Source organism: Olsenella sp. oral taxon 807, assembly GCF_001189515.2.
Taxonomy (GTDB): Bacteria; Actinomycetota; Coriobacteriia; order Coriobacteriales; family Atopobiaceae; genus Olsenella_F.
The window spans coordinates 1323555-1554240 of the sequence record NZ_CP012069.2; the positions used below are offsets into that span (position 1 = coordinate 1323555).

The window sequence follows — 230686 nt, forward strand, 5'->3', positions numbered from 1 at the left end:
TCCAAGAAGCACTCTGCAGAGCGACAGGCCTGAGCAACGAGCATCGAGAGCCCCGACTCGAAGGGTAGGTCCGCGCGCTCGGCCTGCAGGCAGATACCGGTTCTTTGGGGATTGTAGACGACGTCGAGCACGCCGGCGAGGCTGGTGAGTCCAAAGAACCGCTCGTCAGAAAGGGGTGAGGCGGGGCAGTTGGGGTACATGCCCACAGGCGTCGCGTTCACGAGGAGCCGGGCGTCACCATGGCGCCTGACAAGGTCACCGTAGCCATCTTGGCCTCGTCTCGATATGACGCTCACCCGTGCGCCCACATCGTCCAAGGCGGCCTGAACGGCACGGCTCGCCCCACCCGAACCAAGCACGACGACGGGGACATCCACGAGGGCACGCTCGGCGGGACTGTCAAAGACCCTCCTGCAAAAGGAGTCGAGCATCCATCCAAAGCCCATAAGATCGGTATTGTCTGCATAGATGCTGCCATCGCCGCGCCTGACCAGGGTGTTTGCGACTCCCAGCCGTATTGCCCCCTCGCTCCTCTCGTCAGCGAGCTCGAAGGCATCGCGCTTGTAGGGAATGGTGACGTTAATGCCAGACCAGTCTCCCTCCCGTATGAAGCCGCTGACCTCCTGTGGCTCTACCTCGAAGAGGGTGTAGGGGATTGACCCGAGGCGTGCGTGTATGGACGGCGACCAGCTGTGTCCTAGGCTGCGCCCCAAAAGGCCGAAACGAGCAGCAGCTCGTAGCGCACCCATGCTAGACGACCTCCGAATAGCTTCCTAGGTAGCGAAACTCCTCACACACATTGCTGAGCTCCTTGATCAGGCGAGGAAAGCGTGGCGAGCCTGCGGGGCACTCGATGTCAAAGTAGAACATGAACTCAAAGTCCCGATCGGGAATGGGGCGACTCTCGAGCTTGGTGATATTGATGTCAAGCGCAAAGAACGAGCCAAGGACCTTGTAGAGGGCACCAGGCCTGTGGTTGACGACCAGCATCAGCGAGCTGCGGTCTGCACCAGGATAGATCACAAGGTCTGTGGAGATACAGGCAAAGCGCGTATAGTTGTTACCCTTGTCCTGCACGTTTCTAGCCAACGCCTCAAGGCCGTAGAGCTCCGCGCACTCACGGGAGGCCAAGGCGCCACGTCCGACATCAGGACTCTCGGCAACGAGCTTGGAGGCCATGGCGGTGTTCTCGACAGCGTGAACGCGCACGTCCTTGAGGCTTGAGATGAACTCGCTGCACTGACTTATAGCCTGCTCGTGGCTGTAGATGTCCGTGATGTCCTCGAGTCCGACGCCGGGCTTGGCGAGGAGGTTGTGGTCAATCTTAACGCGACAGGTCCTCACGACGTAGAAATCATGGCGCATCATGAGGTCGTAGATCTGGTTCACCGATCCCGCCGTGCTGTTCTCCAGAGGAAGGATTCCGAAGTCGCAAAATCCCTCCTCGACAGCCTTGAAGACCCCCTCAAAGCTGTCGAGATAGCTGATCTGGGCGTGATTGAAGATGCGATCGGCAGCTATCTGCTGGTATGCCCCCTCTACGCCCTGCGTCGCCACGAAGGCATCAGTGGGAAAGAGCTCAGGGGCATGACAGAGCGCAGCCCCAATGGCCTCGGCTGTAGTCGAGGGGGTGCCGAGAATATCGTTTTGCGCATCACGCGACGCCCCCATGAGGAGCTCCATCAGGGCGGAGGCATAGCTCTTGAGCTCATCGGGCACTCGAGAGCGCGCATCGGCCACGATGCGCCGCTCGCGTCCCCTGTCAAGAACAGGCATCCTATGGGCGACCTTGTAGCTTGCCACGTCAGCCGCAAGCGCGGTGCGCCTCTGGAGAAGATCGAGCATCGTGTGGTCTATGTCATCAATCTGCGTGCGGACGGCATCGAAGTCATCCACGGCGACCTCCTATCGGACAGGATCATCTGAGTGACTGGCATCGCCTCGCGGTGCCATGTCGTCAGGTGGGAAGGAAAGCCACGCGTCCAGCGTGGCAAGGGCGGCTGCCGCCTCTGCTACAGGCACGGCCCGTGGCGCAATACAGGGGTCATGGCGGCCCCGTACGGTAAGCATGACATCACGCATATTCGCGAGGTCCACGGACTCCTGCGTCTTCGCGATGCTTGGCGTGGGCTTAACCGCCATCCTGAAGAGGAGCGGTAGACCCGTCGTGATGCCACCGAGTATGCCACCAGCGTTGTTCGTGGTGGGACAGACACGCCCACCTACCATGCGGTAGGGATCGTTGTCCTGACTGCCCCTGAGCCTTGCCGCACCGAAGCCGAGACCAAATTCGATACCCTTCACGGCGGGGATGCCAAAGACAATGTGGGCGATGAGACTCTCCATACCGTCGAACATGGGGGAGCCGATGCCTGCGGGAAAGCCGCAGGCGACGCACTCGATGACGCCACCCACGGAGTCCCCCTCGCGCCTGGCCGCAGCGATGGCAGCCAGCATATGCCTGCCTGCGACCTCGTCTATCGTGGGCAGGCCCTGGCCCCAGCGATCCTTAAGCCCCTCGATCTGGGCGTCAAGCGATCCCACTGGATCCGTACTGCCAGCCGGTGCCGAGAATGGCACGTCATCGATGTCTGCCACCGAGAGAAGGTGCGCGGCTATCGTCACGCCCCGTTTCTCGAGGACTTGCAGGGCAATGGCCCCTGCGGCGCAAAGCGGTGCGGTCAGCCTACCCGAGAAGTGCCCGCCGCCCCTGGGGTCCTGGTTGCCATGCCACTTAGCCCATGCCGTGAGGTCGGCGTGTCCCGGGCGGGGAATCGTGAGGAAGTCAGCGTAGTCGCCCGGACGGGTGTCAGCGTTCGCGATCTCGAGGGCGAGGGGCGCTCCGCAGGTGACCCCGTCGGGGTTCAGGCCCGAGAGGAAGCGCAGCTCATCGGCCTCCTTGCGCGGCGTCGACCAGTCTCCCTGTCCAGGCGCGCGGCGTGCCATGAACCGGGCGAGCGCCGCAGAATCGACCTTGAGGCCGGAGGGGAGTCCCTCCATGACGCAGCCTATGGCCGCAGAGTGCGATTGGCCAAAGATCGTGACCCTGAGCGTGGTTCCGAACGTGGACGGCATCAGGCATCCTTCCCTTCCACGATACCGCCGAGTAGGCGAAAGTCATCGAAGAAGGCAGGATAGGACTTAGAGACGCACTCGGCTGCATGGATGGTGGTTGGTCCTGTGCAGTAGGCGGCAGCGACCGCAGCCATCATGGCGATGCGGTGATCGCCCGCCGCGTCCACCTCACCGCCCGCGAGCTTGCTCGAGCCAAGGACCTCGATGGCGTCTTCTGTGGCGTTCACGCACGCCCCCATGCGACGGAGCGTGAGGCACACCGTCTTGATGCGATCTGACTCCTTGAGGCGCAGGCGACCGACTCCCGTGATACGGGAGACGCCCTGTGCGAAGGCACACGCAACGGCAAGTGGCGGCACGAGGTCGGGGGTGTCACTCGCGTCGAAGCTGCATGGGCCGAGCTGGCTCGCACGGCAGCTGACGCCGTCCACTCTTGAAAAGACCTGCACGCCCATGGACTCAAGGGCCAAGGCCATGGCTCGGTCTCCCTGGCTGCTTGCGGTATCAAGCCCTCGCAGCGTGATGCCGTCTCCCCCAATGGCTCCGGCACAAAGCCAGAAGGCCCCGCAGGACCAGTCGCCCTCAATGGTGAGCGTACCTGGGCAGACCAGACCTTCCTCGCAGTGGGGCGTGAGGCTCCAATACGGTCTTCCATCACGCGTGCGGCGCCCCATCTCGACCTCGGCGCCAAAGGAGGCGAGCATGTCGATGGTCATACCTATGTAAGAGCGCGACTCCACGGGCTCCTCCACAAGGACGCACATAGGGCCTCCCAGGGCGGCGCTCGCGAGGAGAAGACCGCTCACATACTGAGAGGATATGTTACCCGGCAGCCTGAACTCACCGGGACGAAGCGTCCCCGACAGCCTGAGCGGGAGCCTTCCCTGCCAGTCAAGAACAGCTCCGTGACGAGCAAGCTCGTCGCTCAGGGGAAGGAGGGGCCTTTCGGCGAGCCTCCCCTGCCCATCGAGGGTGGCATCCACACCCAGGGCGCAGGCAAGTGGGAGCATGAAGCGCAGGGTCGAGGCGGACTCCTTGCAGTCGAGAAGGACAACCTCCTTGGGGCGAGCCCGTCCGCCCTCACGAGGAATGGGTCGTACCCTGAAGCCAGCGCTCGTGCGGGCAATACGAGCGCCGAGCGCCTCGAGGCACCCCACCGTGGCGTCGATGTCATCTGAGCTTGTCGGACAGAGGATGTCGGTCATCTGTGGGCAGAGCGCGGCGAGGATGAGCGCGCGATGTGCCAGCGACTTGGAGGCGATGGCACAGGTCGCGCCGGCAAGGGGGTGGGGATGAATGGTCAGGTCCACGGCTAGCGGCTCTCGCACCCGAGGTCGATGATCTCGCGAAGGCCCTCGATTGTGATGTTCCTCAGCTCGACTCTCCCGATCTCGCGTGGAACCACGACGTTCAGATGGTCTGCACGACGCTTTTTGTCATGGGTGGCAAAGGAGAGGAGCGTCTCTGCGTCTATATCGGTATCGGTGGGGAGACCATGCGCGCAGACAACGTCCTCGATGCGCCGGGCCGTAATCTCAGAGCACCAGCCCATGCGGGCCGATGCGCGCGCGATGATGCACATACCAGCAGAGATGGACGAGCCATGGCCAAGCCTAAAGTCACTCGCGACCTCGATGGCATGGCCGAGGGTATGGCCGAAGTTCAGTATCTGGCGAAGGCCACCCTCCCGCTCGTCAGCCTCGACAACAGAGCGCTTTATCTCTATGCTGCGCGCCACGATGCGCACAAGCCTCTCTTTGCCCACGTCCTTTGCAGTGATGGGGTCGGCCTCTAGCTCAAGGAACAGCGCGGCGTCAGCGATGACGCCGTACTTGATGATCTCGCCGCAGGAATCCGCAAAAAGCTCGTGGCTCAGGCTATCAAGAAGGCTCAGGTCAGCGACGACGAGCGAGGGTTGCCAGAAGGCGCCTGCAAGGTTCTTGCCAGCCCTGAGGTCAACGGCGCACTTACCCCCCACCGAGGAGTCCACCATGGCCAGAAGCGAGGTCGGCAGCTGAACGACGGCGCAGCCCCTAAGGTACATCGCGGCCGCGAGGCCGGCGATGTCGCCGACAACGCCTCCACCCAAGGCCACGACAATGTCGTCGCGCGTAAGCCCGTCTGAGGCAAGCCCCTCAAGGAGGCTCGAGAGCGTGTGGATGTTCTTGCTCGCCTCGCCCGCCTCGAAGATCTGGACGGTGCAGATCAGACCCGCATCCGCAAGCACCGAGACGACCTCGTTTGCATAGAGGGGTGCCACGTTGGAGTCAGAGATGACCTGGGCCTTGGCCGCCTTGGGGCAGACGGCGCGGGTGAGCCTCCCCAACTCGCCGATGAGGCGCTCGCCGACATGGACCTGATAGCGCCTTGAGGGGGTGCGAACGTCAATGACCCTTACTTGGCTCATCGTCTTTCGACCTCCCTCTTGCGCCGGTCTCCCTCGGCGAGGAGCGCCTCTAGACGCTCGCCGTCGAGGGCATCGAGGGCATCCCTGTACTGCTGCAGGTTTTTGATGAGGGTACCTATCTCACGCGAGAGGTTATCTGCGTCGTCGAGCATGAGCTCTCGCCACATGGGCGCGTTCAGGCGGGCGACGCGCGTCAGGTCCCGGTAGGAGCCTGCCGAAAAGCCCTGGTGGGTCATCGCCACGGGACTCTTGACATAGGCGTTCGAGACCACATGGGCGAGCTGCGAGGTGAAGGCGATGACCTCATCGTGGCGCTCTGCCGTCGTCACCGTAAACTGTCCGAAGCCGCAGGGCTCAAGCAGTCGCTCTATGCGATCGAGCACATCGAGCCTCCCGATGTCATCCATGTCATCGGGAGCCACCATGACCATGGGGGCTCCCTTGAACATGGTGGCGCGGGAGTGGGCATAGCCTGCATACTGGGTGCCTGCCATGGGGTGGCAGCCCACGAAGTGCCACTCATGACGTCTCGCGATGGGAAAGCACGCCTCACAGACCCTTCGCTTGACGCCCGCGACGTCTATGACGATGGCGCCCGGTGAGATGAGCTCCTCCCTCTCGCTCAGCCAGTCGATGCTCATCTGGGGATATCCCGCAAGGATGCAGAGCTCGCAGCTGCCTATCGCCTCGTCAGTAAGCTCGGCGTCAACAGTGTCGACCATCGCGAGCTCGAGTATCGAGCGAGTTCGGTTCCACGCGAGGACCTCGTGACCCCCTTGGTGGAGGGCACGCGCAAACGAGCCACCCATGAGGCCCAGACCCACGATGCCCACGCGCCCCGGCACGAAGGTGGCCGTCTCGCCAGCCATGCTAGACCCCCACGTCGGCGGAGATGGCCTCGCGGATGAGGGCGATGCGCCTCATGGCATCGGCAAACTGCGGAGGCGTGAGGGCCTGCGCACCGTCCGACCACGCTTCACTTGGCCTGTCGTGGACCTCTATCTCAAGGCCGTCGGCACCGGCAGCACAGGCGGCGTAGGCAATGGGACGCACGTAGCGGGTATAGCCCGTCGCATGGCTGGGATCGCCTACGACGGGCAGGTGGGAGAGGTGATGCAGAACGGGAATCGCGTTCACGTCGAAGCTGTTGCGCGTGCGCGTCTCGAAGCTGCGGATACCCCGCTCGCAGAGGATGACGTTGGGGTTGCCCTCGCTCATGATGTACTCGGCCGCCATCAGAAGCTCGTCTATCGTGCCTGCAAGGCCACGCTTGAGGAGTACCGGCACACCGGTCTTGCCCACCTCGCGCAAGAGCGGAAAGTTCTGGGCGTTCCTAGCTCCTATCTGCATGACGTCGATCCCCTTGTCAAGGAAGAGCCCGACGTCACGTGGATCCATGACCTCGGTCACGACGGGCATGTCGAGCTCGGCGCTGGCCTCCATGAGAAGGTCGAGCCCCGTAGGCCCCATGCCTTGATGGGAGTAGGGGCTCGTGCGGGGCTTATAGGCACCTCCCCTGAGCATCGTGGCGCCCGCCTTTTTGACAGCGCGCGCTATCGTGAGGAGCCCCTCTCCCTCGACAGAACACGGACCTGCGATGACCTGGAAGTTCCCGCCGCCGATACGAACGCCGTGGCCGCAGTCGATGATGGAGTCGGCAGGATGGAACTTGCGATTGGCCTTCTTGAAAGGCTCGGTGACGCGCTTCACCTGCTCCACGATCTCCATGGACTCAAGGAGGAAGGGGTCGATCAGGGTCGTGTCCCCGATGATGCCGACGATCGTCTCGTGCTCGCCCCTGGAGATGTTCGTCTTGAAACCGCGCCCCTCGATCCAGTTGACGAAGTGGCCAAGCTGCGCCTCGGTCGCCGTATCCTTGACTATCGCGATCATGCAAGACCCCCTGCTCCCGACTCGGCACCAGATCGGATCACATCGAACTCGCAGACAAGACCAACCGCACCCTCGGTGCCGTCGGCCACGAGCCACCATGGTGACCCCGGTGGGGCTCGAACCCACGACCTTTCGCTCCGGAGGCGAACGCTCTAATCCACTGAGCTACGGGGCCACACGAAAAGAGATTATAGCGAATGCTGTCCACGTGTCGCCGTTTGCGAGATAATCAAGGGATGAGAAGCGAACAATTCACAAGTTGGGAAAGCATATGCCATCTTCAGGAGAAGCGTTTTGGTCCGCCGTCACTGCGGCCCGTAACCCCAAGGTCCTCAAGACCGAGGGCGGGACTTGGCACTACGTTGACGTGAGCAACATCCCTGGCGTCGAGCGACTCCCACACGCCCTCGTGGTGTTGCTCGAGAACTGCGTGAGGCGCTCCGCTACCGACGAGGACGCCGTCCGCTTTGCGAGGCAGATCGTGGACGCGGGCCTTTGCGGTAGGCAGGGAGGCGAGATCGAGTTCATGCCTGCCCGCGCGCTCTTCCAAGACTTCACGGGCGTCCCCGTCTTTGTGGACTTCGCCGCGATGCGGGACGCCATGGTCACGCGAGGGGGAGACCCCTCCAAGGTGAACCCGCACATCCCCTGCACGCTCGTTGTTGACCACTCGGTCACTGCGGACTGTACGGGCGAGGAGGATTGCGACGTCGTCAACGAGGAGCTCGAGGCCGCTCGTAATGCCGAGCGCTTCTCCTTTCTCAAATGGGCGAGCAGGTCGTTTCAAAACGTCCAGATCGTCCCCCCGGGAGGTGGCATCTGCCACCAGCTCAACATAGAGCGCTTCTGCGAGGTCGTCACAACCGACGCGATGGCCGCAGCTGATGTCGTCTGCTTTGATACGCTTGTGGGAACCGACTCCCACACGACGACCGCGAACGGCCTGGGCGTCCTCGGCTGGGGCGTCGGCGGCATCGAAGCTGAGGCCGCCGCCCTCGGTCAGCCCATATCGATGCTCGTCCCCCCCGTGGTCGAGCTCAGGCTCACGGGCAGGCTTGGTGATGGGATCTCGGGCATGGACCTCGCCCTCACAGTGGCGAAGCTGCTACGGGAGGCTGATGTCGTCGGTTGCCTCGTCGAGGTGACGGGTCCGGGCGTGGCGGCGCTCACGCCCACGCAACGAGCCTGCGTCGCCAACATGACGCCCGAGTACGGCTCCACGACGACGCTCTTCCCGGTCGATGAAGCCGCCGTCGAATACCTTAGGCTCACGGGCAGAGAGCCCGCGAGAGTCGCCCTCATCGAGGGTTACCTCAAGGCCCAAGGCGTCTTCGGCGTGGGGGAGGGCCGCAGGTACGCCCGTACCATCGAGCTCGACCTTGCGCGCGTCGTGACCTCCCTTGCCGGTCCATCGCGCCCCCACAACCTCGTCACGCCAGCTACGCTCCAGAAGGCCTTCCGCAAGGCCGCGCTCGCCCATGGCAAAGATAAGTTCTCTGAAACCTTCGACATCGAGGTCGCGGGTAAGCGCTTCAAGCTGGGCCATGGGACGCTGGCCATCGCCGCCATCACGAGCTGCACGACGGCGACAGACCCCGCGATGATGGTCGCCGCAGGCCTCCTCGCCAAGAAGGCGCTGGAGAGGGGCTTGGCGACCAAGCCGTGGGTCAAGCGCATCCTCGCCCCCGGCAGCCATGCCACCGACCTCTTGCTCAGGAGATCGGGCCTCATCGACGACTTGTTCAAGTTGGGCTTCTACACCTGTGGTTTCGGCTGTATGAGCTGCATCGGAAACTCCGGCGAGATATCCCCCGCGCTTAGGGATCGGGCCGGCGAGATGGAGCTCACGAGCATCCTCTCGGGCAACCGAAACTTCGACGGCAGGATCTCGCCGGATGTCGCTCAGAACTACCTTACGCAGCCCGCCCTCGTGGTCGCCTATGCACTCGTTGGCTCGCTTGACGTGGATCTCTCGAGCGAGCCGGTGGGTGAGGACCCAAATGGAAGGCCTGTCATGCTCGATGAGCTTCTGCCTACGTCAGCCGAGATCAACGCGGTTCTCTCCCGGGTGCTCACGCCCGATCTCTTTATCGAGGGCGCGCGAGGCCTCCTCGACGGTTCGGCGGCTTGGGAGAAGTTCAAGGTTGAAAACTCAGCCACCTTTCCCTGGAATGAGTCCTCGACCTACATCCGTCGCGCTCCCTACTTCGAGATCGCAAGACAGCGTGACGTCATCGAGGTCGAGGGCGCGCGCGCCCTCGCACTGCTCGGGGACTTCGTCACGACCGATCATATATCGCCGGCGGGGACCATCGTCGCCGACGCACCTGCGGCAAGCTACCTGCGCGCCTGCGGCGTGGCTCAGAAGGACTTCAACAGCTACGGCAGCCGACGGGGCAACCACGAGGTCATGGTACGCGGCACCTTCGCAAATGTGCGTCTTGAAAACGCCCTTGCCAAGGGAAGGAGCGGCTGGTGGACCTTTGACATGCTCGAGGGTGTGGTCAGGCCCATCTTTGACGTCTCGTGTCACTACGCCGAGGAGGGTATCGCCTGTGTCATCATCGCAGGAAAGATGTACGGATCGGGATCGAGTCGCGACTGGGCGGCAAAGGGACCCCTGCTTTTAGGGGTCCGTGCCGTCATAGCCGAGAGCTTCGAGCGCATCCACCGATCCAACCTCGTCCAGATGGGTATCGTCCCCCTCGAGTTCTTGAGGGGTGAGTCTGCGGCTTCGCTCGGCATCAGAGGCAACGAGACGTTCAGCCTAGAAGCCATCGACCTCACGGAGGGCCTTCCCAAACGTCAGGTCTGCCAGGTAAGGGCCACGAGGCCGGATGGCAACGCATGTGCGTTCGAATGTCGCGTTCGTATCGACACGCCTATGGAAGGTAGGTTCGTAGCCTCGGGGGGTATCCTTCCTTATGTACTCGGTCAGATGGCCTCGTCGTGCGCCTCATCCACTCAGCATTCTTAGGAGTACGCCCGTGATCTGTCCCAACTGCAGTGCGAACGTGCCAGATGACTCGCTGCGCTGCCCCGCCTGTCGCGCCGACCTCGGTCGGACCGTCGTCATACCCAAGCTGGAGGGCAGGTGGTGCAAGAGCTGCGGATCCCTCATACCCGACGACGCCGACACCTGTCCGAGCTGTGGGTTCCCTGCGCCCAAGCCCGCCGGGCACGAGATCGTGCGGCACCCGCAGGCCCTAGCGATAGAAGGGGATGATCCTGATGACGCCACGCTCCAGGGAGAGCTTGATCCTGAGTCACCCGAGGACGAGGAGTCGCACTCCACTGAGGAGACGCACGCCATCGTGCGCATCGAGAGCGCCATCCCATCAGCACCCGTTCCAGGCAACCCCAGGGTCGATCGCGAGCATGCGCTGCGCCTGCGCACGCTCGCGTTCGCCCTTGTCGCCGCCCTCGTGTTCGTGGGCGGGGGCGTCCTTCTCATCACCCATCCCTGGGACCCGAGCGCGAACGACCCGAGGGCGAGGGCCGAGGCGGACACCTCCAGGGCGGGCTTTCCAGGTATCGTGAGCGAGCTCAAAGGGCAGGACAACAGGATAAACATCTCCACTGACATCCGGAGTGGCGACGACACCACGCTCGCCAAGCTCCAAGACGTCTATATCAAGCTTGGCGACCTCAAGAAGGAGGTCGACAAGAACGAGGAGCTCTACAGAAACGTCGCGGCGTCGGGTGACGAGTCCGCCCGCGAGCGGGGCAAGGAGGAAGCTATCCAGCTCTCGCTTGACATAAGTAACCTCATCCAGTCCATCGCCGACATCGACGTCACCTCCGGCACCTATGCGAGCGACGCCCAGAACATGTCCACGCTCGGAAACTACCTGAGAAACCGCATGGATGCGCTTACCAGGACCTGGAAGCGAGCGCTTAGGGTCAGCTCTCCCGAGAGCCACTCCGGCGAGATCCTCGGCTACCTCACGGATTCGGGCCAGGGTTCCTGGAAGAACCAGTTCGAGCAGAGCTACCCGACCATGTCGCCCCAAAAGAAGTAGGAGTTGTGCACCTGTGCGGCTGCCCTCTGCCGAATATGTGAAACAGAGACGCGGCTGATAGAATATTCTGTGCCTTGTATGGACCATAGCCATAAACGGGAGGGAATGCGATGGCTCTTTTTGGGAAAAGGCTTTATACGCCCACCTACAAGGTGAGCGGTGGCGAGGTCGCCGTCCTCGAAACCTCCAAGGGCACCATCCGCGTGAGGCTCGACGGAGAGGGCGCACCCATCCACGTCGCAAACTTCTGCGAACTTGCCACTTCTGGCTTCTACGATGGGCTCAAGTTCCATCGTTACGTCCCCGGCTTCGTCATTCAGGGCGGCTGTCCCAATACGCGCGACATGAGCCCAGAGGATGTCGCAGCGGGCAGGATCGGCCCGAGCGGCATGCCAGGTACGGGTGGGCCCGGCTACGCCATCCATGAGGAGTATACGACCAACCCGCGCAACAGCCACGTTGACGGGGCGCTCGCCATGGCACGATCGCAAGATCCCAACTCGGCGGGATCGCAGTTCTACCTTTGTCTCGGCGCCCAGCACACCCTCGATAGCAACTACACGGTCTTTGGAACGACGATCGAGGGCTTGGACGTCATAGCCACCCTTCGCGCTGGTGATGCCATCAACTCCGTGAAGATAGAGGACCGTTAGGCAGCCGGCCGCTTTGGTAGGTGAAAGTTTCAGGAGGTTAGACAGTGAACCAGCAATCATTTGAGGCGGGCAAGGCCGCCTATGGTCGCGGTGACATACTCAGAGCCGTCAGACAGCTCAGCGCCGCAAAGGAGCCTGGCGAGGTGTCCGGTTCCGTCGACCACCTCCTTGGCAACTGTTACATGAGGCTCAGCCGCTTTTCTGACGCGGCGCGCTGCTACGCCGACGCGCTCCACGACGCCTCCTACGGCCACTTTGGTGCGCTCGCCTGCAACAGGGGTCGCGCCCTTTTGGCCGCTGGTCGTCCCAAGGAGGCCGTCGCAGCACTTTCCATGGCCGTCAGCGATCACGAGTACCCGACTCCATACAAGGCCTACACCGCCCTCGGCAACGCATATAAGCGTATGGGCAACATCCGTGAGGCGGGCGTGGCATTTAGGAACGCGGCCATCGACGAGGGCAACCCAGATCCGTCAAACTCCCTATGCGAGTTGGGCCACTGTTTCATGCAAATGGGTCGTGCGGTGGACGCCGTCGAGGCCTATCGCACGGCACTCGACTTCGCGACCCCTCGTGAGAGTCAGGGTGCCATCTACGGAGACCTCGGCCTTGCCTATGTTGCGGCCAACAAGATGTCCGAGGCTGTGGACGCCTTCGATCATGCTACCGAGAGCGGCCACCTGTTGCGCCCCGAGGTGCAGGTTGCCTACGATGCCGCCAAGAAGGCCGTGGCTGCCCTGCAGGGCGGCGGTCCCTCCGAGACGGACGCGTTTCTTGCGGCTGCGGGATATGGCGGTGGCATCGACCCGCTCGATCCCACCGGTGCAACCGGTGAGGTCATACCGTCTCCCGAGGACACGGGCTTTTTCTCGGTCACCGAGGAGGAGATCGTCGCCAACGCCAAGAAAAACCGCAAGATTCGCCGCAAACACAGGCACCGCGGCCTCAAGGTCCTCCTGATTCTTGTCTTGCTGCTCGTCCTCGCCGCAGGGGCTGCCGGGTTCTTGTACTACAAGGGCTATGGCTGGCCCACCCAGGCATCTGTCGTCGAGAAGCTCTTCAAGGACAACGCAGCTGGCGAGGATGTGGCGCCCCTCTTCGCCTCGAGCGTCTCAAGTGCCGAGAGGGCCCAGATGAAGTCGACCCTTCCCGTCTCACTGAACAACGTGACGATTGACAACGTCGAGCGATCAATGAGTTCGACGACGGTCATCGCGACGGTCAAGCTCTCGTCCGGTGGCGAGCAGAGGTACCAGCTTACGCTCACGCGTGACGGCATAGGCTGGCAGGTAAGTTCGGTCGACTACGTCTTTGACTCCCAAGAGGAGGGTTCAACGACCATTGACACGAACGCCTCGCCAGAACCTGCGGGATCGAGTGGCTCCTCGAGCTCCACAGAATCCGGTGCAACTACGGGTACCATCTCAACAACGAACAATGAGACCTCGGGCGAATAGAACCTTGACGAGCGTTAGGTTCATGCGATTGGAAACAGCCAATGTCGATTATCGACTCGTTCTTTGGTGAATACGACGGAGACCTGGCCATTGACCTGGGTACAGCAAATACCCTTGTCGCTGCGCGGGGTCAGGGCATCGTTCTTAACGAGCCCTCCGTCGTCGCGATCGACCAAAGCGCGGACCGTGTCTTGGCTGTAGGCGCGGATGCAAAGCGCATGATAGGAAGGACCCCTGGCTCCATCATCGCCGAGCGTCCCCTTAAGGACGGCGTCATCGCGGACTTCGACGTCACCGAAGTCATGTTGCGCTACTTCATCGAGAAGGCGCGCGGCACGCGCCGCTACCCTTGGTCACCGAGGCCGCGTGTCGTCGTGTGCGTTCCCTCCGGCGTGACCTCAGTCGAGAAGCGCGCCGTCTTCGAGGCGACAATATCTGCGGGTGCCCGCCAGGCCTATCTCATCGAGGAGCCCATGGCGGCTGCAATCGGGGCCGACCTGCCGATTGAGGACCCGACTGGCTCCATGGTCGTGGACATTGGTGGCGGCACGACTGAGGTCGCCGTCATCGCCATGGGTGGCATCGTCGTCTCACAGTCCATCAGGACGGCGGGAGATGAGTTCGACCAGACGATACTCGAGCATGTTCGTGACGCCTACAACCTCTCCATCGGTGAGAGGACCGCAGAGGACATCAAGATAAAGGTCGGGTCGGCCGCACCTTTGGTGGAGGAGCTCGACGTCGAGGTCAACGGCCGAGATGTCCTGTCCGGCATGCCCAAGTCGGTACGCATCGAGTCCGAGGAGATCCGTCGCGCGCTCGACAAGCCGCTCGATGAGGTGACGAAGGCCGTCAAGGACGCCCTCGACGTCACGCCGCCTGACCTCGCAAGCGACCTCATGTACTACGGCGTTCTGCTCACAGGTGGGGGTGGTCTGCTCAGGGGCCTTGATCAGCGGTTGCGTGACGAGACAGGCGTGCCTGTCAACGTGAGTCCCACCGCACTGGAAAACGTCGTCAACGGCTGCGCCAAGGTGCTCGAGGCCAACGCGCTCACGGGCGGCTTCGTGCAGAGCGCCAGTCAGTAGGGTGGCATGGCGCGCTTAGCTGGCGTGGACCAGCCCACGCCTGGACTACGTAAGAGCGATTCGGATTCTGGTGCCAGGCTCTTCGTCTTCCTCGTGGTGCTCTCTCTCGTCATGTTTACGATGAGCGCCCGCGAGAGTGGCTCCGGCTTCTTCACGACACTGCGCGGCGGCTTCATGACTGTCACGACACCTCTTCGCGTCGTTGGCTCAGCCCTCACGACGCCCTTTCAGGCCCTTGGGAACGTATTCTCTAACCTCACAGCAACCCAAGAGACGCTCTCGGACCTTCGGGAGGAGAACGAGCGGCTTTTGGCCAAGAACGCAGAGCTCCAAGAAGAGGCTCAGGCCGCAAAGAGGCTTCAGGACCTCTTGGGGCTTCAGAGCAGCTATAGCCTGCAGTCAACGGCAGCTCGCATTATCTCTACCTCGACCGACTCGTGGAGCAGGACGGTCGTTATCGACAGGGGTAGCTCCTCGGGTCTTGCGGTCGGCATGCCGGTGACCAACTCGAGCGGCGCCATCGGTCAGATCATCGAGTGTGGTCCCACCTCCGCCACCGTGAGGCTCATTGCAGACGAGAACTCGTCCGTCTCGGCACTGGTGCAGTCGAGTCGTGCCCAGGGTGTGCTCAAGGGCTCTGCGGGCGGCACGCTCCACCTGACGCTCATCGCCACCGATCAATCGGTATCGGTGGGAGACAGCGTCGTGACAAGTGGGCTTGGCGGCGTCTATCCTAAGGGATTGCCCTTGGGAAGGGTGCTCTCCGTCAACAAGAACGACGGCGATCTCTACTACACCATCGTCGTCGAGCCGCCCTCTTCGGCCGAGAGCTTCGAGGAGGTGCTCGTCATCACCTCGCTCACGGAAAACCAGAAGGCGAGCTCAGAGGACATCGCGAAGGCGGACGATCAGGACAGCTCGCTGACAGGCGGTTCGGGTGACTCGACGTCCACACCGAGCGACTCTGGATCGTCTGGTGCGTCGGACCGAGCGGAGGGCTCGTCAGCCTCCGATCGACAGAGCACTCGCTAGCGTTTCGGTAGGAGGTGTCCATGCAGGTAAACAACACACACAAACATAGACGTGACAGCGCGGCCCTCGCTGGCGTGTGTCTTGTCCTTCAGATCGCCGTCGCGCCCTATCTTGCCGTAGGCAATGGTCACATCAACTTCGCCCTTATCTTCTGCGCTATCGTCACCCTAACGGTGGGAGGCAGCTGGGGCGTGCTGTGCGGCTTTCTCTCGGGCCTTGTCTTCGACCTCAGCACGACCGGACCGGTCGGTCTCATGGCCCTCCTGCTCACCAGCGCAGCCTTCGTCATGGGCATGGAGTCCAGAAATCGTCTTCAGGACGACTCCTCCGCCGCCATGATCCTCTTCTTCATGACCTGCCTTGCCGTGAGCGTCTCCTACAACCTGGCAATGTTTCTGGTAGGTGAGGCTCACTCTGTGGTTGATGTGCTCTTCTTGAGGAGCCTTCCCAGCTTCATTCTGACCTCTGTGGCCTTCCTGCCCTTTGCCTGGCGCTACTCCAAGGGCTCGTCGCATACGCTGAGCATGGGCGTGCCCACCAAAAAGCGCAGTGGAAAGTATGGCGCAGGAACCCCTTAGGTGAACACTCATGAATCCCGTGATCATCATCATCGCAGTCTTGGCAGTCATCCTAGTCTGCCTCATCGTTGCCTTCATCCTCCTAGGCAGGGGCGACAGCCGCTTCACCTTTGACATAGGCGGCAGCGTCCCCACGGCGGCGGGCGGAGGGGACAGCTCTACCGAGACGGGGTTCAAGAACAGGCTTCTTGGCCTTAAGGTCTTCGCGGGAACCGTTATCGGGGCGCTTTTTGTCAGACTTTGGAGCATGCAGCTCGTCTCCGTCAACGACTACAGCGCCAAGGCCGAGAGTAACAGAACCCGAACTATCCTTGTCTTCGCACCCAGAGGCCGTATTCTCGACCGCAATGGAAACGAGCTGGTCACCAACCGCCCGAGCCTCTGCGTCGTCGCGAAGTCTGACGTCGCTGCCAATCCCATCGAGGTCAAGCTTTTGGCCAACTTGCTCGGCATGCCATCCATGGCCGTCAAGCACAAGATAGAGAATGCCAGTGAGGGAGCCCAGAGCCTGAGGACGGTGGCCGAGGACGTGTCAAGGCGTGTCGTCGCCTACATCGGCGAGCACACCTATCTCTTCGACGGGGTCCAGATCGTCCAACGGACCCAGCGACTCTACCCCAACGGAAACCTCGCCGCGCACGTCTTGGGCTACACTGGTCCGATCACCACTGACCAGGTAAAGAACATGGACGAGACATCGGGGGGCTCCATACGCTATGAGCTTGGCGACATCGTCGGGCAGTCGGGCATCGAGCGTCAATATGAGAGTATCCTACAGGGTATCAAGGGTGAACAAGTTGTCTACGTCAATGCCAATGGCGACGTGCTCTCCACATCGAGCTCGGTCGAGTCTCAAGGCGGCTCCGACATCACGCTCACCCTCGACAAATCCATCCAGAGGGCAGCGGAGGAGTCCCTTGCAAGCAACATCCAGAGGTTGTATAAGCTCGGTCGCACCGACTGCCACGGCGGTGCCGCGATCGTGATCGACGTGACCAACGGCGACGTGCTCGCTATGGCAAGCCACCCCACCTACTCGCCTAACGTCTTCGTCGGGGGCATCTCGAATGACGATTGGAACGCGCTCTCGTCCGAGAGTTCCCATAATCCCCTGCTCAACAGGGCCATTGCAGGGCAGTATCCCTCTGCTTCGACGATAAAGCCGCTCACGACCTTCGCTGCCCTCAACTTCGGCATCGCGACCACGGACTCAAGCTACTATTGCTCGGGCTACTGGACGGGCTTTGGTAGGGCATCAGGCCAGTACTGCTGGAAGAAGACGGGTCATGGTGGCATAGGCCTGCAGGGAGGCATCACCTATTCCTGTGACGTCGTCTTCTACGAGATCGGCAAGGGCTTCTTCTACTCTGATCACCCCGATGGTATGCAGGAGACATTCAGAAAATGGGGGCTTGGAGCCAAGGAGGGTATCGACTTGCCCGGTGAGGCCACAGGACGGGTGCCTGACGCGCAGTGGAAGGCAAGCTACTATGCGAACTCAAGCGAGGACGACAGGGCCTGGAAGGGCGGAGACTACACCAACCTCGCCATCGGGCAGGGGGACCTGTTGGTGACGCCGCTCCAGATGTGCTGCGTCTATGCGGGCATCTCCACCAAGGGCACCATCTGGAAGCCGCATCTGTTAAAATCCGTCGATGCTGCTGTGGGATCAGGGTCAGTCATCGATCACAAGGACGCGCTCACGTACCAGGTCGAGGAGAGGCCAGCGTACCTCGACTTGGTCCACGCAGGTCTCAAGGGCGTCATCTACGAGGAGTCAGAGGCGCAGACGTCCCACTTCGTCACGCTTCCCGTGACGGTGGCAGGCAAGACCGGCTCAGCCCAGACGCCCAAGAGCCAGCCCGACGGCTGGTTCATCGCCTATGCGCCCTACGATGACCCTAAGTATGTGATCGCGGCGGCCATTGAGTATGGAGGCTACGGTGCGGAGGGGGCCATGTATGTCGTACGCGACATCCTTGGAGAGATCTATGGTAGTCCCGATACCTCGACCGCACAGGACACGAGCGCGGTGAGATAGGGTCATGGCACAGTCACAGAACAACATGGGTGCAGCCCTCGGCTCGATCATGAGGGGGATGGGTGGTGCCATCGGACAGGTCATGAGCAAGAACCTGCGTAGCCCCCGCGCAGGTGCGAGCGCACGAAACCGGTCGAACTTCTATCGCCCGCAGCTCTTGTCCGCCCTCGCCTTGGTGGGCTTTGGGGCCCTTGTCATCTGGACGGCGTCGCTCTCGATCTCAGAGGCCTCGTTCTTCCGTCAGTGCTTGGGTATCGCGCTCGGCCTCGCCGCAGCCCTCGTCATGTGGCGCTACGACTACCGCGTGCTCGCCAACACGACAAAGGCGCTACTCATCGCTGACGTCGTCCTCATGCTCCTGCCGCTCGTACCAGGCCTGAGCCATACTGCTAAGGGTGCGACGGGCTGGGTCAAGGTGCCGTTCTCGACATTCACCTTTCAGCCCTCCGAGTTCGCCAAGCTTGTCACCATCTACCTCATGGCGGCCCTAGGAGCGGAGTACAACGGACGCATCGAGGCCCTCAAGGACTACATGAAGCTCTGTGGCATCCTTGTTATCCCGTTTCTGCTCATCTTGCTTCAACCGGATCTTGGAACGGGGCTCATCGTGCTCGTGACGGGAGCCTCCATCATCATCTGTTCCGGCGCCAAGAGGAGATGGGTCGTCGTAACCATCGCGTGCATAGTTCTCTTCGCAACTGTCGTCGTTGTGACGTCCATGACGCCTGGCCTACCTCATCTGCTCAAACCCTATCAGCTCAACCGCCTCATTGTGTTCGTGGACTCCTCGGTGGACCCGTCGGGCAATGGCTACAACCTCCAACAGGCAAAGATTGCCGTGGGGTCGGGTGGGCTCCTTGGCAAGGGCATCGGTCACGCCAGCCAGGCGGGTAGCGGCTTTCTGCCAGAGGCACACACGGACTTCGTGTTCGCGTTTCTTGCCGAGGAGTTTGGTTTCATTGGCTCGGCGCTGCTCCTGGGCCTCTTTTCCATCCTCATCTTCTCGACCATCACGCTCGCACAGCGGGTGGAAGCACCCTTCGGCAAGCTCGTGCTCGTTGGTATCGCCACGATGTGGTCTTTTCAACTCTTGCAGAACGTGGGAATGTGCATCGGTATCATGCCCATTACCGGCATTCCGCTTCCCTTCATAAGCTATGGCTCCTCCTCTATGCTGACCCAGCTCATGGCGGTCGGGATGGTGCAGTCCGTGTGGAACCACATCCCGAAGACTGCCTAACCATGGGTCTTGGCAAACTAAGCACCCGCAAGGAGATCAAATGACTCGAAGACCTGCGTTTTTCAGCTTCGACCTCGCAGAGACCCTCAATGCCGGCAGACAGGCCGAGATGAGACGCACCCAGGACCTGTGCGTGACGATCTTCGTGTCTGCGCAGGCCGACACCGCTCTCGTTATGGCTATCAAGAACGCCTTCGTGCCAGAGCTCACGAGCTCGACGGTCGTCGTACGCCCGCTCGAGCCGGGGTCGATGCCGCCTGCGGACTCTGACCTTTGCGTCGTGGTGCCCGATGACGGGGGGGAGCTTGCGCTGCGTTGTGCCCGCTCCTCTGCTGACGTCGGTGTTCCCTGCCGCGTGATTGTGGAGACAAGCCTCGAGGTCCACGACCTTGGGCCTGACGGGGCGAACGGCCTCGCGGGCTACATCGTCGCCTCTGACCCCCAGGCAGCACTTACGGAGTTTGCGGACTGGGTGATACAGGCCTGTCCCGACACGGGTCTTGCGCTTGCCGCCAACTTCTCGTTCTTGCGTCCCGCCAAGATATCGGAGATCATAAGACGCTACTCTAAGGAGAACGCGCTCATCGGTGCCATCTCGCTCATCCCCGGGGCAGATCTGCCCATCATGACCGTAAACCAGTTCAGAATGGCGTTCGAGATCGCTGCTGCCTGTGGCGTGCGGCTCAGGATCACACGCATCACAGACCTCGCAGGTATTCTCGGTGCCGGCTTTGCCTATCGCTCTCTTGCCCGATCGCTCGTCAGCGCCATCCCGATCGTTGGCTGGGCTATCAAGGGCGGCGTCGGCTATCTGGGCACCCAGACGACCGGTCACGCCCTAGCACTGCGCTACTGTGGGAGCGCGAGCGCAAACAGTCGACCTTGAACGTGACCGAAACGTTCAGGGGGTTCTCGGCACAGCGTTCACTGCCACGTGGCGGCGAGCGTACGGGCTGCACGTCCTCACACTGCCACTCGACGTCGAGCGTACCAAAACGGTACGTCCAGGGCCGAGTGGCAGTGTCTCCCACACGGAACTGCACGCTCAGGGCCGAGTGGCAGTGCCACTCACACTGCCACTCGACGTCGAGCGCACCAAGACGGTACGCTCAGGGCCGAGTGGAAGTGCCATCCACATGGAACTGCACGCTCAGGCCCGAGTGGCAGTGCCGCCCACACTGCCACTCGACGTTGAGCGTACGGGCTGCACGCCCTCACACTGCCACTCGACGTCGAGCGTACCGAGACGGTGCGCTCAGGCCCGAGTGGCAGTGCCGACCACGCGGGACTGCACGCTCAGGGCCGAGTGGCAGTGCCGACCACACTGCCACTCGACGTCGAGCGCACGGGCAGCACGCCCTCACACTGCCACTCGACGTCGAGCGTACCGAGACGGTGCGTCCAGGGCCGAATGGCCGGGCCGCCGAGGCGCCCGTCGGGGGCGACTGCAGGCCAGGGGGTCTGCCGACCACCCGGGTGCCGCGAGCGCAGGGAGTCCGACGAGAGGTGCGCGAGGGACCTGCGCTCGACAGGAGTCACACCGGGTGCGGCCCGGGCCTGCCAGACGGCCGAGGAGATGCGAACGCTGCGCAGAAATCGATGAGTACGTTGCTCAAAAATAAGTTCCACTCTCTCAGTTCGGGTCATATCGCCTAATGTAATGCGTCCAGCACCTCAGAAAAGTGAGTGAGCTATGAAACTGCTTTCTTGTTGACTGGTTCGTCATGCGCTGGTAAGATTTTGGGCCGTTGCACCTGAAGGCAATGATGAAGGGTAGATCATGTACGCAATCGTTAGCACTGGAGGCAAGCAGTATAAGGTTGCCAAGGGCGACATCATCGATGTCGAGAAGATCGATGCGCAGCCTGGCGAGAAAGTCGATCTTGACGTCCTCATGCTTAATGACGGCACTCATACGGTTGCCGACACCGCTGTACTTGAGGGCAAGAAAGTCAGCTGCGAGATAGTGGACCAATTCAAGGGCGAGAAGATCGTCGTCTTCAAGCTCAAGAAGCGCAAGCGCTATCACCGTACGAAGGGCCACCGTCAGAAGCTGACCAAGTTGCAGGTGTCCGAGCTGCCCGCGCTTTCCTAACGAGGCCTCATGTCACCACAAGAGAGATAGGTAGGAACTAGCATGGCACACAAAAAGGGCTTGGGTTCGTCTCGCAACGGTCGTGATTCTAACGCACAGCGACTCGGTACCAAGATCTACGGGGGTCAGGCCATCAAGACCGGTCAGATCATCGTTCGTCAACGTGGCACACACATCACCCCAGGCGAGAACGTTGGACGAGGCAAGGATGACACCCTCTTCGCACTTGCTGATGGCGTCGTTGAGTTCAAGAAGGGTAAGAAGCACTACGTGCATGTTCGCACCGCATAGGGTCGACGTCCCTCTGAGGTCGCGGTGCTCAGCGCGACCTCGTTGAGGTCCGGCATCTGTGTGATCGGCGTGTATATTGATGTGCTTGGCTGAGTTGAGCTAAGAACGTCTATATGCGTTCGGTATCTCTCGCGTCCTCCGTGTGTCTCAGAGGATGAGGATGCCGTATCATACGGGTAGCTAGGAGAGGAGATCCATGCCCACGAACAGCTTTACCGACCTCTCTCGAATCAGCGTCAAGGGTGGTGACGGCGGAGCTGGCTGCATGTCATTTCGTCGTGAGGCCTTCGTGCCGAAGGGTGGTCCTGACGGCGGCGATGGCGGTAACGGCGGTAACGTTGTCCTCGAGTGCGATCTACAGCTCTCGTCCCTCATTGACTATCGCTTCAAGCATCACTTCAAAGCCAGTCGTGGCACGCATGGTCAAGGTTCCCGTCGCCATGGCGCTGACGGAAGAGACCTCGTCCTCAAGGTTCCCGTGGGCACACAGGTGAGGGAGCTCGACCCAAAGACCATGGCGGTGCTCTATGAGATAGCTGATCTCACTGAGCCGGGACAGCGTGTCGTGGTGGCGCCTGGCGGTGTTGGCGGCAAGGGTAACGTCCATTTCGTGACGTCGGTTCGTCGGGCTCCGGCCTTTGCCGAGAAAGGGGAGCCCGCGCGCGAGCACTGGATAGAGCTCGAGATGAAGCTTGTGGCGGATGTCGCCCTCGTGGGACTTCCCTCGGTGGGAAAAAGCTCGCTCATCGCCCGCATGACTGCCGCCCGGCCCAAGATTGCCGACTATCCCTTTACGACACTCATCCCCAACCTCGGCGTCGTTCGCACGAAAGACGGGGCATCCTTTGTCATCGCGGACGTTCCGGGGCTTATCGAGGGAGCGAGTAAGGGTAGGGGACTTGGCCATGAGTTCCTGCGTCATGTCGAGCGCAGCTCCCTCATCCTGCACGTGGTCGACATAACTGGGGGCTACGAGGGCGCAGACCCCGTGGAGGCCTATCGTACGATCGATGCGGAACTCGCAGCCTATGCGCCAAAGCTTGCCGAGCGTCCCCAGGTGCTTGTTGCCAACAAATGCGACATGCCGGGTATTGATGAAGCCATCTCTCGTCTGCGAGCTGTTGCCAAGACGGATGGCAAACCTTTCTTCGAGGTCTCCGCCGTCACGGGTGCCGGTCTCGATACGCTCATGAACGCAACTGCCTCAGAGGTCTCTCGGCTCAGAAAGGCAGCCGTAAGAGAAAGTGACGTAGCCGAGAAACTAAGTGAGAAACTCGAGCGGATGCGCCAGAGGCGTGAGCGCGAAATTTCCATATCGCGTGAATCGGGTCATGTCTGGCGTGTGAGTGGGCCCGCGATCGAGCGTATGGTCGTACAGACCGATTGGGATAACGACGAGGCCGTCGCCTACCTCCAGCACCGCTTCGCGCGCTTGGGTCTTGACGCCACGCTTGCCGAGGCAGGTTGTGCCGAGGGAGACGAGGTGCGCATCCTCGGCTTTGCCTTCACCTACGAGGGAGCCGACGATGCGGGTGGGTGCAAGGGAAAGCGTGCGGACGCGGTCCAGCCCACAGCTGTCGGTGCACGTGCTTGTACTGGCCTCGATAGCGAGGGCACGCTGTGCCACGGTGGGGAGCACAACGCTGATGGGTGACATCTTCGACACAAGTCATGTCATCGTAGCCAAGGTGGGTTCCTCCACGCTGATCGGCCCCGATGGTGGCGTGGATGAGGCCTTCGTGGGATCGCTCGTAGATCAGATGGCCCAGCTCGTACATGAGGGCTACCATCCCATCCTCGTCACATCAGGCGCTGTGGCAGCCGGTTTCAGGCACCTCGGACTGCACGCGCGACCCGATGACATCCCGACGCTCCAGGCCTGCGCGTCTGCTGGGCAGGCGACCCTCACGGAGGTCTACGCCGAGGCGTTTCGACGGCATGACATCGCCGTTGGCCAGGTCCTCCTCTCTCGTAGGGACCTTGCTGACAGACAGACCTACCTCAACGCGAGGAACACCCTCGGGAGGCTCCTTGCCCTTGGCGCGGTACCTGTGGTCAACGAGAATGACACGGTATCGGTGGCTGAGTTCACCTTTGGTGATAACGATACGCTCGGTGCCATTGTCGCGACCATCGTCAATGCCAGCCTCTATGTGATTCTCTCGGACGTAAATGGACTCTACAAGACCAATCCAGCTCTTGATCCTGCGGCACGCATCGTCGACACGCTCGATGCAATCACGCCCGAGGTTGAGGCCATGGCTGGGGATGCCGGCTCTGTCATGGGAACCGGCGGCATGCGAACGAAGCTGCGGGCTGGTCGCATCACGCTCGCAGCCAAGATACCCATGGTCATCTGCAAGGGCAGGCAAGAGGGCGCGCTCGTTCGCGCCGCTCACAGCGAGAGAGTCGGAACCCGCATTGAGGCCGCGCCAGCCGCCCGCCACGAGGGAGCGCGCAAGCTCTGGCTGGCAACAGCCGAGCTTCCTCAGGGAAGCATCGTGTTGGATGGGGGCGCAGTGCACGCGGTCCTCCATGAGGGTGCCTCCGTGTTACCCGTGGGTATCAGGGAGGTCAAGGGAGACTTCTCGAAGCAAAGCGTCGTCGACGTTCAGTCTCTTGACGGAACGCTTATCGGTAGGGGGGTGGTACGCTATCCTGCCGATGAGCTGAGGCGTTATCGGGGCCTCAGGCTCGACGTGATTGGGCGCTTTGTTTCTGACAAGGCGGGCTGGCCTGCCATTCACCGTGATGACCTGCTTGTCTTCTAGGGACAGCTATGGATGATGTGGCAACTCAGATCAAGACGGTCGTACGGGTGACAGCTGAGAGAGGTGACCTTCCCCCTCTGGGTGAAGATCCCCGTCGGAGCTACCGTCTTGGCATCATGGGCGGGACCTTCGATCCCATCCATAACGGTCACCTGGTCACCGCAGAGCAGGCCTTCGGAGACCTCGCCCTTGACGTGGTGGTGTTCATGCCTGCGGGACATCCCGCCTTCAAACAGGACGCGCAGGTGAGTCCCGGCGCGGATCGCTATGCCATGACCCTGCTTGCGACCTCTGACAACCCTCACTTCACGGCCTCGCACTTTGAGGTGGACCGCGAGGGCATCACCTACACCGCAGACACCCTCGAGCGCCTTCGCGCCATCTATCCAGACAACGTGAGAATCTACTTCATCACGGGAGCCGACGCTGTGACTGACATCGTGACCTGGAGGGATGCCGGCAGTATAGCGCAGCTTGCCACCCTCGTCGCGGCCACGCGTCCTGGCTATGACCTGAGTCATGCCGAGCAGGTCATCAGCGCCTCTCCCTATAACTTTGACGTCATCTACCTTGAGGTGCCGGCCTTGGCCATCTCGTCCAGCTACCTGAGGAGACGCGTGGCTGCCTCGCAGAGCCTGAGGTACCTCACGCCTGACGTCGTGACAGGCTACATCCACAAGCATAAGCTCTATGGCGTACGATCCTCGCACGAAGGAGCACAGGGAGGTACATCGCATGACTGAAGACACGCGGCCACACTACAGCGAAGAGCAGGAAACCACCATCGTGCAGCTCGAGGCGGACTTGGCTGCCCATATGCGTGACGTGAGGCCCAAGCGCTATGAGCACTCGCTCTCGGTTGCCAAGACGGCAGAATCGATGGCCATACGCTATGGTGCAGACCCCTTCCCCGCCCGATGCGCAGGCATACTCCACGACTGGGACAAGGTCCTCTCGGCGGATGAGCAAGTGAAGCGAGCCATTGAACTGGGCATTGACATGGGAGTCGACCTCGAACTCGTCCAACCGCTCCTCCATGGCCTCACGGCCGCACTCACGCTGCCCACACGCTATCCCAAGCTCCCCCCCGAGATCTTCAGGGCTATCTCCCTGCATACGGTGGGCTCGGCCGACATGACGGCACTCGACAAGATCCTGTTCGTGGCTGACGGCATAGAGCCGCTGAGAAAGCCCGCCCCCGCGATAGAGCACGTCCGCGAGATGGTGGCACGGGGCGAAGATCTGGGTGAGGTGTACGTCTTCATGTTTTCCTCGGGCATCGAGTACGTTGTGAATACGCGACGATACCTCTACCCGGGTACCATAGACGTGTACAATGAGCTGGTCTTGAAACGAGGTGCCTAGGGGCATGGGAAAACAGGACGTACGACAGGGGATCGCAGCACCGCTTGAGGTAGCGAGAGTTGCCGCCCTTGCGGCAGATGACAAGAAGGCGACGGACATACTGGCACTCGACCTCTCTGGACTCTCTAATGTCTGCGATTACTTCCTTATCTGCACTGCCCAGAACAGACCCCAGATGGATGCCGTCGTGGATGGCATCCGGGAGAAGGTCGCGAAAAACTGTGAGCTGCATCCCATCTCAAGTGAAGGCAGACAGGGTTCGAGCTGGGTGCTGATCGACTATGGCGCCACTGTGGTGCACGTGTTCAGACCTGAGTCAAGGGAATACTTTAGGCTCGAGAAGCTCTGGGGCGAGGCGCCTCGCGTTCCTCTCGGCCTTGGGAGTGACGCTAAACCCGCCTAGGTTGGGGGAGAAAGCCACAAAAGATGAGGCGCGTGTCGCCCTGCGCGTGCGCGATGACTGGGCCACCCTCGTCTCCCTCACGATCCAGGCATCTCGGACATGCCGTCGTGGTTGTTTGAGATCGTGTCCGAGAGCGTATCCTTGAGGCGCAGGTCGTATCCCAAGGTGAGTGCCCCTGCTCCAAAACGGCTCCGTATGCTGTCGGTGGCCTCAGAGAGCCTCCTCTTCGCGTCCCTGTCACGGCCGCTGTCCCGCCCTCGCGACACGGGAGGTTGGTTCGGCTGTCCATCGCCTACGTCAAAGAGCGCCAGTTGCGTGGAAGACCTCTCGCCGCCAAACCCACTCACCATGACGCCGACGAGCCTGACGGGTGTGCCCTCACTCCACAGGTCACTCAGCAGCTCCTTCGCCACCCGACCAAAGTCTCTCTCGTCATCGGTCTCAGGAACGAGCGGGCGCTGGATCGTACGCGTGTGCTCATAGTCAAACTTGAGCTTGAGCGTGACCTCTCCTCCCCTGAGCCCCTTCGAGCGCAGACGTGTGCCTACGAGCGCGCTCACATGCGCGATGGCGGCCTCTACATCCCTTCGGCTCGTGAGGTCATGGGAGAAGGTCCTCTCGTTTGAGACGGACTTTGGGGTGCTCCTGTGAGCGATGCTCGTGACCTTGCTCGTCTCCCGGCCCGCTGCGCGCTGGACCATCTTGGGCCCGTGCACACCGAAGACGCGACGCATCTTCTCGACCTCGGCCTGCGCAAGCTGTCCAAGCGTACGGATACCCATCTTTTTCAGGCGGTCCTTAGTTGAGGGCCCAACGCCGCTCAGTGCCTCAACAGGGAGTGGGGCCAAAAATTCGGCAGCCTGTCCCGGCATCACGACACAGAGCCCATGGGGCTTATCGCGCTCTGAGGCAATCTTGGCGACGGTCTTGTTCTGCCCAAGTCCAATGGAGCAGCTGATACCAAGATCACTGATCCTTTCCTGTATCCTCTTGCATATGAGGACAGGATCCTCCCTCGAATACCTCCCGGGCGTGACGTCGAAGAACGCCTCGTCGATGGAGACCTGTTCCACGCGGGGGGTCTCTCGCTCTATGAGGGACATGACCTTGGCTGACAGCTCACGGTAGCGGGCAAAGCGACCCTGCGTCCAGATGGCGTCAGGACACAGGCGCATCGCCTGGTAGGAGGGCATGGCGGAGTGGACGCCATAGGGCCTCGCCTCATAGGAGGCCGTCGATACGACCCCACGCCTCTCGGCAGACCCACCCACGATTACGGGCCTACCCCTCCACTCGGGATGATCGAGCTGCTCGACTGAGGCAAAGAAGGCGTCGAGATCGAGAAGGCCTATTGCAGGCCCTCTCCAAGCGCCTGCCCCGGCTGTCCCGAGTGGCTCACTCATGTGACATTGAGCGAGGCGGGCAGAGTGACGGAGAACGTCGTACCCTCCTCAGTCGTGCTCGTCGCAGAGATCGTGCCGCCATGGGCCTCCGCGATACCTCGTGCAATGGCGAGTCCTAAACCAAAGCCACCGGGAGAGTCGGTGCGAGAACGGGAGTTGTCCGATCGATAGAAGCGGTCAAAGATGTGCTTGAGGTCTTCAGGCGCGATGGGTTCCCCCCTATTGGTGATGGAGAGACGGGCGTTCTTTCGCTTCTCGAACGTGAGCCTGACAGTGATCTGACTTCCATCGTACGCATACTTACAGGCGTTATCCATGAGGATCTTAACGAGGCGATCCACCCACTCGCGATCACCGTTTACGAGCACTCCCTCCTGCAGCTCAGTCTCTATGGTGCAGTTACGCTCGAAGGCAAGCGCATCGAACTCAAGGGAGGCAGACCCGACCATATCCGAGAAGTCGATGCTCTCCATCCGGAAGGCAAACGAGGAGGAGTCGACCAGGCCCTCATCCGTCCGGGCAAGCTGAAGAAGCTCTCCCACGAGACTCTTCATGTGCTCCGCCTCGTCTGAGATGCTCTTTACCCAACGCCTGTCCTTTGCCGAGAGCTCATGGGATTTCATAAGGATCTCACCATTAGCAAGAATGACGGCAAGCGGGGTCTTGAGCTCGTGAGAGGCATCTCCCACGAAGCGCTGCTGCTTCTGAAAGGCCTCCTCGATAGGCGCCGTCGCCCAATCGGCCAGATAGACAGAAATGATAGCCACGGCGGCAAGCGCTATGATAAAGGAGGCGATACTCCGTATAGACTGCCTCTCCCAAGATTGGTACAGATCACCTGCGTTGACCATGGTGATGAGCACATTGCCGCTCTGGAGCTTGCGGGACTTCCAGGCGATGCCCAGATCCGAGGCATAGCCGCGGCCCTTCTCCACATCCAAGGACTCAGCTATGATCTGGTCGAGATCGTGGAGCTTGGTTGAAAGCGACGCGTTGCTCGTCGCGAGCACGATGCCCGAGGACGAGGTCTCGACCGTCACCACGAACAGGCCGGAGTTGCTCTGGTTTCTGCTCCTGCCAGATGGCGCCTCCGTGAGCGGCGTCTCGAGACCCTCCTCAAGCACCGAGTCTATCGAGCTCTGCACAGAGAGGTAGGAAGACCAGAGCGATGATGCGACTACCCCCAAGAGCACGAGGCTCACGAGTCCCGTGACAAAGATGATGAACTTCCTCTTTAGTAGCTTAAGCATCAACGCTCCATGAATTCCTGCTCACAGGGAGGTCACTAGTCCTCGCTGAAGTCCTCGAGACGGTAGCCGAGCATGCGCAGAGTCGTGATCTGCACGTGCGAATGGATGTGACTGACCTTCTTGCGCAGAAACGAGATGTACGCCTCGACTGAGTTCTCCGAGGCGTCTCCGCTTGTGCCCCAGACGCGGGAGAGTAGATCCTGCTTCGAGACGACACGGGAGTTCGAGCTCATGAGCATCTGCATGACAGCGAACTCCTTGCCCGACAGGTGAACCTTATGCTCACCGCAGGACAGGTCATGGGTCGTCAGATCGAGCTTGAGATCGGCGAAGGTGATCTCGTCGATGACGACGTCGCCTTGCCTGCGGGTAAGGGCACGTACGCGCGCGAGCAGCTCGGGAGCCTCAAAGGGCTTGGTCATGTAGTCGTCGCTTCCGGCATCGAGGCCCTGCACCATGTCTCCGGTTGACGTCTTGGCCGTGAGCATCAGGACTGGAATCGAGTTTCCGGAGTGCCTGAGCTCCTTCACGATCTGAATGCCGTCGATGCCCGGAAGCATGATGTCAAGCACGACCGCATCATAGAGGCCGCTCTGGGCGGCTGTGAGGCCCGCATTGCCGTCATAGACGGCCTCGGCGTTGAAATGGTCATCGATGAGGATCTGTACGATCGCGTCCGCGAGGTTCCTCTCGTCCTCGACAACAAGAATGTTCATGCTCTACCTCCAACTGTCTCATGCATTTGGGTACCTGATAATACCCGTTTCGGTCATTCTACCCCTCCAGACTGTATTTGGCCTTAAATGTTCGTACTAAATTTCGTAGACTTACGGGAGATCCGATGAAGCTCCCTCCGTCCGAAGGGTCTTGCACGCCCTCTATCCCTGCACATACGTGGACTCATGCCCCTTGTCGAGGACTGCCCATCGGTCACAGACAGTTCACAAAAACTGCAGCCATGTTCCGTTATCGCATGGCCTATCATGATGCGACGCCCGTGTGGTGATGCGGCGCATAACCTATCTACCGAGGCGCCGCGCGATCTAAGGAGTACTACGTTGGCAGTGAAGATCCGTCTTGCCCGTCATGGCGCCAAGAAGCGTCCATACTATCGTATCGTCGTGGCCGATGGTCGCATGCCCCGTGACGGTCGCTACATCGATCTCGTCGGACGCTACAACCCCCTGTCCGATCCCAAGACCATTGATATCGACATCGAGAAGGTCGATGCGTGGGTGGCCAAGGGCGCGCAGCCCTCAAATGCCGTGTCGCACCTGATTGACATCGTCAAGAATGGCACGCCCGCCCCCGAGAAAAAGCGGAAGCTCTCCAAGAAGGCCGCCGCCAAAGCTTCGGCTGGCTCTGACGAGAGCACGGAGTAGCTCCCGTGGCCGGACAAGCTGCGATCAGCGGGGCTCCTCTTGGACAGGCAGAGCAGGGCTTGCCGAGTGACAGGGTCGCCGATCTTGTCGAGTATATCGTCTGCGGACTTGTGACCGACGAGGACCGAGTGTCCCTCGACGTGACGGACGGGGAAGGCTCGGCGCTCATCGAGATCTCGTGCGCCGAGGATGATGCCGGACGCGTCATCGGTAAGCGCGGACGCACGATCAAGGCGATCAGAACGCTTGCGCGTGCCTTGGGCTCGAGGGTCGGCACGGCCGTCGAGGTCGAGGTCCTCGGGTAGACGGTGGCCCGCCGGTATCGGTCGATAGCCCGCGTGGAGAAGACGCATGGCAGGCAGGGGGAGATCGTGGCAGTTGATGTCAACGGTCTCGGTACATACCTCAGGCCCGGCATGTGGGTATGGGCCGTTCCACCTAGGCTGAAGGGTCCTCGCTCCTTCGTAGTGGGTCGCGTGAGAGGCAACGGTCACGGTTGGCTCGTGAGCCTCGTGGGTGTGGACAGCATCGCCCACGCATCACGGCTCGTCGGAAGGACGCTGCTTGTAGCCGTCGACGAGCTGCCGGATGACTTCGAGCTGCATGATGCGAGGGAGCTCGTCGGCAGGCGAGTCAGAGACCTGCTCCTCGGGGAGATCGGTCATATCAGCGAGGTAACGCTCGGCGTCGCAAACGATGCCTGGACCATCGAGGGTGAGACGGGAACGTTCGTCATACCCGTCGTCGGGGAGTATGTGCTCGGGATAGACAACGAGGGTGAGCTCGTAGTGAACCTGCCTGACGGCGTAAGAGAGGGACGGGACGGATGATATTCGAGGTCCTCTCCGTTTTTCCCCAGGTCTTCGAGCCGTATCTGTCCGAGTCAATTCTGGGCCGCGCATGGCAGAGATCCCTGTTCGAGTTCGTAGCCCACGACCTGAGGACATGGACGCATGACAGGCATAGTACGGTGGATGACGCCCCCTTTGGTGGCGGGCAGGGCATGCTCATGAAATGCGAACCGATATTCGAGGCAGTGAGGGACATCTCGGGGCAGGGGAAGAAGCGGCCGCATGTGATATTCTTCTCGCCCTGTGGCAGGCGCTATTCGGAAAAAGACGCCGAGAGGCTCTCGAGCTTTGACAGAATCTTGTTTGTCTGCGGTCGCTATGAGGGCATCGATGAGAGGGCGTATGCGCTGGCGGACGAGATCGTCTCTGTGGGGGACTACGTCCTCACGGGAGGTGAACTTGCTGCCCTTGTGGTCATCGACTCCGTCGTGAGACTCCTGCCCGGAGTGCTCGGTGACGACAGGAGCGCGAAGGACGAGTCCTTCTCGCAGGGCCTCCTCGAGTATGCCCAGTACACGAGACCGGCCACATTTCAGGGCGAGCGCGTTCCAGAGGTCCTGCTCTCTGGCGACCATGGCGCCGTGAGCGCGTGGAGACGCAGGAGTTCCATAGAGCGCACGGCACGCTGGAGGCCAGACCTCCTTGAGGGAGCAGAGCTCAGCGAGGACGAGTGGAGCCTCGTCCACGAGACGTTGGGGCAACGGGATTGCGAGGCGACAGATGTCTGATGGTGACGCGGGGACGAGGCGTGGCAGGGAGGGCATTCTGTGGGAGCTACTCCAATGGTTGGGCTCTGTGGCCTTCGTGTTCATCCTCTTCGTGCTCCTGAGGATCTTCGTCTTTGGCGTCTACTATGTCCCCACGGGATCCATGACCGACACGATTCAGGTGGGCGATCAGCTGATAGGCGAGAAGATCAGTTACCGCTTCACGAGTCCGAAGGTCGGCGAGATCGTGACCTTCGACGACCCTGACGGATCGGGAGAGACCCTCATAAAGCGCATCATCGCGACGTCAGGGCAGACGATAGACATACACGATGGCAAGTTGTACATAGATGGTGTCGAGCAGGAGGAGTCCTACACCAAGAGCAGGCCCACCTACGCGCTCACGGAGCATGCCGCGAACCTCTCGGGTGGCATAAAATATCCCTATAGAGTTCCTGAGGGCTGCGTCTGGCTCATGGGCGACAACAGGACGAACTCGCTTGACTCGCGTTACTTCGGTGCCGTGAGCACGACGAGGATCAGCTCGCACGCGCTGTTCATCTACCTTCCGTTCAAAGATGCCAGGACGCTATAGACAGACAGAAGACGGTCTCAGGAGGAGAGACGCACGCATGGGTGACGACATACTGACCTTTCAGGATATGATTTTGAGGCTCGAGCGGTACTGGGCGGACAAGGGTTGCACCGTGATGCAGCCCTACGACAGCGAGGTGGGGGCTGGCACCTTCCATACCGCGACGCTCCTACGCTCGCTCGGTCCCGCCGCCTGGCGCACCTGCTACCCGCAGCCCTGCCGCAGGCCCACCGACGGCCGCTACGGAAAGAATCCCAACCGTATGCAGCACTACTATCAGTTCCAAGTCATCTTGAAGCCATCTCCAGCGGATTCCCAGGAACTCTACCTGGGATCGCTTACGGCCATAGGCCTTGACCCCGCCGAACACGACGTGCGCTTCGTTGAGGATGACTGGGAAAGCCCCACGCTCGGTGCCTGGGGTCTGGGTTGGGAGGTCTGGGTTGATGGCATGGAGGTCACCCAGTACACCTACTTCCAGCAGGTCGGTGGCATCGAGGTGGATCCTGTGCCGGTGGAGATCACCTATGGCCTCGAGCGCATCGCCATGTATGCCCAGGGCGTTGACTCGGTCTACGACATCATCTGGAGTTACCTGCCCGACGGGACGCCCATGACCTATGGGACTGTGTTCCTAGAGAACGAGCGCGAGTTCTCTATCTATAACTTCGAGGTCGCCGACGTCGGCCTCATGCGCGAGAAGTTCGACGAGTACGAGGCCGAGTGTCACTCCTGCCTTGAGCATAGGCTGCCGCTTCCGGCCTATGACTGTGTCATGAAGTGCAGCCATGCCTTCAACCTGCTCGACTCGAGGGGCGCGATATCTGCGACGGAGCGGGCCAACTACATCCTACGCGTTCGTGCGATCGCGAAGGCCTGCTGCGAGTCCTATCTGAGCGAGGTCGCCACGGCGGGCGCTGCGGCAGGCGAGAACGCTCGCACGGGGGAGGTGGCCTAGGATGGCGGAGGCGAAGGACTTTCTGCTCGAGATCGGCTGCGAGGAGATGCCCTCGGCACCCCTCATGAGCGCCCAAGGCCAGATCGGCACGCTCATCGAGAGGGGCCTTACGGAAGTCGGCCTCGCTCACGGTAGCATCAAGACACTCTCGACACCCAGACGACTCGCCGTCATCGTCAGGGATCTCGCCACGGCAACCGAGGAGATCCGAGAGGTCAAGCGCGGCCCCGCCGCAAGGATCGCCTTCGGTGAGGACGGTGTTCCCACCAAGGCTGCCGAGGGCTTCGCGCGAAAACTTGGCATCAGCGCGACAGAGCTCATTCGTAGAGTTGATGGCGATGGCCGAGAGTACGTGTTCGCAGAGCGCTTCGTTCCCTCAAGAGAGAGCGTGCCGATATTGAGCGAACTCTCAAGGCGCGTCATCGCCTCTCTTGAGTGGCCAAACTACAGAAGTCAAAGGTGGGGTTCTGAGCATGCGAGCTTCGTGCGGCCCATACGCTGGATCTGCGCGCTGTTCGGCAGCGAGGTCGTGCCGTTCGGCTATGCCGACGTCACGAGCGGCAATACCACGCGCGGGCATCGCGTGCTCGCGCCCGGCGAACACGTGGTCACAGACCCCGCCCACTACGAGCAGATACTGCGCCACGCCTACGTCATGGGCGAAGTCGAGCGTGCGCAGAGAATACGTGCCGGCATCTCTGAGGTCCAGACCCACGCCAGCGTGCAGGTTGACACGCCCAAGCGCACCTTCGATGAGGTGGTGAACCTCTGCGAGTGGCCGCACGTGCTGGTTGGCCGCTTTGATGAGGAGTTCCTCCAGGTCCCGACCGAGATCATCTGCGAGTCCATGCTCTCGCACCAACGCTACTTCCCGATATACGACAAGGATCACAGGCTCACGCGCGAGTTCGTGATCGTCTCGAATGCCGATCCAGCCTGCGACGCGACCGTCATCGACGGAAACGAGCGCGTCGTGAGGGCGCGCCTCGACGACGCCAAGTTCTTTTGGGAGGAGGACCTCAAGCGACCTCTGGAGGACTTTGTCGAGAGGCTCTCGACTGTCACCTTCCAAGAGAGGCTTGGCACAGTCCTGCAGAAGGTCCAGCGCATGGAGGCGATCGCAGCTGAGGTGGCACGGAGGGCTGGCGCCAGCGAGAGGGACACAGCCTATGCCAAGCGCGCCGCGCACCTCTCGAAGGCCGACCTCGTAAGCCAGACTGTCATCGAGTTCACCAATCAGCAAGGCATCATGGGTGGCTACTACGCTCAGGCTGCGGGTGAGCCGCCTGAGGTCGCTCGGGCCATTCGTGAGCACTACCGCCCCCGCTTCGCGTCAGACGAGCTTCCCTCGGACCTCATCGGCAAGGCAGTAGCCATTGCAGACAAGCTCGACACCATCTGTGGCGTCTTCGCCATCGACGAGGCTCCCACGGGATCATCCGACCCCTTCGCCGTCCGCCGAGCCGCCATCGGCACCATCGCGATGCTGCGCACCCTGCCCCTGGTCCCGCTAAGGGCGCTCATAGATCTCTCGCTTGACTCCTACCTGATGCAAGGCCTCTCCTTCGACAGGGGGCGGGTCGCTGGGGCTGTGGCTGCGTTCTTTGCCGGCCGCCTTGCCGCCATCGCCAGGGAGGAGGGGGCAGCTCCCGACGTCATCGATGCCGTCTCGTCGGTGGGCGTCATCGACCCGATGGAGTTCATGGACAGGGTCGAGGCCCTGGGCAGCGCCCGCCTGGAGGAGCCGGAGGTCTTCGAGGACCTTGCGACGGCCTATGCCCGCGCCGCGCACCTCGCTGACAGGAGCCTGGGCTACAAGATCGACGAGGGCATCATGGGCGACGCCGAGCGATCACTGCTCGAGGCATGCCGCAGGGGGTCCGCAGATGTGAAGAAAGCGTTGAGTAAACGCGACTACCGTGCCGCATGCAAGGCTCTCGCCGATTTGAGAGAACCAATCGACCGGTTCTTTGATGACGTTTTGGTCATGGACGATGACACTGTTGTAAGGGAGAATCGCCTCAAGTTGCTCAACCTCTTCGCAGCGGTGTTCGACGACGTGGCCAATATCGGGGCGCTCTCCAAGAAGGGGTAGCGAGCATAGCAGTAGCCCGGTCCGGCAAGTTCGTCGCGTCCGGGCGTCCAAACGTAAGGAGGCTGGGTAGATGTCCGAAGACACACTCGATGACATTGACATTTTCGCTGACGTGACTCCTGTCGTGTTCGTACTCTCCGACGCGCGTGGCAAGACGGCCGCGAGCGTGGTTGAGGCGGCGGCGGACCAGTTCAATGACAAGGTCGTGACCATCAAGCAGCTCGGCAACGTCAAGTCGGTGGGGATGGTCTGTGACTATCTCGACAACAACGTCACCGAGGACGTTCCGATGGCGGTGTTCCACACGATCGTCGATCGCAACCTTCGTCGTGACATCCGTCGAGAGCTCGATGGTCGCGGCATCCCGAGCATCGATCTTTTGGGGCCTGCCATCACGGTCATCTCGACGCTCACCGGCGAGGAACCCAAGTACGAGGCAGGCAGGAGGAGCGACAACGAGGTCTCTGTCACCAGCTAGGTCAACGTCCTTGGCATGTGCGTAAGAGAGGCGCCGACGGGCGATGGCTCGACGGGCGATGATATGTGCGACGAGCGTAAAGACTGCTAGAATAGACTGTATGTTGGGCGGTGGCGCCAGCTGAGGCATCACCGCCCGGAGGTTGGTGTGGGAAGGACCCGCACCGGGTACGAGAGATATGGGGTTTTATATGGCTGAGAAGCACGTGTATCGCTTTGGCATGGACGAGCATGGCAACAATGTGACCGAGGTTGCCGGCTCTTCCGTCAACGAGGCAAAGTGGATTACCGGTGGCAAGGGATCCAACCTTGCCGAGATGGCCAACATCGGCCTTCCCGTTCCCCCGGGATTCTCGATCACCTGCCAGACCTGCGTCGCCTACTCGAGCGCCGGCAACGTCTGGCCCGAGGGCGTACTCGATGAAATCGATGAGTACCGCCGTGATCTCGAGAGGCGCATGGGCAAGAAGATTGGCGACGAGACCGATCCTTTGCTGGTCTCCGTTCGCTCAGGTGCTCCGTTCTCCATGCCTGGCATGATGGATACCGTCCTCAACCTCGGCCTCAACGACAAGTCGGTCCAGGGCCTCATCAAGCAGACCAACAACGAGCGCTTCGCCTGGGACTCCTACCGCCGCTTCATCCAGATGTTCTCGAGCGTCGTCATGGGCGTCGAGGGACAGCTCTTCGAGGACGCCATCAACGAGAAGAAAGCCGAGAAGGGCGTCAAGCTTGACACGGACCTCACCGCCGAGGACCTCAAGGAACTCACCGAGACATTCAAGCGGATCTTTGCGAAAAACGTCGATTCCCAGGCGCACCCCGAGGTCGCCCCTGAGGGCGTAGCCTCCTTCCCGCAGGATCCCTATCTGCAGCTACGCCTTGCCGAGCAGGCCGTCTTCGGTTCGTGGAACACGGAGCGCGCCGTGCTCTACCGCAAGCAGAATAAGATAGACGACTCTTTGGGCACTGCCGTCAACGTCCAGGTCATGGTCTTTGGCAACAAGGGAGACTCCTCCGCCACCGGTGTCGCCTTCACGCGTAACCCCGCCGACGGCACCAACGAGCGCTACGGCGACTTTCTCGTGAACGCCCAGGGCGAGGACGTCGTGGCAGGCATCCGCAACACCGAGCCCATCGCCGATCTCGTGAAGATCCCCGCGCTCAAGGAGGCGGGCGAGCAGCTCTTCCACGTCTTCGAGATCCTTGAGGACCACTACGCCGACATGATGGACATCGAGTTCACGATCGAGCAGGGTAAGCTTTGGATGCTCCAGACCCGCGTCGGCAAGCGCACGGCGCTCTCCGCGCTCAAGGTCGCCATGCAGATGGTGGAGGAGGGGCGCATCACCAAGGAGCAGGCGATCCTGCGCGTTGCCCCCGACCAGCTTGACCAGCTCCTGCACCCGCAGTTCGATCCTAAGGCAAAGTTCGATGTCGCCGCCAAGGGCATGAACGCCAGCCCCGGCGCGGCCGTGGGTGCCGTCGTGTTCTCCTCCGACGCCGCCGTCCACTACGCCAACATCGAGAAGCCCTGTATCCTCGTGCGCTGGGAGACCACACCCGACGACCTCAAGGGCATGGTGGCGGCCGAGGGTATCCTGACCTCGCATGGTGGCAAGACCTCGCATGCGGCCGTCATAGCCCGAGGCATGGGTGCCCCCTGCGTCTGCGGCGCCGAGGCCCTCAGGATAGACGCCGCAAAGAAGGAGGTGGCCATCTCGGGCACAAACATCGTGCTGCACGAGGGCGACATCATCTCAATCGATGGCACCACAGGCAACATCATCGTGGGAGAGGTGCCCCTGAAGCGCCCCGAGCTCACCGGCGACCTCGAGACCATGCTCGAGTGGGCCGATGACGTCCGTCACGACGCCTCACGCGGTCGTATCTTCGGCGTGCGCACCAACGCAGACAACCCCGAGGATGCCCAGCTCTCTGTGGACTTTGGTGCGGAGGGCATCGGCCTCGACCGCACCGAGCACATGTTCCTCGGCGAGCGCAAGCAGATCATCCAGACCTTCATCCTCGCCGACACCAATGGGCAGAAGCAGCAGGCCCTTGGCCAGCTCCTCAAGGCCCAGACGGGCGACTTCATGGGTATGTTCAAGGCCATGGACGGCAAGGCCGTCATCGTGCGCCTGCTCGACCCGCCCCTGCACGAGTTCCTCGACGATCCGCGCGAACTTGCCGTCGAGATAGCGCACGCAGAGGGTCGTGGCGAGAACGACACCCAGCTTGAGGCCATGCGCGAGCGCCTGGCACGGCTTGACTCGTTCCAGGAGGCCAACCCCATGCTCGGCCTGCGCGGCTGCCGTCTGGGCATCGTCTATCCCGAGCTCAACGACATGCAGGTCCGCGCCATCGCAGGCGCTGCTGCCACCCTCAAGAAGCAGGGTCTTGACCCCAGGCCCGAGATTATGGTCCCGCTCATCTCCACGGTCGAGGAACTCAAGCTCGTTCGTGAGCAGATCCAGAGCGTCATCAAGGCTGTCGAGGAGGCAGAGGGCCTTGAGCTCTCCATCCCCATCGGCTGCATGATAGAATTGCCGCGTGCAGCCGTGACCGCCGACGAGATCGGTGCCTACGCCGACTTCTTCTCCTTCGGTACTAACGACCTCACACAGACTACCTTCGGCTTCTCTCGCGACGATGTCGAGAGCGCGTTCATCCCACAGTACCTCAACAAGAAGATTCTCAAGGCCAACCCCTTCGAGACGCTCGATGTTGGTGTGGCGAAGCTCGTCGAGATGGGCGTCAAGGGAGGCCACGCGGCTAACGAGACCATCGTCTGTGGCATCTGCGGCGAGACGGGCGGGGATCCCGACTCCATCCAGATGTACTACGACCTCGGTCTTGACTACGTGTCCTGCTCCCCCTACCGCGTGCCCATCGCGCGCCTTGCGGGTGCCCAGGCCAAGATCAACTCCAACGGTGGCCCCAAAAAGCTGGGCTAGTCTGTGACGCTCGGCTGACCGGTGGGGCGGGAAGGGGCAAAGGCTCCTTTCCGCCCCATACACGGAGGTGACCAAGGTGGCAGACGACCCGGGCGTACTGAGCGGGGTGGAACAGGAGAGGCGCGAGCATGGGCTGCTGGGCCCACGGGCTTGTTATGCCGATCAAAGTAGAGGCAGGGCACGCAAGGAGGTTCCTGACCGTCTGAGGACCTGCTTCCAGTGCGATAGGGACAGGATCCTGCACAGCAAGAGCTTCAGGCGTCTCGCCAACAAGACCCAGGTGTTCCTTGCACCCGAGGGCGACCATTACCGCACGCGTCTCACTCACACGCTCGAGGTCTCCCAGATAGCTCGCGACATCGCGCGGTCCCTGCGCCTCAACGAGGATCTTGTGGAGGCCATCGCCCTTGGACACGACCTAGGTCACACCCCCTTTGGCCACACCGGGGAGCGGGCTCTGTCCAGGGCCATGGCCCGTTTTAGGGGCATAGATCCTACGAGCGTTGAGGGAAAGTCGCTTTTCCAGCACAACGAGCAGAGCGTGCGCGTCCTCGAGAGACTCGAGAGGGACGGTCGGGGACTCAACATCTCCTTTGAGGTGCTCGACGGCATCCGCTGTCACAGAGGCTCGCTTCGGGCTACGACGCTTGAGGGGCGCGTGGTCGCCCGGGCCGACCGCATCGCCTATGTGTGCCATGACATCGACGACGCGGAGCGTGCGGGACTGCTCGTTGAGGACATGCTGCCCCCAGACGCCCGTAACGTCCTTGGGCACACCTCCTCCGAACGCATAGAGACGATGGTCCGCGACGTCGTGGATGCCAGTGCAGGTGCCGATGACGTGCTCATGAGCCAACGGGTCTGGGATGCGTTGATGGAGCTGCGCGCCTTCCTCTTTGACAAACTCTACACACAAGGCGATGCGAAGTACGAGGAGCCCAAGGCTGAGCGCATGATAGGGTCGCTCTTCGACTACTTCGTGACACACCTCGATGACATGCCAAGGGAGTATCGCGGACACGATGTGAGTCATCCGGACGTCGAGGTGGCAGACTACGTCTCGGGTATGACTGACCGCTACGCCGTGCGTATCTTTGAGGAGCTGACCGTGCCACACGCATGGCGGGAACCCGTGCTTCACAGGGACAGATGAGCCTGGGAAGGCCTCACCCTGGGGTCGAGAGCCTTGTGAGGGGGGGTACGCCGAACACATCGATGGCCTGTCGAGACCCCGCCTGCGGCCGTTGCGAGAGGCGAGTAGGGCGTCTGGCGGCGCGTTGACACTGCCACTCGCCAGTGAACGTACGAGGGTGGAACGTTCATGCCCGAGTGGCAGTGCCACCCACACGGTACTGCACGCTCGGACCCGAGTGGCAGTGCGTCTCACACTGCCAAATGGCGTCGAGCGTACCGAAGCGGTACGCTGAGGGCCGAGTGGCAGTGCCACCCACACGGTACTGCACGCTCGGACCCGAGTGGCAGTGCGTCTCACACTGCCAAATGGCGTCGAGCGTACCGAAGCGGTACGCTCAGGGGCGAGTGGCAGTGTGATCGGTACGCTCGGACCCGAGTGGCAGTGTAGGTTGCACTGCCACTCGGCGGTGAACGTACATGGCAGTGTCATCCACACTGCCACTCGCCAGTGAACGTACGAGGGTGGAACGTTCATGCCCGAGTGGCAGTGCAGGTCGAGGTAACCTTTGGACCTTGTGGGCGTTGCGTCAACGGTGGGATGCATCTGGCCGGAGCGTGCTTCGAATCTCGCCTGAGGACAACCCTTTCGCAGGCAGGACGATTTCTCGGCTGGTCAAGCGGATGTGTTCTACATCTGCGGATGTGTTCTACATCCCCTCAGGTCGTGTGGATTTCAACCCGGGATACAAGACCAACTTGCCACCCTTCGTTTGGTGGGCTAGACTGACTCATCGTGTGTAAGCCTACGTGTCGCTCAAGCTGTGGCGACACCTCTAGAGACGAGGATACCATGGACTACATTCGTGCCATCGAGCGCCAGCAGATTCGCGAGGACATTCCCAAGGTCCGCGTGGGCGACAATGTAAAGGTGCACTATCACATCAAGGAGGGTGAGCGCGAGCGTGAGCAGGTGTTTCAAGGCGATGTCATCCGCATGAGCGGCGGCAGCTCCCGTGAGACCTTCACCGTGCGCAAGATCAGCTTCGGTATTGGCGTGGAGCGCACCTTCCCTCTGCACAGCCCCAAGATTGCCAGGCTCGAGATCGTGCGCCACGGTGACGTGCATCGTGCCAAGCTCTATTATCTCCGTGATCGCGTGGGCAAGGCCGCCCGCATCCGCGAGAAGCGCTAGGGCACTAACGCCGTTAGTGCCCCGCAGATTCTGGGGTACCGAGTTTTGGGATCCAACTGGGCAAATGTCTCTGCGATAGTGCCCCGCAGATTCTGGGGTACCGAGTTTGGTTCGTCTTAAGAAAACTGGGAAACTGGGAAATTATGCCGTGGAGCGAACGACGGCCTATGAGCGCGCAAGAGGTTGCTGCACTTCTTGCGCGAGCTTCTCACGACGAGGCGCTAGCACTCATCGAGCGCTATGCCACAGACCCACGTACGCAGGTCCAGAGGGCGATTAGATCGGCCAAAAGACGCCTTGCCAAGGAGGAGACCGAGCGAAGGCGGGTCGAGGGCATGTACGAGCTTCAGCGCTCTCTTGGTGGCGACGGTCTCGTGATGGGCGTCGACGAGGTGGGAAGAGGCGCCCTCGCGGGACCGCTCACCGTATGTGCCGTCATCCTTCCCCAAGAGCCCAAGATCTGGGGCATTGACGACTCAAAGCGGCTCTCTCCCGCACGTCGCCTCGAGCTTGCGAAACGCATCCGCGAGCAGGCCTGTGCCATCGGAACCTGCCACGTCGAAGCCACGTCCATCGATGCGGTGGGCATGAGCGTCGCATTGAGGGTGGCGATGGCCGGAGCCATCGAGGACGCGGGCGTAGAGCCTGACTGTGTTCTCATTGACGGCAGGGCTGTGCACGCGCACCCCAAGGAGAGGGCCCTCGTAAGGGGGGACTCTCGCATCGCCGCAATCGCAGCGGCATCCATCGTCGCTAAGGTTACGCGTGACAAGATGATGGTCGATTATGACGTCAAGTATGCCGGATATCACCTCGCCTCCTGCAAGGGCTACGGCTCAGCCGAGCACATACGAGCCATCCAGGAGCATGGTCTCACCCCTCTTCATCGCACTTCATTCTGTAAAAATTTCATGGATACATAGTCTTCTTTGTGGGAGATGGCGCTCACGCTCAGCCAACACCGCCAAGACTTGCACCCAGCTTATCCTGCGTCTTTCTGGACGAGGCAAAACGGTATGGATCGCGCTGCAGGACGCGGCAGTCGAGTGCAAGCTGTATGCAAGTCGCGTCTGTCACCCTCTGCCGCAGGCCAAGCGGATGGAGGAGGACTCATGGGAAACGCCGCATGCGCATCGAGGACAATCTTTGGCAGGGGAGATATCGAAGAATTCGTCTGCAAGGACGTGGGTGACAGCTCCCTAAGCGACGCCGAGGAGCTAAGGGAGCGGGAGGATGCCTGGGAGGCCGTGCTGTCCGAGGCAACAAACGTCAACGGAAAGCCCCCTTGCGACATGAGTGAAAAGGAGCTCGGAGACCAAGGCGAGCTTCTTGCGGAGAGCTACCTGCGCCAGAGGGACTACGAGATCCTGGCACGCAAGTACAAAAACCTTGGCGGTGAGGCAGACATCATCGCCAGGGAGGATGACTGCGTGGTCTTCGTCGAGGTAAAGACCCGTCTCACGAGCCCACAAGACGAGGACATCGTCCCCGAGCTTGCCGTCACCCTGGATAAGCAGGAGCGCTACAGAAAGATCGCCCTGTACTACCTGATCGACCACAGGGAGAGCAACTTCGTCCGCTTCGATGTCATAGCCATCAAGATACACGGAGAGCGTCAGGCCAGCCTCAGGCACCTCGTCGGAGCGTTTGTGTGTGATCTGTGATGCAGACGATGACAAACATCAGGATAGGCTCAGCCTGCCTTTGGGGTGTCGAAGCCCTTCCCATACAGGTCGAGGTCGCGTCATCCGGTGGTCTTCCGGGGTTCTCGATCGTGGGCCTGCCCGGCGCAGGCGTCATGGACGCGCGGTCAAGGGTTCGCTGCGCCCTCAAGGCCTGTGGCTTCAAGATGCCACGCCTGCACTTCACCATAAACCTTGCCCCCGCAGAGATACGAAAGAATGGGACGGGGTTCGACCTCCCCATCGCTATCGCCATACTCGCGCTAAGTGGCCAGATTCCCACAGACGGCCTTGAGCGCTGTCTCTTCGTAGGGGAGCTCGGTCTTTCGGGTGAGGTGTGCGAGACGCGTGGGACAGTAGCCTATCAGGTGCTCTGTCGCAAGATTGGAGCGACGTTCGTGTGCTCGCACGAGTCCGCCGTGCTACGCATGGACGGGTGTGGGCTCAGCGTCATACGCTCTTTGAACGAACTGAGGGAGGGGGTCGGCAGACTCGACCGTCCGAGAGGAGAGCCCTCGAGACCTGCGGTGCCAGACCACTCCCTTGACTTTGCCGACGTCTATGGTCAGGAGGAGGCCAAGCGCGCCTTGGTCATAGCGGCAGCCGGATCGCACGGTCTGCTCATGGTGGGACCTCCAGGCGCCGGAAAGACCATGCTTGCACGCAGGCTCCCCACGATCATGGAGCCCCTCACCGACGAGGAGCTCGAGGAGGTCCTGCTCGTGAGCTCGGTTGCGGGTCAGCTGAGCCGAGCGACGCTCGCGCGCGCGAGGCCCTTCAGGGCACCGCACCACTCCATATCAAGGGGCGGTCTCATCGGCGGCGGCAGGCCTGTCACCCCAGGAGAGATCTCCCTTGCACATAGAGGTGTGCTCTTCTTGGACGAGCTTCCGGAGTTTTCGACCAGCGTCCTTCAGTCGCTCAGGCAACCGATGGAGGACGGGGTGGTGCAACTCGTACGTGTGGACGGCACCTACCGCTTTCCCTGCGAGTTCCAGCTCATAGCTGCCTCAAACCCCTGCCCCTGCGGATACCTTGGTGATCCCAGTCACGGCTGCAGCTGCTCTCCCGCGCGCATCCAGTGCTACCAGAGCAGGATTGGCGGACCTCTCATGGACAGGATAGACATCCACGTGGGCGTCCAGCGACCCCAGTCCGACCTCGTGATCGAAGGTGCCGCTGGCATGGACTCAAAAACGATGCGCGCGCTTGTCATGGGTGCCCGTGAGCTGCGACTTCGGCGCGAGCGACGAGAGGGCAGACCAGATGACGCCCTCGTCGAGTCGCTGCTCTTCAAGCCCGAGGCCCGTTCGTGCCTCGAGGGCCTCTCGTCTCGCATGGCGCTGGGAGCCCGGTCCATCGTCAAGATGGCGCAGGTCGCACGCACGATCGCCGACGTGGAGCAAAGCGAGCGCGTCGGTCGCGTTCACGTGCTCGAGGCAAGCAGCTACAGGAATCGCATGGGGGGTGACGGAATCGATGGGTGACAGATGGGTACTCACGAAGGGAGACGGTGCCTGGCCTCAGGCGCTCGATGACCTCGAGGATCCGCCGGAGTGGGTCTTCGGAATCGGCTCCAGAGACGTCCTGCACGAGAGCTGCATCTCCATCATCGGAGCCAGGAGGGCCTCTCCCTACGGCCTTTCCGTGGCTCGACTGGCCGGTAGGGTAGCGGCAGAGTGCGGGATAGTGGTCGTGACGGGTGGGGCCATGGGCTGTGACGTTACGGCGGCCCGCGCGGCGCTCGATGCCGGAGGCAAGACAATCGTCGTCACGGGCACCGGCGCCGACGTTACCTACCCACGCTCCTCAGAAGACGTGTTCGCCCGCGCGGTGACACGAGGTGCGGTGGTCTCACTCGAGAACTGGGGGCAGACGCCCAGGCGCTACGCCTTCCCCAAGCGCAACCGCATCATCGCCGCCCTCTCCCAGAGCATACTCATCTGCGAGGCGGGGCTCAGGTCAGGCACGTTCTCGACCGCCTTGGCCGCAGGCCAGATGGGCAGGGACCTCTACGCGGTCCCCGGCAGCATCTTCTCGCCGGAGTCCATGGGGGCAAACCAGCTCATCGCAGAGGGCGCCCACATCATCGCCTCAGAGATCGACCTCGAGCAGAGAATCTCGCTTGACTTTGGCATGCTCAGGATGGTGGGGGAGGGCGTGCCGAGGCAGGAGGGGCGGATACTCTCCGCCCTCATGAGTGAGCCGACGCGCCCGGACGACCTTGCGCGTTACCTCGCCGAGCCGGTGACGAGCATACTTGTGGCGCTTTCTGACTACGAGGGCGCAGGGATGGTCAAGCGGCTTCCTGATGGGCGCTACAGCCTGAGCGAGTCGGCCTACCTCGCCCGCGATAGAATGGTGGGGCACCATGAGAAGAAGCGTATCGGGAGGCCTGACCAAGAGGGGAATGGCGATGCGGGATAGCGCGGTGACGGTGGTTGGTGGAGGACTGGCGGGAAGCGAGTGCGCCTTGCAGCTCGCACGGAGGGGCGTCTCGGTTCGACTCGTCGAGCAACGCCCCGTCGCGACGTCGCCAGCCCATCACACGGCTGACTTCGCCGAGCTCGTTTGCTCGAACTCCCTCAAGTCTACCCGTCACGACAGCGCGGCGGGCCTGCTCAAGGAAGAGCTCCGTGCCATGGGTTCCATCCTTCTCGAGCTTGCCCTCAAGGCGCGTCTTCCCGCCGGAAGTGCCTTGGCGGTGGATCGCGAGCGCTTCTCGGCCCTCGTGGGCGAGAGGATCGAGGCTCAGGATCTCATCAAGGTCGAGCGCAGGGAGGTGACGCGGCTGCCCGAGGGCCCCTGCGTCATTGCCGCAGGCCCCCTCTGCTCACGGGCGCTTTTCGACGACCTTGCGAGGAGGCTGGGCAGAGGCGCCCTCTCCTTCTTCGATGCGGCAGCACCGATTGTGGACGGTGAGTCGCTTGACACCGATATCGTCTTTGCCCAGTCGCGCTACGAGCAGACCGAAGGCGGGGACTATCTGAACTGCCCTCTGGACAGGCGGGAGTACGACGCGTTCTGCGAGGAGCTCGTGTCGGCAGAGCGCGTCGTGCCCAGGGACTTCGAGCGAGCTGAGCTGTTCATGGCCTGCCAACCCATCGAGGAGGTCGCGCGCAGCGGTCACGATTCGCTACGCTTTGGCGCCCTCAAGCCCGTGGGACTCACCGACCCGAGGACTGGACGCAGGCCCTGGGCGGTCGCGCAGCTGCGGGCAGAGAACGTCAGGGGGAGTGCCTACAACCTCGTCGGCTTTCAGACGAATCTGCGCTGGGGGGAGCAGGAGCGCGTGTTCAGGATGATTCCAGGCCTTGCGCATGCGGACTTCTTCCGTTATGGCGTCATGCACCGCAACTCCTTTGTCGATGCGCCCCGGGTCCTTGACTCGAGCTTTGCCATACCTGGGACCTCATGCAGGCTGGCAGGACAGATCTGCGGCACCGAAGGCTACACGGAGGCCATCGCCTCTGGGCTTCTCGCTGCCATCAACACCTATGCGGAACTCAGCGGACTCGACCGTCTCACGCTCCCGAAGACGGGTGCCTTGGGATCTCTCGTGAGCTACGCAACCGATCCTGCCACAGAGCCCTACCAGCCCATGCATGTGAACTTTGGCTTGGTCTTGCCCCTTGAGGGTCCACGCCTCAAGAAGCGCGAGCGCTATCGTGCGTACGCCGATCGCGCCATGAGCGACCTCGAACGCTGCCTGGAAGACCGAGACGACCTCTTTGGGAGCTCGTATGCCCGAGCCTGAGAAGAGCCAAGAGCCCAACTCCCGCTTTTCCCAGCTTAAGGAGGGTTTTCTCAACTTTTTGCTCGACGTTCGCACGCTCTCGCACAACACGGCAAGGGCCTATGGCTGTGACCTTGACGCCTTCGGATCGTGGGCGGAACGCCATGGCATAGACCCCCTCGGCGCGACACACCGGGACCTCAGGGGTTTTCTGGGCGAGCTCTCGCGAGCTGGCTATGCGCCAAGGACCATCAACAGGCGGCTCTCGGCGGTCCGTAGCTTCTATCGCTGGCTCGAGCGAGAGGGGTTTGCCAGAGAGGTCACCATCGATGCCGTCTTGGGTCCCAAGATCCCCAGAAGCCTGCCGACCACCCTCTCAGACGAGGATGTGACTCGACTTATGGAAAGCTGCGGGGATGACGCGGTAGGCATACGAGACGCGACCCTCATAGAGCTCCTCTATGCGACCGGAGCGAGGCTCTTCGAGCTCTCGAGGCTCACGGTCTTAAGCATTGACTTCGACGAGGGACAGGTCAAGCTCTTTGGCAAAGGTTCGAGGGAACGCATCGTCCCACTCTACCCCCAAGTTCTCGCGAGGGTCAGAGACTACATGGAGGACGCCCGCATTCAACTTGTCTCGCACGCGAGAGGAGGGGACACAGGGGCGCTCTTTGTCTCCACACGCGGCAACGCGATGGGAACAGGTGCCCTGAGAGATGCCTTCAAGAGGCGTGCGAAAGAGTCGGGCATCGACCCCGACGTGACCCCACACTCCCTGCGGCACAGCTATGCGACGGAGCTTCTGGCGGGGGGCGCCGACCTCAGGAGCGTCCAGGAACTACTCGGACACGCAAGCCTCTCGACCACCCAGATCTACACGCATCTCTCCATAGACAGGCTCAAGAAAGCGGCGAGGCAGGCCCATCCGAGGGCAGGCTAGCGCCGCAGGCCATATGCCACAAGACGTCCTGTCAACACATCGGGGGAAGATGGTGCCACTCGACGCAAACTGTCTCTTGGCAGGAACTTATGTGTATGCTATGTGACTGATACGACCTATTGATGTCTGCTAAAATGCTGCGTTGTCATGTGTTCACATGGCACACATTTCGCACGCGTGGCGACTCTCGTCCTGTGGTGCCTGGGCCACCATGTCAGGGTCCAGGTGGGATGATGGGGATGACACCACGCGGAGGATCAACCAACGGAGGTAAGGACAATGGCAGTCAAGATCAACATCCGCACCCTGCTCGAGGCTGGTTGCCACTACGGCCACCAAACGCGGCGCTGGAACCCCAAGATGAGGGAGTATATCTTCGGCGAGCGAAACGGCATCTACATTCTTGACCTCAAGAAGACCGTACTCGGTGCCGATAGAGCCTACAGCTTCCTCAAGGACGTCGCCTCCAAGGGTGGCAAGTTACTCTTCGTGGGCACCAAGAAGCAGGCGCAAGAGCCCATCGCGACCCAAGCCGAGCGTTGCGGCATGCCCTACATCAACCAGCGTTGGCTCGGCGGCATGCTCACAAACTTCGTCACCATGCGTTCGCGCATCGACCGCATGGAGGAGCTCGAGACCATGGTCGAGGACGGGAGTATGGCCCTGCGAGGTAAGAAGGAACAGGCCGTCCTCACCAAAGAGCTCGAGAAGCTCCAGCGCAATCTTGGTGGCGTCCGCGACATGAAGAGCCTGCCGCAAGCTGTCTTCGTCGTCGACTCCAAGCGTGAGGAGATCGCGATCCGCGAGGCCAATCGCCTGAACATCCCGGTCATCGCCCTCCTCGACACCAACTCAGACCCCGATGTCGTCGACTTTGGCATCCCCGCTAATGATGATGCGATCCGCTCGGTCGGCATCATGTGTGAGCTGGTCGCAGACGCCATCCTCGCAGGGACGGGTCAGGAGCAGATCAGCGTCGAGGAGATGAGTTCGGGCGAGACCACCCCTGCCGTCGAGGTGACAGAGGGCGTCGAGGCGACCGGGAACACCGAGGCGGATGCACCCGTGGCCGAGTAGGCAGGTTTGACAAGCGAACAAGCACCTAGAGACATAAAGCACCTAGAGACATAATGAAGAGACAGAAGGAGGCCGGACATGGCCAAGATTAGCGCAGCTATGGTCAAGCAGCTTCGCGAGATGACAGACGCGCCCATGATGGAATGCAAGAAGGCGCTCGTGGAGGCCGACGGTGACCTCGAGAAGGCGGTGGACGTGCTACGCACGATGGGTATCGCCAAGGCCGTCAAGCGTGCCGGACGTGCAACCAATGAGGGAACCATCGCCGCATATGTCGCCGAAAGCGGCAAGGCCGGTGCCCTCCTCGAACTCAGCTGTGAGACCGACTTCGTGGGCACCAACCCCAAGTTCACCGCCTTTGCCCGTGACCTTGCGAGGGTCGTCTGCGAGAGTGATCCCTCAGACGTCGAGGCGCTCAAGGGCTGCGCGATGGGCAAGGCGACCGTCGCCGATGCACTCACCGAGATGATCCACGTCATCGGAGAGAACATGAAGATCGTTCGCTTCCAGCGCGTCAGCGTCGAGAACGGTGCTCTCTCCTCCTACGTCCATCTGGGCGGCAAGCTCGCCGACATCGTGATGTTCTCGTTTTCCAACGCCGCAACCGCCGAGAGGGACGAGTTCAAGACCTTCGCGCATGACGTCGCGATGCAGGTCGCCGCGTCCGCGCCCGTTGCCGCAAAGCGCGAGGACGTCCCCGCTCAGACCATAGAGCGCGAGAAGGCCATCTACCTCGCGCAGGCGACAGACTCCGGTAGGCCTGAGGCCATCTGGGAGACAATCGCCAACGGCAAGCTCGAGAAGTTCTACAAGCAAATCGTCTTGACCGAGCAAGTATTCATCAAGGACTCCTCACTGACTATCTTTGAGCTTGCGAAGCGGACCAGCGATGCCTGCGATGACACCATTGGGATCGAGGGCTTCGTGCGCTTCTCCTTCGGCGAGTAAGGTAGTCCTTAGCTTCGGCATCGAGGAGCCGACGTCAGACGGCGTCGGCTCCTCTCGTGTATTGCTGCTCCGCTGCCCGTCCGCAGGGTAGCCACTGGTAGCTCCACTCTGCTAGAATCGACAAGGGCACCTGCGCCAAGCGCTGCTCTCAAGGGCGACAAGGGGTCGCCCGTCACATGGAGGTGGGTCGTGTCCGACTATAAGTACAAGCGCGTCCTTCTCAAGCTGTCAGGCGAGGCCCTCATGGGTTCTAACGACTTTGGTATCGATCCGACCGTCCCCGAGAAGATTGCCGGTTACATCGAGCCAGCATATAAGGCTAATGTTCAGATCGCCATCGTAGTTGGTGGTGGCAACATCTTTCGGGGACTTTCCGGCGCAGCCGCTGGCATGGATAGGGCGCAGGGCGACAACATGGGCATGCTCGCCACCGTCATCAACTCACTGGCCCTACAGGATACCTTTGAGCGCAACGGGATGCAGAGTCGCGTCATGAGTGCCATCGAGATGCACCAGGTCTCCGAGACCTACATCCGCCGTCGCGCCATCAGACACCTCGAGAAGAAACGCATCACCATCTTTGCCGCAGGCACCGGCAACCCCTACTTCACGACAGATACGGCAGCCGCGCTTCGCGCCTGCGAGATCGGCGCAGAGGTGCTCATGAAGGCAACCAAGGTCGATGGCATCTATGATGCCGACCCCGTGACCCATCCTGATGCCAAGAAGTACGATACCATCACGTACACGGACGTGCTTATGAGGGGCCTACAGGTCATGGACGGCACCGCGACGGCACTTTGCCAGGACAACCACATGCCCATCATGGTGTTCAACCTGAATGGCAGGGACAGCTTCGAGCGTGCCCTAAGAGGTGAGTCCGTCGGAACGACGGTAGTGGACGAATAGGAGGAGCAAGATGAGCGAGTACACAGACGCCGCAAAGAAACAGATGGAGAGGTCCATCGAGGCATTGGGTCACAACTTCGCCAAAGTGCGCACGGGCCGTGCAAACCCCCATGTCCTTGACGACATCAGGGTTAACTACTACGGCCAGCCATCACCCATAAACCAACTCGCCGGCATCAAGTCCGATGCGTCCATGCTCATCGTCGAGCCCTGGGACAAGGGCTTGCTCAAGGAGATAGAGAAGGCCATCTCCTCCTCCGATCTCGGCATCACGCCAAGCAACGACGGCTCCTGCATTAAGCTGCCCTTCCCCAAACCCACCGAGGAGCGCAGGCGTGAGCTCGCAAAGGAGTGCCGCAAGTACGCCGAGGCAGCCAAGATCTCTGTGCGAAACAGCCGCCGCGACGCCAACGGCCTTGCCGAGAAAGACGAGAAGGCCGGAGACATCTCTGAGGATGACGCGAACCGCGAGAAGAAGGCCATCCAGAAGCTCACCGACAGCTACATCGACAAGATCGACGAGTTGCTCAAGGCAAAGACTGCTGAGGTCATGGAGCTCTAGGTGCACTTCGATCCGGAAAAGCTCCGCTCCTACTTCGCGGGCGGGGACGGTGAGGTGACGCTCGGCGACCTCGACCTCGAGCGCATCCCGTCCCATGTCACGATCATCATGGACGGCAACGGGCGCTGGGCCAAGGCGCGTGGCCTTGAGAGGTCGGCGGGCCACGTCGCAGGCGTGGACTCGCTCAGAGAAGCCGTGACGACAAGCGTGCGGCTTGGTCTTGATGTTCTCTCTGCCTATGCGTTTTCGACCGAGAACTGGAGACGACCCCAGCGCGAGGTCGACCTCCTCATGCACCTCTTCGCGACGACGCTCGTCAAGGAGCTGCCGCTCTTTCGACAGGAGAATGTGAGGCTCAGATTCTTCGGTGACCTCACGGCGCTTCCCAAGGATACGTATGACGTCTTCCGGCAGGGACTCGAGGAGACGAGGAACAACGATGGCATGACCTTTGCCCTCGCCGTCAACTACGGATCGAGGGCGGAGCTTGTCCGTGCCGTGCGGAGCTTGGCAGAAGACGTCCGGGCGGGACAAGTCCTGCCCCAAGACATCGACGAGGACGCCGTCTCTAGACGCCTCTATACCCGCGACCTGCCTGACCCCGACCTCCTTATCAGAACCTCAGGCGAGCTCAGGCTCTCCAACTACCTACTCTGGCAGCTCGCCTATACCGAGCTCTACGTGAGCGAGCATCTCTGGCCCGATTTCGATCGCTGGGAGTTCCTGCGCGCGATCTGCTCCTACCAAAAGAGGGATCGTCGCTTTGGGGGTGTCGTCGCGAAGTGATGGGCAGTCGGCACAACGTAGACAAGGAGGCGGATGCACCGAGGCCCTCGCGTGGTCTCGAGGCGGGCATCGACCGCCTCGAGCGGGCCCGTGACGCGAGGCGACGGGAGCGCGACGAGGGCAACCTCAGGGGCCAAAGGGTGCGTGGCTGGACCGAGAAGCTGCTTGCGAGGGTCCTCTCGGGTACGGTCTACGCGCTTACGACGCTTGCGGCCATCCTTCTCGGCAAGCTCACTACAGCGCTCGTCATGATGGCCATGTCATGGCTCTGCTGCTCTGAGTTCTATACGATGAGCCGCCTGAGCGGAAGGGGCCCCAACGAGGTCTTTGGCCTCGCGGCGGCGGTCCTGTTCCCACTTGCCCCCCTGACGGGCCAGCTCGCATGGACGCTCGTCGTCCTCTTCGTCTTCATCGCGGCGGTTGCCGGCTGGTACGTCATGACGCCGCGTGCCAACATCTCCGATGTCGCGACCACGGTCTTCGGCCCCATCTACACCTCGCTCATGCTCTCGTGCATCGTGATCATACGCATGTGCGACGCAGGCGTCGAGGGAGCGCTTCTGACCTTTGGGGTGATGGGATCCGTCTGGCTCAGTGACTCTGCCGCCTTCTTCGTGGGCTCGCGTCTGGGAAGGCACAAGCTCGCGCCAAGGATCTCGCCAAACAAGAGCATTGAGGGCCTCATAGGGGGCCTTTTGGGCTGCCTGCTCATCTGGGTACTCCTCTGGGCACTGGGCGTCAGGGGCATCTCGCTTACCCTCGCGCTTGCCTGCGGAGTCCTCGTGGGCATCTTCTCAGTCGTGGGAGACCTCTTCGAGTCCCGCATCAAGCGTGGTGTCGGCGTCAAGGATTCGGGTGACATCATGCCCGGTCATGGTGGCCTGCTTGACCGCACCGACTCCATGCTCTTCGGGGGTACCATCGCATTTCTCCTTCTCCAGCTAGGAGGTATTCTGTGAGCATCTTCGAGCCAGCGGCCCGGGTGAGCGGGCGCAGGCAGCCCATGAGGTTGGCGATACTTGGCGCGTCCGGGTCGATAGGTACCCAGGCACTCGACGTGTGCTGCGCGCACCCCGACGAGGTCGAGATCGTCGGCATCTCGGTCAACAGATCTTGCAAGAAAGCTGTAGAGATTGCCCGCAAGCACAAGGTCGCGCAAGTCGTCGTCAGCGACGAGTCGAGAAGGGACGACCCCGCCCTCGACGAGCTTCCAAGAGGATGCATGCTGAGCTTTGGCCACGAGGCGCTTGTCGAGCTTGCCAGCTCGGACGAGGTGGACTGCGTGCTCAACGCGGTCGTCGGCATCGCGGGCATCGGGGCCGGCTTTGCGGCGCTCAAGGCCGGCAAGGTCATCGCCTACGCCAACAAGGAGTCCATCGTCGTGGGCGGTGATCTCTTGATGCCCCTTGCCAAGCCAGGGCAGCTCATACCCGTAGACTCCGAGCACAGTGCCATCTTCCAGTGCCTGGCGGGCGAGAGGCTCGCGAGCGTGCATGCCCTTTGGCTCACCTGCTCGGGCGGCCCGTTTTTCGGTATGGACAGGGTAGCCCTCTCCAAGGTGGCGGCGGCGCAGGCGCTCAGGCACCCCACCTGGAGCATGGGGCCTAAGATAAGCATAGACTCCGCAACGCTCATGAACAAGGGCTTTGAGGTCCTTGAGGCCCATCAGCTCTTTGAGGTCGACATCGACCGGGTGAGGGTCCTCGTCCATCGTGAGAGCAGGGTGCATTCGATGGTTGAGTTCTCAGATGGTGTCGTCAAGGCCCAGCTCGGACCCTCGGACATGCGTACCCCCATCCAATACGCGCTGAGCTATCCGAGAAGGTGGGGATGCCCGCAGGAGCGTGTGGACTACCGCTCCATAGGCTCTTTGAGCTTCGGTGCGCCTGACGAGGAGGCCTTCGGCTGCCTGGCGCTTGCCAGGCAGGCTGGTGGGGTCGGTGGGACGCTTCCCTGCGTCATGAACGCTGCCAACGAGGTTGCCAACCTCGCCTTCAGGCAGGGGCGCTGCGGTTTCCTTGATATCGAGGCCTGTGTGCGCAGGGTCATGGATGGCTGTGAGGTCGAGAGGGTCGAGTCACTCGACCAGCTGCTCGACGTCGATGCATGGGCGCGCGAGAGGGCGCGTAGTTTCTTCTCTGGGAGGTGTTCTTGATGAACGCTTTGCTTTCGTTCGTATCCGCGGCGTTCTGGGGTCTGGTGGTGCTTTCTATCCTCGTCTTCGTCCACGAGGGGGGGCACTACCTTGCGGCCCGTGCCTGTGGGATGCGTGCAACGGAGTTCTTCCTCGGCATGCACTGCCACATCAAGCTCTCATGGAAGTCTAAGAAGCGCGGTACCGAGTTTGGGGTCACGCCCCTGCTCTTGGGAGGCTACACGCAGATCTGCGGGATGGGAGGAGCTGAGGATGAGCTTCTCGCTCCCTGCCTCGCCCTCGTGCAAGAGCGTGGGCGCGTGAGCGCCGCCGACGTTGCCACCGAGCTCGGAATTGACGTCGAGAGGTCCCGTGAGCTTCTGGCGACCCTGTGTGACTGGGCCTCCATCGAGCCGTACTACGACCCCGAGCGAGGCGAGCGGGAGGGGCAAAGGGACTATCCCGAGACATTCGAGACTGTGAGGCGCGATGGGCAGCTGCTCACCGAGTTCGACCGGGGTCACGACTTCACCGAGCCAGAGACGACCGAGGCTGGCTCGCCAAGACCCATAGAGGGAAGCGCTGACGACTTCCTCAAGGCCGAGCGCTCGAGGACGTTTTCGGGCAAGGGCTTTCTAAAGCGTACCGTGACCCTCCTTGCCGGCCCCCTCGTGAACATCCTGCTCTCCATCCTCATCGTGACGAGCGGTCTGTGCCTCGTGGGGACCAATGTCGCAAAAAACACGAACATAATCGGAGAAGTCACCGAGGGAGGTTATGCCGACGAGGCCGGGGTGCGTCCTGGCGATGCGATCGTCGCTGTGGATGGCAGGAGCGTCAGCGACTGGAAAAGTCTCGTGGCAACCCTTCGCGAGGTGCTTTCCGAGGGCCGGAGCTTCACGCTCACAGTGGAGCGCGACGGCAGGCAGATCCCGCTTGCCGTGGACATTCCTGAGGGCGCGACCGGAGCCAAGCTCGGTATCACGGCGCAGACGGAGAACGTGAAACTTAGTCTCTTGGAATCGGCCGGGGTCGCCCTAGACTACGGCAAGGCCGTCGTACAGTTTGCGCTTCGCCTGCTCATGCCCCAGCACACGATGGAGGTGCTCCAAGGCACCTCATCGGTCGTCGGCATCTCCGCCATGGCAAGCGAGGCGGCATCCCAGGGTGCCTACCCACTCATCCTCTTCTTGGCCTTCGTCTCCATGTCGCTCGGCATCATGAACCTTCTGCCGATCCCGCCCCTCGATGGCGGCAAGATCCTTATCGAGGTAATTCAGCTCGTCATAAGAAGACCCCTATCTCTTCGTGTCCAGACGATCATGAGCTACATCGGCATCGCGTTTTTCGTCTTCATCTTCGTTTTCGCACTGAGAAACGACATCGTGAACATCGTGATGGGCTAGAGGGGGAGACGCATGGCCTCAGAGCACACAGAGGGGATCTTGGCCGCGCGCGACAGGACGCGCCAGTTGCATGTGGGCAAGGTGCCCGTCGGCGGTGGTGCTCCCGTCTCCGTCCAGTCGATGTGCACGACCAAGACGGACGACCCCAGCTCCACCCTGTCCCAGATCGCACACCTCGCCGAGGAGGGCTGCGAGATCATTCGCGTCGCCGTGCCCAACGCCGCCGTGCTCGACGGCTTTGGCGAGATCTGCCGGCTCAGTCCCCTTCCCGTCGTTGCGGACATCCACTTTGACCATCGGCTCGCCATCGAGGCGGCGCGAAGGGGCGCTGCGGCCCTGCGCGTGAACCCGGGAAACATCGGGTCCTTCAAGCGAGTCGATGCGGTCATAGACGCGGCGGGCGAGGCCAACATTCCCATTCGGATAGGCGTGAACGCCGGTTCTCTCGATCGCAAAGTTGACGAGAGACAGGACCTGACCCTGCCCGAGAAACTCGTGTCCTCGTCCGTCTCCTTCGTGGAGCACTTCGAGGAGCGGGGGTTTACGGACGTCGTGCTCTCCGCCAAGGCACATTCGGTCCCCACCACGCTCGCCACCTACCGCGCCCTCTCGAGGGAACTTCCCCAGGTGCCGCTCCACGTGGGCGTCACCGAGGCCGGGACGCTCAGGCAGGGGACCGTCAAGAACTGCGCGGCCGTGGGCATCCTGCTTGAGGAGGGCATCGGTGACACGATGCGCCTCTCGCTCACGGCAGACCCCCTCGAGGAGGTGCGTGTGGCCTGGGACCTACTCTCGGCCCTCGGCATGAGGAGGCTCCATCCCGAACTCGTGAGCTGCCCCACCTGCGGTCGCTGCCAAGTTAGCCTCATTGACATGGCCGAGGAGGTCCAGAGGCGTCTCGTGAGCGTGGAGGCCCCCATCTCGGTGGCCGTGATGGGCTGTGTGGTGAACGGTCCAGGTGAGGCCAGAGACGCCGACCTCGGAGTCGCCTGCGGGCACGGCCAGGGGGTCCTCTTCGAGAACGGCAAGAAGATCCGCGATGTCCCCGAGGACAGGATCGTCGATGAGCTCATGGCGGAGATCGAGCGGAGGTTTGCGGGCAAGACCACGCCAGACGATCGCAGGACTGATATCGCCCCATAGCGTCCCAGACGGCGAGGGATCGCTGGGCCACGGGACCAACGCGAAAGGAAGCACAGTGAGAGGCTACATGAGGATGTCGAGGCTCTACGCCCCTACACTCAAGGAGGATCCTGCGGAGGCCGAGCTGGCGAGTCACAGGCTGCTGCTTCGCGCAGGCATGATACGCAGGGAGGCCTCGGGCCTCTACAGCTACCTCCCACTTGCCTGGAGGTCCATCAGGAAGATAGAGGACATCATCCGTGACGAGATGGAGGCCATCGGCGCCCAAGAGATGGAGGTCCCCATCCTCACCGATGGCGAGCTCTGGCAGCAGAGCGGCCGCTGGGATGACTACGGGCCTGAGCTCATGCGTCTCACCGACCGCCACGACCGCAGCTTTGCACTCGGCCCCACCCACGAGGAGACCTTCACCGACCTCGTGCGCGGCGAGCTCAAGAGCTACAGGCAACTCCCTGTCACGCTCTACCAGATCCAGGATAAGTTCCGCGACGAGCTGAGGCCCCGCTTTGGGCTCATGCGTGGGCGAGAGTTCATCATGAAGGATGCCTACTCGTTCAGCGCGACCCAAGAGTCCCTGCAGGAGTGCTACGAGCAGGAGAAGGCCGCCTACGCCAAGATCTGCGAGCGCTGTTGCCTGCGTGCGCTTCCCGTCGCCGCCGACTCGGGCCAGATCGGTGGCGACAGCTCGATCGAGTTCATGGCGCTTGCCGATGCCGGCGAGGCGGAGCTCGTCTACTGCGAGGCGTGCGGATTTGCGGCGGATACTGAGGCGGCGACGGCTGTGGCAGCGGTCGGGGAAGGGACGGTCGGCGAGCTGGAGAAGATTCACACCCCCGGGGCGGGCAGCATCGCTGACGTGGCGGCCCTGTTGCACGTCAGTAAGTCCGCCACCCGCAAGGCCCTCGCCCTCATCGACGGAGGTGGCAGACCCACGGTCTGCTTCGTCCCCGGGGATCACGAGATGAACGACGTCAAGGCCCATCACGCCTTCGGGGACTACCATCTCATGAGTGACGAGGAGCTCGCGAGCTGCAGCCTTGTGAAGGGCTTCATCGGTCCGGTCGGGCTGCCTCAGGGCGTGCGCGTCTGCGCCGACGCCTCGCTCAGGTCCTCCGAGTGGTGGCTCGTCGGCGCCAACGAGGTGGATTACCACTTCCTCCATGCCAGGGCGGGGCGTGACTTCTCCATCGGCGAGTGGGTCGATGTCATCACCGCCAAGGCAAAGGACCGGTGCCCCTCCTGCGGGGCGGTGCTTGCGGGTGCACGCGGCATCGAGGTGAGCCAGGTCTTCCAACTGGGAACTAAGTACTCGAAGTCCCTGGGCGCGACCTTCACGGACGAGAGCGGGCACGAGCGCCCCTTCCTCATGGGATGCTACGGAATAGGCGTGTCTCGCACGCTTGCCGCAATCGTCGAGCAGCACCACGACGAGCACGGCATCATCTGGCCCGTCTCCGTCACGCCCTTTGAGGTCGAGATCATCGCGCTGGACGTGGACGATGAACTGGTATGGCCTGTGGCACAAGACATTGCAGAGGGACTTGTGCGCGCAGGCGTCGAGGTCGTCGTAGACGACCGCACGGAGCGCCCCGGCGTCAAGTTCAATGACGCGGACCTCATGGGCTTTCCCTACCAGATCGTATGCGGCGCACGCGGCCTCAAGAAGGGTGTGGTCGAGCTCAAGCATCGTGCGGGGGGCGAGCGCCAGGAGCTACCCGTGGGCGAGGCCGTCGAGCGGGTCGCTCAGCTCGTCGCCGCAGGGCGCAAATAGATAGGGACACCATGAGAAAATGGGTCGGCATGTCCGTCGCGGCCTCCCTCTTTCTGGCGGTGGCCTCTGGCCTCTTTCTACTCGTGTGGGACTTCATGGATGCGGAAAGGATCGCCCAGCTTGGGACAGGCGAGTACACCCTTGTCTTTCAGCTGAGTGGCCCAGGTCACTCCACGCAGGCTGTGGACGCGGCTGCCAAGCTTGCCTGCTCGTGCCACGGCGTCTCCGTCATGAGGGAGGTTGACAGGCTCTCGGAGGGCGGTACGAGCAGGGTTGAGTTCTATGGCCGCTTTAACTGGGACAGCTTTCCCACAGAGCAGCTGAGGCTGAGCTCGGGTCGGTTGCCGACCGAAGACGGGGAGTGGTTGTCGAGCCGCCAGACGGGCGAGCCCGAACAGGTCGGCACGATATACGAGTTCGGCAACAACATGGAGGTGACCCTGCACGCGGGTTCGCTCTTCTCTCCTGAGGAGACCGACGCCCAGGGCGTCTTTCGTGTCGTCTCCACAAGACCGTTTGACAAGGACGCGGTGCTGGACGCCTTCTCCCTCACCTTGGGCGTGCCAAAGGACGAGCTCGCGGTTGTGCATACCCATCAGCTGCGCTCCTTGGGGGGAATGCCCGCGGCCTTGGGCGGCATCGCCTTTCTCTGCCTGCTCGCGTACCTCATGTTCGTCGGCTGTGCCCCGGTCGCGCACTCGAAGGTCATCGGGGTCGAGAGGCTGCTTGGCTGGGGCAGGCTGGCCATCTGGCTGCAGCTCATCACGCCGGCGCTCGCAGCGCAGCTCGCTGCGGCCATCCTCTGCGACGTGGCGATCCTTGCCCTCGTGGCACCTCTGTCCTTTGAGTTTCTTGCCCTGCTCGTGGCCCTCCAGGTGGGGCTCGTGTGCCTGAGCGCCCTGGCGGGGCTTACCGCCCTCGCCGTCGTCTCGTCGATACCCGCGACGGCGGCCATCGGACGGGCGTTCTCGCTGAGGCTGCCTGTGGGGATCGCGGCTGTCGTGAAGCTTGCCATCGTCGCGGCCGTGCTCATATGGACGGCCGCCATGTCGGGAATCTTTAGCGAGACACTTGCCACCCTGCGCGACCTTTCGCTCTGGGAGCGTCACGGTGAGCTGTACGTGCTGGAGAGCTCGAAGCTGACCTCGGAGCAGGTTCGGAGCAGCTCGGTGGGTGACACGAGCCATGAGGACAAGTTCGCCTCCCTCTACGAGCTGCTGAACGACTCCTATGGCGGACGCTTCGTGAGTGCCTCGACGGTCACGCCAGCAAAGTGCGCGGTGGCAGGCGTTACCTGCGAGGGGAGCTGGGCTCAGATGTCAGTCAACGTGAACTACCTCAGGCAGGCGGCCCTCAGCTCGGTTGACGGGGGCACGATCGCTATAGACGAGGACGAGGCGAGGCGCGTTCTGCTCGTTCCCTCCACGATGTCCTCTGAGCAGCGGGAGGCGGCCAGGGCCTACGCGCAGTGGCTTGACGGCACGCTCTTCGAGGCGGAGGCGCTCAGGTGGAAGGAGGGTGGCGCGAAGCGCAGCGGCGAGATGCTGTGCTTGGTCTACGAGGGCGGCAAATCGTTCTTCTCGTATGACAGGCGCGTCGGCGAGGCCAGCGGAAACATGGTGGACGACCCGGTGTTCCTCGTCCTTACCAAGGCCAACATCACCAACATGGAGCGCTCCGGGCTTGTGAGGAGCGGTGTGGGCTTCCCGCTCAAGCTGCCCATAGGCGAGCAGGAGGCCACGCAGCTCAAGGGCTACCTTGACAGCCACGGCTTTGCCGAGGACGACATCCAGGTCGTGACCCTCGCCGAGGCGTATCGATCACAGGCCACCGTGCAGGCGCAGGCGCTTGCCCTCGTGCTACTCTCCATCACGTCCATCTTCGCGCTCGGTGTGGTGTCGGATCTCCTTGTCGCCGGACTCATGGTGCTAGCACGCCGTCGTCAGCTGAGCATCCAGAGAATGCTCGGATGGGGGTGGGCCGCACGACATGGACGGGTGCTCGTCGCCTGGGTCCTTATCGCCACGGCAGGGCTTGCCTGCATGCGCCTCGGCGGTGCGGGCGACGTCTCGCTGGCGATCGGAGGTGCCGCACTCGCCCTCGATGCCGTCATCTTCTTCATCCTCATCCGCATGTACGAGAGACGTCGCGTCATCGTCACCGAGAGGGGGGCATGATGGGAGATCTGGGACCTGCCGTCGTCGCGACGGGCCTTCGCAAGGCCTTTGGCGCGCACGTCGTGCTCGACAACTTCACGCTCGAGCTCACCGTCGGCTCGATGGTGGCCGTCACCGGTCCGTCTGGCTGCGGGAAGTCTACCCTTCTGAACATCATCGGCCTGCTGGAGGGCTTCGATGCGGGCGAGCTGCGTCTGTTTGGTACCCCCGCGCCAAAGGTGGGCTCTCGAGGGGCGCAGCGCATCGTCCGCAGTCGCATCAACTACCTCTTCCAGAGCTTCGCCCTCGTGGAGAGCGAGACGGTCGAGAAAAACCTCATGATGGCACTGCGCTACGCGCGGGTCTCGAGGCAAAAGGGCAGGGCACGCATCGAGGACGCGCTCAAGCGCGTGGGGCTCGAAGGCTACCTCACGCGCAGGGTGTTCGAGCTCTCGGGCGGCGAGCAGCAGCGGGTGGCGCTCGCGCGCTGCATCGTCAAGCCGGGTGACCTCATACTGGCCGACGAACCCACAGGGTCGCTCGACGCCGCAAACCGCGATGCAATCGTCTCTCTCCTGCGTCAGATGGCCGAGGGAGGCAAGACGGTGCTCGCAGTGACGCACGACCCCACGGTCTGGCAAGCCTGCGACCGAGCCATCCGCCTGTGAGCGGGCCCGACGCCCACGGGCAACCGTGAGCCTTGACGCGCGAGCTGCTGGACTGCCGGGCCGCGCGCTCGCTACGCCCTCTCGAGCCGCCGTGCGACGACGCGAGCGAGCAGCAGGATGGCCAGCGACAAGAGGGCCGCCCCGACCGTGACCGCGAGGGCGTCAACGGCCGTACCCTGCGTGATGAGGACGACGAGTAGGGAGAGGAGCAGGGAGAGCACTAGCACGACTACAGCCGCGCGCATCACCCGCTTCGCGTTGGAGGGAACGTTCGCCCAGCGCGCACCCTGCACGCCAAGAAACAGTGCGAGGACGCTGTCCACGAGGGCAATGGGTCCGGTTGGCAGCGGCTCAGCCGGAAGGATGACCACGGCGCCAAACAGGAGGCTCACAAGCCCGAAGGCCAAAATTACAAGACAGGTAATTTTTAGATTTCTGGAGTCTTGGGGCATAGCTCTCTCATCCTCCCTGCGCGACGTCATCTCAACCAGTCTAACCGAGGATCCCCGCCACGCATCCTAAAAATCTCCTTCCGGCGGCCCCGGCCTCAACACGTGCAGGGCGAGCAAACTGATCCTTCGGGCGGCTGATCCTTCGGGCGGCGCAGAGCCTCACGAAGTGAGTGATTCACTCACAACGCAAGGACGAAGTGAGTGATTCACTCACTTCGAGCTTAGCTTCAATAAGCCTTTGACCTGCATGTATGAAAAACAGCCCAGTGTGACACACTCCCATTTTGGCGCAAAAATCACTCACATCGCAAAAACGAAGTGAGTGAATCACTCACTTCGTGAATTTGTCTGGTGGGCGATGCTGGATTTGAACCAGCGACCCCTTCCGTGTGAAGGAAGTGCTCTACCCCTGAGCCAATCGCCCGTTTCGCTACGCCATCGTAGCAGATGTGTCCCCCAGTCCGACCGAGAATCATGGGTTGTGGAGGCGCGGTAGGTAAGATGCTGGCACCTTCTCGCGGGTAGGTCCCACGGTCGTGCCACCAGCAGTTTGGCATTATGGCCTTGCAATGGAGCGCGTCAGATTCTTACGAGGGTGTGTCGAGGCGCACAAAGAGGCATATCCGCCTGCCCGGCTGGGGCAGGCGGATCTCTCAGATGTGGTGGGCCCAGAGAGATTTGAACTCCCAACCCAGGGATTATGAGTCCCCTGCGCTAACCGTTGCGCCATAGGCCCGAAACAAAGAAAAAGCGACGGCCTCGGCCGCCGCCCTCACTCACATGGTGGAGAATAGGGGGTTCGAACCCCTGACCTCATGACTGCCAGTCATGCGCTCTCCCAACTGAGCTAATTCCCCGCATTGGTGCATGAGTTATATTAGCAAACGTGACCGTCCGGTCAAGGGCATTTTTCCGATAGACCCAAGCAGATGGAGAAGCCATGGTAAACGCTCGCAACGTACAGGATCCCGTAGAACTCTTCGACCTGCACATCTCCCACATCGGCATCAACGCCGCGACCGACGAGGAGGTGGAGGAGATCGTCGGCCTCTTCTCGTCTCTCATGGGCCTGAGGCGAGAGGTATCCGCCCCCATCTCAGTCTTTGCGGGAACCCTCGTTGAGGTCATGCGCCCAGGCGCGAGTCGCGGCGAGAAGGGACACATCGGGTTCTATGTGAATGACATCCCAGCGGCCCTCAGGTGGTTTGGAGAGCGTGGCTTCGAGGCTGACCCCACGCTGCGGGTACTGAACCCCGACGGCTCGATTCGTCTCGTCTACTTCAAGCGACAGATCGCTGGCTTTGCCATTCACCTCACGTCAGACCGCTAGCATAGCGTCCAGAGAGGCTGCCTTGTCCTGCCGGCCCACACAGCCGCTCAGATCCCGATGCTGGTGGGCACTGTATTCCGTCGGTGGACGCCGCGTGGTATCTGTGGGCAAAGCCCGCGCAAATGGGTACACATCCCTGTGTTCTCAAGTACACTCACTCGGAATGCCCCGCGCATCGCAGAAAGGCATGGCGCTTGATCGCTCTCGCAGACAAGATATCAAAGTCCTTCGGTGGTCGGATCCTGTACTCGGCAGCCACCCTACAGCTCAATGCAGGAGAGCGCTGGGGGCTCGTCGGTCCGAATGGCGCCGGTAAGACGACCCTCCTCAGGATCATCATGGGACAGGAGGGCGCAGACGAGGGAACGGTGAGCTTCGCCAAGGACATCACCCTTGGCTACCTCGAGCAGGAGACTCTGATCTCGGGAACGAAGAGCGCGCTTAGCGAGGTTGTTGACTCCGCCGTCGAGATCCGCAAGCTGGAGGCCCGCATCAAAAAGATGGAACATCAGATTGCCGAGACCTCTGGCGAGGACCAGAGGCTCCTTGAGCGCTACGGGCAGGCTCAGGACCGCTTTGAGCGGCTCGGCGGCTACGCGCTCGAGGCCAGGGCCCGCCAGATTCTGTGCGGGCTCGGCTTTCCCACCCAAGACCTCGCCAAGCCCGCAGCCGAGTTCTCGGGTGGCTGGCAGATGCGCATCGCCCTCTCGAAGCTGCTTCTTCGCCACCCCGACCTACTGCTTTTGGACGAGCCCACCAACCATCTCGACCTCGAGAGCGTAGGTTGGCTTGAGTCGTTCATCTCGTCCTACGACGGTGCCGTGCTCCTCGTGAGCCACGACCGCTCGTTCATGGATGCCTGCGTGAGCCACATCGCGTCACTTGAGAACAAGCGCCTCGTAACCTACGTGGGCAATTACTCCAACTACCTCCGACAGAGGGAGGACAACCTCGAGCAGCTTCGTGCCAAGCGGGCCGCCCAGGAGCGTGATATCAACCACATGCAGGTCTTCGTGGACAAGTTCCGCTACAAGCCGACGAAGGCCAGGCAGGTCCAGGAGCGCATCCGTCGCATCGAGAAGGTCCAGGAGGAACTCGTGACGCTTCCCGAAGCCCCCAAGAGGCTGCGCTTTAAGTTCCCAGACCCGCCACGTACGGGCGATCTTGTGGTCTCGCTCGAAGGCGTCGCAAAGGCCTATGGAAAGAACCTCGTCTATGAGGGCGTCGACCTCAAGCTGTACCGCGGCGACCACGTTGCGCTCGTGGGGCCAAACGGCGCGGGCAAGTCCACTCTCATGAAGCTCATCTGCGGTCGCGAGGGTCCGACGGCGGGAACCGTCGAGCTGGGCCAGAACGTGACCCAGTCCTACTACGCGCAACACCAGCTCGAGACCCTCAAAGAGTCCATGACCGTGCTCCAAGAGATGGACGAGGCGGCACCGGGCTGGACGTCATCTGAGGAGCGAAGGCTCCTTGGCGCCTTCCTCTTCCACGGCGATGACGTCGACAAGAGGGTCGGCGTGCTCTCGGGCGGCGAGAAGGCCCGCCTCGCCCTCGCCCGCATGCTTGTGGCACCTGACCCGCTGCTGTGCCTGGACGAGCCCACGAACCACCTCGATATCGACTCGGTCAGCGTGCTCGAGGATGCGCTCGTCAGCTTCCCGGGCACCCTCGTGCTCATCAGCCACGACGAGCACCTCGTGAGGGCCGTGGCCAACAAGGTCGTTGACGTGCGCGACCACAAGGTCACGCTCTACGACGGCGACTACGACTACTTTCTCTACAAGCGAGCCGAGCTCGAGGGGCGCGCAGGAAGCGCGCCCGCACGAGCAGTCCTTGCCGAGGCGTCCGCAAACGCAGGCAAGGCCCAGGGCGGCAGCGGCGACACGGCACGGCCCGCAGGCCGCAACGTCAAGACCAAGGAGCGGCGCCGCGCGGAGGCCGAGGCCAGAAACGCCGCCAACCGGGCGGTCCGCGAGGAGAGGCGTCGCCTCAAACAGGTGGAGCTGGCTCTCAAGCCCGCCCAGAAGCGTTATGAGGAGCTTATGGAGCTCATGGCCTCCGAGGAGCTCTATGCCAATGCCGACGAGTTCGACCGTTGCATGAAGGAATACAACGCGCTCGCCAAAAAGATACCGGCCCTCGAGGAGGAGTGGCTCGAGCTGAGCGAGCGCGTCGAGGGGAGTGCCAATGCCTGAGGGCGCACACTTCAGCGACAAGAGCGACGTCGGCGTCACGAGGGTTCAAAGCGCCACGGGACGCAACAACGTTGACCAACCCTCTCAGGCCCCCGTGCCAAGCCCCAGTCGCGAAGGCTACATCTACCTCGGGAAGGATGAGCCTGCGGGCACGCGGAAGAGAGGGGGGCCTGCACCCATCCTACGGGTCCCGCTCAGTCTCCTGATCCGCCTGCTCGCCCTGGCGTGCAGAGCCCTCGCGATCGCGCTGGCGTTTGTCGTCACGGTGGGCGTCGTCGCCATCGGAGTGCTACGCCCCTCTCTTATCGAGGCCACGAGAACGATGTCGTCACTGCTGCCGTCGGCCCTTCAGGGGACGTTCGTCTTCGAGACGCCACTCGGCGGCGCGCTCAGGGGCGATTTCGTGATAGCCTCTATCGTATTGTTCGTGAGTGACTGGCTGCTCGTACGCTGTGCGTATAGACTTCGCCCTGCGTGAGCAAGAGAGAAGGTGCTCGTGAATTCTTCACCGTCAGATATCGTACATTCCGCCACGTCCATCGTAATGTCAAGAGACGTATTTGCCGTTGTGTCCATCGTTCTTTTCATCATCGCGCTGTCCGTGCATGAGGCCGCGCACGCCTTCGTCGCGTACAGGTGCGGGGATACGACCGCCAAGGACCAGGGTCGCCTCACACTGAACCCGTTGGCCCATATCGATCCCATCGGTACGGTGCTGCTTCCGTTCGTCCTGTCCCTCGCGAGCGGATACTCCTTCGGCTGGGCGAGACCCGTCCCCTATAACCCCTACAACCTCAGGAATCGTCGGAGGGATGAGTTTCTGGTCGCGGTGGCGGGACCCATCAGCAACCTCCTCCAAGCCTTCATTGGCACGATCGTCTGTGCGCTCGTGCGGGTTTTTATCGTTTCAAGCGCAACGTTCAACACGCCGGTGGTCGTTGCCCTGCTCATACTTGAACTTTATGTCTACCTGAACTGCGTACTGGCCTTCTTCAACCTGATTCCCCTGCCGCCGCTCGACGGCTCGAAGATCTTCACGGTCTTCTTGGAGGGCGAGGCGCTCCAGAGGTACTACGAGCTGCAGCGCTACTCGATGGCGATTCTGTTTGCCGTCCTCTTCTTGCTGCCGAGGGTGCTTGGCGTTGACCTCATCGACCTGTACCTCGACGCGACCGCAGGCAACCTATTCAACCTGCTCTTGCATTCGGGCATGGCGACCTAGCTCATGTCGTTCAGCGTAAGGACAAAGGCGTACTCGGGTCCCTTCGACCTTCTGCTGCAGCTCGTCAGCAGGCAGAAGGTCGCCATAGGGTCCATCTCCATCGCAAAGGTCGCAGACCAGTACCTCTCTGAGGTGGAGGCCATGGGTGGCTTTGACCTCGAGGTGGCAAGCGACTTCTTGCTCGTAGCCTCCACGCTCCTCGACATGAAGGCGGCGGCGCTCGTTCCCAGTGACGTGCGCACGAGCGCCGTCGAGGACGAAGACGACGAGCTCGCGAACCTCTCGCCTGACGAGCTGCGCGAGGTGCTCATCGCCCGCCTCATCACGTACAAGCAGTTTAGGGCCGTCGCAGCCGCCCTTGCCGTACGCATGGAGGCCGAGAGCATGATGGAGCCGCGCACGGTTGGTCCCGACCCAGAGTTTCTTGGCCTTGTGCCTGACTTCCTCTCGGGAATCTCCCTAAGGTCGCTCGCGGTCATCTGCGCGGACCTCGATAGCCGCAGGCAGAGCTTCCTTCTGGAGGCCGAGCACGTGGCGCCCACACGCCTTCCCATCGCCCTTGTCGTCGCCTCTGTCGATCGCGTCACACGCTCAAGGCAGACTGTGACCTTCTCCGAGCTTGTGGGGGATGACCCTCGGGTCGAGACCATCGTCGCGACCTTCCTCGCGCTTCTCGAGCTCTCAAAGAGGGGCTCGGTTATGCTCTCGCAGCCCGAGGCCTTCGGCGAGATCAACGTCGCCCATGTGGAGGGAGCAGCGGCCTTTGAGGCTGACGAGCACGAGCTGAGTGTTGTTGGGGAGGGCGTCTGATGAGAGAACTCGAGAGCCTGGCGGGAGGCTCTGTCAAGGCATCCCTCGAAGCGCTACTACTCGTCTCGAGCGACGCGGTGCCTGCCTGCGACTTTGCGCGTGCCCTGAACATCACGCCCGGCGAGGCGTCAGCTGCGTTGGCCGAACTTTCGGCAGAGTACTCCGACGCCAACCGAGGCTTTCAACTTCGTGAGGTCGCGGGGGGCTGGCGGCTCTTCACCCACCCTGCCTTCCATGAGCAGGTGGAGAGCTACGTCCTTAGCTGGGACACCCGTCGTCTCTCGCAGGCTGCCCTCGAGACGCTCTCGATCATCGCCTACCATCAGCCGGTCTCTCGCGAGGGGGTGAGGGCGGTGCGTGGCGTCAACTCTGACGGCGTGATAGCCTCGTTGAGGGAGAAGGGCCTCGTCCGTGAGGCGGGACGTGAGGGTGCCAAGAACGGTGCCGTCCTCTTTGGCACAACCCAGCGCTTCCTCGAGCAGTTTGGCCTGAGGTCCCTGAGGGACCTACCACCGCTCGAGGACTTCGCCCCCGACGAGGAGTCAAGGCGCTTCATCCGCGAGCGTCTCTCGGGAGGGGCGATATCATCTACCCTAGAGGAGGCATCCGAGGACATTGATGACGAGAGGGAGCTCTTAGGCGATGACTATGACGCAGGGCAGTGAGCTTAGGGTGGACCGCGTCCACCCCCATACCATGCGACTCCAGCGCTTCCTCGCCCGCGCAGGCGTGGCCAGCAGAAGGGGATCTGAGCAGCTCATGAGGACAGGCCGCGTTCGCGTGAATGACAGGGTCACAAGCGAGCTCGGAAGCAAGGTTGACGTAGACCACGACGTCGTTACGGTTGACGGCAGGCCCTGCCACCTCTCTGACACCCACCGCCACCTCATGCTCTACAAGCCTGCGGGCTATGTGACGACGATGAGCGATCCTCAAGGGAGGCCCTGCGTCGCCTCGCTCGTGCCCGTTGACAGAAACCCAGGCCTCTATCCGGTGGGGCGCCTCGACGCGGACGCGACGGGACTGCTCCTCTTCACGACCAACGGAGACCTGGGAAACCGGCTGCTGCACCCCTCTGGCCACGTATGGAAGCACTACCTGACCCTCATCCGAGGGACGCTGAGCACGGCTGAGCTGAGGCGCATCGAGGCTGGCATCAGGATGGGCGATGACGTCGCGCGCCCCGCCAAGGTGGAGCTTTTGGCCCAAGGTGACAAAAGGACAAGGTCCGTGAGTCCAAGGGGTGTGCCCCAGGGGATGAGCGTTGTCGGCCTCACCATCCACGAGGGCAAGAAGCACCAGGTGAAGCGTATGCTCGAGGCTGCCGGCCACGAGGTCGTGCGTCTCCACAGAGACGAGTTCGGGCCACTCAGGCTCACGGGGCTTGCATCCGGCCAAGCCCGTGAGCTCACGGACGAGGAGCGTAGGGCCGTGGAGGCCCTCGCCGGGGACATGACGACCAAGGCCGGACGGAAGGGGACATCGCATGGGCGTTAGGCAACACATCCTCATCATGAGACATCCCGAGACGATCGCCAACGCCCGACACGTACTCTCGGGCAGGAAGGACGTAGACCTCACGCCTAGAGGCGAGCGGCAGATGTATCAGGCCATCGATGCGATCGAGGCCTGGAAGCCCGACCGCATCTGGACCTCGCCCCTCTCGCGCTGCAAGTCGATCGCCGAGGAGGCCGCCTCGCGGCTCAAGGTGCCCTGCAGGGTCGAGGATGGCCTCCAGGAGATGGAGTTTGGTTCGGCTCAGGACCTGACGATATCGGAGCTCTCGAAGAGGGGCCTTCACTTCCCCTGGTCCTTTGACGGACAGGGCCACTCCGTCACGGCGCCGGGCGCGGAGAGCTTCGAGACCCTCCTTGCACGAGCGAAGGGCGTGCTCGACAGGCTCTTCCCGCTGGAGGGCAGGACCGCCTGCGTCACCCATGGGGGAGTCTCCCGCGCGCTTCTGGGTGCCGCCCTCGACGTGCCCGTAAAGACGTTCTGGAACATGAGGATTGCCAACGTGAGCTCGCAGCTGCTCAGCTGTGATGGTCAAACGTTCACGCTCTGTGCGCTGGGACTTGCTCCCGAGGAGGTCATCGAGAGGGTGCGGAGGCCCGAGCTGTTCGGTGCTGACGTCGCAGACAGCTTCGAGAAGGAGTAGACACCATGATCGTCGCCATAGATGGCCCGGCCGCCTCGGGCAAGTCGAGCGTCGCGAGAGCCGTCGCCGCACGACGTCAGCTGACGCTGCTCGACACCGGTGCGATGTATCGCGCCGTCACCTTGGACTGCCTTGAGAACAACGTGGACTGCTCTGACGAGGCAGCCGTGACGGAGATCGCCAAGCGCGCTCACATCAGCTTTGACGCCACAGACGCCGGCCAGGCGGTACTGCTCGACGGCAGGGACGTGACAGGGGACATCCGCACGCCCCAGGTGGATGAGCACGTCTCGGCGGTCTCGGCGATCCCGGGGGTGCGCAGGGCCATGGTCGCCCTCCAACGCCAGCTGGGCGCAAACGGCGATGTCATTGCCGAGGGAAGGGACGTGGGTACCGTCGTCTTTCCCCACGCGGACGTCAAGGTCTTCCTCACCGCCGACCCTAAGGCAAGGGCGCATCGCCGCGCAGCGCAGCGACAGGGCAAGGATGTCGCCATGGACAGAAGTGTTCAGGTGGACGTCAAGACAGAGCGAAGCGTCCTTGCCGACCTCATCCGACGTGACAGGCTCGACTCGACACGTGAGGAGTCGCCGCTCAGGCCCGCCCTAGACGCGCGCCACATCGACTCATCCGACCTGCGCCTCGACGAGGTCGTAACGCAGGTCCTCGCGGCGATTGACGAGGTCAGGCGATGAGCGGGCAGTTGGCGAGGGGCGAGCGGGCATCGAGCAGCGTGAAGGGAGTGTCCAAGGCAGACAGGCTTCACGCCTTTCGGGGCAACAGCGTCGACGACTACTATGACCATGGCATACGCGAGTTTCCGCTGCCCAGCCGCATCCTTCTCGGCATCATCATCGTCGTCGTTACCGTTGCGACCAAGATAGCCTGGCCCTGGAAGATAGAGGACGCGGAGCTGCTCTGGAACGACAGGCGCGGACGCATCATCGTGATGAACCATCAGTCCATGCTCGACCCCGTTGTCACCGTCGCGTCACTCTGGTTCAGGGGCATGCGCGTACGTCCCATCTATAAGAGCGAGTTCGACAAGAGCAAACTGGTCACCTGGATCTTCTCCCGCGTAGGTGCCATCCCCGTCGTACGGGGCACGGCCGACATGAAGTTCATCCGCCGTGCCCAGCACGCCATCGAGCGCGGAGAGTGCGTGCTCATCTATCCCGAGGGAACGCGTGTGAGGTCGGACGACCAGAAGATAGAGTTCCACAAGGGCTTCGCCCTGATTGCTCGGCTCACGAAGGCACCGGTGCAGCCCATGGCCATCGTCGGGGCACGCAACATCACGCCCAAGGGCACGCACTGGAAGCGCTTCGGGAGGGTCTACCTCAAGGCTGGCAGCTGCATCGAACTCTCGGAGCTTGGCGTGAGTGGTCGCAAGGAGCAAACCGACGCGATGGAGAGAGCCTCGATGCGCGCCGTATACGACCTCGTGGGGGAGCTCAGGAGCGAGCACCCCGGAAAGATGTGAGGCGATCGCATGACGGCCAAGATCTCAGTCGCCGACGAGGCGGGCGCCTGCTACGGCGTCAATCGCGCCCTTGACATGGCGCGGGAGGCGGCGCAAGACGGCGTGGGACCCATTCACACGCTCGGTCCTCTCATCCACAACCCCTGCGTGGTGAGGGAGCTCGAGAGACGCGGCGTCAGCGTCGTCGAGAGCGCCTCCGAGAAGCCCGGCGGCACCATCTTGCTCAGGACCCATGGCGTCACACCCACCGAGGAGCGGGCTGCCCATGCCTCTCATGACGTGGTGCTCGACGCAACCTGCCCCTTCGTCATTCGCGCGCACCAGGCAGCCGAGAGGCTCGTCCAGAAGGGTTACACGGTGCTCGTCCTCGGTGAGGCGGGACACCCGGAGGTCGAGGCGACGCTCGGGCACGCCCCGGGTGCCATCGCCGTGTCCACTCCGGCCGATCTCGATGACATCGCACTCGGACGCAAGGTGGGTGTCGTCGTACAGACGACACAGTCACGCCACAACCTAAGGGAGCTCGTCTCTGCCCTGGTAGGGAGGTGCGAGGAGCTGCGTGTCATCGACACGATCTGCGAGGCCACGTCGCTTCGGCAGGAGGCTGCGGCCAAGCTCGCGAACGACTCCGACATCGTGGTCGTGATCGGTGGTCGCAATTCGGCCAACACGACGCGCCTCGCCCAGATCTGCTCGACGTTCTGCCCAAGGACGCATCACATAGAGTCCTCGTCGGAGCTCGAGGGCTCGTGGTTCAAGGGTGCAGAGAACATCGGCGTCACGGCGGGCGCCTCGACACCCCAGTCCCAGATAGACGACGTTATCGCTGCCATCGGAAGGCTCGTGGGGACAGAGGGCGTCGGGGTGTGAGTCCCAAGCCCCGCCGTCTGCCGTGCGGGGCACGGGTCCCTCTGCCGCCCTTGTGTTCATCTTTGCCCATCTCGTGGACTCGAATGCTGCTACACTTAGTCGGACTGTGAGCGTAGTTGAGGAGTGCAATGCCCAAGCCCAAGGTAGCTGTTGTGGGACGGCCTAACGTAGGTAAGTCCACCCTCGTTAACCGACTTGCCGCGAGCCGCGACGCCATCGTACACGAGTCGAGCGGCGTCACCCGCGATCGTTCCTACCACGACTGTGACTGGAACGGCCGCGACTTCGTGCTCATAGACACGGGCGGCATAGAGACGACCAAAAGCAAAGACGCCTTCGCGCCGCACATTCGCGAGCAGGCGATCGTCGCCTGCGACGAGGCGGATGCGATCGTCTTCGTCGTGGATGGCTCGGTGGGCGTCACCGACGAGGATGAGGAGGTCGCCCGCGTCGTGAGGGCGTCCAAGAAGCCCCTCTTCCTCGTGGTCAACAAGATCGATGACCCAAGCGCCAGCCTAGAGAGCTGGAACTACTATTCGCTCGGCGTCGGAGAACCAAGGCCGATATCGGCGGGCCATGGCCACGGTACAGGGGACCTCCTCGACGATATCGTCCACGTCCTGCCCGAGACCGAGGACGATGCGACGGATAACCCCGCTCTTGGCCTCGCCATCATCGGTAGACCCAATGTGGGCAAGTCATCGCTCGCGAACCGCCTCGCGAAGACGAGGCGGTTCATCGTGGCTGATCTCTCGGGCACGACCCGCGATGCCACAGATACCCTCATCAGCTGGAAGGGACAGACCATCCGCCTCGTGGACACCGCAGGCATGCGCAAGAAGGCCCAGGTCCACGAGGATGTCGAGTACTACAGCTTCGTGAGGGGCCTTGCGGCCATGGATAGGGCCGACGTCTGCCTGCTCGTGGTCGACTCGACGGTCGGCATCACCGAGCAGGACCAGAAGCTTCTGGGCATGGCGGTAGAGCGTGGCTGTGGGGTCGTCATCGTGCTCAACAAGTGGGACCTCATCGACAGCGGTGAGAAACGCAGAGAGCTATCGTCTTCCCTCAGCCAACGCATGGGTCACGCCAGCTGGGTCCCCGTCGTCAACGCGTCCGCCCTCACGGGCGCGGCCATAGACCGCGTGCTCCAGACGGCCGTCAGGGTCGCGGCCGTGCGTGCGTCCCAGATCAAGACGAGCCGGCTCAATGAGCTTATCTCCAGGATACGCGAGGACGGTCACACCGTCACGGACAAGGGTCGCAGACTCAAGCTCCGCTACGGGACCCAGACGGCCACCAAGCCCCCCACCATCACCTTCTGGTGCAGCGCACCTGACCTCGTCGATGACAACTACGAGCGCTTCCTCGAGAACCGCCTGCGTGAGAGCCTCGAGCTTGAGGGGACGCCCATCCGCCTCAAGTTCAGGGGAAAGGAGAACCCGAAGTGACGGCTCCCATCATCATCTGCACGGCCGCCTTCATGCTCGCAGCCTACTTCGTCTGTGGCATACCCTTCGGCCTGGTCGTTGCCAAGGGATCTCCCGAGCACGTCGACGTGCGCACGGTCGGATCGGGAAACATCGGCATGACCAACGTGGCGCGTGCCGCAGGCGGCAAGGCCGCCGGCAAGACGTTTTTGCTCGACATGGGAAAGGGCCTTGTCATCATGGCGGTGGCGCGCTTCGGCCTCGGCCTCGCGAGCGGCGGAGGCTGGGGGGCGATGTCGGCCGCAGGTCCTTTCGCCCCCTGTCTCTCCCTCGTGTTCATGGCCTGCATCTTCGGTCACATATTTTCTCCCTACCTTGGCTTTCATGGCGGCAAGGGTATCTCTGTGGGGCTTGGGGCGGGCCTTGTGCTCCTGTGGCCCATGGCGCTCTCGGCTTTCGCCATCTTCCTGGTACTCGTCATCCCGACGCGCTACATATCACTCGGCTCGATCGCTGCCGCCCTCACGATGCCCTTCCTTGGACTCCTCTTCAAGATGGATCCCGTGGCATCGATCTTCGTCTTCATCCCCTGTATCGTCGCCCTCTGGCGCCACCGGGAAAACGTCAAGAGGCTCGCCACAGGAAAGGAAAGCCGCTTCTCGCTGCACAAGGATGACTCCGCCAGGAAGGGACGCTAAGGTATGCTGGATACAGTTCTGGTCATGGGCACAGGGTCGTGGGGTACGGCCGCAGCCGGCCTCGTGAGCGAGAACGCAAGGCGAGTCGTCATGTGGGCGCACTCGCCCGAGGTCGCCCAGTCGATAAACGAGCAGCACACGAACCCCCGCCATCTGCGTGACTACGTGCTCCCCGCCACGATCGCCGCGACGAGTGACGCGGCCGAGGCAGTCAGGGGGGCGGATGCCATCGTGATCGCCGTCCCCTCCAACCACCTGCGAAACGTGCTCGGCGGCTTCGTCGGCCTTGTGGGCGAAGACGTGCCCATGCTCGTCCTCACCAAGGGCATCGAGCCAGGCTCGCACCTTCTCATGACGGAGGTGGTCTCCGACGTCCTCGGCAACCCTGGGCGCGTGGCAGCGCTCTCGGGTCCCAACCATGCCGAGGAGGTCTGCCAAGGCAGGGTCTCGGCCGCCGTCGTGGGATCTGAGCGCGCGAGCGTCTCGTCACTCTTTCAGGGTCTCTTCCTGAGCCGCCGCTTCAGGGTATACCGCACCGACGACCTGAGGGGCATCGAGGTCTGTGCGGCGGTCAAGAATGTCATTGCCATCGCCAGCGGCGTCTGCGCGGGGACGAGCCTTGGGGACAACGCACTGGCGGTGCTCATGACCCGCGGACTTGCCGAGATGAGCCGCGTCGTTCACGCGATGGGGGGAAACCCCATGACCTGCATGGGTCTTGCCGGCATGGGCGACCTCATCGTCACCTGTACCTCCGTGCACTCTCGTAACCGCACCTTTGGCATGGCGCTCGCCCATGGGGCGTCGCTTGAGGGCTACGAGAGCGCGACCGGCATGGTCGTCGAGGGGGCGCGCGCGGTCGTGAGCGTCTGCGAGCTCGCTCGCGAGCGAGGCATCGAGACGCCGATAACCGCTGCCGTCCATGCCATCCTCTATGAGGGAAGCAATGTCGACGAGGCGGCACACACGCTGCTCTCGCGCATTCCCGACGAGGAGTTCTACGGTCTTACGGCAAACTGATGGGAGGAACCCATGTTGGATGATGACGTGCTCGTGGCACCATCGGTTCTCTCCGCCGACTTCACGCGCCTGGGTGAGGAGCTGGATGCGGTGGCTGACGCAGACCTCTTGCACTATGACGTGATGGACGGGCACTTTGTGCCTAACCTCTCGTTTGGGCCCTCCATTCTGAGGCAGGTCAAGAAGGCGAGCTCGCTTCCCCTAGACGTGCACCTCATGGTCTCGAACCCAGAGGAGTGCGTCCCGTGGTTCTTGGAGGCCGGGGCCGACATCGTGACCTTTCACTGGGAGGCACAGACCCATGCCGAGCGTCTCGTGAGCCTGATACATGATGCCGGCGCAAAGGCAGGCATAGCCTTGAACCCCGCGACGCCGATAGCTTCGCTCGAGGCAGTGCTCGATGCGCTCGACCTCGTCCTCGTGATGACGGTGAACCCCGGTTTTGGCGGCCAGAACTTCGTCGGCACCTGCCACAGGAAACTTCGCCAGCTCACGGCCATGTGCGAGGAGCATGGCGTACGTCCGATAATCGAGGTTGACGGCGGCATAGGCGCAGACAACGCCACGCGGGTCGTACGCGACGGCGCCCGCGCGCTCGTTGCGGGCACGACCATATTCAGCGCCAACCGCGCGGACAACGTCAGGGCCATCCGCGAGGCCGGGCGCATGGGTCTGCTGAGGAGCGTCTGATTGTGGACGAGACTGCGCTGAGCCACCTGTATCTGGACTACGCCGCATCGGCGCCCCTGCGCAGCGAGGCCCTTGAGGCCGAGGCAGACTACGACCGCTCGCCCTTTGCCGGCGCCAACCCCAACTCCCTCCATACCCTGGGTCGCAGGGCAGCCCGTGCGCTTGACGGCGCACGCAGGGACATCACGAGCGCCCTAGGGGGTGGTTTCAGGCCCCAGGACCTCGCCTTCACCTCAGGTGGCACCGAATCCAACAACCTCGCCCTCCACGGCATGGCAGAGGGTGCCCGAGGACGTGACCGCAGGCGGAGACGCATCGTGATCTCAGCCATAGAGCACGACTCCGAGATCGACGTCGCTCCCTCGCTCAGGGACGAGGGCTTTACGGTGACGCTCGTGAGGCCCGGCACAGACGGTAGGGTCTCGCCAGATGCGCTGGACGCCGTCCTGGCAGATGACGTGGCGCTCGTCTCCATCATGAGCGCCAACAACGAGACGGGCATCGTCCAACCCCTGGCGGAGCTTGCCGCAGCGTCACACGAGGCGGGTGCCCTCATGCACACCGATGCCGCACAGGCCTTTGGGAAGATCCCGCTTGCGCTTGAGGACGTAGACGGCGTGAGCCTGTCCGCGCACAAGATAGGTGGTCCCGTGGGCGTCGGGGCCCTCGTGCTGCGCAGCCGCTGCCCTTTCAGGCCACGCGAGTTCGGTGGCGGCCAGGAGGGAGGCAGAAGGCCAGGCACCCAGGACGTGAGGGGAGCACTCGCCTTCGCGGCCGTGACAAGATTCTGCTCAGACGGCCTTGAGGCGAGGCGCCTTGAGGTGGAAGGTCGTGCCCAGGCCCTCTACGACAGGCTCTGCGCCCCCAAGACGGGCATCCTGCCCACGACGACAGCCCAGCTAGACGAGGGCCGTCTGCCGGGCATCGTCTCTGTCATGACGCGCAGGCTCGACTCGCCGACGCTCGTCTTGAGGCTCGACCAGGCGGGCTTTGAGGTCTCGGCAGGCTCTGCCTGCTCCTCGGCCTCGCTCGACGCGAGCCATGTCCTTCTCGCCATGGGAATACCGCGCGAGGCCGCCCTCGGGTCTTTGCGCATCTCGTTTGACGAGCGCGTGGGCACAGACGAGCTCGATCGCTTTGCGCAAGAGCTCCTTCGCATCGTCTCGTCCGCACGCTAGGCCCAGCACCATCGGTACCCAACCAAGGGAGAAGCATGAGAGACCATGAGGCCCTGCTTAGGCTCCAGGAGATAGACCTCACCCTGATGCGCATAAGCGCACGGCTCAAGTCCATGCCACAGGAGCAGAAGCTCGAGGTCGTCAAGCGGTCAAAGAGGAAGCTCCAAAGCGAACTTTCGCACATCGTGGGCCAGCGCAAGGATGACGAGATGGAGATCGAGGAGGGCGACGAGGAGCGCGAGCGCCTCCTCGAGGCGCAGCAACAAGTCAGGCAGACCGCCCTGACAGAGACCAACTACCGCCAGATCAAGGGCTACGAGGAGCAGCTCTCGACGATTGCCAAGAAGCTCGAGAAGCTCTCGCATAACAGGTCGGAAAAGTCCCAGCTCACGGAGAAGCTTCGCAAGGCCGAGTCAAACGCCCTCTCCCTGCTCGAACGCCTTGACGCCCAGAGGCGCGAACTTGTCGCCTCCAAGGAGAGGGACATCTCTAGTCTCATGGACAGGGCCGCTGCGCTGGCCAAGGAGCGCAAGGAGCTGCTCGGGGCTCTCGACGAGAGGACCCAGGAGAGCTACGAGCGGACGATGAGACGCTTCGGTGGGCTTGCGGTCGAGGTGCTGAGCGGCAACATGCCGAGCACCTGTCGCGTGCGACTCCAACCCAGCCAACTCGCGGCCGCGCTCAACCAAGGACCAATCACCGAGTGTCCCTACTGTCACAGGATCCTCGTCATCGAAGGGGATGGGGCATGAGCGCGCGGGCATCTGTCGTGCTCGCCGTGTGTGGTGGCATCGCCGCCTACAAGGCCTGCGAGGTCCTCAGGGGCCTCCAGAAGGCGGGCTGCGACGTGCGTGTCGTGATGAGCGAAGACGCCTGCCGCTTTGTGGGGACGGCGAGCTTCGAGGCCCTGAGCGGCCACACCGTCGTGACGAGCCTCTACGGAAATCCAGATACCCCCATACCGCACGTCAGCCTGGCAGACTCCGCCGAGCTCTGCGTCGTCGTGCCCGCAACGGCAAACGTCATCGCAAAGATGGCCCTGGGCATCGCGGACGACGCGCTCTCGACCACGCTTCTGGCCATGCACCGTACCGTGCTGGTGGCACCGGGCATGAACGTGCACATGTGGCAGCATCCCGCGACGCAGGCAAACGTCAGGGCACTTACCGAGCGCGGCGTCTTTCTCGTCGGTCCCAAGAGCGGGCGGCTCGCCTGTGGCGACGTGGGTGAGGGCAAGCTTGCGGACGTGGACGACATCGTTTGCTCTGCTCTCGCCCTGCTAGGCGAACAGGGCCATGTCAGTCACGATCTTGCGGGTCGGCGCATCGTCGTGAACGCTGGCCCTACCCATGAGGCCATAGACGCCGTACGCTATATCGCCAACTGCTCGACGGGCAAGATGGGCTATGCCATCGCGGCTGAGGCAGCCTTTCGCGGGGCCAAGGTCACGCTTGTCTCTGGACCCTGTACGCTTGTCACTCCTGCCGGCGTGAGGCGCGTGGACGTGGTGTCCGCCGCCCAGATGTACGACGCGACACGTGAGGCCTTCGACGGCGCCGATGCCGCCGTCTGCGCGGCGGCCGTGGCGGACTACACCCCCGCCCATCCCGCAAACCGCAAGCTCAAGAAGGACACGGATCAGCTCCTCTCGATCGAGCTTCAAGAGACCAAAGACATCCTGGCCGAGCTTGGGCGCACGAAGGGCGATCGCATCGTCATCGGCTTCGCGGCAGAGACCGACAAGCTTATCGAGAACGCGAAAGCCAAGCTCGAGCGCAAGCAGGCAGACCTCATCGTCGCCAATGACGTCTCCCGCAAGGACTCGACCTTTGGGGCCGACACGAGTCGTGTCACATTCGTGGGTGCCAAGGGTATCGAGCAGCTGGAGACGCTTCCGCTTTGCGAGGTCGCGCGTGAGGTCGTGAGCCGACTGGCCGTACTGCTCGATGGGGCAGGCGTCGAGCGCGCCGCAAGAGGGGAGGTCGGCTAGGTGGGGATTCTCATAGGGTGCGAGCGCATCTCCCAGGAGTGGCCCGGCAAGCAGGTCCTCGTGAGCCAGACGATCGGTATCAACGAGGGCGATCGCATAGGCATCGTAGGCAGAAACGGTGAGGGAAAGTCGACGCTGCTCGACCTCATCGCCCACCTTATGGAGCCAGACGAGGGGACGATCACATACCGAAGTGGCATCCGTGTGGGACTCCTTGCCCAGTCGGACAGCCTCGATGATACCGACGCCGCCCTGCACGCCGTCGTGGGAGACAGGCCCGAGTACGAGTGGGCCGCAGACCCCAGGCTTCGCCCCATCATGGACGAGCTTCTCTCGGACATCGACCGCGACGCCCGGGTGGGGGAGCTCTCGGGCGGCCAGCGCCGTCGCTGCGACCTCGCCCGCGTGCTCATGGGCAGCTGGGACGTGCTTCTCATGGATGAGCCCACCAACCACCTTGACGTCAGGGCCATCACCTGGCTTGCCCATTACCTAAAAGGGCGCTGGCAGCCGGGGCAGGGGGCGCTCCTCGTCGTGACGCACGACCGTTGGTTTCTCGATGAGGTCTGCGAGCGAATGTGGGAGGTCCATGACGGCAGGATCGACCCCTTCGAGGGTGGCTACTCCGCCTACATACAGCAGCGCGTCGAGCGAGAGCGGCAGGCGGCGGTCATGGAGGAGAGACGCCAGAGCGTCCTTCGCAAGGAGCTCAACTGGCTTGCCCACGGCGCCAAGGCCCGCTCTTCCAAGCCCAAGTTCCGCCTCGAGGCCGCTCGCGCGCTCGTCGCTGACGATCCACCCCTTAGAAACGACATAGAGCTCAAGCGCCTTGCCGTGAGCCGCCTCGGCAAGCAGGTCATCGAGATGAGGGGCGCTTGTGCCTCCTATGGCAAGAAGGTCGTGCTCGACGGCATCGACTGGCTCGTAGGCCCCGGCGAGCGCATAGGCATCCTCGGGGAGAACGGCGTCGGCAAGTCCACGCTCCTCGCGCTCATGACCGGGCGGCTCACACCAAGCGCGGGCCTGGTCCGAATAGGTGCCTCGGTGCGCTTCGGCGTCCTGTCACAGAACCTCGACGCCCTTCGCGAGCGAGGCGACTGGCGCCTGGGCGAGCTCGTCGCGAGCCACAGGCGCTTTGCCGTCATCGACGGCAAAGAGCAGAGCTTCGAGCAGTTCCTGGAGCGCCTTGGCTTCGAGCGGCGCGAATGGCCAACCTACGTACACGATCTCTCGGGCGGACAGCTCCGCCGCCTGGCCATCATGTGCGTGCTTCTCGACGAGCCCAACGTCCTCGTGCTCGACGAGCCCGGAAACGACCTCGACACCGACATGCTCGCCGTCCTCGAGGATTTGCTCGACGGCTGGCCCGGTACGCTCATCCTCGTGACGCACGATCGCTACCTCATGGAACGCGTCACAGACGACCAGTTCGCGCTCATCGGTGGAAACGTCAGGCACGTCCCGGGCGGCGTGGACGAGTACCTTGCGCTGCTCGAGTCTCGAGAACGTGACGGTGGCAGCGCTGCGAGGGGAAGGGCTAGCGCCCCTCATGCGGAGCGCTCGACACAGGTCGTCCCGGCTGCGACACCGAAGGCACCCACAGGACCGTCAGGGCAGGCCCTCTCGAACAAGTCGCGTCGCGAGGCCAAAAAGCGCCTCGATTCTGTCGAGCGGCGTCTTGCCAGGCAGCGCGAGCTGCTCGACGACCTGAGGCAGGCACTGTCATCGATAGACCCCACGGACTTCGAGGCCCTGCTTGAGGGGCAAAAGAGGGTGAATGGCGCCGAGGCAGAGATCTCGTCGCTCGAGGACGAGTGGCTGGAGCTCAGCGAGCAGTTGGGAACGGAGTGAGGAGCATGTTCGAGCTCCTGAGAAAATACCTTGGCCCCTATAGGGGCAAGACCATCATAGGCGCCCTGTCCAAGGTCGTGGAGGTCATCTTCGACCTGATCACACCGCTCGTCATAGCCCGCATGATAGACGAGGGCGTCCACAATCGCGATGTCGGTGCGGTCCTTCGCTATGGCGCGCTACTCGTGTGCTTCGCACTCGTCGGCTATGGCTTCACACTCATATGCCAGAAGATGGCCGCGCTCGTCGCCCAGGGCGTCGGCACCGATCTGCGCGACGACCTCATGAGGAGGACCATGAGCCTCTCCGCCGCCGAGATGGACCGCTTTGGCGCAGATTCCCTCGTGACGCGCACCATCAACGACGTGAACCAGGTGCAGCTGGCCGTGGCCATGGGAATTAGGCAGCTCATGCGCTTTCCCATCCTGGGCATCGGCTCAATCGTGGCGGCACTTCTCATCGACCTCAAGCTGGGTTTGGTCTTCCTCCTCTGCGTACCTGTCATCACGCTCGTCTTCTGGTTCGTGATGTCACGCTCCGTACCCTTCTTTCGCCTGATGCAGGAGAAGCTTGACCTGGTCTTTCGCATCACGCGTGAGGCACTCTCGGGCGTACGCGTGATCCGCGCCTTTGGCAGGGAGGGAAGCGAGACCAAGCGCTTCGACGCCGCCTCAAAAGAACAGACCGACGTCGCCGTCGCCGTCGGACGCCTGTCGGCACTGCTCAACCCCGCGACCCTCCTCGTCATGAACCTCGGCGTGGTCGCCATACTTTGGACAGGTGCCGTGCAGGTGAGCGTGGGAGACCTGCGCCAGGGTCAGGTCATGGCCTTCGTGAACTACATGAGCCAGACGCTCGTGGCCATCGTCTATGTGGCAAACCTCGTCGTGCTCTTCAACCGCGGGTCAGCATCGGCCCAGCGCGTCATGGAGGTGCTCGACACGGAGCCGTCCGTTCGCGACACGGCTGGTGAGCCGCTCGCGGTCGATCCCTGCGCGAGCGCACTGGCACTCGACCACGTGAGCTTCTCGTACGCGGGAGCGCAGCTCCCCTCCGTGGGCGACGTGACGCTCACGCTTGGCCAGGGCGAGACCCTCGGCGTCATCGGCGGCACCGGATCAGGCAAGTCGACCCTCGTGAGCCTACTTGTGCGCCTCTACGATGTGAGCGCAGGGACGATCGAGGTGCTTGGGCATGACGTGCGTGACTACCCGATCGCACAGCTACGCTCGCTCGTCTCGATCGTGCCACAGAAGGCGTCTCTCGTCTCGGGCACCATCCGATCCAACCTTCTCTGGAGAAGGCCCGACGCCGATGACGACGAGCTCTGGCGTGCGCTCGAGCGCGCGCAGGCCGCAGACTTCGTCCGCGAGAAGCCGCTCGGCCTCGATGGGGCCGTAGAGGCAGGGGGCAAGAACTTCTCGGGCGGCCAACGCCAGCGCCTCACGATCGCCCGTGCGCTCGTCGGCTCACCTCGCCTCGTGGTCCTCGATGACTCGGCGTCAGCCCTCGACTTCAAGACGGACGCGCGTCTGCGCAGGGCGCTTCGCGAGCTTGGGGGAAAGACGAGTGCCGTCATCGTGTCCCAGCGCGTCTCGGCAGTCATGCAGTCCGACAGGATCCTGGTGCTCGACCACGGCAGGGTGGTCGGCCTTGGCACCCACAGGGAGCTGCTTGAGGCCAGCGAGATCTATCGCGAGATCTGTCTCTCGCAGCTCTCGGCCGAGGAGGTGGCCGCCTGATGGCCAACCCTTACTCCGGCGCGACGAGCGCATCGACCGCCCTCACGTCAATACGAGGCGATGACGACAAGGGGTTTGCACACGATCAGGTCCTCGAGCCAAGCGACCTCTCAACCTGGCAGCTGATAAGGCGACTCATGGGCTATGCCCGGCCGCACTGGGTCTCGCTCGCCCTGTCGTTTGTCACGGCGGCCATCTCGGTCGTCCTCCAACTCTACGTACCCATCCTCATCGGACAGGCCATCGATCACATTCTCGCTGTGGGACAGGTGGACTTCTCGGAGTTGCTTTTGACGCTGCGATGGCTCGCCGTCACCGTCGTCGGTGCCGCCCTCACACAGTGGATCTCCCTATACTGCACGAATCGACTCGCCTATGAGACGTCACGCGACCTGCGCGACGAGGCCTATGCCAAGTTCAACGTGCTCTCCCTGTCGTTTATCGACTCCCACTCCCACGGTGACCTCCTGAGCCGCGTGATCAACGACGTCGACGCGGTGGGGCAGGGGCTCCTCCAGGGGTTCACCCAGCTCTTCGGCGGCGTCATGACCATTCTGGTCACGATCGGCTACATGTGTGCGCTCTCGGTCCCCGTGGCGCTCGTGGTGCTCGTGCTGACACCGCTCTCCGTACTGGCCGCGAGCTGGATCGCACGACACTCTGCCTCGAGCTTCCGCGCACAGCAGGAGATCCAGGGCGAGCTTGGTGGCTACACCGAGGAGATGATGGGCAACCAGGCGCTCGTGTCGGCATTTGCCCAAGGCGCTGAGGTGAGCGCCACTTTCGCCCAGATCAACAGACGCCTCTATGTCGCAGGGGAGAGGGCGCAGTTCGTCAGCTCGCTCACGAACCCCTCCACGCGCGTCGTCAACAACCTCACCTACGCGGCCGTCGCCATCGTGGGCTGCGTCTGCGTGATCGGTGGCTGGCCCAGCGTGCTGACGGTGGGGCAGGTGCAGAGTTTCCTCTCATACACGAACCAGTACATGAGGCCCTTCAACGAGATCTCCTCCGTAGTGACGCAGGTCCAAGCGGCATTCGCCTCGACGCGCAGGCTCTTCGCACTGCTCGACGCAACCGAGGAGACCCCTGACGCACCCCGGGCGCTCAATCTTGTGGAGCCGCAGGGACGGCTCGACGTCGAGCATGTGTGGTTCTCCTACGACAAGGACCAGGAGCTCCTCAAAGACATCGACCTGCACGTCGCCCCGGGCAGGCGCTTCGCCCTCGTCGGACCCACGGGCTGCGGCAAGACGACCCTCATCAATCTGCTGCTCAGGTTCTACGATGTGGACAAGGGAAGGATTCTCCTCGACGGCGTGGACCTGCGCGAGCTCACGCGCAGGTCGCTCCGCTCGTCCTTTGGCATGGTCCTACAGGAGACCTGGCTCTTTAGGGGAAGCGTGCGCGACAACATCCGCTACGGCGTCCCCACCGCCACGGACGATGACGTCATCGCAGCCGCCACGCGGGCGCACGCGCACAAGTTCATAGAGCAGCTGCCAGAGGGCTACGATACCGTCGTCGGAGAGGGGGCGGGGCTCCTCTCGGCAGGGCAGCGCCAGCTCCTCTGCATCGCACGCGTGATGCTACAGGACCCAGCGGTGCTCTTGCTCGACGAGGCGACGAGCTCCATCGACACGCGCACGGAACTGCAGGTTCAGGACGCCTTCGACAGGATGATGGAGGGCAGGACCTCGCTGGTAGTGGCGCACAGGCTCTCGACGATACGCAACGCGGACTGCATCGTCGTAATGCAAGACGGCCGCGTCATGGAGACAGGCACCCACGACGATCTTTTGGCGTCAGGCGGACTCTATGCCGAGCTCTACCGCAGCCAGTTCGAGCGCTGAGCCTGCCTGCGCCAGCGGCACCGGCACCGGCGCACGATGTGAGTGATTCACTCACATCACAAACCTGAAGTGAGTGAATCACTCACATCGAGACTTTATTCAGTAAGCGTCTGAGCTGCGCATATGTATGTTTACCTGTTATAACAGCATCGGATTCCGTGGGAAAAATCACTCACTTCGTGACAACGATGTGAGTGAATCACTCACATCACGCCTGCGGGCAGGATCGCAAGCTGAAGTTCATCACGCTTCCCATCGGCAGGTGCTCATGTCAACACGTCCGTCAGGAAGAAAGACGACGCCTTCTTCCTCGAGCAGCTGACGCTGGACGGAAGGTCCGCCAAAGGCGTAGCCCGCAGCGAGTGACCCATCCTTGAAGACGACGCGATGGCAGGGGACGCCCGCAGCCTGCCCAGGACTTGCGTGCATGGCAAAGCCGACGAAGCGTGCCTTGCGTGGCTGGCCCAGCATCGCCGCAATCTGCCCGTAGCTGGCGACGCGACCCCTGGGAATCTGCCGCACCAACTCGTACGTACGCTCAAAGAAGCCTTCCCGCTCCATCGCACACCACTCCGTCCGCTCCCCATTGCCCGCGTCCGCCCAAGCTCCCCGTCCACGGTGACCCGCCCGCCAGATTCTCGGGTACCATGTTTTTCTCGCCAACTGGGCAAATACCGTTGAGTAAGTGCCCCGCAGGCTGGCGGGCACTAAGCCGCCCACGTTTCCCTGCGCCCATACGGGTTCTTGGGGCTGTAGGCCGTGTGGGTTAAGCGTTATCGTCTGAGCATATAACATGCATGGTGGCCCTAGCTGCACGAGATCAGCGTGAGGATGAGAATGACATACGGGAGTCATAGCATGCGGGCATGCGGCTTTCTTTCTAGATGCGCTGCTGGAGGTAGGGGAGTATCTTAACTGCCTTTTTTTCTACAGTATATCAAACACAATTAATTGGTTTTCTCTTTTATTTCAAGTAAACATACTTTGATTTTGTATAGCCCATGTTTACAAATAAATTTCTTTGTTTTTGATGTCAAAACAAAGTACCCAATGTACCTATACTGGGAGAGGGCATATAGAGACGCGCTCCCTGGCAAGCGAGCAGCGCATCGATGAGAGAGGCCATGGTGATGAGCGCATCCGGAGACGATCGCAGGGAACGGATCCTCCACGAGGTCATGGCCCACGGCAAGGCGACAGTGACAGGACTCTCCGAGCTGCTTGGCGTGACCACCGAGACCATCCGCAAGGACCTTGTGACGCTGGAAGAGAGAAACGTCATCTCCAAGCGTCATGGCTTCGTGACACTTGCGACGCCGATGCCCGAGCGCGACTACTCCGAGAAGGGGGAGTCACTTCACCTCGCGGAAAAGACCGCCATCGCCGAGCGCGCCGCCCGCCTTACCCCACAAGATGCGGCCGTGTTCCTCGACACGAGCACCACCGTGCTCTGCCTCGCGTCGCTCCTTGCCCTGCGCTCCGACCTCACCGTCATCACGAATTCGATCGACGTCTGCCAAGCACTCGCGCGCTCGGGCAGCAAGATCCTCGTAACGGGAGGGCTCTATCACACGAAGAGCAACTCATGCGTGGGGTCTTGGGCCCTGCGATCCATGGAGAGCGTCAACGTCGACGTCGCATTTCTTGGTTGCGATGGCTTCTCGCCCGAGGGCCCAACCATTCGCTCCTACCAAGAGGTCGAGTTCAAGAGAATGGTGGCGCGGCGGGCAAAACGAACCGTCCTACTCGCCGACACGTCCAAGCTGGGCAATACGGGTCTTTACACCTTCGCGAACTACGCAGACTTCAGCCTTATGATCTTCGAGCGCGAGCTGAACGTGGGGGAGAGGAAGGTGCTTCCCAAAAACGTAGCGCTGATCGATGTCGTGCCGCCTTCCTAGGAGCGGCGGCACAACGTGCGCTGTTCACTCGGCGGTAAACGTACGGGGTTGCACGTTCAGGGACATCACGCAGTGTGGGTCCAGGCGACCTCTGGACCCCTGCGGGCACTGCAGCAGGTCAGGCTGATTTGTGCCGTACCTTCCAAAGGTGGGTGCGGCACGTCACACACCCGGTAAACCTCACTCAAGTACACGTGAGCGCACCGGTCTGGTACGCTCTGGAACGAGGACTAGGCTTTGATAGAGTACCGCACGCACTACCCCATAAGCGAGATCGGGCTACCTTGGTATAGTTAAGGCTGAAAGGAATCGACATGAGACTGCGTCTGAATGGTCGCGACGCCAACGAGCGAATAGAGATGAGCCTGCTGGAGGTCTTGGGCGATAGTGAGGACGAATGCTGCATCACCTGCACATTGGGGATAGACATAGGCAACTGTTCTGTTCGCCGCGAGCGCATCATCTCTGACATGGGAGCGCTGCGCAGGTTCAAAGACCAGCTGCAGTTATGCTATGACCTGCTGGAAGGCAAGGCAACGTACAGCATGCTCTGGGAGGATGAGCTTCAGTTTAGTGTGAGTATGACTCGCAACGGTCACGCCGTGGTCAGCGGTGCCTATCGTGAGCGCTCGGAGCTGACAAACGAGCTTCTGTTCGAGATGGAGACAGACCAGAGCTGCTTTCCTCCCGTTCTGCGTGCGATAGGGCAGTTTGAAGACGCATGCAGGGAGAGGCCCACAACAGCCTGAGCGAAGACGCCCACACGGCGTGCCAGACACTTACACGGCGTGCCACTCGGTGAGGCCCCGCATGCGCGATGCCTGTGCCACTCGGTGGCACCGAATGGCACAGGACCAGGGAGTCATACCCCACGCATCAGCGATCCACAAGATAGTCGATACTCAAGGTGTCCATCTCGTATGCGAGCGCAGAGCCCGCCGCACAGTCTACCTGAAGCTCAAGGGCATCTGCCTCCTGGAAGTAGCGTGTCGAGAGGACCGTCTCGCCACCATTGAGGTAGATCTCGAGGACTGAGGTGTCAACGATGATGCGCAGGTCGCGCACGGCCTCGACCTTGGCACGACGCACCTTGCGCCCCTGGCCCACCTCATCATCGGTAAAGCTCAGGGTGGCGAGACCGCCTGCGACGTCAAGGGTGGCAAAGTCACCAAAGCTGACATGTAGCTCGCCTGCTATACCATCCACAACGACGTCGGCCATCTTGGGATTGAGTGTGACGGAATAGCCGGTCGCGGTCTTCTTGAGCTCATGTGCCTCCTTGCGCAGGGCATCGAACTCGGCTACCGGACTCTGCAGGATGAGGCCACTCCCCTCGTCAAGCGTGAGCTCGCGCGGCACCGTAAGACAGCCCTTCCAGCTGTTGGTGGGGTTATCATAGGGGCGCACGTCATCCTCGTCGTGCGGGAGGCTCATCCAGCCGATGAGCAGGGTACGCCCCTTCTCGTCCACGAGGGTCTGGCAGGCGTAGTAGTCAAAGCCATAGTCCCAGTCACGGAAGGTGGAGGAGTCGACGGAGGGGTGTGGTGCCTCGGCGCCCATGAGACCCCGGTCCTGCCCCATGAGATCGAGGATCGTGCCCTTCACGGGGAAGTAGCCTGCGGCATGGACGTTCTGGCAGGTAAGCCTCTCAGGATCGTCGGGATCCCCTGATCTGGCCATGCCCTGGGGGCAGGTCCCAAGGAACTCGCGCCCACCCAGGACGATGCGATCGGGACACTCCCACATGTAGCCGAAGGGCTTGTCCTCCAGATTCGTGGCAGACCCCGACATGGTCCAGCTGAGGCCGTCATCAGAGTCGTAGCAGAGGATGGACCCACGACTGTCCTTGCGCGTGCGGGCCCCGAGCAGCATATGGAGCCTCCCATTCTGCTTCCACACCTTGGGGTCGCGAACATGACAGGAGCAGTAGGACGGATAGGCGTCATTTCTCATCACGACGGTCTTGGGACCGAGGTTGATGCCGTTGTAGGACTTGATGAGCGTCTGGTTGGCGAGGCGCCCCGAATAGGTGCCGTCACCCACCCCGTCACGAACGTTTCCGGTGTAGTAGAGCCACAGCTCGTCGTCAGCGACGTAAGCCCCGCCCGAGTAGGAGCCGTCGCGATCGCTCTCGCAGTCCGGCATGATGTGGCAGCCGAGGAAGGCCCAGTTGACGAGATCCCTGCTCACGAAATGCCCCCAGCCATGGGGGCTGTCGGCATGGGGCGGATAGGTGGGCGCGTACTGGCTGAAGAAGTGGTACGTGCCCCTAAACTGGTTGAGGCCGTTGGGATCGCTCACAGACCCGTTGTAGGCCGCAAGATGCAGTTTGGGACGCCAGGACTCGTTGCTCATTGTTGGACTCCCCCCATCGTAGGCGCAGCGCCGCGTCGCGTATGATGCCTGTGACATTTGTGACGTCGGCAACTTTTCGATGTTCCTAGCCTAGCCCAAGCTGATGTGAGAACGATTCCACATCACTGCCCGCCCCACAGACGGCCACGTTTTTCGGCAAGCGGAATCCACGAGGAACGAAGGAGGGGGCGCGGCGCCCACCGATCTCGTAGGTCTCGTAAAGGTCGGCTGCGTCGTCTTCTTTGGCCGATGGCAACCCCCTGGTCGACGACAACCTCTTTCAAGAGGCCTCTTTGGCTGGTCGGCCAGTCGGACAATCCCCATCAAAGGAGGGAGGCTTCGAAGCTCCCGTACCCGTCTGTGCACCTTGCCTGATGTATGGGGCATGGCAACAAAAAGTCACTTGCCCAGGGAAGCGATGAGTGATAGATTGAGTATCTGCGCATCGAGAAGGTGAGCAAACAACGGGTGGTGGCGCAGTTTGGTAGCGCACTTGACTGGGGGTCAAGGGGTCGCTGGTTCGAATCCAGTCCACCCGACCATGGATGGACAGGCCAGGCGAGCAGAGGCCGTCTGGCCTTTTACTTTTGTGTCAAACGATGCGACCCTTCTCCTGACACCAAACCTCGAGGAGGGATCCCTCATGCCCGGCAAGCGCTCGGACGTCATCTCGTGGGACGAGTTCTTCATGCGTGTCGCCATTGCGGCGAGCCTCCGAAGCAAGGACCCCAACACGCAGGTCGGGGCCTGCATCGCCGACATCCATCAGCGCATCCTCTCGGTAGGCTACAACGGCACGCCCGCCGGCATCACCGACGACGAGTTTCCCTGGGAGAGCTCGGAGGACCCTCTGCACGACAAGCACAACTACGTCATCCACGCGGAGGCCAATGCCATCCTCAACTACCGGGGATCGCTCAAGGACATGCACAGGGCGACGGTCTACGTGACCCTCTTCCCCTGCCAAGAATGTTCCAAGATGCTCGTACAGGCAGGTATCGGCGAGGTCGTCTACCTGGATGACAAGTACCACGGCAGTCTCGGGGCAATGATCTCGCGCACCGTGCTGGACAGCTGCGGCGTGTGCTATCGTCAGGTCATGCTCCCAGGCGACGCACTCAACTAGAAACGCTAAAAAGGCAAAAACACCTGTGACCCCCGCCGCGCGAGCGGCGACGGCACCGATCGCCCAGCGGCCTGCCCACCCCCATTCTCAATCTGATAGGGCCGTGAAAAAAGAGGTTCCCCTGCGGCCCCGTCGCGGGCGGCCCCACCCCTGCGGGCGAAGAAGGGAGCCACGCATGAGGGCGAGAGAATGTCAGCTCGGTGGCCTAGGGCCCGCGCGGGCCCCGCTTGCCTCCCTCACGTAGAGGAGGGCCGCGCTAACACTCCGCAGGAAGCTCAACATCGACCCCACGTACCTGTCTCTGCTCGAATGGCAGGGCAATGCGCCAACCTGACATTCAAGTGTTACAGATCATAAGATTTCGATTAGATTGCAAATATTATTCATAACAGAACAAATTAAATCATAACTTTTTCCACTTGCATATGTACACGCTGAAAGGGTACACCTACTCTTGTAAGTAGATACAGCTAATTGGAAATACGGCACCAATTTAGCTGCGGTAACAATAAAAGCGTCCGAAACAGCGGCTTCCTGAAACGTAAGGCGTGCTTCGTCTATTTTCCCTAAATTTGTATATGAGGTCATAGGAACGGAGATTTTATTGGAGAGCACCTCTTTCAAGATCGAGAAAGGAAGCATACGGTATAGAATATGTAGCAAAATCGGTTCCTTGAGACACAGACTACTGTTTTTCTGTACGCACATCTGCGCAGAAATGCTATTGCAGACCTTTTCAAAAGTGCTATTGTCACTAAATCGAACATGGCAATAATAATTTCCCGTCAGATTACAGACGGAGTTATTTGCGTTTATGTTGAACCTGCGAAGATCGACCGGGCAGGGAATGGTAATGTCGTTCCACCGGAACATATTGTGTAATGTCAGCATATATGCTGCTAACAAAATATCATTTATGTTGGGTCTATACCCTTCTACGCAAGAACGATATTGTTCTAGTTTAGACAAATTGATTTGTTTTGTTATAAGCCTAGGTTTTCGGCCACCTTCATTAAGCGGTAAATGCAGTTTCGCATCCATACTTTCTGCCCGCGTCTTTGAGCATAAAATTTTTATCTTTTGCATCATGGTAAATCTACTGGTTATCTGAGCAAAACTTCTATTCGTATTTATCTGTGTTTCTATCTCCTTACCAGAGTATAATTCAGCCAGAAGATATAGCAGCTGCTCAAATCCTCTCCCATCACAAAGTAAATGACTTGCAATTATACAAAGAGAGTCACTCTTTTTGCCACATATCCAATAGATTTTCAGTGGTCTATCAATTCCGATTTCAAGCGATGACAGTAATGAATCGTTCTCAAAAATTGAAAAATCACTTTTAGCGCTTATAGTTGTCAACAGATTTTCATACGAGATACTATCTTCATTCCAGATTCCCTTTTTTATCTCATATTTACATCGTAAAATTGGATAAATTGAACTCAACACTTTTACTGCTCTTTTTAAGCTTTCACTTTTCAATTTTCCATTAAAGCGAATACATGCTCTGATGATAGGTTTCTGAGAATATCCATAAATATACTGCATTAAATCAAACGGTTGTCCATATAATTTCATAAAGCACTTATATCCTTTAAATGATCTTCACTATAAATATACTATATTCATAATTTCATAGTATACATACATTCCCGTCTCTGTGTGATGTGAACTGATTGTCGCCACATCGTGTACTACACGAACGCCAACGCCGACGCGCCAGTGGGGAAGAGAGTGCCCCTCCTCGCGAGGATAGAGCTCAACCACAATGTCATTAACCCAAGTGGGCGGTACTCACGCGGTTGGGAGCCTGGTGGGCCCAGTGGGGCTCCATTGGGGCCTTTCTCTTCCCGGTAGTGGGAGATAGTCGCTCGGCCTGCCCGTCCCATGTCCCATATGTGTTAGAATGTAGTGGGAAGTTCTAAGATAAGAGCACTATCAAATGGTGGGTGGGAAGTTGTTCGTCAGGGTACAGCGAAAGAGGGCCGCCGACGGCAGCGAGATGCTCTACGCGTCCGTCGTGGAGAACAAGCGCGTCGGCGGGAAGGTGGTGCAGCGCACCGTACTAAATATAGGACGCGTCGAGCCCGAGCAGGTGCCGTATCTGAGAGCCGCGTGGGCGAAGAAGAGGCCGAGGTTGGTCTGGGACTGAGCGGGGGTGCACTGCGAGCGCCGCAGCACGCATCGGAGACGACGTGGCCCTGGTCGGGAGCGTGGGGTTCGCAGCCCGACGCGGGGTGTCGCCGATGGCCCTCGCGCGAAGGCGTGAGATGCCGGCCGACATGCTGGCGAGGACCGTGCTGGCGTGCAAGGGGCGCACACTCGTGGTCGAGATGCGCGAGTTCGCGAGGGAGCTGGAGGATAGCAGGGGACACCGGCGCACCCGGGTACCAGAGGGCCCGGGAGAAGCCTGACCCCCCCAGACACGCTGCCGTGCCCGGCGTAGCACCGTGCCGCCGGCCCCTGCGCCTGGGAGGGCGACTGGCTCGGTGCCGGCCAATCCCTCTGGTCCGCCCTGCCCGGGATCGGAGACGCCTTCCAGGGCTCCAAGGTCGCCACCGGGGTGAGCAAGTTCGCCTCGCACGGGGACGACGTGGCGGGGGTGGCGAAGTTTGGAAGGGGCTCGGAAGGCGAGGGGGGCGGCGAGGAGCAGCGGTCCTGTCTTCAAGAGGGATGGTGAGGCATGGAAATCCCTTGAGGAACTTATGAAAAAAATGATAAAGTCAATTACAGGAAGATAAGTGAGAGCTCTCATCATAGCGCGGTGCTCGGGAGGAGGGGAACGGGCCCTACCCGAGGCGCGTCACGAGAGATAAGTGAAGCCACACTGGGGGGCATGGAAGGGCGCCCGGACCGTCGAGGACATCCCCGGCAGGTCCACCAGGACGGGCGCCCATGGCGAGCGGATGAGGAGGATCGGGCAGTGACGACGGATCGGTGGGACGGGCGCTGGGAGGGCTGGAGCCGCTGGGTCTCCTGGCGCGTGACGAGGTACGACCCCGCGCGGAGGGACTGGCGGGGCGCCTACCCGAGCGACGAGTGGACGTGCAGCGACGACATAGGGGGCACCTTCCGCGACGGTGTGCTGACGCCCGGGCGCTACCTGGCCTGCGAGGACGCCTACGTGGCCGTCGTCGAGGAGGCCGTGCGGGAGTCCGGCGTCGCGGGCCTCAGGGTCGCGAGCCTCACCCCCCTCCCCCCTCCGCCCGCGTGCCTGCCGCCCCTGGACCCCGCCGACGAGCCCGAGGAGGGCGCCTGGGTCCCGGCCGGGCGGGTCGGGGCCGCCGTGAGGGCCGTCCTGCGCGGAGAGGGCTGGGCGCGCCTGGAGGGCAAGGGGCTCGACGTCCACTGCTGCGAGAACCTCTACCTGTGGCTCACCTCACGTCGAGACCTGCCGGGCGCGCTCTCCCTCGCCCGTGGCGCGGGGCTGTTCCCCGAGGAGGTCGTCTCCCCGTTCCTTCGCTGGGAGCGCCTGCCGGATTTCGACTTCCCCGGCCCGGCCGAGCTCGCGCTCATACGCGAGCTCGTCGCCAAGCGCGCCCCCTACCTGCTCGGCTTCCTGGGCGACGGGGCGTCGCTGTTCCGCCTACGCGGCCAGGGGCTCTACGACCTGTCCCACTGCGTGTGCGAGGGGGTGCGCGACCGCCTCGAGGCCGCCCCGTCGGGCGCGTGGCGCCTCAGGAGCGCCGGGCGCCTCGTCGGCTGCCCCCTCGAGCGCCTCTTCTGGACCATCGCCATCTACGAGGACGCCGAGGCGGCCTTCCTGCCCGACCCCCCCGCCTGCCCGCCGCCGCCCGCCTGCCCGCCGGGCTCGTGGGGCTCGTGGCTGCTGGCGCCGCGCGACCCTGTAATCGAGTGGGGGGCGCCGGACGACGAGGACGACAAGCCCGCCTGGTGGTCGTCCTGCGATGACATAGGGAACACCTTCCTCGACGGCGAGCTGACGCCCGGGCGCTACCTGGCCTGTGAGGAGGCCTTGGCCCGCGCGGTGGGGGAGTGCGCCGCCGAGGCCGGGGCGGACGCCCTGACCGTCCGGAGCGTCAGCGCCGCCCTCCAGCCCTATCCCGATGAGCCCGTCCGCGCGCCCGTCCCCCTGCCGCCAGCGGGCGCCCGGGCGCCCGAGGAGGGCGAGGTCGTCAAGGCGGACCAACTCGTCGCGGCCGTGCGCGCCATGGTGCGCGACGGGGGGTACTTCCGCCTAGGAGGCGAGCGCGGCTTCCTCGCCTGCGTGGGGAATGGCCTGTGGGCCCACGTCGCCTGCCGCTCCCGCCCCGCGCGGGCGCTCTCGCGCGCCAGGGCGCGGGGGCTCTTCGCGGGACCCTCGCTCCCGGGGATTCACCGCTCCGAGCTCAGGGACCTAGGCTTCCCCGACCCCGAAGAGCTCGCACTCATCCGGGGGTGCCTCGCCAGGCGCGCCCCCCGCCTGCTCGAGGAGGTCACCGACGCGGCCTCGCTCTACCGCCTCGACGAGGCCGGCTGCATCGACCTGGAGTGGAGCGTGCGGGCGGGCATGCAGGAGCTGGGGGCGGACCCGGGCCTGCCGGGCGACGCCTACCGCTGCCTGCCCGAGAGACTCTGGCACTGCGTGTGGGCCTTCAACCCCCAAACCGTGGAAATCGTGGGGTGAGGGAATCCAGGCTGCCTCCCTACGAGCGGTAGAGCCCGGAGGCGGATCGCAAGGGATGCCTTCCTGGTGTCTGACAAGGGACCTTCCGAAGTGACGAAGGCCGTGTGGGACTTCTTCCCGAGTCCTGTCACGGGCGAGGTCGGCCCCACGGAGGAGCTGAGAAAGTTGCTAAAGAAGCGCGGGATAGAGATCAAGATACACGATCACATCTAGTAGAGGGGAGAGGACGGGATGGCGTACGAGTCGGTGAGGGAGAGGCCCCACGCCCCCTTCGCGGAGATGGGCAGGCGCGAGGCCGCGGAGCACGCGCGCTGGTTCGCCTCGACGGTGGGGGAGCGGGTGGGGAGCCTCCGCTCCTACGCGCTCGCGCACGGCTGCGGGGGGCCGCTCGACCTCTCGCGCGAGTCCCTGCTGCCCCTGTGGTCGTGGTTCCTCGGGCGCTCCGAGGTCGCGCGCCCCCCGGGGGGCGGCCCCGGGAGGCTCTCCGGGGAGTCCGCCGCCCTGGCCCGCGACATCAACGTCTACCTCTGCGAGGCGGTGAGGTCGGCGGCCTGGGGCAGGCTCTCCTGGGGCTGCGTGCCCGGCCCCAGGAGCCACGCGGATGCCAACAGGCCCGCGCTGCTCGGGTTCGCCTGGGACCTCTCCATGGCCGGGGACGGGGGGGAGGCCCTCCTCGGCGGGGACCGCGAGCCGGACCCCGGCATGCTCGTGGACGTCTTCGCCCACAGGCTGTCCCAGGTCCCCGGCCCCGGGCCCTGGCGGCCGTGGGGCCACTGGGGCGTGCCGCTCGGGCGCGACCTCGCCGACACCCCCGCGCTCGAGGGGCGCCTGGACGACCTCCTCCACCGCATGGGGGACCCGGAGGCGGGCGAGGAGGCGCTCTGGACCTCGAGCGAGGACAGCCGCAGCTGGCGGGCCCACCGAGAGGCGGAGGCGCGCGGGCTCAGGCAGGAGGCGTGCCTGGCCGCAGCCGGGCGTCTCGCGTCGGCCCACCCCGGCCGGCGGTGGCGCGACTACCGCCGGGCCGCCTACGTGCTCATGGGCCACCTCCTGCCCCGCCGCGCGAGCGAGGCCCACGTCTCCCTCTACCTGGGGCGCCTGGCCGAGGAGACGGACCGCGAGGTCCTCATGTGCCTGCTTGACGGGATGGAAGACGTCCCCGCCCCTGCCGGGGAGGACCCCTCGGCGGTTGTGCGCATGGCGCGCGAGGGCAGGGGGCAGCTCGCCATGTGCGCCACGGCGGCTCTCGGCTCGTTCGACTGCGACGAGGCGCGCGCCGAGCTCAGGCGTCGCGCCTCCGAGCCCGTGGGAAACCGCAACGTCTACGAGGTCGAGAGGGCGGTCGAGGGGCTCGGCAAGGTGGGCCTCGCGGGGGATCTCGCCCTCGTCGAGGGGGTCGCCAAGACCCGCCGCCGCGACCTGCGCGGCGTCGCCCGGCGCGCCGCCGACTTCATCCGCAACCGCGCCCTCGGGGAGTAGGGGCGTCAGCGTGGAGGCCGAGGGGTGAGCAGCGACCGCTCGACGGCGTGCCACGAGCTGCACGACGGACGGCCCCCAACCTCATGGTCGAGCGGGTTGGCATGCGTGGCTCGCCCATCATGGGTGGTTGAGTCACTCGTATCACCCGCTGCAACTCGTACTTAACAGTGTACACAAATGCCCCAAACCGGCGCCCCGTTGCTCTCGCGACCAATCTGTGTACACTCCTGCGTCCCCACGGCTGCTGGCGCCGCAGAAATGCTGCCAAGAGTCACGACCCGAGACCCGTAGGTTGATAGCGCCGTGGTACACTCCACGCAGGGAGTCGGGCGCGAGGTCATCAGAAGGACACCACGGCCGCAAGGCCGAGGCATGGAGGAGTAACGAAAGGTGTCAGAGACTGTGACACGCATACGGACAACGGTCAAGGCAGGGGTCGATCCCGACACCATGCACAGGCAGATGACAGGTGCCGCACTCGCGCCCATCGGCTCATCCGAGAATCCCTCAAACAGGATCTTCACCCTTGCCAACATCGTCACCTTCTGTCGTCTCGCGCTGACAATCGCCTTCCTCGTCACGTTCGTGAGCCACACCGGACGTTCCCTCGCGCTTGCCTGCTATGCCATCGCAGCCACCACAGACTTTTTGGACGGACAGATAGCGAGACGCACGCAGACGGTGAGCTGGCTCGGCAAGGTCATGGATCCCGTCATGGACCGCCTGCTACTCTTCACAGGTGTGCTCGGACTCATCATCACGGGCGAGCTGCCCGCTTGGGTGGCAGCCTTCGTCATCCTACGTGATGCCTACCTTTTCGTAGGTGCACTCATCGTGCGGCGGTGGCGCAGGCGCCCCATTGACGTCGTGTACGTGGGCAAGGCGGCAACCGCCTGCCTCATGACGGGCTTCGTCGATATGCTGCTTAACGTCCCGCGAGTCGCAGGACTGGGACTCGTACACGCGCCGTGGCTTCCCGGCCTCAATGCCGATCCTGCTGCCCTGGGAATCTTCCTCGTATACATCGGCGTGCTTCTCTCCGCAATAACTGCTATCGTCTATACGAGAACTGGCCTTAACGTCATACACGAGGCACAGGCGGCGCAACCTGCCGCTGGGAGAAAGGGGCATGATGAGGAAGCGTGAGATGGTGCGGGCTCGAAAGCATCTCGCACACGGTCCTGTGGTGGTGATGCTCGCCCTGGCGCTGGGCCTTTCCCTTGCGCCCGTGCGTACGCGCGCCAGTGAACCGCAGCCAAGCGAGGCCCAGGCCTACGAGGTCATCGACTCTGCTGGCAACACCCTCTTTGCCCGCAACGAGAACCAGCAGATGGACCCCGCATCCATCACAAAGGTCATGACGGCCATGGTCGCGCTCGACTCCGGCAAGCGCCTCGATGACGTCTGCACCCTCTCGGAGATCAGCTACCAAAGCGATGCGCAGATCGCGGGCATCAAGACGGGAGACACGCTCACCCTCCGCCAGCTCCTCATGATCATGCTCATCTTCTCCGCAAACGATGCGGCGGACAACGTGGCTCTCGCCGTCTCGAGCTCCAAGGATGCGTTTGTCAATGCGATGAACGACAAGGCGCGCGAGATCGGCATGACCAACACCCACTTCTCCAACACCCATGGCCTCATGGAACCCAACCACCACTCCACGGCAGCCGACCTCGTCAAGATGGGCAAGTACGCCCTCGAGCACTATCCCCTCATCGCGCAGGCGGTTCGCACGCGCTCGTACACGGTCACCCTCGGTGACGCGCAGCGGACCTTCAACTCGACAGACGATCTCATGGAAACCTATACAGGCCTTATCGGCATCAAGACCGGCTCGGTCGAGTCCGGCTATGCCTTCCTTGGCGCCTCCGTGAAGAGCGGGCTGAGGCTCTACAGCTGCGTGCTCGGCTGCACGACGGGCAGGGGGCGCTTTGCCGACACGGCAACACTCATGGACTGGGCCTATGAGGACTTCTATAAGAACCTGACGCTTGCGAGGGCAGGCAGGCCCGTGAGGATCGCCAACTGGTCGCTCGGCTTCGGGCGAAAGATCATCATCCGCAGCCTCTGGACCGCGAAGGGACTCTCGTACCCTGGCGCGGACATCCATTACGCTACGACCATGGCGGATCCAGGGTCCATGGTAGACCTTGGGACAGTCTGTGGCAGCACGGTCTGGAGCCAGGACGGACGGGCCCTTTGCTACGAGGTATACGTCGCCTCGGACAGACTCTATGACATACCCAACGTCTCCATCTTCAGCCTGCCGCTTTTCGTGGACGCGAGTCAGCTGAAGGGCTAGCCAACGGATCGGAGGGTCAACATGACTGAGGATGCGCCCCATGACGGCGAATTGCTTGTCGGCGATGCGAGCGAGCGCGCAACATTCGAGAAGGGAGCTGCCCTCGTTGACATGAGCGGGATGCTACTGCTCCTGTGCGAGGGGAGTCCCTCAGCGGCGTTTGGCCCAGCGGTGCTTGCGGGACCTGCGCTCAACGTCGGCTCCTGCGCCCTTGAGGCCGTGCTTTTGGGTGACGGCTTCCTCGCATCCGTACCCCTTGCCGCCCGAACGGGAGATAACGAGCTTCTCATCATCGACCCCACGCCCAGGTCCGACCTCCTCCTCTCCTGGCTTGAGTTCGTGTCTCATATCGAGCAAGGTGGCGTCCGTCCCTACGAGGGACTCACGCTCAAAGACGAGAGCGACAGCCTCGTTCCCTTCGTGCTCGCCGGCCACGAGGCGACGGCCACGCTCGCAGACTACGTGCCCGAGGGGCAGTGCCTGCCCGAAGCGGGCCAAGTCGTGAACCTAGACCTCGACGGACGCATCACGACCATCAGCATGAGGCCAGACCTGCCGGGAGACACCCTCTACGTGCTCCTCGTCCCTCCCTCCCACTCACGCGTCATTTGGAGAAGCCTCCTCTCCTTCCCCCTCGTCTGTCCCGTGGGACGCGAGATCCTTGCATCACGGCTTCAAAAAAGAATCAGCATTCTCTCCCTTCTGGACAAAACGGACAGAATAAGGGTCGAATCCGAGCGCCTCAGTGCGGCAGGAGTCCTGCGCACAGGAAGTGACTTTATAGGTGCCCGTGGCCTCAGGGAGTGATCGCGCACTTATCGAGTGGCGACCCCTCGCGAGCCAAAAATGTCATATCCTCTAGGGTGTGGGGTGCGCTTTGTGCCGCAGGATCGTCTTGGCACCTCGCCCGAACGAAAAACGACCGACATGAGTCGCCCCACCGTCGGGGCGACTGTGACAGGGGAGGCCAACCATGCGCTACGACTTTGACACCAAGATCTCAACGGATAGGTCGAGCTCGGCGAAGTGGCGCGAGATGCTCAATCACAACTCACGACTCGGAGCGGAGATCGTGCCCCTCTCCGTCGCGGACATGGAGTTTAGAAATCCGCCCGAGGTGATCGAGGCCTTAAGGGACTTCCTTAAGGAGACGACCCTTGGCTATGCCGCCCCCACCGAGGCGTACTACGACGCCTGCCTCGCCTGGCAGAGACGCAGGCACAGCTGGCTTCCCGAGAGACGTTCCCTCGTGCCCACGGCAGGGATCGTGCCCGCCATCTTCAACGCCGTACGGTCGCTCACCGAGCCGGGAGACGGCATCATCATCCAGCCACCAGTCTATCGCCCCTTCAGGCTCTCGATCCAGAAAAACGGACGCAGGCTCGTCGAGAACCCGCTCAAGATTATCGAGGCGCAGGACGGCACACACCGCTACGAGATGGACTTCGACGATCTCGAGGCGAAGGCCGCAGACCCCAACACCAAGATGCTCATCCTCTGCAGCCCCCATAACCCCGTGGGACGCGTCTGGAGCGCCGAGGAGCTGAGGCGGCTTCTGGACGCCTGTCTTGAGCACAACGTCATCGTCGTCTGTGACGAGATCCACGACGACCTCATCATGCCTGGTCACGAGCACGCGGCCATCATGTGCGTAGCCGATGCGGGCGAGTACGACAGGCTCCTCATCTGCACGGCAGCCTCGAAGACCTTTAACCTCGCGGGCTGCCAGTCGTCGGCCATCTACATTCCCGACCAACAGCTCCGTGAGCGCTTCTGCGAGGGACTCGATCAGGTTGCCCAGGGCAGCGGACTCAATGCCTTCGCCTACGTCTCCACCACGGCGGCGTACACGCGTTGCGACGAGTGGCTCGACCAGCTTATTACCTATGTCCAGGAAAACTACAATTTTCTCAAGGGTTACCTGGCTCGCTTCCTGCCAAGCGTCGAGGTATATCCCATGGAGGGTACCTATCTCGCCTGGGTTGACTTCAGAAGCTGGGGCCTCTCGAGCAGCGAGCTCGAGAGCTTCATGAGAGAAGACGCCCTGCTCTTCCTCGACGAGGGCCATGTCTTTGGCACGGGCGGTTCGGGTTTCGAGCGCTTCAACCTCGCGTGTCCGAGATCGGTACTCGGCGACTCCCTCGAGCGCCTGGTCCTTGCCACAAATACGAGGGGCATTCCCTCAACATGAGCCTTGGAGGCCCCATGTCACTGGAACGTGAGAAGACAGGTTGCGACAAGGAGAGGGATGGGCTATGAAGTATTCCATCAACGCGCCGCAGGCGCCTGAGGCACCGGGGGCGTACTCGATGGGAACTACGGCGGGGAGGCTCATCTTCACCGCAGGACAGATCGCGCTCGACCCGACCGATCCGAGCAAGGTCGTCAGCGGCGGGGCAAGGGCCGAGGTCGAACGCATCATCGAGATCATCACCATCCTGTTGGCCGAGTGCGGCTGTACGCTGAGCGATGTGGCGAAGTCCACGCTCTACCTCACGAACCTCAATGACCTGGGAGCCGTGGAGGAAGCCATCTCGCGTCACTTCGTGACACCGGCGCCCGCACTCTCGGTGGTGGAGGTCACTCGACTCCCCCGAGGCGCACTTGTCGAGATGGACTGCATAGCGTGCAGGTAGTAGGGTTATCATAGGTACTGACGTCAACCGTTGACAGGAGTCTGCCGCATGGAGCCACAAAAGAACGCCAACGAGATGGGTGCCACCGAGATCTTTCGCATGTCTTCCACGGATGCCACCTCTCCCGACATCATGGACCGGGCCGCCCAGATCCGCCCCACGCTCTCGATAGTCAAGGGACCGCAGGCGGGGTCCGTCTTCGAGCTCGATTCCACAAATGTAACCGTCGGACGCGATCCAACGAACACCGTCTTTCTCAATGACATGACCGTCTCTCGCCACCACGCGCGCATCGACCTCTCGAGCGTGTCGGCGGGATATGCGACCGTCGAGGATCTTGGGTCTCTAAACGGAACGTGGGTAGACGGCGCGATCGTCAGCAAGGCTGTCCTCAAGGACGGCTCGACGGTACAGATTGGCACCTTCCGCATGGTGTTTCACGCCAACAAGAAAGCTACACGGATCGAGACCGGTGCATAGCGCATGCCTGATGCCGGTTACCTGACAATCGGGAAGGTCGTCAAGCGACTTCAGTCGCAGTATCCGGATCTCTCAATCTCCAAGGTCCGCTACCTCGAGGACGAGGGGCTTCTCACGCCATCCCGCACGCCATCGGGCTACCGGCTCTATTCCCAGTCAGACATACGCCGACTCGAGACCATCCTCTACCTGCAGAAAAGTCGCTTCATGCCCCTGCAGGTCATCAAGGACCAACTTGAGGGCAAAGGGGGAGAGTCGCTGTCGTCTGCGATAGTCGCGAGCCTCTCGGACCCTGAGCAGGATGACGACGAGGTGACGTCGAGGCTGCATCCGATAGACCGCATGCCCGAGCTCCTGAGCGTCTCGGTCACCTTCGTGCGACAGCTCTCGGAGGCGGGGATCATCGTGCTCAAGACCTCTCCCCAGGGACGTTACCTCGTGGATGGTCACGACTTTCCCCTGATCCGTACCTGCAGCGAGTTGCAGCACTTTGGCATCGCGCCCAAGAACCTCAGGCAGTACGTCACGAGCGCCAACCGCGAGAGCGCCCTCTTCGAGCAGGCCCTCGTCGTGTTCGCACGCAAGGCTGGGGGTGTCGAGATGGAACAGACCGCAGAGACGAGAGGACAGTTCGCGAACGCCCTCCAGCAGATGCTCATCCTCACGAGCAGGGTGCATGACACCCTGCTCAAGAGACAGATCAAGAAGGCATTCTCCAACATGGATGAATAGGACAACTCACACGTCACCCATGAGGCATGTACATGAACTCGCCCGATTTGCGGGCACATCCAGGAAAGGAAAAACCGTGCCCACCAATGACCTTGCGCGCTACATCGTAGACATTCCCGATTACCCAGAGCCAGGCGTCATCTTCAAGGACATCACGCCTCTGTTGGCCTCCGCAGACGGACTTGCGCTCGCCGTCGACCAGATGGCGGAGCACTTTGCAGGCGCGGGCATCACGAAGGTCATGGGTGCCGAGGCTCGTGGCTTTCTGGTGGGATCGCCCGTCGCCTACAGGCTTAAGGCAGGCTTCGTTCCTGCGCGCAAGCCCGGCAAGTTGCCCCGTGCGGTCTATAGTGAGTCCTACTCGCTCGAGTACGGCACCAGTGAGCTACAGGTACACCAGGACGCGCTCACAACGAGCGATAGGGTGCTCATCGTCGATGACCTCGTGGCCACAGGCGGAACGGCAATCGCCACGGCACGACTCGCCAGGCAGGCGAGCGCCACCGTGGTGGGCTTCTCGTTCATCCTTGAGCTTTCCTACCTCAATCCAAGAAAAACCATCGCGGAAGACTTTCCGCAGGAGGTCTTCTCACTTGTCCACGTGTCGTGAGACGCGTCGGGTGACGGCCCGTGCACCCACCACATGCCAAGGATTTTTCTTTTCGTATGATGAAAGTTTTTGGTAATAGGTGAGAGGATATGCGCGACATGCGGGTTCACAGCGAGGAGGATCATGGCGCAGAGGCCATCGAAGAATGTCAGCAAACAGGTGAGCAGGAGATTTTCGAGGAAATTCCAGTTTGATATGGTCTGGGAGGGTGGTTTGGTGGGCCTCGTGGGCGGAGGCGTCGTGACGCTCTACCGTCTTTGCCTCACCCGTGCGGAGGAGTTTCTGAGATGGCTCCTCGTGCAGGCCCACCACACGCCGCTCGCCCTCGCGGGCTTCTTGGCACTCCTGCTTCTGTCCTGTCTTGTCGTGGCGAAGCTCGTGGGATGGGAGCCCTATACGCAGGGCTCTGGCATCCCACAGACTGACGCCGAGGTCATGGGCCGTATCGATATGCCCTGGCATCGCGTGATGTTCGCCAAGTTCACGGAGGGGTCCCTGCTCACCCTCTCGGGCCTCTCGCTTGGCAGGGAGGGACCCAGCATCCAGCTCGGTGGCATGGGCGGCAAGGCCGTCTCGAGGGCGCTTCGCAGGGGTCGAGGGGAGGAGCGCCTACTTGTCACCTGTGGCGCTGCGGCAGGTATGTCTGCGGCCTTTCACGCCCCTCTCACGGGCACCCTCTTTGCCATCGAGGAGATCCACAAGGAGTTCACACCATCGCTCATCGTCTCGGCCATGGCCTCTGCGGTTGCGTCTGACTTTCTGGTATCACAGGTTCTGGGCGTCTCACCCGTGCTGCAACTGAGCGTCGTGCGCGACCTACCACACCAGCGCTACCTCTACGTGCTTGCGTTGGGTGTCTTATGTGGCATAGTGGGAAGCATCCACAACAAGGGGATGTTCTTCTGCAGCGAGAGGGTCTATGGCAGGCTGGCGAAGCTTCCCTTTGCCGTGCGCCTCGCCATACCCTTTGTCATCACGGCTGTCATCGCGTTTGCGGCCCCAGTGCTTCTCTGCGGGGGAGACGCCATCGTCAAGGAGCTCGCACGGCCAAGCTTACTTCCCACGCTCACGCTCCTTGCGCTCCTGCTCGGAAAGTACCTCTTCACGACCGTGTGCTTTGCCTCGGGTGCCCCCGGAGGAACACTCTTTCCCCTCTGCGTCATGGGCATGCTCACAGGGGCGCTCTACGGAAGCGTCCTCTCGAACGTGACGGGCATGCAGGACATATTCATCATCAACTTCATGGCCCTCGGCATCGCGGGCATTTTCTCGTCAGTCGTGCGGGCCCCGGTGACGGGCGTTGTGCTCGCCTTCGAACTCACGGGAAGCATGAGTGCGCTGCTATCGGTATCGATTGTCTCGATCGTGTCGTACGTCGTCGCGAACGTCATCGGAGTGGATGCCTTCTACGAGCACCTGCTCGTGAAGCTCTTGGGGGTGACCAAGATCAAGTCGTCCGTACGTGGCGGCGTCACAGGCGAGAAGGTCTTGCATGTATACACCGTCGGTGCGGGAAGCCAGGTCGAGGGCAAGCGGATCAGCGAGGTGAGCTGGCCTGAGTCGTCACGCATCATCACGATAGACCGTGAGGGCGTCGACGTGCTGCCCACAGGCTCGACCAAGCTCCAGGCGCTCGACGAGATCCTCGTCATCATGGGTGCGGACGGCGAGGACGAGGCTCAGGCCAAGATCTGGGCACTGTGCAAAAACTCGCTCGCGACGACACGCACACCGCGCAGCTGACCCATTACACGCCGAGGTGGAGGCCGACCGCGCGATTGAAGAGGCCCGCTCCACTGGCATGGGACGCATAGGGCATCAGAGAAGACCACATGGCAAAGTGTGGTTGTGGTAGCTTGTGGTAGCCCTCTTACTTTACATAATATATATTATCACGGATTTGTTACTGCTCCCATGTGGGCAGCCTTTTCCATGTGCGCAGCCTTCGGCTTTCAACAACCTTTGGCTTCCATGCGAACTGGCACGTCCGGACCCGCGCACAAGGAACCCGCATGCGGGCCGTCAGAAGTCTTACGCGCCTCACAACTCATGCGCCTCAAAACTCGCGCGCCTCAAAAAAGCAAGCGCCGGGGGTGGTACCGTCCACCGATGATGCCAGACGGTACCAGCCCCAGCGCCACAGTGCGTGCCCCACGAGCACAGCCGCGCAGAATCAGCCCTCCACAGGCTGGCCCAGGTACGCCGCGACGCTCGTTGCCGCGATGGCACCGTCTGAGACTGCCGTGACTATCTGCCGCAGGCTCTTCTGCCGGACATCGCCCGCCGCAAAGAGTCCGGGCGTCGAGGTCTCCATGCGCTCGTTGGTCACCACGTAGCCGTGTCCATCAAGCTCTGCGAGCCCCTCGAGAAGTCCTGTCGCAGGCACACGGCCCGCAAACACGAAAACGCCAAACGAACCCTTGTCATAGGTCTCGGTCGTCTCCTCGCCGGTCTCGTTGTTACGGAAGGTGATGGATTCCAAGAGCCCGTCGCCCTCAACCCTCACGACGCTCGTGAGGTACCGGATGTTGACCTTGTCGCTCTCGGCCACCTGCTTTGCGACAGAGGCCTGCGCCCGCAGGTGATCCTTGCGAACGACCATGGTCACCTTACTGGCGAGCTTGGCGAGGAACAGCGCCTCCTCCGCAGCGGAGTTACCGCCACCGATGACAAAGACCTGCTTGTTTCTATAGAACATGCCGTCGCAGGTCGCGCAGTATGAGACGCCATGCCCCGCGAACGTGGACTCGCCCTCGAAGCCGATGTGTCTGGGCGTGGCGCCACCTGCGACGATGAGTGCCCGTGCGCGGTAGGTCGCCGAGGAGGCCACCACTGTGAAGATACCCGTCGCATCGTTGTGCGAGATGCCCTTGACATTATCCATGACGATGGTGGCCCCCAGGTCCTGGGCCTGCTTCTTCATGGCGTCGGTGAGCGAGAAGCCGTCGGTATGCGGGATGCCCGGATAGTTATCGACCTCGCTCGTGAGGATAACCTGCCCACCCACGGCCTCCTGCTCAAGGGTCACACTGTCAAGCAGTGCCCGTGCCGCATAGATAGATGCGCTGAGCCCGGCCGGGCCACCGCCGATGATCACAAGATCCTTAATGCTCTCTGACATGATATCAACCTTTCACTTGCGAATATGTCACTACGATGCTACCCATTCGCAGCCAAGGCATACCCGCCGCGAGACCTTTTTCCCATGCCGTCATCACAACGCTCGGGACAGACCCTACGCAGGGCTAGGACACGAGGAAGTAGACCACAAACGCCACGGCGGCAACCCACATGAGTGGCTTGACCTTTCTGACGTTCTTGGTGGCGAGCGCGACGACAACGTACCCGATGAAGCCAAGGCCGATGCCCGAGGAGATCGAGTAGGTCATGGGGATGCCCGTGACGATGAGGAAGGCGGGAAGTCCGTCGAGAAGGTCCGACCAGTCTATCTCGATCACCTCGGAGAGCATGAGGAAGCCGACATAGACGAGGGCACCGCAGGTCGCTGCCCCGGGGACCACAGAGATGAGCGGCTCGAAGAGGACGGCGACAAAAAAGAGCAGACCGCAGAAGACAGATGACAGACCCGTGCGACCTCCATCGGCAGCGCCTGAGGTGGACTCGACGAAGGTGGTGATCGAGGATGCACCAAGAAGTCCGCCGGCTGCGGCCGCACAGGAATCTACGACGAGGATCTCGCGCATGTTCTCGACGTCGCCGTCCTTCGTGAGGAAGTCACCCTGCTTCGCGACGGCCATCGCAGTGCCCATGGTATCGAAGAAGTCGGACATCATAAGAGAAAACGCGAGTATGAGCAGGGTCGGCGTAGTCATCACCTTGACGATCCCCATAGTGCCGGTCGAATCGGCCTGAAAGGGAGCGCCAAAGGTCGAGAAGTCAGGAAACGAGACGATGCCAGACGGTGCGGTCGTAAGTCCCAACGGAATACCGGCGATGACCGCGACGACGATGCCAAGCAGAAGCGCACCCTTGATCTTAAGGGCGATGAAGAAGATCGTCGCGACGATGGAGATGACGCCGATGGCGAAGGAAGGGTCGGTGAGCTTGCCGAGTGCCAATGGCGTGCCACCGCCACTGACGATGATACCGGCCTTCATGAGTCCTATCATAGTTATGAACAAACCGAGACCCACAGAGATACCATGGCGCAGCGAGACTGGTATGGCGTCCATGATGGCCTGGCGCAGGCCACAAAGGACGAGCAGCAGGATGGCGATGCCCTCGACCAAGATGACACCCATGGCGGCGTGCCAGTCGCCACCACAGTAGGAGATCGTCGCGATGGCAATCATGGAGTTGATGCCGAGGCCCGAGGCGAGGGCGAGCGGGCGGTTGGCGAAAAGCCCCATTGCGATCGTCATGATGCCTGCGCCGAAGCAGGTGCTGGTGATCGTAGCCGCGAAGGGTACCCCTGCCCCCTGCAGTATCTGGGGGTTCAGTGCGATGATATAGGACATCGCAAGGAAGGTCGTGAGACCGGCCCTCAGCTCTGCTGAGGTGGACGACCCCCGCTCTGACATCTTAAAGAACGTATCCATGTGTTCCCTTCTCTCTTTGCCCACCACAACGGATGGACACAGCGGATACCCCGCCTTCATGCGCAGAGCCTGCGCGACGACGGGAGGTCAGACACCCCTGCCTCGCAGCGGGGCATGCCATGCACCAGGCTAGCTGCCGCTGGAGCCGAAACCTGCGGCGCCACGATCGGTTTGATCCAGCTCGTCCAGCTCCTTCAGGCTAACAGTAGGAACCCGCTGTATCACAAGCTGGGCGATTCGCTCCCCCCTGGAGATTACGATGTCTTCTGCAGGATCGAGGTTTATGGCACAGACCTTGAGCTCACCGCGATAGTGCGCATCGACAAGCCCGGGGGTATTTGCCATGGAGAGACCCCTCTTGAGGGCCAAACCGCTCCTCGGCTGCACAAAGCCGGCATATCCGTCAGGGATAGCAATCGCCAGCCCCGTCGAGATGAGTCGACGCTCAAAGGGCCTGAGTACGACGTCCTCGCTCGAACGCAGGTCAAGTCCGGCATCACCCGCATAGGCATAGCTCGGAAGCTCGATTGAGGGATCAAGGCGAACAATGGGTAAGGTGATGTGCTCTTGAGTCATGGTACCAAGCTCCGAAGCTCCTCGCTAAACTCATCGACGTCCTTGAAGTCGCGATAGACAGAGGCGAAGCGCACATAGGCCACCTTGTCGACATCGACGAGCCGCTGCAGCACCATCTTACCGAGATCCTGCGAATCGACCTCGGTCAAACCGTCATCCCTGAGCGTAGAGACTATCTCGTCGATGAGCTCTTCGAGCGTCTCCACGCTCACATCGCGCTTGACGGTCGCGGCGACAAGCCCGCGCATGATCTTGGAGCGATCGAAAGCCTCCTTATGCCCGTCCTTCTTGACGACCATGAGAGGCATCTCCTCACGACGCTCGTAGGTCGTGAAGCGCATGCCGCAGCGCACACACTCCCTCCGCCGGCGAATGGCATCGTTACTCTCTGAGGGCCTAGAATCCACGACTCTTGACGACTCACAGCCACACTTTGGACAACGCATCTCTCCCCCCGCCTCACGTTGACAAAGGGAAGATACCACAAGAGCTCGCTAACTCGGTGACAAAAGATGGATTTTATGGCAACGGAGACGATATCACGTGATGATAGAACGAATGTGTTTAGGAACGCGTGTGCTGAATATGCTATACTACTAGAAGAGGATGATATGTTGTCATACAGTATAAGAGCAGGTGTTTTGTATACTGTGGTATGTGAGGAGGAGACATGACCAAAGACAAGCTCAGCAAGCGCCAGACCGCCATCTATGACTTTATTTGCGCCTACACGTCAGAACATGGGTATCCGCCCTCGGTCCGCGAGATCGGAAAGGCCGTAGGTCTCGCCTCGCCCTCAACCGTGCACATGCACCTCAAGGTGCTTGAGGAGCGCGACCTCATCAGGCGGGCTACCAACAAACCGAGGACCATCGAGATCGTTTCCTCGAACAAAGAAGACAAAAGACCCGTCACCGAAGCCCATACATCAGCTGTCGACGTCGCTGATGCCAGCGTCATATCCCTTCCGCTCGTTGGCCGCGTGGCAGCAGGCACCCCCATCCTCGCGGAGCAAAACATCGAGGAGAGGATCGCCCTCCCGACGAGCCTGGTGGGAGACAGCAGCTCCTTCTTACTCAGGGTGCACGGCACGTCCATGGTTAAGAAGGGTATCTTAGACGGGGATATCATCGTCGTGCATGAGCAGCACGACGCCCAGAACGGAGAGGTCGTGGTCGCACTCATCGACGACTCTGCGACGGTCAAGACCTTCTATCGCGAGGACGAGTACATCCGCCTTCAGCCCGAGAACGACGCCATGGAGCCCATCTATGTCAAAAGCCCCATCATCCTCGGCAAGGTTGTGGCCCTCGTGAGGTCCTTTGCCTAGCGCTGCGGAGGGAGGCAGTGAGGCTGGCGGCGTGCCCGGCGACTCTGGAGCCGTCGTCAAAGATGCGAAAGGGCGCCTGCGGGCGGTGGATGCCCTAAGAGGTGTCACGATCATCTCGATGGTTCTCTTCCACTGGTGCTATGACCTGCGTTACCTCTCAGGAATCCCCCTCTCCTTCTTTCAACCTCCCTTGCAGGACGTCTGGAGGGCGACCATCAGCTGGACCTTCTTGTTCATCGCGGGATGGATGTGCTCTCACTCACGCAGCTACGCCAGGCGTGCGGCGCGCTATCTTCTTGTCGCCCTGCTCATTTACCTGTCGACGAGCCTCGCTCGCGTGGACGCCCCCATACGTTTCGGGATCATATTCTGCATGGGTGCAAGTACGCTCGTAGCCGGACTCGCCCTGAGGGCGGGGCTGCTCGACGGCAGCTGGTGGCAGACGGTGGCCCTTCTCGTCCTCTTTGTGATGCTCCTGCGACTGCCCGAGGGTACCTTTGGCGTAGGCGCACTTGCGCTACGGCTTCCACGGGCGCTCTACGACACACCTTACCTCTCGTGGCTCGGCTTCCCCGGTCCCCGCTTCGTCTCGGGAGACTACTATCCCCTACTCCCCTTTGGCCTCATGTACCTTGTGGGCGCAAACGTGGGCGTCATGCTTGCGAGACGCACGTTGCCCACCTGGGTCTTTGAGTGCGGTCTTGGTCCTCTCGCTCTCATAGGCAGACATCCGCTGCTCATCTACCTGCTTCATCAGCCCCTGCTCCTTGTGCTTGCAAGCCAGGTTCACTAAGGAGACGCAGAATAAGTGTTCAGCCCCTGCCAGGACTCCTGTCCATCGGTCGATCTTTCGGAGGCTTTGTGAGTTCGTGTGGGGAGGTGGTTGCGTCACCGCCCCGGCGGCGTGGGTCTCAGGTCCAAGCACCCTGGCGTCACGGGGGCTAAGGGGCCGTCGATACCGTGGGACTCGTGGCCTACCCGGTCGCGCAAGGGGCCGTGGGGACACGGGAGTGTACACAAATGCCCCGAAACGGCCTCTCGGAGCCATTTCGGGGCATTTGTGTACACTGTTGCACCCACGAGCTGTGTCGGGTGGCACGAGCGCCTCAACCGCCATGGTATGTCGGCGACGCCCCCTCGGTATTCGAACCCCTGCGGCCTCCTCGGACGTTCCGGGTCCCTCTCGTGGCCCCTCCGGATGCCCTCGCGGGCAACGTCTGACAGGTCCAGCCAGCACAAGCGCGAGGCGCATCCTGAGCAGCGTCTCGGCGGGCCAGAGCTGCCTGTCGCACCTGTCCACGCCCGTCCCCGGCGGCTCAACCAGGGCCAGCAGGTCGGCCCAAAGCACCACGGGGCCCGTCTGGTCGAGGAGGCCGGCCCACCTCGTGCGCCTGGCCCTGCCCTCCCACCCGGCCCGTGCGAGGCTCGTCTGCCTGCCCAGCGCCCGTCCGTCCCGACCGTTCCATCATGGCGCAGAGGCGGCCCTCCGACTGCGGGTATGTCACATCCTCCCATGTTTTACGCCCGTCCGGGCGCGGGGTAGGCGGCGCGCGTGCCCGGGGCCTCGCGCCCGGGAGGCGACCCCAACCCATCCGTCAGCCTGATTTGTTCCGCGTCTCTCTCATATGACCCGAACACTGTCAATAGGCAATGACCGTCTTCTCGAGAGTTCCTTGTCAACCTTCGATGGCAGATCCGCGCCTGCGTCCCGGAAGACCGCTACGAGACCGACGTGCCGGCGCGCAGTCCCATGTCTGCGGATGCCGCAGCTCGTGCGGCCCACACCTCGCCTCTTCCGGCGCGGCGGCGGGCGGCAGCCTGGGAGTCGCGCGTGCCGGTCTCCCGGTACGCATGGGGAACGGCGCGCCCCCGTCGCCTGACCTCGGGCCCGCGATCTCCCGGGACGCAGGCGGGCCATCCCGCGCGGGCGTCGCCGCCCGCCGAATCGTCCAGTCCTTGCGGCGCGGCCCGAATCTGGATGCGCCACGCTCGCTCATTGCTCAAGCGGCGGCTCGCTCAAGTTAAGGCACGTCCTAGCATTGGCGTCGCGCCTGCTAGCCTGTGGATCGCCCGGACCCACACTGCCACTTGGCCCTGAGCGTACCGTTTTGGTGCGCTCGACGTCGAGTGGCAGTGTGGGCGGCGCTGCCCCGTGCGTTCACCATCGAGTGGCAGTGTGGGCGGCGCTGCCACTCGGCCCTGGGCGTGCAGTCCCGTGCGGGTGGCACTGCCACTCGGGCCCGAGCGTACCGTTTTGGTACGTTCAACGTCGAGTGGCAGTGTGAGTCGCACTGCCACTCGGGCCTGAGCGTGCAGTCCCGTGCGGGTGGCACTGCCACTTGGCCCTGGGCGTACCGTTTTGGTGCGCTCGACGTCGAGTGGCAGTGTGGGCGGCGCTGCCCCGTACGTTCACCACCAAGTGGCAGTGTGAGTCGCACTGCCACTCGGGCCTGGGCGTGCAGTCCCGTGCGGGCGGCACTGCCACTCGGGCCCGAGCGTACCGTTTTGGTACGTTCAACGTCGAGTGGCAGTGTGAGTCGCACTGCCACTCGGCCCTGGGCGTGCAGCCCCGTGCGGGCGGCACTGCCACTTGGCCCTGAGCGTACCGTTTTGGTGCGCTCGACGTCGAGTGGCAGTGTGGGTGGCGCTGCCCCGTACGCTCGACGTCGAGTGACAGTGTGGGCGGCGCTACCCCGTGCGCTCGACGTCAAGCGGCAGCGCATACATACGTCAGCTCGCGTTAAGCCCAGGCACCGCCTACTGAGGGTCCGCAGGCTCGCTCTCGTGGAGGTGAGGCTTAAACATAGCTGCCACCCGGACCGGCACCCTTGCGGTCACGAGAAGGCCCTCCGGCAAGTACTGCTCGTGCATGATCTGGCAGCGCTCATGGACCACCCTCTGCAGGAATCCCTCACGATAGGGAATGAGCGCCGTAAGGGTGGTGTCATCCTGCGCAGCCCTCTGGGCGATGCGATAGCGTAGCCCCTGCAAGCCCGTACCCTCGAGCGCGGAGATCAGGATGGCGTCAGGATGGGAGGTCGCAAGCGCAGAGTACGACGCCTCGTCCAAGAGGTCGCACTTGTTGTAGACGGCCACGAACGGTATGCCAGAGGCACCAATGCGATCCAGCACCTCATCCACAGCAACGAGCTGCTTTTCTCGGTTAGGGTCTGAGGCGTCCACCACTTTGAGGATGAGATCAGCCGCTCGTGCCTCGGCCAGCGTCGAGTTGAACGACTCCACGAGCGTGGTCGGGAGCTTCTGAATGAAACCAACCGTGTCCGTGATGGTAATCTTACGACCCGCCTCGAGCTCTAGGGTACGCGTCGTGGGATCGAGCGTGGCAAAGAGCTCGTCCTTGACATAGACTCCAGCGCCGGTCAGCCGATTGAGCAGCATGGACTTGCCGGCATTGGTATAGCCGACAAGCGCCACGCGAAAGATGCCCGAGTCCCAACGAGCCTTACTTTGGACGGCTCGATGTTTGTCGAGCTCGGTAAGCTCCCTCTTGAGGGAAGAGATCCTGTCACGGACGAGGCGGCGGTCGATCTCAAGCTGACTCTCGCCCTGACCAAACCTACCACCGATGCCGCCTCGGGCCTGCTCACTCACCAGATGCCCCCACATGCCCTTGAGCCTCGGTAGCAGGTACTGAAGCTGTGCGAGCTGCACCTGGAGCCGCCCCTCGTGCGTTTTCGCATGCCTGCCAAAGATGTCCAGGATGAGCGCGGTCCTATCGATGACCTTCGTGGACCTGCCGATGATCCTCTCGAGGTTTCCCTGTTGCGAGGGGGTGAGCTCATCATCGAATATGACCACATCCGCCTCAAGCGAACAGGCGAGCCGAGCGAGTTCCTCGGCCTTGCCTCTGCCGATGAGAGTACGCGACTTCGGCCTGGAAAGCTGTTGCGTGACGGTCGAGACGACCTCGGCGCCTGCGGTGTGGGCAAGCCGTCCCAGCTCTGCGAGCGACTCGCAAAGCGGCCACTCGGACCTCCCGAGCTCAATGCCAACCAATATCGCACGCTCGGCCTCAGGCATCGTGGACTGCGGCTGGGGCTTAGGCATCGAGCTGCACCGCCCTCTGAGCCCTCAGGTCTAAGACAACCCTGTGGGCGGCGTCCCTGACGCTCATGCGATCGAGGTCAAGGGTTTTTGCGCGACCATCCCTTTTGAGCCATGAGATCTGCCTCTTGGCGTAGCGGCGCGTGCGTGCCGCTACGAGCTCCTGAGCCTCCCTTAGCGTCATATGGCCTTCGAGCGCCTCTGCCACCTCCTTGTAGCCTATGGCCTGACCGGCCGTGGATCCCAGAGAGAGGAGGCCGTCACTCAGAAGGCCGCGTACCTCGTCTACCAACCCCGACGCGAACATCCTCTCGACGCGGGCGTCTATACGTGCGTAGAGCCTCTCGCGTGCCATGGACACGGCATAGATGGTCGTCTCATAGTGTGGGCGATGCCGCTTGAGACCCGCGTGCGTATCTGCGTAGGATGTCCCCTCATCCAAAAGCTCGAGGGCTCTCACGACGCGACGGGCGTTATGGGGATGTATGAGCGCGGCGCTTGTGGGATCCCGCTCCTCGAGCAGTCGGTGGAGGGCATCCGCGCCCTGCGCCTCGACCATGGCCTCATAGCGCCTGCGCGCCTCGCCCGTTCGCTCGCCCCTAGGGAAGTCCATCTCGTCTATGACCGCGTCGAGGTACAGGCCAGTGCCTCCGCAGAGGACGGGGACCCTGCCTGCGGCCAAGAGACGGTCCACGCACGCTCGCGCGTCCCTCTGGAAGAGCCGTGCCGAGTACGCGTCGTTTGCATCGCAGACGTCAACCATGAGGACGGGTGCATGGCGCTCCCCCACCGGCATCTTTGCCGTGCCTATGTCCATGCGCCTATACAGCTGCATCGCGTCTATTGAGACGACGGAGCTGTCCAAGAGCTGGGCAACGCGGTCCGCAAGCGCGCTCTTGCCCGACGCGGTGGGCCCGACGATGGCTATGACGGGGCCGGTGGGATCCGTCAGGACTGTCTGCGCACTCACCGCAGCTCGCCTTCCAGGGTTCCGCGCAAGAACCAGGGACGGGCTGCCGCAACCTTGACGGTGCAGAGCCTACCGACGAGCCCCTCTGGAGAGGCGCCCTTTGGCAGGTCGAAGAGGACCGTCTGGTTCTTAGGACTGTGACCCACCATGACCGTGGCGCTGCGCTTCGAGCTGCCCTCGACGAGCACCTCGACACTCGCACCGAGCTCCGCCTGGTTAGAGACGAAGGCTTCCTCCTCCACAAGTCTTGCAAGCCGCTCGAAGCGTTCCTGAATGACCTCGTGGGGTGTGTTGTCCTCGATCTTGGCAGCGGGAGTGCCAGGGCGCCTCGAGTAGATGAAGGTATAGGCGAACGAGAAGCCCACCTCCCTCACGAGCGAGAGCGTATCCTCGAAGTCCCGCTCCTCCTCACCGGGAAACCCCACGATGATGTCGGTCGAGAGCGCGATGCCGCTCACCGCCCTCTTGAGGCGACAGGCAAGATCGAGGTAGCCCTCCCGAGTGTAGCTACGCCTCATGGCCCTCAGAATGCGCGTCGAGCCGCTCTGGACGGCAAGGTGCAGGTGGGGCATTACGGCAGGCACCTCGGCCATCGCGGCCATGGTCTCGTCCGAGAGGTCCTTGGGATTTGACGAGGTGAAGCGTATGCGCCCGATACCCGTCTCCCCCACCTTACGCAAAAGCTCGGCGAAACGGGGCTTGCCGTAGAGGTCGCGCCCGTACGAGTTGACGTTCTGCCCGAGAAGCGTAACCTCCCGCACGCCATCGGCCACGAGCGTCTCGACCTCCGCGACGACGCGCTCCATCACGCGGCTCCGCTCGCGCCCGCGCACATACGGCACGATGCAGAAGGTGCAGAAGTTGTTACAGCCCGTCATGATGGGTACCCAGGCATGGAACGCCCTGGCACGGCGGGATGGCAGGACACAGGAGAAGTCTCGTCCCTCCTCCTCAATATCCACAAGCACCCCATCCTCGCCGGAGCTGAGGCTGCCCACGAGCAGGGAGGGCAAAGACGAGAGGGCGCTCGTGCCAAAGATAACGTCCACATTGGGGATGCGCTCCTTGAGCCTGGCGCCGTCACGTTGGGCGATGCAGCCGCCCACAGCGACGAGTCTCCTTCCCGAGGGGGCCTGAGGCAGGCGTACGAGATTGGATGCCTCCCCGTAGAGGTGCGTGTCGGCCTTCTCGCGCACAGAGCAGGTCATGAACACGACGATGTCCGCCTGCGCCGGATCATCCACCATGTTGCAGCCACACGAGTCAAGCAGCCCGCACACGCGCTCCGAGTCGTGGAGGTTCATCTGACAGCCAAAGGTCCTGACGAAGTAGGTCCTGCCCACAAGGCCGTCAAGGCGCGCCACTATGCCTCCTGGCCAGGCTCGCCAGCTCGAGTCGGGTCACCCGTAACCTCCGAGGGGCTCAGCGCACCTGCGGCCCTACGGGAATCGAGCCTATGGACGTAGACGGCTATACGTATGGCTGTTCGCATCTCGCCCCCGATCTGGATGTCAGAGAACGTGGGAGCGCACGAGATGTCGACCCCCGTCGGTATCAGGAAGCCGCGTGCGATCGCTATCGCCTTGATGGCCTGGTTGACCGCACCAGCACCTACAGACTGAAGGTTCACCGGCACACCGTCCTTCACCATGCCCGCGATAGCCCCAGCCACCGATGCCGGGGACGACTTACTCGATACCTTGAGAAAATCCATGTAGTGCTCCTGATGCATCATCGCCTCGTTTAAAGCCACAACTGCTTCCTTAGTCTTCAGTTAAGCCTAATCCATTGACTATAGTAACGCAGTTTATCGTCAATCACCCTGCGAAACGTGAAAGGTGACAACAACCTTCTCGGACGTTGCCCTGACCGTGGGGGCATCGGAAAGTGTGAGATAATAGCGCTCTGCAAGGAATGCGAAGTCTCTCTCCATGATACGCGAGAAACGCTGGGCATCGTCACTCGAGACGCGCAGCCTCCTCTGCTCTCGCATGAGGTCGACCTCGCTGCGACGGGTTTTCCCATGCCCCCCACCCCTGCGCGAGAGCCTCGAGAACACGCTTCGCACGGGCCGGATCTGCCCAGACAAAATCCTGTGGGCCGTGCGCTCGCTCATCTCGAGGCCGACCGAGCGCGCTGCAACAAGTAGCTCTGAGGCATCCGCCGCAACGGGTATGCGCTCGAGCACCCCAAGCTCGTTTACGTCGTCAACGAAGAGCAGCTCGCTCGCGTCAAGATGCACTCGCGTCTGCTCGCGTATCGTGGCCACGATGTCGGCGGCAGATCCGAGCCAGACGTCAACGCGCCCCCTCTCGTCGAGCACGAACTCGGCGCAGCAACGTATGATGTTGTGGGGTCCGCGCACGATGGTGTGCCCGTCCTCCCCATCCTCGCCCATGGTCGGCCAAGTTGACTGGTCTGTACGCTCTGCGAGGTTCCCCGTGTCAACGACCACGCGAATGGAGCTTCCCGCGCCTGGCGCGGATGCCATGACCTCGGCGCTGAGGGCATTCTCGCGTACCGAGAAGAGCGCCATACCCCTGCCGTGCACGCCCCACCTGTCCACGTGGACGCTGTCGAGCTTCGAGGTGACACGAGCGTCGAAGATGCGCTCCCGAAGCCCCTTGGGAATGCCACGACCGTCATCCAGCACGACGAGGGTGCGAACGTCGCCATCTTTCGACGTGGCCAGATAGACGTGGCGAGCACCCGCGTCGCGCGCGTTTCTCAGAAGCTCGATGACGGCATCCTCGACACAGCGGATGTCGTGACGGGCCTGTCTGCGTTCTGCCTCGGACACCCTGAGGCGCACGTAGCCCCCACCGAGGTCCTCCTCCACCCGAAGCGAGCGCTCCTGCCCCGCGGCGGATATGAAATCAACCAGCTCGGCTGCATCGGACATCTGGGGTCACCCACACTACTTTGCGATGTCGACGGCGCGAGACTCGCGGATGACGACAACGCGCACCTGGCCGGGATACTGCATCTCGCTCTCGATCTGCCTGGCGATGTCATGGGCAAGGACTGTGGCCGCAGCATCGGATATCCTCTCGGGCTTGACCATGACGTGCAGCTCACGACCAGCCTGCATCGCATAGGTACGCTCAACGCCCTCGTGGGCGTTGGAGATCGCCTCGAGCTTCTCGAGGCGCTTGATATAGGCCTCGGCGCTCTCGCGGCGGGCACCTGGTCGGGCGGCCGAGATGGCGTCCGCGGCCTGCACCAGGACGTCGAGGACGGTGTTCGGCTCTATGTCGGCATGGTGCGCCTCGACAGCGTGGACGATCTCGGGCCTCTCTCCGTAGCGACGGCAGAGGTCGGCGCCTATGACGGCATGGGGACCCTCGACATCATGGTCGATGGCCTTGCCGATGTCGTGGAGCAAGCCCGCTCGCTTTGCTGGCGCCTCGTCGAGGCCAAGCTCGGAGGCCATCACGGCGCAGAGCGACGCGACCTGGATGGAGTGCTTGAGGACGTTCTGGCCGAAGGAGGTGCGGTAGCGTAGGCGTCCGAGAACCCGGATGATCTCGGGGTGCAGGTCATGGATGTTGCAGTCGAAGGCGGCCTGCTCGCCCGCCTCCTGGATGCGCTCGTTGACGAGGCCCTCAGCCTTTCTGTAGAGCTCCTCGATACGTGCAGGATGAATGCGACCGTCGGCGATGAGGTTCTCGAGGGCGACGCGCGCCGTCTCGCGGCGTACCGGATCGAAGCTCGAGAGCACGACGGTCTCAGGCGTGTCATCGATGACGAGGGAGACACCCGTCACCTGCTCGAAGGTACGGATGTTGCGACCCTCTCGACCAATGATGCGGCCCTTGAGGTCATCGGAGGGGATATGCACCGATGCGACGGTGATCTCGCTCGCCTGGTCTGATGCGCAGCGCTGTATGGCCGTGGAGACGATCTCACGCGCGGTCTTGTCGGCCTGGACGCGCACACGCTGCTCGGACTCCCGCAGGATCTGGGCCTCCTCACGCACGGAGTCGGCACGAACCTTGTCGAGCAGTTCCCTATGCGCACCCTCCCTCGTGAGGGCGGAGATGCGCTCGAGCTCGCTCATCTGTCGCTGGTACAGGGAATCAACCTCGTTTTTCCTCTTGTCGAGCTGGCCTTGGAGGCTGGAGAGCTGATGCTCCTTGCGATCGAGCGCGTCATTGCGGCGATCGAGGGACTCCTCGCGCTGCATGATGCGGTTCTCCATCGTCTGCAGCTCCTGCTTGCGCCTCTTGTCTTCCGAGTCGGACTTCTGCTTGAGTTGGAGAATCTCCTCGCGCGCCTCCACGAGCGCCGTCTTCTTCGCGGTCTCGGCGTCGCGCAGCGCATCGTCCTTAATGCGCTCGGCCTTGTCGCGAGCCTCGTCCACGGCGCTGTTTGCCTGTTGGACCTTCGTATTGGTAGAGCGCGACACAAAGAGGTACGACCCCGTCGCGCCCAGCGACAAACAGACGATGCCAACGATAATCCATTCCATGTGCACTCTCCTCAGATTGAGATTAATAGGCTCGTTCAGGAGACCGACGCACCGCGCATCGGAACCCGCCATCTGAGGCGCACTCTGAGCTGCATGTCAAAAGAACAACGAATCCGAAAGGCCTACAGAACAGATATGGTGATGCCAGCCGAGGGGACTGGCGAGAAGGCGACTCAAACAACAATTAGATCCTAAGGGGCTAGGCCCACCATGTCAACTCAAGAGGCGCGAACGGGCGTTTCGAGTGTCCCGAGCGTCTCTCGAGCAGGTAGACATCCGTAAGATCCACCCCACCCACAACATCCCCGTGCGTCTTTCATCACACCACTGAAGGCTGCATAAGAGCCACCTCATGCCCGCCGCTTCCTAGATGACCCCCTCATCCCTGAGGCGGCTGGCTGCCATGCCGGCGGCGTGCAGGGCAAAGCCACGCGTGCAGAGAAAGCGCACGACCTTGGCGTAGGGATCCTTGCCCCCATGGCACCTGCCCCGCGCCACCTGGTAGGCCTGTTGGGCCTCACCTCCCTCGGGAAGGTAGGCATCGGGCCATCCCACAATGCATCGCGCGTCTATGCCACGTCGGGCAAGCGCCTGCTCCACCTTCGAGGGCCCCCAACCCGCACAGAGCTTCGAGCGCATAAAGACGTCCGCGTAGCGTGCGTCATCCACAAGTCCTGCCTCCTGGAGACGACCAATGCCGTTCTCGATAACTTCGGGCCAGTAGCCGTCGGCAGCAAGCTTGTCCCTCAGCTCCTTTGAGCTGTAATCACGCCGCTCGAGAAGCCTCCTGACCCGCCTTGCGGCATGAGCCTCCTGAAGCTCCTGCAGGCTCAGGACAAGCTCTTTGGCGGACACAGGGCAAAGCCTGCCGTCCGCCTGTCTGCGCGCCACCTCCTTGCCGACGGAGATGGGCAGACTCAGCTCATCCTCGCCCCCGTCCGAGAGCCTGAGCCTCACACGGGCCTGCGGCCTTCTCCTGCGGCAGGCGACTGCAGATGTGGCTTCCGTGCGCGAAGGGATGCTGATCGTCCAGCAGGGACTGCCCCCCGCTGAGTCAGCGCAGACAGCCATCAGCTCTGATCGCTGGAATGAGATGGCAGAACAGTGTCGACATCATATGGCGTGCTGTCAACGGGCTCGCCCACCCTCTCGTCACCGAGCTCGAGGCCGCAGGCGATGCGCACCTTGTGGTCGATCTCCTCGCTCAGGTCGGGATTGGTGGCCAAAAACTCCTTGGCGGCCTCGCGTCCCTGTCCGAGGCGCTCCTCACCATAGGTGAACCAAGAGCCAGCCTTGTTTACGATGTCGTAGTCGACCGCCATGTCGAGGATGGAGCCTTCCTTAGAGACACCCGAGCCGTACATGATGTCGAACTCAGCCTGCTTAAAGGGTGGCGCGACCTTGTTCTTGACGACCTTGACGCGCACGCGGTTGCCGATGTTCTCGCCGTTTCGCTTGATGGCGTCGATACGCCTGATATCCATGCGCACGGACGAGAAGAACTTGAGCGCACGCCCTCCGGGAGTCGTCTCGGGATTTCCGAACATGATCCCGATCTTCTCGCGAAGCTGGTTGATGAAGATGCAGGTAGTGTTGGACTTTGAGAGCGAGCCTGCGAGCTTGCGCAGCGCCTGGCTCATGAGGCGGGCCTGGAGGCCGACGGTCGTGTCCCCTATCTCGCCCTCGATCTCCGCCTTGGGGACGAGGGCAGCCACCGAGTCGATGACCACGACGTCGATGGACCCTGAGCGAACCAGCATGTCACAGATCTCAAGCGCCTGTTCGCCAGTATCAGGCTGAGAGATGAGGACCTCGTCGATATCTACGCCTATGCGTGCCGCATAGCTCGGGTCAAGGGCGTGCTCGGCGTCGATGAAGGCAACCATGCCACCCATGGCCTGCGCCTCGGCCAGTATCTCGAGCGAGAGCGTAGTCTTGCCCGAGGACTCGGGTCCATAGATCTCGACGATGCGACCTCGCGGGACCCCCCCGATGCCAAGAGCAGCATCAAGCGCGATGGAGCCCGTAGGTATGGCCTCGACCTCGAGGCTCGTACCCTCATCGCCAAAGCGCATGATGGCACCTGTGCCGAACCTCTTGTTGATCTCCGCCGTGGTGGCCTCGATCATCTTGTCACGCTCTTTTCCGAATGTCTTCTCGTGGACCTCACGTGTCGTGCCCTTGCTCTTTGCCATAGTCTCTCCTTGTCCTGACGTAGCTATGGGACTATAGACGAACAAAAGTTCTAAGTCAAGCGCCATGGGAAAAGGATAGGTAAACGGGCATGCAAGACCCTACCCTTGAGCCTGCGGCTGGCTTGCGCTCTCGTCACATTTCCTCAGCTTTGGCCCTGTGAGCAGGCAGGATGATAGCCCTCTTACGCGCCATGTGCGTGAGACGAGAGCAACATGGCTCGCGTTAAAGCCCAAGTTCTCCACACATGAGATCAAGTGCGACAGCGACGGCCTTGTCGCGCACCTCCTGCCGGTCACCCGAGAAGAGCCTGTGCACGCTCCGCGTGCCCCGTGGCCCGCAAAGACCAAACCAGACGGTACCCACGGGCTTTCCCGGCTCCGCACCTTTGGGACCCGCGATACCCGTGACAGAGACCGCGACATCGCATCCAAGGACGCTGGTCGCGCCCCGTGCCATCTGGCGCGCGCACTGTGCGCAGACGGCACCTTGGGCCGGATCGTCCAAAATGGCCTGGTCGACACCGAGCACGGCATGCTTCACGTCAAGTGCGTACGAGACGACACCGCCCCTGACGACCGCCGACGAACCGGGAATTCGCGTAAGCGCGGCCGACACCAACCCACCCGTGCAGGACTCGGCACAACCCAGCGTAAGTCCCCTCTCGCGCGCAAGCTCGATCGTGCGCGCCGCCGCCCTCTCCAGCGCCTCCATGCTAGGCGCGGCCATATTATCCTGAGAGCACCCGTGCATCAGCTACCCCTCTCAATCACGTGCCAGGACCTCATGAAGTAGTCTGCGCCCGACCATACGGTGAGCAGCATGGCCACGCCAAGTAATACCTGAAAGAGCAGCCCGAGCATATCGGCAGGGTCACCCTCTGGAAGCGCGCAGCACATCAGAAGGCCCGAGATGGACACCATGGTCATAGCCGTCTTCCACTTTCCGAGCGGGCTGGCGGCTATGACCTCCCCGTCGGCAGCCACGACCATGCGCAGGCCCGACACAAGAAACTCGCGTGCCACGACGATGAGCAGCACCCACGGGCTCACCACACCAATCTCGAGCAGGTAGCAGAGGGACACGACGACCACGAGCTTGTCTGCGATAGGGTCGAGGAACTGGCCGAAGACCGTCTCCTCTCCCCTGATTCGTGCCAGGTGACCATCGAGCTTGTCGGTAAGGGCAAGCAAGACGTAGAAGAGCGCAACCGCAAGCGAGCCGAGGCTCAGCCCCTGATTGGGCGGGCTCGCCGCGAACTCGGCCGCGAGCAGCCAGAGCGGTACGAGCGCCACGCGAATACAGGTCACGATGTTGGCAGGGGTCCAGATGCCCTTCGCTGACATACCGCTCGCCTCTAGCCCTCAAGGATCTCGCCGTCGAGCTCGTAGCAAAACGAACCCACGAGACGCACGCGCACGACATCACCGACGCTCGCCTCACCTGAGGCGATATGGACCGCCCCGTCACAATCGGGTGCCTGAAACCATGCATGACCTATGAGCTCGCCGTCGGGTGTTCCCCCCTCGACGCCATCGATGATGACGTCAACGACTTCGCCCACATGGGAGGCGGTAGCGGCAAAGCCGAGCTCCTCTGCCACATCATGCAGCCTCTGCTCGCGCTCGAGCCTGTCCTCGTCGCACAGCTGGCCGGGCATCGTGGCCGCTCTGGTTCCCTCCTCGCGCGAATAGCCGAACACGGACATGTAGTCGAACGCTTCCTCCCGCATGAAGTCGACAAGCTCCTCGAACTCCTGCTCGGTCTCGCCGGGGAAGCCCACGAGCCCCGTCGTCCTAAGAACCATCCCGTCGATCTCGGACCTGAGACGGGAGAAGAGCTGCCTCAGCTCCCGCGCGGACCCACTCCTGCCCATACGCTTGAGTATGCGCTCGTTGCAGTGCTGTATGGGGATGTCAATGTAGGGCAGCACCTCCGGGACATCCCGTATGGCCGCGATGAGCTCGTCGGTCATGCCCTCAGGCTGCAGGTACAACACACGCACCCAGCCGCCAAAGGGGCGCATGACCCTCGCGACCTCTCGCAAAAGCCATGCCAGACTGAGCGCCTGCGGAAGGTCAGTCCCCCAGATGCCGGTGTCCTGCCCGATGAGGATGACCTCACGGACGCCCCCCTCCATGAGGGCGCGAACCTCGGCGAGGATCTCGTCGGGCGGACGCGAGGCATAGCTGCCGCGAATGAGGGGGATGGCACAGAAGCTGCAGAACCTGTCGCAGCCCTCTGATATCTTGACGTAGGCACTCGTACCCTCGATCGTCCTCAGAAACGACCTGTCGGCTATGCATACGCCATAGGGACCCGTTCGCTCGCGCTCGATACCCAAGACACTTGAGACGACCGCAACGATACCGTCCTCCTCGTCGGCGCGAACGAAGGCAGAGATCTCTGGCAGATCAGGAACAAGCTGGCTCCCATAGCGAGAGGGAACGCAGCCGCACATGATGATCGGACGTCTTGTACTGCCCGCCTTGACGTCATCAGCGAGCTCTAGGGTCGTCTCGATCGATTCTGTCGTAGCCGAGCTGAGAAACGAGCAGGTGTTGATCAGGACAACATCAGCATCATCGACGTCATGGACCTCCGAGAAGCCCGCCCTGAGCAGCAGCACCCGCATGCGATCCGTGTCTACCTCGTTCTTTGCGCAGCCGAGCGTCACAAAAAGGCAGCGGGCCACAGGGCGCAGGGCAACGCTATCTGTAGTTGACGAATTGGAGCGGCTGACCATAGTCACCTTCCCTCACTGCGGCGATGACCTGTTGCAGCACGTCACGCGAGGGAGAGCTCACGCGCAGCTTGTCGCCCTCCACGGAAGGTCTACACTTGAGCTTGAGATCACGGATATCCTTCGCGATCCTCTTTGCGATGTCCGTATCGATGCCCTGAACCAAGACCGCGCGTTGACGGACCGACGCTCCCGCCGCAGGCTCCACCTTTCCCCACCTGAGGGCAGCGAGGTCGATCTGCCGTTTGGCAAGCTTGCTCGTAAGGACGTCACGCACCTGTCCGCAGACAAACTCAGATGGCGCACTCACGGTGAGCGTCTCGTCCTTCTTCGAAAACTCGATGGTCGCGCCCGTCTGCTTGAGGTCGTAGCGCTGCGTGAGCTCGCGGACTGCCTGCTGGTGGGCGTTGCTGACCTCCTGCACATCGACGTTCGAGACGATGTCGAAGCTTGATTCCTTTGCCATGCCGCACTCCTTGTCGCGCGTGATGAATATTCCTACCTCGAGCCCTTCGATGACGTCGTGCCGCCCTTGGTGCGAGAGCCTGACGTGCTGCTGGAGCTCGAGCTGTCGCCAGAGTCTGACTTCGACGTCCCACTGGAGCTCGAGCTGTCGCCAGAGCCTGACTTCGACGTCTTGCCAGAGTCCGACTTCGACGACTTGCCAGAGTCCGTTTTGGAGCCCGAGCTGCCTGATGACCCGCTCTTCGAGCTAGAGTCAGAGGAGGCATCAGAGTCCTCGTCGTCCTCGCTTGAGGATACCTTTGTGCCCTTGATCGTAATTGATCCAATGCCCGACGTCTTCGAGTCGAAGCTCTGCGTCTTTCCGTTCTTTGCCACAGTCACGGCAGAAATGTTGTTGACCGAGATGGATATGGCCTCCGTTACGGTATACGACTGCTTCCAAGGCCCTGTGATCTGCTCTGCGACCTCACTAATGCCGTCGCACTTGATCTCGACCCAAGAGATCTCCCCCTTGGCTACCGAGACGCTCACCACGGTCTTCTCGTCCTCGCCATCCTTGTTGCCTGACGAGTCAGTGTCGCTTGGGGCGTCAGACGAGTTATCCGATTCACCGTTACCCTCACCGGTCGAGTTACCCGTGTCTCGCGCCGTCGTCGACCCAGCGGTCGTTTGCATCGTATTCGTAGCGACCGTCCTCGTGTCAGTGTTGTTGTTACGCACGCAGGATCCGATGGACATGATGATGATGGCCGTCAGCACTATGGTCACGAATACCACGAAGAGGACGATGTTCCTCGTGTCACCCCCAAAGACGCTCACGACGCCGCCGCTTCGGTCCCGCCCGCGCGCTCGCGAGCTCTGCGTCCGTGCGGTCGATCGGCGACGCCTGACGTTTGGCCTGTCGACCTTGGCGATGTTTCGAGAGGATCTGCGCCCCGTCGTCGTCGAGGCTGCCTCGTATGGATTGGCCGATCCATAGCGTAGGTCATCCGTGAAGTCGTCGGAAGTGACATCCCTCCTGGTGATGCGTTCGCGATCGGGAGGCAGCTGGGACCCACGCCCGCGCCGGGCCCTCTCACCACGCGTCTGCCTCGTCCTCGTGCGAACGTAGCGGGAGTTTGGCCTGTCTTGCGCCTCAGCAGCGATGTCACGCGAGGTGTAGCGGCGACCCTCGAGGTCGGTCGGCCGGCTGCGCGCGTCATCCCCCTCAGCAGCCAAGCCGCTCTGACCCTTGGGGCGCACCCGAGATGTCGTGGCGAAGCTGTCGAGGTCACCCGCATAGCCGCCAGAGGCCGGAAGGAGCCCTCTTGTACCTTGGTAGGTCTTGCGGTTGAGCGCGCCCCTCCTCAGAGATTCGCTCTCGTCCCAGTCCATGGTCCGCTCTCGTCCACCCATGTCCTCCCAGTCGGAGAGATCAGAACTGAACTGGCGTGTGATGACGCGTGGGTTGAGGCTGAGGTAGCGTGCGTAGGACGCGAGCATGCCTTGGGCATAGCCACTCTTGGGCATGCTTGCGAAGTCACCCTCCTCGAAGGCGATGAGGACCTGTTCCTTGAGCCGGAGCACTGAGGAAGCCTGCTTAATGGAGAGGCCGAGCTTCCTGCGCCTCTCGACGAGCATCTCGCTGAAACGCGGACGTGCCATTGCCTCTACACCCCCCTATATGCTTCCTCTTGGCTTCTCAGCTCCTCGAGCCCCTCTGTGTCAAGAAGGACCTCCCGTGGCCTTGACCCGTCGGGCGGTCCAACGACACCTTTGGTCTCAAGCATGTCCATGATTCTACCAGCACGCGCGTAGCCGACCTTGAGTCTTCTCTGAAGTCCCGAGGTCGAGCCGAGCTGGGAGTCGACCACGATCTGGGCAGCCTCCCAGATGAGAGGGTCATACGGATCATCGGGATCCGCCCCCGCACCCCCCTGAGCACCGGGCTGTCCAGGCACAACCTGCGAGAGTATCTCCTCATGGTAATCGGGCTCCGCCTGACTCCTGATGAACTCGACAACACTGTTGATCTCATTGTCCGAGGTGTAGCAGCCAAGAACGCGCCTCGGGGTGAGCCCTCTGTCCTTGAAGAGCATGTCGCCGTTTCCGAGCAGTCGCTCGGCGCCGGTCTCATCGAGGATGACACGCGAATCGATGCCCGAGGAAACCTTGAGGGCCACGCGGCTGTCGATGTTCGACTTGATGAGACCGGTCACGACGTTCGCGGAGGGACGCTGCGTGGCTATGACAAGGTGGATACCCGCAGCACGAGCGAGCTGCGCGATGCGGACGATGGACGCCTCGACGTCCTTGCCGGCGACCATCATGAGGTCCGAGAGCTCATCGATGATCACGACGAGAAGGGGCATGGGCTGAGGCGGGTTGTCCATCTCGGCAAGTTTGCCTGAGCTGCACATACGGTTGTAGACCTTGACATCACGAGCGCCCGCCTTCTGGAAGACCTTGAGGCGACGCTCCATCTCGGAGACGGCCCACGAGAGGGCGCTCGCAGCCTGTCTGGGCTCCGTCACGACAGGTGCATAGAGATGCGGCAGGCCGTTATAGGCCGAGAACTCAACGCGCTTGGGATCGATCATGATGAGGCGCACCTGACTGGGTGTCGTGCGCATGAGCAGGGACATGATCATGGAGTTGATCATGACGGACTTGCCCGAGCCCGTGGTCCCCGCGACGAGCATGTGCGGCATCTTAGAGATGTCGGCGATGACGGGCTTGCCTGCGGAGTCGCGACCGATGGCCACCTCAAGAGAACCTCCGGTGGCGTAGGGCAGCACATCACCCAGATGAACGTTCTGACGGGTCTTGTTGGGTATCTCGATACCCACAAACGATGTGCCGGGGATGGGTGCGAAGATACGGACCTTCTCGGCAGCGAGCGTGAGTGCGATGTCGTCCTCGAGGGTGCGGATCTTGTTCACACGCTCTCCCTCGCCCATCTCGACCCGAAACGTCGTGACGAGGGGACCCGAGATGTAGTCGACGACCTTACTCGTAAGGCCAAACTCCTCGAGCGTCCCCTGAAGGCGTGCCATGGTGTGATCAAGCTCGTCTTTGCTGCTCGCGCTCGAGGCGCTGTTGGGATTTGAGGAGAGCATCGAGAAGGGCGGCAACTCGAAGTCCTCGGCAGCGTCACCGGGACGGGCGGTCGGCATCGCGGCTGTCGCGGCACGTCTCGACTCTCTTTGGGCACTCCCGCCATCCTTGTGGATCGGGTCGCGACGCCTTGCCTTGCTTCGCTTGGAAGACCTGCCCCTGGCAGCCTCCTCGAGGAAGGATGGGATCGATCCCGCGCGCGCAGCCTCGACAGGTGCATCTCTCACGCGCGTGGCATCCAGCGGTGGCGCCACGTCTGCCGGAGCAGGAGCCGTTTCGTCTCCATCGCGATGGCGCAGGCGCCCCAAGAGGCCCAATGGGCCGGACGCACGCTCCCGCAAGGGCTCACTCGCCTCTGCGGAATCGTCCTCCGCCTCCAAGTCGCGCCTCAGAACGGTCGTCTTCCTCGCCCCGAGGAAGGTCGTGGGCGCGGGATCTTCCTCCTTAACGGGTGTGGGCGTCCCCGTACCATAGGCCCCAACCTGATCCATGCGCCTCTCGTGCGCGACGCTACGCGCCTCTCTCACCCCACGAACTGTCTCTCTGACCCTACCCGCCAGCCTCAAGACGGAGAAGTCGCCCACCACCGCACCAACGATGATGACGCCCGCAAGGATGATGTTACCGACAGCCCTGCCGACGCTCACGAGGAGCAGCCACGCGAGGGCACCGCCCACATAGCCGCCGTAGAGCTCGACCACGGGAGGGTTGACGACGGCTTCGGGATGAGACTCAAACAGCGGCATGTTGATGGAGAGCAGGCCGAGGATGGCCAGGATGATCATGCTCATGCCGACGATGGAGCGCTTGGAGATAGGTCCCCCCTCCTCAAAGAAGAAACCGAGCGCAAAGACGACGAGCGCCGTCGGGAAGAGGATCGCCGCCCGACCGAAGCAGAGCCTGAGGAGCCACGCCATCGTCCGTGTAACGATGGCACCCGAGGGCACCACAAGCGAAGCGACCATGGCGACGGCACACACGATGAGTGCGATGCCGACGATATAGCCCTTGATGGTCCCTCGAATGCTCCCTGCGGACTGTCGCGCCGTAGTGGAGCTTTTCTCGTCGCTCATTCTCCGTATTTGTGCCGCGTTTGATCTGCGTAGTGCAGTCATGTGCCACTAGACCTCCATGGCGATAGGTATGACCATGGGTCGGGTGTGCGTCTTGTCCCACAGGTAGTTCGAGAGCGAGTTCCTGGCAGCCTTTCTCAGGGTCTCCAAGTTGCCGCCACTCTTGCGAGAACTCTCCGACACCTGGTCTTTGACGAGTCTCTGCGCATCACCGATGAGCTCATCGGAGTCAAAGGTGACGCCCCTGGATGTTATGGCGACGTCTCCCACTCTACCCCCACGCCTCGAGACGGTAACGACGCAGGTCACGATCCCGTCGCTTGCGAGCTTCTGGCGATCACGGAACACGACGGGGTCATCGCCGGTCACGGAGAGGCCGTCCACGTAGACAACCCCCGACTCGACAGGCTCGCCCCACCTGACCCTGCCGTTTGACATCTCGAGCATGTCGCCGTTATCGGCAATGAAGATGTGGTCCCTGGGGATGCCCAGGGCCTCACCGAGCTTGGCATGCGCACGCAGGTGTACGGCCTCACCGTGAACCGGCATGAAGTAACGAGGCCGCGTCATCGCGAGCATGAGCTTGAGCTCCTCTTGGCTACCATGACCCGAGACGTGCACCACCGTCGTTGATCGGTCATGGATGGTGCAACCTATCTTGGAGAGCGCGTTGATAACGCTCTGCACGCTCTTCTCGTTACCAGGGACGGGTGTCGCCGAGATAATCACCGTGTCGCTGGATGTGACCGTGAGTGACTTGTGGTCGCCGTTGACCATGCGTGAGAGAGCGCTCATTGGCTCGCCCTGACTACCCGTGCAGAGGACGACAATCCTGTCATCGGGGATGTCCTGGACGTCATAGGCGTCGATGAGATCCTCCGGAGCGATCTTGAGATAACCCAGATCGCGGGCGACGCGAGTGGTGTTGACCATCGAGCGCCCCGTCACGACGACCTTGCGGCCGACGGCGATGGCCGCATCGCACACCTGCTGCAGGCGGTGTATGTGGCTCGAGAACGATGCGACGAAGACCCTGCCGGTAGCATTCTTGATGATGTGACGCAGGGACGGACCGACCACCGCCTCTGACGGCGTGTAGCCAGGACGGGTGGCGTTCGTCGAGTCCGAGAGCAGAAGATCCACCCCCATCGTGGAGAAGCGGGAGATCGCCTGGTAGTTGGGCAACACGCCATCGATGGGCGTCTGGTCGAGCTTGAAGTCTCCTGTGTGCAGGACCGAGCCTGCCGGAGTCCTCATGTATATGCCAAGCGCAGCGGGAATGGAGTGCGTCATCGAAAAGAAGTCAATGCTGAACGCGCCGAGGTTGATGTGGGCCCCGTTCTGAACCTCGCGAAACCTCGGAGCATTGAGCCTGTGCTCTGAGAGCTTGCCTTCGATGATACCGAGCGTCAGCTTGCTCGAGTAGATGGGAACCTTGCGGCTCAGATCCATGAGCAGGTATGGGAGCGCTCCTATATGGTCCTCGTGGCCATGCGTGATGAGAATGCCCCTGAGCTTGTGTTCGTTTTCGAGCACATAGGAGTAGTCGGGCAGAACGAGGTCGACACCTAACTGCTCGTCATCGGGGAACATGAGCCCCGCGTCAACGAGGACCATATCGTTGCCATACTCGAAGGCAGTCATGTTCTTGCCAATGCCATCGAGCCCACCCAGAGGAATGATCCTCAGGGAAGTCTGATTTTTTGCCATGTCTGCGGGAAGTCCTTTCTCGATGCTTCGCCTCACGTGCTCTATATCCTCTAATGACGCTCGGCGGCGTCAAAAACATTCGCGTTTCGCCCATTGTATCCCCTGTGAGCCCATCGATATCTCACATGACACTGGCTTGCAATTACTACAGAGCAGCGAGGGAGTGTCTTCGAGGCACACGGCACCCTCGCGCGTCTTGATGCGAGAATGCTGATGTTTGCACAGGAGCCTAGCGTGGAGGGAATGGCGCGGCTCGTACGCCTTGGGCGCGATCCCTCGGCGCACAGGCTCGCGCCACACAGGTGCAGCCCACACGCCGCTGAGTATAACTGCGCTTTTACGATAGGGGCACCATCCCCGACACCGTGCTGAGAAAGAACCGACTCGTTTGACTCCTGTCGATCAGCTGGCAGGCTGGGTGGGGGCAGCCTGAGGCGCACTTGCCGGACCAAGCCTCGTCCCGCAGCTCATGCAGAACGTGTCCCCACTCTCGACGGGAGCACCGCAGGACGGACATGCGTGAGCGGTGCCTGCAGGCGCCGCCTGTGGCACTGCCATCGTAGTGCTAGCGGCGATGACATCCGCCACAGGAAGGCCACAGCCAGCACAGAACTGGTTGGACGCCGGGACCTTGGTCCCACAACGCGGACAGGTGTAGGTCGCCATCTGCTGCGCCTGTGCCTCGATCTGAGCGATCTGGGCACTAATCTGACTGCGCTCGATATCACACTGCGCGATGCCGTCATAGAGGGCCTCCCTCCCGGCGCGCAGCTTCGGATCATCCTTGGTGACATCATAGAGGCTTGCACCAAGCTGAGTGACGAGACCCTCTCGACGCCTCTTGATCTCGTTCAGCTGGGAGTTAAGCTTCATCGTGCTCGTGGAGCGTCCAACGGCAGCCTTCGCGTCGCTGAAGGAATCGCTCAGATCATCTAGAAATCCCATCATCATCTCCCTTGCGTAGGTACTAGAGTGCCCTGTCCGGCATGCGAACCTCTGGTTGCCAACAATCAACCACGCTCAGCTCAACGCCGCTGCCTCTCGCCAATGCCAAAGAAGATGCTTCCGACCAGCCCAAGCCCACAGACGATGAGGGAGACGATGGCACCCCACGCCGGCGCAATGGCATTCTCTGTGTAGAGCAACTGACCATAGCTACTCGATGAGCTGCTGTAGTGCATCCTCAGCTCACTGATGATGCTACCATTTGCCATGCTCACGCTGATAATCCAGAAGAGGGCGATCGCAGCCATGACACCCAGTGCAATCCGAAGGGGAAGGACCTCTCCCTTGTGGCGTATGGCGCTCACGACGCAATACGAGGTAAAAATGATAGACAACTGCCACACTACGCACACGAACGTCATGCTGCCACCACTGATGGTACTGTTGACCGACACAGGCACGCTACTACCTTGGAAAGCCTGGCCCAGCCACACGGAGTAGAGGTCGTTGAGCGAGACAATGGAACCCATGCGAAGAGACGAGGGGACGCCCGTAAAGAGACTCGAGTAACCAACAGTCCTCGCAAAGGGGACGATAGGTAACTCAAGCCATGGAGAGAACACGAAGAGGAAGATTCCTGCAATCGCCGCAGCGATAGCGATGAGTCGAGAGAAGCTCAGACCAGAGACCGTGCCCGCCGAGCTGGCAACCGTACCTGCCGCAGCGGTGAAGCCACCGTAGGGCTGCTGCCCATACGGTTGCGCGACACCTTGGGGGGCGAATGCCCCAGGCGAAACCGTAGCTTGGGGAGCACTCTGGGCTACAGGGACTGCGGCGGGCGCCGCTTGGGGGGCGGGGGCGACGGGCGCCGCTTGGGGGGCGCCCTGAGCTTGCACGGGCGCTCCGCAGCTCGCACAGAAGGCGACACCAGGCCGTAGCTCTTTACCGCAATTCAGGCAATACATCGAATGCACCGTTCCTCAGATGAGTTAGTTGACAGTGAGAGGATACTACAACATCAAATTAAGTATCTGAAAAAAGTATCATCTTACCAGCGAGTATAGTGATGTTACTAATAGAGGGTTCGTTATCATCCGACTGCATGGATGGGATGCCCCCTGCTATCTCGCAACTCTTAAAGCTCTGCTCAATGCCGTTGTCTCTCGCCAAGGCCAAAGAAGACGCTCCCCCCGAGCCCAAGCCCACAGACGATGAAGGAAGCGATAGCACCCCACGCCGGCGCAATAACTTGGAGGGTGTCGCCGTTTGCAATGCTCACGCCGATGACCCAGAACAGGGCCGTCGCCATCATGATGCCCAGCGCGACTTGGAGGAGAAGAGTCTCCTTCTTGTAACGGATGACATTTACGGTGCAATATACGGTGAAGATGATGGAGAGACGCCACAGCGTACAAATGAGCGTCATGCCACCATTAAACAACGCCGACAGCTTACCGACGTCAGAGGTATTAGCCAAAGTAGAGAGCTCGCTGAGCGAGACGACGACACTCATGCGCAAGGACGAGGGAATACCCGTAATGCCGAAGCTCCGAGCAGTAACGGCGACAGGCAGATCAAGCCACGGGGAAAATACGAAGAGGAGAAGACCAGTGATCGCCGCGATAACGGCGATCAGCTGGGAGAAACTCAGACCAAAAACTATCCCCACCGAGCCGGCAACTGTACCCGCCGTGCCGGCGAAACCGCTGTAGGGCTGCTGACGCTGTCCGTACGGTTGCGCGACGCCCCGGGGAGCGAATGTCCCAGGCGAAGTCGTGGCTTGGGGAGCGCTCTGGGCTACAGGGACCGCTGCGGTGGCCGCTTGGGGGGCAGGGGCAGCGGGCGCTACTTGGGGAATGCCCTGAGCTTGCACGGGAGTACCGCAGCTCGCACAGAAGGAAGTGCCCGGACTCAACTCCCTACCACAATTCAGACAATACATCGTTCGCACCATCCCTCGCTCAATTAATTAACAGGTAGAGGATACTACAAGGCCAGCTGATACAACTGACAAATCTGGCCCCAGCGGTCACCATGGCCTTGCGGCGGATGCGCCCGCCAGGAGTCGGATCGCGTCGCCGGGACCCGTTGCATGTGGGAAGCGCGGAACAGACCAGCTTGACCAGCTAGTTGAGAAACCCTCCTGCCTGCCAAGAGATTCCTCTCGTGAAAGGCCATCCCTGGCTAAGATCTAGAGCAGGCCCCGGCATGCGCCGCCAAGCTACCACTGAGCATACCGGTCGCACTGCCACTCGGCACTGAACGCTCTACCCTCGTACGTTCACCGGTGAGTGGCAGTGTGATCCGCACTGCCACTCGGGCCTGAGCGTACCCGGGCGCACTGCCACTCGGCACTGAACGCTCCACCCCCGCACGTTCACCGGCGAGTGGCAGTGTGATCCGCACTGCCACTCGGCCTCGAGCGTACCCGGGCGCGCCTGTCGCACTGCCACTCGGGCCCGAACGCGCCTGTCGCACTGCCACTCGGCACTGAACGCTCCACCATCGTACGTTCACCAGTGAGTGGCAGTGTGATCCGCACTGCCACTCGGGCCCGAACGTACCGGTCGCACTGCCACTCGAGCCTGAGCGTACCGTTGCGGTACGCTCGACGCCACTTGGCAGTGTGACCCGCACTGCCACTCGGGCCTGAGCGTACCCGGGCGCGCCTGTCGCACTGCCACTCGGCACTGAACGCCCCACCCCCGCACGTTCACCGGCGAGTGGCAGTACACACCCTACCGATACCCCGGACGTTTCGGTCCCGCTGCCAGATGCCTCCAAAGCTTCTTGTAACGGCCACAGGCGAAGTCAATTTAGGCAAATAGCAGGTGACGGTTTCGCAGGATGAGCGGATGGTAGACAGGTGGGGGCCCATCCGTAGGACCCCGAATCCAGCCCCAGTCTAGCCTTCATGGTGGCGACGCGGCTGGCGACCATTGGCACCCTTGTGGTCCATGGTCCCACGCCCCTTGTCGCCAGGACGGCGACTGCGGTGCTCACCCGTCCGCTCGCGACGCTCGCCACTATGCTCGCGGGTCCTCCCCGAGGCAGAGACGTCAGGCCTGTCAAGACGATCAAGGGAGATCTTGCCCTTCTCGTCGATCTCGATGACCTTGACGCGCACCTCGTCACCGATGCTGAGCACGTCCTCGACTCGCTCGACGCGGCCATTGGCGACGCGCGAGATATGGAGAAGGCCATCCTTGCCGGGAAGTAGCTCGACGAAGGCCCCGAAGGGTTGGATGTTCACGATACGACCGGTGTACTCCTCGCCCATCTCGGGGACCTTGATGATGGCCCTGATGCGCTCGGCAGCGTCTTCGTCAGACCCACCGGTGCCTGCGATGAAGACGGTACCGTCCTCCTGGATGTCGACTGTGGCACCCGTGTCGTCCTGGATACCGCGGATGACCTTACCACCGGAGCCGATGACGTCACGAATCTTGTCCGTGGGAATGGCAAGGCTGATGATGGAAGGTGCGCTCTTCTTGGTAGTCTCACGCGGAGCCGGGATCTGCTCGAGCATCGCGTCAAGGATGCGCAGACGGGCCTCGTGCGCCTGCATGAGCGCCTCACGCAGGATCTCGGGCGTGAGACCTGTGGCCTTGTTGTCCATCTGCATGGCCGTGATGCCCTTGGCAGTGCCGCAGACCTTGAAGTCCATGTCACCGAGGAAGTCCTCAAGACCTTGAATGTCGGTGAGAACGGCAGTCTTGCCCTCCTCCTGGATGAGACCCATCGCGACGCCCGAGACAGGACGCTTGATGGGTACGCCCGCATCCATGAGTGCAAGCGTCGAGCCACAGGTGGACGCCATCGAAGAGGAACCGTTGGACTCCATGACCTCGGAGACAACGCGAATGGTGTAGGGGAAGTCATCCTCGCTGGGAATCACCGGCAGAAGGGCACGCTCGGCCAGGTTACCATGGCCTATCTCGCGACGCTTGGGCGCACCCATGCGGCCGGTCTCGCCGGTACAAAAGGGCGGGAAGTTGTAGTGATGGAGGTAGCGCTTCCCATCGACCGGCTCGATGGTGTCGAGACGCTGCCACTCGTTGAGCATGCCGAGCGTGGCCACGGAGAGGACCTGGGTCTGCCCACGCTGGAAGAGCCCGGAGCCATGGACGAGCGGCAGGTAGTTTGGCTTCACCATGAGGGGGCGAATCTCGGTGGCCGAACGTCCGTCGACGCGCTCACCGCGCTCGACGACCATCTTGCGCATGGCGCGCTTCTCGAGGCCTTTGAGCTCAGCTGGGATGGCACGCTCCCACTGGAGCTGCTCCTCATCGCTGAACTCGGCCGCGATCGCCTCCTTGAGTGCCTCAACCCTGCCTATGCGCGAAGACTTGTCAGCGTGGCTGAGAGCAGCCTCCATCTCGCCAAAGTGGGCGAACACACGATCGTGAACCTCCTCGCTGGGCCCGTCGAGGAGGTACTCCCTTGTCGCGATGGGACCGTCCTGCGCCTCGACCTTGGCGAGAAACGCCTTCTGCTCCGCGCAGAAGGCGGCGATGGCCTCCTGGCCGAAGGCCATGGCGGCAAGCATATCGTCCTCCGAGATCTCCTCGGCGCCCGCCTCGAGCATAGAGATGAAGGTCGCAGACCCCGCAAGCTCCAGGTCTAGGTCGGACTGGTCACGCTCCTCGTAGGTGGGGTTTACGATGAACTCGCCCGTCTGGCTGTCACGACCGATGCGCACGCCCGCGAGCGGTCCCTCGAAGGGCACTCCCCCGACGCTGAGCGCAGCTGAGGCTCCCATGATCGAGATGGTGTCAACGGAGTTCACCTGATCGGCCACAAGTGGCATGGCGACGATCTGTACCTCGTTCCTGAAGCCGTCGGGAAAGGACGGACGAATGGGGCGGTCGATCATGCGCGCGGTGAGGGTCGCCTTCTCGGAGGGACGCGCCTCGCGCTTGAGGTAGCCGCCGGGGATACGCCCCACGGCATACATCTTCTCGATGAAGTCGACCGTCAGCGGAAAGAAGTCGTAGCTCTTTCGCTCCTTGGAGACGACGACGGTCACGTTGACCGTCGAGTCGCCGCAGGACACCAGGCACTCGCCGGTTGCCTGCTTCGCGAGCTCGCCTGTCGTGAGGGCATAGTGCTTGCCATAGAGGTCGAACTCGTGTGTGATCTTTGTCATTGCGTTTCCTCTTTATCTCCGTCTGCCCCATTGCAGACGGGCCGTCATGTGAGAGGAGCGCCCGAAGGCGCTCCCCAAGTTCGTCGCACGTTGCGCTACTGGATGTTGTCGCGGATGCCCAAGCTCCTGATCAGGCTACGGTAGGCCTCAACGTCCTGCTTCTTGATGTAGGAGAGGAGACGCCTGCGCTGTCCGACGAGGGTGAGAAGACCGCGACGGGTATGATAGTCCTTCTTGTGAGCCTTCATATGCTCAGTCAGGCCCTTGATGCGCTCCGTCAGGATGGCAACCTGCACGGCGGAGGAGCCGGAGTCCCTCTCGTCCTTGCCATACTGCCTGATGAGCTCTGCCTTGCGTTCCTTGGTGACTGCCATGTCGTAACCGCCTTTCGCGTGGATTCGCCCCGAACTGGGACGGCCGCCTGGCCAAGCGAGCCTCTCGGTACGGGGTAGGACGGAGGAAGGATAGCACGTGAGGCGTCGGCCTAAGACGCGCAGTGGAAATCTCCCCAGAATGCCCCTCTTCCTACGTTACGGGTTACTTTTCATGGGTGGGCCAGTGACGCCTTCTCAGGCCAATGCGGCGGAGCTTGGTCGGCGGGCAGTCCGCATGCCCCCTCCCGCCAGCTCGGGCGTCTCGTCGCGGTCTTGCCTGAGGCGTCCCCGGGAGAGGCGCGCGGGGCACGGGCGCTGGACCTGTGTGGCTCGGCCACGCCACTCGGTGGCGCCGAGTGCGCGGTCTGCCTGCCACTCGGTGGCGCCGAGTGGCACAATATTTCCTGGCAACTGCACGTATGCTGACTCCCGCGCCGCTCGGTGGTGCCGAGTGCGCGGTCTGCCTGCCACTCGATGGCGCCGAGTGGCAGGACCGTGGGACAGTGCGGCTCGGGGCATCGGGAGAGAGCACTACCAGACGCTAGCTCGGCGGCCACGGGCCCCTCACGCACCACGATTCGCGACGCGATCGACACCCCCGATGAGATCGCGCACGAAATCCCCAGCTGTCGGCAGTCGTCCTTTATGAGCACGAGCTGCATCTCGAAGATCGTCTGAGCGATTCCGGCGTCTCTTGAGGGGGCTCACCTTCGAGCTGAAGGGCCGCTCGTGGGCGCTAGGAGCTCAGCATGAACTCGTAGGCGCGCAGGCGGCAGTCGAGCTGCGTCGTCGCCCAAACGTGCGCGAGAAGGACGAGCGCGCTCGAGGTCTTGGGGTCCGGTCCAGCCGCAAGCAGTTCGTCAAAGGTCGACGTGATGAGCGCTCTTAACCAGGCAAGCTCCGAGCGCTCCAGCCGCCGCGCCCCAGGCACGTCCTTGGCGCAGCTCGAGCAAAGCGTGCCGCCCATCTGGGCCGAGAGGTAGCTGACCTCCGCATCGCCACAGGAGATGCACTGCGTAAGCTCGGGTCTCCAGCCACAGTGCGCGAGCACCTTCATCACGTAGGCAGCGACGATGAGGTCCAGCTGCCGCTGGTCGCAGGCCCGCTCAAGGCACGCGAGTGCCTTCGAGCAGATCGGATGCAAGAAGGAGTCCTCGCTGTTTTGGAGGCAGGTGAGACAGGCGAGCTCCGCCACGACGCTCGCGGCACTCACCCGCGCGAAGTCTCCGCGAATCTTGGCGTGTGCGTTCACGAGCGTCGCCTCCGAGACGACCTCGAGGGCACCCCTGCCCTTGGCAAGGAGCAGGTCAACCTCGGAGAAGAGCTCGGAGCGGGAGGCAAGGCGCCCTCCCGGCCTACGCGCGCCCTTGGCGACGGCACGCACCTCCTCGCCAGATGCGGCAAGCATGGTCAGGATGAGGTCCTGCTCGGCGAGCTTGGTGCGCCTGAGAACGATGCAGCTGAGCCGACGCGTGCGCGAGGCCATGGCTAGCCCAGTTCCCCAGCGTTGTCAGAACATAGGCCGGGCGCATTGGCATCTCTCGTGCCCTGCCCTCTTGTGGCAAGCTCGCTAAGCCTCCTTACAAGCTCGGGGATATCCTCGAACAGCGCCTCTTCGACCAAACTCCAGTCAATGCCATCGTAGTGGTGGACCATGCGATGGCGCATGCCGGCAATCGTGGCCAAGTCAATGCCCTCGCCTAGGTCGACACCCTCCTTGTCGAGAAGCCATGCCTGTTCCCCGACAAGCTCTAGCGCCTTTGTGGCGGCAAGCTGATGGACCACGCTCCTTCCAAGTGACTCGCGGCTCACCTCACCTGACTCAACGAGCTGCGCGGCCTGCCTTGCATAGTCGAGGAGGAGCCTCAGGTGCCGAGGACAACTGTCAATACCTGTATCATTCCTCGTCATAGGTCGAACTTCTCTCTTAGCACAGCCTCACGAAAGGGCCCCGGCATAAGCTCCGATATGTCATAGATGTCTACGGTCTTGCCCGTGGCCCTCTCAACCTCGGTTCCCAGGCCCAGGATCCTCGTGAGCTTGCCCCCACCACGATCGACCAGGATGTCGATGTCGGAGTCAGCATCCGCCTCACCTCGCGCATACGATCCGAAGATGCTCACCGAAGCGATGCGACGACGCCGGGCGAGCGGCACGATAATCTGCCTAAGCTCCCCGATGCCAAGGACGCGGGATGCCCTGTGACCCAAGGTGTCAGTCAGGTCCTTCGGGCCGACGTGCCCTCCCAGGGATGACTCGAACGAGTTTGCCATGATCCCCTCCCCTGACGCACCACCTTGTGAGGACGAGTGTATACCATGCACGCCTTTCGGGTCAGTGGCGGACGGCACAGTCAGCCGAGGGGCCAACACCGGCACGTCAGGATGAGGTCCTGCTCGGCGAGCTTGGTGCGTCTGAGAACGATGCAGCTAAGCCGACGCGTGCGCGAGGTCATGGCTATTCGTCCACGGCAAGGCCCATGCGACGGATCTCACTCCGGTCGCGCCGCCACCCGGGACGCACCTGCACGCGCAGGTCCAAGAAGCAGCTCGCGCCCAAGAGCCTCTCGACATCTCGTCTGGCCTCGGTGCCAATCCTCTTGATCATGGAGCCCCCGCGACCGATCACGATGCCCTTCTGCCCCTCTCGCTCGACGATGACCGTAGCCGCGACAGAGGCGTGCCCGTCCTTCGCCCAGCTGATCTCGTCGCAGGTCACACCCACGGAGTGCGGCAGCTCCTGACGCAGGTTGAGGAGGGCCTTCTCACGGATGAACTCGGCCACGAGCTCCTCGTCCGTGAGGTCTACGTCCATGCCGTCGGGAAACCACCTGGGACCTCGCGGCAGGTGCTCACTGACGATCGCCAGAAACGTGTCCACGTTGAACCCCTCCCTCGCAGACACGACCAAGCTATCGTCGAAGCGCGTGAGGCGAGACGCCCTCTCGAGCTGGGATGCGACCATCTCTGGCCCCGCGATGTCAGCCTTGGTCACGACGAGCAGCTTGAAGGGAGCCGCCGAGGCCTCGACGCGACCCGCCACCCACTCGTCCCCCCGGCCCACGGGCTTCGTGGCGTCAATGAGGAGCGCCACGACGTCCATGTCGGCAAGCTCGGCGAGCGCGGCCCTGTTGAGCTCCTTGCCAAGAGCGTCCTTGGGCTTGTGCAGGCCAGGCGTGTCCACGATCACGAGCTGCGACGTCTCCGTGTTCACAATGGCCCTCATGCGCCTGCGCGTCGTCTGGGCGACATCGGAGGTGATGGCGATCTTGGCCCCGTAGCAAGCGTTGAGCAGGGTTGACTTTCCCACGTTGGGTCGGCCCACCAAGGCGACAAAGCCGCTGCGAAACGCCTCTTGGCTGCTCGGGCAGTGCGTCGGTGTGTAATCGTCACGTGACATTGCTCTCCTTAGCTCAAGAGTCTCATGAGGGCGTTTGCATACACGATGGTCCCCGCAAGGGCGACGAACACCGAGAGCGACCAGACAGCCGCCGCCGCGATGTCCTTGGCGCGACCCGCGAGCGGGTGGAACTCCGGGGAGACGAGGTCGATGATCGTCTCGACGGCGGTGTTCAAAAGCTCTCCGGCTATGACGACTCCACAGCAGAGAAGAACGATGGCCCAGCTCAAGGGGTCGAGCCTCAACGCGATCCCAGCCACGATGGCCACTGCCCCAACACCGCACATGACCTTGAGGTTACGCTCCTGCGAGAGCGCCGTCCTGAAGCCCTGGAGCGCGAAGAGGAAACTCCGCTTGAACGAGGGATGGCGAAATCTCTTGCCAGGGATCATGGCAGCCCATCCTCTCCGTGACGGGTGAGCGTCACGTGAGCTGTGGGCGCGGCAGCTCCGATGAGGGCCAGCAGCTCGTCCTCACGAGCCTCCATGACCCCTGCCTCCTCGTCCGTAAGGTGGTCGTAGCCCAGCAGGTGCAGCACGCCGTGCACGAGAAGGAGAAGGAACTCGTCGGCGGGCGTCGTGCCAAAGCGAGCGGCCTGTGCCGCAACGTATGCTGGGGCGAGGATGACATCCCCCAGTTCGCAGGGCTCCCCAGGCGCAAGGTTGGCGTCATCGGGACGCTCGCACTCAAGCGAGAGAACGTCGGTCGCCCTGTCCTTTCCACGCCACCTGTGATTGAGCTGGGCCATTCGTTCGTCCGTGACGACACTCACCGAGACCATGCAGGGTCTTTCGATGCCCTCCCGTGCGAGCACGAGGTCGACCACGCGGCAGATCTCGCGCTTTGGCACGGGGCTTTTCACGCCCTCGTCCACCGAGAAGTCCACGACGTTCGAGGCCACGTCACTCACCGGCTCTGGAGCTGTCACGCCTAAGGGCATCTTGGCGCTCGCTCCTGCCATAGGCGTCCACGATCCTCGTGACGAGGTTGTGCCGCACGATGTCATCCAGACCAAGGTCGACGAACTCCACGTCATCCATGCCTGCGAGGACCGCGCGAGCGGACCTGAGTCCGTTCGAGCCGAGGAGGTCGCGCTGGGTCATGTCACCTGTGATGACGAACTTAGACGAGAGGCCCAGGCGCGTGAGGAACATCTTCATCTGGTCATGCGTTGTGTTCTGCGCCTCGTCGAGGATGACGAAGGAGTCGCTCAGCGTGCGACCACGCATGAAGGCCAGAGGCGCGATCTCGATGATGCCCTGCTCAATGAGGGCGTTTCCCCGATCCCTGTCGCACATGTCGAAGAGCGCGTCATAAAGTGGGCGAACGTAGGGGTCAAGCTTTTCCTGTAAGGTTCCCGGAAGGTAGCCAAGTGACTCCCCCGCCTCAACGACGGGACGCGCGAGCACGATGCGACCCACCTCCTTGCGTCTGAGCGCGGCCAGGGCCATGGCCATGGCCAGGTAGGTCTTACCGGTACCGGCAGGCCCTATGCCAAAGGTGATCGTGTTTTGGGCGATGGAGTCGACGTAGCGCTGCTGACCCGCCGTCTTGGGCCTGATGGGGCGACCACGGTGAGTGAGCAGGATGTCCCGGGAGGGTTCCGGCACCTGGAGCGCGCCTCGCCTCACCCGTCCCACGAGAAGGTCGACGTCTGACTCCGTTGGCTGCTCTCCCGCCTCGATGAGGCGGATGAGGCAAGAGAAGGTCGAGGTCAGCTGATCGACCTCCCCTGAGGGACCGATGATCTGGATCTGATTGCCGCGAACGGAGACCATCGCGTCAAACGCCGCCTCGATCCTTCGCAACAGCGTGTCGGCAGGACCCATGAGCCGCAGGGGGTCTATCGTATCCGGTATGGTCAGGCGCACCTGGGTAGGCTGCATGTACTGCGCTCGTCCCTTCTTGTCCCTCGCTCGAAACCCTTATCTTGCTCGCACCCATCATACCCAGAGCGAGGGCGCGCGTCACGCGACGGTCGCCAGGAGACTTCCGTCGTTGAGAAGCGAGTGGGGCGTCGCCCGCACGAGGGTGCCCACCGCCACGGTCGGATCGAGGCGAACGTCAAAGAGACCGCCCGTGACGCCCCGCCCTCGCCGTTCCACGACGACGAGCTGCTCGGTGCCAAGCAGCATGCTGGCCGCCTCAAGTCGCATCGAACGGGCGAGATCGCGCATACGTGCGCCCCTTTTGGCCGCAAGCCTCGGATCAACCTGGTCGGGCGCCGATGCGGCAGGTGTGCCCGGGCGCTTCGAGTAACGAAACACGTGCATCCTCGAGAAGCCCATCTCTTGGCAGAAGGCAAGGCTCTGCTCGAACTCCCCCTTTGTCTCGCCGGGAAAGCCCACGATGACATCAGTCCCCAACGCGACGCCTGGGAGCATCCTGCGTGCCGTCTTCACGGCGCGGGCGAAGGCGGCACTGTCATAGGCCCGCCCCATGCGACTGAGCGTCGCGTCCGAGCCGGACTGCAGGCAGATGTGCAGGAAGGGCGCTATGCGTTCGGGGTTGGCAGCCATGACCTCAAGCAGCTCCACGCCGACGTCAGGTGGCTCGATCGAACCTATGCGAACGCGACGGACGTCGGTCTCGCGCATGAGGAGCGAAAGCAAGCCAGAAAGGCGAAGCCCGCCTGCCTCATAGCTGCCGATGTTGATGCCCGAGAGGACCACCTCGGCACAGCCCCGCCCGCTCGCTCGGCGCACGCGACGCACGACCTCCCCTGCGCCGATGGAGCGTGCGCGGCCTCGGGCCTTCCACACGATGCAGTAGCTGCACCGCCTGTCGCAGCCATCCTGGATCTTGATGCCAAGGCGCGTGCGACCTGTCGGCGTGCCGCGAAGGAGGCCTGCGTCATCTATGCCACCTATGGGCGCACCCACAAGCTCCAAGACGCGAGTGGCGACTTGTGACTTGTCCCTGACCACGCTGAGGTTAGGCGCGAGGCCCCTCAGCTCGTCCGCAAAGAGGTTCACGGCACAGCCCGTCGCGACAACCTCAGGCGCCTGGGGAAGGGCTGCCATACGCCTCAGGAGCTTGCGCGTCTTGGCCTCGGCCTCGGCGGTCACGGCACAGCTGTTCACGACGACAGCATCCGCCTCGGCGCTCGGCGAAAGCTCGCAGCCGAGCGCAAGGAGCGTGTCCGCGATGTCGTCGAGCTCATCGCGGTTCACCCTGCAACCAAGGTTGACGAAGGCGACCTTGGGAGCGCTCACCGACGCTTCCTACCACGGAATCCGCGCCTCTTGGTGCCAACGTTGCCCTCGTCACCGACCTGAGACCCCGCAGCGCGCCCGGCCCTCCTCTCACCGACGATCTCGCGGATGGCACCGAGCTGCCTTTTCGTGAGTCCTTGAGGGGCGCTCACCTGCACGATCGCGATCAGGCTGCCGCGGGCGTGCGAGCCGAGCCTAGGCATGCCGTATCCCGTGACCTTGACCTGTTCGCCAAAGGAGCAACCCGCCGGCACCCTGACCTCGACCACCTCTTCGTCGAGGATGCCTGGGACGGTAAGCGTCATGCCGACGATGGCCTCGAGCGAGTCGATCTCCACCCTGCAGAAGAGGTCATCCCCCTGACGCTCGAAGCGTCCATGTTCCTCCACCTGGATCGTTACCACGAGGTCACCACCACGCTCAGCGCGTATGCCCGCCTCGCCCTTGCCACGCAGCGAGATCGACTGACCCGAGTGGACACCCGCCGGCACCTTGACCTCGACTGTCTCGCGAGAAGGCGCTCTTCCCTGTCCCGCGCAGGTCTCGCAGGGCTTGTCGATGACCTGGCCAGAGCCCCCGCAGCTCGGACAGACCGACTGGGACTGCATCTGACCGAAGATCGTCCGTTGCACCTCGATCACACGCCCCGTGCCCCCGCAGCGCGTACAGCTTGTGGCATGGCCGCCGTCTGCGGCCCCGCTGCCCCCGCAGTCGTCGCAGGGCGCAAGTCGATCGTAGGCTATAGTCTTCGTACAGCCCGCAGCCGCCTCCTCGAGCGTGACGCGCAGCGTGATGCCCATGTCACGTCCACGCGTCCTCGCCGCCCTGCCTGCGGCGCCCGTCGCTCCCCCACCAAAGAACGACTCGAAGATGTCGCTGACGCCAAAGCCGCCTCCGAAGATGTCCGACATGTCAACGTAGTCCGACCCAAAGCCGCCAGGGCCGTCCGGCGTGCCAAAGCGGTCGTAGTTCGAGCGCTTGCGCTCGTCCGAGAGAACCGAGTAGGCCTCGTTGACCTCCTTGAACTTACGCTCGGCGTCAGGCGCCTGGTTGACGTCAGGGTGGAGCGTCCGCGCCTTCTTGAGAAACGCGCGCTTGATCGTCTTTGCGTCGGCGTCATGCCCAACGCCGAGGATCTCGTAGTAGTCAGGACTCGCTGCCAATCTCACCATTCTCCTGAAAGCTCAGTCTGCTGCCGTACCAATGCGTCTCGCGATTCGCCGTCGGGAAACGAGCGGCCCCCCGACACCCGACACGCACCACCTTCCTAGTAGCCCATGTAGCCCCTCGTGCCGAGCGTCGAGCACGACTGCATCATCACCACGACGACAGCCATGATCAGCGCATTGGAAAAGCCGTTCACAACGGAGGCAAAGCCCCGCCTCCACCAGGCCACAGGATGGATGACGCCGTCCCTGAACGCGTTGATGAGTCCACCGACCACGACTAGGGCGATGAAGAGCCACATGCCCGAGAGGGTTCGGGCGAGCGCACCAAGCGCGATGAAGGGAAGCGCAAGTCCAAGCATGTAGAAGCCAAGGGCCTGCCGTCGGCTCAGGCGCTCGGAGGCGACGCCGACCCTGCAGACGAAGTCACCCGACGCCTTGCCGTTGGTGCCGGCGTTTCCCATGTCCTTGACGCGCACCTCGTCACCGTCATGCGAATGCGCGGGCACGCTCACCACGACCTCACTCGCAGAGAGCGTGCGCCCCGTGCCTCCGCAGCTGGGGCAGGGGTCTACGACCACCTTGCCCGAGCCCTCGCACTCGGGGCACTCCATCTCGAAGACGCCAAGGCCAAAGATGCTGTTGAGGTCGATACCGATGTGGCCGCTGCCACCGCAGGTGGGGCAGGTCCCGGCGTGCTCGTGCTCGATCGAGCCCTTCCCGTTACAGGTCTCGCAGGCCACGTAGCGCTGGTAGGTAACGCCGCGCTGACAGCCCTCCTTGGCCTGCTGCTCGCTCAGGTCGAGCTCAACGGTCACGTCGGCGCCCACCTTGGGGTTGTACGCACGCGACGTGGACCGAGACCCCCTACGCGCGGCATAGCCACCAAAGGGAAAGCCCCAACCAAAGGGCGATCCGTCAAAACCACCCGCACCGTAGGGACTCTGGGACGCAGGGCCATACCCGCCGAAGGAGGCGCTGGAGCGCATGGCGTCGTAGCGCCTGCGCTTGTCGTCGTCCGAGAGGACTGCGTAGGCCTCAGAGACCTCCTTGAAGCTCTCCTCGGCACCTGCCGCCTTGTTGACATCCGGGTGGAGCTTGCGCGCCTTCTGCTGGAAGGAGCGGCGTATCTCGTCCTTCGAGGCGTCCTTCTCCACGCCGAGGATCGCGTAGTAGTCCTTCTCGTTCATTGATGCCATACAGCAGTCCTTCGCAAAGAGGCATGAAAGCAGAGAAAATCACATGTCGTTTGATTGTATCCAAGGCGGATGCGGGCTATTCTCGCATTTGCCTCGTTGGCGCATCTCGGCATATCTCACATGATTGAGCGGCCCCGTCACCCGTCTCCTGCCGACGCCACCTGACGGAGAGGGGCGCAGACGCGAGGCAGGGCCACGCGGGAAGGAGATGGTCGGCGCAAATGACCTTGCACAGACACGCCAGAGACTGACTCTCGCCTCAGTGTCAGCCACCTGCAGAGACCCCCCGGAACGATCGGGCGGAGCGATTGTTGGGTAGTTGATCCGTAATTCCCGTCTGAGTTTCTGACCACGCATAGCCTTGATAACAATATCATCAAAACTGCAGGCAAACCAACATAGGCCCCTCGCGGTTTTTAGTGGGTAGCACAGAGGGACGTCTGGGGAAAACGCAGCTTTCCTGGCGGCGGGGCGGCATCATTCCGCGCGAGAGTCGGCGGGCGTGCGGGGGTGTCGTGACGGGTCCCGAGACGAGGATGCCGGCGGCCCTCGTGCCCGAGTCGCCGGACCTGGGCGACGGGCGGGCCGTCGCGGGTGTCGAGATGAGAAGGTGCGGGCCCGATCCCGACGGGCCGCGCGCCTACGTGGAGCGGACCCCCGGCCACGCGACGGGGTGCCCCAGGCGCGGGGCGACGCGCGGGGCCTGCGACACGCGCGGGCGCACGTGGCGCCGCCCGGGCATATGGCAGCACGAGACCCACGCCCGCCGCGGGCTGCCGCGCCTCGGCCGCGACGAGGGCGGCCCGCCGGGCGCAGGGGTCCCGTGGGCGGATCCCGACGCCAGGCACCTCGCCGCCCTCCTCGGGACCCAGGTGCCGGCCGTGGCGATGTCCCCGGTGCCCGCGGGGGGCATGGCGGGGCCGGTGCGCGGGCACGACGCGAGGGCCTGGGCGACGCCCGGCGGGATCGTCGCCGAGGCCCACGCTGAGGCCGACCTCTCGGGCGCGGGTGACGTCGGCGTCGACGAGACGGCCAGGAGGCGCGGGCACGACCACCCGGCCAGCCTCGCCGGCCCCGGGGGCGAGCGGGCCGTGGTCTGCGCCCTCGGGCGCGACGCCGGCACGGTCGCCGGCCTCGCCCGCGAGCTGGCCGAGCGCGGCGGCGACCCGGGGGCGGCGGGGGTCGCGGCCCGCGACCTCTCGCCGGCGCTCCCCAGGGGCGTCCCCGGGCGCCCGCCAGACGCCGAGCGGGTCGCCGGGCGCTCCCGCGTGACCCGGCTCGCGACCAGGCAGCCGGGCGGGGTCCGCCGAGGCAAGGGAGTCGAGGGAGAAGAGGGCGCCCCTCGCCAGGACCAAGCACGTATGGCCGGGGAGGGAGGCGAGCCTTACGGAGGGGCAGGCCGAGAGGAGGCGCACGCCGTCGAGGGAGCACCCCGGGACCGCCCGCGCCTGCGCGACGAGGGAGGCGCCGCGGGCGGCCTGCGACTGCGGGGCCGGGGACGACGCGGGGTCGGAGCCGGACGCCCCGCGCGGCCGGGTCACGCGCCCGGACGTCCCCCAGACGAGGACGGTCGCCAGGACCGTACGGGAGCACGGGGCCGAGATCCCGGACCACTCCGGCCACAGGCCCGCCAACGCCGTCCCCGGGGGAACGAGCTCGGCAGTCCAGTCGGCCAAGAGGCAGGCACGAGGGCTCGGTAACTTGGAGTACCTCGAGACCATCATCTACCCAAGACTAGGAAAGCTACGTTTTCCCCAGACGTCCCTCTGTGCTACCCACTAAAAACCGCGAGGGGCCTTGCCCTTTTGGCACGGGGGGATTACCCTACGTACTGGACTTGACAACATCGTCCCCACACACGTGGACCGCCCCGTGTGTAGGGATGATTCATGGAGGGACACCATGCTCGCAAAGAAGGTATGCAGGATACTCGGCATCAGCTTCGTCGTCGTCGGGGCAATCGCCCTCGCAGCGGGAATTTTCCTCTATGTTCAATCCCTGAGGGACTTTGCCGCAGGCGAGAAAGTCACGGCAACGATAGACAGCGTATATACCTATGACTCCTACAACCATAGCGGATCACGCACCACACGCGAGACCCGCTCTGACGTATATGTGAGCTATGAATACAAAGGTCAGCAATATGATCACATAAGGCTCTCTGACACCTCGTCAGACATGTATGAGGGACAGCAGATAGAGCTTCTGATCAATCCAGACAACCCAGGGGAGGTCATACCAGCGTGGGGACTTATGCTCCCCCTCGTGGTGCCCGGGGCCGGCGGCGGTGTCTTCCTCATCGTCGGCGTCGTGCTCCTCGTTATCGTCTTCCGAAAGGGGGCATCCTGGGAGCGTTCCGAAAAGGAGCTCGATCAGTCGGTCGACCAGATGCTTCATCAGGGGTCTGCGCAGATGGGAGACCAGCCCTTCAGTGGCAGACAGGTCACGACGAGAACCACCACGACGACAACGTACACGAGCGACGGACGGGAGGTCCGTCGCGAGGTCACCACGACAAGCACGACGAACCCCGCATCGTCCACCCCGTCGGAGTCGGCCGTCACGCCCGGCGACCCCTCAAGCCCCTCCACATCCGAAGGTCCAACGTCCAACCCTCCCACCTTTGGCTGGGGAGACAGCCTGTAGGGTCAGGAACGACACAGGGCGGCCCACCACGTTCTCCGGCACGTGTCCTAGGGAAGCACTGATTTATTCAAGGCGTAACGCGCCGCAGGGGCCGCCCGGGCAGGCGCGAGAGGGTGCCCTGTGATATAATATGCGCAGGTAAGGGGCATTTTTCTCATCAGCTTGGGGTGGTCCTCGCGCGGCGCCGGGGGAGCTTCGCGGACCTCGGGGCGTCCGGCCAGGGGCGGCGCGAGGGGTTCCCGGGGCAGACGGGGGCGATCGCGCCCCGGGGGGAGTGGGTCGCGCCCGTCGGGTCCCACCACCCGGACGGGAGGCCCGTCGGCCGCGCGCGCATGCCCGGGACGTGCCTCCCGCGGGCCTGGCCCCGCCTCTCCGACGAGGCGTGCGAGGACGCCGTCCCGGGCCCGGGGGCCACGCGGCGCCTCGTCGGCATCGACGTGACGCCCGGGCAGGTGCCGGACGCGACGACCCTCCCCGAGTTCCGCCACCTGCTCGAGGGGGAGGGGCTCGGGGAGGGGATGCTCGCCGAGCCCGTCCCCGTCCCGGGCGGGCGCGGCATCATCACGCGCGGGGGCCCCGTCGTCGACGCCACCCTCGCCGGGTCCCCCTCCCCGGCGAGGAACCGGGGGCGCTCGCGCGACCCGGGGGCCCACCAGGCGAGGAGGGACGACGACCGGCACCTCGGGCACGAGGCGCACGCGGGCGTCGACGCGGGGACGGGCCTCGCGCGCACGGCGGGGGTCACCGCCGCGAGCGTGTCGGACGTGGCCGTGGCGCCGTCGCCGCCGCGCCCCGACGACGGGTCCCGCCACGCCGACGCGGGCCACGCGGGCATGGGGAAGCGCCCCGAGGCCAGGGGCGACCCCACCCCCTCGGGGGTGGGGTGGCGCGTCGCGAGGCGCCGCCCGGGGGTCCCGGGGCGCGACCACCCGGAGGTCTCGTGGGAGCGAGGGACAGGGAGCTCCCTCTCCCGTGTGCGCTCGAGGGCCGGGCACCCCCTCCACGCCGTCAAGGACCTCTTCGGGCCCGGGAGGACGAGGCGCCGGGGCCCGGGAAGAACCGCAACCAGCCCTGCGTCGCCCTCGCGCTCGCGGACCTCGCCCTGCTCGCGCAGGCGGGAGGGACCCTGGCCCCGACCTGCGCGTAGGGAGCCCGGGGCCCCGGAGGGGGCGCGAGCCCAACGCGGGCCGGCGTGCGGCCCGGCCCGAGGCGCCGACGCGCCGCCCGCAGGTCCCCCGGTGGATGAAATCAACCCATCGGCCTATATAATCAGTGCTTCCCTAGCACGCCGCGTGGTGAGGAAAGGACGAACAACGCCAACGGTATCATCAAGGGCCTGTCGTGCCGCCACGATTGCACGAGCCACCATCTCAAGGCTTGGATGCAGGCCCACATCAGCCCCCACCGTCTTCTTGGCAAGCCGCACGGCCTGTCATAGATGATGGGTTGCCTCAAAGTGTACGTTTCCGCTGCCTCGCGCCGCATTTTCCCAGTTGGGCGATTCCGGAATCGACGGAAACGTACACTTTCATATGCCCCACACCCTGTCAAGCGACAAGGCGCCCCAGGCCGGAACCCGTCGGCCCCGGCCTGGGGCAACATGCATCTCGCCTCGGTCGCGCATCGGAGAAGTCTCCGCTGGAAAGACGCCTGCGCTGGCACTTTCAGATCCGCGGGCACCGCAGCTGCGGCCCGCACCTCGAGGGTTCGGCAAGGGGGTTGTCGCGATGTGGGTGGTCTGCGGGCGCACGCGTCGGCGTGGTGCCGGTGTGCAAAAGTGCCGGCGCGAGCCCCCCGACGCCCTCGGGCGCGCTGCCGGGGCGGCGATGGTTCGTCGCGGGCCGCCTAGCGCCCCTTCGCGGCGAGCTCGGAGCCGACCATGGTCCCGACGAACCACATGTCCCGCGCGAGCATGCTCGCGACCGCCGTCTTCGCGACGTCCTTCGCCCTGCCCGCCTCGATGAGGTGCGCGTAGCGGGCGGCGTCGCGCGTGTTGCGCCTGGCGGCCTCGGCCTCGATCGCCGGCGATGCCCCATGGCCCTTCCGGCAGTACTCGCGCCCGCCGCCGGAGCGCGCGACGCTCGCGGCCCCCTCGATGACCGCCCTGCGGCAGCGGGCGTCCCCGGCCTTCGTGATGTGGCCGCCCCCCGTGACCTTCGGGCCGCCGCCGTGCCTGCCGGGCGTGAGCCCGAGGTAGCGCGACACCGACCGGCCGCGCCCGAATCGAGAGAGGTCGCCCATGGTCGCGCAGAAGGCCAGCGCGGTGATCACGTCGACGCACCTCAGCCTCGTGAGCGCGTCGACGTACGGCCTCCACCGCGGGGAACCCGCCGCCCCCTCGCGGTCGCGCCTCGGGCGGCGCGCCCTCTCGACGTCCTCGGCCGCGGCCTCGAGGTGGCGCCCGAAGGCCAGCTCGTCCAGCCGGTTCCCGAAGTGCAGGGTCTTGAGCCAGTCGGCGTGCGCCCTACCCCACGTCGCGCGCAGCCTGCCGCCCCTCGTCCTCCCGTCCCAGACGGTCCCGTGCCGCAGCAGGAAGCCGGAGGGCCGCAGCTTCGAGCGACGCGAGGCCGAGACGGCGTCCTCGTAGGCGCGCGTCAGGTCCCGAAGCCCCTCGCACTCGGCGTCCGGCATCCACACCTGCTTGATCTTCGGCCTGGCCTTGGTCATCTCCGAGAGCGGGGCCTCGGCATCGCGCCCGTCGTCCTTGAGCGCCCTGTCCTCGCTGCCCCTGGGGATGCTCGTGACGGCTATCACCTCGCAGTGCCGTCCGGGTGCCTCGAGGTCGCGCCGCGGCTGGAACCCGCATGGCCCCGACCCGTGGGCGAACCGGTACGGGGCGGCCGCCCGGGACCTGGCCCGGCCCAGCATGCCCGAGGCGGTCGGGCAGCCGGTGAGCTTCCTGGTTCTCGCCTCGCCCGTGGAGAGGTCGAGGCCGCTGATGGTCGACGGCCTCGCGCGCTGGCCGATGGCCAGGATCGTCGCGTAGCCGGACTTGATGGTAGACTCTGCCATTGGGGATCCCTAACTCCCGTCCTGCGGTACGGCTCGCCGCCATACCCGTCGTCACGGACAGCGTACCAGCCCGGCCCGCGCTCGGACGGAGGGGGTCTCCGATTGACCCTGGTCAAGCGCTTCGGCAGGGTTGGTGTGGGGCATATCGTCTGGGCGGCACCCTCGAGTACAAACCAGTCGCATGACCAAGTCGGTGCCCCCCGAGCCGACCGAAGGCGCTCCTTCCCCACTAAATCGCGTCCGTCACGCAATCTGAGTCGAAGGCCAGCAATGGACAGGATGACAAAGCCACCCTAGAGCGCGACAAGGGCGCAAGCATGCACAGCCCATCAGTCGATGCCGCGTCGCTTCCAGGATGCGATAACGGCAGAATAGCCCTCTGCCTCGGCGAGCACATGCGGCTTGATGCCCACGTTGAAGACGAGGGAGCTCTCCATCGTCTGCAGAGGGTGATGTCTTGGAGAGAGGATGTCCGAACAGAGACGGTCCGTGGCGCGCTCGACCCTATGCCTCCGGTGAGAATCGGCCAACGGATCGGTGTTGAAATGCTGTATGGCACTGATCGAGTCGCTCACCCTGCCGCCGGAATAGACCACAAGCTGGCGCAGGACCCCAAGCGCCCTGCCGGCGCCCCGATTGCCGCCGGTGGCCACCGTGACGGCATGCCTTCCCTGCAATGCCCGCTCCATGATGAAGTGGCCGCGATCGATGAAGGTCTTCATCACACCCGAGACGTTGCTCGCATAGGTGGGCGTCCCCAGGACCAGTCCCTCAGAGGCTGCCAGAACGTCAAGGACCTCCTCAAGGCCATCGTCCTTATGGCAACGACCCGTCCGGTAGCATGACGTGCAGCCGTCGCAGTACCGCATCTCATAATCACCCAGGTCGAAGTAGGCAACCTCCGCATCCCACCTCACAATGGCACGCTCCTGCATCGCGTGCAGCACCTTTGCGGTCGCACCCCTCCTTCGCGGGCTGCCATTCACGATCGTTATCCTCATGCATCCTCCCCACGTCGGTATGTCCACGCACAGCATAAGCATAGGGAGGAACCGCGCGTATGCACGCTACAACATGAGCGAATGTGTCGCGTCCTGGGAATGGACGAGCGTACCAAGGCCCTGGACGACCCGCGCGATGCGGGCGGTGTCCATGGAATCGGGGTCAGAGATCCACTCTCTCCAAAAGCACAGGACTCCCGCGGCAAAGGCGCCAAGGACGAGCTCGAGGTCTCGGGGTTCGACGCGATGGGCGAAGTAGCCCCTGTTTGCCTTGCGAACCTCATCGGTCCATCTGCGCACGAGCTCGCCATCGGGACGCTCGACAAAGAGAATGCACAGCGTCTCGCGGTGAGCACGGACGATTTGCCCCTTCCTCTCGAGCATGTCCCAGCGAAGCGTTCCGTCCTCCTGCATGATACCGACCGTGGCTGGCAGGGAGACGGCAGCCAATATTTCGTCTTCGATGGAGTCGAGCACGTCCCTCAGATTTCCAAAGTGGGCATAGAAGGTCGACCGTGCACAGGGAACGGCTCGACACAAGGTCGCAATGCTCATCTGCTCGATTCCCTGCCTTCGATAGATGGCAAGGAAGGCCTTCTCTATCAGGCTCTTGATAAGGACACCCCACCTCTGACAGACGTTTGCTGGAACGGGACAGAACTGATGGAGACAGTATAGGGCTGAGCGAGATGGTCCGCGAGACGCACAGCCCGTCCGAATATTCTTACCACATCGGGGGCACGGCATGCTCGCTGGCCACTCGGGGAGGGGCGACAGGACCTGCGCCAGGATGGCCGCCTCGCGTCGCGTCGGAGGGGTGGCGGCCAGGGAGACGAGCGACCCGGGGCGCGTGGCCGGCCGCGAGAGGCACGTCTTCCGGGGCCGGGAGCGCGGCACGTCCGCCCTCGGCCCCAAGGGCGGCGGGTTCGGCCCGGCACCCGCGGGCGGGTGGCCGGCACCGCCGGAGGGGCCCGTGCCCGGCCTCGGCGACGCATGGGCGCCGGGCCCGCCGGCGACCCCGGAGGGCCTGTGGGGGGCGCCCGGCGCGGCGTCGCCGTCCGACTCCGACGGGCCCGGGTGCCCGTGCCCACGCCACGCGCTCGCGCCCTCGCAGCCCAACTGCCTGGCCGGGTGCTGGTGGGAGGGCGGCTGGGCTGGGCGCGCGTCGCCCACCCCTCGGCCAGGCTCGCGTCCCAGCGCGCGGGCGAGCTGCCGGGGCGCGTCGGCGACGAGGCGGCGCGGAGGAGGCTCCTCGACGCGCGCCTCGCGTGGGTCGCCGACATGGCGGACGGCACGGCCAGGGCGTCGGCGGGCCCGACGGGGCCGCCCGACCCCTCGCGCATGCCACCTGCGGCGACACCCGACCACGACGCGCGAGGCCGGCGAGGGGTGCCGCCCCGCCCACGTGCCGGGGCGGCCGGCGGCGCCGTCGGCGTGCCTGCGGGTGGCCGCCGGCAACGTCGTCGACGCCGCCACGCCAGGGCGCACCTTCGCCGAGCTGGGGGCTGCCGGGCTGCCCGCCTCATGGGCCGTGCCCGGCGCCGGGCGCTGGTCGGCCGGCAACGCGCGCGCGACGGGCGAGGCCGGGACCAGGTTCCCGGCCAGGCCGGGGCCCAACGTGCGCGCTTACGGGGACGTCGTGGCGGGGCGCCCCGCGACGGCGCGCGAGGCGGACGGACCCGTCGCCCACGGCGGCCGCCACGCCTGCGCCGGCAGGCCCGGGGCCGAGCTCGTCCCGGGCGTGCGCGGGCGGCCCTGCCCGTGCGTCGACACGCGGGCGCGCGGCCAGGGGCAGCACAGGCCCTGCGGGCGCGCCGGCAAGGGGGAGATCGCGCCCGGGCAGGCGCGCGAGGGGACGGGGCGGATGGGGGTGTTCGCGCTCGCCTCGACCGCTGACATAGCCGCCCCCGACGTGCTCGGCGCCCACTGCGCCCACCAGCGAATCGAGCAAGTCTTCGACGTGGGCAAGAACTACGCCTCGCTGCTGCCCCCGCGCGCCCGCTCCGAGGAGGCGCCGGGGGGCCACCTGCCGCCCGCGCTCTGCGCGACGGCGCTGTCGTGCCGCCCGCGGCCGGGGCTCCCCGCGGGGGCATCGTCGATGCCGCAGGCGCTGGCGGCCGCACGCAACCAGAGGTGCAAGGCATGCGACGACAAGGTGATCACCTGCGAGCCCACGTCCACCGCGAACGAGCTCTACAAGGCCATCGGGGCCACATGCCCGGTGGAGATCCCGCTTCCGTGTGGTAAGAAATAGAGGCGGGAATTACGGTTGATTGGGGGCTCCCCTCAGGGTAGGGCGAAGGCGCCTGCGACCCGCAGGCCCCGCGTGGCGTATACTGGGCACGTGGCGGGCCAGCGCAGCATCTTGCGCGGGCCGCGATTTGCACCCTGCGAGGATGGAGGAGGGACCATGGACGCACAGGAGCCCCGAGACCCCGACACGCGAAGGGGCCGGAAGGACACCCCAAAGCACCTGGGCCTCACGGCGCTTCGCCTGGTGACCCTCGCCGCCTGCCTGGCGCTCGCGCTCATGCTGGCCACGGCGCCGCCTCGCAAGCCCCCGAGGGTCGGCGCCATCGGCTCCGGCTGCTCCTACGAGCTCGATACGTGGACCGGCAGGCTCACCATCCGCCCCACGGACGGCGCGTCAGGGGAGATGGCCTACGTCCGCGACGCGCTGCCCAGCGACGACCTCCGGCACGCCGTCAGGTCGGTGAGCGTCGAGAGGGGCGTCCTTGCGCCTGCGGACTCCAGCTACCTCTTCTGTGACCTGGACGCGGTGGAGACCATCGACCTCTCGGGCCTCGACACCTCGCGGGTCACGGACATGAGCGAGATGTTCCAGGGCTGCTCCTCGCTCGCGTCCCTCGACCTCTCGGGCTGGGACACCTCGCGGGTCACGGACATGGGAAGCATGTTCTACAGCTGCAAGGCCCTCCGGTCCCTCGACCTCTCTCACTTCGACACCTCGCGGGTCACCGACATGGAGGGCATGTTCTCCGGCTGCAAGGCCCTCCGGTCCCTCGACCTCTCTCACTTCGACACCTCGCGGGTCACGGACATGGGAGGCACGTATACGGGGGGAATGTTCTCCGGCTGCTCCTCGCTCGCGTCCCTCGACCTCTCAGGCTGGGACACCTCGCGGGTTACCGACATGGAGGACATGTTCAAAAAATGCTCCTCGCTCGTCTCCCTCGACCTCTCAGGCTGGGACACCTCGCAGGTCACAAACATGGACGATATGTTCTGCAATTGCTCCTCGCTCGCGTCCCTCGACCTCTCCCACTTCGACACCTCGCGGGTCACTCGTATGGGAAATGTGTGCGTGAGCGGGATGTTCTCCGGCTGCTCCTCGCTCGCGTCCCTCGACCTCTCGGGCTGGGACACCTCACGCGTTGAGGACATGGGGCACATGTTCGAGGGCTGCTCCTCGCTCGCGTCCCTCGACCTCTCGGGCTTCGATACCGCAAGGGTCACGGACGTGAATGGCATGTTCTGGAACTGTTCCTCGCTCGCGTCCCTCGACCTCTCCGGGCTCGACACCTCGCAGGTCACATGCATGGAGAGCATGTTCCAGGGCTGCTCCTCACTGGTTTCCCTCGACCTCTCCGGGCTCGACACCTCGCGGGTCACGGACATGAGGCGCATGTTCCAGGGCTGCTCCTCACTGGTTTCCCTCGACCTCTCCGGGCTCGACACCTCGCGGGTCACGGACATGATCGGCATGTTCCAGGGCTGCTCCTCGCTCGCGTCCCTCGACCTCTCCGGCTGGGACACCTCGCAGGCCCAGTACATGGGGGGTATGTTCTATGGCTGCTCCTCGCTCGCGCACCTCGATATCTTTGACCTCGACACCTCGCAGGTCACGTACATGAGTAGCATGTTCCAGGGTTGTTCCTCGCTCGCACACCTTGACCTCTCCGGTTGGGACACCTCGCAGGTCATACGTATGGATTTCATGTTCGCCGACTGTTCCTCGCTCTCCTCCCTCGACCTCTCCCACTTCAGCACCTCGCGAGTCACCGACATGAGCGGGGTGTTCGACAGCTGCTCGTCGCTCGCATCCCTCAACCTCTCGGGATGGGACACCTCGCGAGTCACAAAGATGCAGTTCATGTTCTCCGGCTGCTCCTCGCTCGCGTCCCTCGACCTCTCCGGATGGGACACCTCGCAGTCCGAGGGCATGTGGGGGATGTTCCTGGGCTGCTCGTCGCTCTCCTCCCTGGCGGTCGGGGAGCGGTGCGGGGGCGTCCTCTCGGCCGACAGGCACACGGCGCTCCCCGCGGGCGTGGGCGGCTGGGGGTGGCACTCCGAGAGGGACGAGAGATGGCTCACAAAAGGCGAGCTCTCGTCCTCCCGCCAGGGGGTGGCGGACACCTACACGGCCCCCGGGGCCTGGAGGTCGCTGGTGTCGCCCCAGGCGGCCCAAACGTCGCCGTAGGGACGCGAGGGAGAAGTTGGACATGCAGGGGTGCAGGCAGACGATCTGGGGCGGGTCTTCGGAGGTTCGCGTGGGGCCGATGCCCCAATGGGGTTCGGCGGCACTGGCACGTCCAAGAGGAGCTGGCTCAAGCAGGCCCGCCGCGAGAGGATCATCCTCCCGGCACTTCCTTAGCCCGCTGGACGCAGGCCCGAGCCGTCGCCTGCCCTGGGGGCCTGCGCCCGGCTGCGAAGACCCATGGGCCACCGCCCGCGCGCGGCGGCCGTCTCCGGCGCCATGCGGCATGAGGCCCTAACCCACGGGGGCGGAGGCGCGCGGGGGACGGCGCCGGGGCCGCGGAGGAGGGACGCGCGGCCTCACGGAGAGGCGCATCCCGGCCCAACGCCTCAGGGAAAGGAGCAATCCACGGCTCCCACGTCGCGCAGAGCGCGCCTTTCGGTCACGTCGCCGCCCGGGAGGCGTGGGGCGCGACCCCCCGCCAGACTGCGGGGCACTATGGAAAGTGGCCCAACTGGGCAAACGCGCTCGGGCAACCCCCCGCCAGGCTGCGAGGGGGGTTGCGCCGGGGCCCGCAGGCCCCGGCCTGGGGCCCGGCCGCGCGGAAAGACGCAGTCTGGGCAGAGGGCCTCGCTGATGGCGTGCCCTGCGTCAGGCCGCAGGCGACCCCGGCGTCACCGTAGGGGCGCCTAGAGGGCGGGACCGGGCCGGCCCGCAGGCCCCGCCTACCCGTCCGTCCCCTCCGGGGCCGCGCCGGAGGCCTCCAGCCTCGCGCCCACGCAGCTCTAGGGCGGCGCCGACCAGGCAGAGGGCGCAGAGGCAGATGGTGACCTGCTGGAGGCGGGGGAGGAGGATGTAGTAGCGGTAGTGCTCGGCGATGCCCCGGAGCATGAGGGCGACCAGGGCCGCGCGCCCCGCCGCTCGAAGCGCCATGCGCCCGCGCCGCGCCGCCTCCCCACCCGACCCCGGGCGCTCGAGGCCGACGAGCAGGGAGACGGCCGACGCCGCGACGAAGTGGGCAAGGCGCAGGGCCACTCACGCCCGGTCCACGGCATGCCCCACCTGCCCGGCCAGCTTGGCCATCCCGGAGGCGTAGAGCTCGTTTGCCACCACGCAGCTCGAGGGGATGCCCGGCGAGAGCCGGGAGCCCAGCATGAGGTCCTCGGCCACCACCTGGTGCTGGATCAGGAACTCGAGGTCAAACGAGGGCCTCGCTGACCCACGGGTTCACCTGGCGTATACTTGGCATGGACCGGGACACGCCCGCGACGTCGCGCACACGGCCCCGGGACTGGCCCCGCACGGAGACGGAGGGATGACCATGGACGCATACAGCGACTCCCGGGCAGGGGGAGGCCCGGGGACGACCCCCAGAAGATACGTCCCCACGATTCTGCGCGCGGTGACGGCCGTCGCCTGCCTGGCGTTCGTGTGCCTGGCGATCGCAACACTGACCGCGACACCGAGACGGACGGAGGTGACGACCGGCTCCCTGGGCACCGGCTGCTCCTACACGCTCGACAGGTCCGGCAGGCTCACCATCTACCCCACAGACGGCAGGTCGGGAGAGATGGCCCGCATCTGCGACATATGGCCCAGAGACAGCGCCTACTGGGACGACGTCAGGTCGGTGGCCGTCGAGGGGCACGTCATGGCGCCTGCGGACTCCAGCGGCCTCTTCAGTAACTTGCCCGCAGAGGCCATCGACCTCTCGGGGCTCGACACATCACAGGTGACGGACATGAGTGACCTGTTCTGGGGCTGCTCCTCGCTCTCCTCCCTCGACCTCTCGGGGCTCGACACATCACAGGTGACGGACATGAAGGTTATGTTCTCCCACTGCTCGTCGCTCTCGTCCCTCGACCTCTCGGGCCTCGACACCTCAAAGGTGACGGACATGGATTCCATGTTCTCCCACTGCTCGTCGCTCTCGTCCCTCGACCTCTCGGGCCTCGACACCTCAAAGGTGACGGACATGGGGTCCATGTTCTCCGGCTGCTCTGCGCTCTCGTCCCTCGACCTCTCGGGGCTCAACACTTCAAAGGTCACGGACATGGGGGAGATGTTCTCCGGCTGTACCGCGCTCCCCTCCCTCGACCTCTCGCGCCTCGACACGTCGCAGGTCACGCGCATGTGGGGCATGTTCTCCGGCTGCTCATCGCTCACCTCCCTCGACCTCTTGGGGCTCGACACGTCGCAGGTCACGACCATGGGGGAGATGTTCTCGGGCTGCATATCGCTCTCGTCCCTCGACCTGTCGCGCCTCGACACCTCGCGGGTGACGAACATGAAGTCCATGTTCGGAAGCTGCTCCTCACTCTCGTCCCTGGACCTCTCGGGCCTCCACACGTCACAGGTCACGGACATGGGGTCCATGTTCTCGGGCTGCTCATCGCTCTCGTCCCTCGGCCTCTCGGGACTCGACACGTCGCAGGTCACGGACATGAACGGCATGTTTATCGACTGTCTTGCGCTCACCGCCCTCGACCTCTCGGGGCTTGACACGTCGAGGGTTGAGAACATGTGGGGCATGTTCGAGGGCTGCTCCACGCTCGCCTCCCTCAACCTCTCCGGCATCGACACATCAAGGGTCCAGGACATGGGCCACATGTTCTCCGGTTGCTCGTCTCTCGCTTCCCTCGACCTCTCGCGCCTCGATACCTCGCGAGTCGCGTACATGAACGGCATGTTCAAGGGCTGCTCCACGCTCTCCTCTCTCGACCTCTCGCGCCTCGACACCTCGCAGGTCACGTACATGAACGACATGTTTGAGGGTTGCTCGTCTCTTACCTCCCTCGATCTTTCCGGCTTTGACACGTCGAGGGTCCGAAACATGCGTGGCATGTTCGAAGGCTGCTCGTCGCTCGTCTCAGTAACGATCGGGGAGAAAGGCGGCAGCATCCTCTCTACTGAACGGAGCACAGGCCTTCCCGAAGGGGTAGGCAACATGAGGTAGCGCTCCGCAAGGGACCGAAGGTAGATCACGCAAGAGCTAAGTCTTCATCCGACCGCCAGGGGATCGCGGACGCTGTCAAGGGCCTTTGCCACAAGAGGGGACCCTCCCTCCTTACGCAAGGCTACTCGTCACAAGGACGTCGCCCTCAGAAAGCCCCCAGAGGGCCCCGTAGAGCTCGTTGCCCAAAAGCCAGCCTTGCTCGGTTGGAACGAGTGCCCCTGTGGCATCGCTGCGGGCGAGGTCCATGTCCGTGACCTCACGAACGCAGCCGTCCACGGCAGCCGGACCCATGACCTCACGGGCAAGGGCGAGAAGCCTGGGAGAGACGCCCGACATGAGTCGGGCACCCAGCATGAGGTCCTCGGCCACCGCCTGGCGCAGGGTCAAAAACTCAAGGTCAAACGAGAGGACAGAGATGCCCTGTCCCTCACAGACCTCCCTTCGCCCGCTCCTCACGCGCAGCCGCACGCGACGGCAGCCGTCGGGCGCTGGCGGCAACTGGGGGCAAGCGCTCCTCAGCAGCCCATAGCCGGCGCACGTGAGCATGCTCGAGGCGCCCGTGCCCAGGCCGAGGTACGCCCGTCCCGTCCAGTAGCACAGATTGTGCCTGCATTCCCTACCCGGCCTGGCGTAGCTCGCGACCTCGTAGCGAGAGAGACCCCGGCTACCCAAGAAGTCTTGAGCCTCTCGCATGCGAACGGCCTGGACGTCACTGTCGTTCCATGTCGGCACAGCGTCACCGACGCGACGGGCAAGGGCCGTCCCCTCCTCTATCGACAGCGGATAGACGCTCACGTGGGCCACACCCAGGGAGGCCACGCCCTCAAGCGAGCGCAGCCAACCCTGCCTCGTCTGCAGCGGAATGGCACACATGAGGTCACAGGAGACGTCGAGCCCACTTGCCACGGCAGCCTCGAGGCGCTTGAGCGCAACGTCCGCCGTGTGGGCACGGCCCAGCGCCGCCAGCTCGGCGTCGTCCAGGCTCTGAACTCCCATCGAGACACGGGTCGCACCGGACTGGACAAGAGCACAGAGCAGCTCGTCGCTGAGCGACTCTGGGTTGGCCTCACAGCTCAGCTCTACAAGCTCAGGGCAGAGCTCCCTGACGCGTGAGACGAGTCGCCCCAGGAGCGTCGGCCCAAGCAGGCTCGGCGTTCCACCACCCACGTAGGCCGTGCGCACGCCGTCAAGGAGTCCGAAGGCGGCCACCTCGTCGAGTTGGGCCATGAGCGAGCGCACATAGCGTCCCATGATGGCGTCATCAGCCCGCGTTGCCCACGAGGCGAAGTCGCAGTATGCGCACTTGCTCGAGCAGAAGGGAATATGCAGGTAGAGCGCCGAGACACTCGGTGGCCGGTAGCGATCCTCCCAGGCCGTACCGATCGCCTCACTAGGCACCTTGCACCTCATCCCACACGTTCGCCGTCGGAGCGTACGTCCGCGCACAGGGAAAGGAACTCATCCAACGTCGTGCAGGACATAGCGCGGTTTCTCCACATCGCCGCACGCGGCAGTCCCCTCAAGTACCAGCCTGCGATGCTCCGACCCCTCGCCAGGTGCGCACCCGTCGCCTCGAGGAGCCTAAGTTGCAGCTCCAGTGCGGCAATACGCTGCTCGAACGTGGGACACGTCGGCTCGCCCCCCGCAAGAAGCTCTCGGGCATGCGAGAAGATCCACGGATTTCCATAGGAGCCCCGCGCGACCATAACGGCGCAGGCTCCCGTCTTGCGCAGCATGCGGACCGCCGCCCTGCAGTCCAGGACGTCTCCCGATCCGATGGTGGGAATCCCCACGGCCGAGGCGACCCGCGAGATGGCACCCCAGTCGGCCTTCCCATGGTAGAGCTGGGACGCCGTGCGGCCGTGGACGGCGATCGCAGAGACACCCGCCTGCTCCATCCGCCGCGCGAACGCAGGCGCGATCTCCTCCCCGACGCGTCGTCCACAGCGGATCTTACAAGTCACGGGCACCTGAGTCTCGGCCAAACACGCCCGGACGATCGAGGCGGCACGTTCGGGCTCGTCGAGCAGGGCAGACCCCTCTCCCCTGCTTGTGACCTTGCGCACGGGACAGGCCATGTTGATGTCGATGAGTGCCAGGCGCTCCCCCAGACGCTCGGCAACGGCGGCGGTCGCCTCGCGAAACTGCTCGGGCCTACTCCCGAAGAGCTGTACCGCCAGCTCCGTCTCGCCCCTGGCGGGAAGCGCAAGCTCCCAAGTCTTGGCACCGCCGTAGTGGATGCCCGCCACGGAGACCATCTCGCTATAGGCGAGTGCTGCCCCGCCCGCGCGGGCCACGAGGCGCCAGGCACCGTCCGTGACGCCCGCCATAGGCGCCATGAGAAAGGGGTTGTGCGCGAGGCGCTCCGCCAGCGTCCCCGAGGCGGGAAAGCCCTCGACCACAGGCAAGAGCCCTGCGGCGGGTGCGTAGGCGCAGAGCAGCTCGTCTGGCCTGGGACCCGTCTGAGACCTCACCCGTCGCCCACCTTGAGCACTGCCAGGAAGGCTTCCTGCGGCACCTCGACCGAACCGATGGCCTTCATGCGCCTCTTACCCTCCTTCTGCTTCTCGAGCAGCTTGCGCTTGCGCGAGATGTCGCCACCGTAGCACTTGGCGAGCACGTCCTTGCGCACGGCACGCACCGTCGAGCGACTGATGATCTTGGTGCCGATGGCCCCCTGTATGGGCACCTCGAACTGTTGGCGCGGGATGATCTCCTTGAGCCTGTCACAGAGGCCGCGGGCAAGCGTGTAGGCCTTGTCCTTGTGCACGATGAACGAGAGCGCATCCACCTCGTCTCCCGCGAGCAGGATGTCGAGCCTCACGAGCTCGCTCGGACGGTAGTCCCCCATCTCGTAGTCGAGCGAGGCGTAGCCCTTCGTACGGCTCTTGAGCTGATCGAAGAAGTCGAGGATGAGCTCGGCAAGCGGTATGTCGAAGCGCACCTCCACCGACTTTTCCGTGAGGTAGACCATGTCTGTGGTGATGCCGCGATGGTCTATGCAGAGCTGCATGGCAGCACCCATGTACTCAGGCGGGACTATGACCTTGGCCTTGAGGTAGGGCTCCTCGATGCGGTCGATGTGCGTGGCATCGGGCAGATCCTGCGGGCTCGTGATCTCACGCATGCTGCCGTCTGTGAGGTAGACGTGGTAGTTCACCGAGGGGGAGGTCGCGATGAGATCGAGGCCAAACTCGCGCTCGAGCCGCTCCTTGACGACCTCCATATGGAGGAGTCCCAGAAAGCCCGCACGAAAGCCAAAGCCAAGCGCCACCGAGGTCTCGGGCGTCCAGACGAGCGAGGGATCGTTCACGCGGAGCTTCTCCAGGGCGTCACGAAGGTTCTCGTACTGCTTGTTGTCAATGGGAAAGAGGCCCGTGTAGACCATGGGCTTGGCCTCCTGGTAGCCCACGCAGGGCTCAAGGCAGGGACGCTCCTCGGAGGTGATGGTGTCTCCGGTCCTGACGAGAGCCGTGTCCTTGAGGCCCGTCACCACAAAGCCGACCTCACCCACGCTGAGCTCCTCGAGGGACACCTCAAGGGGACGTTTGCAGCCCACACCATCACAGAGGAAGGTGTTACCGAGCGCCATCAGCCTGAGCCGGTCCCCCTTCCTGATGCGACCGTCAAAGACGCGCACCGTCGCGATGACGCCCCTGTACTCATCGAAGTACGAGTCGAGGATGAGGGCCCTCAGAGGTGCCTCGGCATCGCCTTGGGGAGGAGAGATGAGGTAGACGATGGCCTCCAAGAGGTCGTGGATGCCCTCACCGGTCTTGCCCGAGACGAGGACCGCGTCATCTGCCGGGATCGCAAGCTCCTCCTCTATCTCTTCCTTGACCTCGTCGGGATGGGCCGAGGGCAGGTCGATCTTGTTGATGGCGGGCACGATGTCCAGGTTCGCGCCCATCGCGAGGGTGGCGTTCGAGACGGTCTGCGCCTCGACCCCCTGGGTGGCGTCCACCACGAGCACGGCACCCTCGCAGGCGGCAAGCGAGCGCGAGACCTCATACGTGAAGTCGACGTGTCCCGGCGTGTCGATGAGGTTAAACTGGTAGCGCTCCCCATCGTCGGCGTCGTAGCTCACGCGCACGGCGTTCGACTTGATGGTGATGCCGCGCTCCCGCTCGATGTCCATGGAGTCGAGCATCTGGGAGGAGAGGTCCCTCTCCTCCACCGTATGGGTAAGCTCGAGGATGCGGTCCGAGATCGTGGACTTGCCGTGGTCGATGTGGGCGACGATAGAGAAGTTACGGATATGTGAGCTGTCGTGTGTGTTCATGGCGACGATGATAGCGCAAGTCATCCCTTGCGTGCTACACTTCGATGGTTGGTCTCGCCGTGTCGGGCACGGATACCCCACATCCGCGCCCTCGCAAGCCAAGGGCCCACAGAGGCAGAGACAGTGTTCGAAAGGATTCGCACGTGGCAAACATCAAGTCGCAGAAGAAGCGCATCATCACCGCCGAGAAGGCGCGCGTCCGCAACAAGGCGGTGCGCTCCGAGCTCAAGACCGCCATCAAGAAGGTCCGCAGGGCCGTCGAGGAAGAGGACGCCCAGGCCGCCCAGGAACTTGCCAACAAGGCTGGTCGCCTCCTGGACAAGGCAGCCTCAAAGGGCATCATCCACAAGAACCAGGCCGCCCAGCGCAAGAGCGGCGCGCAGAGGCTCGTCAACACGCTGAGCTGACTGACGGCGCAAACGCGCTGTCTTGCCACGTGTCCCGCAACCTGCGAGGCACGTGGCAAGGAGGCGCTTTGCTAGCGCGTGCGGTATGAGGTCCTACCGATCCCTGACGACCATGCAGATCCCACAAAGTTCATCCTCATCCTTGTCAAAGATGAGGACGAGGCCGTAATCTGCGTTGCCGCCATCCCACATGATGGCTCTTTGCGTATAGGTGTAGTCATCGTACTGCTTCTCGCTGGTCACGTCTTGCACTGGTCGTGCGGGTATGGCGTCCTTTGCCTGGTCGGGTGACGTCCCACACAACCTGATGCCGCCGGCGATCTCGAAGTCAGGATAGCTGAGACCGCTATGGAGCGCAACGAAAACAATGAGGCTGGTGACCTTGCGGTCTTGGATGTCTGATGCAGCTGACGTCTTATTGGTAACGCCTAGCATCAGAAGCACGTCCCCACGATCGCCGTACGAGGGATGGTGCAGGAAGATGGGTGTCTGATCCCGAAGGTCGATTTGGGTGTTCGCGGCCGTCATGGACTCGTCAACCGTCCAGCCCGTCTGCTCCATGAACTCCCCTGCGGTGAAGGAACCCATCGTGAACTTGTGGCCATCTATCGAGAACTCCTGGTCCCTCCAGTTGGAGGATATGCCGTTATCATCTGTCGGCTGGTCCGGGGCGCCTGCCGCCCCGGCATCTGCGCTTCCCGTCCCGTTCCCAGCCTTCGGGTCGCCATCGGCAGGCGGGACGTTCGCTGCGATGTCCGCATCCTGCCCCGAGCGATCGGTATCAGAGGCACCGAGCCCAGACCTCCCGTCCTGGGAGCTGAGACCCTCACCGCCGACATCCTGGACACGCGCTGTATTGTATGCACGGCCGACCAGGATGCACCCCAAGAACATGACAAGGCACACGATGGCGATGGCGGCAGATGAGTTGCGATTGCCAGGCCTCCCGTAGGCACTGGTGTCCCGTGCGTCCCACGCATAGGCACTCGAGGGCCATGCCGCGTTCGGGCCTTGGCCGGACAATGCGGGCTGGGGCTCCTGTCGCAGGGGCGCTCCCGTGCTCAGGACGTCCTCCAGGCCTCCCAGTGAATCATCACGCATGCTCGCACCGCATGAGGGACAGTGGGACCTGCCCACCCCAACCTCCACTCCGCAGTAAGGACACCTCATCCCAACCACCCCTCTCGCACAGGAACCGTATTGGTCGCTTGGGTGCACCGAAAGCCCGCATGGGGACTTGCGGCCCTCTGCCCGATCCTGTAGGACGCTTTGCCGATTATAGCAGGATCGGGTCCAACGGGAAGCGGCAGTCACAGGCGCGCCCTCGCGAGTGAGGGCGCAGGCATCAGTTTGGGGTCACGAGGCTTGACCTCATGGCAAGCTCTATCATGTAGAGCTTGCCATCGGCGCCCTCATCAAAGCTGAGGGCAAGGCCTCGCTGCATGTTGTCATCTCTCCAGGTGATGACCCTGCGTTTGAGACTGTATTTGGAGAGGTCCACCTCGCTGACCGAATCCTGTGTGGGCTCAGTGTGTACGAGGCCTGTTGCCTGGTCGGCCAAGGTAGCGCACAGCTTGATGCCCCCAGCGATCTCGAAGTCGGGGTAGTCGGAAGCCTCATGGGGCAAGACGCCCACGGAGAGATTGGTAACGACGCAGTCACGGAGGCTTGCCGAAGATAATCCCGCGTTGGTGGCACTTATCGCCACAAGCACATCCTCGTAGCTGTACGCGGGATTTTGCAGGGCAATGGACGTCGGACCCTGACCAGGTCCGAACTGGGCATCGGTAGGCGTACCAGATCCGTCGACCGTCCAACCTGTCTGGTCCATGAACTCGCCGACGGTGAAGGTACCAAGCCTAAACCTATGGCCATTCATCACAAACTCCTGGTCTCTCCAGTCAGGAGAAATGTCATCTACCGACTGGGCCGGGGCACCCACATCTACAGGGGACCCAACAGCTCCCGAGGGCGCGTCCGACGGCGACTCGCCTGTGGCCTTGGAAGGTGAGTCACCGGCAGCGGGAACGTCGATCCTGGCCATCCCGTACTGAGACCTGAGATCCTCGTCACTGAGGCCCCTAATATGCCCGTTGGCATAGGCACTCCCAAGCAGGACACCGATAAGCAGGAACACTACGGCCCCTACGATGCCGGGGACGATCAGGTCACCTTGGCGGACCAGCCCCTTGGGAGCCTGGGCATCCCTCACGGCCCGGTCGCCCGCAACCTGCTCACCGACACTCACGGCCCGCACCGCGCTCGCCTTTTGAGCCTTTTGACCACGTGATGTGTCCCGAGAGTTCAAGCTCAGACGCTCAGACGAATCCTCCGATCCAGAACGCTCCTCAGATGACACGTCAAGGGCGTACGGCCTGTGTCCGACGCCCTCACTCCACGAGCTCGGCTGCGGTGACATGATGGCAGGACTGAAAGACGACTGCGACGCGCCTCTCTGCGAACCAAGAATGTTTACCAGGTCACCAAGGGAGTCATCTATCAGGATCGCACCACATGAGGGGCAGTAGAGCCTGTCTATCTCGACCTCACAACCGCAGTTGGGACACCTCATCCTACGCACCCTTCCCGTGCGAGGCTCGCTCTGGCTCGCACGGCATGTTAAGGATCTGAATGAACAGCAGGCCTCAAACATACCCGCTGTCGGCTGATTATAGCAGGCCTGACGGGCATCGTCCCTCCCCTTGTCTTGACTGAGCGCTATGCCACATCGGCCAGGACACGTGCCGTGCCAGACGTACTTACGAGGATGCCGAAGACTCCCGGCCTGACCGTGATTGTGCCAACGTCTTTTGTGCACATGAAGGTTGATCCCGCATCCTCAAGTATCTGGACGCACTCCGCCGATGGATGGCCATAGTCATTGCCCTCCCCCGCCGAGGCGATCGAGAGCACGGGCGAGAGCCGCCGAGCCGTCCCGGGAGAGATCGAGACCTTCGAGCCGTGGTGGCCAACCTTGAGCACATCGATGTCACGGACGTCGGCGTCTCGCGTGGCCCGTTCTGTCTCGTCGCGCTCGGCGTCTCCCGTGAGCAAGGCCGACATGCTGTGCTCTCCCTCACCGAGGCTCAGGAGCAGCTCTATAGAATCCGCGTTCGTCTTGCCGCTCACCTCACCCTCTGGCCAGAGCATCCTGAGCGAGAAGGATCCCGCCCTGATCGCGTCACCGAGAGAGATCTCGTCGGGGTCGCGCCCCGTGAGCCGCCTCGCCTCGTCGACGAGCCTTCGTGACATCGAGGCTGCGACACCCCTCGCGACGATGACCCTCTCGCAGCCCAAAGGGAGCGAGAGCTCATCCAGACCGCCCACATGGTCATCGTGGAGGTGAGTGAGCACGATGGCGTCGAGGCGCAGGACGCCCAGGCGGGCAAGCTCGCGGGCACAGGCCCCATCGGGTCCGGTGTCGACCAGCACGGCACGGGAGCCGTCTCGGACCAAGATGGCGTCTCCCTGCCCCACGTCGAGCACGTATAGCCCCGCAGGAGAGAAGAACACGCAGCGGACAACGAGCACACAGCCAAGCAAAAGCGCCACCGCTGAGCCTCGGAGCAGCTTGCGCGGCGAGACGTGGGGCCAGAGCCACAAGAGGAGGATGGCAAGTGACGCCATCGTGAGCGCGACCACAGCGGCGTCCCAGCTCACGACCACGCTTGCGAACGGCAGGGAGGAAAGCGCCCTCAAGGGTACCATGACAGCAGCCGCGCAGGCATCCGTCGCAAAGAGGGCCGCACCGGACACGAGGGGTACCCAGCACAGCAGGCAGGACACGAGCCCCAGTCCGATGAGTGCCGAAAACGCGGGGACCACGAGCAGGTTTGCAGGCACAGACACGAGCGAGAGTTCCGAGAACGCCCCTATCGTGAGCGGCGCGCAGGCAAGCTGCGCCACGAGCGTGGCCGCGAGGGTGTCCCTGAGCCCTTTCGCAATGCTACGGGCCCGCCTTGAGGTCAAGGCGGGAAGATGAAGCAGGCACGCCAGGCTGCTCGCGAAAGACGAGAGTAGGTAGGAGGCATACGCCGAGAAGAGGCAGAGCGCGACGACCGACGAGAGCGACAGCAAAAAGCCGAGCCGTCCCGAGAGGGCGGGATCGACCAGCAGCATAAGGCAGCCCACGACCGCGACGGACGAGAGGCCATGCGAGCGCCTCCCCGCGAGCTGCGCACCACCCGCGATGCCCGCCATCGCCCAGGCGCGAAGCGCGGACACAGGCACGCCGCAGGCCACAACGAAGGTCACGAGGATGAGCTGGAGAATGGATATGCGGGCTTTCGGATTGAGCCGACTTCGCAGGAGCAGGCGTGAGACCAGCCACGAGAGGATGACGAGGTGACCCCCAGAGACCGCGACGAGGTGCGAGACCCCACAGCGCGAGAACAGCCCCCTGAGACCACGCGACGCCATGGCAGACGGATAGCCCAGGACGCCCCCCGCCACGAGCGCCCGCTCGTCGCTCGACGTGGGGTCGATGTGCGAGAGACATAAGCGCCTCAGCTTCAGGACAAAGCCGATCGGGCCCCTCGCAGGACGCTGCTCATCGATGTGCACGATCCTGACCCTCCCGCAGATGCCCTGGGCGGCGCTCGCACGTCCTCGTCCATCGTCACCGTTTGGCGTGAAGCGGCCCACGACGCGCAGGCTGTCACGAAGCGAGACTCCCTTTGGCACGCTCAGCCATACGTCTGAGGCAAGCCCGTCTGCTGCCACAACATGGCCGTGACAGCTCAGGCCATAGTCGCCGGGAATGGGGTCGCTCACAACCTCGACGCGCCAGTCCATGAGCGAACCTTTGCCGAGCCGCTGTGCGGTGCGCACGTCCATACCCGCCCGGACGGACGCGACGAGGATCCCCACAAGACAGGTGCCGAGAACCGCGCGGTAGCTCGCCGCCCTGCGCGCGGCGGCTGCGCCCAGCCGTCGCCTCGCGAGGACGGGCAGGGCGGCTGCGACCACCGCCCCAAGGCCCACAACGAGCAGAAGGGACCAGGTAGGGGCAAGGGAGAGGCGCAGTACTGTGCGCTCGCATCCGATGAGGCACACGAGGGCGACGAGCGTCACGGGAACGTGGGGTCTGATCGGCCTCTCGATGACCCTAGACCTAGACACAGATGCCATCCTTGAGCCTGGCGAACTTCTTCTCACCTATGCCCGAGACGCGCATAAGGTCCTCGGGAGATCTGAAAGGGCCGTTTGCTTTTCGATCCTCTATGATCGCTAGGGCCGTGGCCTCGCCTACCCCAGGCAGCGTCTTCAGCGCCTCGGCGTCAGCCACATTGATGTTCACGGGACCTGGGGAGGATGTGGAGGCTGATGTCGGCGACGTGGCCTGTCCCGAGCGCTGTCCCACATCACTGACCGCAGGCGAGCTGATCTCGCCTTCGGTGGGAACGTACACCTTCTGACCATCTGCGACGGCCGCAGCAAGATTGATCGAGCTGGTGTCCGCCTCGTCGGTAAGACCCCCGGCGGCGGCCACGGCATCACGCACGCGCGGGGAGCTCACCGAGAGCTCGAAGACGCCAGGACTTACGACCGCGCCGTCCACATGCACGACCGTGACGCCTGTCGCCTCCTGCACAGCCCTGGCCGCATCGTCCTGCTTGCCCGAACCCGTCTTGGCTGCCCCTGCGTCGACGACAGATGCGGCTTCGCCCTGGGAAGACGTCTCAACCCGACCTGCGGGCGCGCGCTCGATGAGAACCTGTGAGTCGCATTGGCCAAGAAGCGTGAGGAGCACGACCAGGATCGCCGCGACCGTACAGCCCGACGTAATCAGGAGCCTGCGTCCCGCCACCTTTCGTCCCATGCGTGCCCATAGTGACCTCTGTGCCATGAGAAACCACCTCCGCCCCCAATTGTGGGGGCAAAGCTGGCAGGACGCGCGAAAATCGTAGTGAGAGTCTGCAGCTCTCTGGCGGCAGACATGCGACTAGCTTGCCGGGCGGTAGCATCTACCAGGCCGAACCTCGTCTTCCCTAGCGCTTTCGGGACAGAAGTTCGTCGTGCATCTCGGACAGATCCCGAGGTGGTCGGTAGGATGGGCACTGGTCGAAGTCAAGGTACTCCGCATCCCGCACCAAGTCGTCAATCATCGCATCATGATCAAAAAGATCCCAGGCCTCAAGGACCTTGGAAAGCCGTGCATGGGTCTCGGGGCGACGTGGCATGAAGAGCGTGCAGCAGTCGTCTGCAGCCTGTGAGCTGATGTCATAGGTCCCGATCCGCTGCGCGCGGCGCATGATCTCCTGCTTGTCGGAGCCGATGAGCGGCCTCAGGACCGGCATCGAGACCACCTCGTTGACGGCAGCGATGTTATCGAGGGTCTGCGAGGCGACTTGCCCCAAGGACTCCCCCGTCACGAGCGCCTTCGCCCCCTCGATGCGCGCTATCCGCTCGCTCACGGCAAACATCACGCGCCGGTAGATGATGATGCGCAGGCCCTGCGGGACGATAAGCGAGATCTCGCGCTGTCGCTCGCCAAAGGGAACCACGTAGAGGCGACCCACGATGCCTGCGGGCTCGAAGGCACGCACGATGTCCTGACAGAGGTATTCGCTCGTGTCCGCCGTCATGGGCCTCCCCGAGAAGTGCACAGGCACGCAAACAGCACCCCGTCTGCCCACCATCCACGTGGCGACCGGTGAGTCGAAGCCACTCGAGAGCAGCGTAACGACCTTTCCGGCAGTCCCCACAGGAAGCCCCCCGACACCGACCGCAGAGCTGGCGTAGACGTACACGCGTGAGGCCACGACGTTCACGTAAACCGTGACGTCAGGCTGGTGCATCCGGACCTCCCTGTCGGGAAACGCCTGACAGAGCGCATCTCCCACCAGGCGATTTATGTCAATGGAGTGACGTTCATAGGTGGTTGCGGAGCGCCGCGCGTGGACCTTGAAGGTCTTGAACTCACCCGCCTCGCCAAGCGCCCTCACGGCGGCCGCACAGTACTCGCCCTCATCGAGCGAGCAGACGTAGGCCAACGAGACGCGAGCGACCCCCGGCACCTGGACGATGGCATGCGCAAGCTCTGAGCTAGCACGCCCATCCTCTGCGCTCACGACGAGACGGCCAAAGGCGCGCCTGACGCCAGATATGGGAAACGTCCGAAGCGCCCTCCCCAGATTGGTCACAAGCTGCCGCTCGAAGGCGGGACGGTTCTTGCCCTTGAGGCCGATCTCATGGTAGTGGACGAGACAGACCCTCTCGCCCATGCTAGCGATTGTGCTCTACGAGCTCGTTGGATCCCTTGATCTCCGCCTCGAAATCCTCCTTGGCAAAACTCAAGGTACCGTCCACGACCTCCTGCATGGCCACCGATACGGTGTCCTCGCCGGAGATAATGGTCGTGATGTCATCGAAGTCCTGAACCTCGGCAACGCGCAGGTGCATCCCGCGAATCATGTTATTGAGGTCGCAGGCACGCTTCGAGGCAATGGAACAGAGCAGGAAGGGATTCTCGTCAGTCTTGGCAAGAAGGTCGTCGATCTCGGGCTTAGTGACTGCCATTGTGGGGGTTGCCTCCATCCGTCTCAAAAGCTTTCATGACCTCGACGAGCCTGTGCGCGGCAGCGTCGCGGTCGTCATTGACGAGACGCACGTCATAGCGTGCGGATAACTCAAGCTCGCGCCTGGCATTCGCGAGCCGAAGGTCGATTTGGGCCTCGCTCTCGGTACCACGCCCTCTCAAGCGCCTCTCAAGCTCCCCGAGGGAGGGAGGCTCGATAAAGACGAGAACTGCAGTTGGCAGGACTTTCCTCACCTTGAGAGCGCCCTGAACATCAATCTCGAGAACCACCGATCTGCCTGAGACAAGCATCGCGTCCACGTCATCTTTAAGCGTACCGTAGCGATGACCGTGAACCTCGGCCCACTCAAGGAACTCGCCGGCACTCACACGACGACTGAACTCCTCCTCGCTCAGGAAGTGATACGAGACGTCACTCACCTCTCCGGGCCGTGGGGGCCTTGTAGTGGCCGAAACTGTCAGTCCAAGATCAGGACGTATCTGCCTCACGAGAGAGACAAGCGTTCCCTTCCCCACACCTGACGGGCCAGAAATGACAAAGAGGCGTGCTGTCCCACCCACCTACTTAGAGAACACCCCAAGCAGCTGCTCACGTTGACGGGCACCCAGGCCCTTAACGCGACGTGTGGAGGAGATACCCAGCTCATCCATGATCTTCGTGGCCTTTGCCTTACCATAGCCAGGCAGAGACTCTATGAGGGCCGAGACCTTCATGCGGCTCGCGATGGGATCATCGGACTCAAGGACGTCCTTGAGGGTGGTCTCGCCCTTCTTGATCTTCTCACGAAGCTCTGCACGAGCATGGCGAGCGGCAGCGGCCTTCTCAAGAGCTGCCTTGCGCTGCTCGTCAGTAAGCTGGGGTAGGGCCATTGTTCCTCCAAACGTCAGGTTGATACACAACGAACGCGGTACCGTCTCCTACACTAACAGGTCAGGCACAAGCAAACAAGTAGTCTGACGGACATGCAGCTGATTTACAAGCCTCTGTGCACATTTGATTCCTCGAGTGTTGCATACTTCACAAAAGAACCCGTTCATAAGCCTGCTGTCGCACGCACTCCGTTGATGAGCATGTGCCGCAAGCCCCACGGGGCATGACCGCAAGCGCTCAGACTCCCGCCAGCTCTGCCACAACAGACTCAAGGGAGGCCGCCGGATCGGGAGCCTGGGTGATGGGACGGCCGATCACGAGCTTGCTCGCCCCGGCGGCTATGGCAGCCGCAGGCGTGGAGACGCGCCTCTGGTCACCTGCGTTTGCGCCCTGCGGTCTCACGCCGGGCGTGACGATGAGGGTCGCAGGCCCGAGAAGCGTCCGCAGTTCGGCCGCCTCCCACGGCGAGCAGACGACACCGTCTGAGCCCGCGCCCACAGCAAGCCCCGCAAGGCGCGCGACCTCCTCGCCAACGGGGGCATCGATGCCCACTTCCGTGAGGGAGTCCTGACCCATGCTCGTGAGCAGCGAGATGGCAACGAGGCGGGTACGGTCGCGCACGCCGCCCTCGACGGCAGCCTCCTCGACACCGGCCCGCGCCTCCCTGACCATGTCAGGGCCCCCAAGGGCGTGTATCGAGAGGAGATCCGCCCCCGAGAGCGACGCCGAGCGTGCGGCACCTCTCACCTGGAAGGGGATGTCGTGAAGCTTGAGGTCAAGGAAGACCTTGAGGCCCCTGTCGCGCAGGGCGCCCACGATGGCCGGGCCCTCGCCGTAGAAGAGCGTCATGCCCACCTTGACCCAGCGGGCCCTACCCTCGAGCGCCTCGGCGAGCGAGAGCGCCCTTCTTTGGTCGCAGTCAAGCGCGACGATGATGGCGTCGCGCGCCTCAGACTCGCTCAGCATTCGAATGCTCCAATCAGCTCGTTGATGTCGGATACGCCCTGTCCCTCCGCCCAGGCGACAAGCTCCCCCAGGACCCTCTCGGAGGCAGCGGGATCATAGAGGTTGGCCGTGCCCACGGACACCGCCGTGGCACCGGCGAGGATGAGCTCTGCCGCCGACTCGCCGTCCGTGACGCCCCCTATGCCGCAGATGGGGATCGTGACGGCACGGGCCGCCTCCCACACCATGCGAACGGCAATGGGATGGATGGCGGGTCCCGAGAGACCGGCGGTCGGGCGCGAGAGCCTGCTTCTTCTTGTACGGACGTCGATCGCCATGGCCGGGATGGTGTTGATGAGCGAGAGGGCGTCTGCCCCTTCGGCCTCCAGGGCGCGGGCTATCTCGCCCACGTCGTGCGGTGCCATCTTGACGACGAGAGGTAGCTTGACGTAGGGCCTCACGGCCCTCATCACCTCGGACGCCGCCTGTGGCGTCGCCCCCATGGCGGCACCCCCCCTTGACACGTTGGGACAACTGATGTTGAGCTCAAGTCCTGAGGCGAAGGGTGCGAGCTCACCGTACAGTTCGCACGCACGCACGCACTCGTCGATGCTGTGTCCCACCACCTGGCAGATGACGGCGACACCGCGCTCGCGAAGGCTCCGAAGGTACTCGCCGTTCTCCTCGACGAACGTGACGATGCCTGGGTTGGCGAGGCCGACGGAGTTCAGCATCCCGCTCGTGACCTCTGCCATCCGCGGCGCAGGGTTTCCGAGCCACGCCTCAGCGGCGCAGCCCTTGCAGGTGATGGCACCCAAGCTTGAGACATTCATGAGGTTCTCGAACTGCCAGCCAAAGCCGAAGGTCCCCGAGGCCGTGTTGATGGGATTTCTCATCTTGATGCCACCGAGGTCGACGGCCATGCTCACGGCACTCACCACGCCACCTCATCCGCGTCGAAAACGGGACCGTCCATGCAACAGGACCTGTTGCCGCCTGTCGCGAGGGCCACGTTGCAACAGGAGCAGACGCCAAAGCCACAGGCCATGAGACGCTCTACAGAAACCTGACAGGGGATGTTCCGCTCAGCTGCGAGCCGGGCGACACCCGCCATCATGGGAGCGGGCCCACAGGACATCACGAGGTCATAGCCTCGTCCCTTAAGAAGACGTGCCATGGCGTCCGTCGTGGTCCCCCTCAGACCATAGCTGCCGTCATCCGTCGTGACGCTCACCTGCCCAGCGCCATAGCAGCGCGCCTCCTTTTGACCCCAGAGCCTGTCCGCGCTTCTCGCACCCAGGATGACGTCGAAGCGAAGGCCCCGCTCGGCGAGCATGCCCGCCGCCGCGATAATAGGAGGCGCACCCGCGCCACCGGCGACGAGCAGGGTATATCCGGCATCGGGACAGGCCCAGCCGTTACCGCCAGGCCCTAAGGCCGTAGACGTCTGACCCTGTCCCATGTGCGAGAGCCTCCTGGTACCCTCGCCCACGACGGCATAGATAAGCTCTACCGTCCCGGCCTCGGCGCTCGCCGAGGCAAATGAGAGCGGTATCCTGAGGAGGTGGCGCGCATCGCCCGGAACCTCGATGTTTATGAACTGACCTGGCCTGATGGTGGCCGCAAGCTCGGGTGAGCGCAACTCCATGCGAACGACGTCCCTCGCGACCTCCCGGTTGGAGACGACCGTAAAGCCATGGAGAAAGACCCTTGACCTTAAAGCCAACTCTGACCCTTTCCCTTCCCATGCCGCAGGTAAGCACCCAGGCGCCGTCGCGCCGGGCCCCACCGACGGCTATCCGACGACAGAGCCCGCCGCAAGCGTGCGCTTACCGTCCACGAAGACGTCCGTGGCGGCGCCCATGAGCGTCTGGCCCAGAAATGCGCAGTTCTTGGACTTGCTCTCAAAGTAGTCCTCACTGACCTTGACCTCCCTGCCGGGGTCGATCAGCGTAAGGTCGGCACGCGATCCCGCCTCTATCCTCACGGGGTCGAGCCTCAGAATCTTCCGGGGATGTACGGCCATGACCTCCACCAGCCTGCCCCAGCCCATCCTCCCCGTCCTCACCAGGTTCGTGAGCATGAGGGGAAGGGAGGTCTCGAGGCCTATGGTGCCAAAGAACGCAATCTCCCACTCGCAGTCCTTCTCGTGTGGGGCGTGGGGGGCGTGGTCGGTGACAAGACAGTCTATTGAGCCGTCTAGGATGCCCTCGCGCAGGGCTGCGGCGTCATCGGGGGTACGCAGCGGGGGGTTCATCTTGAGGTTGGTGTCATAGGAGGGCGTGATGGCCTCCTCGTCGAGGAAGAGGTGGTGCGGCGTGACCTCGCAGGTCACGGGCAGACCCTCCGCCTTGGCGGCGCGGACGAGCTCAAGGCCCCTTCTCGTGGTGATGTGGCATACGTGGTAGTCGCAGCCCGTGAGCTTCGTGAGCTCGAGGTCGCGATAGATCTCGAGCTCCTCGCCAAGCGCTGGCCAGCCAAACATGCCGAGGCGGGTTGACGCCCTGCCCTCGTTGATGACACCGTTGGTGGTGAGCGACTCGATCTCGCAGTGCGCGAGCACGGCGCGGTCGAACTGAGAGACGTAGTCCATGCAGGTCCGCATCATGCCGGCACTCTGCACGCCGTGCCCGTCGTCTGAGAAGGCGCAGGCACCCTCTAGGACCATGTCGCCTATCTCGGCGAGGGCCTCGCCGCCCTCCCCTCGGGTCAAAGCGCCAATGGGGCGAATGTGCACGTGACCGGCCACCCGGCCGCGATCGATCTGGTAGCGGATCTCCGCCCCGGTGTCCGTGACGGGGTCCGTGTTGGGCATGGTGGCCACATCCGTGAAGCCACCGTGGACGGCGGCGCGGCTACCCGTCTCGATGGTCTCCTTGTACTCGAAGCCCGGGTCGCGAAAGTGGACGTGCATGTCGACGAGACCGGGTACGAGGTACCTGCCGTCGGCATCGATCTCCTCGCACTCCCCTGGCGCATCGAGATCGGTCCCCACCGCGGCGATGTCCGTCTTGTCGATGAGAACGTCGACCACCTCGTCGAGGCCAACCTGCGGGTCGACCGCATGTACCCCCCTAAGCAGAAATGCCATGACTCTCTCCTCCCAGAAGCAGGTACATCTCGGCCATACGCGTGAGGACACCCGCGTTGACTTGGTCGAGGATCCTTGAGCGACCACAGTCTGCCACGTCGGCGTTTATCTCCATGCCACGGTTTATGGGGCCGGGGTGACAGATGATGGCGTCGTCTTTCATCCTGTTGACGCGGGCCATGTCAAGCCCGTAGAGGCGGTTGTACTCGCGACGCGACGGAATGGCCGCGCCCTCCATGCGCTCGAGCTGCACGCGCAGCATGTAGACGACATCAACTTCCTCGATGACCTCATCGAGGCTCGCGGTCTGTGGGCAGCCGAACCAGTGGGGGTCATCCACCTGGAAGGTCGGAGGCCCCACGAGCGTGACCTCGGCACCCATGGTTCTAAGAGCGGGGGTCAGCGAGCCGCATACGCGGCTGTGCGCGAGATCGCCCACGATGGCCACCTTGAGGCCCTCGAGGTGGCCAAAGTGCTTGCGGATGGTATAGAGGTCGAGCATGGCCTGGGTGGGGTGCTGATGCTTACCGTCACCGGCATTGATGACGATGGCATCCGTGTTCTCGGTGATCTTCTGGGGCGTCCCCGCGAGGCGCGCTCGGCAGACGAACATGTCGACGTTCATGGCGTCAATGGTCTGGATGGTGTCGGCGAGGCTCTCGCCTTTCACGACCGAGGAGGTCGAGCCACCCATAGAGATGCTGTCGGCCGAGAGGCGCTTCTCCGCGAGCTCGAAGGAACTCTTGGTGCGCGTCGACGGCTCAAGAAAGAGGTTCACGATGGTACGGCCTCGCAGTGCGGGCACCTTCTTGATGGTACGGGCATTGTTCACCGCCTCGAGGGCCCGGGCCGTGTCGAGGATCTGCGTGATGTCATCGGCAGTCAGGCTGTACGTGTCGATGAGGTGCTTGACGGAGAGCATCTACTTCTCGCCCCCCTCACCCATGGCAGCCGACACGTCCCAGATCTCCACGGAGTCGCGATCGTCGAGGGGTCTTACGCACACGCGCACGTCCTCCTCGTGAGATGACGGGACATTCTTGCCCACGAAGTCGGCACGGATGGGAAGCTCACGATGTCCGCGGTCTATCATGACGGCAAGCTGCACGGTGCGGGGACGCCCGTAGTCCATGAGGGCGTTGAGGGCCGAGCGGACCGTGCGGCCGGTGTAGAGCACGTCATCGACGAGTACGATGTCACGCTCATCAACCGAGAAGGGAAGGTTGGTGGAATGAACCACCGGGGCGATGTTGCGAGTGATGTCATCGCGATAGAAGCTGATGTCGAGCGAGCCGAGCTCGGGGCGCTCCCCCTCGATCTTTGCAATGGCGTCGGCGAGCCTGTTTGCCAAGGTCTCCCCTCGCCTGATGATGCCGACAAGGGCGAGGTTCTTTGACCCCTCGTTGCGCTCGATGATCTCGTGGGCGATGCGCACGAGCGCCCTCGACATCGCAGGCCCATCCATGATGGTGGCCTTGCATGTTTCCTCCATGGGACTCCTTCCCAACATAAGACACCTCGGCCGAACGAAGTCGGCACAGGACGCCCACCTGAACAAGGACTCCCAGAGGGGCTGCTCCACCCTCACCCTGCCTTACGGGCATCCCGTGCCGCGCTTAAAGGACAGGCTTACTATAGCAAAGTAGGTCTGCAAATCAACGGAAGAATCGCTGAGCGCAAGACCCCTGGGCCCTGAGAACCCACCATCTTCAGGGGCATGCGACCAAAGACTAGAAGCGCGGGCGCGCAAGACGCCTCAGGCAGTTGGCGAGTCCGCGCCTTCGCAGGTAGAACAGGGCAAGCTCGCCTCTCGAGAAGGCAGGACCCCCTTCGGTCGCCGCCCTTCTGACAGAGCGAACGAGGGGACGCGTCACTAGGTCGGCGGCCGCATCCACCCCGCCCACGAAGTAGTCGTCCATGCGCCTGAAGAGCGGAAGGAGGATGGGGCCTTGGCGAGCGGGCGGCAGACGTGACACGTCAAGTGCCAAGAGGTCGAGGACCCAGCCCAAGAGATCTGACGGACGGATGTCCTGCCACCCCTGCGCCTGCCAGTCATTAAGGATCGCGGTGACAGCAGAGCGGTGCTTGTCAATCTTGTCGGCGAGGTCTGAGGACGCGTCACTCGCGGAGTGCATCATCGAGGCCCTGTGCATGCGATACCGATAGAGTTGGTCTGGGATCAGGACCGTGCGGCGGGATCGAGGATAGACATAGAAGCAGAGATACTGGTCATCGCCGAGCGAAAGGAACGGATCGTAGCGCACCCGCTCCCGACGGACGAACTCCCTAGAGAGCGCAAGGCGCCAGGCAAAGGGACGGGCGTGGTCCTCATAGAGGACGGCAGGATCGAAGCCCTCATAGACCCTGGCACGCGGGCGTAGCTCGCCGACAAGCGCGGGTGGGATAGCCGAGTGGGGCTCGCAGGAGAAGCCAAAGCACAGCAGCTCTGGTGTATACTGGGTGAAGCGAGCTGCCACAATCTCGCACGCGTTCGACTCGAGCATGTCGTCGGCATCAACGCTCATGATCACAGAGCCTTCGGACACCTCGATGCCACGGTTGCGTGCAGCCCCCGCCCCCGCCCGTCTTTGTGACACCAAGTGCACGCGATCGTCATCGGACTGATAGCGTTCCACGATGGACGCTGAGGAGTCGACAGAGCCGTCATCCACCACGATCACCTCGAGGTCGACAAAGGTCTGCGAGAGGATGGACTCAAGGCAGGCTCCAATGTATCGCTCGGCGTTGTAAAGTGGCACCACTATCGAGATGCGCGGCATGGCCGACCCCTGTTCGCCCGCTCACGCATCGCCTCCGCCAAAGCCACAGGGCCACCGAGCGCCAAGGCAAAGAGGGGTTTGTTGCCGATGAGGGAGGAGCGTCTTTTCGCATAGGTAACGGGATCTTTCATGAGCCTTTTTAGATTTCTTGCCTTCCATGCCGCCCAGCGACTCCACTCTATCTTGCCCGCGCGATCCGCCTCAGAAAACTCACGCGCCGCGCGCCGCGCGAAGTCGGCCTTAAGCCCTGGGGCCAGGCGGTCGAGGTTCCAGAGGTACGCGTTGAGCTTGGCGACCTGGAAGTCATGACGAAGCCTTGCTGTGAGTGAGTCTTCGGGCCGCTCGTCGAGCCAGCGTCCTATCTCTAGGAACTCTTCGCAGACCAAGCTGGCCCTCTCAGCTGAGTTCACGGACGATCCCGCTCGGTCCTGGCGATAGTGAACGATGGGAACATCGCAGAACTCGGCACACGGGGCACTTGCCAACACCTTGAACACGAAGGAGGTGTCCTGGAAGGCGGCGCCTGGGGTCTCAAGAAAGCCGATGCCTGCGTGCAGGAGGAAGTCCCTCCGGTACACGGCGCTCCAGATCGCTGGCCTGAGGAGGAAGACCGCCTGTTCGCGACGGGGGTCGAGCAAACGGTTGCAGAGGACTGCCGAAAGCTCGTGCTGCACGCTATCGACACCCTTCCCTGGCCACCAGAGCGAGTAGGTCCCCTTCACGAAGCGGAGGCGCCCATCAGACTCCGCCCTCCCGATGAGCTGGCGATACGCGTCAGGGTAGAGGGCGTCATCTGACTCGAGGACGGCGACGTAGCGACCCCTTGCACGGGCGAGGCCATAGTTGAGCGTCGCCCCATAGCCGGAGTTGTCCTTGCGGACATAGACGAAGCGGTCGTCTTTGGCGCAAAAATCACGAGTCACATCGGATGACCCATCGGTCGACCCATCGTCGAGGCAGAGCGCCTCGAAGTCAGAGAACGTTTGATGGGCAAGGGACGAGAGGCACTCCTTGAGGTAACCCTCGACGTTGTAAATGGGGATGAGGACCGAGAGAGTCGGTGTGCCCTCAGGCAGTCCCGTGATGCCCGCAGGCACCCGTGAGGCTGCGGCACGACCCTGTGTGATCACGCTCTCCCTCCTCGCCAAGCGCCTCCCAATGTAGCGCCCCGCGCGCGAGGCGGCGGGCCCAAGGCCGTGGTAGCGAAGCATCCGCAGGCTGTCATATGCAAGGGCACCGAGGTGGCGGACCCTTGGGCAGGCGTTGTCGGCATGTCCGGTACGCTCCTCATAGAGCGCCCTCACGTCAGCCCGTAGGTAGGGCATGCTCGACACGATGTCGGGGCTCATCGACCTGAGGATGCGATCTATGCATGCGCTGACCTCGTCTGTGACCGCCATGCCCGAGTCCAGCGCGCCCATCACGTAGTTGAAGCCTATCTCATAGAGTCCTCTCAGTATGCCCACGTCGTCGGGACAGTAGCGCTCGACTATGGCCTTCTGGTCCTCATAGCGCTCAAAGGGCAAAAGGGGGGCTCTCGTGGCGCTCGACGAGCCGGGGAGCTCCTCTCGATAGTGGTAGTACGGAGTCTCGGTGTACGCGATGGAGCGTGCCCGACAGAGTGCCTCCATACAGAAGGGCGTGTCGGCCCAGCCCGCCCCGGGAAACTCGGGAAGTCGGATGCCCAGGTCAGCCAAGAACGACCGCTTGTAGAGGCAGGTCCAGATGGAGGGATGGTGGCCCAGAAGACCTGGTACCTCATGCAAGGTGAACGGCTGGGCGCCTATGAAGAGGCGATGGTGGTAGGTGCAGTGCTCGTTGCGCTCAGATGGGGTGTCTGGCTCGAGGACCCTCCAGAAGGATGACTTGACGATGTCAGGCTCTCTCCATGATGTCGCAAGCTCAAAGAGCTCGTCGTACATGTGTGCGTCAATCCAGTCATCCGGCTCGAGTATGGCGAGGTAGGTGCCCCGCGCCTCAGAGAACCCCCTGTTGACGGAGGCGCCATACCCCTCGTTCTTCTTGTCTATGACGCGAAAGCGCCTATCGGCGCGCTCGAAGTCACGCATGATGCCAATCGAGCCGTCTGTAGAGCCGTCGTTGACCACGAGAAACTCAAGCGCACAGCGCGTGTTGGCACGTAGGGACTCGAGCGCCTGGACAAGGTAGCGCTCGACGTTGTAGCAGGGCACCACAACCGTGACGTCGACGCCGGGCCCAGCGCAGGCGGCCATACGCCTACTCCCCGAGGCCCTTGTAGGCCGCACACACCTCGTCGGTGGCTCCCAACATACGTTGCTGGCCCTTCTCGATCCAGCAGACGCGATTGCACATACGCTCGACGAGCTTGATGCTATGACTCACGAGCAACACCGTCGTGTTGTCGGACTGTACGAGCTCCTGAATCCTGTCCTCGCACTTCTGCTGAAAGAGGAAGTCCCCCACAGAGAGTGTCTCGTCGACGATGAGGATGTCAGGCTCGGTGATGGTGGCGATGGCAAAGGCGATGCGGGCGACCATGCCAGAAGAGTAGTTCTTGAGTGGCATGTCCATGAAGTCCCCCAGCTCCGCGAAGTCAACGATGCGCCCAAAGTGGTCATCGATGAACTCCTTGCGGTAGCCCAAAAGGGCACCGTTGAGGTAGATGTTCTCCTTTGCCGTAAGCTCCATGTCAAAACCCGCACCAAGCTCTATCAAAGGTGCGATAGTCCCCTCGACCTTGCAGCTGCCTTCAGACGCCTCGAGCACACCGGCGATGATCTTGAGCATCGTGGACTTGCCCGAGCCGTTCGTACCAACCAAGCCAAAGGCCTCTCCCCGCTTGACCTGGAAGCTGATGTGGTCAAGTGCACGGAACTCCTTGAAGCGAAGCTCGTGACGGGCAAGGGCGATGAAGTACTCCTTGAGGGAGTTGAACTGCTCCGAGGCTATGTTGAAGACCATCGAGACGTCATCGACGTCGATGATGGTGGGGGCATCCGCACCCGGAATGCCTCTCCTCTTGAGGCGAAAGTTCCTTGCTGCGTCCGTGTTCGCTGACACTCGAGGCTCCTTGCTGGTTCCAGGCGTTAGATGAAGAGGATGAACTTATGCTCGTACCTGTGAAACACGGCGTAGCCGAGCGCAAGCGATATGAGGGCGTAGCCGATACAGGCGACATGCATCTCGGCGGTTGGCACCATCTGGTAGAGAACGACCTGACGAATGTAGGTCACATAGCAGTACATGGGGTTGAACTTCTCGATGGAGCGCAGCCACCATGGCAGCAGCTCGATGGAGTAGAAGATAGGGGTGAGGTACATCCAGGCCGTGAGGATGACGCCCCAGAGGTGTATGACGTCACGGAAGAAAACCGAGAGCGCCGAGAGCAGAAGCGAAAGTCCCGAGCTGAACACGATGAGCAGCAGGAGCCAGAGGGGCCAGAGCAGGGCCGTGAGACCGAGCGGAACCTGCTCAAAGAACATGACGAGTGCGATGGCAATGATGGAGAAGGCGTAGTTGACACCCGCGAAGATGGCCTTCTGGATAGGGAACACGTAGCGGTTCACCTTGACCTTCTTGAGGAGCGGGGCTGCGGCGATGATGGAGCCCATGCCCTGTGAGGTCGAGTCCGCCATGAGTTGCCAAGCGGTGTTACCCAAGATGAGGTAGACGGGAAAGTTGATGATGGAAGGGTCGGAGTTGGGCATGAAGGAGCCGAAGACCGCCGCGAGGACGAGCATCATGAGCAGCGGATTCAAGACGCTCCAAAGAACACCGAGGGCACTTCTGCGGTATTTGAGCTTAAAGTCCTTTGCCACGAGCTGCCTGAGGATGAACCAGTCCTTCTGCCCCGCCGGATACCAGGCATTCTTACCCGATATCTGCTTCGATGATTCCACTGCGCCTCCGAGGATTATGTCGCCAAGGGGTTTCATGCATAAACAGTGCAATCCTAGCACAGGCCGTCAGGGTCACCCGCTCACCCATACAAACGCCAGAGCAACGAGGCGGCCCGGCGCGATGGGGGCTGCAGCCCCGACGTATGGAAGCTGCGACCTCAGTGTAGCGGGCATACGCCTGATTGCCACTCGGCGTCACCGAGTGCGCGGCCCCAGTGCCACTCAACGTTAACGAGTGGTGCAAAAGTACCTTTTATTTGGCTCTTCGGAGGTTAGTGTGGGTTGACGCCTCGGCGAATCGCGTCGCAGCAGCGTACACAAGTGCCCCACTCTGCACCCGGCGACTCACGGAAAGGCGCACTCTGGACGGGCAACGTCACGGAAAAGCGCACTTTACGTGTGGACCGATCCAAAAGGCACATTCTGCATGCGAGCGGTCGAGCAGAGTGCGCCTTTCCGTGAGGGCCCAAGCCCAGAATGCGCTTTTCCGTGACGTCGCGGGTGCAGACTGCGCTTTTCCGTGAGGTGGCGGGTGCAGACTGCGCTTTTCCGTGAGACCGTCTGCGCAGAATGCGCCTTTGCGTGAGGTGGCTCCACGTTTGCGCAGGTGAGGAAAAGCGCATTCTACGGAAAAGCGCATTTTGGACGGGCGATGTCACGGAAAAGCGCAGTCTGCACCGGCGACGCCACCGCGACGTGACCAAAAGGCGCACTCTGGACGGGCAACGTCACGGAAAAGCGCACTTTGCATGTGGGCCTCACCAAAGGGCGCGTCTGCATGCGGGCGGTAGTTGCGCCGAGAGCCCGTTTTCGCCGATCTGTGTACACTCCTGCATACCCACGGCCGCTCTCGCGACCGAGCGGGGCCATGGATCCCACGACATCGACGGCCCCATGGCCCCGTGATGCCAGAGCGCTCGGACCTGAGGCCCACGCCACCGGGGCGGTGACGCAACCACCCACACGAGCTCACGAAGCCTCATTTTATTTGCGCATCTTCCAGTCTTAGTGCCACTCGATGTCACCGGGTGCGCGATCACGCTGCCACTCGATGCCAGCGAGTGGCAGGCAGATAGAAAAAGGCTACGGAACTCGTCCGTAGCCCTTCAAATGCCTGGCTCCCCGGGCAGGATTCGAACCTGCGACACGCTGATTAACAGTCAGCTGCGCTACCACTGCGCCACCGGGGAATGCTGTCATGCTCCTGTGCACGGCCATTTACTATACCAAAACTCAGACAGGATGCAAGGACATTCTTCCGCTCCCTACAAAAGAGCTGCACACATCCACCTGCGATGCCCGTAGCAGGCCATGAGCCCCTACTCCTCCATGAAATCCTTGAGGCGAGAGGAGCGTGACGGGTGTCGAAGCTTGGCGAGGGTCTTGCTCTCTATCTGGCGTATACGCTCACGAGTGACGCCAAACTCACGCCCAACCTCCTCGAGCGTGCGAGGATGGCCGTCCTCGAGGCCAAAACGAAACTTGATGACCTTACGCTCGCGATCAGCGAGACCATCCAGCACCTGGTCAAGCTGCTCACGCAGCATGGAGTCACTGGCCGCCTCGGGGGGAGCGACCGCCATGGAGTCCTCGATGAAGTCCCCGAGCTGGGAGTCCTCCTCCTCTCCGATGGGGGTCTCCAGCGAGACAGGCTCCTGGCTAATCTTCTGGATCTCGCGCACACGGTCGGCGGAAATGCCCATCTCATCACCGATCTCCTCGAAGGTCGGATCGCGGCCAAGGTCTTGGAGCAGCTGACGCTGCACGCGCACGAGCTTGTTGATGGTCTCGACCATGTGGACGGGTATGCGGATGGTGCGTGCCTGGTCGGCGATCGCGCGCGTGATAGCCTGACGGATCCACCAGGTCGCGTAGGTAGAGAACTTGAAGCCCTTCGTGTAGTCGAACTTCTCGACCGCACGGATAAGGCCGAGGTTGCCCTCCTGTATGAGGTCGAGAAAGAGCATGCCGCGCCCCACATAGCGTTTGGCTATCGACACCGTAAGTCGAAGGTTCGCGCTGATGAGGGCCTGCTTTGCCTCCAAACCGACCTGCTCGATGCGCATGAGGCGCCTCTGCTGGGCACGGTTGAGCTCGATCTCGCCCGTCTCTGCGGCCTCCAACTGTACGGTCGCCTGGCAGCCCGCCTCGATCTTCATCGCAAGGTGGACCTCCTCGGAGGCGGTCAGTAGGTCAACCTTTCCGATCTCCTTGAGGTACATGCGGACGGGATCGCCCGTGAGCATGACGGTAGAGCTGTCCGTGCGGTGAGAGCGGGCACGGCTCGAGCGCTTGCGCGTCTTGTTCTTGGGCGTGGAGCGCAATACCTCGTTTGCCGCCTTGGCCTCCTCGCGGGCCTCGCTCAGGGATGGGTCATCCTCCTCGCTCTCGTCCTCGAGCTCCACCTCGTCCTCGTCGAGATCACTTCCATCGTCGAGCTCATCGGCATCACCGATGGAGACCGTGAACCTCTCCGGTTCGCCCGCACTGTCGATCTCGACGCCCTTGAGACGCACCGCATCATAAAGGTCCGAAAGCTCCTCATCATCGACGTCGATCTCGGCGATGGCAAGTTGGATGTCATCCTCCGTGATCTTCTGGTTGCTCTGTGATGCCTGGGACACGAGCTTGTCCACAACGTCACGCAGCTCATGTGAGAGGAACTCCTCGCTAGAAGGCTTGACTATGGCCACAAATTTCCTTTCGACGACATAACGTTGAGATGGTACCCATTTTCTGTTCGCTTACACACGCTTGGGAAGCCTGCCCACCAGTTCGTTGATGTGTCGCTGAACCTCGGTCGCCTCTTCGAAAAGGGCCCTCTCGCCCTCGCTCGCAGGACCAGTTACCCCCGCGCTGAGCCGTGCCTTGATGCCCCTGACCCGCAGCCTCGATGTCCAAAGGTCCATCATGTCAACGAGGAAATCGATCTTGGACGCAGCGGGCATGTCCGAGGTAGCGTCGAGGGTACCTGAGGCGAGGATCTCTGCGGCCTCGGGGACCACGCCCTGAGCAGCGCTCACGACACCCTGGGGAGGGGTGCCAGAGACGGTGGCGAGCATGGCCCATGCCATGGCCTCATCGCGCGGGTCAACCCAGGAAAACGTCACTATGCGATCGCCTTGGGACCGGATCGGCTCGATGCTCGTGGCCATGAGTGAGATAAGCTCGCGCTCAATCAGAAGCTGGCGGCGCTCCTCGTCGGAGAGCTGCACCTGGGTTGCCACAGTCGCAGTCGCAGCCACGCTGGGGGACGGCTGCGGTTCAGAAGCCGCCTCCGAGCGGGCCTCGGCCCTCTCGGCCTCGCGCCTGATGCGCCTCATCACCTCGTCCACACTCGTGCCCACAAGACCGGCGACCTGGGTCGCAAAACCATCAAGGAGAATCGAGTCTTTCAGGGGAACGAGCAGCCTCGAGAGGTCATCCAACGCGGCGATACGCTGTCCTGGGACGGTGAGGTCAAAAAGGGCCAGGTGCTTCTCGAACACGAAGGCCATGAGCGGGCGCGCCGCATCGAGCTCGCGCCTGAGCGCGTCAGCGCCACTCGACGCCAAGAACTCGGCGGGATCCTGGCCCTTGGGAAGGACGACGCAAAGAATCTCAAGCGGGGTCTTGTCCATGAACTGGACGGTTCGCTCGGCGGCGCGCTGCCCCGCCTCGTCGCCGTCGAACATGCAGATGATGCGCCGCCTCGCAAAGCGTCCTATCATCTTGACATGGTCGAGCGTGAGGGCCGTGCCGAGGGCGGCAACGGAGTTCTCGATGCCCGCCTCGTGCATCGAGATGACATCCGTATAGCCCTCGCAGACAATGGCGCTGTCCTCGCTCACCATGGCGTTCTTGGCACGATCGAAGGCAAAGAGATGCTTACCCTTGCGAAAGATGGCCGTATCCTTGGTGTTGAGGTACTTGGGCTTGGCGTCGGTGAGCACGCGCCCGCCAAAGCCGATGGGGCGACCCTGCTCGTCATCGATGGGAAACATCGCACGGTCAAAGAAGCGGTCCCGAAGGCCTCCCCTGCCCCCGAGGGCGAGATCTGCCGCAAGGATCTCCTCATCGCTGAAGCCCTTGTTACGCAGGTGAGAGACGAGCCTGCCGCGTCCCGGGGCAAAGCCCAGGTGCCAGCGCCGGCAGACGGCAGAGCCGAAGCCGCGCCCCGCCAGGTAACGACGGGCGGCGCCCGGCCCCTCCCCCCTGTCTCGCATAAGGGTGAGAGAGTAGTAGTCCCGTGCCGCAGAGACGCACTCGACGAGGCGGTTTCGCCTCGGCCCACGACGGGCACTCCCCTCCTCCGTAAGTTCGATCCCCGCCCTATCCGCAAGGTAGCGGACGGAGTCGGCGAAGTCGAGGCTCTCGCGCCTCATCACGTAGGCGAAGACGTCGCCACCGGCACCGCAGCCGAAGCACTTCCAGAGGCCCGAAGAAGGTATGACGTGAAACGACGGGCTCTTCTCGTGGTGGAAGGGGCAGCAGCCCCAGAAGTCATGGCCACGCTGCCTGAGCTCGACCGTCTCGCTAACGAGCTGGAGGAGATCAGTCGCTTGGCGGACCTTCTCCTTGTCCTCGTCCGTGATCACGCCGTCACCTCCACACCCCTATCCCCCAGCTTGGCGCGTACCCAGTCGATGTTGGCGCGCACGGCTCGCTCGAGCTCCTCGATAGAGTCGAAGCGTCTCGACGCACGGAGCCAGGAGGCGAAAAGGACGCTCACGTCCGCGCCATAGAGGTCACCGTCGAACCCGACGAGATTGGCCTCGAGGAAGCTAGGGTCGGAGCCAGAGAAGGTCGGGGGCGCACCGACGTTGATCGCGGCGGGCCATGCGAGGCCCCCGCTCGCCACCAGACCCCCGTAGACGCCCTCGGCAGGCATGCAGCGCGAGGGGTCCACGCGGACGTTGGCGGTGGGGAAGCCAAGATCTTTCCCCTCACCCCTGCCGTGCAGAACGCTGCCGGAGACGAAGTGGAGCCTATCTAAGAGACGAGCTGCCTCGCCGACGTCCCCCTCATGCAAAAGCCCTCTCACGCGCGTCGATGAGACGTTGCCATGCCCGTCGCAGACCAGCTCGTGGCCGTACACCTCGATGTGGAGACGCCTACCCAGCCTCGAGAGGCGCTCGACGGTGCCGGCACCGCCCCTCCCGAGACGAAAGTCGGATCCCACGTGGATGGAGCGAGGCGCCATGAGCGAGGGCAGTGCGCGCGCAAGGAAGTCCTCGTAGCCCATGTCGGCAAGCGCCCTGTCGAAGTCGAGGACCATGACCGCGTCGAGTCCCGCAAACAGCAGGGCCCGCACGCGCTCCTCACGCGAGAGCAGCCTGTGTCGACCTGAGGCCCCACAAAGATGAAGCAGCTCGGCGGGAAGAGGGTCGAAGGTAAGGGCGACAGATGCGATCCCCCGCTTCCTCGCGTCCCCCATCGTCTCCTGCACGAGCATGCGATGACCCACATGAAAGCCATCAAAGGACCCTATGCAGACGCTCGCTCCCACGAGAGGCGAGAGCGTGACCCCCTCGCGCTCCCACACGTGTCCACCCTGGACGGGACGATCCCTCACGACGCTCTTCTCACGGCTCATGAAGAGCGACTCTCGCACGACGCTCGAAAGCTCCCGACCGCCCATCGGCAGGGTCAAAAACCCTCCCCTCACCTCTTCGCTCAACGTGGCCTCACACCCTCTATCGCCTGGGGAAAGTTCACGTCGCAGCAAAGCGTCGAACCAACCCTCCGCCAGACGCCCACAAGCCCTCCCTTGTGAATGAGGCAGACACGCTTGCCCTCCGAGACGTACTCGGGCGCCTTGATGCGGCGCCCCGCCGCCGCCTCTGTCGCCCTCTCGTCCGAAAGCGCATAGATGGGCGCTCCGAGGAGGTGCGTGGGATCGAGGAGGCGTCCCTCGACGGCAACGCGCCCCTCACGCTCGAGCACCTCGAGCGTGAGGCAGTCCGCAAGCGTCACCCTACCCGACGAGGTCCGCCTGAGTCCCGCGAGCTGTGCTGCCGAGTGGGCCCTGCGGCCGATGTCGCGGGCGAGGCTCCGTATATAGGTCCCCTTCGAGACGTCGAAGTGACAGCGCCAGCACAGGGCGCCCCCCTGCGGCGCAGCACCACTTTCCTCGAAAGGCTCGATGGCGATAAGTCGCGCCGAGCGCACCGTCACGGGACGGGGCTCGAGCCTGACCTCGCCTCCCGATCGGGCGATGTCGTATGCCCTGCGCCCATCAACAAAGACAGCCGAGTAGGCGGGGGGCACCTGCATGAGCCTGCCCTCGAAAGACGAGAGGAGCGAGCGCGCAAAGGTCTCTTGGCCCAACTCGCTCGGGACCTCGGCCGTCCTGACCACGTCTCCCTCGGCATCGTCGGTAGTCGTCTCGCTCCCAAAGCGTATGAGCGCATCGTAAGACTTGCCGTCAGCGCCCAGCAGACCTAGAAGGCGCGTACCCTGCCCGATGCCGATCACGAGCACTCCGGTCGCGGCGGGGTCGAGCGTCCCCGCATGGCCAATACGTCGCTCACCCAAGACGTGCCGCAGGCGGCCCACCACATCATGGCTGGTCATGCCCGCCGGCTTGTCCACGCCGATGACGCAGTTCAGCGTACTGGGACCCCTGCGCACTATACCAGGCTCCCCGTGGCATCACGCCAGTCAGGCACGTCCACGAGGTCACGCAGCTTGGGGAGGACCGTTGCAAGCACCTCGTCGAGATCGCCCTCCACTGTGAAGCCAGCTGCGGCGGCATGCCCGCCACCGCCAAGCTCGCTGGCAACCTTCGAGACGTCCCAGTTGGTCTTTGATCTCAGATTGCCCCTCACCTTTCTGCCAGGGACCTCCTTGAGGAAGAGTGCGATCTCGCTGCCACGAACGCTCCTCACCTCATCGATGAGTCCGTCGCACTCATCGAGGCTTGCGCCGGTGCGTCTGAGGTCCTCGATCGTCGCATAACTGTAGGCGATCTTGCCACCGGCAAAGGTCGTGACCCTGCTCATGACGGCAGACTCGAGGTGCAGATAGGCCAAGCTAAAGCTCTGGTAGACGTTCAGCGAGACCTCTGCGGGGGAGGCCCCTGCATCAACGAGGAGTGAGGCCGCCTGGAAGGACTCCGGGTCTGCGTTCTGGTACTGGAAGCGACCGGTGTCCGTCACGATGGCGCAGAAGAGGCACTGGGCAATGGGGCGTGTGAGCCTCACCCCCAGGTGCAGCGCATATTCTGTCACGATCACCCCCACCGCTGCGGCCTGCGGCCTGATTACGAAGGCCTCACCCGTGTGCGTCTCGCAGGGGTGGTGGTCGATGATGACATGCCTTCGTGAGCGGCCGAGCACGGGGAGGGCCTTGTTGAGACGGGCGTCAACCGAGAGGTCAACGCTGATGAAGAGATCGGGAGAGCCCGCATACCGACTCGCGGGAACCATCTTTGATGCCCCTGGCAGAAAGTTGTATATGCGCGGCACCGGAGCGTCATCTGCGAGGAGGTTCGTCACCTGCTTGTGCGGCCACGCGGTCTCGATGATCATCCCAAGGGCCAGGCCCGACCCGATGGCATCCCCATCCGGCGAGGTGTGTGCGCAGATGGCGATCTGCTGGCTTGCCTCGATGACCGACGTGATCTGCCCGAAGGCGACTTCCTGCTCGGGAATGACTTGAAGTCCCATAGGAAGCTACCTCTCTTTTTCCTCTTTCTGGCCGCCCTCAGCTCGTGAAGGCGGTGCTATGGGGTAGCCCTCCTCGTCCTTCTCGACCGCAAGAGTCGAGGGGACGTTCTCGAGGGCGACCTGGATCCTCTCTGCCTCATCAGCGCTTGTGTCTATCTGGAAGCTGAGCTCTGGCGTGACCCGCCAGCCAAGGGCATGCCCGAGGAGGCTCCTGATACGTCCCTTGGCCCTCTCGAGCGCCGCCGAGACCGTCTCATAGCGATCCCGCTCGCAGCTCACGTACGCTCGCATGACGGACCTATCCACCGAGACCTCCACACCCGTGAGCGTCACGAGCGTGAGGTCGGGGTCGGATAGTTCGAAGAGCAATATGTTGGCGAGCTTCTCGCGGGCTATCTCGTTGTTGCGGTGAGAGTACTGGTTCTGCTTCATGTTCTACTCCGTACGGGCGACCTCGTCGATGCGGTACGCCTCGATGATGTCGCCGACATGGATATCCTGAAAACCGTCGAGGCCGACGCCGCACTCGAAACCGGCCTTGACGCTCCTGACGTCCTCCTTGTAGCGCCTGAGCGAGGCGATCCTGCCCTCCCAGACCACGATGCCGTCACGAACGAGCCTACAGAGGTTGTCACGTGCGACTTCGCCCTCCTGCACCATGCAGCCTGCGGCGATGCCGACCTTGGGAACCTTGAAGGTGTTGCGAACCTCGATCGAGGCCGTCTGGTGCTCCTCCTCGGTGGGCCTGAGCATGCCGATGCGGGCGGCGTCGATGTCCTCGATGGCCTTGTAGATGACGCTGTAGCTGCGGATCTCGACACCCTGTCGCTCGGCGGCGGCGCGTGCCTTGGCCTCGGGGCGGACGCCGAAGCCAATGATGATGGCATTCGAGGCGTCGGCGAGGATGACGTCGGTCTCGCTGATGGCCCCGACGGCAGAGTGAATCGTGTTGACGCGCACCTCGCTCTGGTCCATCTTGTCGAGCGCGTCCTGAAGTGCCTCGATAGAACCCTGCACGTCAGCCTTGATAATAAGGTTGAGCTCCTTGACCTCGGCATTCTCCATGGTCGTGAAGAGGTTCTCGAGCGTGACGTGCTTGACCTTGTTCTGCTCCTCGATGCGAGCCTTGAGCGCTCGCTCATCTGCGAGGGCGCGAGCCTCACGCTCGTCCGCAAAGACGCGAAACTCGTCGCCAGCCATGGGGACGCTCGAGAGGTTGATCATCTCGACGGCATCTGAGGGACCAGCTGAGGTGACGTTCGCACCGTGCGAGTCCACCATCGCGCGAACCTTGCCGTAACACATCCCGGCGACGACGGCATCACCCACATGCAGGGTGCCGCGACTCACGAGCAGAGTCGCCACCGAGCCGCGTCCCCGGTCGAGCCTCGCCTCGAGGACGTTTCCGGATGCGAAGGTATCGGGATTGGCCTTGAGCTCAAGCACGTCGGCCTCGAGCAGCACAGCCTCGAGCAGCTCGTCGATGCCCTGGTGCTTCTTGGCGGATATGTCGACGAACATGTTCTGCCCGCCCCACTCCTCGGGGATGATGCCGTACTCGGTGAGCTCCTGGCGCACGCGGGTGGGGTCCGCACCGGGCTTATCTATCTTGTTGACAGCCACGATGATGGGAACGTCCGCCGCCTTGGCGTGGTTTATGGACTCGATCGTCTGGGGCATGACGCCATCGTCTGCGGCCACGATCAGGATGACGATGTCGGTCACCTTGGCGCCACGGGCGCGCATGGCCGTGAAGGTCTCGTGACCGGGGGTGTCAATGAAGGTGATGAGGCGATCGTTGATCTTGACCTGGGAGGCTCCGATGGCCTGGGTGATGCCGCCCGCCTCGCCCTCGGCGACGCCCGTGTGCCGGATGGCGTCCAAAAGCGACGTCTTGCCGTGGTCGACGTGACCCATAACGGTGACGACGGGCGGCCTGGGCTTCAGGTCCTCGGGGGCGTCGTAGAACGTGAAGGAGTTCTCCTCCTCCTTCGTCATGATCTTTACGTCCACGCCGAGGTCATCCGCAATGAGCTCGATGAGGTCATCGGACATGGACTCGGTGACGGTGAGCGAGGTCCCCACGAGGAACAGTCGCTTGATGATGTCATTGGTGGGCACGCCCAAAAGCTTGGCGAGGTCGGCGACAGTCGAACCCTGGGGTACCCTCACGGTGTCGAGCTGCGAGAGGTCCTGGTCGTTCTTGAGGGCTTCTTGGACGCGCTCCTCCTCGGCAGCCTCCGCCTGCTGTTGCTTGAGACGCTCCTTGCGCTTCCTGCGTCTGCCCGTGGACTGGTGCGCCTCCTCAATGGCCTCGCGAGCCTCCTCGAAGACGTGACTCGCACGTGTATGCGTATACTCCTCCGCCTCACGAGCCATGCGGCTGTAGCGGTCCTCGCTCTGTCCGTGCCGCGAGGACTTCCGGCCCTTGCCGTGTCCGCGTCCCTCCGAGTCGGAAGAGGGACCCTCTGCCGGAACGTCCGCATAGCTCGTCCTTGGTCCGGGGCGTGAAGAGCGGTAGCTGCCAGAAGAGCCCTCCTTTGAGGGAGCCTCCCTGCGCCTGGAGCGCTGCTCGTCTTTCTTCTTCGCCGTGTCCTGGGACTTCTGCTGGAGGATCTTCTCCTGCTCGGCGATCTGGTCGAGCAGACCCGTGTAGGAAGTGGTCGTCCTCGGAGCCGTGTCATGCACGCGCTCCCTCTCCTCCTTCTCCTTGCGCTTGCGCTCCTCCTCAGCGTGCCGCTCCTCTTCCTTCCTGCGGGCTTCCTCGGCGGCCGCACGGCGCCGCTCCTCCTCGAGGCGCTCCCGCTCGCGGCGCTGCTCCACCTCGATGCGCTTCTTCTCAGCCTCCTCGGCGGCCTTTGCCTCCTCGGCGGCCTTTGCCTCCTCGGCGGCGAGCCGCTGGGCCTCGACCTCGGCGGCATGCGCCTCGATGATGGGCTTGAGCTTCTTGCGTATGATGGAGACGTAGGCCTCCTCGAGCGACGAGGAGGCCGACTTCGCCGGTATCTTCATGTCGCTCAGGTGCTCGAGCATCTCCTTGCTCGTTATGCCAAATTCCTTGGCGAGGTCATGGACTCTCGTCTTTGCCATGGGCCAACCTTCCTCGTGCCTATATCTCTGCGGAGCCGTAGGCGTCGTCGCTCCGCGCGTCTTGGGCCACAGGATCCTGGTCCTCGGGATCTTGGTCCTCGACTCCGTGGTAGTTCTCGTGGATGCCGCAATAGAGGGATCCTGGACGGGCTATGTTGCGACACTGAATGCCGGTCGGGCCCACGTACTGACAGCGACGCTCCTCGCTCCCGTCGATAAGATCGAGGTCGGTACGCAGGTCACCGAGGATGTCATCGGCGAGTGACTCGTTCTTGATGTCTATGTGCATGCCGGTCAGACGAGCGGCGAGGCGGGCGTTCTGTCCCTTCTTGCCGATGGCGAGCGTCAGCTGGTTGTCTGGGACGATGACGGTCGCATACTTGGTCTCGGGATCAACGACCACACGACTCACGTGGGCAGGGGAGAGGGCGTTGGCGACGCAGGTGGCGGGATCGTCGCTCCACAGCACCACGTCGACGCGCTCACCCTTGAGCTCGGAGACCACGGTACGCACACGGCTTCCCTTGGGGCCGACGCAGGCACCCACCGGGTCGAGCCTGTCGTCGATGGACGAGACGGCCACCTTGGAGCGAACGCCTGGGTCGCGAGCGACGGAGCGGACCTCGACGACGTGATCGTAGACCTCGGGAACCTCAAGCTCAAAGAGCCTACGGATGAGGTTGGGGTGAGTGCGCGACAGAACGATCGTGGGCCGCTGGCGCTCTCCCTTGATGGGTACCTGCCTGGAGTCGGGATCGCGCACGTCGATGATGATCGCGCGGATCTGCTCGTTGTGACCGTAGCGCTCGCCTGCGGGGCGCTCGTTTCGCTCGTCCGGATGGCGGTTCAGGTCGAAGTATGGCAGCTCCGCCTCGACGCCCTCGCGAATCTTTATGAAGGCGAACTCCGGCGTCGTCTGGAGGACGCTGCCCGTGATGAGCTCACCGATGCGATCCTTGAACTCGTCGTAGATCTGCCTGCGGCTGGAGTTTCTGACCATCTCGTTGATGACGCTCTTGGCATGCTGGGCGGCAAAGCGGCTCGCACCTGCGGGAGTAACGTTCTTCTCGGTGAAGTGGGCGTACTCGCCCTCGTGCTCACCCTCTAAGATCATGGAGTCATCATCTGGGATGAGCTCGTAGACGTAGACACTGCCCGTCTCGCGATCGATAGTGACCTTGGCGCCAAAGGGAAGGTGCAGCACCTTCTCGTAACTCTCGGCAAGCGATTGCTCGAGGTTGCGAATGAGCTCCCCCTGATCGATGTGCTTCTCCTCACAGAGCGCCATCAGCGCGTTCATCATGTCTGATGCGACCATGTTAGCAATCCTTTCCGATGAGGCTCGGCTGTCCTAGAACGTTGGCTTTATCTTGGCTGACGCTATCTCGTCCGGGGCAAACGAGAATTGCTCGCCATCGCACTCGATGACGACACGACCGTCCTGCCATCCCCTGAGCAGCCCAGTGTAGCGACTCCTGTCCCCCGAGACGGTTTTGAGCGTGACACGATTGCCCGCAAAGCGCACGAAGTCGCGCTGACGACGCAACGGCCTGTCAAGTCCCGGTGAGGAGACCTCCAACGTGAAGGCGCCCTCAATGGGATCTGCCTTGTCAAGGGCGGCGGAGATCCATCTTGTCTGCTCGGCCACCTCGTCGAGCGTAATGGTCGGCGCAGCCTCATCAACATGGTCTATGCGGACGCGGACGCATGGCGCCTTGCCAGAGCCCACGACCTCAAGATCCACGATGTCAATGCCACGCTCGGCCGCGAGCGGCTCGAGGATGGCAAGCAGCCGACCGACGAGTCCTGGCGAAGCCATCGCCCCTCCCCTCCCGCGTCCGAAACCCACCGAACGCCCTTTTCCGTTCATACAGAAAGGAAGCGGGGCGAGAACTCCACCCCACTTCCTCACGCAACTACGACCAATCAGCACTGCACACTATAGCACGCGTACCGCGCACGTCAAGCCAGAACGACTCGTACACAGGGGCGCCGGGACGCACCGAGCGCTGTTAGCACGCACGATGCGCGCCCCTCACTGCGCGACGATGTTCACCAGACGGCCGGGGACGACGATGACCTTCCTCACGTCCTTGCCCTCGAGCTGGGCGGCCACAGCCGTGCGAGCAGCGGCCTCGAGCTGCTCTTTGGTCGAGTCGGCGGGCACGTCGATGCGCGCGCGGTTCTTGCCCTTGATCTGGACGACGATCTCTATCGTGTCGCTCTTGGCGAGCTCTGCGTCAAAGACGGGCCACGGCTCGTTATAGGCCGAGCCCGTACGGCCCAGTGCCTCGTGGAAGAGCTCCTCGGCCCAGTGCGGGCAGATGGGGGCGAGCATGCAGACCAGGTCGTGGGCCACGCGCTGGCAGAGTGCTGCGGAGCGCTCGGTCGCGGGGACCTCGACTAGGTACTTGCTCGCCGCGTTCGTGAGCTCCATGCAGGCAGAGATCGCGGTGTTGAACTGCCTGCGGTCAAAGTCTGCCGTGCAGCGCAGACCAAGCTCGTGCAGGGTCCGGTTGAGCTCCTTCGAGCGGACGTCGAGCGCGCTCACGTCCAGGCCCTGGGACACCTGGTCGCTTCCCGTGAGGGAGAGCTCCCACACGACGCGCCACGCACGCTTGATGAAGCGATTGGCGCCAGCGACTGCCTCCTCGTCCCAGTTAAAGTCCTTCTCGGGAGGTGCGATGAAGAGGATGGCGAGGCGCATCGTGTCGGCACCGTAGGGCTCGATGACGCTTGAGGGCGGCACCACGTTGCCCTTTGACTTGGACATGGTCTCGCCGTGCCCGTCCTTGACCATGCCCTGGCAGAGCAGGTTCTCGAACGGCTCGTCGATGCCTATCATGCCCATGTCACGCAGGACCTTGGTCCAAAAGCGCGAGTAGAGCAGGTGCAAGATGGCGTGCTCGATGCCACCGATGTAGTTGTCCACGGGCATCCAGCGATCCACAGAGCCCCTGGAGAAGGGCGTCCCATCGTTGTGGGGATCGCAGTAGCGCAGGTAGTACCAACTGGAACAAGTGAAGGTGTCCATCGTGTCGGTGATGCGGCGGGCGGGACCCCCACACGCAGGACAGGTCGTCTCGTAGAAGGACGCGTACTCGGCGAGCGTGTCCCCCGCCCCCAGATCGAGGTCCTCAGGAAGCCTGACCGGTAGGTCCTCATAGGGCACGGGCACGTCTCCACAGCGATCGCAGTGTATCATGGGGATGGGATTTCCCCAGTAGCGCTGGCGGCTGATGAGCCAGTCGCGCAGGCGGAACTGCACCTTCTCGCGACCACAGCCGTGGGCCTCGAGCCAGCTGGTGATGGCCGCGACAGCCTCCGAGTGCTTGCCTCCCTTGAGGCCCGTGAACTCACCGGACTGCACGAGGTAGCCCTCGGCAACCATGGCCTGCTCCCAGTCGACGTCGCGAACGACAAGCTCGCGCTCGTCCTTGAGCCGCTCATAGAGGGCGTCACCCTTCTCGCAGATGATGGGCGCGATCTCCAGACCGTACTTCTTGGCGAACTCGAAGTCGCGCTGGTCGCCGCAAGGGACGCCCATGACCGCACCGGTACCGTAGTCCATGAGCACGTAGTCGGCGACCCAGATGGGCACGGGGCGACCGTTGATGGGATTGATCACATAGCGTCCGGTGGGCACACCGTGCTTCTCGCGATCGGTCCCTTGGCGCTCCACACTTGACACCTTCTCGGCCGCAACCTTGAGACTCCTGAAGGCAGCCTCGTGCTCACTGCCCGCTATGAGCTCAGCCGCCAGCTCGCTCTCGGGCGGGAGCAGCATGAACGAGACGCCGAAGATCGTGTCGGCGCGCGTGGTGAAGCAGGTGATCGTGCGGTCGGTGGGTGTCACGCCATCCTCGGCGGCAAGCCTGAAGTCTATCTCGGCACCCTCGGAGCGACCTATCCAGTTGCGCTGCTGTGCACGGACGTTCTCGGGCCAGCCAGTGAGCTTGTCAAGATCGTCTAGGAGCTCCTGCGCGTAGTCGGTGATCTTGAGGTACCACTGCGAGAGCTTGCGCTTCTCGGGAACGCTGCCGCACCTCCAGCACCTTCCCTCCACGACCTGCTCGTTTGCGAGCACCGTCTTGCAGGTGGGGCACCAGTTGACCGGAGAGGTCGCCCGATAGGCCAAGCCCCTCTCCCACATCTTTATGAACATCCACTGACCCCAGCGATAGTACTCGGGGTCACAGGTGTTGAACATGCGGTCATAGTCGTACGAGAAGCCCATGCGTCGCATGGTCCTCACGGCGTTGTCGATGTTCTTGTACGTCCATTCGGCCGCCTGCGTGTGGTGCTTGATGGCAGCGTTCTCCGCCGGAAGACCAAAGGCGTCGAAGCCCATGGGATGCAGGACGTCGTAGCCTCTCATGCGGGCATGCCTCGCCATCGCATCGCCGATGGTGTAGTTGCGGGCGTGACCCATGTGCAGGTCACCCGAGGGATACGGGAACATCTCGAGCACATACTTCTTGGGCTTTGTGGGATCCTCGTCGGTCCTGTAGAGACCCTCCTCCTCCCAGGCCCGCTGCCACTTGGCCTCTATGTCCTCCGCGTCATAGGCGGGAAATGTGCCCGCCTCCGCCTTGGCCTCTGCCTCGTTCTCGCTCATAGAGAAGCTCCTCCTTGCACGCGTCTAATGACTGTATGATTCTAGCAGGTCTTGGGATGGGTGGCGCCTTGATGTGAATGTCCGGGGCCAGAGTGCGCCTCACCAAAAGGCGCACTCTGCCTGCGAGCGGTCACGCAGACTGCGCCTTTCCGTCACGGTGGGACCGCGTGGATGCCCAGACTGCGCTTTTCCGTCACGACGCGGCCACAGAATGCGTCTTTACGTGAGTGTCTGGGGCCAGAATGCGCTTTTCCGTAAAGTGCGCTTTTTCTCACCTGGGCAAACGTGGCGCCACCTCACGGAAAAGCGCATTCCGCTTGTGGCCCCTCACGGAAAGACGCATTCTGGGAGGCCGGGGTCACGGAAAAGCGCACTCTGTACGTCGGATCTCACGGAAAAGCGCACTCTGCATGCGAGCGGTCACGCAGACTGCGTCTTTACGTCACGGTGGGACCGCGTGGGGTTCAGAATGCGCTTTTCCGTCACGACGCGGCCACAGAATGCGCCTTTGCGTGAGTGTCCGGGGCCAGAGTGCGCTTTTCCGTAAACTGCGCTTTTCCTCACCTGGGCAAACGTGGCGCCGCCTCACGGAAAAGCGCACTCTGGGAGGCCGGGGTCATGGAAAAGCGCATTCTGCGTGTGGCCCCTCACGGAAAAGTGCACTCTGTACGTCGGATCTCACGGAAAAGCGCATTCTGCAACCAGCGGGTCACGGAAAAGCGCACTCTGTACGTCGGATCTCACGGAAAAGCGCACTCTGCGTGTGCCCTCTCACGGAAAAGCGCACTCTGCGTACGCGCCTCACCAAAAGGCGCACCCTACATGCGAGCGGTCACGCACACTGCATCGACACGGACACGCAACCACGCGACTCCCCGCTCACCGTACCCCAGTACCCCAAGCCCTACGACCTGAAGTTCACGTTTGAGTCGGAGTCCTTCAGGATAACGTCATGTGCGCCGCCCTCGACGAGCGACGTGGACGAGACCAGCGTTATCTTGGCCTTCCTGCGAAGCTCGTAGAGGTCGAGCGCACCACAGTTGCACATTGCGGAGCGCACCTTGGTAAGCGAACTCTCCACGTTATCCTTGAGCGGACCCGCGTAGGGTACGTAGGAGTCCACACCCTCTACAAAGGAGAGGGCCTTCTTCTCACCACCCAGATCGTAGCGAGTCCAGTTGCGGGCGCGTGCCGATCCCTCGCCCCAGTACTCCTTGACGTATGAGCCGTTCGTATTGAGACGACGGGTCGGCGACTCGTCGAAGCGCGCGAAGTAGCGTCCCAGCATCAGGAAGTCTGCGCCCATAGCGAGCGCAAGCGTCATGTGATAGTCGTAGACGATGCCGCCGTCGGAGCACACCGGCACGTAGACGCCCGTCTCCTCGAAGTACTCGTCTCGGGCGCGGCACACGTCAATGAGCGCCGACGCCTGGCCACGACCGATGCCCTTCTGCTCGCGCGTGATGCAGATCGAACCGCCGCCGATACCCACCTTCACGAAGTCGGCCCCGCAGTCGGCCAGGTAGCGAAAGCCCTCCGCGTCCACGACGTTGCCCGCACCCACCTTCACGCTGCCGTCATAGTGCTCATGTACCCAATCGAGCGTGAGCTTCTGCCACTCCGAGAAGCCCTCGGACGAGTCGATGCAGAGCACGTCGGCTCCGGCCTGCACGAGCTTGGGTACGCGCTCGACGTAGTCGCGCGTGTTGATGCCAGCGCCCACGACGTAGCGCTTGTGCTTGTCCACGAGCTCATCGGGGCGGGCCTTGTGAGAGTCATAGTCCTTGCGAAAGACAAGCGAGGCAAGGTTGCCGTTATCATCCACCACGGGGAGAGAGTTGAGCTTGTTATCCCAGATTATGTCGTTGCAGGTTCGAAGCGAGCTGCGGATGTTGGTGGTGATACACTTGCTGGCAGGCGTCATGAACTCCGACACGCGCTTGTCCCTGTCGTCGCGCGAGACGCGATAATCGCGGCTCGTCACGATGCCGCAGAACCTTCCGTTGGGCCTGCCGTCCGCCGTGACGGGCATCGTGGTGTGACCCGTGCGCTCGCTCAGTGCGAGCACGTCTCGCAGTGTCATGTTCGGCGTGAGCGTAGAGTCCGAGACTACGAAGCCCGCCTTGTAGGTCTTGACCTCACGCACCATAGACGCCTCGTCCTCGGGCGCCTGCGAGCCATAGATGAAGGAGACGCCACCCTCCTGCGCAAGCGCTATAGCCAAACGGGGACCAGAGACAGCCTGCATGATGGCAGAGACCAACGGGATATGCATCGAGATGGAGGGCTTCTCTCCGCGATTGAACCTTACGAGCGGAGTCTCCAACGAGACATTGGCAGGAACGTTTTCGCACGAGGAGTAGCCAGGAACCAACAGATACTCAGAGAAGGTGTGGGACTCTCCCGCGAAGAAAACAGCCATGGCGTCTCCCTTTCCATTGTCATATGCGCACGCATGCAAGCAGATTGCACGCGATTGTAGCATCGATGCAAAGGGACGGCACGCTGCCGCGCGTCAGTGTGTACGTTGGGTGAGAGACGCGACTCGCCCTCAACAGCGACACGCGACAGCAAGAATCGGCATGATCGATACCACGGGGCGCTCACCTCAAGCGGCCCTCAAGCCATCCATATCCATACACCTAGCCTCACTTGGCACCCTCACCCATGACGTCGTCGAAGCTCACAGCGATATCGTGCTTGGTGGGCACCCACTCGACCCGCTTGAAGAGGGCCACAACCGTGATGGGGATGTAGGTCATCATGAAGATCGGGAAGGTGAAGAGGTTGGTGAGGATGCGCCACTTCCTCTTGGCGTGGATGTGCTTACGCTCGCTTACGGTGGTGATGATGGCAAGGACGAAGAAGACGATGTACATCGACACGAAGGTCATGATGAGCGAACCGACGCACATGGCAAGCTCGGCGTTGGTCGCGATGAAGCCATGACTGAGCGACCCGATGATGAGGTAGGTCGCGTTCACGAAGGCGGAGAGCAGCGTCAGGATCATGCCAGGGGCAATCGTCATCAGCATGTCGTAGGAGGCGAACTGCCCCGAGCGAATGCCGTGGATAAGGTTGCCGTTGTATGAGAAGAACACCTGGTAGAACCCCTTAGTCCAACGCATGCGCTGTATCCAGGACGCCTTGAAGGTGAGCGGCTGCTCGTCGAAGAACTCCGCCGGGGCATAGCCGATGCGGATGCCGTGGGCGCAGCAGAAGGTCGAGAACTGAATGTCCTCGGTCAAGGTGTGGAAGCGCCAGCCGTGCATGCCGCGGACGATGCCCGCCGAGACGAGCCAGCCCGAGCCCGAGATGGCACAGCTCGTCCCCAGCATCATCCTTGCGTTGTTCAAGAACTTTGCCTCACGCAGAAACCAGGTCGCGTACGCGGAGCTGATCCAGCTCGAGTCGAAGTTCTTGGAGTTGCGGTAGCTCGTGCAGACGAGGTAGCCCGCGTCAAAGGCCTGGTTCATGGTGGCGACGTAGTTAGGTGAGATGATGTTGTCAGCGTCCATGATGAAGAAGGCTTCGTACTTGTCTCCATACTCGTTGAGGATGCGGTCGAAGGCGTAGTCAAGCACCCAGCTCTTGCCCTTACGAGCGAGGTCGTTGCGCTCCCAGGTGATGGCCCCCGCCCCCTTAGCCTCCTTTGCCGTCGCATCGGTGCAGGCATCAGCCACGACGAAGCAGTCAATGAGGCCATCGTAGTCCTGTGTGAGAATGGACCTCACAAGGTTGGCGATGACGGGCTCCTCGTTGTGAGCGGCGATCACGAAGGCGTAGCTATGGTTCTTCTTGGCCTTGGGCAGCTTGACGTCACCGTGCATGATGACGCGAATGATGTAGGCAAACTGATAGAAATATGCGAAGGTGAAGAAGAGCCACAGGACTCCGTTGAAGATGACGATCGGCGTCAGGCCGGCCTTGAGCATGTCCACGAACAGCACCCTCCCTTGTCTGCATCACGACCGGACACCCTCAAGAAGCCTGGGACAGACGTCCCTGCCCGCCTCGGTGCGTCCCATCGATCGTTTACCTAGCCCCTCTAGTATAGCGAGAAGGTCTGCGGGAAGCCCGTCAGCACACGTGATGTGCTCCCCCGTCACCGGATGCTCGAAGGCGATATGCCAAGAATGCAGAAACTGCCGAGAAAGGCCGAGGTTTCGCCTCATGTCACCATGACCGTAGAGTGCATCTCCCACCACCTGGTGGCCGATGTGGCGCATGTGGACGCGGATCTGGTGTGTACGACCGGTGTAGAGGTGGCACTCGAGCAGGCTGTAGCCGTCGTCGCGCGCGTCCGCCTCAAAGCGCTCGAGCGTCCTAAAGCTGGTAATGGCCTCCCGGGCCGCAGGATCATCGCTCACGGCCATGCGCAGGCGGTCACGTGTGGAGCGGGCGATGCCCGTGGTGACGGTCCCCTCGTTAGGGGCGACGTAGCCCTGGACGAGCGTGACGTAGCGCCTGTCGAGTGCCCGCAGACGAATGAGATCCTGAAGGGCGCGCTGGGTCTCATCGTCCTTGGCAGCGACCATGAGGCCCGACGTGTCCATGTCAAGACGGTGTACGATGCCCGGACGGTCATCGCCCTGAAGGTGGCCCAGATGCCCGTAGCCGCAGTGGGCCACAAGGGCGTTCGCGAGCGTGTCGTGTGTGTGCCCGGGACTCGGGTGACAGACGAGCCCGGCCTGCTTGGAGAGCACGATGAGCCACTCGTCCTCAAGACGCACGTCGAGCGGGATGGAGAAGTTGGGAGAAAGCGGCCCCGGCTCCTCCTCGACGGGCAACAGCGCCTGGATGCGGTCGCCGAGCACGACGCGCTCAGCCTTGGAGCTACCTGGGGTGCCGTTGATGCTGACCGCGCCCCCCTCGATGAGCTTGGCGCAGGCCGAGCGAGAGGGAGCACCGTCCTGGGCGGCGAGGAAGGCGTCGAGCCTCATGCCGTCGGAGTCGGGACCCACGAGGGCTACAATGGCCCTATGTGTCATGCATGTTCTCCCCACAAATAGTCTGACAAGGCAGGAGACAGCTCATGTCACATGCCAACTCAGAGCACATTCTGCCTCACGCCGCCTCGGTGTCGCCACCCTCCCTGCGCTCACGCCTGGCGTCCCACACGGCCCAGCCGATAAAGCCGACAATCACGCCTATCGTCACGCAGACGTCCGCCACATTGAAGACCGGGAAGCTCACGAAGCCGAGGGACAGAAAGTCCGTGACCGACCCTGCCGACAGCCTGTCTATCATGTTGCCCACGCCACCACCCGCGATGAAGCCGAAGGGTATGGCAAGCAGGACGGGAAACTCGCTTCGCCAGACGATGGTGCAGCACACGATGATGGCCACCACGGCGAAGGCGACGAAAAAGGCGGAACCTCCCTTGCCTACGCCGAAGGCCGCGCCCGTGTTCTGCACGCGCGTGAGGTTGAGGATGCCCGGTATGAGGGTCGAGACGCCGCCCGCAGAGACGAGCATGCGTACCGCCGCCTTCGTCGCTTGGTCGACTATGACCACGATGACGGCAACGAGCCAGAAGACGGTGTACCTGAGGCCTCGCGCGGACGCCGGACCGTATCCCATGCTCCCCCACCCCTTCCCGGACAGCGATCGTGAATGACGAGCGTCGTGGCGCTAGAGCCCCTCGATGACGTCGTGGCACCTCTCGCAGAGGTCGTCCTCACCAAGTTCGCGCCAGTTCCAGCAGCGCAAGCACTTCTCGCCGCTCGCGGGAAGCACCTCGCAGGCCAGCTCGTCCCCTTCGCAGACGCAGACCTCAGAGCAGACGAAGGCCTCCGCCAGATCGGGTGCGCCCTCACCCGTGAGCAGGGCGTACGCCTCGGCGGGAAGCGTGAGCTTGGCCCTGGTGGCCTGGGTGGTCTTCTCCGTCACGACGCCCGACTCGAGTGCAGCGTCGTAGGCCTTGGTGAAGGCCGAGCGGGCGGCCACGAGCGCCTGGTAGCTTGGCAGCAACTTCTCCCACTCGCCTTCCGACATCGGCGCCTCGAACCAGTCGAGCAAAGCCGCATAGGCCTGCCCGTCCTTAAGCGACTCGGGCAGGTAGCCCATGACCTCGTCGGTCGTATATGCCAAGATGGGCTGGAGGTCACGGACGAGCATCGAGAGGATGTGGGACCAGACGGTCTGGGCACTCCTTCTCCCAAAGCCGTCCCTGGCGTCGCAGTAGGTACGGTCCTTGGTGGCGTTCAGGTAGTCGTTGGAGAGCTCAGTGATGATGTAGTCGTAGAGCGTGCGGTAGACGGCGTTGAAGCGGTACCCCTCGTAGGCCACCGAGACCTCGTCGTGCACCTGGCACATGCGGGCGAGCGCCAGCCTGTCATAGGGCAGAAGCTCGGCTGTGGAGACGCCGTCTCTCTTGAGGTCAAACTGGCCATCCAGCTCCCCGAGAAGGAAGCGGAAGGTGTTTCTTATCTTGCGGTAGGCATCACCCACGTGGGAGAGGATCTCGTCGTCGCAGGGAACGTCGCTTGAGGTGTCGACCGAGGCTACCCACAGGCGCAGGATATCGGCACCCCTAGTCTCGCACTCCCTGTTGGGGTCAATGACGTTGCCGAGCGACTTGGACATCTTGCGACCCTGGCCGTCGAGGGTGAACCCCTGCGAGACCACCGACCGGTAGGGTGCGACGCCGTAGGCGCCCACGGAGGTCATGAGCGAGCTCATGAACCAGCCGCGGTGCTGGTCTGAGCCCTCGAGGTACATGTCGGCGGGAAAGCCAAGGTAACCACGGTGCCTGCAGACGGCGGTGTGCGAGACGCCCGAGTCCCACCACACGTCGAGGATGTCCCTGTTCGCCCTCAGGTGGCTCCCGCCGCAGGCGGGACAGACACAGGCATCACCCAGGTAGCTCTGCGGTTCATCGGTGAACCACGCGTCGGAGCCCTTTGCCTTGAAGAGCTCGATCACCCTGTCCAGGGTCTTGTCGCTCATGACGGTCTCACCGCAGTCCTCGCAGGTGAAGGCCGGGATGGGCACGCCCCAGTTGCGTTGGCGCGAGATGCACCAGTCCGGCCTGCCCTCGACCATCGAGCCAATGCGCCTCACGGCGTGCGCGGGAAAGAAGGCCACCTTCCCAAGGGCATCAAGCGCCTGCTCGCGAAGGCCGGTCTCGTCCATCGAGACGAACCACTGGCTCGTGGCGCGAAAGATGACGGGATTCTTGCACCTCCAGCAGTGCGGGTAGGAGTGCGTGATGTCCTCGTGCAGGATGAGCGTGTTGCGCTCGCGGAGCCACTCGATGATCCTAGGGTTGGCCTCGACCACGCCCATGCCACCCCAGGGGCCGCCGGTACCCAGGCTGTCACCCCTATAGAAGCGGCCGTCGTCGTCCACGGGCATGACCACGGGGATGTCGAAGTTCATGGCAGCGAGGTAGTCATCGACGCCGTGGCCCGGGGCCGTGTGGACGATGCCCGTGCCGTCGTCAAGCGTGACGTAGTCGGCATAGATGAACTCGCCCTCCTCGCCCTGGTCGGCAAAGATGGGCTGCTTATACCTGTTGCGGGCGAGGTCCTTACCCGTGCGGCGCCAGACGTCGCCATCCTCCTGCCTGGCAAGCTCCCAGCCCGTATAGCCAAACCTCGCGCAGCAGCGCTCGACGAGGGCCTCTGCCATGATCTCGGCGCGGCCGTCCACGACGACCGCCACGTAGTCGGCCTCGGGATGCAGGATGACGGCGTCATCGGCCGGAAGCGTCCAGGGCGTCGTCGTCCAGATGTCCACCCAGAGCCTGCCCTCGTAGGCCTCCAGTCCCGCAGGCACCGTCGTCATTTCGAAGCGCACGAAGATGGCCGGCGAGACCTCGTCGGAGTACTCGATCTCGGCCTCGGCCAGGGCGGTGTGGCAGTGGCTGCACCAGTGGACGGGCTTGCGGCCTCGGTAGATGGCGCCCCTGTCGAAGATGGCCTTGAAGATCTCTATGTCGGTGGCGTCATAGTCGTTGGTATAGGTAAGGTAGGGGTTGTCCCACTCGCCAAGGACGCCGAGGCGCTTGAAGCCCTGGCGCTGGGTGTCGACCTGCTCGACGGCGAGCTTGCGGCACAGCGCGCGGATCTTCTCGGTGGAGAGCTGGTTGAAGCGATCGCTACCGAGGGTCTCTTCGACCTTGTGCTCGATGGGCTGCCCGTGGCAGTCCCAGCCCGGTACGTAGGGCGTCTGGTAGCCGCACATGGCCCAGTAGCGGTTGATGATGTCCTTGGAGATCTTGTTCTGCGCGTGCCCCAGGTGGATGGGGCCGTTAGCGTAGGGGGGGCCGTCATGCAGCACGAACTTGTCGTGGCCCTCGTTCTTGGCAAGCATCAGCTCGTAGACGTGGTCCTCCTCCCACTTCGCGAGGCGTTTAGGCTCGTTTTGAGCGAGACCAGCGCGCATGGGAAACCCCGTCTTGGGGAGGTTCGTCGTGTCCTTGTACCTGTTTGCCACCCTGTCGTGTCCCTTCTCCATGGGCACCAAAAAGGCGCCCGTCCCTCTCTGCTGGGACGAAGCGCCATCGTAGGTCGAACTCCGCTTTGACCACCCAGCAAGCGGCCGCAACCGCCATGACTCGGCTGGCCTGTCTCGGCGGCCACTCCGGCGACGTCTACTCATGGAAAGGCCCGCCCAAAGGCGAACTTCCCCACTTTGGGGCCGCAGCTCCGGGGTGATCTTCCGCCGTGCGCGCCCGCGGTTTCTCAGCCTCCCCGCTCTCTGTGGGACGACTTGCCCGACGTACTCTCCCCATCACAGCCTCAAGATCGCATCATAGCACGCCCCGCCTACCGTCTGCGCAAAAATCGCGAGCGTTTACCGATTCGCCAGAGTCTGGGGCAGGCAAGGCGCTGACGGGGCAGGCGGAGTGCTGGAGCTGGAAGTTGGGGCGCCAACCTAAGGCCATCTGCCGCAAGGCACAGCGGCCAGGCGACTGCGCCTTACGACATGCGCCGACATTTGCAAGACGCAACCTTGCCTCTGAAAGCGACGCCCCAAAACAAAAGGCCCCTTCCGGGAAGGTCGGCCCCGTAGCGTCTGCCCCGCGCCTGAGCCAGTGCCCTTTTGGCCAGAAGGTCAAGGCCCCCCTCGGCCGTAGCGAGGCCCTCAGGACCCGGGAGGGTACCGCGCGCGTCCTTGACCTCGATGACTATGGCAGCGAGGCTGTTCTGGTGCTCGAGCTCGGGAATGAGGACTATGTCGGGCCTGCCGTCCCCGCTCTCGCGGTTCGAGAGCGGAAACCTGTAGCCTGGCAGATCGCAGACAAGTCCCAGGAGCAGCATGTGGTAGCTGTTCTCGCTCACGAGGTCGAAGTAGCTCGGTGACTTCGTGAGCAGCTCATCGAGCGACCGGGCGAGTGCGGCCTCGTCTCCCGATACCAGCGCCTGCCTAAGCCGCAAAAGCAAGTCAAGATCCCCGATGACGCGTTGGGTGCGTTCCGTGAACTCACGGCGATAGAGCCACGCGACCTCGCGGTTGGGCAGGCGCAGGCGACGTGGCATCATGTCATCATTGGGAAACGCGATGTCATCGGTTGTCACGTAGCCTGCCAGGTACAGCTGGCTCCAGAGTGCTGACGGCGACGCGCCACCACCCAAAAGATCGAGCTCCGAGAACACGGTGGCAAGGTTAAGCGGCCTCTCAAGCCTTCGGCCTGAGGCGAGGGTGCGCAGGTCATCAGCGAGTCGTGCGTCCGCCTGCTGGAACAGCCGATGGACGATTGCGTTGTCACTGGTGTTTCCCCAGTAGGGCTGGGCCACCCCTCCCTGGTCAAGGTAGTTAAGGATGCTCCAGGGATTATAGACTGCGGTGCCACCGAAGCAGTAGCCATCGTACCAGTCGTGCATCTCAGAGAGCTTGCCCTGGGGAAGGCCCATGTAGCGAGCAAGCGCTCCTGCCTCCTCACGTGTGAAGCCAAAGCCCTCGGTAAACCTGGTGTCCATGGCAGTGTTCACCACTACGTTGTTAAGTCCCGAGAAGACAGACTCCCTACCCACACGCTGAACGCCCGTGAGATAGGCACGGTACAGTGACGTCGTCGCCTTGAGCGCCGCAGTAAGCCAGGAGCGCATGAAGCCTATCACCTCGTCACGATAGCCGCTGAGGTGACCCGCGCTCACGGGATGGTCGTACTCGTCAATGAGGATGACGGTGCCTGACCCATGGTGCCTGAGAAGCAGCAGGGAGAGCCAAGAAAGGGAGCTCTCGGCCTCCCCAGGGGCCAGCGTACCTGCGATCACGCGGCGAAATCGCACCTCCTCCTCGGGAAGGAGGCTCCCGTCGAGCAGATAGGCATGGCGGGCATACTCGTCAGACATCTGACCCATGATGCCCGCCCTACAGATGTCCCAGGTCCTTCCGCCCGCCGACCCAAGCGACAGGAAGATGACCGGGTGTCCTCCTTGCTGAGCGCGATAGCGCTCACCCGCACGCCAGATTGACAGGGACTCAAAGATAGCCTTACGGGAGGGAATCGGCGGCTTTGCCCCCTCGACCGGCGTCTCGAAGAAGCACTGCAGCATACGCATAGCAAGTGACTTGCCGAAGCGACGCGGACGACAGAGGAGCGTCACCTTGTAGGAGCTATCGAGCAGATCACAGATGAGTGACGTCTTGTCCACGTACACGTGCTCGGTCACGACCTCCGTGAAGTCCTCGCTGCCTATGGGAAGCAGGCGGCGGCCCGTACGATCGACGATCTTGGAACTCGTGCGTGGCACTGGCATCAGACCTTTCCCGTACGTCCTCTCGTCTCATCGCAGCTTTCGATCCGCCCGCTCCCTTACCGGTGAATAGAGAGCCTGATGCTGCTCAGCTTCCAGTCAAAGTTCTTGTTGAAGCTCAGGCCGAGCGACTTCTTGTAGTCCCCTGACGTCCAGGTGAGCGAGCGGTAGCCCTCGCCGCTCGACTGGTTGTTGGGCTTCGACCCTATCGACTTGATCGCGGCATCGGCATCTGCCATGCCGAAGCTGATTCCACCGGCGACAACGAGGGAAGGCGCACCTTCTGGGGTCCCGCTCAAGGAGATGCCCACAAGCGTGCAGTCCTCCACGCCACGGACGTCAGACCCCGGGTTTGTGACGTCCACGGTAAGGTAGTAGGGGGAGCTGCCCGCAGCACCTGCGCCAGCCTTAGCCTTCGAAAGCCTGATGCTCGCTATGGTCTGGCCAGCGTTGACGATAAAGCCGCTCGGATACCCAGAGAGGTCAACCTTCCATCCCGTCGTGTCCTCCATGTTCCTGAGCGTGCTGGTGTTGAGCTTGAGCTTCTTGCCCTCGAACGCGAACTCCATGTCCTCCCAGTTGGAAGAGACGTCACCGGCAAGCGCGCCGTCCGTGCCCGAGGGGGAACCGGGCTGGCCGGGCGTACCACTCGAATCGCCGCCACCAGAGGGCAGGCCTCCCATCATATCCTTGAGATCCTCAAGGCGAACGAGGTCGTAGTTCTCGAGCAGGTCCTCCGCGCTCATACCCTCCAGGTCCACGGTGCGTACCAAGCCGTACCCCGACCTGAGCTCATCCTCGGACAGGTCCCTGATGCGACCCTCGTCGAGCGCAAAACCGATGGCACCGCCAAGCAAGAGGCAGGCCATGGCGATGCCAACCACCCACGCCACCGGAAGGCTCGCACCAGAACGTCGTTGGGCCGCAGAGCCGAAGGTGGGACCAGTCACGGGACCTGTGACGTCAGCCGCCCACTGCGGGCCAGCACCCATGTCTTGGGGTGACGGCGGCGCCCCGAGGACCTCAGCCGTGAACGCGCTCTGCTCCGCCGCGACGTGCGCCTGGTCGGTGCCATACGCTCGGGTAGTTCCATCTTGATCTACTTGCGGGAAGGATCCCGCAGCCGCAGCGTTGCCCACCGCAGTCCCACTGCCTGCGGCCTCGACCGCCCCATCCCAGCTGTTTGACTCACCTTGGGCAAAGTCTATGGCGCCTCCCATGGAGACTCCGCAGAAAGGGCAGTAGAGCCTGTCGCCGGCAACCTCACAGCCGCAGTTAGGGCATCTCATGTCAGCAGACCTTTCTCTTCTCGCGTCCGCACGCATCCCACGTCGATCACCTCGGCCACAGCCACAGGGTCACCGCAGATGAGAGACATGTACGCACAACGGAAGAACGTGTACGCCCGACGGGGACAGTATACAGCTTTGCCCTCGTGGACGGCACCTTGCCCTCGTCGGCGATACCGCCCGACCCACATGGCTGTGGGCACGAACCTCAATTCTCCTGCCCACATGGATGCGTTGCGAGAGACGATCGGGGCAGCTGGCGGCGCATCGACACTGCCACTTGCCGTTGAACGTACTGCACGTCGCGTTCAGGGCCGAGTGGCAGTGCGATCGGTACGTTCGGGGCCGAGTGGCAGTGAAGGGATGGGGTCTGGGTACGCTCGGGGCCGAGTGGCAGTGCGGCTGGGACTGCCAAACGGGCGTGAGCGTACCAAATCGGTACGATCGATGCCGAGTGGCAGCGAAGGGATGGGGTCTGGGTACGCTCGGGGCCGAGTGGCAGTGCGGCTGGGACTGCCAAACGGGCGTGAGCGTACCAAATCGGTACGATCGATGCCGAGTGGCAGCGAAGGGATGGGGTCTGGGTACGCTCGGGGCCGAGTGGCAGTGTGATGTTCACTGCCAGTCGCTGGTGAACGTACCACGCATCGCGTTCAGGGCCGAGTGGCAGTGCAATTGGTACGTTCGGGGCCGAGTGGCAGTGAAGGGATGGGGTCTGGGTACGCTCGGGGCCGAGTGGCAGTGCGGCCGGGACTGCCAAACGGGCGTGAGCGTACCAAATCGGTACGCTCGGGGCCGAGTGGCAGTGAAGGGATGGGGTCTGGGTACGCTCGGGGCCGAGTGGCAGTGCGGCCGGGACTGCCAAACGGGCGTGAGCGTACCAAATCGGTACGCTCGGGGCCGAGTGGCAGTGAAGGGATGGGGTCTGGGTACGCTCGGGGCCGAGTGGCAGTACTACTCACACTGCCACTCGCCGGTGAACGTACTGTGCAGTGCATCTCACACTGCCACTCGCCGGTGAACGTACGGGACTACACGTTCAAGGCCGAGTGGCAGTGCGAACAGAGCGCTCAAGGAGTTTGACAGTGCAGGTCGGGACGACCTTTGGACCTGTAGGCATTACGTCGGCGTCTGGAAACAGCCCGAGCGGAGCGTACCCAGGACCTAGCCCAGAGACGACCCCCGAACGAGAGGAAATCTCTTTGCAGACAGGATGGTTTCTCGGCTGGTAAAGCCGATTTGCTTCGCTTCTCCCTCAGAAGCCAAAGTGGGGGACGCGCGCCGTGACGTAAAGACGCAGTCTGCGTGACCACTCGCATGCAGAGTGCGCCTTTACGTGAGTCGCGCGTCCCAGACTGCGCTTTTCCGTGAGGCAGCGCCGCATTTGCCCAGGTGAGGAAAAGCGCACTCTACGGAAAGGCGCATTCTGCGTCCGACGGCTTACGGAAAGGCGCACTCTGGGCGCCCACGCGGTCCCGCCATGACGGAAAGGCGCACTCTGAGTGCGCGACACATATGTTCGCAGCATACGTCGCAGGTTCACCGCATACACGACCACTCGCAGGCGTGGCCGCCGCGACACGTCTTCCATAGAGATAATGGAGGCAAACATAACGCCTAAGGCGGACGTCCGAATCCACCTCCTAGCCCAGTCAGAGGCCACCCGGTCTCGGACGAAAACCCGCCCAAGGTCACCACATTGCCGATTGGAGGACCATGACACGCCAAAATGCCCCGCAGGGCGCACCCAACGACGCCGAACTGCGCTACCTCAAGCTCCTCGCTAAGGACTTCCCCACCCGTCAAGCAGCGTTCACCGAGGTCATAAACCTTGAGGCCATCCTCAACCTACCAAAGGGGACCGAGCACTTCATGAGCGATGTACACGGCGAGTACGAGGCCTTCGAGCACATCCTCAACAACTGCTCCGGAGTCATCCGCGAGCGCGTGGAGCACCTGTTCTCAGACGAGCTCTCGGCGGCGGACCGTGCCGACCTCTGCACGCTCATCTACTACCCCAAGGAGAGACTCCGCCTCCTCGGCAGGCGAAACATTCCAGATGATGCCTGGTACGAGACAAACCTCATGCTGCTCGTGCGCCTGGCACGCACTCTCTCGGGCCTCTACACCCGCTCAAAGGTGCGTCGGGCCATGCCTGTCGCTTACGCCTACATCATCGACGAGCTGCTGCACGCATCGGCAAGCGGCGAGACGAGTCGCCACGAGTACCACAAGGAGATCATCCGCTCCATCATACGCACGGGCGCCGCCAACGACTTCATCTGCTCGCTGGCAGCCCTCGTCAAGCGCCTCGCCGTGGATCACCTCCACCTCATAGGGGACGTCTTCGACCGAGGGGCACACGCGGACAAGATCATGGATCGCCTCGTGGAGTACCACTCCCTGGACTTCCAGTGGGGCAACCATGACATCTGTTGGATGGGGGCGGCAGCAGGCTCGGAGGCTTGCATCGCCTCCGTCGTACGGACGAATGTCCGTTACCACACCCTTGAGGTGCTCGAGAGCGCCTACGGCATCTCCCTGCGCGAGCTCGCCCTCTTCGCAGAGAGGACCTACCGGGCGGATGACGTGATCTCCCCGATGGAGAAGGCCATCTCCATCATCCTCTTCAAGGTGGAAGGACAGCTCATCAAGCGCCACCCCGACTTTGACATGACGACACGCCTGCTTTTGGACGAGATGGACCTAAGCCATGGGACGGTGCACGTCGCAGGCCGTGACCTGCCGCTCTCGACCTGCGACTTTCCCACCGTAAACGCCGCAGACCCCTATGCGCTCTCGACCGAGGAGCAAGAGGTCATGGACGGCCTCAAGCAGGCCTTCGCACAGAGCGAGCGCCTGCGCAAGCATGTGGGCTTCCTCTATGAGGTGGGCTCAATCTACCTCGTCTCCAACGGCAACCTGCTCTTCCACGGCTGCATCCCGCTTGAGGCTGACGGGACCTTCTCGACCGTCATCTGCGAGGGCTACCCCTACTCGGGCAGGAGCTTCATGGACTTCTGCGACCGCATCGCGCGGCGCGCATGGATGCAAGGCGACCAGAACGCGCTTGACTGGATGTGGTACCTGTGGTGCGGCAAGCACTCCCCCCTGTCAGGCCGTGTGGTCAAGACCTTCGAGCGCAGCCTTGTCGATGACCGCTCCGCCTGGGAGGAGCCCCAGGACCCCTACTTCTACGCGACGCGCTCGAGCGCGGTCTGCGAGGAGATCCTCGAGGAGTTTGGCCTTTCGGGCGAGCACTCCCACATCATCAACGGTCACAAGCCGGTACGCGCCATCGACGGCGAGAGTCCCATCAAGGGCGAGGGAAGGCTGCTCGTGATCGACGGGGGCTTCTGCGAGGCGTACCACAAGCAGACCGGCATCGCAGGGTACACGCTCATCTCGACCGCCGAGAGCATGCGCATCAAGGCCCACCGCCCCTTTATGGGCATCGAGGCCGCCATTGAGGACAACGCCGACATCCTGAGCGAGTCGACGACGATCGAGCGCGAGGAGCCGCCCCTGAGGATACGAGACAGCGACACGGGCGTGCGGCTCATGGAGCAGATCGACTGCCTGCACCAGCTCCTCGATGCCTATCGAACGGGCCTTGTCAAGGAGCGGGTCAAGTAACGAGCGGCGCCACTCGCGACGATCGAAGCCGCCGTGGCGACCCACACCCCGTGGCAGGCGGCGGCGCCGTGGCGATCGGCGGAGATGCTTGCGTCCATCACAAGGATGCTGGACAGGGCTTTTATGAACGCAGCGTGAATCAGGCGCTATTGGGTATCAATGTCAGGTACCCGTCTGCGTGCTGGGTACGTACCTGAACGGTGACGGGTTCCTCTTGAGTTGGGAGGCCATCCTCGCCTGAGCGGGTCCCGTAGCCAACGCAGGGACGAAAGCCGCATCACCCTAGACAAAAGGAGCCTCATCCAAGATGGAGATGGACGACGACAAAAAGCGCAGATCGATGGCCATCTATATGCTGCTCGCCATCATCGCCATGGTCGCGCTGAGAACCTACCTCTACCCCAGCATCATGGCCACGCAGGTAAAGGACGTCAGCTACAGCCAGTTCATCAACGACGTAAAGGATGACAAGGTCAAGAAGGTACAGCTCAACACGAGCTCGAACGAGATCTCCTACACGATAGGCGAGGGAGCGGACGCCAAGGAATACAAGACGACCGCCTGGCCCGATGACAGCTCACTCGTGAGCACGCTCGAGCAGCACAAGGTCGAGATGGTGGCCCAGATTCCCGACTCGAACGCCAACATGTGGCTCTACCTCCTCATCAACATGCTGCCACTCATCGTCCTCATCGGGGGCGCATGGCTGCTCAACCGCAGGCTCAAGAAGGCCATGGGCGACGACGGGCCGTCCATGAATTTTGGCGGCGGCCTGGGCTTTGGCGCCGGACTGGGCCGCTCGGGCGCCAAGGAGGTCAAGGGCGAGGAGACGGGCATCACCTTCAAGGACGTGGCTGGCCAGGACGAGGCCAAGGATTCTCTCGAGGAGATCGTCTCCTTTCTTGAGCATCCGGAGAAGTATGCCGCCATCGGCGCGCGCTGCCCGAGGGGCGCCCTGCTCGTGGGACCCCCCGGCACGGGCAAGACGCTACTCGCCAAGGCCGTCGCAGGCGAGGCCAAGGTTCCGTTCTTCTCGATCTCGGGCTCTGAGTTCGTCGAGATGTTCGTCGGTCGAGGCGCCGCCAAAGTGCGTGACCTCTTTAAGCAGGCCAAGGAGAAGGCACCCTGCATCGTCTTCATCGACGAGATCGACACCATAGGCAAGCGACGCGACACCGGTCTTACCACGAACGATGAGCGAGAGCAGACCCTAAACCAGCTCCTCGCCGAGATGGACGGCTTCGACAACCACAAGGGCATCGTTGTCCTCGCGGCTACGAACCGCCCCGACTCACTTGACCTGGCACTACTTCGGCCGGGCCGCTTCGACCGCCGCATCCCGGTGGAGCTTCCCGACCTTGCGGGCCGCGAGTCCATCCTCAAGCTGCACGCGAACGACGTCAAGATGGAATCGGCCATAGACTTCGGCGCGGTCGCCCGCCAGACACCGGGGGCCTCGGGCGCGGACCTCGCCAACATGATCAACGAGGCGGCCCTGCGCGCTGTGCGCATGGGCCGCCTGCGTGTCTCCCAGACCGACATCGAGGAGTCGGTCGACGTCGTCATCGCCGGTGAGAAGAAGAAGTCGACGGTCCTCTCAGAGCATGAGAAGGAGGTTGTCGCCTACCACGAGACCGGCCACGCGATCGTAGCAGCCGTCCAGGACGGTAAGGCCCCCGTCTCGAAGATCACGATCGTACCGCGCACCTCAGGGGCGCTGGGCTTCACGATGCAGGCCGAGGAGGACGAGCACTACCTCACGACGCGCGAGGAGTACAAGCAGAGGCTGGCCGTACTCTGTGGGGGCCGGGCGGCCGAGGAGCTCATCTTCGGTCAAATGACCTCGGGCGCGGCCAGCGACATCGAGAAGGCGACCAAGATCGCACGGGCGATGGTCACGCAGCTCGGCATGTCCGAGCGCTTCGGCATGGTGGCCCTCGGCGAGAGCCGCGACCGCTACCTGGGCGGCGTCAACGAGATCACCTGCTCGGAAGGCACCGCACGCGACATCGACACCGAGGTCCAGGCACTCGTCGAGGAGGGCCATCAGACTGCCCTCCAAACCCTCAGAGACAACCGCTTCAAGCTCCATGAGATAGCCCACTACCTTCAGAAGAAGGAGACCATCACGGGCGAGGAGTTCATGCGCATCCTCAAGCAAGACGATGGTTTCGCCCCGACTCTACCCAAGCAGACGTAGGGCGCGGCTCACGACGCATACGGCGGCTCACGGCATACCTCACCCGCCCGCACCGTTGACGATCGACAACATCCCCGGCCAGCAACCATAGGCAATCACCTGCGCTTGGCGAAGAACTCCCAGCAGGCGAGGGCACTCGCTGTCGCGACGTTGAGGGAGTCGATGCCCTCCGCCATAGTAATGGTAGCCTTGCTGTCGCAGGCGTCGAGCACGGCTCGTGAGAGCCCCCAGCCCTCACTGCCAAGGACGAGCGCGACCCTCTCGTCTGCGCCAAGCTCCCCGGCAATGGCATCGATGGGGCCGGCGCCCTCTTCGGGCGTGAGGGCAACGGTCCTGAAGCCCCTTCTCCTCAGGGCGGCGAAGAACGGCTTGGGCCAAGGCCCCTCAGCACGGGCCCAGGGAAACCTGAGGGTGGTCCCCATCGAGACGCGTATAGCACGCCTGTTGAGCGGGTCGGCACACTCGGGCGAGAGGACGATTCCGTCCGCCCCCAGCGCGACGCAGGACCTGAATATGGCACCCACGTTGCTCACGTCGGTGAGACCCTCGAGCACGACGATCCGCCGGGCGAGGGAGAGCAGCTCGTCCATCCCGAGGGGATGTGGCCTTTTCGCGCAGGCCAGGTAGCCACGGGTCACGTCGATGCCCGCGATCGCACTCAGCACCTCCCTCTGCGCATAGTAGATGGGAACGCCTCCCTCGCCTAGCTGTGGCAGCTGCTCCAGCAGACGCTCGAGGTGCCGTGCGTCCACAAGAACAGAGACCAACTTGACGCCCGACTCCAAGGCAAACCGGAGCACGTTGAGGCTCTCAAGGATGACGAGGGCGTCCTTGGGGTTGAGGCGGTTTTTTAGCTGTTTGCCACTCAGCTCGACATATGGTGTAATCTGCGGGTCAGAGGCAGTGCGAATACATGTTATTGCTATGTTACGTATACGTGTTGTTGACATCGAATGAATCGCCGTTTCTCTAAGCTCCTATGCTTTGGGTACCATAGTAGCCCATGCGCAAGAGCGTCATGATAGGTAGCGATGGGTCCCCAGGACGAGCGACAGGCACGGGGACGAGGATAGAGGCAAGGACGCATCCACGTGAACGCACAGAATGAAGCGATTAAAAAGGTCCCTGAAGTCAATGGGAGCACACCAGGTATGACCAAGAAGGCCCCCTCACAGGCAAAGCGCAGCTCGAAGCCTACTGGGACAGGCAAGGCAACTGGGGGCCGCAAGCCCCGGAAGCGCTTCGAGACCATCAGCTCCGAGCAGGGCGTCAAGTCGTCCGCCCCACCGACGCACTTCAAGAGTTCCGCTCCAGCAGAGACCTATGCCTGGGCGAGGGCGAACGCGAAGAGAAGGGCGAAGGCAGCGGCGGGAAAGGGGCTTGGCCTTTGGAAGATCCCAATCGCCATCATATCTACGCTTGCCGTCATCTACCTCGCAGGCGTCGTGGTGTTCACAAACCTGCTGTTCATGCCCCGCACCACGATCAACGGGCGGGACGAGTCGCTCAAAAGCGCCGCCGATGTGGCCAAGACCTACGAAAAGGAGAGCAGCGCCTACGCGCTCGACACGACGGGCGATAACGTCAAGCTCACGGTCAAGGCCTCCGACATCACCCTTGACTACAACTTCACGCATGCCCTTGCCAACATCGACCGGCTTGGTGCCGCGTGGCAGTGGCCGGTCAGGATGTTCAGGGGAAACGACATCACCGTTAACTTCTTGCCCTCCTATGACGAGAACAAACTTGCGGCCGCCGTCAAGGGCGCGGTCAACATGGCCAACGTCGGCGCCACGCCACCGACCAACGCGACTATCACATACAACGCAGAGAGTAAGTCCTACGAGATCACACCCGAGAAGGGCGGCACCGTCGTGGACGAGCAGAGCGTCCTCTCCCATGTAAAGGCCGCTATCTCGACCTCAGCAAAACAACTCAGCCTTGGCGAGGACGCGCTCGTCACCCCGACGGTCCTCTCGAATGATCCCAAGCTCGCCAATGCCAAGAACAAGGCAAACACAATGCTTGCGGCCACACAGAATCTTACTGTCAACGATAAGACCGCCGCCACCGTCACGGCTGACCAGATCGCTGGCTGGATGGTGCTGGACGACACCCTAACACCAACTGTCAACGTGGATGCGATCACAGAATGGACGCGAGGCGATTTCTCCGAAAGCGTCGATACGGTAGGTACCACGCGCAACTATACGACACCCTACGGCAAGGAGGTGAGTGTGTCGGGCGGCACCTACGGATGGACGGTCGATGGCGCGGCGCTCGCACAGACCATCGCTAACAACATCACCGCAGGTACCGCGACAACCGTCCAAGTCCCCTTCTCCGCAACTGCCGCGACGTACAATCCCGGAAGTGCGGACTGGCCCAAGCGCTACATCGACGCGGACCTCTCCGAGCAGCATGCCCGCATGTATAACGAGAACGGCGAGCTGATCTGGGAATCAGACTTCGTCTCGGGAAATCCCTCGGTAAATCACAGCACACCTGAGGGCGTCTACGCCGTCAACAACTACAAGGGCAGAAACCAGACGCTCAAAGGCGTCGACGAGAACCATGACGGACAGCCCGACTACACGAGCCATGTGAAATATTGGGTCCCCTTCGTCGACAACCTCGTAGCGTTTCACGATGCATGGTGGAGGGGCTCCTTTGGCGGCGGCATCTACCGGCACAACGGGAGCCATGGCTGCATCAACCTTCCCACCTCAGCGGCGGCTGAGCTCTACGATCTGACAGAGATAGGCGATGTGGTGGTTGTCCACGAGTAGCGCTTACTGCGTGCGTGACAGCGACGCACGTAGCAAACTCGTTTGAAAGCTGTATGACCGACCACACCCCAGTCTCGTGCCTTGCAGCTTTGAGAGGCTTCGTGAGTTCGTGTGGGTGGGTGGTTGCGTTACCGTTAGGGCGGCGTGGGCATCACCACCAAGGCGACGACGACGCAACAGTGTACACAGATTGGCGAAAACGGCCTCTCGGAGCCATTTTGGGGCATTTGTGTACACTGTTGCGACGTTGTGGACAGGCGTGGGGACGCAGGAGTGTACACAGATCGGCGAAAATGGCCTCTCGGAGCCGTTTTAGGGCATTTGTGTACACTGTTGCGACGTAAGCTGCGTCGGGTGGCACGAGCGCCCCAACCGCCATGGTGTGCCGGCAGCGCCCCCTCGGTGGCCCGCCTCTCCCCTGGTCGGGAAAACAGGCTTTGCGCGAGTGGCGCCGCCGTCAGGCTGGCGTTTTCACCGGGGTATCAACCCACACAAACCCCCTAAAAGGGAAAGTTTCCTCCCATACCCCTGCCAAGGCCATCCATGCCCATGTCACGCATCATGCCCCTCAGCTTACGCTTGGACTTTCTGGGACCTGCGTCCATGGCCTGCCTCATCTTGCCCATCATCTTGTTCATCTCGCCCCACTGCTTGATGACCTGATTGACCTCCTGAACACTATGGCCCGAGCCTGCGGCGATGCGACGGCGGCGTTGCCCGTTGATCTTCTTGGGCTTGAGACGCTCCTCCTTGGTCATGGAGTGGATGATAGACTCGATATTCGTAAGCTGAGACTCGTCCATGCGTGCTCCCGACTGGCGCATCATTCGCTCGCCGCCGGGTAGCATGCCTATCATCTTCGAAATGCCACCCATCTTGCGTATCTGCTGTAGCTGAGAGAGATAGTCGTTCATGTTGAAGCCCTCAAGCAGCATGCGCTCGGTATCGGCCACCTGTTGCTCATCCGCAACTCTTTGGGCCTGCTCGATGATGCCGTAGACATCACCCATCCCGAGGATGCGCTTGGCCATGCGGTCTGGGTGGAAGGTCTCGAGCGAGTCGGGCTTTTCTCCCATCGAGACGAACTTGATGGGCTTACCCGTGACCTCTCGGACCGAGAGAGCACCGCCACCGCGGGCGTCGCCATCAAGCTTGGACATGATGACGCCATCGAAGTCCACGCGCTCGGAGAACTCCTTGACGACGTTCACGATGTCCTGTCCGCTCATCGCATCGACGACCATGAGAATCTGGTCGGGCTTGACCGCATGCTTGATGTCGACGGCCTCGCGCATCATCTCCTCGTCGATCTGCAGACGTCCAGCCGTGTCCACGATCACAATGTCGTTGAGGTGATCGACAGCCTCCCGGATGGCTCCTGATGCCACCCTCACGGCATCTTTGCCGTCGCCGCGAAAGACCCTCACACCTATCTCGCCGCCGAGCGTCTCGAGCTGGTCGGCGGCGGCCGGCCTATGGGTGTCGCAGGCCGCCAGAAGCGGGCTTCTTCCCTGATGCTTGAGGAGGTAGGCGAGCTTTGCCGCAGCCGTCGTCTTGCCCGATCCCTGAAGACCCACGAGCATGATGACGTTAGGCGTGCGGTTCTGCGCAAAGACGAGCTTGGACTCAGTGGAGCCGAGCAGTTCCGTGAGCTGGTCGAGCACGATTTTCACGACGTTCTGGGCGGGCGTGAGCGAGTCGAGGACCTCGACGGTCATGCAGCGTTCCTTGCAGCTGCCCACAAAGCCCTTCACGACACGGTAGTTGACGTCCGCCTCGAGCAGCGCCATGCGAATCTCGCGCATGGCCTTGCTGATGTCATCCTCGCTGAGACGTCCCTTGCCCCTCAGCGCGTCAAAGGTCGACTGGAGCCTGTCGGAGAGGCTGTCGAACATGTCTATCCCCTTTCTTTCGTACCCACGAGGGCGGCACAGAAGTCATGTGCGTCGAAGGGCTGCAGGTCACCCACGGCCTCACCGACACCGATGCGAAAGATAGGCAGCCTTAGGTCATGGGCGATGGCGACGGCGATGCCGCCCTTGGCGGTGCCATCGAGCTTCGTGAGTATGATCCCGTCCAAATCAAGAGAATCGTTGAACTCCCGCGCCTGGGCAAGCCCATTTTGTCCCGTCGTCGCATCGATCACGAGGACGACCGAGACGGGGAGCACAGAACGCTTGCGCGTGACGTCCACGACCTTGGCAAGCTCCCTCATGAGGTCCGAGCTCGTATGAAGGCGTCCTGCCGTGTCGATGAGGACGAGATCGGTGCCCTCGCGCTCGGCGCGCTCACACACATCATAGCAGACGCTCGCTGGATCCGCCCCCCGCTCGCGAGTGACGACCTCGACGCCTGCGCGCTCGCCCCAGACCTCGAGTTGCTCGATTGCAGCGGCACGAAAGGTGTCCGCACCGCCGATGAGGCAACTCTGCCTGCGCCTTCTGGCAACACTGGCGAGCTTTCCCACCGTTGTCGTCTTACCTGTACCGTTGATGCCCACGAAGAGTACGCAGGAGGGCAGATCGTCAAAGGGATCGCGCGTGGCCTGGGGAAACGCCTTGGCCAGGCGATCGGCCAGGGCGCGCCTCAACTGCGGGGCCGTCCTGAGACCCTCTCGTGCTGCCTGCTCGCGCAGGTCATCGGAAACCTGTAAGGCAACCTCGCCACCCATGTCGCCCATCACGAGGCGATCCTCGAGCTCCTCCCAGAAGTCCTCGTCGACCTCGCCACCCATGTAGAAGATCTCGCTCAGGGCCTCCCGCGAGCGCGCGAGACCCCGTTTCAGCTTGTCAGCAAGCCCCATCAGGCACCGACCACCTTTCCTGTTGTCTTGTCCAGACGCTGGCTGACGACATGACTCACGCCATCGGCCTGCATGGACACACCATAGAGCACGTCCGCCTGCTCCATCGTACGCCTCTGGTGGGAGATGACGATGAGCTGCGTCGTATCCTTGAGCGTCTCGATCGCGTCAAGCAGCTTCGAGAGGTTCGAGTCATCAAGGGCTGCCTCGACCTCGTCGAAGACGTAGAAGGGCACCGTGCGCGCCTTGTACACCGCAAAGAGGAGCGCGAGGGCCGTAAGAGACTTCTCCCCACCGCTCATGAGCGTCATCTTCTGTATCCTCTTGCCACGCGGCTGAGCGACGATCTCGATGCCTGTCTCGTCCAGGTGGTCGGGCTCGAGAAGCTCCAGATGCGCCTGGCCACCAGGGAAGAGCAGCGAGAAGATCTCCGCAAAGTTGGCGTTCACCCTGTCAAAGACGGTGACGAACTGCCGACGCATCTTGCGCTCGATCGCGGCCATGATCTTCTTGAGGGCAGCCTCGGCCCTCTCGAGGTCCTCGACCTGCTCGGCGATGTAGTCCCCTCTCCCCTTGAGCTGCGCGTACTCGTCCATCGCGACCTCGTTCACCGGGCCGATCCCCTCGATCTCGCGCTGAAGCCTTCCGATCCTGCGCTCCATGGCCTCACGGTCATCGGGCGCGGGCAACCTGAGGGCATCCTCGAGGACGTGACCGTCGGCCGTGATCCGACCAATGGTATTCTCTACCTGCACCTCGATCTTACCCTTCTCGACCCTGACGTCGCCGAGCCGCGCCTTGGCGGCCTCGAGCTCACTTGCGGCATCCTCCACGGCCCTGCGGGCGTCACCTATCGTCTTCTTGAGCGAGTCGGAGTCCGCCTCGGCGAGCGATGCCCTGTCCCTGAGCCTCGACGCCCAGGAAACGGCACGCTGTCGTATCTGTTCGTAGCGTCTGTGGAGGGGCTCGACCCTGAGCTGCACGACATCGAGCGCCTCGGCGGTCCGCACGGTCTGGGTCAGGCGGCGCTTGATGGCGTCCAGCTGCGCGGCGAGCTGCTTCTCCCGGGCGGCAAGGTGCCTCTTGCGCTCGGAGGCCGTCGCGAGCCTGAGCTTGACGCCGGAGAGCTCGTCAGAGAGCTCCCGCTCCTCGCGAGAGGCAGACAGGCGATCGGCGTCTGCCCGCTCGAGTCTGTCGGCAAGGCCCGCGACGCGCTCCTGCGCCTCGCGCGCGAGTCTCCCGTGATTCTCCACCTCGGCTCGGGCCTGTGCCGTGCGCTCCCTTGCTGCCCTACGACTCTTGGAGACCTGAGCCTGCTCAAAGCGAGCCTGCCGTAACTGCGCCTCAAGGCGACCCAGCTCGGAGCCGAGCGACGAGCGCTCACCCGAAAGGCGCGCAAGCTCGCCCTTGGCCGTAGCGCTCGCGTCCCTAGCCGACGTAAGCGCCCCTTCAACGCCCACGACCTCGTCCTTTGCATGAGCGAGCACCTCCTCGAGGCCGACGAGGGCCTCCCTACCCGCCCGGATGCGACGTTTGCGCTCAAGCGCGCCTTGGTCGGGACCTGAGGGGACCACACCCACAGACGTCCTGCCATCAGTGCCCACGACCACGCCATCACGCGTCACATAGCAGTGTCCAGGGTCTTTTGCACTGGCGTCGAGCGCCTCATTGAGGCCATCGACAAGGCGGATGCGACCGAGAAGGGCAGCAACGAGCCCCTCAAAACCTTCCCTCGCCTTGACCTGCCCCACAAGAGGCTCCCCTGTCGTCTCACCTGCCTCTGGGACACTCTGTCCGGCAGCGTACCGCACACGATCGAGCGAGACAATCGTGGCCCCACCGGTGACACCTGACGCAAGGGCATGGCCCACCAACTCTTGAAGTCCCTCCGTTGTGGCGGTGACCAAGGCCGAAAGGTCCTCCCCCAAGATACGCTCGACAAGTCCCTCAAGCTCCACCGGCGCCTCCACGAGATCGGCGATGCGAGCAAGGACGAGCTCGGGTGAGTCCTTCGTGAGCTTGGCCACCAGAGCGCTTGAGTTCTCTGCCTGGGCGTCAAGCGCTTCGAGTGCCGAGAGCGTGGCCTTGGCACCCGAGAGCCTCTCACGGGCAGCGCTCTCAGCGTCTCTCGCACAGGCAAGCTCGCCTTGGCAGACCTCGATGCGCCGCGCAGACGTGTCGGCCTGACTGCGGGCGTCAGAGAGTTCGTCCTCGACCTTCTCCCTCTGCGCCCTGAGCCCACGCAGCGCCTCCTCGGCAGTCGCGATCCCGTCCTCGATCTGCGCGAGGCGACTCGCAAACATCTGATCCTCTACCTCGGCATTCGAGATCTGGTCCTTGAGTTTCGCGTGGGCGAGGGCCTCCTTGTCCGCATCGCGCTGGCTTGAGCGCTGGTCGGCGCCGAGGCGAGAGACTTCGGCGCTAAGCGCGCGGTGCCTCTCCTGCACCTCCCTTAGCCTGGGGGTAAGCGCGTCCACATCCTGCCTGAGCTGTCCCTCCTCTCCACGCACACTCGCAAGCTCAGCCGCTACCCGCTCGTGCTCCCTGGTGGCGTCGGCCTGACTGTGCTCCATAGAGGAGAGGTTCGCCCGCAGCTCCGAGAGCTGCGAGACCATGTTCTTGCCCTTCTCCTCGAGCAGACGCATGTCCGAGTCCATGCGAGCGAGCACGCCCTGCATGCGACGACGCTGCTCGCCGAGGTCGCCCACGAAGATGCCCTTCTGCTCGAGGAGGGACTGGTATCGCTCAAGATCCCTGCCCTTCTCGTCGAGGCGGTACTGCGCAAGCTCGATGGCAGCCTCCGCCTCGCGCCCGCGCCCCTCGAGGACACCGTAGCTCTCCTGCAGACGCCTGAGGTCGTCGACGGCAAGGGTGCAGCTGAGCCTCGAGAGCTCGTCAGCGAGGTCTCGATGGCGCTTCGCCTTGTCTACCTGACGCTCAAGTGGCCGAAGCTGCCTGTTGATCTCGCGCTGGATGTCCTTGGCACGGATGAGGTTATCCTGCATGGTGGCTATCTTGCGCTCAGAGCGCAGTTTGCGTCTGCGATGCTTGGAGATGCCCGCCGCCTCCTCGACGAGCTCACGGCGTTCCTCGGGACGGCTGGACAGGACGGAGTCGAGCTTGCCCTGGGAGATGATGGAGTGAGTGTCCTTGCCAAGACCCGAGTCATGCAGAATGTCTGTGATGTCACGCAGTCGGCTCAAGGCGCCGTTGATCAGATACTCCGACTCGCCCGAGCGATACATCCTGCGCGTGATGGCGATCTCGGAGAAGTCGATGGGCAGGGTGTGGTCCGTATTGTCGAGCGTGAGGGTGACCTCGGCAAGGCCGACGGCAGAGCGACCAGAGGAACCCGAGAAGATGACGTCCTCCATGGCCTGGCCGCGCAACATCTTCGCACTCTGCTCGCCAAGCACCCAGAGCATGGCATCTGCGATGTTTGACTTGCCGCTTCCGTTTGGTCCCACGACGACGGTGAGGCCAGGATCAAAGGACATGAGTGTCCTGTCCGCGAAGGATTTGAACCCCTTAAGCGCTAGCGACTTGAGATACACGCGAGAGGCCCACCTTCCTAGATGGTACCGGTACCATCGTCTGGTGAGGTCGCAGCTCGCGTGACGCCGCCTGCCAAGACCCTGTCGCCCAAACCGTTATCCACGCGCTCACTCAGGTGGCCAAGCGCGTCAAGGGCCGCCGCAGTCTGCGCCTCCTTCTTGGAGGAACCACGACCTCGTCCTGCGCGCCTGCCCTCGATCAGCACGACACTCGTGAAGGTGGGACTGTGCGCGGGACCCTCCGCGCCCACGAGTTTGTACACCGGAGCGCAGCGGTACGCCCTCTGTGTGACCTCCTGGAGCCGTGATTTGGGCGAGAGAGGTTCCTTGGCAAGCTCAGGCGAGACATGGGGGCCGAGGGTCCTTTTCACAAAGTCATGGGTCTTCCTGTAGCCCGCATCAAGGTAGAGCGCACCTACGATGGATTCGTAGACGTTCTCGAGCGCAGAGCTCAGGCCCCGCGCCCCCGTGCCCCGCTCAGACTCGCCGAAGACGATGTGTTTGCCGAGGCCGAGCGCACCTGCCACCTCACTTAGCGTCTTGCCCGAGACGAGCGAGATCTTGAGCCTGGTAAGGCCACCCTCGTCCATCTCGGGGAAGCGCTCGTAGAGGTCGGTCGCGACCATAGCGCCCAATATGGAGTCGCCCAAAAACTCGAGACGCTCATATGAGGCCGAGACCGGCCTTCCCTCGACGGCGGAAGGATGGGTCAGGGCAGCGCCTATGAGCTGTTTGTCGGCGAACTCGTGACCAATGAGCGCCTCGACTGCGCTCACGTGTTTGTAAAGCCTCAAGAGGTCTCCTCGGCGCGGGCAGCTTCGATCACGCGTACCACATCAGCGATGCTCACGATGGTCTGCGGCTTCTCGTCGTCAAACGGTATGCCAAATTCGTCCTCGATGGCGATGATGAGTTCAAGCAGGTCAAACGAGTTCGCATCAAGCGACTTGAATTCGGTGTCCTCACTCAGGCCGGCGGGATCACACTCAAGCTCCTCACTCGTGAGCGCAATGACCCTCTCGAGAATGGCGGCATGGTCCATGATCACCCTCCAGGTGACTCAGGTCAGCTTCCAAGGCCCTCGGCAAGCTGGCTATCTGCAATACGATTGTACTCTCGGCCTGACCACTCGCCTACGCCACCTCGGCAACTATCCTATCCACGAGTCGGGAGTCGTGGGCGCGGGCACAGGCGAGCGTCCCGTTCTTGACAGCCTCGGCCGAGGTGGCACCGTGACCGATGAGGACCGGTGCCTTGAGACCCAAGAAGATGGCTCCGCCGTACGCGTCACCCGAGAGCTTCTGAGAGAGGTCCTTGAGGGCAGGCTTGATCATGAGGGCGCCGACAGCCGCGCGCTTGGAGTCCCCGATGGCACTCTTGAGTTCACCGAGCAGGAACTTCGCCGTGCCCTCAAGTGACTTCAGGGCGACGTTTCCGGTAAAGCCATCCGTCACGATAACGTCAAAGCGACCAGCAAGCAGGTCCGTACCCTCACAGTTGCCCACAAACCAGCTCTCGCCAAGCGCTGCCAGTGCCGTATGGGCGGCCACGACGGCACTTGATCCCTTGGTGTCCTCGGAGCCGTTGGACAAGAGCGCCACCGTGGGGTCATCGACACCAACGACGACTCTTGAGTAGGCACGTCCCATCTGCGCGAACTGGACGAGCATGTCGGGCCTCACGTCGGCATTGGCCCCCATGTCGAGCAAGACGGTGGGTCTTCCCGTGGTGCCAGGGAGGGCCGTCGCGATGCAGGGGCGCTTGACTCCAGCTATCCTGCCCACACCCAAGCTGGCTGCGGCAAAGACGGCACCTGTCGAGCCTGCCGAGAAGAATCCGTCAGCCTCGCCGTCACGCACGGCAGCACAGCCTCGCACGATACTCGAGTCCTTCTTGGTGCGTATGGCCTCGGTGGGGTGCTCCCCCATCTCGATGACCTCTGTCGTCACGAGTGCCCTCGCACGCTCACGACCAGCGCAGAAGGGAGTGACCACCTCATCGTTTCCGGCAACGATGACCGAAAGTCCCTTCTCGGTCGCAAGCGCGGCCTCAATCCCCGCAAGGACTACATCGGGTTTCTCATCCCCGCCCATGGCGTCAACGCATATGCAACTCATTGTCCCTCCTCGATCTGGGCATGCCACACGCCAAAACAAGAGAAGGCCGACCCTCACGGGTCGGCCTCCGAGGTCGCCCAGGAGATCTGCGCGGCTCGGCTACTCAGTGACAACGACCTCGCGATCCCTATAATAGCCGCAGTTGGGGCACACATGATGCGGAAGTTTGATTGAACCGCACTGTGGACACACCGAGCGTGGCGAGACGGCGAGCTTACTGTTAGCCGAGCGACGGGTGTGCGTGGCGCCACGACCCTTCCTTTGCTTAGGTACTGCCATTCTGAACCTCTCTTGAATCTATTCGCCCTATAAGGCACAAGCGACTCATCCTCTTTCAATGCAATATGTGACTATACCATGTACGAGTATCTTGCATGGGGATCCTGTCCCCTTCACAGCGATTCTTCCATATACTGAACGAAGAACGCACTGCTACGCGTACACTGTTGGTAACCACACATGGACTACAATGACAACCGTGCACGCAAGTAATGTGAACCGATCACGGGTCTGACGTTCTATGATGCGTGCACGGGTCCAAACCGGTGAGGGGATATTGTGTCGTTCATCTTCAGACGTAGCGAGGACAGTGGCGAGCAGACGGAGCAAGACGAACTCAGCCACTTGTATCTTTCAAGCACAGATCTGTTCTGCCTCCTTGGTGGTCCCGAGGCGCGCCTCCTCTCTTGTGGTGACATCAGGCTTCCTCGCACTAACGACGACAATCTGCAGCGCAAGCGTGACACCTGGCTGGGAAAGCTCGTCAAGCGGCTCGAGCCCCAGGGCTGGGTGGACGTTGAGGGCAATCCCAACGACGAGCTCCGAAATGCCTTGGAAGCTCTGAGAGATCCCTATCTTGTCATCTCTGAGCACCCGAGGTACATCCAACCAGCCTTCGTCATCGCCGTCACCGCGACAGAGGCGACGGGCTTGGTCGCGGCACAGGGTCCTGTAGGGTGGGGGCGGTGGAGCCTAAGGCCGTTTCCATCCGATGACCGCACGATCTGGTCGGCATACTTCCGTGATATCGTGCCAGAGAACAGCTTCCCCTTCTTTCCCGCCGAGCGGAGCTACCATGCCGCGTGGGTAGAGGACGTCCCAGGTGAGCTACTTGGCTACATCCGCAGCGGAGCCGTTCGCAAGGCACGCGAGTATGCCGCACGCGCCGGCATCGACGCAGGCGTTGTGGGCAAACTGGCAGCAAGTGCCGCCGCCGACCAGATGCGCTTCCACGTGTCCGTTAACCTCTTTGGAAGCATCGACGCATCCAGTACGCCCGACCCTGAGACGACCGCAGCTCACGAGTTCCCGCGATACCGTACGGCGCTCGTCCTCCCAAGCCTCGGGGCGGTCCTGTCAGACTGCCACGCTTGGAACCCCGGAGTACCCGATGACTGGTTCTATGTGGACGATGATGATCCCGAGCGCAAGGAGGTACTGGAGCTCACGCGCTTCCTCTCCTTTGACACACATCGCTCGGGACGCCTCTTTGAGGCTCTCTCGTACGTGCCCACCTATCCCACCAGCATCATACCCCGTTGAGTACGAAAAAGGCCCCCTCGCCTCTATCACTGGAAGGGTATGATCCCAAGGAGCGTGAAGCCCAGCAGCAGTAAGAGTATGTTTGATACTACGGAAAAGCCAAAGGCCAGTTGTGCGTACTTGCCCCGCGATGAATAGTAGAGTGAGATGGTTTCGATCGCAAAGCAGGTTGTGGCTATCGCAAGCGGAAAAAGAGTATGGGGAAGGGCCTCGTTAAGATCAATGATGAGCAGGAGGGAGAAGAACACCTGAAGAGTGAGGAGGATGCGCCACATCCACCTGTCCTGCATGGCGATTCCCGAGCAAAAGGACACAAAGATGTCCAGCAGGAAGAGCGGGATGAACAGAGGGAGGAAGGGTGGGAGATAGGGCCACATAATCAGAAATACCTCACAATCTCCCCTGCATACCGTCCGACACCGGCTGAGCAAGGTCCACCGGTAACGAGAGAAAAGCCGATCAAATTGAACCGAGCAACCGTAGAGTCTTCCTCCCTGCCAAAACGCGATCTAGCAACTCGCAAGACCCAATTTAATCTGCGTTCCCCTAAACTCTATGTACATAGTCTATAGCCTACGTAATAGGACAGCGGTAGTCAACCTCAGAATGTCCCGGTGGTCTCAGATTGGAGACTTAGCGACAGGTAACGATGCGGACACCTTCCGAAACGGTGAGCCCTCCTCCGTTAGCTCAAGAAACATATCCTCTAAGGACTCATCCGCGCTAAAGCGTGTGTGCAGATCCTCCACACTTCCTTGGAAAAGCAGTTCACCACGAGCGATCACACCCACACGGTCCACGACCCTCTCGGCAACGTCAAGCACGTGAGTGGAAAAGAGGACGGTCCTTCCCGCATCAGCATGGGCTCGCATGCTGTCCTTAAGGATGCGAGCAGCTCTCGGGTCAAGGCCAACCATGGGCTCATCCAAGATCCAGACATCGGGATCAGGTAACAGTGCCCCTATAACCATCATCTTCTGGCGCATGCCATGGGAGTAGGAGAGAAGCTGCTTTTCTAGCGCATCCTCCATGCCAAACCGTCGCACAAGCATCGGGGCACGCGTCGCTCGCGTGTCCTCGGACACACCGTAGATATCGGCAACGAAGCGCAGGTACTCATAGCCCTTCAGACGCAGGAGATGGTCCGGGGAGTCGCTCACATAGCAAAGACGTCGCTTAGCCTCAATGGGATCCTTTACAAGATCGGTGCCATCGACCTCTATACGACCCACATCAGGCGAGAGCACACCCACTATCATGTTGAGCAGCGTCGACTTACCCGCACCATTTGGTCCGAGGAGTCCGAATATCTGACCAGAAGGTATCTCGAGCGAGAGCTCGTTCACGGCGCGAGTACGGCCCCCGTCGTAGGACTTGCTCACATGCTCAAGCCGTATCACGTCGATAACTTACGAGCGTACCCAATTCGGTATGCCGTCGTAGTCATTCCTTACGAAGAGCCTCATCGTCGGATCATGTTCAGACTGATAGATCTGAGAGTATCCAGCATCCTCATACAACTGCGGATCAACGTCGCTATCCGTAAGCACATAAGTGAACTTGTACTGGTCCAATATAGGCTT

Annotated in this window: 199 protein-coding genes, 6 tRNA genes and 2 pseudogenes (2 of these 207 only partly in view); 98 read left to right on the top strand and 109 right to left on the bottom strand. The window is 62.8% G+C overall.

What is annotated here, in order from left to right; all coding sequences use genetic code 11:
• The 8 genes from ADJ70_RS05620 to ADJ70_RS05655 all read right to left on the bottom strand — a co-directional run.
• Positions 1 to 749, bottom strand: the 5' portion of a protein-coding gene (locus tag ADJ70_RS05620) for a shikimate kinase (RefSeq protein ID WP_050344260.1). Its footprint begins 532 nt before the window's first position; only the first 749 of its 1281 coding nucleotides appear in the window; its start codon is at positions 747 to 749; its stop codon lies beyond the left edge, outside the window.
• A gap of 1 nt (position 750) precedes the next feature.
• Positions 751 to 1896, bottom strand: a complete 1146-nt coding sequence (locus ADJ70_RS05625) for a bifunctional chorismate mutase/prephenate dehydratase (RefSeq protein WP_050344262.1) — start codon at positions 1894 to 1896, stop codon at positions 751 to 753.
• 9 nt (positions 1897 to 1905) lie between these two features.
• On the bottom strand, positions 1906 to 3075 hold the full coding sequence (gene aroC / locus ADJ70_RS05630; protein ID WP_050344264.1) for a chorismate synthase: 1170 nt from the start codon (positions 3073 to 3075) through the stop codon (positions 1906 to 1908).
• Positions 3075 to 4385 (bottom strand): 3-phosphoshikimate 1-carboxyvinyltransferase, encoded by a 1311-nt coding sequence (aroA, locus tag ADJ70_RS05635; RefSeq protein ID WP_050344268.1) that lies wholly within the window; start codon positions 4383 to 4385, stop codon positions 3075 to 3077. The genes aroC and aroA overlap by 1 nt, the downstream gene beginning before the upstream one ends.
• Before the next feature lie 2 nt (positions 4386 to 4387).
• The gene (aroB, locus tag ADJ70_RS05640) at positions 4388 to 5482 is read right to left on the bottom strand and encodes a 3-dehydroquinate synthase (RefSeq protein ID WP_050344271.1); all 1095 of its coding nucleotides are present in this window, start codon (positions 5480 to 5482) and stop codon (positions 4388 to 4390) included.
• Entirely contained in the window at positions 5479 to 6351 is an 873-nt protein-coding gene (locus tag ADJ70_RS05645) for a prephenate dehydrogenase (protein ID WP_050344273.1), read from the bottom strand. The genes aroB and ADJ70_RS05645 overlap by 4 nt, the downstream gene beginning before the upstream one ends.
• 1 nt (position 6352) lies before the next feature.
• Positions 6353 to 7375 (bottom strand): 3-deoxy-7-phosphoheptulonate synthase, encoded by a 1023-nt coding sequence (aroF, locus tag ADJ70_RS05650; protein ID WP_050344275.1) that lies wholly within the window; start codon positions 7373 to 7375, stop codon positions 6353 to 6355.
• A 98-nt stretch (positions 7376 to 7473) separates the two neighbouring features.
• Positions 7474 to 7550 (bottom strand) — tRNA-Arg (locus tag ADJ70_RS05655).
• Positions 7551 to 7646: 96 nt separating this feature from the next.
• Here ADJ70_RS05655 and acnA point away from each other — a divergent pair.
• The 17 genes from acnA to rsfS all read left to right on the top strand — a co-directional run bounded on the left by acnA (position 7647) and on the right by rsfS (position 26411).
• Positions 7647 to 10352: an aconitate hydratase AcnA gene (gene acnA / locus ADJ70_RS05660; RefSeq protein WP_050344278.1), complete on the top strand. Its 2706-nt coding sequence runs from the start codon at positions 7647 to 7649 to the stop codon at positions 10350 to 10352.
• A 10-nt stretch (positions 10353 to 10362) separates the two neighbouring features.
• A complete protein-coding gene (locus ADJ70_RS05665; protein ID WP_050344280.1) occupies positions 10363 to 11397 on the top strand; it encodes a zinc ribbon domain-containing protein in 1035 nt (344 codons plus the stop codon).
• A 110-nt stretch (positions 11398 to 11507) separates the two neighbouring features.
• Positions 11508 to 12050, top strand: coding sequence for a peptidylprolyl isomerase (locus ADJ70_RS05670; protein ID WP_050344282.1), 543 nt, complete (start codon positions 11508 to 11510; stop codon positions 12048 to 12050).
• A 44-nt stretch (positions 12051 to 12094) separates the two neighbouring features.
• Positions 12095 to 13507, top strand: coding sequence for a tetratricopeptide repeat protein (locus ADJ70_RS05675; RefSeq protein WP_050344284.1), 1413 nt, complete (start codon positions 12095 to 12097; stop codon positions 13505 to 13507).
• A gap of 41 nt (positions 13508 to 13548) precedes the next feature.
• Positions 13549 to 14595, top strand: a complete 1047-nt coding sequence (locus ADJ70_RS05680; RefSeq protein ID WP_050344286.1) for a rod shape-determining protein — start codon at positions 13549 to 13551, stop codon at positions 14593 to 14595.
• 6 nt (positions 14596 to 14601) lie between these two features.
• Positions 14602 to 15627: a rod shape-determining protein MreC gene (gene mreC, locus ADJ70_RS05685; RefSeq protein ID WP_083443842.1), complete on the top strand. Its 1026-nt coding sequence runs from the start codon at positions 14602 to 14604 to the stop codon at positions 15625 to 15627.
• Positions 15628 to 15647: 20 nt separating this feature from the next.
• On the top strand, positions 15648 to 16205 hold the full coding sequence (mreD, locus tag ADJ70_RS05690; RefSeq protein WP_050344288.1) for a rod shape-determining protein MreD: 558 nt from the start codon (positions 15648 to 15650) through the stop codon (positions 16203 to 16205).
• Between the two features lie 10 nt (positions 16206 to 16215).
• Entirely contained in the window at positions 16216 to 18246 is a 2031-nt protein-coding gene (gene mrdA / locus ADJ70_RS05695; RefSeq protein ID WP_050344290.1) for a penicillin-binding protein 2, read from the top strand.
• A gap of 82 nt (positions 18247 to 18328) precedes the next feature.
• A complete protein-coding gene (locus ADJ70_RS05700; protein ID WP_371256197.1) occupies positions 18329 to 19486 on the top strand; it encodes an FtsW/RodA/SpoVE family cell cycle protein in 1158 nt (385 codons plus the stop codon).
• A 40-nt stretch (positions 19487 to 19526) separates the two neighbouring features.
• The gene (locus ADJ70_RS05705) at positions 19527 to 20372 is read left to right on the top strand and encodes a hypothetical protein (RefSeq protein WP_050344292.1); all 846 of its coding nucleotides are present in this window, start codon (positions 19527 to 19529) and stop codon (positions 20370 to 20372) included.
• An 894-nt stretch (positions 20373 to 21266) separates the two neighbouring features.
• Entirely contained in the window at positions 21267 to 21581 is a 315-nt protein-coding gene (rplU, locus tag ADJ70_RS05710) for a 50S ribosomal protein L21 (RefSeq protein WP_050344293.1), read from the top strand.
• A 42-nt stretch (positions 21582 to 21623) separates the two neighbouring features.
• Entirely contained in the window at positions 21624 to 21872 is a 249-nt protein-coding gene (rpmA, locus tag ADJ70_RS05715) for a 50S ribosomal protein L27 (RefSeq protein WP_050344296.1), read from the top strand.
• A 196-nt stretch (positions 21873 to 22068) separates the two neighbouring features.
• Positions 22069 to 23526, top strand: a complete 1458-nt coding sequence (gene obgE / locus ADJ70_RS05720; protein ID WP_050344297.1) for a GTPase ObgE — start codon at positions 22069 to 22071, stop codon at positions 23524 to 23526.
• Positions 23519 to 24643 (top strand): glutamate 5-kinase, encoded by a 1125-nt coding sequence (gene proB, locus ADJ70_RS05725; protein WP_050344298.1) that lies wholly within the window; start codon positions 23519 to 23521, stop codon positions 24641 to 24643. The genes obgE and proB overlap by 8 nt, the downstream gene beginning before the upstream one ends.
• 8 nt (positions 24644 to 24651) lie before the next feature.
• On the top strand, positions 24652 to 25386 hold the full coding sequence (gene nadD / locus ADJ70_RS05730; protein ID WP_050344299.1) for a nicotinate-nucleotide adenylyltransferase: 735 nt from the start codon (positions 24652 to 24654) through the stop codon (positions 25384 to 25386).
• Positions 25379 to 26008 carry a bis(5'-nucleosyl)-tetraphosphatase (symmetrical) YqeK gene (yqeK, locus tag ADJ70_RS05735; protein ID WP_050344300.1) on the top strand — a complete coding sequence of 210 codons (630 nt, stop codon included), beginning with the start codon at positions 25379 to 25381 and terminating at the stop codon, positions 26006 to 26008. Before nadD ends, yqeK begins: the two co-directional genes overlap by 8 nt.
• A 4-nt stretch (positions 26009 to 26012) precedes the next feature.
• Complete coding sequence (rsfS, locus tag ADJ70_RS05740; protein WP_050344301.1) at positions 26013 to 26411, top strand: ribosome silencing factor; 399 nt, start codon at positions 26013 to 26015, stop codon at positions 26409 to 26411.
• Positions 26412 to 26488: 77 nt separating this feature from the next.
• Here rsfS and dinB read toward each other — a convergent pair whose 3' ends face one another.
• The 3 genes from dinB to ADJ70_RS05755 are packed head-to-tail and all read right to left on the bottom strand — an operon-like array spanning position 26489 to position 29780.
• Positions 26489 to 27814 (bottom strand): DNA polymerase IV, encoded by a 1326-nt coding sequence (dinB, locus tag ADJ70_RS05745; protein WP_050344302.1) that lies wholly within the window; start codon positions 27812 to 27814, stop codon positions 26489 to 26491.
• The gene (locus ADJ70_RS05750; protein WP_050344303.1) at positions 27811 to 29064 is read right to left on the bottom strand and encodes a cell wall metabolism sensor histidine kinase WalK; all 1254 of its coding nucleotides are present in this window, start codon (positions 29062 to 29064) and stop codon (positions 27811 to 27813) included. The genes dinB and ADJ70_RS05750 overlap by 4 nt, the downstream gene beginning before the upstream one ends.
• A gap of 35 nt (positions 29065 to 29099) precedes the next feature.
• Positions 29100 to 29780 carry a response regulator transcription factor gene (locus ADJ70_RS05755; protein WP_050344304.1) on the bottom strand — a complete coding sequence of 227 codons (681 nt, stop codon included), beginning with the start codon at positions 29778 to 29780 and terminating at the stop codon, positions 29100 to 29102.
• Between the two features lie 342 nt (positions 29781 to 30122).
• Between ADJ70_RS05755 and rpsP the strand changes: the two genes are divergently transcribed.
• The 29 genes from rpsP to ADJ70_RS05900 all read left to right on the top strand — a co-directional run bounded on the left by rpsP (position 30123) and on the right by ADJ70_RS05900 (position 61330).
• Positions 30123 to 30446, top strand: a complete 324-nt coding sequence (gene rpsP, locus ADJ70_RS05760) for a 30S ribosomal protein S16 (RefSeq protein WP_050344305.1) — start codon at positions 30123 to 30125, stop codon at positions 30444 to 30446.
• Between the two features lie 5 nt (positions 30447 to 30451).
• Positions 30452 to 30751 (top strand): KH domain-containing protein, encoded by a 300-nt coding sequence (locus ADJ70_RS05765; protein WP_050344306.1) that lies wholly within the window; start codon positions 30452 to 30454, stop codon positions 30749 to 30751.
• A gap of 33 nt (positions 30752 to 30784) precedes the next feature.
• Positions 30785 to 31276 (top strand): 16S rRNA processing protein RimM, encoded by a 492-nt coding sequence (locus tag ADJ70_RS05770; RefSeq protein WP_172674452.1) that lies wholly within the window; start codon positions 30785 to 30787, stop codon positions 31274 to 31276.
• Entirely contained in the window at positions 31273 to 32025 is a 753-nt protein-coding gene (gene trmD / locus ADJ70_RS05775; protein ID WP_050344308.1) for a tRNA (guanosine(37)-N1)-methyltransferase TrmD, read from the top strand. Before ADJ70_RS05770 ends, trmD begins: the two co-directional genes overlap by 4 nt.
• On the top strand, positions 32018 to 32599 hold the full coding sequence (lepB, locus tag ADJ70_RS05780) for a signal peptidase I (protein WP_050344309.1): 582 nt from the start codon (positions 32018 to 32020) through the stop codon (positions 32597 to 32599). Before trmD ends, lepB begins: the two co-directional genes overlap by 8 nt.
• Before the next feature lie 37 nt (positions 32600 to 32636).
• Complete coding sequence (locus ADJ70_RS05785) at positions 32637 to 33557, top strand: glycine--tRNA ligase subunit alpha (RefSeq protein ID WP_050344310.1); 921 nt, start codon at positions 32637 to 32639, stop codon at positions 33555 to 33557.
• Between the two features lies 1 nt (position 33558).
• A complete protein-coding gene (gene glyS / locus ADJ70_RS05790) occupies positions 33559 to 35652 on the top strand; it encodes a glycine--tRNA ligase subunit beta (protein WP_050344311.1) in 2094 nt (697 codons plus the stop codon).
• Positions 35653 to 35722: 70 nt separating this feature from the next.
• Positions 35723 to 36130, top strand: coding sequence for a kinase/pyrophosphorylase (locus tag ADJ70_RS05795; protein ID WP_050344312.1), 408 nt, complete (start codon positions 35723 to 35725; stop codon positions 36128 to 36130).
• 190 nt (positions 36131 to 36320) lie between these two features.
• Entirely contained in the window at positions 36321 to 39086 is a 2766-nt protein-coding gene (gene ppdK, locus ADJ70_RS05800; protein ID WP_050344313.1) for a pyruvate, phosphate dikinase, read from the top strand.
• A 76-nt stretch (positions 39087 to 39162) separates the two neighbouring features.
• On the top strand, positions 39163 to 40239 hold the full coding sequence (locus ADJ70_RS05805; protein WP_050344806.1) for a deoxyguanosinetriphosphate triphosphohydrolase: 1077 nt from the start codon (positions 39163 to 39165) through the stop codon (positions 40237 to 40239).
• 831 nt (positions 40240 to 41070) lie between these two features.
• On the top strand, positions 41071 to 41412 hold the full coding sequence (gene rplS / locus ADJ70_RS05810) for a 50S ribosomal protein L19 (protein ID WP_050344314.1): 342 nt from the start codon (positions 41071 to 41073) through the stop codon (positions 41410 to 41412).
• Between the two features lie 167 nt (positions 41413 to 41579).
• Positions 41580 to 42335 (top strand): ribonuclease HII, encoded by a 756-nt coding sequence (locus ADJ70_RS05815; RefSeq protein ID WP_253273246.1) that lies wholly within the window; start codon positions 41580 to 41582, stop codon positions 42333 to 42335.
• Positions 42336 to 42524: 189 nt separating this feature from the next.
• A complete protein-coding gene (locus ADJ70_RS05820; protein ID WP_050344316.1) occupies positions 42525 to 43076 on the top strand; it encodes a YraN family protein in 552 nt (183 codons plus the stop codon).
• A gap of 8 nt (positions 43077 to 43084) precedes the next feature.
• On the top strand, positions 43085 to 44581 hold the full coding sequence (locus ADJ70_RS05825; RefSeq protein ID WP_157051414.1) for a YifB family Mg chelatase-like AAA ATPase: 1497 nt from the start codon (positions 43085 to 43087) through the stop codon (positions 44579 to 44581).
• Positions 44574 to 45521, top strand: coding sequence for a DNA-processing protein DprA (locus ADJ70_RS05830; RefSeq protein ID WP_050344318.1), 948 nt, complete (start codon positions 44574 to 44576; stop codon positions 45519 to 45521). Before ADJ70_RS05825 ends, ADJ70_RS05830 begins: the two co-directional genes overlap by 8 nt.
• Positions 45466 to 46851 (top strand): methylenetetrahydrofolate--tRNA-(uracil(54)-C(5))-methyltransferase (FADH(2)-oxidizing) TrmFO, encoded by a 1386-nt coding sequence (gene trmFO, locus ADJ70_RS05835; RefSeq protein WP_253273247.1) that lies wholly within the window; start codon positions 45466 to 45468, stop codon positions 46849 to 46851. The genes ADJ70_RS05830 and trmFO overlap by 56 nt, the downstream gene beginning before the upstream one ends.
• A complete protein-coding gene (locus tag ADJ70_RS05840; RefSeq protein ID WP_050344319.1) occupies positions 46838 to 47770 on the top strand; it encodes a tyrosine recombinase in 933 nt (310 codons plus the stop codon). Before trmFO ends, ADJ70_RS05840 begins: the two co-directional genes overlap by 14 nt.
• Positions 47771 to 48049: 279 nt before the next feature.
• On the top strand, positions 48050 to 48847 hold the full coding sequence (gene rpsB, locus ADJ70_RS05845) for a 30S ribosomal protein S2 (RefSeq protein ID WP_050344320.1): 798 nt from the start codon (positions 48050 to 48052) through the stop codon (positions 48845 to 48847).
• Positions 48848 to 48925: 78 nt separating this feature from the next.
• On the top strand, positions 48926 to 49795 hold the full coding sequence (gene tsf / locus ADJ70_RS05850; RefSeq protein ID WP_050344321.1) for a translation elongation factor Ts: 870 nt from the start codon (positions 48926 to 48928) through the stop codon (positions 49793 to 49795).
• A 189-nt stretch (positions 49796 to 49984) separates the two neighbouring features.
• Complete coding sequence (gene pyrH, locus ADJ70_RS05855; protein ID WP_050344322.1) at positions 49985 to 50704, top strand: UMP kinase; 720 nt, start codon at positions 49985 to 49987, stop codon at positions 50702 to 50704.
• A gap of 10 nt (positions 50705 to 50714) precedes the next feature.
• Positions 50715 to 51266 carry a ribosome recycling factor gene (frr, locus tag ADJ70_RS05860; protein WP_050344323.1) on the top strand — a complete coding sequence of 184 codons (552 nt, stop codon included), beginning with the start codon at positions 50715 to 50717 and terminating at the stop codon, positions 51264 to 51266.
• Entirely contained in the window at positions 51267 to 52052 is a 786-nt protein-coding gene (locus ADJ70_RS05865) for an isoprenyl transferase (RefSeq protein ID WP_050344324.1), read from the top strand.
• Positions 52052 to 53011 (top strand): phosphatidate cytidylyltransferase, encoded by a 960-nt coding sequence (locus tag ADJ70_RS05870; protein ID WP_050344325.1) that lies wholly within the window; start codon positions 52052 to 52054, stop codon positions 53009 to 53011. Before ADJ70_RS05865 ends, ADJ70_RS05870 begins: the two co-directional genes overlap by 1 nt.
• Positions 53008 to 54207, top strand: a complete 1200-nt coding sequence (gene dxr / locus ADJ70_RS05875) for a 1-deoxy-D-xylulose-5-phosphate reductoisomerase (RefSeq protein ID WP_253273248.1) — start codon at positions 53008 to 53010, stop codon at positions 54205 to 54207. The genes ADJ70_RS05870 and dxr overlap by 4 nt, the downstream gene beginning before the upstream one ends.
• Positions 54207 to 55592 carry an RIP metalloprotease gene (locus tag ADJ70_RS05880; RefSeq protein WP_050344326.1) on the top strand — a complete coding sequence of 462 codons (1386 nt, stop codon included), beginning with the start codon at positions 54207 to 54209 and terminating at the stop codon, positions 55590 to 55592. Before dxr ends, ADJ70_RS05880 begins: the two co-directional genes overlap by 1 nt.
• Before the next feature lie 12 nt (positions 55593 to 55604).
• Complete coding sequence (gene ispG, locus ADJ70_RS05885) at positions 55605 to 56735, top strand: flavodoxin-dependent (E)-4-hydroxy-3-methylbut-2-enyl-diphosphate synthase (RefSeq protein WP_050344327.1); 1131 nt, start codon at positions 55605 to 55607, stop codon at positions 56733 to 56735.
• Between the two features lie 55 nt (positions 56736 to 56790).
• The gene (locus ADJ70_RS05890) at positions 56791 to 58506 is read left to right on the top strand and encodes a proline--tRNA ligase (protein WP_050344328.1); all 1716 of its coding nucleotides are present in this window, start codon (positions 56791 to 56793) and stop codon (positions 58504 to 58506) included.
• 11 nt (positions 58507 to 58517) lie between these two features.
• Positions 58518 to 60683, top strand: coding sequence for a hypothetical protein (locus ADJ70_RS05895; protein ID WP_157051415.1), 2166 nt, complete (start codon positions 58518 to 58520; stop codon positions 60681 to 60683).
• Positions 60683 to 61330 carry an ABC transporter ATP-binding protein gene (locus ADJ70_RS05900; protein WP_050344811.1) on the top strand — a complete coding sequence of 216 codons (648 nt, stop codon included), beginning with the start codon at positions 60683 to 60685 and terminating at the stop codon, positions 61328 to 61330. Before ADJ70_RS05895 ends, ADJ70_RS05900 begins: the two co-directional genes overlap by 1 nt.
• Positions 61331 to 61401: 71 nt before the next feature.
• Here ADJ70_RS05900 and ADJ70_RS05905 read toward each other — a convergent pair whose 3' ends face one another.
• The 4 genes from ADJ70_RS05905 to ADJ70_RS05920 all read right to left on the bottom strand — a co-directional run bounded on the left by ADJ70_RS05905 (position 61402) and on the right by ADJ70_RS05920 (position 62639).
• Positions 61402 to 61782, bottom strand: a complete 381-nt coding sequence (locus tag ADJ70_RS05905) for a hypothetical protein (protein ID WP_157051416.1) — start codon at positions 61780 to 61782, stop codon at positions 61402 to 61404.
• 349 nt (positions 61783 to 62131) lie between these two features.
• A tRNA-Val gene (locus ADJ70_RS05910) sits at positions 62132 to 62206 on the bottom strand.
• Between the two features lie 236 nt (positions 62207 to 62442).
• Positions 62443 to 62518, bottom strand: a tRNA-Ile gene (locus ADJ70_RS05915).
• Between the two features lie 45 nt (positions 62519 to 62563).
• A tRNA-Ala gene (locus tag ADJ70_RS05920) sits at positions 62564 to 62639 on the bottom strand.
• 83 nt (positions 62640 to 62722) lie between these two features.
• On the opposite strand from ADJ70_RS05920, the gene ADJ70_RS05925 reads away from it, so the two are divergent.
• The 21 genes from ADJ70_RS05925 to ADJ70_RS06025 all read left to right on the top strand — a co-directional run bounded on the left by ADJ70_RS05925 (position 62723) and on the right by ADJ70_RS06025 (position 84305).
• Positions 62723 to 63112 (top strand): hypothetical protein, encoded by a 390-nt coding sequence (locus ADJ70_RS05925; RefSeq protein WP_050344331.1) that lies wholly within the window; start codon positions 62723 to 62725, stop codon positions 63110 to 63112.
• Positions 63113 to 63306: 194 nt separating this feature from the next.
• Positions 63307 to 65310, top strand: coding sequence for a ribosomal protection-like ABC-F family protein (gene abc-f, locus ADJ70_RS05930; protein WP_050344332.1), 2004 nt, complete (start codon positions 63307 to 63309; stop codon positions 65308 to 65310).
• Positions 65303 to 65788 carry a hypothetical protein gene (locus tag ADJ70_RS05935; RefSeq protein WP_050344333.1) on the top strand — a complete coding sequence of 162 codons (486 nt, stop codon included), beginning with the start codon at positions 65303 to 65305 and terminating at the stop codon, positions 65786 to 65788. Before abc-f ends, ADJ70_RS05935 begins: the two co-directional genes overlap by 8 nt.
• A gap of 90 nt (positions 65789 to 65878) precedes the next feature.
• On the top strand, positions 65879 to 66532 hold the full coding sequence (locus tag ADJ70_RS05940) for a site-2 protease family protein (RefSeq protein WP_253273249.1): 654 nt from the start codon (positions 65879 to 65881) through the stop codon (positions 66530 to 66532).
• Between the two features lie 3 nt (positions 66533 to 66535).
• Positions 66536 to 67342, top strand: coding sequence for a ScpA family protein (locus tag ADJ70_RS05945; RefSeq protein ID WP_050344335.1), 807 nt, complete (start codon positions 66536 to 66538; stop codon positions 67340 to 67342).
• On the top strand, positions 67342 to 68007 hold the full coding sequence (gene scpB / locus ADJ70_RS05950; protein WP_050344336.1) for an SMC-Scp complex subunit ScpB: 666 nt from the start codon (positions 67342 to 67344) through the stop codon (positions 68005 to 68007). Before ADJ70_RS05945 ends, scpB begins: the two co-directional genes overlap by 1 nt.
• Positions 67985 to 68839 (top strand): pseudouridine synthase, encoded by an 855-nt coding sequence (locus ADJ70_RS05955; RefSeq protein ID WP_050344337.1) that lies wholly within the window; start codon positions 67985 to 67987, stop codon positions 68837 to 68839. Before scpB ends, ADJ70_RS05955 begins: the two co-directional genes overlap by 23 nt.
• Positions 68829 to 69500: a histidine phosphatase family protein gene (locus ADJ70_RS05960; RefSeq protein WP_050344338.1), complete on the top strand. Its 672-nt coding sequence runs from the start codon at positions 68829 to 68831 to the stop codon at positions 69498 to 69500. Before ADJ70_RS05955 ends, ADJ70_RS05960 begins: the two co-directional genes overlap by 11 nt.
• 5 nt (positions 69501 to 69505) lie before the next feature.
• A complete protein-coding gene (gene cmk / locus ADJ70_RS15300; protein ID WP_050344339.1) occupies positions 69506 to 70195 on the top strand; it encodes a (d)CMP kinase in 690 nt (229 codons plus the stop codon).
• On the top strand, positions 70192 to 70983 hold the full coding sequence (locus ADJ70_RS15305) for a 1-acyl-sn-glycerol-3-phosphate acyltransferase (protein ID WP_083443844.1): 792 nt from the start codon (positions 70192 to 70194) through the stop codon (positions 70981 to 70983). Before cmk ends, ADJ70_RS15305 begins: the two co-directional genes overlap by 4 nt.
• A 9-nt stretch (positions 70984 to 70992) precedes the next feature.
• Positions 70993 to 71853: a 4-hydroxy-3-methylbut-2-enyl diphosphate reductase gene (ispH, locus tag ADJ70_RS05975; RefSeq protein WP_050344340.1), complete on the top strand. Its 861-nt coding sequence runs from the start codon at positions 70993 to 70995 to the stop codon at positions 71851 to 71853.
• A 128-nt stretch (positions 71854 to 71981) separates the two neighbouring features.
• Entirely contained in the window at positions 71982 to 73304 is a 1323-nt protein-coding gene (gene der, locus ADJ70_RS05980) for a ribosome biogenesis GTPase Der (RefSeq protein WP_050344341.1), read from the top strand.
• Complete coding sequence (locus ADJ70_RS05985) at positions 73301 to 73981, top strand: glycerol-3-phosphate acyltransferase (protein WP_253273250.1); 681 nt, start codon at positions 73301 to 73303, stop codon at positions 73979 to 73981. Before der ends, ADJ70_RS05985 begins: the two co-directional genes overlap by 4 nt.
• 3 nt (positions 73982 to 73984) lie before the next feature.
• Positions 73985 to 75001: an NAD(P)H-dependent glycerol-3-phosphate dehydrogenase gene (locus tag ADJ70_RS05990; protein ID WP_050344342.1), complete on the top strand. Its 1017-nt coding sequence runs from the start codon at positions 73985 to 73987 to the stop codon at positions 74999 to 75001.
• A 12-nt stretch (positions 75002 to 75013) separates the two neighbouring features.
• Positions 75014 to 75691: a ribulose-phosphate 3-epimerase gene (rpe, locus tag ADJ70_RS05995; RefSeq protein ID WP_050344343.1), complete on the top strand. Its 678-nt coding sequence runs from the start codon at positions 75014 to 75016 to the stop codon at positions 75689 to 75691.
• A gap of 2 nt (positions 75692 to 75693) precedes the next feature.
• The gene (locus tag ADJ70_RS06000; protein WP_253273251.1) at positions 75694 to 76869 is read left to right on the top strand and encodes a cysteine desulfurase family protein; all 1176 of its coding nucleotides are present in this window, start codon (positions 75694 to 75696) and stop codon (positions 76867 to 76869) included.
• A 35-nt stretch (positions 76870 to 76904) separates the two neighbouring features.
• Positions 76905 to 77621: a zinc ribbon domain-containing protein gene (locus ADJ70_RS06005; protein ID WP_050344344.1), complete on the top strand. Its 717-nt coding sequence runs from the start codon at positions 76905 to 76907 to the stop codon at positions 77619 to 77621.
• Positions 77618 to 78859 carry a bifunctional phosphopantothenoylcysteine decarboxylase/phosphopantothenate--cysteine ligase CoaBC gene (coaBC, locus tag ADJ70_RS06010; RefSeq protein ID WP_050344345.1) on the top strand — a complete coding sequence of 414 codons (1242 nt, stop codon included), beginning with the start codon at positions 77618 to 77620 and terminating at the stop codon, positions 78857 to 78859. The genes ADJ70_RS06005 and coaBC overlap by 4 nt, the downstream gene beginning before the upstream one ends.
• The gene (locus tag ADJ70_RS06015; RefSeq protein ID WP_050344346.1) at positions 78860 to 80710 is read left to right on the top strand and encodes an ABC-F family ATP-binding cassette domain-containing protein; all 1851 of its coding nucleotides are present in this window, start codon (positions 78860 to 78862) and stop codon (positions 80708 to 80710) included. It abuts the gene before it with no gap.
• 5 nt (positions 80711 to 80715) lie between these two features.
• Positions 80716 to 82452, top strand: a complete 1737-nt coding sequence (locus tag ADJ70_RS06020) for an ABC transporter ATP-binding protein (protein WP_050344347.1) — start codon at positions 80716 to 80718, stop codon at positions 82450 to 82452.
• On the top strand, positions 82452 to 84305 hold the full coding sequence (locus ADJ70_RS06025) for an ABC transporter ATP-binding protein (protein ID WP_050344348.1): 1854 nt from the start codon (positions 82452 to 82454) through the stop codon (positions 84303 to 84305). The genes ADJ70_RS06020 and ADJ70_RS06025 overlap by 1 nt, the downstream gene beginning before the upstream one ends.
• Before the next feature lie 243 nt (positions 84306 to 84548).
• Here ADJ70_RS06025 and ADJ70_RS06030 read toward each other — a convergent pair whose 3' ends face one another.
• Positions 84549 to 84866, bottom strand: a complete 318-nt coding sequence (locus ADJ70_RS06030) for an MGMT family protein (RefSeq protein ID WP_050344349.1) — start codon at positions 84864 to 84866, stop codon at positions 84549 to 84551.
• A gap of 551 nt (positions 84867 to 85417) precedes the next feature.
• On the opposite strand from ADJ70_RS06030, the gene ADJ70_RS06035 reads away from it, so the two are divergent.
• A complete protein-coding gene (locus tag ADJ70_RS06035) occupies positions 85418 to 86206 on the top strand; it encodes a DeoR/GlpR family DNA-binding transcription regulator (RefSeq protein WP_216597321.1) in 789 nt (262 codons plus the stop codon).
• Positions 86207 to 86520: 314 nt separating this feature from the next.
• The gene (locus tag ADJ70_RS06040; protein WP_050344351.1) at positions 86521 to 86955 is read left to right on the top strand and encodes a hypothetical protein; all 435 of its coding nucleotides are present in this window, start codon (positions 86521 to 86523) and stop codon (positions 86953 to 86955) included.
• Between the two features lie 127 nt (positions 86956 to 87082).
• Here ADJ70_RS06040 and ADJ70_RS06045 read toward each other — a convergent pair whose 3' ends face one another.
• Complete coding sequence (locus tag ADJ70_RS06045) at positions 87083 to 88561, bottom strand: glycoside hydrolase family 32 protein (RefSeq protein ID WP_050344352.1); 1479 nt, start codon at positions 88559 to 88561, stop codon at positions 87083 to 87085.
• Between the two features lie 465 nt (positions 88562 to 89026).
• Between ADJ70_RS06045 and ADJ70_RS06050 the strand changes: the two genes are divergently transcribed.
• Together ADJ70_RS06050 and ADJ70_RS06055 are read left to right on the top strand one after the other, a co-directional pair.
• Positions 89027 to 89103 (top strand) — tRNA-Pro (locus tag ADJ70_RS06050).
• Between the two features lie 101 nt (positions 89104 to 89204).
• The gene (locus ADJ70_RS06055; RefSeq protein ID WP_050344819.1) at positions 89205 to 89687 is read left to right on the top strand and encodes a dCMP deaminase family protein; all 483 of its coding nucleotides are present in this window, start codon (positions 89205 to 89207) and stop codon (positions 89685 to 89687) included.
• A 351-nt stretch (positions 89688 to 90038) separates the two neighbouring features.
• On the opposite strand, the gene ADJ70_RS14035 is transcribed toward ADJ70_RS06055, so the two are convergent.
• Positions 90039 to 91268 (bottom strand): condensation domain-containing protein, encoded by a 1230-nt coding sequence (locus tag ADJ70_RS14035; protein WP_083443845.1) that lies wholly within the window; start codon positions 91266 to 91268, stop codon positions 90039 to 90041.
• Between the two features lie 379 nt (positions 91269 to 91647).
• Here ADJ70_RS14035 and ADJ70_RS06060 point away from each other — a divergent pair, with 379 nt between their 5' ends.
• The 14 genes from ADJ70_RS06060 (at position 91648) to ADJ70_RS06120 (ending at position 104302) form a co-directional block, all read left to right on the top strand.
• A complete protein-coding gene (locus tag ADJ70_RS06060; protein ID WP_050344821.1) occupies positions 91648 to 91842 on the top strand; it encodes a hypothetical protein in 195 nt (64 codons plus the stop codon).
• 94 nt (positions 91843 to 91936) lie between these two features.
• Positions 91937 to 92104: a hypothetical protein gene (locus ADJ70_RS06065; protein WP_157051417.1), complete on the top strand. Its 168-nt coding sequence runs from the start codon at positions 91937 to 91939 to the stop codon at positions 92102 to 92104.
• Between the two features lie 509 nt (positions 92105 to 92613).
• Positions 92614 to 94317: a hypothetical protein gene (locus tag ADJ70_RS06070; protein WP_050344354.1), complete on the top strand. Its 1704-nt coding sequence runs from the start codon at positions 92614 to 92616 to the stop codon at positions 94315 to 94317.
• Between the two features lie 66 nt (positions 94318 to 94383).
• Entirely contained in the window at positions 94384 to 94530 is a 147-nt protein-coding gene (locus tag ADJ70_RS14550; RefSeq protein WP_157051418.1) for a hypothetical protein, read from the top strand.
• Positions 94531 to 94548: 18 nt separating this feature from the next.
• Positions 94549 to 95796: a hypothetical protein gene (locus tag ADJ70_RS06075; protein WP_050344355.1), complete on the top strand. Its 1248-nt coding sequence runs from the start codon at positions 94549 to 94551 to the stop codon at positions 95794 to 95796.
• Positions 95797 to 96186: 390 nt separating this feature from the next.
• Positions 96187 to 96942, top strand: a complete 756-nt coding sequence (locus tag ADJ70_RS06080; protein WP_050344356.1) for a CDP-alcohol phosphatidyltransferase family protein — start codon at positions 96187 to 96189, stop codon at positions 96940 to 96942.
• On the top strand, positions 96926 to 98101 hold the full coding sequence (locus ADJ70_RS06085; protein ID WP_050344357.1) for a D-alanyl-D-alanine carboxypeptidase family protein: 1176 nt from the start codon (positions 96926 to 96928) through the stop codon (positions 98099 to 98101). Before ADJ70_RS06080 ends, ADJ70_RS06085 begins: the two co-directional genes overlap by 17 nt.
• A gap of 21 nt (positions 98102 to 98122) precedes the next feature.
• Positions 98123 to 98908 carry a hypothetical protein gene (locus ADJ70_RS06090; protein ID WP_050344358.1) on the top strand — a complete coding sequence of 262 codons (786 nt, stop codon included), beginning with the start codon at positions 98123 to 98125 and terminating at the stop codon, positions 98906 to 98908.
• Positions 98909 to 99074: 166 nt separating this feature from the next.
• Entirely contained in the window at positions 99075 to 100292 is a 1218-nt protein-coding gene (locus tag ADJ70_RS06095) for a MalY/PatB family protein (RefSeq protein ID WP_050344359.1), read from the top strand.
• A 64-nt stretch (positions 100293 to 100356) separates the two neighbouring features.
• The gene (locus ADJ70_RS06100; RefSeq protein WP_050344360.1) at positions 100357 to 100737 is read left to right on the top strand and encodes a Rid family hydrolase; all 381 of its coding nucleotides are present in this window, start codon (positions 100357 to 100359) and stop codon (positions 100735 to 100737) included.
• A gap of 48 nt (positions 100738 to 100785) precedes the next feature.
• Positions 100786 to 101217 (top strand): FHA domain-containing protein, encoded by a 432-nt coding sequence (locus tag ADJ70_RS06105; protein ID WP_050344361.1) that lies wholly within the window; start codon positions 100786 to 100788, stop codon positions 101215 to 101217.
• Between the two features lie 3 nt (positions 101218 to 101220).
• Positions 101221 to 101949: a MerR family transcriptional regulator gene (locus tag ADJ70_RS06110; protein WP_050344362.1), complete on the top strand. Its 729-nt coding sequence runs from the start codon at positions 101221 to 101223 to the stop codon at positions 101947 to 101949.
• Positions 101950 to 102025: 76 nt separating this feature from the next.
• Entirely contained in the window at positions 102026 to 102559 is a 534-nt protein-coding gene (locus ADJ70_RS06115; protein WP_050344363.1) for an adenine phosphoribosyltransferase, read from the top strand.
• 123 nt (positions 102560 to 102682) lie between these two features.
• Positions 102683 to 104302: a ClC family H(+)/Cl(-) exchange transporter gene (locus ADJ70_RS06120; RefSeq protein WP_050344364.1), complete on the top strand. Its 1620-nt coding sequence runs from the start codon at positions 102683 to 102685 to the stop codon at positions 104300 to 104302.
• A 430-nt stretch (positions 104303 to 104732) separates the two neighbouring features.
• On the opposite strand, the gene trxB is transcribed toward ADJ70_RS06120, so the two are convergent.
• The 4 genes from trxB to nrdR form a co-directional block, all read right to left on the bottom strand.
• Positions 104733 to 105680 carry a thioredoxin-disulfide reductase gene (gene trxB / locus ADJ70_RS06125; RefSeq protein ID WP_050344365.1) on the bottom strand — a complete coding sequence of 316 codons (948 nt, stop codon included), beginning with the start codon at positions 105678 to 105680 and terminating at the stop codon, positions 104733 to 104735.
• Between the two features lie 124 nt (positions 105681 to 105804).
• A complete protein-coding gene (locus tag ADJ70_RS06130) occupies positions 105805 to 107118 on the bottom strand; it encodes an NCS2 family permease (protein WP_050344366.1) in 1314 nt (437 codons plus the stop codon).
• A gap of 129 nt (positions 107119 to 107247) precedes the next feature.
• Positions 107248 to 107694, bottom strand: coding sequence for a dUTP diphosphatase (dut, locus tag ADJ70_RS06135; protein WP_050344367.1), 447 nt, complete (start codon positions 107692 to 107694; stop codon positions 107248 to 107250).
• On the bottom strand, positions 107691 to 108140 hold the full coding sequence (gene nrdR / locus ADJ70_RS06140) for a transcriptional regulator NrdR (protein ID WP_050344368.1): 450 nt from the start codon (positions 108138 to 108140) through the stop codon (positions 107691 to 107693). Before nrdR ends, dut begins: the two co-directional genes overlap by 4 nt.
• A 224-nt stretch (positions 108141 to 108364) precedes the next feature.
• Between nrdR and lexA the strand changes: the two genes are divergently transcribed.
• Together lexA and ADJ70_RS06150 are read left to right on the top strand one after the other, a co-directional pair.
• On the top strand, positions 108365 to 109024 hold the full coding sequence (gene lexA / locus ADJ70_RS06145) for a transcriptional repressor LexA (protein ID WP_050344369.1): 660 nt from the start codon (positions 108365 to 108367) through the stop codon (positions 109022 to 109024).
• Between the two features lie 31 nt (positions 109025 to 109055).
• Positions 109056 to 109817 carry a heparan-alpha-glucosaminide N-acetyltransferase gene (locus ADJ70_RS06150; protein ID WP_253273252.1) on the top strand — a complete coding sequence of 254 codons (762 nt, stop codon included), beginning with the start codon at positions 109056 to 109058 and terminating at the stop codon, positions 109815 to 109817.
• Between the two features lie 926 nt (positions 109818 to 110743).
• Here the strand turns inward: ADJ70_RS06150 and ADJ70_RS14555 are convergent.
• The 32 genes and pseudogenes from ADJ70_RS14555 to ADJ70_RS06300 form a co-directional block, all read right to left on the bottom strand.
• Positions 110744 to 111028, bottom strand: coding sequence for a hypothetical protein (locus ADJ70_RS14555; protein WP_157051419.1), 285 nt, complete (start codon positions 111026 to 111028; stop codon positions 110744 to 110746).
• A 753-nt stretch (positions 111029 to 111781) separates the two neighbouring features.
• On the bottom strand, positions 111782 to 113092 hold the full coding sequence (hflX, locus tag ADJ70_RS06155) for a GTPase HflX (protein WP_050344370.1): 1311 nt from the start codon (positions 113090 to 113092) through the stop codon (positions 111782 to 111784).
• The gene (gene miaA / locus ADJ70_RS06160; protein ID WP_253273253.1) at positions 113085 to 114059 is read right to left on the bottom strand and encodes a tRNA (adenosine(37)-N6)-dimethylallyltransferase MiaA; all 975 of its coding nucleotides are present in this window, start codon (positions 114057 to 114059) and stop codon (positions 113085 to 113087) included. The genes hflX and miaA overlap by 8 nt, the downstream gene beginning before the upstream one ends.
• Positions 114056 to 115423 (bottom strand): tRNA (N6-isopentenyl adenosine(37)-C2)-methylthiotransferase MiaB, encoded by a 1368-nt coding sequence (miaB, locus tag ADJ70_RS06165; RefSeq protein ID WP_050344371.1) that lies wholly within the window; start codon positions 115421 to 115423, stop codon positions 114056 to 114058. The genes miaA and miaB overlap by 4 nt, the downstream gene beginning before the upstream one ends.
• Positions 115423 to 115773, bottom strand: coding sequence for a stage V sporulation protein S (locus ADJ70_RS06170; RefSeq protein WP_050344826.1), 351 nt, complete (start codon positions 115771 to 115773; stop codon positions 115423 to 115425). Before ADJ70_RS06170 ends, miaB begins: the two co-directional genes overlap by 1 nt.
• Positions 115774 to 115872: 99 nt before the next feature.
• Positions 115873 to 116961 (bottom strand): ATP-binding protein, encoded by a 1089-nt coding sequence (locus ADJ70_RS06175; protein ID WP_050344372.1) that lies wholly within the window; start codon positions 116959 to 116961, stop codon positions 115873 to 115875.
• A gap of 15 nt (positions 116962 to 116976) precedes the next feature.
• Entirely contained in the window at positions 116977 to 118530 is a 1554-nt protein-coding gene (gene rny / locus ADJ70_RS06180; RefSeq protein ID WP_050344373.1) for a ribonuclease Y, read from the bottom strand.
• 366 nt (positions 118531 to 118896) lie between these two features.
• The gene (locus ADJ70_RS06185) at positions 118897 to 119487 is read right to left on the bottom strand and encodes a regulatory protein RecX (protein ID WP_050344374.1); all 591 of its coding nucleotides are present in this window, start codon (positions 119485 to 119487) and stop codon (positions 118897 to 118899) included.
• A gap of 113 nt (positions 119488 to 119600) precedes the next feature.
• Positions 119601 to 120725: a recombinase RecA gene (gene recA, locus ADJ70_RS06190; protein WP_050344375.1), complete on the bottom strand. Its 1125-nt coding sequence runs from the start codon at positions 120723 to 120725 to the stop codon at positions 119601 to 119603.
• 223 nt (positions 120726 to 120948) lie between these two features.
• The gene (locus ADJ70_RS06195) at positions 120949 to 121476 is read right to left on the bottom strand and encodes a CinA family protein (RefSeq protein ID WP_253273254.1); all 528 of its coding nucleotides are present in this window, start codon (positions 121474 to 121476) and stop codon (positions 120949 to 120951) included.
• Positions 121476 to 122069, bottom strand: coding sequence for a CDP-diacylglycerol--glycerol-3-phosphate 3-phosphatidyltransferase (pgsA, locus tag ADJ70_RS06200; protein WP_050344376.1), 594 nt, complete (start codon positions 122067 to 122069; stop codon positions 121476 to 121478). The genes ADJ70_RS06195 and pgsA overlap by 1 nt, the downstream gene beginning before the upstream one ends.
• A gap of 11 nt (positions 122070 to 122080) precedes the next feature.
• On the bottom strand, positions 122081 to 123469 hold the full coding sequence (gene rimO, locus ADJ70_RS06205) for a 30S ribosomal protein S12 methylthiotransferase RimO (protein ID WP_050344377.1): 1389 nt from the start codon (positions 123467 to 123469) through the stop codon (positions 122081 to 122083).
• The gene (locus ADJ70_RS06210) at positions 123435 to 123932 is read right to left on the bottom strand and encodes a YajQ family cyclic di-GMP-binding protein (RefSeq protein ID WP_050344378.1); all 498 of its coding nucleotides are present in this window, start codon (positions 123930 to 123932) and stop codon (positions 123435 to 123437) included. The genes rimO and ADJ70_RS06210 overlap by 35 nt, the downstream gene beginning before the upstream one ends.
• 32 nt (positions 123933 to 123964) lie before the next feature.
• Complete coding sequence (locus tag ADJ70_RS06215; protein ID WP_050344379.1) at positions 123965 to 125575, bottom strand: helix-turn-helix transcriptional regulator; 1611 nt, start codon at positions 125573 to 125575, stop codon at positions 123965 to 123967.
• 5 nt (positions 125576 to 125580) lie between these two features.
• Positions 125581 to 128100: a DNA translocase FtsK gene (locus tag ADJ70_RS06220; RefSeq protein WP_253273255.1), complete on the bottom strand. Its 2520-nt coding sequence runs from the start codon at positions 128098 to 128100 to the stop codon at positions 125581 to 125583.
• Between the two features lie 48 nt (positions 128101 to 128148).
• On the bottom strand, positions 128149 to 129810 hold the full coding sequence (locus ADJ70_RS06225) for a ribonuclease J (RefSeq protein WP_050344830.1): 1662 nt from the start codon (positions 129808 to 129810) through the stop codon (positions 128149 to 128151).
• Positions 129811 to 130212: 402 nt separating this feature from the next.
• Positions 130213 to 130755, bottom strand: coding sequence for a zinc-ribbon domain-containing protein (locus ADJ70_RS06230; RefSeq protein WP_050344832.1), 543 nt, complete (start codon positions 130753 to 130755; stop codon positions 130213 to 130215).
• 80 nt (positions 130756 to 130835) lie between these two features.
• Positions 130836 to 131651: a hypothetical protein gene (locus ADJ70_RS14045; RefSeq protein WP_253273256.1), complete on the bottom strand. Its 816-nt coding sequence runs from the start codon at positions 131649 to 131651 to the stop codon at positions 130836 to 130838.
• Between the two features lie 251 nt (positions 131652 to 131902).
• Positions 131903 to 132424 carry a hypothetical protein gene (locus ADJ70_RS06240; protein ID WP_253273257.1) on the bottom strand — a complete coding sequence of 174 codons (522 nt, stop codon included), beginning with the start codon at positions 132422 to 132424 and terminating at the stop codon, positions 131903 to 131905.
• 231 nt (positions 132425 to 132655) lie between these two features.
• Positions 132656 to 132709, bottom strand: a pseudogene (locus ADJ70_RS15640) (hypothetical protein); the annotation flags it as partial.
• Between the two features lie 951 nt (positions 132710 to 133660).
• Complete coding sequence (locus ADJ70_RS06245; protein WP_050344383.1) at positions 133661 to 135904, bottom strand: polyribonucleotide nucleotidyltransferase; 2244 nt, start codon at positions 135902 to 135904, stop codon at positions 133661 to 133663.
• 95 nt (positions 135905 to 135999) lie between these two features.
• Positions 136000 to 136278: a 30S ribosomal protein S15 gene (gene rpsO, locus ADJ70_RS06250; protein WP_050344384.1), complete on the bottom strand. Its 279-nt coding sequence runs from the start codon at positions 136276 to 136278 to the stop codon at positions 136000 to 136002.
• 736 nt (positions 136279 to 137014) lie between these two features.
• The gene (gene recO / locus ADJ70_RS06255) at positions 137015 to 137764 is read right to left on the bottom strand and encodes a DNA repair protein RecO (RefSeq protein WP_050344385.1); all 750 of its coding nucleotides are present in this window, start codon (positions 137762 to 137764) and stop codon (positions 137015 to 137017) included.
• A gap of 2 nt (positions 137765 to 137766) precedes the next feature.
• Positions 137767 to 138189, bottom strand: a complete 423-nt coding sequence (locus ADJ70_RS06260) for a DUF86 domain-containing protein (RefSeq protein ID WP_050344386.1) — start codon at positions 138187 to 138189, stop codon at positions 137767 to 137769.
• Positions 138186 to 138551: a nucleotidyltransferase family protein gene (locus ADJ70_RS06265; RefSeq protein ID WP_050344387.1), complete on the bottom strand. Its 366-nt coding sequence runs from the start codon at positions 138549 to 138551 to the stop codon at positions 138186 to 138188. The genes ADJ70_RS06260 and ADJ70_RS06265 overlap by 4 nt, the downstream gene beginning before the upstream one ends.
• A gap of 184 nt (positions 138552 to 138735) precedes the next feature.
• Entirely contained in the window at positions 138736 to 139677 is a 942-nt protein-coding gene (era, locus tag ADJ70_RS06270) for a GTPase Era (protein ID WP_050344388.1), read from the bottom strand.
• Between the two features lie 8 nt (positions 139678 to 139685).
• The gene (locus ADJ70_RS06275; protein ID WP_050344389.1) at positions 139686 to 140069 is read right to left on the bottom strand and encodes a diacylglycerol kinase family protein; all 384 of its coding nucleotides are present in this window, start codon (positions 140067 to 140069) and stop codon (positions 139686 to 139688) included.
• On the bottom strand, positions 140066 to 140605 hold the full coding sequence (ybeY, locus tag ADJ70_RS06280) for an rRNA maturation RNase YbeY (RefSeq protein ID WP_253273258.1): 540 nt from the start codon (positions 140603 to 140605) through the stop codon (positions 140066 to 140068). The genes ADJ70_RS06275 and ybeY overlap by 4 nt, the downstream gene beginning before the upstream one ends.
• Positions 140580 to 141563, bottom strand: a complete 984-nt coding sequence (locus ADJ70_RS06285; protein ID WP_050344391.1) for a PhoH family protein — start codon at positions 141561 to 141563, stop codon at positions 140580 to 140582. Before ADJ70_RS06285 ends, ybeY begins: the two co-directional genes overlap by 26 nt.
• Positions 141564 to 141644: 81 nt before the next feature.
• A complete protein-coding gene (locus ADJ70_RS06290; protein ID WP_050344392.1) occupies positions 141645 to 142892 on the bottom strand; it encodes a MiaB/RimO family radical SAM methylthiotransferase in 1248 nt (415 codons plus the stop codon).
• Entirely contained in the window at positions 142889 to 144055 is a 1167-nt protein-coding gene (locus ADJ70_RS06295; protein ID WP_083443850.1) for a DnaJ C-terminal domain-containing protein, read from the bottom strand. The genes ADJ70_RS06290 and ADJ70_RS06295 overlap by 4 nt, the downstream gene beginning before the upstream one ends.
• 104 nt (positions 144056 to 144159) lie before the next feature.
• Positions 144160 to 145257, bottom strand: a complete 1098-nt coding sequence (locus ADJ70_RS06300) for a DnaJ domain-containing protein (protein WP_050344394.1) — start codon at positions 145255 to 145257, stop codon at positions 144160 to 144162.
• A gap of 1368 nt (positions 145258 to 146625) precedes the next feature.
• Here ADJ70_RS06300 and ADJ70_RS15645 point away from each other — a divergent pair.
• The 3 genes and pseudogenes from ADJ70_RS15645 to ADJ70_RS15650 all read left to right on the top strand — a co-directional run.
• Positions 146626 to 147039: pseudogene (locus ADJ70_RS15645) on the top strand (transposase); the annotation flags it as partial.
• Between the two features lie 120 nt (positions 147040 to 147159).
• Entirely contained in the window at positions 147160 to 147903 is a 744-nt protein-coding gene (locus ADJ70_RS06310; protein WP_050344396.1) for a DUF3592 domain-containing protein, read from the top strand.
• Between the two features lie 332 nt (positions 147904 to 148235).
• Positions 148236 to 149345, top strand: coding sequence for a transposase (locus ADJ70_RS15650; RefSeq protein WP_157051420.1), 1110 nt, complete (start codon positions 148236 to 148238; stop codon positions 149343 to 149345).
• A gap of 403 nt (positions 149346 to 149748) precedes the next feature.
• Here the strand turns inward: ADJ70_RS15650 and ADJ70_RS06320 are convergent, their stop codons facing one another.
• From ADJ70_RS06320 to ADJ70_RS06330, 3 genes are all read right to left on the bottom strand, one after another.
• On the bottom strand, positions 149749 to 150915 hold the full coding sequence (locus ADJ70_RS06320) for an IS110 family transposase (protein ID WP_050344398.1): 1167 nt from the start codon (positions 150913 to 150915) through the stop codon (positions 149749 to 149751).
• 329 nt (positions 150916 to 151244) lie between these two features.
• Entirely contained in the window at positions 151245 to 151916 is a 672-nt protein-coding gene (locus ADJ70_RS06325; protein WP_050344399.1) for a flavodoxin family protein, read from the bottom strand.
• A 66-nt stretch (positions 151917 to 151982) separates the two neighbouring features.
• Complete coding sequence (locus tag ADJ70_RS06330) at positions 151983 to 152471, bottom strand: TetR/AcrR family transcriptional regulator (RefSeq protein ID WP_050344400.1); 489 nt, start codon at positions 152469 to 152471, stop codon at positions 151983 to 151985.
• Between the two features lie 1063 nt (positions 152472 to 153534).
• Between ADJ70_RS06330 and ADJ70_RS06335 the strand changes: the two genes are divergently transcribed.
• Both ADJ70_RS06335 and ADJ70_RS06340 read left to right on the top strand, forming a co-directional pair.
• Positions 153535 to 154170, top strand: coding sequence for a hypothetical protein (locus tag ADJ70_RS06335; RefSeq protein ID WP_157051421.1), 636 nt, complete (start codon positions 153535 to 153537; stop codon positions 154168 to 154170).
• A gap of 156 nt (positions 154171 to 154326) precedes the next feature.
• A complete protein-coding gene (locus ADJ70_RS06340) occupies positions 154327 to 156357 on the top strand; it encodes a BspA family leucine-rich repeat surface protein (RefSeq protein ID WP_050344402.1) in 2031 nt (676 codons plus the stop codon).
• A 648-nt stretch (positions 156358 to 157005) separates the two neighbouring features.
• On the opposite strand, the gene ADJ70_RS06345 is transcribed toward ADJ70_RS06340, so the two are convergent.
• Positions 157006 to 157389 carry a hypothetical protein gene (locus ADJ70_RS06345; RefSeq protein WP_050344403.1) on the bottom strand — a complete coding sequence of 128 codons (384 nt, stop codon included), beginning with the start codon at positions 157387 to 157389 and terminating at the stop codon, positions 157006 to 157008.
• Positions 157390 to 157524, bottom strand: coding sequence for a hypothetical protein (locus ADJ70_RS15495; RefSeq protein WP_256381307.1), 135 nt, complete (start codon positions 157522 to 157524; stop codon positions 157390 to 157392).
• Positions 157525 to 157675: 151 nt separating this feature from the next.
• Between ADJ70_RS15495 and ADJ70_RS06350 the strand changes: the two genes are divergently transcribed.
• Positions 157676 to 159310, top strand: coding sequence for a BspA family leucine-rich repeat surface protein (locus ADJ70_RS06350; RefSeq protein ID WP_157051423.1), 1635 nt, complete (start codon positions 157676 to 157678; stop codon positions 159308 to 159310).
• A 111-nt stretch (positions 159311 to 159421) separates the two neighbouring features.
• On the opposite strand, the gene ADJ70_RS06355 is transcribed toward ADJ70_RS06350, so the two are convergent.
• From ADJ70_RS06355 to lepA, 3 genes are read right to left on the bottom strand one after another with little or no spacing between them, the layout of a single operon-like run.
• A complete protein-coding gene (locus ADJ70_RS06355; RefSeq protein ID WP_253273260.1) occupies positions 159422 to 160708 on the bottom strand; it encodes a coproporphyrinogen-III oxidase family protein in 1287 nt (428 codons plus the stop codon).
• 8 nt (positions 160709 to 160716) lie between these two features.
• A complete protein-coding gene (locus tag ADJ70_RS06360) occupies positions 160717 to 161784 on the bottom strand; it encodes a tRNA-dihydrouridine synthase (RefSeq protein WP_050344406.1) in 1068 nt (355 codons plus the stop codon).
• Positions 161781 to 163592, bottom strand: coding sequence for a translation elongation factor 4 (gene lepA / locus ADJ70_RS06365; protein WP_050344833.1), 1812 nt, complete (start codon positions 163590 to 163592; stop codon positions 161781 to 161783). The genes ADJ70_RS06360 and lepA overlap by 4 nt, the downstream gene beginning before the upstream one ends.
• Before the next feature lie 143 nt (positions 163593 to 163735).
• On the opposite strand from lepA, the gene rpsT reads away from it, so the two are divergent.
• Positions 163736 to 163999: a 30S ribosomal protein S20 gene (rpsT, locus tag ADJ70_RS06370; protein WP_050344407.1), complete on the top strand. Its 264-nt coding sequence runs from the start codon at positions 163736 to 163738 to the stop codon at positions 163997 to 163999.
• 93 nt (positions 164000 to 164092) lie between these two features.
• On the opposite strand, the gene ADJ70_RS06375 is transcribed toward rpsT, so the two are convergent.
• The 36 genes from ADJ70_RS06375 to ADJ70_RS06550 form a co-directional block, all read right to left on the bottom strand.
• On the bottom strand, positions 164093 to 165100 hold the full coding sequence (locus ADJ70_RS06375) for a hypothetical protein (protein ID WP_157051424.1): 1008 nt from the start codon (positions 165098 to 165100) through the stop codon (positions 164093 to 164095).
• Positions 165101 to 165344: 244 nt separating this feature from the next.
• Positions 165345 to 166571, bottom strand: a complete 1227-nt coding sequence (locus tag ADJ70_RS06380; protein ID WP_050344409.1) for a zinc-ribbon domain-containing protein — start codon at positions 166569 to 166571, stop codon at positions 165345 to 165347.
• A 146-nt stretch (positions 166572 to 166717) separates the two neighbouring features.
• On the bottom strand, positions 166718 to 169120 hold the full coding sequence (locus tag ADJ70_RS06385; RefSeq protein ID WP_062393101.1) for a DNA internalization-related competence protein ComEC/Rec2: 2403 nt from the start codon (positions 169118 to 169120) through the stop codon (positions 166718 to 166720).
• A complete protein-coding gene (locus tag ADJ70_RS06390) occupies positions 169113 to 169847 on the bottom strand; it encodes a ComEA family DNA-binding protein (RefSeq protein ID WP_050344411.1) in 735 nt (244 codons plus the stop codon). The genes ADJ70_RS06385 and ADJ70_RS06390 overlap by 8 nt, the downstream gene beginning before the upstream one ends.
• Before the next feature lie 142 nt (positions 169848 to 169989).
• Entirely contained in the window at positions 169990 to 171225 is a 1236-nt protein-coding gene (gene thiI / locus ADJ70_RS06395) for a tRNA uracil 4-sulfurtransferase ThiI (RefSeq protein WP_050344412.1), read from the bottom strand.
• A gap of 1 nt (position 171226) precedes the next feature.
• On the bottom strand, positions 171227 to 171520 hold the full coding sequence (locus tag ADJ70_RS06400) for a DNA-directed RNA polymerase subunit omega (protein ID WP_050344413.1): 294 nt from the start codon (positions 171518 to 171520) through the stop codon (positions 171227 to 171229).
• The gene (gene gmk / locus ADJ70_RS06405; RefSeq protein WP_050344414.1) at positions 171507 to 172100 is read right to left on the bottom strand and encodes a guanylate kinase; all 594 of its coding nucleotides are present in this window, start codon (positions 172098 to 172100) and stop codon (positions 171507 to 171509) included. Before gmk ends, ADJ70_RS06400 begins: the two co-directional genes overlap by 14 nt.
• Entirely contained in the window at positions 172101 to 172409 is a 309-nt protein-coding gene (mihF, locus tag ADJ70_RS06410; protein WP_050344415.1) for an integration host factor, actinobacterial type, read from the bottom strand.
• 238 nt (positions 172410 to 172647) lie between these two features.
• On the bottom strand, positions 172648 to 173376 hold the full coding sequence (gene pyrF, locus ADJ70_RS06415; RefSeq protein WP_172674454.1) for an orotidine-5'-phosphate decarboxylase: 729 nt from the start codon (positions 173374 to 173376) through the stop codon (positions 172648 to 172650).
• Positions 173370 to 174293, bottom strand: a complete 924-nt coding sequence (locus ADJ70_RS06420; protein ID WP_371256186.1) for a dihydroorotate dehydrogenase — start codon at positions 174291 to 174293, stop codon at positions 173370 to 173372. The genes pyrF and ADJ70_RS06420 overlap by 7 nt, the downstream gene beginning before the upstream one ends.
• On the bottom strand, positions 174290 to 175081 hold the full coding sequence (locus ADJ70_RS06425; RefSeq protein ID WP_083443855.1) for a dihydroorotate dehydrogenase electron transfer subunit: 792 nt from the start codon (positions 175079 to 175081) through the stop codon (positions 174290 to 174292). Before ADJ70_RS06425 ends, ADJ70_RS06420 begins: the two co-directional genes overlap by 4 nt.
• Positions 175082 to 175150: 69 nt before the next feature.
• Positions 175151 to 176446: a dihydroorotase gene (locus tag ADJ70_RS06430; RefSeq protein ID WP_050344417.1), complete on the bottom strand. Its 1296-nt coding sequence runs from the start codon at positions 176444 to 176446 to the stop codon at positions 175151 to 175153.
• The gene (locus ADJ70_RS06435; protein WP_050344418.1) at positions 176430 to 177368 is read right to left on the bottom strand and encodes an aspartate carbamoyltransferase catalytic subunit; all 939 of its coding nucleotides are present in this window, start codon (positions 177366 to 177368) and stop codon (positions 176430 to 176432) included. Before ADJ70_RS06435 ends, ADJ70_RS06430 begins: the two co-directional genes overlap by 17 nt.
• Entirely contained in the window at positions 177369 to 177938 is a 570-nt protein-coding gene (gene pyrR / locus ADJ70_RS06440; protein WP_050344419.1) for a bifunctional pyr operon transcriptional regulator/uracil phosphoribosyltransferase PyrR, read from the bottom strand.
• Between the two features lie 238 nt (positions 177939 to 178176).
• A complete protein-coding gene (locus tag ADJ70_RS06445) occupies positions 178177 to 179226 on the bottom strand; it encodes a glycosyltransferase family A protein (protein ID WP_050344420.1) in 1050 nt (349 codons plus the stop codon).
• Positions 179208 to 181460 carry a glycosyltransferase family 2 protein gene (locus ADJ70_RS14055; RefSeq protein ID WP_083443856.1) on the bottom strand — a complete coding sequence of 751 codons (2253 nt, stop codon included), beginning with the start codon at positions 181458 to 181460 and terminating at the stop codon, positions 179208 to 179210. Before ADJ70_RS14055 ends, ADJ70_RS06445 begins: the two co-directional genes overlap by 19 nt.
• Positions 181461 to 181464: 4 nt before the next feature.
• Positions 181465 to 182268, bottom strand: coding sequence for an ABC transporter ATP-binding protein (locus ADJ70_RS06455; RefSeq protein ID WP_371256187.1), 804 nt, complete (start codon positions 182266 to 182268; stop codon positions 181465 to 181467).
• 26 nt (positions 182269 to 182294) lie between these two features.
• A complete protein-coding gene (locus ADJ70_RS06460) occupies positions 182295 to 183107 on the bottom strand; it encodes an ABC transporter permease (RefSeq protein ID WP_050344421.1) in 813 nt (270 codons plus the stop codon).
• Positions 183108 to 184222: 1115 nt separating this feature from the next.
• Positions 184223 to 184297, bottom strand: a tRNA-Asn gene (locus tag ADJ70_RS06465).
• 129 nt (positions 184298 to 184426) lie between these two features.
• Positions 184427 to 185800, bottom strand: coding sequence for an RNA polymerase sigma factor RpoD (rpoD, locus tag ADJ70_RS06470; protein ID WP_050344422.1), 1374 nt, complete (start codon positions 185798 to 185800; stop codon positions 184427 to 184429).
• Positions 185801 to 185851: 51 nt separating this feature from the next.
• A complete protein-coding gene (dnaG, locus tag ADJ70_RS06475; RefSeq protein WP_050344423.1) occupies positions 185852 to 187684 on the bottom strand; it encodes a DNA primase in 1833 nt (610 codons plus the stop codon).
• Positions 187681 to 188766 (bottom strand): riboflavin kinase, encoded by a 1086-nt coding sequence (locus tag ADJ70_RS06480; protein ID WP_157051425.1) that lies wholly within the window; start codon positions 188764 to 188766, stop codon positions 187681 to 187683. Before ADJ70_RS06480 ends, dnaG begins: the two co-directional genes overlap by 4 nt.
• Positions 188763 to 189719 (bottom strand): tRNA pseudouridine(55) synthase TruB, encoded by a 957-nt coding sequence (truB, locus tag ADJ70_RS06485; RefSeq protein ID WP_050344425.1) that lies wholly within the window; start codon positions 189717 to 189719, stop codon positions 188763 to 188765. Before truB ends, ADJ70_RS06480 begins: the two co-directional genes overlap by 4 nt.
• Positions 189719 to 190756: a bifunctional oligoribonuclease/PAP phosphatase NrnA gene (locus ADJ70_RS06490; protein ID WP_050344426.1), complete on the bottom strand. Its 1038-nt coding sequence runs from the start codon at positions 190754 to 190756 to the stop codon at positions 189719 to 189721. Before ADJ70_RS06490 ends, truB begins: the two co-directional genes overlap by 1 nt.
• Before the next feature lie 6 nt (positions 190757 to 190762).
• Complete coding sequence (gene rbfA, locus ADJ70_RS06495) at positions 190763 to 191188, bottom strand: 30S ribosome-binding factor RbfA (RefSeq protein WP_050344427.1); 426 nt, start codon at positions 191186 to 191188, stop codon at positions 190763 to 190765.
• 3 nt (positions 191189 to 191191) lie between these two features.
• Positions 191192 to 193846: a translation initiation factor IF-2 gene (infB, locus tag ADJ70_RS06500; RefSeq protein WP_050344428.1), complete on the bottom strand. Its 2655-nt coding sequence runs from the start codon at positions 193844 to 193846 to the stop codon at positions 191192 to 191194.
• A 19-nt stretch (positions 193847 to 193865) separates the two neighbouring features.
• Positions 193866 to 195164: a transcription termination factor NusA gene (gene nusA, locus ADJ70_RS06505; protein WP_050344429.1), complete on the bottom strand. Its 1299-nt coding sequence runs from the start codon at positions 195162 to 195164 to the stop codon at positions 193866 to 193868.
• 33 nt (positions 195165 to 195197) lie between these two features.
• Complete coding sequence (rimP, locus tag ADJ70_RS06510; RefSeq protein WP_050344430.1) at positions 195198 to 195665, bottom strand: ribosome maturation factor RimP; 468 nt, start codon at positions 195663 to 195665, stop codon at positions 195198 to 195200.
• A gap of 216 nt (positions 195666 to 195881) precedes the next feature.
• The gene (gene leuS / locus ADJ70_RS06515; protein WP_050344431.1) at positions 195882 to 198464 is read right to left on the bottom strand and encodes a leucine--tRNA ligase; all 2583 of its coding nucleotides are present in this window, start codon (positions 198462 to 198464) and stop codon (positions 195882 to 195884) included.
• Between the two features lie 904 nt (positions 198465 to 199368).
• The gene (locus ADJ70_RS06520; RefSeq protein ID WP_050344432.1) at positions 199369 to 200886 is read right to left on the bottom strand and encodes an IMP dehydrogenase; all 1518 of its coding nucleotides are present in this window, start codon (positions 200884 to 200886) and stop codon (positions 199369 to 199371) included.
• Between the two features lie 226 nt (positions 200887 to 201112).
• Positions 201113 to 202399: a glycosyltransferase family 2 protein gene (locus tag ADJ70_RS06525; protein WP_050344839.1), complete on the bottom strand. Its 1287-nt coding sequence runs from the start codon at positions 202397 to 202399 to the stop codon at positions 201113 to 201115.
• 30 nt (positions 202400 to 202429) lie between these two features.
• A complete protein-coding gene (locus ADJ70_RS06530) occupies positions 202430 to 203455 on the bottom strand; it encodes an RluA family pseudouridine synthase (protein ID WP_050344433.1) in 1026 nt (341 codons plus the stop codon).
• A gap of 76 nt (positions 203456 to 203531) precedes the next feature.
• Positions 203532 to 204047 (bottom strand): signal peptidase II, encoded by a 516-nt coding sequence (lspA, locus tag ADJ70_RS06535; protein ID WP_050344434.1) that lies wholly within the window; start codon positions 204045 to 204047, stop codon positions 203532 to 203534.
• A 51-nt stretch (positions 204048 to 204098) separates the two neighbouring features.
• A complete protein-coding gene (gene ileS / locus ADJ70_RS06540) occupies positions 204099 to 206906 on the bottom strand; it encodes an isoleucine--tRNA ligase (RefSeq protein WP_050344842.1) in 2808 nt (935 codons plus the stop codon).
• A gap of 485 nt (positions 206907 to 207391) precedes the next feature.
• A complete protein-coding gene (locus tag ADJ70_RS06545; protein WP_050344435.1) occupies positions 207392 to 209176 on the bottom strand; it encodes an AAA family ATPase in 1785 nt (594 codons plus the stop codon).
• A gap of 56 nt (positions 209177 to 209232) precedes the next feature.
• Positions 209233 to 210462, bottom strand: a complete 1230-nt coding sequence (locus tag ADJ70_RS06550; protein ID WP_050344436.1) for a zinc ribbon domain-containing protein — start codon at positions 210460 to 210462, stop codon at positions 209233 to 209235.
• A gap of 1716 nt (positions 210463 to 212178) precedes the next feature.
• Between ADJ70_RS06550 and ADJ70_RS06555 the strand changes: the two genes are divergently transcribed.
• Both ADJ70_RS06555 and ftsH read left to right on the top strand, forming a co-directional pair.
• A complete protein-coding gene (locus ADJ70_RS06555) occupies positions 212179 to 214098 on the top strand; it encodes a fructose-bisphosphatase class III (protein ID WP_050344437.1) in 1920 nt (639 codons plus the stop codon).
• Between the two features lie 307 nt (positions 214099 to 214405).
• Positions 214406 to 216298: an ATP-dependent zinc metalloprotease FtsH gene (gene ftsH / locus ADJ70_RS06560; protein ID WP_050344438.1), complete on the top strand. Its 1893-nt coding sequence runs from the start codon at positions 214406 to 214408 to the stop codon at positions 216296 to 216298.
• Between the two features lie 95 nt (positions 216299 to 216393).
• Here ftsH and ADJ70_RS06565 read toward each other — a convergent pair whose 3' ends face one another.
• The gene (locus ADJ70_RS06565; RefSeq protein WP_083443859.1) at positions 216394 to 217248 is read right to left on the bottom strand and encodes an RNA methyltransferase; all 855 of its coding nucleotides are present in this window, start codon (positions 217246 to 217248) and stop codon (positions 216394 to 216396) included.
• Positions 217249 to 217449: 201 nt separating this feature from the next.
• On the opposite strand from ADJ70_RS06565, the gene ADJ70_RS06570 reads away from it, so the two are divergent.
• Positions 217450 to 219087, top strand: coding sequence for a L,D-transpeptidase family protein (locus tag ADJ70_RS06570; RefSeq protein WP_050344439.1), 1638 nt, complete (start codon positions 217450 to 217452; stop codon positions 219085 to 219087).
• Positions 219088 to 219587: 500 nt separating this feature from the next.
• On the opposite strand, the gene ffh is transcribed toward ADJ70_RS06570, so the two are convergent.
• The 7 genes from ffh to rpmF form a co-directional block, all read right to left on the bottom strand.
• Entirely contained in the window at positions 219588 to 220982 is a 1395-nt protein-coding gene (ffh, locus tag ADJ70_RS06575) for a signal recognition particle protein (RefSeq protein WP_050344440.1), read from the bottom strand.
• 2 nt (positions 220983 to 220984) lie between these two features.
• Positions 220985 to 221890 carry a signal recognition particle-docking protein FtsY gene (gene ftsY, locus ADJ70_RS06580; RefSeq protein ID WP_050344441.1) on the bottom strand — a complete coding sequence of 302 codons (906 nt, stop codon included), beginning with the start codon at positions 221888 to 221890 and terminating at the stop codon, positions 220985 to 220987.
• Complete coding sequence (gene smc / locus ADJ70_RS06585; RefSeq protein WP_050344442.1) at positions 221890 to 225444, bottom strand: chromosome segregation protein SMC; 3555 nt, start codon at positions 225442 to 225444, stop codon at positions 221890 to 221892. Before smc ends, ftsY begins: the two co-directional genes overlap by 1 nt.
• A gap of 17 nt (positions 225445 to 225461) precedes the next feature.
• Positions 225462 to 226238, bottom strand: coding sequence for a ribonuclease III (rnc, locus tag ADJ70_RS06590; protein WP_083443860.1), 777 nt, complete (start codon positions 226236 to 226238; stop codon positions 225462 to 225464).
• Positions 226235 to 226486 (bottom strand): acyl carrier protein, encoded by a 252-nt coding sequence (locus tag ADJ70_RS06595; RefSeq protein ID WP_050344443.1) that lies wholly within the window; start codon positions 226484 to 226486, stop codon positions 226235 to 226237. The genes rnc and ADJ70_RS06595 overlap by 4 nt, the downstream gene beginning before the upstream one ends.
• A gap of 91 nt (positions 226487 to 226577) precedes the next feature.
• Positions 226578 to 227561, bottom strand: coding sequence for a phosphate acyltransferase PlsX (gene plsX / locus ADJ70_RS06600; protein ID WP_050344444.1), 984 nt, complete (start codon positions 227559 to 227561; stop codon positions 226578 to 226580).
• 99 nt (positions 227562 to 227660) lie between these two features.
• Entirely contained in the window at positions 227661 to 227840 is a 180-nt protein-coding gene (rpmF, locus tag ADJ70_RS14060) for a 50S ribosomal protein L32 (protein ID WP_083443861.1), read from the bottom strand.
• Between the two features lie 279 nt (positions 227841 to 228119).
• Here rpmF and ADJ70_RS06605 point away from each other — a divergent pair, with 279 nt between their 5' ends.
• The gene (locus tag ADJ70_RS06605; RefSeq protein WP_050344445.1) at positions 228120 to 229103 is read left to right on the top strand and encodes a hypothetical protein; all 984 of its coding nucleotides are present in this window, start codon (positions 228120 to 228122) and stop codon (positions 229101 to 229103) included.
• Between the two features lie 26 nt (positions 229104 to 229129).
• On the opposite strand, the gene ADJ70_RS06610 is transcribed toward ADJ70_RS06605, so the two are convergent.
• The 3 genes from ADJ70_RS06610 to ADJ70_RS06620 all read right to left on the bottom strand — a co-directional run.
• Positions 229130 to 229480: a hypothetical protein gene (locus tag ADJ70_RS06610; protein ID WP_050344446.1), complete on the bottom strand. Its 351-nt coding sequence runs from the start codon at positions 229478 to 229480 to the stop codon at positions 229130 to 229132.
• Between the two features lie 243 nt (positions 229481 to 229723).
• Positions 229724 to 230503, bottom strand: a complete 780-nt coding sequence (locus tag ADJ70_RS06615) for an ABC transporter ATP-binding protein (RefSeq protein WP_050344447.1) — start codon at positions 230501 to 230503, stop codon at positions 229724 to 229726.
• A gap of 9 nt (positions 230504 to 230512) precedes the next feature.
• Positions 230513 to 230686 carry the end of a hypothetical protein gene (locus ADJ70_RS06620; protein WP_050344448.1) on the bottom strand. It continues 1410 nt past the right edge of the window, so the window shows 174 of its 1584 coding nt (coding positions 1411–1584); its start codon lies off the right edge, out of view; the stop codon is at positions 230513 to 230515.

Coding starts and splice junctions, on each gene's coding strand:
- aroC (WP_050344264.1), bottom strand. CDS start 3,075: ATGCCGTCCACGTTCGGAACCACGCTCAGGGTCACGATCTTTGGCCAA.
- aroB (WP_050344271.1), bottom strand. CDS start 5,482: ATGAGCCAAGTAAGGGTCATTGACGTTCGCACCCCCTCAAGGCGCTAT.
- ADJ70_RS05645 (WP_050344273.1), bottom strand. CDS start 6,351: ATGGCTGGCGAGACGGCCACCTTCGTGCCGGGGCGCGTGGGCATCGTG.
- aroF (WP_050344275.1), bottom strand. CDS start 7,375: ATGATCGCGATAGTCAAGGATACGGCGACCGAGGCGCAGCTTGGCCAC.
- acnA (WP_050344278.1), top strand. CDS start 7,647: ATGCCATCTTCAGGAGAAGCGTTTTGGTCCGCCGTCACTGCGGCCCGT.
- ADJ70_RS05670 (WP_050344282.1), top strand. CDS start 11,508: ATGGCTCTTTTTGGGAAAAGGCTTTATACGCCCACCTACAAGGTGAGC.
- ADJ70_RS05680 (WP_050344286.1), top strand. CDS start 13,549: ATGTCGATTATCGACTCGTTCTTTGGTGAATACGACGGAGACCTGGCC.
- mreC (WP_083443842.1), top strand. CDS start 14,602: ATGGCGCGCTTAGCTGGCGTGGACCAGCCCACGCCTGGACTACGTAAG.
- mreD (WP_050344288.1), top strand. CDS start 15,648: ATGCAGGTAAACAACACACACAAACATAGACGTGACAGCGCGGCCCTC.
- mrdA (WP_050344290.1), top strand. CDS start 16,216: ATGAATCCCGTGATCATCATCATCGCAGTCTTGGCAGTCATCCTAGTC.
- ADJ70_RS05700 (WP_371256197.1), top strand. CDS start 18,329: ATGAGCAAGAACCTGCGTAGCCCCCGCGCAGGTGCGAGCGCACGAAAC.
- ADJ70_RS05705 (WP_050344292.1), top strand. CDS start 19,527: ATGACTCGAAGACCTGCGTTTTTCAGCTTCGACCTCGCAGAGACCCTC.
- rplU (WP_050344293.1), top strand. CDS start 21,267: ATGTACGCAATCGTTAGCACTGGAGGCAAGCAGTATAAGGTTGCCAAG.
- rpmA (WP_050344296.1), top strand. CDS start 21,624: ATGGCACACAAAAAGGGCTTGGGTTCGTCTCGCAACGGTCGTGATTCT.
- obgE (WP_050344297.1), top strand. CDS start 22,069: ATGCCCACGAACAGCTTTACCGACCTCTCTCGAATCAGCGTCAAGGGT.
- proB (WP_050344298.1), top strand. CDS start 23,519: ATGGGTGACATCTTCGACACAAGTCATGTCATCGTAGCCAAGGTGGGT.
- nadD (WP_050344299.1), top strand. CDS start 24,652: ATGGATGATGTGGCAACTCAGATCAAGACGGTCGTACGGGTGACAGCT.
- yqeK (WP_050344300.1), top strand. CDS start 25,379: ATGACTGAAGACACGCGGCCACACTACAGCGAAGAGCAGGAAACCACC.
- rsfS (WP_050344301.1), top strand. CDS start 26,013: ATGGGAAAACAGGACGTACGACAGGGGATCGCAGCACCGCTTGAGGTA.
- dinB (WP_050344302.1), bottom strand. CDS start 27,814: ATGAGTGAGCCACTCGGGACAGCCGGGGCAGGCGCTTGGAGAGGGCCT.
- ADJ70_RS05750 (WP_050344303.1), bottom strand. CDS start 29,064: ATGCTTAAGCTACTAAAGAGGAAGTTCATCATCTTTGTCACGGGACTC.
- ADJ70_RS05755 (WP_050344304.1), bottom strand. CDS start 29,780: ATGAACATTCTTGTTGTCGAGGACGAGAGGAACCTCGCGGACGCGATC.
- trmD (WP_050344308.1), top strand. CDS start 31,273: ATGATATTCGAGGTCCTCTCCGTTTTTCCCCAGGTCTTCGAGCCGTAT.
- lepB (WP_050344309.1), top strand. CDS start 32,018: ATGTCTGATGGTGACGCGGGGACGAGGCGTGGCAGGGAGGGCATTCTG.
- ADJ70_RS05785 (WP_050344310.1), top strand. CDS start 32,637: ATGGGTGACGACATACTGACCTTTCAGGATATGATTTTGAGGCTCGAG.
- glyS (WP_050344311.1), top strand. CDS start 33,559: ATGGCGGAGGCGAAGGACTTTCTGCTCGAGATCGGCTGCGAGGAGATG.
- ADJ70_RS05795 (WP_050344312.1), top strand. CDS start 35,723: ATGTCCGAAGACACACTCGATGACATTGACATTTTCGCTGACGTGACT.
- ppdK (WP_050344313.1), top strand. CDS start 36,321: ATGGCTGAGAAGCACGTGTATCGCTTTGGCATGGACGAGCATGGCAAC.
- rplS (WP_050344314.1), top strand. CDS start 41,071: ATGGACTACATTCGTGCCATCGAGCGCCAGCAGATTCGCGAGGACATT.
- ADJ70_RS05815 (WP_253273246.1), top strand. CDS start 41,580: ATGAGCGCGCAAGAGGTTGCTGCACTTCTTGCGCGAGCTTCTCACGAC.
- ADJ70_RS05820 (WP_050344316.1), top strand. CDS start 42,525: ATGGGAAACGCCGCATGCGCATCGAGGACAATCTTTGGCAGGGGAGAT.
- ADJ70_RS05825 (WP_157051414.1), top strand. CDS start 43,085: ATGACAAACATCAGGATAGGCTCAGCCTGCCTTTGGGGTGTCGAAGCC.
- ADJ70_RS05830 (WP_050344318.1), top strand. CDS start 44,574: ATGGGTGACAGATGGGTACTCACGAAGGGAGACGGTGCCTGGCCTCAG.
- trmFO (WP_253273247.1), top strand. CDS start 45,466: ATGAGAAGAAGCGTATCGGGAGGCCTGACCAAGAGGGGAATGGCGATG.
- ADJ70_RS05840 (WP_050344319.1), top strand. CDS start 46,838: ATGCCCGAGCCTGAGAAGAGCCAAGAGCCCAACTCCCGCTTTTCCCAG.
- rpsB (WP_050344320.1), top strand. CDS start 48,050: ATGGCAGTCAAGATCAACATCCGCACCCTGCTCGAGGCTGGTTGCCAC.
- tsf (WP_050344321.1), top strand. CDS start 48,926: ATGGCCAAGATTAGCGCAGCTATGGTCAAGCAGCTTCGCGAGATGACA.
- frr (WP_050344323.1), top strand. CDS start 50,715: ATGAGCGAGTACACAGACGCCGCAAAGAAACAGATGGAGAGGTCCATC.
- ADJ70_RS05870 (WP_050344325.1), top strand. CDS start 52,052: ATGGGCAGTCGGCACAACGTAGACAAGGAGGCGGATGCACCGAGGCCC.
- ADJ70_RS05880 (WP_050344326.1), top strand. CDS start 54,207: ATGAACGCTTTGCTTTCGTTCGTATCCGCGGCGTTCTGGGGTCTGGTG.
- ispG (WP_050344327.1), top strand. CDS start 55,605: ATGGCCTCAGAGCACACAGAGGGGATCTTGGCCGCGCGCGACAGGACG.
- ADJ70_RS05895 (WP_157051415.1), top strand. CDS start 58,518: ATGAGAAAATGGGTCGGCATGTCCGTCGCGGCCTCCCTCTTTCTGGCG.
- ADJ70_RS05900 (WP_050344811.1), top strand. CDS start 60,683: ATGGGAGATCTGGGACCTGCCGTCGTCGCGACGGGCCTTCGCAAGGCC.
- ADJ70_RS05905 (WP_157051416.1), bottom strand. CDS start 61,782: ATGCCCCAAGACTCCAGAAATCTAAAAATTACCTGTCTTGTAATTTTG.
- ADJ70_RS05925 (WP_050344331.1), top strand. CDS start 62,723: ATGGTAAACGCTCGCAACGTACAGGATCCCGTAGAACTCTTCGACCTG.
- ADJ70_RS05935 (WP_050344333.1), top strand. CDS start 65,303: ATGCCTGAGGGCGCACACTTCAGCGACAAGAGCGACGTCGGCGTCACG.
- ADJ70_RS05945 (WP_050344335.1), top strand. CDS start 66,536: ATGTCGTTCAGCGTAAGGACAAAGGCGTACTCGGGTCCCTTCGACCTT.
- scpB (WP_050344336.1), top strand. CDS start 67,342: ATGAGAGAACTCGAGAGCCTGGCGGGAGGCTCTGTCAAGGCATCCCTC.
- ADJ70_RS05955 (WP_050344337.1), top strand. CDS start 67,985: ATGACTATGACGCAGGGCAGTGAGCTTAGGGTGGACCGCGTCCACCCC.
- ADJ70_RS05960 (WP_050344338.1), top strand. CDS start 68,829: ATGGGCGTTAGGCAACACATCCTCATCATGAGACATCCCGAGACGATC.
- cmk (WP_050344339.1), top strand. CDS start 69,506: ATGATCGTCGCCATAGATGGCCCGGCCGCCTCGGGCAAGTCGAGCGTC.
- ADJ70_RS15305 (WP_083443844.1), top strand. CDS start 70,192: ATGAGCGGGCAGTTGGCGAGGGGCGAGCGGGCATCGAGCAGCGTGAAG.
- ispH (WP_050344340.1), top strand. CDS start 70,993: ATGACGGCCAAGATCTCAGTCGCCGACGAGGCGGGCGCCTGCTACGGC.
- der (WP_050344341.1), top strand. CDS start 71,982: ATGCCCAAGCCCAAGGTAGCTGTTGTGGGACGGCCTAACGTAGGTAAG.
- ADJ70_RS05990 (WP_050344342.1), top strand. CDS start 73,985: ATGCTGGATACAGTTCTGGTCATGGGCACAGGGTCGTGGGGTACGGCC.
- rpe (WP_050344343.1), top strand. CDS start 75,014: ATGTTGGATGATGACGTGCTCGTGGCACCATCGGTTCTCTCCGCCGAC.
- ADJ70_RS06005 (WP_050344344.1), top strand. CDS start 76,905: ATGAGAGACCATGAGGCCCTGCTTAGGCTCCAGGAGATAGACCTCACC.
- coaBC (WP_050344345.1), top strand. CDS start 77,618: ATGAGCGCGCGGGCATCTGTCGTGCTCGCCGTGTGTGGTGGCATCGCC.
- ADJ70_RS06020 (WP_050344347.1), top strand. CDS start 80,716: ATGTTCGAGCTCCTGAGAAAATACCTTGGCCCCTATAGGGGCAAGACC.
- ADJ70_RS06025 (WP_050344348.1), top strand. CDS start 82,452: ATGGCCAACCCTTACTCCGGCGCGACGAGCGCATCGACCGCCCTCACG.
- ADJ70_RS06030 (WP_050344349.1), bottom strand. CDS start 84,866: ATGGAGCGGGAAGGCTTCTTTGAGCGTACGTACGAGTTGGTGCGGCAG.
- ADJ70_RS06035 (WP_216597321.1), top strand. CDS start 85,418: ATGAGAGAGGCCATGGTGATGAGCGCATCCGGAGACGATCGCAGGGAA.
- ADJ70_RS06040 (WP_050344351.1), top strand. CDS start 86,521: ATGAGACTGCGTCTGAATGGTCGCGACGCCAACGAGCGAATAGAGATG.
- ADJ70_RS06045 (WP_050344352.1), bottom strand. CDS start 88,561: ATGAGCAACGAGTCCTGGCGTCCCAAACTGCATCTTGCGGCCTACAAC.
- ADJ70_RS06055 (WP_050344819.1), top strand. CDS start 89,205: ATGCCCGGCAAGCGCTCGGACGTCATCTCGTGGGACGAGTTCTTCATG.
- ADJ70_RS14035 (WP_083443845.1), bottom strand. CDS start 91,268: ATGAAATTATATGGACAACCGTTTGATTTAATGCAGTATATTTATGGA.
- ADJ70_RS06065 (WP_157051417.1), top strand. CDS start 91,937: ATGGCCCTCGCGCGAAGGCGTGAGATGCCGGCCGACATGCTGGCGAGG.
- ADJ70_RS06075 (WP_050344355.1), top strand. CDS start 94,549: ATGGCGTACGAGTCGGTGAGGGAGAGGCCCCACGCCCCCTTCGCGGAG.
- ADJ70_RS06085 (WP_050344357.1), top strand. CDS start 96,926: ATGATGAGGAAGCGTGAGATGGTGCGGGCTCGAAAGCATCTCGCACAC.
- ADJ70_RS06090 (WP_050344358.1), top strand. CDS start 98,123: ATGACTGAGGATGCGCCCCATGACGGCGAATTGCTTGTCGGCGATGCG.
- ADJ70_RS06095 (WP_050344359.1), top strand. CDS start 99,075: ATGCGCTACGACTTTGACACCAAGATCTCAACGGATAGGTCGAGCTCG.
- ADJ70_RS06100 (WP_050344360.1), top strand. CDS start 100,357: ATGAAGTATTCCATCAACGCGCCGCAGGCGCCTGAGGCACCGGGGGCG.
- ADJ70_RS06105 (WP_050344361.1), top strand. CDS start 100,786: ATGGAGCCACAAAAGAACGCCAACGAGATGGGTGCCACCGAGATCTTT.
- ADJ70_RS06110 (WP_050344362.1), top strand. CDS start 101,221: ATGCCTGATGCCGGTTACCTGACAATCGGGAAGGTCGTCAAGCGACTT.
- ADJ70_RS06120 (WP_050344364.1), top strand. CDS start 102,683: ATGGCGCAGAGGCCATCGAAGAATGTCAGCAAACAGGTGAGCAGGAGA.
- trxB (WP_050344365.1), bottom strand. CDS start 105,680: ATGTCAGAGAGCATTAAGGATCTTGTGATCATCGGCGGTGGCCCGGCC.
- ADJ70_RS06130 (WP_050344366.1), bottom strand. CDS start 107,118: ATGGATACGTTCTTTAAGATGTCAGAGCGGGGGTCGTCCACCTCAGCA.
- dut (WP_050344367.1), bottom strand. CDS start 107,694: ATGACTCAAGAGCACATCACCTTACCCATTGTTCGCCTTGATCCCTCA.
- nrdR (WP_050344368.1), bottom strand. CDS start 108,140: ATGCGTTGTCCAAAGTGTGGCTGTGAGTCGTCAAGAGTCGTGGATTCT.
- lexA (WP_050344369.1), top strand. CDS start 108,365: ATGACCAAAGACAAGCTCAGCAAGCGCCAGACCGCCATCTATGACTTT.
- hflX (WP_050344370.1), bottom strand. CDS start 113,092: ATGCCTAAGCCCCAGCCGCAGTCCACGATGCCTGAGGCCGAGCGTGCG.
- ADJ70_RS06170 (WP_050344826.1), bottom strand. CDS start 115,773: ATGGATTTTCTCAAGGTATCGAGTAAGTCGTCCCCGGCATCGGTGGCT.
- ADJ70_RS06175 (WP_050344372.1), bottom strand. CDS start 116,961: ATGTCCGATGCAGCCGAGCTGGTTGATTTCATATCCGCCGCGGGGCAG.
- rny (WP_050344373.1), bottom strand. CDS start 118,530: ATGGAATGGATTATCGTTGGCATCGTCTGTTTGTCGCTGGGCGCGACG.
- recA (WP_050344375.1), bottom strand. CDS start 120,725: ATGGCAAAGAGCAAGGGCACGACACGTGAGGTCCACGAGAAGACATTC.
- ADJ70_RS06195 (WP_253273254.1), bottom strand. CDS start 121,476: ATGCACGGGTGCTCTCAGGATAATATGGCCGCGCCTAGCATGGAGGCG.
- pgsA (WP_050344376.1), bottom strand. CDS start 122,069: ATGTCAGCGAAGGGCATCTGGACCCCTGCCAACATCGTGACCTGTATT.
- rimO (WP_050344377.1), bottom strand. CDS start 123,469: ATGGTCAGCCGCTCCAATTCGTCAACTACAGATAGCGTTGCCCTGCGC.
- ADJ70_RS06210 (WP_050344378.1), bottom strand. CDS start 123,932: ATGGCAAAGGAATCAAGCTTCGACATCGTCTCGAACGTCGATGTGCAG.
- ADJ70_RS06215 (WP_050344379.1), bottom strand. CDS start 125,575: ATGGCACGTCCGCGTTTCAGCGAGATGCTCGTCGAGAGGCGCAGGAAG.
- ADJ70_RS06220 (WP_253273255.1), bottom strand. CDS start 128,100: ATGAGCGACGAGAAAAGCTCCACTACGGCGCGACAGTCCGCAGGGAGC.
- ADJ70_RS06225 (WP_050344830.1), bottom strand. CDS start 129,810: ATGGCAAAAAATCAGACTTCCCTGAGGATCATTCCTCTGGGTGGGCTC.
- ADJ70_RS06230 (WP_050344832.1), bottom strand. CDS start 130,755: ATGGGATTTCTAGATGATCTGAGCGATTCCTTCAGCGACGCGAAGGCT.
- ADJ70_RS06245 (WP_050344383.1), bottom strand. CDS start 135,904: ATGACAAAGATCACACACGAGTTCGACCTCTATGGCAAGCACTATGCC.
- rpsO (WP_050344384.1), bottom strand. CDS start 136,278: ATGGCAGTCACCAAGGAACGCAAGGCAGAGCTCATCAGGCAGTATGGC.
- recO (WP_050344385.1), bottom strand. CDS start 137,764: ATGGCCTCGCGCACGCGTCGGCTCAGCTGCATCGTTCTCAGGCGCACC.
- ADJ70_RS06260 (WP_050344386.1), bottom strand. CDS start 138,189: ATGACGAGGAATGATACAGGTATTGACAGTTGTCCTCGGCACCTGAGG.
- ADJ70_RS06265 (WP_050344387.1), bottom strand. CDS start 138,551: ATGGCAAACTCGTTCGAGTCATCCCTGGGAGGGCACGTCGGCCCGAAG.
- era (WP_050344388.1), bottom strand. CDS start 139,677: ATGTCACGTGACGATTACACACCGACGCACTGCCCGAGCAGCCAAGAG.
- ADJ70_RS06275 (WP_050344389.1), bottom strand. CDS start 140,069: ATGATCCCTGGCAAGAGATTTCGCCATCCCTCGTTCAAGCGGAGTTTC.
- ADJ70_RS06285 (WP_050344391.1), bottom strand. CDS start 141,563: ATGCAGCCTACCCAGGTGCGCCTGACCATACCGGATACGATAGACCCC.
- ADJ70_RS06300 (WP_050344394.1), bottom strand. CDS start 145,257: ATGGCATCAATGAACGAGAAGGACTACTACGCGATCCTCGGCGTGGAG.
- ADJ70_RS06310 (WP_050344396.1), top strand. CDS start 147,160: ATGCTCGCAAAGAAGGTATGCAGGATACTCGGCATCAGCTTCGTCGTC.
- ADJ70_RS15650 (WP_157051420.1), top strand. CDS start 148,236: ATGCCCGGGACGTGCCTCCCGCGGGCCTGGCCCCGCCTCTCCGACGAG.
- ADJ70_RS06320 (WP_050344398.1), bottom strand. CDS start 150,915: ATGGCAGAGTCTACCATCAAGTCCGGCTACGCGACGATCCTGGCCATC.
- ADJ70_RS06325 (WP_050344399.1), bottom strand. CDS start 151,916: ATGAGGATAACGATCGTGAATGGCAGCCCGCGAAGGAGGGGTGCGACC.
- ADJ70_RS06330 (WP_050344400.1), bottom strand. CDS start 152,471: ATGAGCATTGCGACCTTGTGTCGAGCCGTTCCCTGTGCACGGTCGACC.
- ADJ70_RS06340 (WP_050344402.1), top strand. CDS start 154,327: ATGGACGCACAGGAGCCCCGAGACCCCGACACGCGAAGGGGCCGGAAG.
- ADJ70_RS06350 (WP_157051423.1), top strand. CDS start 157,676: ATGGACGCATACAGCGACTCCCGGGCAGGGGGAGGCCCGGGGACGACC.
- lepA (WP_050344833.1), bottom strand. CDS start 163,592: ATGAACACACACGACAGCTCACATATCCGTAACTTCTCTATCGTCGCC.
- ADJ70_RS06375 (WP_157051424.1), bottom strand. CDS start 165,100: ATGCGTGATGATTCACTGGGAGGCCTGGAGGACGTCCTGAGCACGGGA.
- ADJ70_RS06380 (WP_050344409.1), bottom strand. CDS start 166,571: ATGAGGTGTCCCAACTGCGGTTGTGAGGTCGAGATAGACAGGCTCTAC.
- ADJ70_RS06390 (WP_050344411.1), bottom strand. CDS start 169,847: ATGGCACAGAGGTCACTATGGGCACGCATGGGACGAAAGGTGGCGGGA.
- thiI (WP_050344412.1), bottom strand. CDS start 171,225: ATGGGCGAGAGGGTCTGTCTCGTCCACTACCATGAGATCGGCCTCAAG.
- ADJ70_RS06400 (WP_050344413.1), bottom strand. CDS start 171,520: ATGGCAGTCACTAAGCCCGAGATCGACGACCTTCTTGCCAAGACTGAC.
- mihF (WP_050344415.1), bottom strand. CDS start 172,409: ATGGCCCTACCCCAGCTTACTGACGAGCAGCGCAAGGCAGCTCTTGAG.
- pyrF (WP_172674454.1), bottom strand. CDS start 173,376: ATGCTGAGCGAGTCTGAGGCGCGCGACGCCATCATCGTCGCGCTTGAC.
- ADJ70_RS06430 (WP_050344417.1), bottom strand. CDS start 176,446: ATGGCATTTCTGCTTAGGGGGGTACATGCGGTCGACCCGCAGGTTGGC.
- ADJ70_RS06435 (WP_050344418.1), bottom strand. CDS start 177,368: ATGCTCTCCGTCAAGCACCTCATCGACACGTACAGCCTGACTGCCGAT.
- pyrR (WP_050344419.1), bottom strand. CDS start 177,938: ATGGAGGAAACATGCAAGGCCACCATCATGGATGGGCCTGCGATGTCG.
- ADJ70_RS06445 (WP_050344420.1), bottom strand. CDS start 179,226: ATGCCGCGCATCTCGATAGTGGTGCCACTTTACAACGCCGAGCGATAC.
- ADJ70_RS14055 (WP_083443856.1), bottom strand. CDS start 181,460: ATGGCCGCCTGCGCTGGGCCCGGCGTCGACGTCACGGTTGTGGTGCCC.
- ADJ70_RS06490 (WP_050344426.1), bottom strand. CDS start 190,756: ATGGGACTTCAAGTCATTCCCGAGCAGGAAGTCGCCTTCGGGCAGATC.
- rbfA (WP_050344427.1), bottom strand. CDS start 191,188: ATGAAGCAGAACCAGTACTCTCACCGCAACAACGAGATAGCCCGCGAG.
- infB (WP_050344428.1), bottom strand. CDS start 193,846: ATGGCAAAGACGAGAGTCCATGACCTCGCCAAGGAATTTGGCATAACG.
- nusA (WP_050344429.1), bottom strand. CDS start 195,164: ATGGTCGCATCAGACATGATGAACGCGCTGATGGCGCTCTGTGAGGAG.
- rimP (WP_050344430.1), bottom strand. CDS start 195,665: ATGGCTTCGCCAGGACTCGTCGGTCGGCTGCTTGCCATCCTCGAGCCG.
- leuS (WP_050344431.1), bottom strand. CDS start 198,464: ATGAGCGAGAACGAGGCAGAGGCCAAGGCGGAGGCGGGCACATTTCCC.
- ADJ70_RS06520 (WP_050344432.1), bottom strand. CDS start 200,886: ATGGCTGTTTTCTTCGCGGGAGAGTCCCACACCTTCTCTGAGTATCTG.
- ADJ70_RS06525 (WP_050344839.1), bottom strand. CDS start 202,399: ATGCTCAAGGCCGGCCTGACGCCGATCGTCATCTTCAACGGAGTCCTG.
- ADJ70_RS06530 (WP_050344433.1), bottom strand. CDS start 203,455: ATGACACATAGGGCCATTGTAGCCCTCGTGGGTCCCGACTCCGACGGC.
- lspA (WP_050344434.1), bottom strand. CDS start 204,047: ATGGGATACGGTCCGGCGTCCGCGCGAGGCCTCAGGTACACCGTCTTC.
- ADJ70_RS06545 (WP_050344435.1), bottom strand. CDS start 209,176: ATGCCAGTGCCACGCACGAGTTCCAAGATCGTCGATCGTACGGGCCGC.
- ADJ70_RS06550 (WP_050344436.1), bottom strand. CDS start 210,462: ATGAGATGCCCTAACTGCGGCTGTGAGGTTGCCGGCGACAGGCTCTAC.
- ADJ70_RS06555 (WP_050344437.1), top strand. CDS start 212,179: ATGACACGCCAAAATGCCCCGCAGGGCGCACCCAACGACGCCGAACTG.
- ftsH (WP_050344438.1), top strand. CDS start 214,406: ATGGAGATGGACGACGACAAAAAGCGCAGATCGATGGCCATCTATATG.
- ADJ70_RS06565 (WP_083443859.1), bottom strand. CDS start 217,248: ATGTCAACAACACGTATACGTAACATAGCAATAACATGTATTCGCACT.
- ADJ70_RS06570 (WP_050344439.1), top strand. CDS start 217,450: ATGACCAAGAAGGCCCCCTCACAGGCAAAGCGCAGCTCGAAGCCTACT.
- ffh (WP_050344440.1), bottom strand. CDS start 220,982: ATGTTCGACAGCCTCTCCGACAGGCTCCAGTCGACCTTTGACGCGCTG.
- ftsY (WP_050344441.1), bottom strand. CDS start 221,890: ATGGGGCTTGCTGACAAGCTGAAACGGGGTCTCGCGCGCTCGCGGGAG.
- ADJ70_RS06595 (WP_050344443.1), bottom strand. CDS start 226,486: ATGGACCATGCCGCCATTCTCGAGAGGGTCATTGCGCTCACGAGTGAG.
- plsX (WP_050344444.1), bottom strand. CDS start 227,561: ATGAGTTGCATATGCGTTGACGCCATGGGCGGGGATGAGAAACCCGAT.
- rpmF (WP_083443861.1), bottom strand. CDS start 227,840: ATGGCAGTACCTAAGCAAAGGAAGGGTCGTGGCGCCACGCACACCCGT.
- ADJ70_RS06610 (WP_050344446.1), bottom strand. CDS start 229,480: ATGTGGCCCTATCTCCCACCCTTCCTCCCTCTGTTCATCCCGCTCTTC.